The 221,400-nt window shown below is 58.1% G+C and carries 228 protein-coding genes, 1 tRNA gene, 3 pseudogenes and 1 other annotated feature (1 of these 233 running past the window's edge); of the genes and pseudogenes, 114 read left to right on the plus strand and 118 right to left on the minus strand.

The window, feature by feature from the left end:
- A partial coding sequence (locus tag LEPTO7104_RS0105220) for an ABC transporter permease (RefSeq protein WP_340627200.1) occupies positions 1-1,235 on the plus strand: 1,235 nt, incomplete at its 5' end.
- 144 nt (positions 1,236-1,379) lie between these two features.
- Here LEPTO7104_RS0105220 and LEPTO7104_RS0105225 read toward each other — a convergent pair.
- Positions 1,380-1,667 (minus strand): hypothetical protein, encoded by a 288-nt coding sequence (locus LEPTO7104_RS0105225; protein ID WP_017297498.1) that lies wholly within the window; start codon positions 1,665-1,667, stop codon positions 1,380-1,382.
- A gap of 1,234 nt (positions 1,668-2,901) precedes the next feature.
- Here LEPTO7104_RS0105225 and LEPTO7104_RS36740 point away from each other — a divergent pair.
- The 6 genes from LEPTO7104_RS36740 to cheB all read left to right on the plus strand — a co-directional run bounded on the left by LEPTO7104_RS36740 (position 2,902) and on the right by cheB (position 12,365).
- The gene (locus LEPTO7104_RS36740; protein WP_017297500.1) at positions 2,902-3,741 is read left to right on the plus strand and encodes a pentapeptide repeat-containing protein; all 840 of its coding nucleotides are present in this window, start codon (positions 2,902-2,904) and stop codon (positions 3,739-3,741) included.
- Positions 3,742-3,743: 2 nt separating this feature from the next.
- A complete protein-coding gene (locus tag LEPTO7104_RS36745) occupies positions 3,744-5,201 on the plus strand; it encodes a CheR family methyltransferase (protein ID WP_083887007.1) in 1,458 nt (485 codons plus the stop codon).
- 390 nt (positions 5,202-5,591) lie between these two features.
- Positions 5,592-6,617 (plus strand): chemotaxis protein CheW, encoded by a 1,026-nt coding sequence (locus LEPTO7104_RS0105245; protein ID WP_017297502.1) that lies wholly within the window; start codon positions 5,592-5,594, stop codon positions 6,615-6,617.
- Positions 6,618-6,691: 74 nt separating this feature from the next.
- Positions 6,692-8,149 (plus strand): methyl-accepting chemotaxis protein, encoded by a 1,458-nt coding sequence (locus LEPTO7104_RS0105250; RefSeq protein WP_026072393.1) that lies wholly within the window; start codon positions 6,692-6,694, stop codon positions 8,147-8,149.
- 38 nt (positions 8,150-8,187) lie between these two features.
- Positions 8,188-11,160, plus strand: a complete 2,973-nt coding sequence (locus LEPTO7104_RS0105255; RefSeq protein ID WP_017297504.1) for an Hpt domain-containing protein — start codon at positions 8,188-8,190, stop codon at positions 11,158-11,160.
- Positions 11,161-11,309: 149 nt separating this feature from the next.
- Positions 11,310-12,365 (plus strand): chemotaxis-specific protein-glutamate methyltransferase CheB, encoded by a 1,056-nt coding sequence (gene cheB, locus LEPTO7104_RS0105260; RefSeq protein ID WP_017297505.1) that lies wholly within the window; start codon positions 11,310-11,312, stop codon positions 12,363-12,365.
- Here cheB and LEPTO7104_RS0105265 read toward each other — a convergent pair.
- From LEPTO7104_RS0105265 to LEPTO7104_RS0105285, 5 genes are all read right to left on the minus strand, one after another.
- Positions 12,358-12,756, minus strand: a complete 399-nt coding sequence (locus tag LEPTO7104_RS0105265; RefSeq protein WP_017297506.1) for a response regulator — start codon at positions 12,754-12,756, stop codon at positions 12,358-12,360. The two genes, cheB and LEPTO7104_RS0105265, sit on opposite strands and share 8 nt — an antisense overlap.
- Before the next feature lie 307 nt (positions 12,757-13,063).
- Entirely contained in the window at positions 13,064-13,306 is a 243-nt protein-coding gene (locus tag LEPTO7104_RS0105270) for a hypothetical protein (protein ID WP_017297507.1), read from the minus strand.
- A gap of 85 nt (positions 13,307-13,391) precedes the next feature.
- Complete coding sequence (locus tag LEPTO7104_RS0105275; protein WP_017297508.1) at positions 13,392-14,750, minus strand: MFS transporter; 1,359 nt, start codon at positions 14,748-14,750, stop codon at positions 13,392-13,394.
- Between the two features lie 200 nt (positions 14,751-14,950).
- Positions 14,951-15,718 carry a putative antibiotic biosynthesis monooxygenase gene (locus tag LEPTO7104_RS0105280; RefSeq protein WP_017297509.1) on the minus strand — a complete coding sequence of 256 codons (768 nt, stop codon included), beginning with the start codon at positions 15,716-15,718 and terminating at the stop codon, positions 14,951-14,953.
- Positions 15,719-15,853: 135 nt separating this feature from the next.
- Complete coding sequence (locus LEPTO7104_RS0105285; protein ID WP_017297510.1) at positions 15,854-17,347, minus strand: aminotransferase class I/II-fold pyridoxal phosphate-dependent enzyme; 1,494 nt, start codon at positions 17,345-17,347, stop codon at positions 15,854-15,856.
- Positions 17,348-17,547: 200 nt separating this feature from the next.
- Between LEPTO7104_RS0105285 and LEPTO7104_RS0105290 the strand changes: the two genes are divergently transcribed.
- Positions 17,548-17,835, plus strand: a complete 288-nt coding sequence (locus LEPTO7104_RS0105290) for a DUF427 domain-containing protein (RefSeq protein ID WP_017297511.1) — start codon at positions 17,548-17,550, stop codon at positions 17,833-17,835.
- A 108-nt stretch (positions 17,836-17,943) separates the two neighbouring features.
- Here the strand turns inward: LEPTO7104_RS0105290 and ilvC are convergent, their stop codons facing one another.
- The 6 genes from ilvC to LEPTO7104_RS0105320 all read right to left on the minus strand — a co-directional run bounded on the left by ilvC (position 17,944) and on the right by LEPTO7104_RS0105320 (position 23,113).
- Positions 17,944-18,939, minus strand: coding sequence for a ketol-acid reductoisomerase (ilvC, locus tag LEPTO7104_RS0105295; RefSeq protein WP_017297512.1), 996 nt, complete (start codon positions 18,937-18,939; stop codon positions 17,944-17,946).
- 255 nt (positions 18,940-19,194) lie between these two features.
- Entirely contained in the window at positions 19,195-19,533 is a 339-nt protein-coding gene (locus LEPTO7104_RS0105300; protein ID WP_017297513.1) for a P-II family nitrogen regulator, read from the minus strand.
- Positions 19,534-19,694: 161 nt separating this feature from the next.
- Positions 19,695-20,387, minus strand: a complete 693-nt coding sequence (locus tag LEPTO7104_RS0105305; RefSeq protein WP_017297514.1) for a hypothetical protein — start codon at positions 20,385-20,387, stop codon at positions 19,695-19,697.
- A gap of 363 nt (positions 20,388-20,750) precedes the next feature.
- The gene (locus tag LEPTO7104_RS0105310; protein WP_017297515.1) at positions 20,751-21,527 is read right to left on the minus strand and encodes a cysteine hydrolase family protein; all 777 of its coding nucleotides are present in this window, start codon (positions 21,525-21,527) and stop codon (positions 20,751-20,753) included.
- 53 nt (positions 21,528-21,580) lie between these two features.
- Positions 21,581-22,675: a phospho-N-acetylmuramoyl-pentapeptide-transferase gene (gene mraY / locus LEPTO7104_RS0105315; protein ID WP_026072395.1), complete on the minus strand. Its 1,095-nt coding sequence runs from the start codon at positions 22,673-22,675 to the stop codon at positions 21,581-21,583.
- A gap of 189 nt (positions 22,676-22,864) precedes the next feature.
- Complete coding sequence (locus tag LEPTO7104_RS0105320) at positions 22,865-23,113, minus strand: DUF3134 family protein (protein ID WP_017297517.1); 249 nt, start codon at positions 23,111-23,113, stop codon at positions 22,865-22,867.
- Positions 23,114-23,238: 125 nt separating this feature from the next.
- Here LEPTO7104_RS0105320 and LEPTO7104_RS0105325 point away from each other — a divergent pair, with 125 nt between their 5' ends.
- A complete protein-coding gene (locus LEPTO7104_RS0105325; protein ID WP_017297518.1) occupies positions 23,239-23,832 on the plus strand; it encodes a PAP/fibrillin family protein in 594 nt (197 codons plus the stop codon).
- Between the two features lie 3 nt (positions 23,833-23,835).
- Here LEPTO7104_RS0105325 and LEPTO7104_RS0105330 read toward each other — a convergent pair whose 3' ends face one another.
- The 3 genes from LEPTO7104_RS0105330 to LEPTO7104_RS0105340 all read right to left on the minus strand — a co-directional run bounded on the left by LEPTO7104_RS0105330 (position 23,836) and on the right by LEPTO7104_RS0105340 (position 29,124).
- The gene (locus tag LEPTO7104_RS0105330) at positions 23,836-24,534 is read right to left on the minus strand and encodes a hypothetical protein (RefSeq protein WP_017297519.1); all 699 of its coding nucleotides are present in this window, start codon (positions 24,532-24,534) and stop codon (positions 23,836-23,838) included.
- A 117-nt stretch (positions 24,535-24,651) separates the two neighbouring features.
- Positions 24,652-27,873: a DUF748 domain-containing protein gene (locus LEPTO7104_RS32860; RefSeq protein WP_020479977.1), complete on the minus strand. Its 3,222-nt coding sequence runs from the start codon at positions 27,871-27,873 to the stop codon at positions 24,652-24,654.
- A gap of 426 nt (positions 27,874-28,299) precedes the next feature.
- A complete protein-coding gene (locus LEPTO7104_RS0105340; RefSeq protein WP_155523530.1) occupies positions 28,300-29,124 on the minus strand; it encodes a M15 family metallopeptidase in 825 nt (274 codons plus the stop codon).
- 171 nt (positions 29,125-29,295) lie between these two features.
- On the opposite strand from LEPTO7104_RS0105340, the gene LEPTO7104_RS0105345 reads away from it, so the two are divergent.
- From LEPTO7104_RS0105345 to LEPTO7104_RS32870, 3 genes are all read left to right on the plus strand, one after another.
- On the plus strand, positions 29,296-30,288 hold the full coding sequence (locus LEPTO7104_RS0105345) for an AEC family transporter (protein WP_225886929.1): 993 nt from the start codon (positions 29,296-29,298) through the stop codon (positions 30,286-30,288).
- 4 nt (positions 30,289-30,292) lie between these two features.
- Entirely contained in the window at positions 30,293-30,889 is a 597-nt protein-coding gene (locus LEPTO7104_RS36750) for a peptidoglycan-binding domain-containing protein (RefSeq protein ID WP_017297522.1), read from the plus strand.
- A gap of 516 nt (positions 30,890-31,405) precedes the next feature.
- A complete protein-coding gene (locus tag LEPTO7104_RS32870) occupies positions 31,406-31,804 on the plus strand; it encodes a CBS domain-containing protein (RefSeq protein ID WP_017297524.1) in 399 nt (132 codons plus the stop codon).
- Positions 31,805-31,861: 57 nt separating this feature from the next.
- On the opposite strand, the gene malQ is transcribed toward LEPTO7104_RS32870, so the two are convergent.
- On the minus strand, positions 31,862-33,373 hold the full coding sequence (malQ, locus tag LEPTO7104_RS0105365; RefSeq protein ID WP_017297525.1) for a 4-alpha-glucanotransferase: 1,512 nt from the start codon (positions 33,371-33,373) through the stop codon (positions 31,862-31,864).
- 107 nt (positions 33,374-33,480) lie between these two features.
- On the opposite strand from malQ, the gene LEPTO7104_RS0105370 reads away from it, so the two are divergent.
- The 3 genes from LEPTO7104_RS0105370 (at position 33,481) to gshB (ending at position 35,478) form a co-directional block, all read left to right on the plus strand.
- Positions 33,481-33,921: an NUDIX domain-containing protein gene (locus tag LEPTO7104_RS0105370; RefSeq protein ID WP_017297526.1), complete on the plus strand. Its 441-nt coding sequence runs from the start codon at positions 33,481-33,483 to the stop codon at positions 33,919-33,921.
- Positions 33,922-34,051: 130 nt separating this feature from the next.
- Complete coding sequence (locus LEPTO7104_RS0105375; protein WP_017297527.1) at positions 34,052-34,441, plus strand: RidA family protein; 390 nt, start codon at positions 34,052-34,054, stop codon at positions 34,439-34,441.
- Positions 34,442-34,518: 77 nt separating this feature from the next.
- A complete protein-coding gene (gene gshB / locus LEPTO7104_RS0105380) occupies positions 34,519-35,478 on the plus strand; it encodes a glutathione synthase (protein ID WP_017297528.1) in 960 nt (319 codons plus the stop codon).
- Positions 35,479-35,483: 5 nt separating this feature from the next.
- Here the strand turns inward: gshB and msrA are convergent, their stop codons facing one another.
- Positions 35,484-35,939, minus strand: a complete 456-nt coding sequence (msrA, locus tag LEPTO7104_RS0105385) for a peptide-methionine (S)-S-oxide reductase MsrA (RefSeq protein WP_017297529.1) — start codon at positions 35,937-35,939, stop codon at positions 35,484-35,486.
- Between the two features lie 120 nt (positions 35,940-36,059).
- On the opposite strand from msrA, the gene LEPTO7104_RS0105390 reads away from it, so the two are divergent.
- Positions 36,060-36,830, plus strand: coding sequence for a hypothetical protein (locus LEPTO7104_RS0105390; protein WP_017297530.1), 771 nt, complete (start codon positions 36,060-36,062; stop codon positions 36,828-36,830).
- A 161-nt stretch (positions 36,831-36,991) separates the two neighbouring features.
- Here the strand turns inward: LEPTO7104_RS0105390 and LEPTO7104_RS0105395 are convergent, their stop codons facing one another.
- Positions 36,992-37,684: an NUDIX hydrolase gene (locus LEPTO7104_RS0105395; protein WP_017297531.1), complete on the minus strand. Its 693-nt coding sequence runs from the start codon at positions 37,682-37,684 to the stop codon at positions 36,992-36,994.
- Between the two features lie 58 nt (positions 37,685-37,742).
- On the opposite strand from LEPTO7104_RS0105395, the gene LEPTO7104_RS0105400 reads away from it, so the two are divergent.
- The 19 genes from LEPTO7104_RS0105400 to LEPTO7104_RS0105490 all read left to right on the plus strand — a co-directional run bounded on the left by LEPTO7104_RS0105400 (position 37,743) and on the right by LEPTO7104_RS0105490 (position 56,099).
- On the plus strand, positions 37,743-38,576 hold the full coding sequence (locus tag LEPTO7104_RS0105400; RefSeq protein ID WP_017297532.1) for a PP2C family serine/threonine-protein phosphatase: 834 nt from the start codon (positions 37,743-37,745) through the stop codon (positions 38,574-38,576).
- Entirely contained in the window at positions 38,570-39,337 is a 768-nt protein-coding gene (locus LEPTO7104_RS0105405) for an ADP-ribosylglycohydrolase family protein (RefSeq protein WP_017297533.1), read from the plus strand. Before LEPTO7104_RS0105400 ends, LEPTO7104_RS0105405 begins: the two co-directional genes overlap by 7 nt.
- A gap of 24 nt (positions 39,338-39,361) precedes the next feature.
- Complete coding sequence (locus tag LEPTO7104_RS0105410) at positions 39,362-41,260, plus strand: hypothetical protein (protein ID WP_017297534.1); 1,899 nt, start codon at positions 39,362-39,364, stop codon at positions 41,258-41,260.
- Positions 41,261-41,343: 83 nt separating this feature from the next.
- Positions 41,344-42,399, plus strand: a complete 1,056-nt coding sequence (locus LEPTO7104_RS0105415) for a cysteine hydrolase family protein (protein WP_017297535.1) — start codon at positions 41,344-41,346, stop codon at positions 42,397-42,399.
- 273 nt (positions 42,400-42,672) lie between these two features.
- A complete protein-coding gene (locus tag LEPTO7104_RS0105420) occupies positions 42,673-43,464 on the plus strand; it encodes a hypothetical protein (RefSeq protein ID WP_017297536.1) in 792 nt (263 codons plus the stop codon).
- Positions 43,465-43,735: 271 nt separating this feature from the next.
- Positions 43,736-44,002 (plus strand): BrnT family toxin, encoded by a 267-nt coding sequence (locus LEPTO7104_RS0105430; protein WP_017297538.1) that lies wholly within the window; start codon positions 43,736-43,738, stop codon positions 44,000-44,002.
- Positions 44,003-44,004: 2 nt separating this feature from the next.
- A complete protein-coding gene (locus tag LEPTO7104_RS0105435) occupies positions 44,005-44,262 on the plus strand; it encodes a BrnA antitoxin family protein (RefSeq protein WP_017297539.1) in 258 nt (85 codons plus the stop codon).
- A 248-nt stretch (positions 44,263-44,510) separates the two neighbouring features.
- Positions 44,511-45,293, plus strand: a complete 783-nt coding sequence (locus LEPTO7104_RS0105440; RefSeq protein ID WP_017297540.1) for an N-acyl homoserine lactonase family protein — start codon at positions 44,511-44,513, stop codon at positions 45,291-45,293.
- 78 nt (positions 45,294-45,371) lie between these two features.
- Positions 45,372-46,382 (plus strand): glycoside hydrolase family protein, encoded by a 1,011-nt coding sequence (locus LEPTO7104_RS0105445; RefSeq protein WP_017297541.1) that lies wholly within the window; start codon positions 45,372-45,374, stop codon positions 46,380-46,382.
- Positions 46,383-46,467: 85 nt separating this feature from the next.
- Entirely contained in the window at positions 46,468-47,871 is a 1,404-nt protein-coding gene (locus tag LEPTO7104_RS0105450) for a proton extrusion protein PcxA (RefSeq protein ID WP_017297542.1), read from the plus strand.
- A gap of 321 nt (positions 47,872-48,192) precedes the next feature.
- Positions 48,193-48,690, plus strand: coding sequence for a DUF2231 domain-containing protein (locus LEPTO7104_RS0105455; RefSeq protein ID WP_017297543.1), 498 nt, complete (start codon positions 48,193-48,195; stop codon positions 48,688-48,690).
- Positions 48,690-49,355, plus strand: a complete 666-nt coding sequence (locus LEPTO7104_RS0105460; RefSeq protein WP_017297544.1) for a DUF2231 domain-containing protein — start codon at positions 48,690-48,692, stop codon at positions 49,353-49,355. Before LEPTO7104_RS0105455 ends, LEPTO7104_RS0105460 begins: the two co-directional genes overlap by 1 nt.
- 125 nt (positions 49,356-49,480) lie before the next feature.
- Positions 49,481-50,398, plus strand: a complete 918-nt coding sequence (locus tag LEPTO7104_RS0105465; protein ID WP_017297545.1) for a cytochrome c oxidase subunit II — start codon at positions 49,481-49,483, stop codon at positions 50,396-50,398.
- On the plus strand, positions 50,391-52,076 hold the full coding sequence (gene ctaD, locus LEPTO7104_RS0105470) for a cytochrome c oxidase subunit I (protein ID WP_017297546.1): 1,686 nt from the start codon (positions 50,391-50,393) through the stop codon (positions 52,074-52,076). Before LEPTO7104_RS0105465 ends, ctaD begins: the two co-directional genes overlap by 8 nt.
- Positions 52,073-52,678 (plus strand): cytochrome c oxidase subunit 3, encoded by a 606-nt coding sequence (locus tag LEPTO7104_RS0105475; RefSeq protein ID WP_017297547.1) that lies wholly within the window; start codon positions 52,073-52,075, stop codon positions 52,676-52,678. Before ctaD ends, LEPTO7104_RS0105475 begins: the two co-directional genes overlap by 4 nt.
- A 260-nt stretch (positions 52,679-52,938) precedes the next feature.
- Positions 52,939-53,154, plus strand: coding sequence for a hypothetical protein (locus LEPTO7104_RS43195; RefSeq protein WP_264307789.1), 216 nt, complete (start codon positions 52,939-52,941; stop codon positions 53,152-53,154).
- Positions 53,141-53,572 carry an HNH endonuclease gene (locus LEPTO7104_RS37950; protein WP_040695298.1) on the plus strand — a complete coding sequence of 144 codons (432 nt, stop codon included), beginning with the start codon at positions 53,141-53,143 and terminating at the stop codon, positions 53,570-53,572. Before LEPTO7104_RS43195 ends, LEPTO7104_RS37950 begins: the two co-directional genes overlap by 14 nt.
- 20 nt (positions 53,573-53,592) lie before the next feature.
- A complete protein-coding gene (locus LEPTO7104_RS0105485; RefSeq protein ID WP_017297549.1) occupies positions 53,593-55,104 on the plus strand; it encodes a GMC oxidoreductase in 1,512 nt (503 codons plus the stop codon).
- Positions 55,105-55,499: 395 nt separating this feature from the next.
- Positions 55,500-56,099, plus strand: a complete 600-nt coding sequence (locus LEPTO7104_RS0105490) for a hypothetical protein (RefSeq protein ID WP_026072397.1) — start codon at positions 55,500-55,502, stop codon at positions 56,097-56,099.
- Between the two features lie 72 nt (positions 56,100-56,171).
- Here LEPTO7104_RS0105490 and LEPTO7104_RS0105495 read toward each other — a convergent pair whose 3' ends face one another.
- The 11 genes from LEPTO7104_RS0105495 to LEPTO7104_RS0105545 form a co-directional block, all read right to left on the minus strand.
- Positions 56,172-56,885, minus strand: a complete 714-nt coding sequence (locus LEPTO7104_RS0105495) for a carbonic anhydrase (protein ID WP_017297551.1) — start codon at positions 56,883-56,885, stop codon at positions 56,172-56,174.
- A gap of 43 nt (positions 56,886-56,928) precedes the next feature.
- Positions 56,929-57,240 (minus strand): P-II family nitrogen regulator, encoded by a 312-nt coding sequence (locus LEPTO7104_RS0105500; protein WP_017297552.1) that lies wholly within the window; start codon positions 57,238-57,240, stop codon positions 56,929-56,931.
- 4 nt (positions 57,241-57,244) lie between these two features.
- Positions 57,245-58,213 (minus strand): sodium-dependent bicarbonate transport family permease, encoded by a 969-nt coding sequence (locus LEPTO7104_RS0105505; RefSeq protein ID WP_017297553.1) that lies wholly within the window; start codon positions 58,211-58,213, stop codon positions 57,245-57,247.
- A gap of 422 nt (positions 58,214-58,635) precedes the next feature.
- Positions 58,636-59,106 carry an orange carotenoid protein N-terminal domain-containing protein gene (locus LEPTO7104_RS0105510; RefSeq protein WP_017297554.1) on the minus strand — a complete coding sequence of 157 codons (471 nt, stop codon included), beginning with the start codon at positions 59,104-59,106 and terminating at the stop codon, positions 58,636-58,638.
- Between the two features lie 238 nt (positions 59,107-59,344).
- Positions 59,345-60,031 (minus strand): cysteine hydrolase family protein, encoded by a 687-nt coding sequence (locus LEPTO7104_RS0105515; RefSeq protein WP_017297555.1) that lies wholly within the window; start codon positions 60,029-60,031, stop codon positions 59,345-59,347.
- A gap of 58 nt (positions 60,032-60,089) precedes the next feature.
- Positions 60,090-60,446 carry a cupin domain-containing protein gene (locus LEPTO7104_RS0105520; protein ID WP_017297556.1) on the minus strand — a complete coding sequence of 119 codons (357 nt, stop codon included), beginning with the start codon at positions 60,444-60,446 and terminating at the stop codon, positions 60,090-60,092.
- A 4-nt stretch (positions 60,447-60,450) separates the two neighbouring features.
- The gene (locus tag LEPTO7104_RS0105525) at positions 60,451-61,992 is read right to left on the minus strand and encodes an ABC transporter ATP-binding protein (protein WP_017297557.1); all 1,542 of its coding nucleotides are present in this window, start codon (positions 61,990-61,992) and stop codon (positions 60,451-60,453) included.
- Positions 61,993-62,129: 137 nt separating this feature from the next.
- Positions 62,130-62,810 carry a biuret amidohydrolase gene (gene biuH, locus LEPTO7104_RS0105530; protein ID WP_017297558.1) on the minus strand — a complete coding sequence of 227 codons (681 nt, stop codon included), beginning with the start codon at positions 62,808-62,810 and terminating at the stop codon, positions 62,130-62,132.
- Between the two features lie 154 nt (positions 62,811-62,964).
- The gene (locus tag LEPTO7104_RS0105535) at positions 62,965-63,894 is read right to left on the minus strand and encodes an ABC transporter permease (protein WP_017297559.1); all 930 of its coding nucleotides are present in this window, start codon (positions 63,892-63,894) and stop codon (positions 62,965-62,967) included.
- Positions 63,895-64,194: 300 nt separating this feature from the next.
- Positions 64,195-65,286, minus strand: a complete 1,092-nt coding sequence (locus LEPTO7104_RS0105540; RefSeq protein ID WP_017297560.1) for an ABC transporter permease — start codon at positions 65,284-65,286, stop codon at positions 64,195-64,197.
- 188 nt (positions 65,287-65,474) lie between these two features.
- Complete coding sequence (locus LEPTO7104_RS0105545; protein WP_017297561.1) at positions 65,475-66,635, minus strand: BMP family ABC transporter substrate-binding protein; 1,161 nt, start codon at positions 66,633-66,635, stop codon at positions 65,475-65,477.
- Positions 66,636-66,999: 364 nt separating this feature from the next.
- Here LEPTO7104_RS0105545 and LEPTO7104_RS32880 point away from each other — a divergent pair, with 364 nt between their 5' ends.
- Together LEPTO7104_RS32880 and sipA are read left to right on the plus strand one after the other, a co-directional pair.
- Complete coding sequence (locus LEPTO7104_RS32880; RefSeq protein ID WP_017297562.1) at positions 67,000-70,698, plus strand: WD40 domain-containing protein; 3,699 nt, start codon at positions 67,000-67,002, stop codon at positions 70,696-70,698.
- A 157-nt stretch (positions 70,699-70,855) separates the two neighbouring features.
- The gene (gene sipA / locus LEPTO7104_RS0105555; protein ID WP_017297563.1) at positions 70,856-71,137 is read left to right on the plus strand and encodes a regulatory protein SipA; all 282 of its coding nucleotides are present in this window, start codon (positions 70,856-70,858) and stop codon (positions 71,135-71,137) included.
- Here sipA and LEPTO7104_RS32885 read toward each other — a convergent pair.
- A complete protein-coding gene (locus tag LEPTO7104_RS32885) occupies positions 71,134-71,496 on the minus strand; it encodes a hypothetical protein (protein WP_155523532.1) in 363 nt (120 codons plus the stop codon). The genes sipA and LEPTO7104_RS32885 overlap by 4 nt on opposite strands.
- A gap of 328 nt (positions 71,497-71,824) precedes the next feature.
- Positions 71,825-72,001 carry a hypothetical protein gene (locus tag LEPTO7104_RS41150; protein WP_017297565.1) on the minus strand — a complete coding sequence of 59 codons (177 nt, stop codon included), beginning with the start codon at positions 71,999-72,001 and terminating at the stop codon, positions 71,825-71,827.
- Positions 72,002-72,306: 305 nt separating this feature from the next.
- Between LEPTO7104_RS41150 and LEPTO7104_RS0105570 the strand changes: the two genes are divergently transcribed.
- The 3 genes from LEPTO7104_RS0105570 to LEPTO7104_RS0105580 all read left to right on the plus strand — a co-directional run bounded on the left by LEPTO7104_RS0105570 (position 72,307) and on the right by LEPTO7104_RS0105580 (position 75,592).
- Positions 72,307-72,783 (plus strand): hypothetical protein, encoded by a 477-nt coding sequence (locus LEPTO7104_RS0105570; protein ID WP_017297566.1) that lies wholly within the window; start codon positions 72,307-72,309, stop codon positions 72,781-72,783.
- 317 nt (positions 72,784-73,100) lie between these two features.
- Positions 73,101-74,576 (plus strand): glycogen synthase GlgA, encoded by a 1,476-nt coding sequence (gene glgA, locus LEPTO7104_RS0105575; RefSeq protein WP_017297567.1) that lies wholly within the window; start codon positions 73,101-73,103, stop codon positions 74,574-74,576.
- Between the two features lie 44 nt (positions 74,577-74,620).
- Positions 74,621-75,592 carry a tetratricopeptide repeat protein gene (locus tag LEPTO7104_RS0105580; protein WP_017297568.1) on the plus strand — a complete coding sequence of 324 codons (972 nt, stop codon included), beginning with the start codon at positions 74,621-74,623 and terminating at the stop codon, positions 75,590-75,592.
- Between the two features lie 94 nt (positions 75,593-75,686).
- Here the strand turns inward: LEPTO7104_RS0105580 and LEPTO7104_RS0105585 are convergent, their stop codons facing one another.
- The 3 genes from LEPTO7104_RS0105585 to LEPTO7104_RS32890 all read right to left on the minus strand — a co-directional run bounded on the left by LEPTO7104_RS0105585 (position 75,687) and on the right by LEPTO7104_RS32890 (position 80,283).
- Complete coding sequence (locus LEPTO7104_RS0105585; RefSeq protein WP_026072399.1) at positions 75,687-77,333, minus strand: transglutaminase-like domain-containing protein; 1,647 nt, start codon at positions 77,331-77,333, stop codon at positions 75,687-75,689.
- Between the two features lie 351 nt (positions 77,334-77,684).
- Positions 77,685-77,852 (minus strand): hypothetical protein, encoded by a 168-nt coding sequence (locus tag LEPTO7104_RS41155; RefSeq protein WP_017297571.1) that lies wholly within the window; start codon positions 77,850-77,852, stop codon positions 77,685-77,687.
- Positions 77,853-78,006: 154 nt separating this feature from the next.
- Positions 78,007-80,283 (minus strand): MMPL family transporter, encoded by a 2,277-nt coding sequence (locus LEPTO7104_RS32890; protein WP_017297572.1) that lies wholly within the window; start codon positions 80,281-80,283, stop codon positions 78,007-78,009.
- 225 nt (positions 80,284-80,508) lie between these two features.
- Here LEPTO7104_RS32890 and LEPTO7104_RS0105610 point away from each other — a divergent pair, with 225 nt between their 5' ends.
- Positions 80,509-82,038: an alpha-amylase gene (locus LEPTO7104_RS0105610; protein ID WP_017297574.1), complete on the plus strand. Its 1,530-nt coding sequence runs from the start codon at positions 80,509-80,511 to the stop codon at positions 82,036-82,038.
- Positions 82,039-82,167: 129 nt separating this feature from the next.
- On the opposite strand, the gene LEPTO7104_RS0105615 is transcribed toward LEPTO7104_RS0105610, so the two are convergent.
- The 4 genes from LEPTO7104_RS0105615 to LEPTO7104_RS0105630 all read right to left on the minus strand — a co-directional run bounded on the left by LEPTO7104_RS0105615 (position 82,168) and on the right by LEPTO7104_RS0105630 (position 86,564).
- Positions 82,168-82,785 (minus strand): DUF4126 domain-containing protein, encoded by a 618-nt coding sequence (locus LEPTO7104_RS0105615; protein ID WP_017297575.1) that lies wholly within the window; start codon positions 82,783-82,785, stop codon positions 82,168-82,170.
- Between the two features lie 72 nt (positions 82,786-82,857).
- Entirely contained in the window at positions 82,858-83,604 is a 747-nt protein-coding gene (locus tag LEPTO7104_RS0105620) for an SDR family NAD(P)-dependent oxidoreductase (RefSeq protein WP_017297576.1), read from the minus strand.
- Between the two features lie 117 nt (positions 83,605-83,721).
- Positions 83,722-85,158: a 1-acyl-sn-glycerol-3-phosphate acyltransferase gene (locus tag LEPTO7104_RS0105625; RefSeq protein ID WP_017297577.1), complete on the minus strand. Its 1,437-nt coding sequence runs from the start codon at positions 85,156-85,158 to the stop codon at positions 83,722-83,724.
- Positions 85,159-85,670: 512 nt separating this feature from the next.
- Complete coding sequence (locus tag LEPTO7104_RS0105630; protein WP_017297578.1) at positions 85,671-86,564, minus strand: CPBP family intramembrane glutamic endopeptidase; 894 nt, start codon at positions 86,562-86,564, stop codon at positions 85,671-85,673.
- 352 nt (positions 86,565-86,916) lie between these two features.
- Here LEPTO7104_RS0105630 and LEPTO7104_RS0105635 point away from each other — a divergent pair, with 352 nt between their 5' ends.
- The 3 genes from LEPTO7104_RS0105635 (at position 86,917) to murD (ending at position 91,738) form a co-directional block, all read left to right on the plus strand.
- Positions 86,917-88,098 carry an adenylate/guanylate cyclase domain-containing protein gene (locus LEPTO7104_RS0105635; protein WP_225886930.1) on the plus strand — a complete coding sequence of 394 codons (1,182 nt, stop codon included), beginning with the start codon at positions 86,917-86,919 and terminating at the stop codon, positions 88,096-88,098.
- A 150-nt stretch (positions 88,099-88,248) separates the two neighbouring features.
- Positions 88,249-90,384, plus strand: a complete 2,136-nt coding sequence (glyS, locus tag LEPTO7104_RS0105640; protein ID WP_017297580.1) for a glycine--tRNA ligase subunit beta — start codon at positions 88,249-88,251, stop codon at positions 90,382-90,384.
- A gap of 7 nt (positions 90,385-90,391) precedes the next feature.
- Complete coding sequence (gene murD, locus LEPTO7104_RS0105645) at positions 90,392-91,738, plus strand: UDP-N-acetylmuramoyl-L-alanine--D-glutamate ligase (RefSeq protein ID WP_017297581.1); 1,347 nt, start codon at positions 90,392-90,394, stop codon at positions 91,736-91,738.
- A gap of 127 nt (positions 91,739-91,865) precedes the next feature.
- Here murD and LEPTO7104_RS37955 read toward each other — a convergent pair.
- The 7 genes and pseudogenes from LEPTO7104_RS37955 to LEPTO7104_RS0105680 all read right to left on the minus strand — a co-directional run.
- Positions 91,866-92,033: pseudogene (locus tag LEPTO7104_RS37955) on the minus strand (KH domain-containing protein); the annotation flags it as partial.
- A gap of 3 nt (positions 92,034-92,036) precedes the next feature.
- Positions 92,037-92,459: an HNH endonuclease gene (locus LEPTO7104_RS0105655; RefSeq protein WP_026072401.1), complete on the minus strand. Its 423-nt coding sequence runs from the start codon at positions 92,457-92,459 to the stop codon at positions 92,037-92,039.
- Positions 92,452-92,862 (minus strand): hypothetical protein, encoded by a 411-nt coding sequence (locus LEPTO7104_RS0105660; RefSeq protein ID WP_017297584.1) that lies wholly within the window; start codon positions 92,860-92,862, stop codon positions 92,452-92,454. Before LEPTO7104_RS0105660 ends, LEPTO7104_RS0105655 begins: the two co-directional genes overlap by 8 nt.
- Positions 92,863-92,885: 23 nt before the next feature.
- On the minus strand, positions 92,886-93,356 hold the full coding sequence (locus LEPTO7104_RS36755) for a YxiG-like protein (RefSeq protein WP_017297585.1): 471 nt from the start codon (positions 93,354-93,356) through the stop codon (positions 92,886-92,888).
- Positions 93,357-93,531: 175 nt separating this feature from the next.
- Positions 93,532-94,503 (minus strand): GTPase Era, encoded by a 972-nt coding sequence (gene era, locus LEPTO7104_RS0105670; RefSeq protein ID WP_155523533.1) that lies wholly within the window; start codon positions 94,501-94,503, stop codon positions 93,532-93,534.
- On the minus strand, positions 94,487-94,924 hold the full coding sequence (locus LEPTO7104_RS0105675) for a secondary thiamine-phosphate synthase enzyme YjbQ (RefSeq protein WP_017297587.1): 438 nt from the start codon (positions 94,922-94,924) through the stop codon (positions 94,487-94,489). The genes era and LEPTO7104_RS0105675 overlap by 17 nt, the downstream gene beginning before the upstream one ends.
- 124 nt (positions 94,925-95,048) lie before the next feature.
- Positions 95,049-95,372, minus strand: a complete 324-nt coding sequence (locus LEPTO7104_RS0105680; protein ID WP_017297588.1) for a ribbon-helix-helix domain-containing protein — start codon at positions 95,370-95,372, stop codon at positions 95,049-95,051.
- A gap of 261 nt (positions 95,373-95,633) precedes the next feature.
- On the opposite strand from LEPTO7104_RS0105680, the gene LEPTO7104_RS0105685 reads away from it, so the two are divergent.
- The 4 genes from LEPTO7104_RS0105685 (at position 95,634) to trxA (ending at position 97,126) form a co-directional block, all read left to right on the plus strand.
- A complete protein-coding gene (locus LEPTO7104_RS0105685; RefSeq protein WP_017297589.1) occupies positions 95,634-95,975 on the plus strand; it encodes a hypothetical protein in 342 nt (113 codons plus the stop codon).
- Positions 95,976-96,031: 56 nt separating this feature from the next.
- Positions 96,032-96,262: a hypothetical protein gene (locus LEPTO7104_RS39910; RefSeq protein ID WP_155523534.1), complete on the plus strand. Its 231-nt coding sequence runs from the start codon at positions 96,032-96,034 to the stop codon at positions 96,260-96,262.
- 13 nt (positions 96,263-96,275) lie between these two features.
- Positions 96,276-96,668 carry an alr0857 family protein gene (locus LEPTO7104_RS0105690; RefSeq protein WP_017297590.1) on the plus strand — a complete coding sequence of 131 codons (393 nt, stop codon included), beginning with the start codon at positions 96,276-96,278 and terminating at the stop codon, positions 96,666-96,668.
- Between the two features lie 107 nt (positions 96,669-96,775).
- Positions 96,776-97,126 carry a thioredoxin gene (trxA, locus tag LEPTO7104_RS0105695; RefSeq protein WP_017297591.1) on the plus strand — a complete coding sequence of 117 codons (351 nt, stop codon included), beginning with the start codon at positions 96,776-96,778 and terminating at the stop codon, positions 97,124-97,126.
- Between the two features lie 15 nt (positions 97,127-97,141).
- Here the strand turns inward: trxA and LEPTO7104_RS0105700 are convergent, their stop codons facing one another.
- Positions 97,142-97,846: a hypothetical protein gene (locus LEPTO7104_RS0105700; protein WP_017297592.1), complete on the minus strand. Its 705-nt coding sequence runs from the start codon at positions 97,844-97,846 to the stop codon at positions 97,142-97,144.
- Between the two features lie 138 nt (positions 97,847-97,984).
- Between LEPTO7104_RS0105700 and LEPTO7104_RS32900 the strand changes: the two genes are divergently transcribed.
- Complete coding sequence (locus LEPTO7104_RS32900) at positions 97,985-99,850, plus strand: hypothetical protein (RefSeq protein ID WP_017297593.1); 1,866 nt, start codon at positions 97,985-97,987, stop codon at positions 99,848-99,850.
- Between the two features lie 4 nt (positions 99,851-99,854).
- On the opposite strand, the gene LEPTO7104_RS0105710 is transcribed toward LEPTO7104_RS32900, so the two are convergent.
- From LEPTO7104_RS0105710 to LEPTO7104_RS0105720, 3 genes are all read right to left on the minus strand, one after another.
- Positions 99,855-100,208, minus strand: coding sequence for a DUF4870 domain-containing protein (locus LEPTO7104_RS0105710; RefSeq protein ID WP_017297594.1), 354 nt, complete (start codon positions 100,206-100,208; stop codon positions 99,855-99,857).
- A 224-nt stretch (positions 100,209-100,432) separates the two neighbouring features.
- Complete coding sequence (gene rpmF, locus LEPTO7104_RS0105715) at positions 100,433-100,606, minus strand: 50S ribosomal protein L32 (RefSeq protein ID WP_017297595.1); 174 nt, start codon at positions 100,604-100,606, stop codon at positions 100,433-100,435.
- Positions 100,607-100,786: 180 nt separating this feature from the next.
- A complete protein-coding gene (locus LEPTO7104_RS0105720; protein WP_071527363.1) occupies positions 100,787-101,197 on the minus strand; it encodes a hypothetical protein in 411 nt (136 codons plus the stop codon).
- 193 nt (positions 101,198-101,390) lie between these two features.
- On the opposite strand from LEPTO7104_RS0105720, the gene LEPTO7104_RS0105725 reads away from it, so the two are divergent.
- Complete coding sequence (locus LEPTO7104_RS0105725) at positions 101,391-103,391, plus strand: caspase family protein (protein ID WP_017297597.1); 2,001 nt, start codon at positions 101,391-101,393, stop codon at positions 103,389-103,391.
- Between the two features lie 260 nt (positions 103,392-103,651).
- On the opposite strand, the gene LEPTO7104_RS0105730 is transcribed toward LEPTO7104_RS0105725, so the two are convergent.
- Positions 103,652-105,466, minus strand: a complete 1,815-nt coding sequence (locus tag LEPTO7104_RS0105730; protein ID WP_017297598.1) for a M3 family oligoendopeptidase — start codon at positions 105,464-105,466, stop codon at positions 103,652-103,654.
- A 571-nt stretch (positions 105,467-106,037) separates the two neighbouring features.
- Between LEPTO7104_RS0105730 and dacB the strand changes: the two genes are divergently transcribed.
- The 3 genes from dacB (at position 106,038) to LEPTO7104_RS0105745 (ending at position 110,822) form a co-directional block, all read left to right on the plus strand.
- Positions 106,038-107,519, plus strand: a complete 1,482-nt coding sequence (gene dacB, locus LEPTO7104_RS0105735; protein ID WP_017297599.1) for a D-alanyl-D-alanine carboxypeptidase/D-alanyl-D-alanine endopeptidase — start codon at positions 106,038-106,040, stop codon at positions 107,517-107,519.
- Positions 107,520-107,703: 184 nt separating this feature from the next.
- Complete coding sequence (locus tag LEPTO7104_RS0105740) at positions 107,704-109,278, plus strand: peptide ligase PGM1-related protein (RefSeq protein ID WP_017297600.1); 1,575 nt, start codon at positions 107,704-107,706, stop codon at positions 109,276-109,278.
- A gap of 398 nt (positions 109,279-109,676) precedes the next feature.
- Positions 109,677-110,822 (plus strand): sensor histidine kinase, encoded by a 1,146-nt coding sequence (locus LEPTO7104_RS0105745; protein WP_026072405.1) that lies wholly within the window; start codon positions 109,677-109,679, stop codon positions 110,820-110,822.
- Between the two features lie 55 nt (positions 110,823-110,877).
- Here LEPTO7104_RS0105745 and LEPTO7104_RS0105750 read toward each other — a convergent pair whose 3' ends face one another.
- Positions 110,878-111,834 (minus strand): SPFH domain-containing protein, encoded by a 957-nt coding sequence (locus LEPTO7104_RS0105750; RefSeq protein ID WP_017297602.1) that lies wholly within the window; start codon positions 111,832-111,834, stop codon positions 110,878-110,880.
- 81 nt (positions 111,835-111,915) lie between these two features.
- A complete protein-coding gene (locus tag LEPTO7104_RS0105755) occupies positions 111,916-112,341 on the minus strand; it encodes an NfeD family protein (RefSeq protein WP_017297603.1) in 426 nt (141 codons plus the stop codon).
- Positions 112,342-112,529: 188 nt separating this feature from the next.
- On the opposite strand from LEPTO7104_RS0105755, the gene LEPTO7104_RS32905 reads away from it, so the two are divergent.
- The 7 genes from LEPTO7104_RS32905 to LEPTO7104_RS0105790 all read left to right on the plus strand — a co-directional run bounded on the left by LEPTO7104_RS32905 (position 112,530) and on the right by LEPTO7104_RS0105790 (position 119,339).
- A complete protein-coding gene (locus tag LEPTO7104_RS32905) occupies positions 112,530-114,329 on the plus strand; it encodes a protein phosphatase 2C domain-containing protein (RefSeq protein ID WP_017297604.1) in 1,800 nt (599 codons plus the stop codon).
- Between the two features lie 193 nt (positions 114,330-114,522).
- Positions 114,523-114,939 carry a hypothetical protein gene (locus LEPTO7104_RS0105765; protein ID WP_017297605.1) on the plus strand — a complete coding sequence of 139 codons (417 nt, stop codon included), beginning with the start codon at positions 114,523-114,525 and terminating at the stop codon, positions 114,937-114,939.
- A gap of 26 nt (positions 114,940-114,965) precedes the next feature.
- A complete protein-coding gene (locus LEPTO7104_RS0105770; RefSeq protein ID WP_017297606.1) occupies positions 114,966-115,760 on the plus strand; it encodes a YdcF family protein in 795 nt (264 codons plus the stop codon).
- A 106-nt stretch (positions 115,761-115,866) separates the two neighbouring features.
- On the plus strand, positions 115,867-117,120 hold the full coding sequence (gene stpA, locus LEPTO7104_RS0105775; protein WP_040696140.1) for a glucosylglycerol 3-phosphatase: 1,254 nt from the start codon (positions 115,867-115,869) through the stop codon (positions 117,118-117,120).
- 57 nt (positions 117,121-117,177) lie between these two features.
- The gene (locus tag LEPTO7104_RS0105780; protein WP_017297608.1) at positions 117,178-118,074 is read left to right on the plus strand and encodes an ROK family protein; all 897 of its coding nucleotides are present in this window, start codon (positions 117,178-117,180) and stop codon (positions 118,072-118,074) included.
- Positions 118,075-118,365: 291 nt separating this feature from the next.
- Positions 118,366-118,830, plus strand: a complete 465-nt coding sequence (locus tag LEPTO7104_RS0105785) for a hypothetical protein (protein ID WP_155523535.1) — start codon at positions 118,366-118,368, stop codon at positions 118,828-118,830.
- A gap of 53 nt (positions 118,831-118,883) precedes the next feature.
- Entirely contained in the window at positions 118,884-119,339 is a 456-nt protein-coding gene (locus LEPTO7104_RS0105790) for a hypothetical protein (RefSeq protein WP_017297610.1), read from the plus strand.
- A gap of 70 nt (positions 119,340-119,409) precedes the next feature.
- Here LEPTO7104_RS0105790 and LEPTO7104_RS0105795 read toward each other — a convergent pair whose 3' ends face one another.
- Entirely contained in the window at positions 119,410-120,318 is a 909-nt protein-coding gene (locus LEPTO7104_RS0105795) for a LysR substrate-binding domain-containing protein (protein ID WP_026072408.1), read from the minus strand.
- 504 nt (positions 120,319-120,822) lie between these two features.
- On the opposite strand from LEPTO7104_RS0105795, the gene chrA reads away from it, so the two are divergent.
- From chrA to LEPTO7104_RS0105810, 3 genes are all read left to right on the plus strand, one after another.
- Positions 120,823-122,082: a chromate efflux transporter gene (chrA, locus tag LEPTO7104_RS0105800; protein ID WP_083887009.1), complete on the plus strand. Its 1,260-nt coding sequence runs from the start codon at positions 120,823-120,825 to the stop codon at positions 122,080-122,082.
- Between the two features lie 144 nt (positions 122,083-122,226).
- Positions 122,227-123,207, plus strand: a complete 981-nt coding sequence (locus LEPTO7104_RS36760) for a GUN4 domain-containing protein (protein WP_017297613.1) — start codon at positions 122,227-122,229, stop codon at positions 123,205-123,207.
- A gap of 60 nt (positions 123,208-123,267) precedes the next feature.
- The gene (locus LEPTO7104_RS0105810) at positions 123,268-123,693 is read left to right on the plus strand and encodes a hypothetical protein (RefSeq protein ID WP_017297614.1); all 426 of its coding nucleotides are present in this window, start codon (positions 123,268-123,270) and stop codon (positions 123,691-123,693) included.
- Positions 123,694-123,791: 98 nt separating this feature from the next.
- On the opposite strand, the gene LEPTO7104_RS0105815 is transcribed toward LEPTO7104_RS0105810, so the two are convergent.
- Positions 123,792-124,490: a response regulator transcription factor gene (locus tag LEPTO7104_RS0105815; protein WP_017297615.1), complete on the minus strand. Its 699-nt coding sequence runs from the start codon at positions 124,488-124,490 to the stop codon at positions 123,792-123,794.
- Between the two features lie 291 nt (positions 124,491-124,781).
- Between LEPTO7104_RS0105815 and LEPTO7104_RS0105820 the strand changes: the two genes are divergently transcribed.
- Positions 124,782-125,738 carry a hypothetical protein gene (locus tag LEPTO7104_RS0105820; protein WP_017297616.1) on the plus strand — a complete coding sequence of 319 codons (957 nt, stop codon included), beginning with the start codon at positions 124,782-124,784 and terminating at the stop codon, positions 125,736-125,738.
- Between the two features lie 6 nt (positions 125,739-125,744).
- On the opposite strand, the gene LEPTO7104_RS0105825 is transcribed toward LEPTO7104_RS0105820, so the two are convergent.
- The 8 genes from LEPTO7104_RS0105825 to LEPTO7104_RS0105860 form a co-directional block, all read right to left on the minus strand.
- Complete coding sequence (locus LEPTO7104_RS0105825; protein ID WP_017297617.1) at positions 125,745-126,053, minus strand: DUF3181 family protein; 309 nt, start codon at positions 126,051-126,053, stop codon at positions 125,745-125,747.
- A 16-nt stretch (positions 126,054-126,069) separates the two neighbouring features.
- Complete coding sequence (locus LEPTO7104_RS0105830; RefSeq protein ID WP_017297618.1) at positions 126,070-126,351, minus strand: 2TM domain-containing protein; 282 nt, start codon at positions 126,349-126,351, stop codon at positions 126,070-126,072.
- A gap of 30 nt (positions 126,352-126,381) precedes the next feature.
- Positions 126,382-126,915, minus strand: coding sequence for a TrmH family RNA methyltransferase (locus LEPTO7104_RS0105835; protein ID WP_017297619.1), 534 nt, complete (start codon positions 126,913-126,915; stop codon positions 126,382-126,384).
- A gap of 213 nt (positions 126,916-127,128) precedes the next feature.
- The gene (locus LEPTO7104_RS0105840; protein WP_017297620.1) at positions 127,129-127,788 is read right to left on the minus strand and encodes a DUF3386 domain-containing protein; all 660 of its coding nucleotides are present in this window, start codon (positions 127,786-127,788) and stop codon (positions 127,129-127,131) included.
- Between the two features lie 440 nt (positions 127,789-128,228).
- Positions 128,229-129,665 carry a pyridoxal phosphate-dependent decarboxylase family protein gene (locus tag LEPTO7104_RS0105845; protein WP_017297621.1) on the minus strand — a complete coding sequence of 479 codons (1,437 nt, stop codon included), beginning with the start codon at positions 129,663-129,665 and terminating at the stop codon, positions 128,229-128,231.
- Positions 129,666-129,766: 101 nt separating this feature from the next.
- A complete protein-coding gene (locus tag LEPTO7104_RS0105850; RefSeq protein ID WP_017297622.1) occupies positions 129,767-130,546 on the minus strand; it encodes an anti-sigma factor in 780 nt (259 codons plus the stop codon).
- A 4-nt stretch (positions 130,547-130,550) separates the two neighbouring features.
- Positions 130,551-131,135 (minus strand): sigma-70 family RNA polymerase sigma factor, encoded by a 585-nt coding sequence (locus LEPTO7104_RS0105855; RefSeq protein WP_017297623.1) that lies wholly within the window; start codon positions 131,133-131,135, stop codon positions 130,551-130,553.
- A gap of 166 nt (positions 131,136-131,301) precedes the next feature.
- A complete protein-coding gene (locus LEPTO7104_RS0105860) occupies positions 131,302-131,958 on the minus strand; it encodes a CHRD domain-containing protein (RefSeq protein ID WP_017297624.1) in 657 nt (218 codons plus the stop codon).
- 214 nt (positions 131,959-132,172) lie between these two features.
- Between LEPTO7104_RS0105860 and LEPTO7104_RS0105865 the strand changes: the two genes are divergently transcribed.
- Positions 132,173-133,228, plus strand: a complete 1,056-nt coding sequence (locus LEPTO7104_RS0105865) for a dipeptide epimerase (RefSeq protein ID WP_017297625.1) — start codon at positions 132,173-132,175, stop codon at positions 133,226-133,228.
- Positions 133,209-134,252, plus strand: a complete 1,044-nt coding sequence (locus tag LEPTO7104_RS0105870) for an N-acetyltransferase DgcN family protein (RefSeq protein ID WP_017297626.1) — start codon at positions 133,209-133,211, stop codon at positions 134,250-134,252. Before LEPTO7104_RS0105865 ends, LEPTO7104_RS0105870 begins: the two co-directional genes overlap by 20 nt.
- Positions 134,253-134,258: 6 nt before the next feature.
- Here the strand turns inward: LEPTO7104_RS0105870 and infA are convergent, their stop codons facing one another.
- From infA to rplC, 21 genes are all read right to left on the minus strand, one after another.
- Positions 134,259-134,483: a translation initiation factor IF-1 gene (gene infA, locus LEPTO7104_RS0105875; RefSeq protein WP_017297627.1), complete on the minus strand. Its 225-nt coding sequence runs from the start codon at positions 134,481-134,483 to the stop codon at positions 134,259-134,261.
- A 56-nt stretch (positions 134,484-134,539) separates the two neighbouring features.
- Entirely contained in the window at positions 134,540-135,094 is a 555-nt protein-coding gene (locus LEPTO7104_RS0105880; protein ID WP_026072410.1) for an adenylate kinase, read from the minus strand.
- Positions 135,094-136,407 (minus strand): preprotein translocase subunit SecY, encoded by a 1,314-nt coding sequence (gene secY, locus LEPTO7104_RS0105885; protein WP_017297629.1) that lies wholly within the window; start codon positions 136,405-136,407, stop codon positions 135,094-135,096. Before secY ends, LEPTO7104_RS0105880 begins: the two co-directional genes overlap by 1 nt.
- A gap of 122 nt (positions 136,408-136,529) precedes the next feature.
- Positions 136,530-136,976: a 50S ribosomal protein L15 gene (rplO, locus tag LEPTO7104_RS0105890; RefSeq protein ID WP_017297630.1), complete on the minus strand. Its 447-nt coding sequence runs from the start codon at positions 136,974-136,976 to the stop codon at positions 136,530-136,532.
- A gap of 36 nt (positions 136,977-137,012) precedes the next feature.
- A complete protein-coding gene (gene rpsE / locus LEPTO7104_RS0105895) occupies positions 137,013-137,534 on the minus strand; it encodes a 30S ribosomal protein S5 (protein WP_017297631.1) in 522 nt (173 codons plus the stop codon).
- Between the two features lie 59 nt (positions 137,535-137,593).
- A complete protein-coding gene (rplR, locus tag LEPTO7104_RS0105900; protein ID WP_017297632.1) occupies positions 137,594-137,953 on the minus strand; it encodes a 50S ribosomal protein L18 in 360 nt (119 codons plus the stop codon).
- Positions 137,954-137,956: 3 nt separating this feature from the next.
- Positions 137,957-138,496 (minus strand): 50S ribosomal protein L6, encoded by a 540-nt coding sequence (gene rplF / locus LEPTO7104_RS0105905; protein WP_017297633.1) that lies wholly within the window; start codon positions 138,494-138,496, stop codon positions 137,957-137,959.
- Between the two features lie 100 nt (positions 138,497-138,596).
- Entirely contained in the window at positions 138,597-138,998 is a 402-nt protein-coding gene (gene rpsH / locus LEPTO7104_RS0105910; protein WP_017297634.1) for a 30S ribosomal protein S8, read from the minus strand.
- A 26-nt stretch (positions 138,999-139,024) separates the two neighbouring features.
- Positions 139,025-139,570, minus strand: coding sequence for a 50S ribosomal protein L5 (gene rplE / locus LEPTO7104_RS0105915; RefSeq protein WP_017297635.1), 546 nt, complete (start codon positions 139,568-139,570; stop codon positions 139,025-139,027).
- 63 nt (positions 139,571-139,633) lie between these two features.
- Complete coding sequence (gene rplX / locus LEPTO7104_RS0105920) at positions 139,634-139,981, minus strand: 50S ribosomal protein L24 (protein ID WP_017297636.1); 348 nt, start codon at positions 139,979-139,981, stop codon at positions 139,634-139,636.
- Positions 139,981-140,346: a 50S ribosomal protein L14 gene (gene rplN / locus LEPTO7104_RS0105925; RefSeq protein WP_017297637.1), complete on the minus strand. Its 366-nt coding sequence runs from the start codon at positions 140,344-140,346 to the stop codon at positions 139,981-139,983. Before rplN ends, rplX begins: the two co-directional genes overlap by 1 nt.
- A 9-nt stretch (positions 140,347-140,355) precedes the next feature.
- Entirely contained in the window at positions 140,356-140,607 is a 252-nt protein-coding gene (rpsQ, locus tag LEPTO7104_RS0105930) for a 30S ribosomal protein S17 (protein WP_017297638.1), read from the minus strand.
- A gap of 16 nt (positions 140,608-140,623) precedes the next feature.
- Positions 140,624-140,872 (minus strand): 50S ribosomal protein L29, encoded by a 249-nt coding sequence (gene rpmC, locus LEPTO7104_RS0105935; protein WP_017297639.1) that lies wholly within the window; start codon positions 140,870-140,872, stop codon positions 140,624-140,626.
- A 3-nt stretch (positions 140,873-140,875) separates the two neighbouring features.
- On the minus strand, positions 140,876-141,295 hold the full coding sequence (rplP, locus tag LEPTO7104_RS0105940) for a 50S ribosomal protein L16 (RefSeq protein ID WP_017297640.1): 420 nt from the start codon (positions 141,293-141,295) through the stop codon (positions 140,876-140,878).
- Positions 141,296-141,352: 57 nt separating this feature from the next.
- On the minus strand, positions 141,353-142,084 hold the full coding sequence (gene rpsC / locus LEPTO7104_RS0105945; RefSeq protein ID WP_017297641.1) for a 30S ribosomal protein S3: 732 nt from the start codon (positions 142,082-142,084) through the stop codon (positions 141,353-141,355).
- 74 nt (positions 142,085-142,158) lie between these two features.
- Positions 142,159-142,515, minus strand: a complete 357-nt coding sequence (gene rplV, locus LEPTO7104_RS0105950) for a 50S ribosomal protein L22 (protein ID WP_017297642.1) — start codon at positions 142,513-142,515, stop codon at positions 142,159-142,161.
- A 24-nt stretch (positions 142,516-142,539) separates the two neighbouring features.
- Positions 142,540-142,818 (minus strand): 30S ribosomal protein S19, encoded by a 279-nt coding sequence (gene rpsS / locus LEPTO7104_RS0105955; protein ID WP_026072411.1) that lies wholly within the window; start codon positions 142,816-142,818, stop codon positions 142,540-142,542.
- 78 nt (positions 142,819-142,896) lie between these two features.
- A complete protein-coding gene (gene rplB / locus LEPTO7104_RS0105960) occupies positions 142,897-143,760 on the minus strand; it encodes a 50S ribosomal protein L2 (RefSeq protein WP_026072412.1) in 864 nt (287 codons plus the stop codon).
- A 57-nt stretch (positions 143,761-143,817) separates the two neighbouring features.
- Positions 143,818-144,123 (minus strand): 50S ribosomal protein L23, encoded by a 306-nt coding sequence (locus tag LEPTO7104_RS0105965; protein WP_017297645.1) that lies wholly within the window; start codon positions 144,121-144,123, stop codon positions 143,818-143,820.
- The gene (rplD, locus tag LEPTO7104_RS0105970; protein WP_017297646.1) at positions 144,116-144,748 is read right to left on the minus strand and encodes a 50S ribosomal protein L4; all 633 of its coding nucleotides are present in this window, start codon (positions 144,746-144,748) and stop codon (positions 144,116-144,118) included. The genes LEPTO7104_RS0105965 and rplD overlap by 8 nt, the downstream gene beginning before the upstream one ends.
- 67 nt (positions 144,749-144,815) lie before the next feature.
- Complete coding sequence (rplC, locus tag LEPTO7104_RS0105975; RefSeq protein WP_017297647.1) at positions 144,816-145,451, minus strand: 50S ribosomal protein L3; 636 nt, start codon at positions 145,449-145,451, stop codon at positions 144,816-144,818.
- Positions 145,452-145,547: 96 nt separating this feature from the next.
- Between rplC and LEPTO7104_RS39915 the strand changes: the two genes are divergently transcribed.
- The 16 genes from LEPTO7104_RS39915 to LEPTO7104_RS0106045 all read left to right on the plus strand — a co-directional run bounded on the left by LEPTO7104_RS39915 (position 145,548) and on the right by LEPTO7104_RS0106045 (position 158,022).
- Entirely contained in the window at positions 145,548-145,892 is a 345-nt protein-coding gene (locus LEPTO7104_RS39915) for a hypothetical protein (RefSeq protein WP_155523536.1), read from the plus strand.
- A 28-nt stretch (positions 145,893-145,920) separates the two neighbouring features.
- The gene (gene ndhN / locus LEPTO7104_RS0105980; protein ID WP_017297648.1) at positions 145,921-146,388 is read left to right on the plus strand and encodes an NAD(P)H-quinone oxidoreductase subunit N; all 468 of its coding nucleotides are present in this window, start codon (positions 145,921-145,923) and stop codon (positions 146,386-146,388) included.
- A gap of 100 nt (positions 146,389-146,488) precedes the next feature.
- Entirely contained in the window at positions 146,489-147,793 is a 1,305-nt protein-coding gene (gene ldpA / locus LEPTO7104_RS32910) for a circadian clock protein LdpA (RefSeq protein ID WP_083887010.1), read from the plus strand.
- A gap of 29 nt (positions 147,794-147,822) precedes the next feature.
- Positions 147,823-149,709 carry a R3H domain-containing nucleic acid-binding protein gene (locus tag LEPTO7104_RS0105990; protein ID WP_017297650.1) on the plus strand — a complete coding sequence of 629 codons (1,887 nt, stop codon included), beginning with the start codon at positions 147,823-147,825 and terminating at the stop codon, positions 149,707-149,709.
- A 151-nt stretch (positions 149,710-149,860) separates the two neighbouring features.
- Positions 149,861-150,262: a photosystem II protein Psb27 gene (gene psb27, locus LEPTO7104_RS0105995; RefSeq protein WP_017297651.1), complete on the plus strand. Its 402-nt coding sequence runs from the start codon at positions 149,861-149,863 to the stop codon at positions 150,260-150,262.
- Positions 150,263-150,449: 187 nt separating this feature from the next.
- On the plus strand, positions 150,450-150,563 hold the full coding sequence (rpmJ, locus tag LEPTO7104_RS37960; protein ID WP_071527191.1) for a 50S ribosomal protein L36: 114 nt from the start codon (positions 150,450-150,452) through the stop codon (positions 150,561-150,563).
- Between the two features lie 199 nt (positions 150,564-150,762).
- A complete protein-coding gene (gene rpsM / locus LEPTO7104_RS0106000) occupies positions 150,763-151,146 on the plus strand; it encodes a 30S ribosomal protein S13 (RefSeq protein WP_026072414.1) in 384 nt (127 codons plus the stop codon).
- 172 nt (positions 151,147-151,318) lie between these two features.
- On the plus strand, positions 151,319-151,711 hold the full coding sequence (gene rpsK / locus LEPTO7104_RS0106005) for a 30S ribosomal protein S11 (RefSeq protein ID WP_017297653.1): 393 nt from the start codon (positions 151,319-151,321) through the stop codon (positions 151,709-151,711).
- 65 nt (positions 151,712-151,776) lie between these two features.
- A complete protein-coding gene (locus tag LEPTO7104_RS0106010) occupies positions 151,777-152,724 on the plus strand; it encodes a DNA-directed RNA polymerase subunit alpha (RefSeq protein ID WP_017297654.1) in 948 nt (315 codons plus the stop codon).
- A 116-nt stretch (positions 152,725-152,840) separates the two neighbouring features.
- Complete coding sequence (gene rplQ / locus LEPTO7104_RS0106015) at positions 152,841-153,191, plus strand: 50S ribosomal protein L17 (RefSeq protein WP_017297655.1); 351 nt, start codon at positions 152,841-152,843, stop codon at positions 153,189-153,191.
- Positions 153,192-153,251: 60 nt separating this feature from the next.
- On the plus strand, positions 153,252-154,124 hold the full coding sequence (gene truA, locus LEPTO7104_RS0106020) for a tRNA pseudouridine(38-40) synthase TruA (RefSeq protein ID WP_017297656.1): 873 nt from the start codon (positions 153,252-153,254) through the stop codon (positions 154,122-154,124).
- Between the two features lie 70 nt (positions 154,125-154,194).
- Positions 154,195-154,653, plus strand: coding sequence for a 50S ribosomal protein L13 (rplM, locus tag LEPTO7104_RS0106025; RefSeq protein WP_017297657.1), 459 nt, complete (start codon positions 154,195-154,197; stop codon positions 154,651-154,653).
- Positions 154,653-155,066: a 30S ribosomal protein S9 gene (gene rpsI, locus LEPTO7104_RS0106030; RefSeq protein ID WP_017297658.1), complete on the plus strand. Its 414-nt coding sequence runs from the start codon at positions 154,653-154,655 to the stop codon at positions 155,064-155,066. The genes rplM and rpsI overlap by 1 nt, the downstream gene beginning before the upstream one ends.
- A 123-nt stretch (positions 155,067-155,189) precedes the next feature.
- A complete protein-coding gene (rpmE, locus tag LEPTO7104_RS0106035; protein WP_017297659.1) occupies positions 155,190-155,441 on the plus strand; it encodes a 50S ribosomal protein L31 in 252 nt (83 codons plus the stop codon).
- Between the two features lie 60 nt (positions 155,442-155,501).
- Positions 155,502-156,602 carry a peptide chain release factor 1 gene (prfA, locus tag LEPTO7104_RS0106040; RefSeq protein WP_026072415.1) on the plus strand — a complete coding sequence of 367 codons (1,101 nt, stop codon included), beginning with the start codon at positions 155,502-155,504 and terminating at the stop codon, positions 156,600-156,602.
- 130 nt (positions 156,603-156,732) lie between these two features.
- The gene (locus tag LEPTO7104_RS0106045; protein WP_017297661.1) at positions 156,733-158,022 is read left to right on the plus strand and encodes a metallophosphoesterase family protein; all 1,290 of its coding nucleotides are present in this window, start codon (positions 156,733-156,735) and stop codon (positions 158,020-158,022) included.
- A 130-nt stretch (positions 158,023-158,152) separates the two neighbouring features.
- Here LEPTO7104_RS0106045 and LEPTO7104_RS0106050 read toward each other — a convergent pair whose 3' ends face one another.
- Entirely contained in the window at positions 158,153-158,914 is a 762-nt protein-coding gene (locus LEPTO7104_RS0106050; RefSeq protein ID WP_225886932.1) for a sulfite exporter TauE/SafE family protein, read from the minus strand.
- A 168-nt stretch (positions 158,915-159,082) separates the two neighbouring features.
- On the opposite strand from LEPTO7104_RS0106050, the gene LEPTO7104_RS0106055 reads away from it, so the two are divergent.
- Both LEPTO7104_RS0106055 and LEPTO7104_RS0106060 read left to right on the plus strand, forming a co-directional pair.
- A complete protein-coding gene (locus LEPTO7104_RS0106055) occupies positions 159,083-161,515 on the plus strand; it encodes a M48 family metalloprotease (RefSeq protein WP_017297663.1) in 2,433 nt (810 codons plus the stop codon).
- A 583-nt stretch (positions 161,516-162,098) separates the two neighbouring features.
- A complete protein-coding gene (locus LEPTO7104_RS0106060) occupies positions 162,099-162,653 on the plus strand; it encodes an RNA recognition motif domain-containing protein (RefSeq protein WP_340627204.1) in 555 nt (184 codons plus the stop codon).
- 88 nt (positions 162,654-162,741) lie between these two features.
- On the opposite strand, the gene LEPTO7104_RS0106065 is transcribed toward LEPTO7104_RS0106060, so the two are convergent.
- On the minus strand, positions 162,742-163,209 hold the full coding sequence (locus LEPTO7104_RS0106065; protein ID WP_017297665.1) for an SRPBCC family protein: 468 nt from the start codon (positions 163,207-163,209) through the stop codon (positions 162,742-162,744).
- A gap of 235 nt (positions 163,210-163,444) precedes the next feature.
- On the opposite strand from LEPTO7104_RS0106065, the gene LEPTO7104_RS0106070 reads away from it, so the two are divergent.
- Together LEPTO7104_RS0106070 and ppk1 are read left to right on the plus strand one after the other, a co-directional pair.
- The gene (locus LEPTO7104_RS0106070; RefSeq protein WP_017297666.1) at positions 163,445-165,118 is read left to right on the plus strand and encodes a mechanosensitive ion channel; all 1,674 of its coding nucleotides are present in this window, start codon (positions 163,445-163,447) and stop codon (positions 165,116-165,118) included.
- A 202-nt stretch (positions 165,119-165,320) separates the two neighbouring features.
- Positions 165,321-167,537 carry a polyphosphate kinase 1 gene (gene ppk1, locus LEPTO7104_RS0106075; RefSeq protein WP_017297667.1) on the plus strand — a complete coding sequence of 739 codons (2,217 nt, stop codon included), beginning with the start codon at positions 165,321-165,323 and terminating at the stop codon, positions 167,535-167,537.
- Here the strand turns inward: ppk1 and LEPTO7104_RS0106080 are convergent.
- The gene (locus LEPTO7104_RS0106080) at positions 167,478-168,335 is read right to left on the minus strand and encodes a CPBP family intramembrane glutamic endopeptidase (protein WP_017297668.1); all 858 of its coding nucleotides are present in this window, start codon (positions 168,333-168,335) and stop codon (positions 167,478-167,480) included. The two genes, ppk1 and LEPTO7104_RS0106080, sit on opposite strands and share 60 nt — an antisense overlap.
- Positions 168,328-168,615 (minus strand): ATP-dependent Clp protease adapter ClpS, encoded by a 288-nt coding sequence (clpS, locus tag LEPTO7104_RS0106085; RefSeq protein WP_017297669.1) that lies wholly within the window; start codon positions 168,613-168,615, stop codon positions 168,328-168,330. Before clpS ends, LEPTO7104_RS0106080 begins: the two co-directional genes overlap by 8 nt.
- 273 nt (positions 168,616-168,888) lie before the next feature.
- Here clpS and LEPTO7104_RS42235 point away from each other — a divergent pair, with 273 nt between their 5' ends.
- Both LEPTO7104_RS42235 and LEPTO7104_RS32915 read left to right on the plus strand, forming a co-directional pair.
- Positions 168,889-169,017, plus strand: coding sequence for a hypothetical protein (locus tag LEPTO7104_RS42235; protein WP_017297670.1), 129 nt, complete (start codon positions 168,889-168,891; stop codon positions 169,015-169,017).
- A 110-nt stretch (positions 169,018-169,127) separates the two neighbouring features.
- The gene (locus LEPTO7104_RS32915; protein WP_017297671.1) at positions 169,128-169,523 is read left to right on the plus strand and encodes a hypothetical protein; all 396 of its coding nucleotides are present in this window, start codon (positions 169,128-169,130) and stop codon (positions 169,521-169,523) included.
- Between the two features lie 143 nt (positions 169,524-169,666).
- Here LEPTO7104_RS32915 and LEPTO7104_RS32920 read toward each other — a convergent pair whose 3' ends face one another.
- Entirely contained in the window at positions 169,667-169,900 is a 234-nt protein-coding gene (locus LEPTO7104_RS32920) for a hypothetical protein (protein ID WP_017297672.1), read from the minus strand.
- 316 nt (positions 169,901-170,216) lie between these two features.
- Between LEPTO7104_RS32920 and LEPTO7104_RS0106105 the strand changes: the two genes are divergently transcribed.
- From LEPTO7104_RS0106105 to LEPTO7104_RS36765, 3 genes are all read left to right on the plus strand, one after another.
- Positions 170,217-170,546, plus strand: a complete 330-nt coding sequence (locus tag LEPTO7104_RS0106105) for an STAS domain-containing protein (RefSeq protein ID WP_026072416.1) — start codon at positions 170,217-170,219, stop codon at positions 170,544-170,546.
- An 81-nt stretch (positions 170,547-170,627) separates the two neighbouring features.
- On the plus strand, positions 170,628-173,261 hold the full coding sequence (locus tag LEPTO7104_RS0106110) for a TIGR03960 family B12-binding radical SAM protein (RefSeq protein ID WP_026072417.1): 2,634 nt from the start codon (positions 170,628-170,630) through the stop codon (positions 173,259-173,261).
- Positions 173,262-173,284: 23 nt separating this feature from the next.
- Positions 173,285-174,157, plus strand: coding sequence for a hypothetical protein (locus tag LEPTO7104_RS36765; protein WP_155523537.1), 873 nt, complete (start codon positions 173,285-173,287; stop codon positions 174,155-174,157).
- A gap of 14 nt (positions 174,158-174,171) precedes the next feature.
- Here the strand turns inward: LEPTO7104_RS36765 and LEPTO7104_RS32930 are convergent, their stop codons facing one another.
- Complete coding sequence (locus LEPTO7104_RS32930; RefSeq protein ID WP_083887011.1) at positions 174,172-175,353, minus strand: substrate-binding domain-containing protein; 1,182 nt, start codon at positions 175,351-175,353, stop codon at positions 174,172-174,174.
- A gap of 143 nt (positions 175,354-175,496) precedes the next feature.
- On the opposite strand from LEPTO7104_RS32930, the gene LEPTO7104_RS0106130 reads away from it, so the two are divergent.
- Entirely contained in the window at positions 175,497-176,474 is a 978-nt protein-coding gene (locus LEPTO7104_RS0106130) for a threonine ammonia-lyase (RefSeq protein WP_017297678.1), read from the plus strand.
- A 41-nt stretch (positions 176,475-176,515) separates the two neighbouring features.
- Here LEPTO7104_RS0106130 and LEPTO7104_RS0106135 read toward each other — a convergent pair whose 3' ends face one another.
- The 6 genes from LEPTO7104_RS0106135 to LEPTO7104_RS0106160 all read right to left on the minus strand — a co-directional run bounded on the left by LEPTO7104_RS0106135 (position 176,516) and on the right by LEPTO7104_RS0106160 (position 178,937).
- A complete protein-coding gene (locus LEPTO7104_RS0106135; RefSeq protein ID WP_017297679.1) occupies positions 176,516-176,977 on the minus strand; it encodes a PIN domain-containing protein in 462 nt (153 codons plus the stop codon).
- On the minus strand, positions 176,974-177,192 hold the full coding sequence (locus LEPTO7104_RS0106140) for a UPF0175 family protein (protein ID WP_017297680.1): 219 nt from the start codon (positions 177,190-177,192) through the stop codon (positions 176,974-176,976). The genes LEPTO7104_RS0106135 and LEPTO7104_RS0106140 overlap by 4 nt, the downstream gene beginning before the upstream one ends.
- Positions 177,193-177,268: 76 nt before the next feature.
- The gene (locus LEPTO7104_RS0106145; RefSeq protein ID WP_155523538.1) at positions 177,269-177,559 is read right to left on the minus strand and encodes a hypothetical protein; all 291 of its coding nucleotides are present in this window, start codon (positions 177,557-177,559) and stop codon (positions 177,269-177,271) included.
- A 37-nt stretch (positions 177,560-177,596) separates the two neighbouring features.
- Complete coding sequence (locus tag LEPTO7104_RS0106150; protein WP_017297682.1) at positions 177,597-178,259, minus strand: DUF938 domain-containing protein; 663 nt, start codon at positions 178,257-178,259, stop codon at positions 177,597-177,599.
- A gap of 21 nt (positions 178,260-178,280) precedes the next feature.
- The gene (locus tag LEPTO7104_RS0106155; RefSeq protein ID WP_017297683.1) at positions 178,281-178,661 is read right to left on the minus strand and encodes a hypothetical protein; all 381 of its coding nucleotides are present in this window, start codon (positions 178,659-178,661) and stop codon (positions 178,281-178,283) included.
- 87 nt (positions 178,662-178,748) lie between these two features.
- Entirely contained in the window at positions 178,749-178,937 is a 189-nt protein-coding gene (locus tag LEPTO7104_RS0106160; protein WP_017297684.1) for a hypothetical protein, read from the minus strand.
- Positions 178,938-179,054: 117 nt separating this feature from the next.
- Between LEPTO7104_RS0106160 and LEPTO7104_RS42240 the strand changes: the two genes are divergently transcribed.
- Together LEPTO7104_RS42240 and LEPTO7104_RS37965 are read left to right on the plus strand one after the other, a co-directional pair.
- Positions 179,055-179,183, plus strand: coding sequence for a hypothetical protein (locus LEPTO7104_RS42240; RefSeq protein ID WP_264307839.1), 129 nt, complete (start codon positions 179,055-179,057; stop codon positions 179,181-179,183).
- A 519-nt stretch (positions 179,184-179,702) separates the two neighbouring features.
- Complete coding sequence (locus tag LEPTO7104_RS37965) at positions 179,703-180,902, plus strand: DNA cytosine methyltransferase (RefSeq protein WP_071527192.1); 1,200 nt, start codon at positions 179,703-179,705, stop codon at positions 180,900-180,902.
- A gap of 113 nt (positions 180,903-181,015) precedes the next feature.
- Here LEPTO7104_RS37965 and LEPTO7104_RS0106175 read toward each other — a convergent pair whose 3' ends face one another.
- Entirely contained in the window at positions 181,016-182,236 is a 1,221-nt protein-coding gene (locus LEPTO7104_RS0106175; RefSeq protein ID WP_017297687.1) for an ISAs1 family transposase, read from the minus strand.
- 40 nt (positions 182,237-182,276) lie between these two features.
- Here LEPTO7104_RS0106175 and LEPTO7104_RS37970 point away from each other — a divergent pair, with 40 nt between their 5' ends.
- From LEPTO7104_RS37970 to LEPTO7104_RS0106195, 5 genes and pseudogenes are all read left to right on the plus strand, one after another.
- The gene (locus LEPTO7104_RS37970; RefSeq protein WP_071527193.1) at positions 182,277-183,140 is read left to right on the plus strand and encodes a NotI family restriction endonuclease; all 864 of its coding nucleotides are present in this window, start codon (positions 182,277-182,279) and stop codon (positions 183,138-183,140) included.
- A 257-nt stretch (positions 183,141-183,397) separates the two neighbouring features.
- The gene (locus LEPTO7104_RS0106180) at positions 183,398-183,775 is read left to right on the plus strand and encodes a DUF433 domain-containing protein (protein ID WP_017297688.1); all 378 of its coding nucleotides are present in this window, start codon (positions 183,398-183,400) and stop codon (positions 183,773-183,775) included.
- Positions 183,772-183,876 (plus strand): annotated as a pseudogene (locus LEPTO7104_RS43510) (ACP S-malonyltransferase); the annotation flags it as partial. The gene LEPTO7104_RS0106180 and the pseudogene LEPTO7104_RS43510, both read left to right, overlap by 4 nt.
- A gap of 318 nt (positions 183,877-184,194) precedes the next feature.
- Positions 184,195-184,638 carry a hypothetical protein gene (locus LEPTO7104_RS32940; protein WP_040695301.1) on the plus strand — a complete coding sequence of 148 codons (444 nt, stop codon included), beginning with the start codon at positions 184,195-184,197 and terminating at the stop codon, positions 184,636-184,638.
- Between the two features lie 18 nt (positions 184,639-184,656).
- Complete coding sequence (locus LEPTO7104_RS0106195; RefSeq protein ID WP_155523539.1) at positions 184,657-185,040, plus strand: hypothetical protein; 384 nt, start codon at positions 184,657-184,659, stop codon at positions 185,038-185,040.
- 135 nt (positions 185,041-185,175) lie between these two features.
- On the opposite strand, the gene LEPTO7104_RS0106200 is transcribed toward LEPTO7104_RS0106195, so the two are convergent.
- Entirely contained in the window at positions 185,176-185,769 is a 594-nt protein-coding gene (locus LEPTO7104_RS0106200) for a general stress protein (RefSeq protein WP_017297692.1), read from the minus strand.
- 300 nt (positions 185,770-186,069) lie between these two features.
- Between LEPTO7104_RS0106200 and LEPTO7104_RS0106210 the strand changes: the two genes are divergently transcribed.
- Together LEPTO7104_RS0106210 and LEPTO7104_RS0106215 are read left to right on the plus strand one after the other, a co-directional pair.
- Positions 186,070-186,795, plus strand: a complete 726-nt coding sequence (locus LEPTO7104_RS0106210; protein WP_017297694.1) for a M15 family metallopeptidase — start codon at positions 186,070-186,072, stop codon at positions 186,793-186,795.
- Between the two features lie 37 nt (positions 186,796-186,832).
- Positions 186,833-187,771, plus strand: a complete 939-nt coding sequence (locus LEPTO7104_RS0106215; RefSeq protein WP_083887012.1) for a pre-peptidase C-terminal domain-containing protein — start codon at positions 186,833-186,835, stop codon at positions 187,769-187,771.
- A 52-nt stretch (positions 187,772-187,823) separates the two neighbouring features.
- On the opposite strand, the gene LEPTO7104_RS0106220 is transcribed toward LEPTO7104_RS0106215, so the two are convergent.
- A complete protein-coding gene (locus LEPTO7104_RS0106220; protein ID WP_225886933.1) occupies positions 187,824-189,089 on the minus strand; it encodes an FIST signal transduction protein in 1,266 nt (421 codons plus the stop codon).
- Positions 189,090-189,472: 383 nt separating this feature from the next.
- Between LEPTO7104_RS0106220 and LEPTO7104_RS0106225 the strand changes: the two genes are divergently transcribed.
- Both LEPTO7104_RS0106225 and LEPTO7104_RS0106230 read left to right on the plus strand, forming a co-directional pair.
- Positions 189,473-189,700, plus strand: coding sequence for a Calvin cycle protein CP12 (locus tag LEPTO7104_RS0106225; protein ID WP_017297697.1), 228 nt, complete (start codon positions 189,473-189,475; stop codon positions 189,698-189,700).
- A 136-nt stretch (positions 189,701-189,836) separates the two neighbouring features.
- Positions 189,837-190,193, plus strand: a complete 357-nt coding sequence (locus LEPTO7104_RS0106230) for an arsenate reductase family protein (protein ID WP_017297698.1) — start codon at positions 189,837-189,839, stop codon at positions 190,191-190,193.
- 101 nt (positions 190,194-190,294) lie between these two features.
- Here the strand turns inward: LEPTO7104_RS0106230 and LEPTO7104_RS0106235 are convergent, their stop codons facing one another.
- Positions 190,295-190,477 (minus strand): CsbD family protein, encoded by a 183-nt coding sequence (locus LEPTO7104_RS0106235; RefSeq protein WP_026072421.1) that lies wholly within the window; start codon positions 190,475-190,477, stop codon positions 190,295-190,297.
- 178 nt (positions 190,478-190,655) lie between these two features.
- On the opposite strand from LEPTO7104_RS0106235, the gene LEPTO7104_RS0106240 reads away from it, so the two are divergent.
- Positions 190,656-192,686: a hypothetical protein gene (locus LEPTO7104_RS0106240; RefSeq protein ID WP_017297700.1), complete on the plus strand. Its 2,031-nt coding sequence runs from the start codon at positions 190,656-190,658 to the stop codon at positions 192,684-192,686.
- Between the two features lie 673 nt (positions 192,687-193,359).
- Positions 193,360-194,694 (plus strand): DUF3747 domain-containing protein, encoded by a 1,335-nt coding sequence (locus tag LEPTO7104_RS32945; RefSeq protein ID WP_017297701.1) that lies wholly within the window; start codon positions 193,360-193,362, stop codon positions 194,692-194,694.
- A gap of 67 nt (positions 194,695-194,761) precedes the next feature.
- Here the strand turns inward: LEPTO7104_RS32945 and LEPTO7104_RS0106250 are convergent, their stop codons facing one another.
- The gene (locus LEPTO7104_RS0106250; protein ID WP_017297702.1) at positions 194,762-195,622 is read right to left on the minus strand and encodes a methyltransferase domain-containing protein; all 861 of its coding nucleotides are present in this window, start codon (positions 195,620-195,622) and stop codon (positions 194,762-194,764) included.
- A gap of 129 nt (positions 195,623-195,751) precedes the next feature.
- On the opposite strand from LEPTO7104_RS0106250, the gene LEPTO7104_RS0106255 reads away from it, so the two are divergent.
- Positions 195,752-197,086, plus strand: coding sequence for a TrkH family potassium uptake protein (locus LEPTO7104_RS0106255; protein ID WP_026072422.1), 1,335 nt, complete (start codon positions 195,752-195,754; stop codon positions 197,084-197,086).
- On the opposite strand, the gene LEPTO7104_RS37975 is transcribed toward LEPTO7104_RS0106255, so the two are convergent.
- The 9 genes from LEPTO7104_RS37975 to rplS form a co-directional block, all read right to left on the minus strand.
- Positions 197,049-197,303 (minus strand): hypothetical protein, encoded by a 255-nt coding sequence (locus LEPTO7104_RS37975; protein WP_040695305.1) that lies wholly within the window; start codon positions 197,301-197,303, stop codon positions 197,049-197,051. The two genes, LEPTO7104_RS0106255 and LEPTO7104_RS37975, sit on opposite strands and share 38 nt — an antisense overlap.
- A 163-nt stretch (positions 197,304-197,466) precedes the next feature.
- Positions 197,467-197,874 (minus strand): 50S ribosomal protein L7/L12, encoded by a 408-nt coding sequence (gene rplL / locus LEPTO7104_RS0106265; protein WP_017297704.1) that lies wholly within the window; start codon positions 197,872-197,874, stop codon positions 197,467-197,469.
- Between the two features lie 61 nt (positions 197,875-197,935).
- The gene (gene rplJ / locus LEPTO7104_RS0106270) at positions 197,936-198,496 is read right to left on the minus strand and encodes a 50S ribosomal protein L10 (RefSeq protein ID WP_017297705.1); all 561 of its coding nucleotides are present in this window, start codon (positions 198,494-198,496) and stop codon (positions 197,936-197,938) included.
- A gap of 93 nt (positions 198,497-198,589) precedes the next feature.
- Positions 198,590-198,748 (minus strand) — a sequence feature (ribosomal protein L10 leader region).
- Between the two features lie 66 nt (positions 198,749-198,814).
- Complete coding sequence (rplA, locus tag LEPTO7104_RS0106275; RefSeq protein WP_017297706.1) at positions 198,815-199,528, minus strand: 50S ribosomal protein L1; 714 nt, start codon at positions 199,526-199,528, stop codon at positions 198,815-198,817.
- Positions 199,529-199,612: 84 nt separating this feature from the next.
- Positions 199,613-200,038 (minus strand): 50S ribosomal protein L11, encoded by a 426-nt coding sequence (gene rplK, locus LEPTO7104_RS0106280; RefSeq protein WP_017297707.1) that lies wholly within the window; start codon positions 200,036-200,038, stop codon positions 199,613-199,615.
- Between the two features lie 3 nt (positions 200,039-200,041).
- Positions 200,042-200,746: a transcription termination/antitermination protein NusG gene (gene nusG / locus LEPTO7104_RS32955; protein ID WP_017297708.1), complete on the minus strand. Its 705-nt coding sequence runs from the start codon at positions 200,744-200,746 to the stop codon at positions 200,042-200,044.
- Positions 200,747-200,971 (minus strand): preprotein translocase subunit SecE, encoded by a 225-nt coding sequence (gene secE, locus LEPTO7104_RS0106290; protein ID WP_051158567.1) that lies wholly within the window; start codon positions 200,969-200,971, stop codon positions 200,747-200,749. It abuts the gene before it with no gap.
- A 232-nt stretch (positions 200,972-201,203) separates the two neighbouring features.
- Positions 201,204-201,276: transfer RNA gene (locus LEPTO7104_RS0106295), tRNA-Trp, on the minus strand.
- Positions 201,277-201,319: 43 nt separating this feature from the next.
- Positions 201,320-201,685: a 50S ribosomal protein L19 gene (gene rplS, locus LEPTO7104_RS0106300; RefSeq protein WP_017297710.1), complete on the minus strand. Its 366-nt coding sequence runs from the start codon at positions 201,683-201,685 to the stop codon at positions 201,320-201,322.
- Between the two features lie 182 nt (positions 201,686-201,867).
- Here rplS and LEPTO7104_RS32960 point away from each other — a divergent pair, with 182 nt between their 5' ends.
- The 4 genes from LEPTO7104_RS32960 (at position 201,868) to LEPTO7104_RS0106325 (ending at position 206,991) form a co-directional block, all read left to right on the plus strand.
- Positions 201,868-204,111, plus strand: a complete 2,244-nt coding sequence (locus LEPTO7104_RS32960) for a sensor histidine kinase (protein ID WP_017297711.1) — start codon at positions 201,868-201,870, stop codon at positions 204,109-204,111.
- 81 nt (positions 204,112-204,192) lie between these two features.
- Positions 204,193-204,861 (plus strand): DUF2301 domain-containing membrane protein, encoded by a 669-nt coding sequence (locus tag LEPTO7104_RS0106310; protein ID WP_017297712.1) that lies wholly within the window; start codon positions 204,193-204,195, stop codon positions 204,859-204,861.
- A 189-nt stretch (positions 204,862-205,050) separates the two neighbouring features.
- The gene (locus tag LEPTO7104_RS41555) at positions 205,051-205,518 is read left to right on the plus strand and encodes a hypothetical protein (RefSeq protein WP_225886934.1); all 468 of its coding nucleotides are present in this window, start codon (positions 205,051-205,053) and stop codon (positions 205,516-205,518) included.
- Positions 205,519-205,611: 93 nt separating this feature from the next.
- Positions 205,612-206,991: a cytochrome P450 gene (locus LEPTO7104_RS0106325; protein WP_017297715.1), complete on the plus strand. Its 1,380-nt coding sequence runs from the start codon at positions 205,612-205,614 to the stop codon at positions 206,989-206,991.
- On the opposite strand, the gene LEPTO7104_RS0106330 is transcribed toward LEPTO7104_RS0106325, so the two are convergent.
- Positions 206,988-207,899, minus strand: coding sequence for a methylenetetrahydrofolate reductase (locus tag LEPTO7104_RS0106330; RefSeq protein WP_155523540.1), 912 nt, complete (start codon positions 207,897-207,899; stop codon positions 206,988-206,990). The genes LEPTO7104_RS0106325 and LEPTO7104_RS0106330 overlap by 4 nt on opposite strands.
- Positions 207,900-207,976: 77 nt before the next feature.
- A complete protein-coding gene (gene trpS, locus LEPTO7104_RS0106335; protein WP_017297717.1) occupies positions 207,977-208,987 on the minus strand; it encodes a tryptophan--tRNA ligase in 1,011 nt (336 codons plus the stop codon).
- A gap of 291 nt (positions 208,988-209,278) precedes the next feature.
- Here trpS and LEPTO7104_RS0106340 point away from each other — a divergent pair, with 291 nt between their 5' ends.
- On the plus strand, positions 209,279-209,575 hold the full coding sequence (locus LEPTO7104_RS0106340; RefSeq protein ID WP_017297718.1) for a hypothetical protein: 297 nt from the start codon (positions 209,279-209,281) through the stop codon (positions 209,573-209,575).
- A gap of 87 nt (positions 209,576-209,662) precedes the next feature.
- Here the strand turns inward: LEPTO7104_RS0106340 and LEPTO7104_RS0106345 are convergent, their stop codons facing one another.
- The 6 genes from LEPTO7104_RS0106345 to LEPTO7104_RS0106370 form a co-directional block, all read right to left on the minus strand.
- Positions 209,663-211,060, minus strand: coding sequence for a sugar porter family MFS transporter (locus LEPTO7104_RS0106345; RefSeq protein WP_017297719.1), 1,398 nt, complete (start codon positions 211,058-211,060; stop codon positions 209,663-209,665).
- Positions 211,061-211,529: 469 nt separating this feature from the next.
- Entirely contained in the window at positions 211,530-212,738 is a 1,209-nt protein-coding gene (locus LEPTO7104_RS0106350) for an acetate kinase (RefSeq protein ID WP_017297720.1), read from the minus strand.
- A 218-nt stretch (positions 212,739-212,956) separates the two neighbouring features.
- Positions 212,957-213,595, minus strand: a complete 639-nt coding sequence (locus LEPTO7104_RS0106355) for a histidine phosphatase family protein (protein WP_017297721.1) — start codon at positions 213,593-213,595, stop codon at positions 212,957-212,959.
- 77 nt (positions 213,596-213,672) lie between these two features.
- Positions 213,673-214,311, minus strand: a complete 639-nt coding sequence (locus tag LEPTO7104_RS0106360; protein WP_017297722.1) for a histidine phosphatase family protein — start codon at positions 214,309-214,311, stop codon at positions 213,673-213,675.
- 48 nt (positions 214,312-214,359) lie between these two features.
- Positions 214,360-216,885: a glycogen/starch/alpha-glucan phosphorylase gene (locus LEPTO7104_RS0106365; protein WP_017297723.1), complete on the minus strand. Its 2,526-nt coding sequence runs from the start codon at positions 216,883-216,885 to the stop codon at positions 214,360-214,362.
- 407 nt (positions 216,886-217,292) lie between these two features.
- Positions 217,293-217,568, minus strand: coding sequence for a hypothetical protein (locus tag LEPTO7104_RS0106370; protein ID WP_026072423.1), 276 nt, complete (start codon positions 217,566-217,568; stop codon positions 217,293-217,295).
- 674 nt (positions 217,569-218,242) lie between these two features.
- Here LEPTO7104_RS0106370 and LEPTO7104_RS0106375 point away from each other — a divergent pair.
- Complete coding sequence (locus tag LEPTO7104_RS0106375) at positions 218,243-219,178, plus strand: GNAT family N-acetyltransferase (protein ID WP_017297725.1); 936 nt, start codon at positions 218,243-218,245, stop codon at positions 219,176-219,178.
- Positions 219,179-219,230: 52 nt separating this feature from the next.
- Here LEPTO7104_RS0106375 and LEPTO7104_RS0106380 read toward each other — a convergent pair whose 3' ends face one another.
- Positions 219,231-220,268 (minus strand): STAS-like domain-containing protein, encoded by a 1,038-nt coding sequence (locus tag LEPTO7104_RS0106380; protein ID WP_017297726.1) that lies wholly within the window; start codon positions 220,266-220,268, stop codon positions 219,231-219,233.
- A 556-nt stretch (positions 220,269-220,824) separates the two neighbouring features.
- On the opposite strand from LEPTO7104_RS0106380, the gene LEPTO7104_RS0106385 reads away from it, so the two are divergent.
- Complete coding sequence (locus tag LEPTO7104_RS0106385) at positions 220,825-221,244, plus strand: OsmC family protein (protein WP_026072424.1); 420 nt, start codon at positions 220,825-220,827, stop codon at positions 221,242-221,244.
- Between the two features lie 144 nt (positions 221,245-221,388).
- A pseudogene (locus LEPTO7104_RS32965) lies at positions 221,389-221,400 on the plus strand (DUF433 domain-containing protein) (its annotated part continues 159 nt past the right edge of the window); the annotation flags it as partial.

A 221,400-nucleotide genomic window follows, 5' to 3' on the forward strand; every position in this document is an offset into this window, starting at 1 on the left:
CCTGCCCCCCTGCCCCCCTGCCCCTCCATCTCCTCCCCATGCCCCTCTCCCCCCTCGACCTCAGCCTCACCACCCTGCGCGATCTCACCGGCAACTGGGTGCGCTCTGGCCTCACCGCCCTGGGCATTTTCATGGGGGTCGCCGCCGTCAACGCCACCCTCAACATCGACACCATTGCCAACCGGGTGCTGGAGGAACGGCTGGCGGCCCGCGATAATCCCAACATCACCCCCTTTGTCTACGGGCGCGATCGCCCCCCGGTGGAGTTTGACGAGGCCACCATGGCCGAAATCCAGCGGGCGGTTCCCGGCATTCTCAGCATCAGCCGCGTCACCCCGCTGTGGGGTTCAGAGGTTCAGTACCAGGGCAACGTAACCGACAGCCTCGACGCCTTCAGCGTGTCGGAAAACTACCAGCAAACCACCGGGCGGCAGGTGCTGGCGGGCCGTTTTTTTGACCCCGAAGACTTCGACGCCTTTCGCCCGGTGGTCGTAATCGACACGGTGCTAGCCCAGCAACTCTTTGAGCAGGCTTCGCCCCTGGGGGAAGGCATTTTTATCAACGGCACCCGCTTCACCGTTGTGGGCCTGATTGAAAACAAAGACCTCTACGGCAGCGAGGAGGGCGAACCCACCGGCACCCTCTGGGTGCCCGAACCCTACGGCGATCTCTTGCAGGGGCGGTTTCGCTTTGGAGGACAGATTCAAATTGCCCTGCAAAGCCTGGACGATTTTGAAACCACCCGCGATCGCGTCGAAGCCCAGCTCAAGCAGATGTTTCCTGACTACGACATGTATATCGGCGGCAATGTGGAAGACCTCTACGAAGAAGAGCAGCGCCAGCGGGCCTCCATTCGCGTGCTCAAGGCCGTAGGACTGCTGGCCCTGGTAATCGGCGGCGTCGGCATTGCCAATATCACCATTGCCGCGATCATGGAGCGCACCCGCGAGATTGGCCTGCGCCGCGCGATCGGGGCCACCGACTTAGAAATCATGGCCCAGTTCATCGCCGAGGCCGCCCTGCTCAGCCTGATCGGCGGCACCACGGCAGTCGGCACCGTCCACCTGCTGACCAAGGCCGCCACCACCACCGTTTTTGAGGCCCCCTACGAGTTCAACTGGCGCGATGCCGCCCTGTCGATGGGGGCCGCCTTTGGCGTCGGGGTGGGGGCGAGTTTTTTGCCTGCCCTGCGGGTGACGCGCATCGACGTGGTGCAGGCGCTGCGGGGGGAGTAGGAAACGAAATCCTCGGTGGCTAAGCGAAGTAGAAATGGAGAAACGCCCGGAAGTCCTCTTCGACTTCGCGCAGGGAACGAGATACTTCGCTTTGGCGGAGCGGAGTCGTTGGCGTTGCGTCTTCGACAGAGAAAGCCAGCACGATCAAAAAATTTGTCTAGAGAGAGAAACGCCTAACAATTTCCTGGTCCTGGGTATTCCTTCAGGCGACAGGTCGATCAGGCGCACATCGACCAGACCCAGACCCAGCAGCAGGGTGTAGGGCACCTGGCGCAGGGGAGCAAAAATGCGCGGCAGGCTGGCAGCGCTGAGGGCAATCAGCAGCACGGGCAGAAATTCTCTCAGGTTGCGCTCAATAACCAGGTCGGTCGCATCGGTGAGCAGATTCATGTCCACCGGGGCGGTCCAGAAAATGAGGGTAGGGTCTACCACAGCACAGGAAACTTCACAGCAAACGGCCCATCTGGCCTGGGGGGAGCTTACCGGTAAGTCGCTAAAACTAAAGTTCTCTGGCAAATGTAACCCTACTTTCTCCACCACGAGACCGGGCATCTTCCGCCACAAATGTTGAACGGCAAATGAGAGAGTCTTAGCTGTCAGATCTAACATTTAATACAAAACCAGATTTTAGCTACCAACCTGCCGTGCATGTATTTTTCACAGTAAACAGGAAAGAACCCATACTTGGAACTATACGAATCAGCGTTAGCAGAGATTCTCCTTGAGAAAAGCTGGTTTAGTCGGCTTAACCACACTGCCACAAAAGCAGTCGTGCGCTTACTCTACATCAGAGTCTAAAGCAACGCCTGCTCGGCAAACCAATGAGTACAGCCAATGCAGGCCTATTCCTTGTGGAACGTAACCATATCGGCTTATTTAATACGAAAAAAGCAGACGAATACAAAAGTTAACTGAAGTGAAAAATATACGTAGAAGCATCTCTTCTTAGCCCAAGATAAGGCAGTAAATATACGCAGATAAATCTCTGCCTAACTCACAAATTTGTCACATTCAATTGTTATCCTTAAGATAACGCTGCGAATAGTCCTTGGCACCTCACGAGATGGCCAGGATTGTAATCATGTCTCAAGGTGATCCAAACTCAGGAATCTCATGGTCTGCAGCGTTAGCCCAAAAATTCCTGGGCTGCTGCATTTCGATAGCTCAACAATTGTTGAGCCAGTTGTAAGGAGATCCTCAAATGAGCTATTGGGTGCAAAGGGATAGAGGTTCAAGATTTGCAGAGCGCAAACGATCGGAAGCACTTCTGGCGGCTCAAACGCAAGTGCTCAAACAAGCTGACTCTAGCCCTATGCTGATCAGAATCTTGAACAGCCTCTTTCTGCCTTTAAACCAGGAACTATCGGATGTTTTCTTCTCAGTGCTGCTGATAGATGAGGACAGCAGAATCCTGCATCCAGGGGGGAACTCTAGCTTGTACAAAGACTCCTACGCCTGGTCATAAAGCCTATGTAAGGTCTACTGATCAGGCTCAACGCCTAGGCTATTTTCACGTCAATATACAAATGACCCACAGGCACTTAGGCGCTATGGAGTTCAGTGGTTAGGTCAGCTCCTCTTGCTTAAAGGCTGTTCTGGCATCGTCACTTTACGCATGGCTCTCAAACTCAATCGTCACCATGCGTAACCTAGGAAGCATCAACCAATGGCAAATACCGAACACCTGAAGATACTGGAAAGAGGAGTTGAAGCTTGGAATAACTGGCGCCTTCAAGACCCTAGCATTCGGCCAGACTTTCAGGGAGCAGATCTAAGGCGATTGCATCTACCTGGCATTGACTTTAGCCACGCCAACTTTTATGGGGCTAACCTGCGAGAAAGTGTTTTTACCAATGCTAACTTTGAGGCATCGACCCTTTATCGTGGCGACCTGTGCATGGCCGACCTCAGCAGCGCTAATCTGAGCCTAGTTGACTTTTATAAAACTAATCTCTACACGGCCAACCTCTCAAACGCCAACCTGCGATATTCGCACTTTTATAAAGCCGATATGCAGGAAACTCTAATGAGCGGTGCCGACTTAGGAGAGTCAAATTTTTATGAAGTCGATCTGCGAGAAGCGATTCTACAGGCGGCTAGTCTAGTAAGAACAACATTTTATTACTCAAATCTGAGCAACGCCAATTTGTGCCAGGCAAACCTAAGCTGTGCCAGCTTAATGGGCGCTAACATGACCAAAGCTAACCTACGCCGAGCTAGTTGTGTAGGTACTAACTTATTTAGGGCAACATTAAGGGGTGCTGATCTAACCGAAGCCGATCTGCGAGAGGCCGTTTTACGCATGGCTGACCTAAGCAGAACTTCTCTAGAAAATGCCAACCTATTTCGGGCTAACCTGTCCGAAGCCTGCCTTGACTATGCACAACTGGCTGGGGCCAACTTTAAGAAAACAAACCTATGGCGCGTTAACCTCGGCCAGCTTATTTTGACGAACCCAGGCCATGATCGAGACGCCATCACCGTTGAAACTAGCGCTTTGAACTAGCTATGGATGAACTAATTTTGAGGCGCATCAGTAGTTTAATTCGTTGTAACTCTGGCATGCACATTCGAGAGCAAGACTATGCTTCGTTAGCAGAAAAAGTAAGGCATCGGGCTAACAGCCTAAAATTAACGTCACTGGCCGACTATCACACCTATCTACTCAAAGAACTAGAGCAGGACACTGGTTCATCGACCGGAATAGCCGATGGGATGTCCCACCGATCCGAGTGGCAAGAGTTATACTCAATCTTGACTATTAATGAAAGCTACTTCTTTCGAGACAGCAATCAGTTTAAGCTCTTAACAGAGCAAATTCTGCCTGAGATTATTAGCCGCGAGCAGGCCAATTCAAGTTTTAAGCCCAGGCTGCGCATTTGGAGCGCTGGCTGCTCCACCGGAGAAGAGCTGTATTCCATCGCGATCGCCCTCGACGAGCTCAACTTCCCGTGGGATCGATGGGACGCGCTGCTGATCGGTACCGACATCAGCCAAGCCGCCATCGACAGTGCCCGCCAAGGAAACTATAGCAACTGGTCATTTCGGCAGATGCCTGCTGCTCTGCAGCAGAAATACTTTTCCACCCATCGCCAGAGCCATCAGATCTGCGATCGCCTGCAGCAGCGAGTTGTATTCCAGCGCGGCAATTTGCTTAATGACCCTTACCCCAGCCTGGTCAGTGGTCTGTACGATCTCGATCTAATTCTTTGCCGCAACGTCTTTATTTATCTCAACAGCCAGGCTATTGGCCAGATCATCGCAAAGTTTCACCAGTCGCTAGTACCCCAGGGTTATTTTCTCTCTGGCCACACCGAGCTTTACAGCCAAGATACCAGCCAGTTTGAAACCCTTAGTTTCCCAGAATCTGTCGTGTACAAAAAGCAGTCTCAGCGCGAGCTGTCTCCACCCATACCTAAAGCTGCTCAGGCAACTACGATTTCTCTTTTTACTCCTCAGCGATCGCCACGTTCAGGCAGAACTAAAGACTTACCACAACCATCGCCTTCCCCTAAGTCTAGGGTTGCCTCAAACCCAAACCATAATCTAGCAAAAGTGCTGCATGAGGCCGAAGTATTACTTGCACAAAAAGCTTACACCAGCGCAATCCAACAAGCTGAAACTATTTTAAAGACCTATTCTCAATGCGATACCGCCCGTAAGATTGCTGCTCGTGCCTATGCGAATATCGGCCAGCACGAACAGGCAATGCGCCTATGCCTCGACGTTATTCGAGTCCAGCCTTTTAGCATAGATATGTATTATTTACTTGCTCAGATCGCAGAGGAAAAAAATGATTTAGAGACAGCTAAGTCATATCTCAAAAAGATTATTTATCTAGACGCCAACTTTGTTGATGCCTATCTAGATCTAGCTAGCATATATGAGCGCCAAGAACAGTCAGAAAGATCTCGGAAAGTTCATGACCAGGCGCTTACTCTAATGGCTAGCCTGCCTCCAAGATAAGACCACAAGACTGTAGCATTAACATAACTATTTTCGAACAGAAAGAAAATTCTAAAAATAGTTAACGCTAGAGAAGCTCAACATGGTGAGACGATCAGGATTTCACCGTGGCTTGAGTCATTCAGCAAGGCTTTCCGCTAATGATTTTTAGCAAATTTTAGTGTCACAAGTTGTTGGTGCTTGGTAATTCTTTACTCTATGAAGTTGTCAATTTGACGCCGCGAGAAGCTGGAAGCCTGATATTCTTCCTAATTTAAATTTTTATTCTGCTGCTGATCTGCATTTCAAGGGAACACTAGTTTTGGTAGTGCTGTTCTCCTCTTGGGGATCAAAAGCTTAGTCGACTATGTTTTCCTCTTTTAAGCTGCATGTATCCGTAGGTAAACCGCTATGAGCCCTACATCTTATCTGTTATTCAACCTGGGTGAGACCACCTATGGACTGGCGGCTGAGGCAGTAGAAGAAATCTTTTTGCTACCGGCCCTAACCTCCATACCCGAATCGGGGCCAGAAGTTGCTGGGGTGCTTAATCTGCGCAGCCGGCTGTTGCCAGTGTTAAATCTTAACCTGCATTTAGGGCATGCCAGACGGCCCAATACTGTGAATCAGGCTGTGATTTTAGTGCAGCATAGGGGTCAGCAAGTAGGGCTAATAGTTGATCAGATTGAGGCTGTAGAAGCGATCGATTCAGGCAGCATTACTGCGACCTCTGAGACTGCTTATATCGCCAATACTGTCCACCCTCTCACTGCTGGGCTAGCTCAGTATGCTGAAAACATTGTTGTTTTGCTCAACTCGGAGTCCCTAGTGCATGGAGCAGCGGGCATTGCACAACCGTCAGCAGCACTAGAGACTGTAGTACAGAGCTGCGTTAATCAGTTTATGGCGCAGTTTAGCCTTCCTGACCAGCAGGTGCTGCAAAGACGAGCGGTAGGGCTAGCACAGCTTTCAACTCCAGAACATACCTCAGAGCTATCAGCACTGGCCGTAGTCAGCTTAGAAGGAGAGCATTTTGGCTTAGGGCTAGAAACTGTGCATGAATTTGCCAATGTGGCTCGGGTAACTCCCGTCCCCTGCTGTCCGCCCCATATTGTCGGCAACATGAATTTGCGTGGCGAAATTTTGACATTGGTAGATGTGCGACGCTTCTTAAATCTGCCTACTTCTGCCGCGGCTACCCATCGCAAAGCTGTGGTTATGCGACTAGGTTCGTTAGTAGCCGGAGTTGTTGTTGACGATGTTTTTGATGTGGTCTATATGAATGCTTCAGATATTGCCACGATGCCTACCACGGCTCACTCTAGTGGCAACCTCTATCTCAAAGGCATAACTCGCTACGGTGATTCAATGATGAGTCTCGTAGACTTGCCTACACTCCTTACTCATGGCGAGTTGATTGTCGATCAGTCGGGCTAAAAAGATATAGGCATCGACAAATCTGATCTGCCATTTTTTCGTTGACTTTTGTTTTTTAGTCTTGGAGGTTAACTATGAAAAATATTAAATTTGGAAAGCTTCGCCACTGGATTGCCCTAGGCTATTCTGTACCTGTTATTGCGCTAATAGTTTCCGCTGGCGTCACAGTGATTAGCGTTAAGCAGTTAGCTAGAGCATCTGATGAACTAAAAGAAACGTGGGAAATCAAAGACAAAGTTGGCGACATTAATTTAAATGTCCATACTATGGACCGCGCCGTCCGCAGCTACTTAGCCCAGGCAAATTCTGCTTCTCTGCTAGATTTCAACAAAGCTCGGAATGATTACTTAGCTGCAATTGATGAACTAAAGGCCGAAATAGAAAGCGAAGCCCAGCTAAAAAACATAACAGAACTACATACGCTTGTTAATCAGTTTATTGTCTTACAGACAAGCCTGATCAATCTTGCTGATGAAGACCAGGATCAAGTGAGGTTTCAAGCCTGGAAAGAAAGTGATGGTAGCGCTTTAGTCAGTGATATTGACAACTTACTCGCCACCATGGAAGAGCTGGAGGACGGCTTTGTTGCCTCTGGTGAGATACGGCAAGCGGCAGCCCTGCGGCAACTGGATATTATTTTCCTCAGCGCGGCAGCTGCGACGATCGTTTTGTCAGTACTGATCGGCATTCTCATTCTGATAAAAGCATCGCGGATTATGAACCAGGTGGCGGGTAATATTGCCAACAGTGCCAGCGGGATCGCCGCCAGTGTTGAGCAGCAGGAGCGCACCAGTAGCCAGCAGGCCGCATCCGTCAACGAAACCAGCACCACGATGGATGAGTTAGGGGCTTCATCCCGGCAGTCGGCAGAACAAGCTGAGGCCGCTGCCGCTGGGGCACAGCAAGCGCTATCGCTGGCCGAAGGTGGTACCCGCGCCGTAGAGCGCAGCCTTGATGGTATGACTGCGCTACGAGAAAAGGTGGATGCCATCGCCGATCAAATTCTTCGCCTGAGCGAGCAGACCAGCCAGATTGGTGGGATTTCTGGCCTGGTCAGTGACCTGGCTAACCAAACCAATATGCTGGCTCTCAATGCCGCCGTAGAGGCGGTGCGAGCTGGTGAGCATGGCAAGGGTTTTGCCGTAGTCTCTGGTGAGATTCGTAAACTAGCCGACCAGAGCAAAAAATCTGCTGAAAAAATCAATGCCTTGGTCGCCGATATTCAAACCGCTATTAACTCAACGGTGATGGTTACTGACGAGGGCACCAAAACTGTTGAAGAAGGGGTCAAAATTGCCGAAGAAACCGCCGATGCTTTTGCCGGGGTAGCCGATGCTATCGGCAGTGTGGTGCTCAACAGTCAGCAAATTTCTCTCAATGTGAAGCAGCAGGCAGTGGCTATTCAGCAGGTTGTGAGCGCCATGAACAGCCTTAACACTGGTTCTCAGGAAAACGCCAAGGGTATCAGTCAGATTAAAGTGGGCACCCACCAGCTTAACGAGAGTGCTGTCCAGCTCAAGATGGCAATTTAGCCTCGTGGCAAAACAAACATCGGAGGGAGCGCCCTAGCATGATGATTGACGATACCGAACTGCGCAATATTTTCAAGACCTCCAGCGAAGAGCGTCTGCAAGCCCTCGATGAGGGGCTTTTACGCCTGGAGAAATATCCCGATGACCAGGAGACCCTAGCCGCCTTAATGCGCGAGGCGCACTCCCTTAAAGGGGATAGCAACATGCTGGGAGTCACTGAACTGGGCAAGGTGGCTCACCAAATCGAGCAAATGCTGGGGACCATTAGGCATAGTGAACAAGCCGTCTTAGCAGACTTGTTTGACCGACTGGCCTATGGTGTAGGCGCGATGCGCCAGATTGCTCACGAAGCGGTTACGGGCGAACCGGCTCAGCTAGAGCTGTTTTATGTCATGGCCAAGCTCATGGGAGCTGAGTCGGCAGAGCGGCGGTCGGTGCCTGAGCCGGAGGGGGATGATGGGCTGTTTGAGGCTGCCCCTGACGTTATCACTAACAATAGCGGGGCAGAGCTAGATTTTGAGCTGTTTGACGTTGGAGATGAGGGCACAGATTTAGCCCCAAAATTATTTGATGATAATGCGGCTGGGATAGAATCTAGCACTTCCCCGGAAGATGCGATCGAGATTGGCAGTGGGGCGACTAGCGATCGCTATATTACCGACGATGAGCTACGCGAGATCTTTAAAACCACCAGCGAAGAACGTCTGCAGGTTCTGGATGAGGGGCTGCTTGAGCTGGAAAAATCCTCCGACCACACCGCCTTGGTCGAGGCGCTGATGCGTGAGGCCCACTCGCTAAAGGGTGACGGCACCATGTTGGGGGTGGATGATTTGGGCAAGGTAGCCCACCAGATTGAGCATATTTTGGGGGCAATCGGGGGGGGGGACGATACGATCTCGGCTGACACCTGCGATCGCCTCGCCCACGGGCTAACGGCCATGCGGCAGCTAGTCCACGAAGCCACCACGGGTGAACCCACCACCGTCAATGTGTTCTACGTTCTGGCTGAACTGATGGGGGCTTCCCCTAACCTGGCTCCAGCGGTAGCCCCTACACCCCATCCATCTGACCCTTCGCAGGCAGTGGTCCCGGTTGAGACCATGGAACCTGTTGCGGCGGCGATCGCCCCGACGGACAACAGCGTAGTGATCCCGGTCAGCCTCATCTCCAGCAACGCTCCCCACCAGCCGGTTTCGGCCTCCTGCCCTGATGAACCCGATGCTGCGCTGACTCAGGCCTCTAACTACCGCATTGAGACGATTCGGGTGCCGACCCAAAGCCTGGATTCCCTGATGACCCAGAGCGGTGAACTGACGGTGACCAAAATTCGGGTTGCCCATCGCCTCGCCGACATTGACGGCATCACCAATCTCTGGGAAGAGTGGAATCGCGATCTGGTCATGCATCGCTTTCTGGCTCACGACCTACAGCAGGGTAAGCCGGTCTGGCAACAGCTCGAAAGCTTTCACAACCGCACCGAGCAGCGTCTAGAGCAGTTAGGTACCCTCGTTACTAAGCTTGGCACTGCTCTCTACGAAGATACCGCCCGATTGGAGACCATTACCGATGGGCTAGATGAGGGTATTCGCTCGCTGCGGTTAATGCCCCTTTCAACTATCTTTAACCTCTTCCCACGGCTGGTGCGCGACCTGGCCCGGCAGCAAGGTAAAGAGGTAGAACTGGTCATCGAAGGGGGGAACACCCGCGCCGACAAGCGCATTCTCGAAGACATGAAAGATCCCCTGCTACACATAATTCGCAATGCCATTGACCACGGCATTGAAACGCCGACAGAGCGAGTCAGGTCAGGCAAGCCCGAATCGGCTACCATTACGTTGCGCGGCTACCAAACGGCGACCAATATCATCCTGGAGGTCAGCGATGACGGTCGCGGATTAGATCTCAATGCCATTAAGCAAAGCGCTGTCCGGCGGGGGCTGTATCGCCCTGAAGAGCTAGAACTATTGACCTCCAGCCAAATTCAGGCGCTGATTCTTAGCCCCGGCTTCTCGACTCGAACTATGGTGACCGAAATTTCGGGCCGGGGGGTAGGGCTAGATGTGTTGCGTACTAACGTAGAACGACTTAAAGGCAGCATTGAGGTGCTATCGACGCCGGGGCAGGGCTGTACCCTACGGATTCAGTTGGGTATTACCCTAGCGACGGCCCATGTACTGCTGGTTACGGTGAGTCAACAAATCTATGCGCTGCCCGTAGAGTTTGTAGAAACCGCCTGTCTGGTGCAGTCCAGCGATATATTCACCCTAGAAGGCTACCCCACCATCCTCCACCAGGAGCGTCCGGTATCGGTGGTGTGGCTATCAGAGCTGTTGTATGGGACAAAAGCCGATTCAGTAGAACCAGGGCAGACCGCCAACCAGCGTCTTTCGTGCATTATTTTGCAGGTCGGTTCAGACCGACTAGGAATTTTTGTGGATGCTCTGATCGATGAACAGGATGTGGTGCTAAAACCCCAAAGTCAGTTGCTCAAGCGGGTGCGCCACATTTCTGGGGCGACCATTCTAGGCACGGGAGAAGTCTGTATGGTGCTGAATCCGCAGGATCTGGTAGCAGCAGTACGCCATCGAGCGGGGCATCTGGCTGTCTCGGCGCAGAGGGCTCACACTGCCGAGATCGATGAACTTCGCCCCCGCAGTATTCTGCTGGTCGAAGACTCCATTGCTACCCGCATTCAGGAGAAGCGGATTTTGGAGTCGGCAGGCTACGAAGTCGTTACCGCTGTAGATGGCATGGACGGCTTTAGCAAACTGCAATCGCGTGCTTTTGATGCGGTAATCTCTGATGTGCAGATGCCAAATCTCGATGGTCTGGGTTTAACCCAGCGCATTCGTCAGCATCGCGAGTATAGTGAGCTGCCGGTGGTGTTGGTCACCACTCTGGCCAGCGACAGCGATCGCCGCCGAGGGGCAGAAGCAGGCGCTAATGCCTACATCACTAAGGGGAGCTTTACCCAAGCTGTGCTGCTTGAGACCCTGGATCGCTTGATTTAGAGCAGCACGATCGCCAGCTTGATCCCCTGTCCTGGCTGGCATGAAGCTGAATCTGGCTGTTTGCCTCCCGTCGAGATAAGGTCTGGAAAGTTTGGTTGATGCGCCTATCTAAAGGTAGGCATTCAGAACGTTTGTCGTGAGAGACTGCAATGCCCTCTGGCCCAATTCGGTTGCTGCTGGTGGATGACTCGCCCATTGCCCTGGCGATTCTACAGCGTATTTTCAAGACCACACCTGATATAGAAGTGGTGGGTGTGGCCCGCAATGGCCAAGAGGCATTGGCCATGATCCCGGTGGTCCGGCCCAGTATTATTTGCACTGACCTACATATGCCCAAAATGAATGGGCTGGAACTCACCGAGGAGGTGATGGCCCGTTTTCCCTGCCCTATCTTAGTGATCAGCGCTTCGGTCCAGGAAGACGACACCCAAAATGTATTTCGCATTTTAGAGGCCGGAGCACTCGATATTTTTCCTAAGCCGCGCGCAGGGCTGGCTTCAGAGTATGAAAAGGCCAAAATTGAGCTAATCACTAAACTGCGGGTGTTGTCTGGAGTCTCAGTGTTTACCCACCAACGGCGCTCGGCTGGGCCAGTGGTAGCCGTAGCGCTGCCCAAGGCGGCAGTGAGTATCGATCTTCATGCGCCCCGGCTGCTGGCGATCGGGGCCTCTACCGGGGGGCCTCAGGCCCTGCTCACGATCTTGCAGCAGTTGCCTAAAACGTTTCCGGTGCCGATTTTGTGTGTGCAGCACATCAGCGATGGTTTTTTGCAGGGGCTAGTTGAGTGGCTCAACAGCAGTTGTGCGATCCAGGTCGCGATCGCATCCCCTGGTGACATGCCTTGCCCTGGAGTGGTTTACTTTCCGCCTGAGCGGCACCACATAGAAATTAATGCTCGAGGGCAAATTGCCCTCACCCAGGGAGACCCGGTGGCGGGGCACTGCCCATCGGTGACGGTGATGTTTAAATCAGTGGCGGCTTACTATCGCCGCTCAGCAGTAGGAGTACTGCTGACAGGGATGGGACGAGACGGGGCCGATGGGCTGCAAGCGCTGGCCCAAGCCGGCAGCCTGACCATTGCCCAAGACGAAGCCAGTTGTATCGTGTTTGGCATGCCTAAAGAGGCCATTGCCCTAGGCGCTGCCCAGCAGGTGCTACCCCTGAGCGACATCGCACCAGTGCTGCTAAGACAGGTCTTTAACTAACTCCCTGAGTTTGGGGGAGAAGTTTGCCCATAACGGCTTTGAGACGCTCGGGTTTGCAGGGCTTGGTTAAATAACCAGAGGCTCCAGACAGGCGTGCTTCTTGCCGGTCGGCTTCGGTATCGCGGGAGGTCACCATGACAATGGGAACATTCTTAAACCGAGGCAGGCTGCGTACCGTACGACACAGCTCAAAGCCGTCTATACCCGGCATAGAAATATCGAGCAAAATTGCTCCGACGGTTTCTTGAGAAATCACGGAGAGGGCGTCCACTGCATTGTCGGCCAGCAGCACTCGGTAGCTAGTGTCGAGGGCTCGCTTGATCATCTGCTGGCTAATTAAACTGTCGTCTACCGATAGTACAACGTGTTTAGTGGCAACACAGGTGGACATAGTCGACAACCTCTTGAGGGCAAAATTGGTGCTCATTGTTATAAGAATTCCCACAAAGGAAACCGTTCTTATCAGGGAATGGCCTCAGTACATTGGAAACACAATTAATACCGGCCTATCTTCGGCTCAAGTGCTCGCCTGACAAGCCATGCCGGGGATTTAGGTGATTTGGCTGATTGACGCAAAGTTTAATATCGGACTGTTTCTAAGGATCAGGTTCACGCCATTGTGGTAAATAATCTGTCCAGCTGGAAGTGCGGAAGGTAGGCCCTAATCGATAGGGAGTGAACCGATCCCAGACTATTGCCTACCCAAAGCTATTAAAGAACTTCATTGCCATTTGGGGCAGGTGGGCGACCTCAAACCAGAGCTGCTTGGGGCTGATGCCAAACAGATATTGCAGCGCCACCACAATCACCACCAGGCCAATCAGCGGGCCATAGCCCACAGCTAAAATTCTAAACAGCAGCCTGGAGGCCAGCACCACCACCGCGATCGCAGCAATCAGCAGCACCAGCTGAGAATCGACAGAGCCAAACATAGAATCCATAGCGCCAAGCCACCAGAAAAATTAGAGCAGGTCAAAAACTCCGGCTATCGTACCCCATCGCCTCAGCGCGTCGATGTTACAGCCGTCACGGTGTGTCGGCAGAAAGTTTAACATCGGGCATTTCCGCAACGGCAGGCGTCTTGGCACGAATGCTCTCAAACACCCACAGCAGCGCAATACAGGCCACCGCGCTGAAACCAACCCCCAGCCAAAACCGCCGCGCCACCAGGGCAGATTGATCCATCGCCCAGCCCCCCAGCAGGGGGCCAATGAAGTAGCCAATGGTCCAGCATTGGGAACTCACCGCCACGTAGGTGCCCCGCAGCGAGGGCGGAGCCAGGTCAGACACCGTCGCCACAAAGAAGGGTTTGTAGGCCACCGACGCCAGCGATAGCAGACACAGCGCCACGATCGCCCAGATAAACTGAGCCTGAGCAAAGCTACCCGCCGCCCACAGGAGGGCAAAGCCAATGCCCCACAGCGCGATCGCCCCCGTCAGCACCCAGATCCGCCGCAGGGGTGTCAGCAGGCTGGTGGTGGGGATCTGCAGCACCGCCCCGACGCCGATGTAGCACCAGGTAAACAGGCTGGCCGTGCTGCCCACCGACACCCCCGGAATCGGGTCGCTCCCCGCCATAACGTTGGTGAAGTACAGCGGAATGGTGCTCGTCACCAGGGCGACGTAGGTGGTAAAGAAGCTATTCGCCGCCATAAATACCAGCAGGGCCTTATCTTTCAGGGCGCTGAGAATGCCGCCGCTCGCGCTCTCAGTCTCCGATCGCAGCGGGTAGTCTCGGGTCATGCCCCCCTGCACCAGCACCAAAAACACCAGAAACATCAGCCCGCAGCCGACAAAAATCAGCTCTGGGTTAGCCGCAACTGCCCGCAGCAAAACGCTGCCCCCCAAAATGCCGATGCCCAGACCCACGTACTCGGCCACCCCCATCACCGCAAAGGCGCGGCTGCGGTCTTCGGGCTCAGTCGCATCCATCACCGCCGCCCCCGAGGCCGTCCAGTAAAAGCCCAGGCTAACGCCCAACACAAAACTCGCGAGGATAAGCATCCACAGGCTATTTGCCAGCACCAGAATGACCGACACGGCGACCCCCAGCACGGCGGCCAAACTGAGCACAGCACGGCGGCCAAACCGGGGCGAGTCGGCCAGGCTGCCACCGACAAAATGCCCCGCCACCTCCGTAACGGCGCACAGACTGATGGCAAACCCCACCGAAGTGGCCGAAAACCCCATCTGATTGACGAACAAAATCGGGATGTAGAAGTTAATTAACCCGTAGCTCACCTGGCTCAACAGTCGCCCCACCGCCTGAATGGTGACCTGGCGATTGGACAGCTGCAGGGCGGCGGAGAACTTCATGGGGCGATCGGCGCTGGATTGACTGGATTGACTGGATTGACCAGAGTTGTCAGAGGCGCGCTCTGGCAAGGGTTGTAGCCGCAGTCACGTTGGTTAAGACAGCTAGAAACCCCATGCAGGTTAAACCGATCGAACGCTCCTAGGAGGCATGTCTTGACCGGGCTGGCCACAGCTGCATTTCACAGGTTTAATTCAAGGGGGGACTGTTGCATAGGTCTGTGTCGCAGACTGCATAACAGAGTCAGGCTTCTCGCTAGAGCGCCTTTCGCCTAAGCAATTTCGTTGAAGAAGTAGACCATGGCGGCCATGGCCAGCACGGTGACAATGGTACCGACCACCTCAGTTTGCACCGGGGAGCGGCGGTGGGCGGGCCGCAGCCAGAAGTTGAGCCACCGCACAATGCGCGGCATCACAATCAGGGTAAAGATACAGGTGGTAATCAGGTTGTTGGCCAGCATGGCGCTGGCGGGGTCCCAGTCTTCAAACAGGCCCAGGCGCTCCAGAATGAAGCCCTGCACCATGATGATCGGGTATAGCCCCAGCACCACCGCCAAAATCTCCTTCCAGGCCGGGGGGCCTAGCCCGGTGAGTTCTTCCCCAGATTCATTGCTAAACCAGCCCTCCATCCCTGTTTCAAAGGATTTAAACTTGTAGGACTTAAAAATGTCGCGCCCGGCCTTGAGCAGAGCGTCGCGATCGCTAGAATTGATCCACTGCTCCAGCTGGTGGGGCTGCTCAAAGTGCAGCACTGTGTACCACTTGAGGCAGCCCTCCTGCACGGCCAGGGGGCGATAGCGATCGGCCCGCAGAAACCCCTCAGCCCGCTGGGCCAACTTCACCATGCGGCGGTGCCAGCTGCGAAAGGCCCAGCTTTTGCCGTTGGGCACGATGTACTCAATGACGACGCTGGGGAAGGGCAGATCGGCATCTTCCTGCCTGCCCAGCAGTGCTCCCAAACCGCCTGCTGCCGCCAGCCGCTGGCTGAGCTTAGCCCTCAGATGCGTAAATGCTGTAGTGACCGATTCCTGTAGAGCCATGATGCCCAAGCGTCCTTTAAGAGCACATCCCCAAAGCTGCATTCAGTATACAGCCGGGTGTAGAAGGGGTTCAGCAAATGCTGAGTCTTTAAGCATAGGCTCAGTCGAAGGGGAATAAGCCTATCTAAAGGCAGACTATTCGCGCTTTTGAACTAAAACCCGAAATTTTTCTGGGCCAGAGGTGCTGCCGCCAGTGACGTAGCCCCCCTGCCGTTTGACATTGGCCAAGTAGGCGATCGCCCCTGCGGTAATCGGCTCCCCCACCACAATCGCCGGGATGCCGGGAGGATAGGCAGAGATCGTATCGGCGCTGAGGCGACCCAGGGCGGCGCTGGCCGAAACGGTTTCGGTAGCCGCAAAGAACGCCTGGCGGGGAGACACCGCTGGTACCGGGTGTTCCGTCGCCTGGGACGAAAAGGGCAGCGACAAATCGCTGAAATTCTGTGGGGCAGTTCGGCTTTTGGCACCTCGCTCGGCCAGCACCTTAAAGCCGGTTATGCAGCGCTGCACATCCTCCAGCCCATTGCCCAGGCTGACGATGAAGGTCAAATGGCGCAGCTCTGGCAGTTCGGCGGTAACTCCCAGTTCTCCATGGAGAATCTCGTCGGCCGCCAGCCCGGTTAGCCCCAGACCCGAGACATCCACCGTCACTCGGGTCAAATCCAGATCGCTGACGCTGGAGCAGGTCGTCACCGAGGGTCTATCGATGACCTGCACGCCGGGAATGGCCGCCAGCCCGGTCCGCAGCTGATCGACCAGCTCCAGCGTGTCAGCTAGCAACGCTTTGCCCTCGGTGGCCATCTGATGGCGGGCGGCATCCAGCGAGGCCAGCAGCAGGGCGCTGGGGCTGGTGGATTGGGTGAGCTGGAGGGCAGCTTGCAGCCGAGATGGGTCGATGCGCTGGCCCTGGGTGTGCAGCATTGCCGCCTGACTCAGCGCCCCCAGCACCTTGTGGGTTGACTGCACCACCAGATCGGCTCCCAGCGCCAGGGCCGGAGTTGGCAGCTGGGGATGAAAGGCGAAGTGCGACCCGTGAGCCTCGTCGATGAGCAGGGGAATGTTGTGGGCCTGGGTGAGGGCTGCGATCGCCGCAATATCTGAACAAATGCCGTGGTAGGTGGGCGACACCAGCAGCACCGCCCGGGTATCGGGATGTCGGGCCAGGGCGGCTGCGATCGCCTCAGCCTTCACCCCCAGCACCAGCCCCAGCTCTGGGCTATAGTCTGGAGCCACAAAAATCGGCATCGCCCCCGACAGCACCAGCCCCGCAATCACCGATCGATGGGCGTTGCGCGGCACAATAATTTTGTCGCCGGGACCAGCGGTAGCGAGAATCGCCGCTTCAATACCGCAGGTCGAGCCATTGGCGAGAAAGCAGGTGCCATCGGCCCCAAAAGCAGCGGCGGCAAGGTCCTGCGCTGCAAGGATCACGCCCTCCGGCGCAAACAGATTATCCAGCTCCGGCAGCTCCGGCAAATCCACCGCCAAAGCCGCCTCCCCCAGCAGTTCCTTTAGCCGACTCGATGCCCCCTTTCCCCGCTTGTGGCCTGGGGCGTAGAAGGCGGCATGGGACCTGTGACTACTGGCCTGCAAAGCCGAAACGATTGGGGTTTGAGATTGGTCGAGCATGGTTCTGGTGGCAGCGATCGGGCCGGGGACGCAGTTCAATGCTGAGGAAACCTCCCCCTGACAAGCCAGAAAATATTAGGTGCTTTGCTGCGCAAGACTCACTGCATCCCCGCAGATCAATCGACGGGAGTCTCGGCCACCTTAACCAACAAGGGTTTCGCTTTCGCTATAGTCTGAGAAGAAAAACCGGAGAACATCCCATGACTAAAGCTACCTGGAACGGCGTTGTGCTGGCTGAGAGCGACGCCTGCGAAGTGGTGGAAGGCAACCAGTACTTCCCCCCCGACTCGCTGAATATGGACTACTTTAAGCCCATCAGCAAAACCACCGGCTGCCCCTGGAAAGGCACCGCCAGCTACTACGACATCGTCGTTGACGGCGAAACCAATGCCGGAGCCGCCTGGTACTACCCCGAGCCCAAGCCTGCCGCGAACAATATCAAGGGCTATGTGGCGTTTTATAGCAACAAGGTGAAGGTGGAGGCGTAGGGCGTAGAGCGTAGGTGCGTGGATGGGTAGCTGGATAGCTGGGTAGGTGTGTAGGTGGGTTGGTCTACCCACGCATCCACGCCCCCACGCATCCACGCCCCCATTCCCCTAGGCTTTCTTCAACCAGCTAAACATCGCCCGCAGATCCTTACCCACCTCTTCGATCGGGTGCTCGGCTTCGCGGCGGCGCATGGCGGTGAACCCGGCGTTGCCCGACTGGCTTTCGAGCACAAACTCGCGGGCAAACTGGCCGGTCTGAATTTCTTTGAGCACCTTGCGCATTTCGGCCCGGGTTTCATCGGTGATGATGCGGGGGCCGCGGGTGTAGTCGCCGTACTCAGCGGTGTTGGAGATGCTGTCGCGCATTTTGGCCAGGCCGCCCTCGACCACCAGGTCCACAATCAGCTTCACTTCGTGGAGGCACTCAAAGTAGGCCAGTTCGGGCTGGTAGCCAGCATTTACCAGGGTTTCGAAGCCCGACTTGATCAGCTCGCTGAGGCCGCCGCAGAGCACTACCTGCTCCCCAAACAGGTCGGTTTCGGTCTCTTCTCTAAAGGTGGTTTCGAGAATGCCGGCGCGGGTGCCGCCGATGCCCTTGGCGTAGGCCATGGCGCGATCGCGCGCCTGCCCCGTGGCATCTTGATAGACTGCAAACAGGCAGGGCACCCCCTGGCCCTCCTGGTAGGTGCGGCGCACCAGGTGGCCGGGGCCTTTGGGGGCCACCATCACCACATCCACCTCGGCGGGGGGCACGATCTGGCCAAAGTTGATATTGAAACCGTGGGCAAACAGCAGCACGTTGCCCGCTTCCAGGTTGGGTTCAATGGCCTCTTTGTAGATGGTGCGCTGCACTTCATCGGGCAGCAAAATCATCACCCAGTCGGCCAGCTTGACGGCATCGGCCACGGGCTTGACGGTGAGACCCTCGGCCTCAGCCTTGGCGGTGGAGCGGCTGCCTTCGTACAGGCCCACAATCACGTTGACGCCGCTGTCTTTGAGGTTGAGGGCGTGGGCATGGCCCTGGGAGCCGTAGCCGATAATAGCCACGGTTTTGCCGTTGAGCAAATCTAAGTTGGCGTCACTGTCGTAATACATGCGGGCCATGGGGTTCTTCTCCTTGAAATTGGCGGGCGATCGCGTTTTGGTTGCAAGCTCTTGATCTTACCAAACTAAGGGTGGCACACCAAAATACCGCCTGCGTCTTCCTGGGCCAAGGGGGAATCGTGGGAGGACACCGCGCAGGCCCGACCAAGCAACGGCAAGACAGGCGGCAAATAACCCGCGCTCCGCAGCGATAATTCAAACGAAAAAGGCGCAGCCGAACGCTGCGCCTCAGGGTAAAGTTTCAGCCTGGCGGGGCTAAACCGCCTCGGTGTTTTTCTCCCCGGTGCGAATACGGACGATCTCGTCCACGGGGCTGACAAATATTTTGCCGTCACCAATTTCGCCAGTGCGGGCGGCGGAGATGATTTTATCGACGACGATATCGACCTGGGCTTCTTCTACCACGATCTCAATCTTGAGCTTTTGCAAAAATTCAACGGTGTACTCGGAGCCGCGATAGCGCTCGGTCTGTCCCTTCTGGCGACCGAAGCCGCGCACCTCTGAAACGGTCATACCGACGATGCCAGCGTTGACCAGGGCAATCTTGACCTCGTCGAGCTTAAAGGGGCGAATGATAGCTTCTATTTTTTTCATAGATCAAACTGGGTGCTTCAGCAATTTTCGTTTAGCTTCGGTCTATGTGTATCGGGCTTGCCCCCTAGAATACTGCATCCGTTGCTACAAAAATGCAGAGGGACGAGGAGCGTTCTAAGGTAGTGGCTAGGGTCAAAGCCTTGGCCGCTGGTCATTGTGGCCTAGCGAGAGTTGCTTAGCAGCGGCTTCATAATTAAAAACCCAGCCCCAAAGGCGCTGACGACTATCAGCAGGATGGTTGCGGCCAGCCACAGCCCGCTTAGATCTGAGGGCGGTCTGCTGAGTTGCCCAGGGCGATTGGGGTCGAGGCGCTCCTCGGTATAGAGGCGCTGGGGGGCTGCCTGGGGCCGCTGGGGAGGCTTCTTGGCCATTTTTTTCTTGGGCTTCACCATTTGGGTGAGCTGGCTGGCCAGGGTCGAAACTCCTTCTCCAACAGACTCCGTAAGGCGTTCTGGCAGCGATGCCGCAGCCTCCTCGCCCATGGGCACGGGGGCCATGGGCATGGGGTAGGCGGGAGCCGCGCCATAGGCTTCGTTGCCCAGGTGGGCTTCTAGGGGCGATCGCCCGGTACTGGCTGCCTCTAACGGCTGGGGCTGGCTGGCCTCAATCGCCTGCTTAAGCCGGGCCGCCGAGTCAGCAAAGCGAATCATTTCCTGGCGCAGCACCTGGTTTTGCTGGTTGAGCTGCTGGTTTTGCTGGGTTAACGAGTCAACCATACCCTGGGTAGCCCGCAGTTCTGTGGCCAGCTCGCGGTAGACCGAAATGGGCACAGAGGGAGCCTGTCGATTGCCCTGGGGTGCCTCGGGGGCAACCGCCCCTGGGTAAGCCGATTCGGGAGAAAAAGGTGCGTTCATGATGGACGGTAGAAGGGGCGTTGAAGAATGAAAACAAGGCTGAAAATTGGTCTGCCCAAGGGTAGTTCAAATTGGAGCAAGTGCACCAGCTTTAGCCAAAAAAAGCCAAAAAAAGTTTGCCCTCCAGACTTTACAGCCAGGTTTTACCGCTGTAGCCAGCCTGGTTGAGACATTTTTCCTCAAAACGTTCAAACCTCTCTGAATTTCCTAATCCAAAGGACTATAGCCATATCAGAAATTTCAAGCGCCCAGCCAAGCAAAGCGATCGCCGAGCTACCTAGCCTATAGTTTACGTGTATTACTTAAAACTACGCCACTATTTCTGAGGTGTCCAGCCCAAGGGACTGTGGGCAGGGGTTTGGGCTAGTCTTTCCTCAAAGCGGCGATCACCGCTGGCCCATCGGACACAAAGCCAAAGCACTGATTGACGTTATAAACGGTGGCCTGGGTACAGTAGCCGGGCGAGGTGGTAGCGCTACAGTCGCTCAGCAAAATGCAGTCGTAGCCCAGAAAATTGGCGTCTTGCAGGGTGGCCATTACGCACTGGTCAACGTTTACCCCGGCAAACAGCAGGGTGGTTTTGCCCAGGTTGCGCAAAATACTGTCGAGGGGGGTATCCCAAAAGCCGCTCATGCGGTACTTGTCGACCCAGATATCCTGGGGCTGGGTTTCCAATTCGTCGACCACCGCCGCCGCCCAGCTGCCCTTGGTTAAAACCGGAGCACCGTTGGCGGGCAGCGGATCGCCCAGGCCTACGCCAGCACCGCTGGGATTGTAGACGTGCCGCAGCCCCGCACTAATGTTGAGCAGATCGGGACGGTTGCCCCAGTTCACCCACACCACTGGCACCTGGGCCAACCGCAGCTGGGGCAGCAGCTCTCGCAGCGGCTGAATCGCCTGTCGGGCCGGGGCAACATCTACCCCAATGCTGGCCAGCCAGCCGTCGGGGTGGCAAAAGTCGTTCTGCATATCGATTACCAGGCAGGCGGTTTTGCTGAGGTCAAACCGTACCCGCTTGGTCTGGGTGGCCAGTACAGCCAGTCGTGGCTGAAGTTCTTGGCGACTGATATCGGCAGACTGGTCGTTCACCCACCAGGCGTTGGGAGGACTGCCCAGGGGGCGCAGGTTTGAAACTTCCATGGCGGCCTGCTTGGGACAACCTTCCTAGGGCAATCGGGGGATGCGGGGGCGGGCTACCTGACCTGAAGGGCGAGCATTGCCAGCCCCGCCGTGACGGCATAGGCTACGGCCACAACCTGAATTTCAGACCAGCCCGACAGCTCAAAGTGGTGGTGCAGAGGGGCCATTTTAAAGAAGCGCTTGCCCACTCCATCGGGGCCTTTGGTGGCCTTGAAATAACCGACCTGAATGATCACCGACAGGGTTTCGGCAAAGAACAGCAGGGTGAGCACCAGCAGTGCAAACAGATTGCCGCTGAGAATGCCCACGGCCCCCAGAGCCGCCCCCAGGGCCAGCGAACCAGTGTCGCCCATGAAGACGCGGGCGGGGTTGTGGTTGTGCAGCAAAAAGCCCAGACAGGCCCCGGCCATGGCGGCGCAAAAGACCATTAAATCAGGGTGGGTGGGGGCCACAATGGCGGCCAGGCCCATAAATGCGATCGCGCCCGTGCCCCCCATCAGCCCGTCCAGTCCGTCGGTGAGGTTGGTGGCGTTGCTTTCGGCCACCAGCACAAACCCGGCCAGCGGCCAGAACAGCAACCCCAGGGGCAGACCGAGGCCCAGGGGCAGAGCCACAGTGGTCAGACCTGCGGGCTGACTGGCGAGCACCCACAGGCAAAACAGCACGGCCACGGCCACTTGCAGGCCCAGCTTGGCGCGGGGAGAAATACCCTTGTTGGAGCGGCGCTGAATGACCTGCCAGTCGTCGACCCAGCCGATAGCCCCGTAGGCCAGCGTCAGCAGCGATACGGCCACGGTGTCGCGGCCAAAGCCCGTTGCCACCAGAGCAACCGCGACCGCCACGGGCACAAAAAAGGCCCCACCCATGGTCGGGGTGCCGGCCTTTTTAAGGTGGCCCTGGGGGCCTTCTTCACGAATAAACTGGCCGGTTTTGAGCGATCGCAGCAGGGGCACCGCCGAGAACCCCAGCAGGCTGCTGCCCAGGGCTGCCATCAAAAACGGCACTGTGATTGACGCCCCCAGGCTGACCGCATTGCCCAGAAGGCCGTCTAGCCCAATGGCGGCGGCGCTCAGCCCCAGGCCCAGCAGCCAAAATAACGTCTGGCCGTTCAAAGACAGCCGCTTTGATGCTAAAAACTTCGCATCCACGAACAATTCCTCAATTGCATCACACCACACACCCCAGGAGTCTACTGGATGATCTTCCAATTGACTACGGCCGGCGGCAGGAAATAGTCAGGAAGTCTAAATGAATGATCTCATTAAGGGGCGAAGTTTAACAACACTTAACGGCGACCTTACCTGACGTCGATTTGGGAGCTGCGGTTAACTGCCGTCTTAGTCGTCGTCATCGAGGGCGAGATCGGTGTCGTCGTCGTCATCGAAGCTGTCGTCGTTGCCCATCAGATCTGAGATTTCTTCGTTTTCGGCCTCGTCGGGGATAGTCTCGACGACGTCGCGGCTGCGCAGGCGGCCAATATCCTCTAGCCAGTGCAGGATGGAGGAGTTGCCGGAGGAGGGCAGAATGGGAGCCTTGGCGCTGCGGGGCACCTGGCGCAAAGACGGGTTGTAGTACTTTTCAGACATGGTGGCGGCCCTATAGCAAGACACAGAAGCATTACGCGGACATTCCATCGTAGCAGAGACACTATTCTGCTGCCCCCTGAAGTTTTGCCGTATTATGCCTCTGATGTCGCCGTGGGGACTGGGCCATGTTGGGCAAAGCTGAGCTACTCAATGCCGTGGCGGGAGCCAACCGAGGAATCAACAGTGATGCCAGCGATCGCAGCGCCATTCAGGCCGCCGCCGCCACCCTGGAGGAGCGCAACCCTACCCCCGACCCGCTCCAGGCTAGCGACCGTCTCGATGGCGACTGGCGCTTGCTCTACACCACCAGCCGCGAGCTGCTGAATATCGATCGCCTGCCCCTGGCCTCTTTAGGCCCCATTTACCAGTGCATTCGCCTGGCCGAAAACCGAATCTACAATATTGCCGAGGTGAACGGGCCGCCGCTGCTGTCGGGCCTGGTGGCGGTGGCCGCTACCCTGGAGGCGGTGTCTACCCGACGGGTGAATGTGCGCTTTGCGCGGGGCGTGATTGGCCTACGGCAGGCCCTGGGGTATGAATCGGTAGGCCAGTTTGTTCAGGTCATGCAGACTACCCCGAGGTTTTCGCTGCTGCGGGGCATTGACTTTGCCATTAACCCCGATCGCCAGTCGGGCTGGCTGGAGGTCACCTACCTGGACGACGATCTGCGCATCGGGCGCGGCAACCAGGGCAGTCTGTTTGTGCTGCAAAAGGTCTAGTGCTCAATGGCGGAAGTTCGTTGACTCTAGGGCGGCGCGGTGCTGTTCGATCAGGGCGCAGCAGTCGGCCACGGGGGTGCGATCGCCCATGGCCATCACCAGCTGGTCAAAGGCTTCGCGGTGCTTTTCCAGCAGGGTTTTGACCTGGAGAGCGGCCCAGCGCTGTTTGAGCGGAGCTTCGCCGGGCGATCGCCCCAGGGCATTCCAAAACAGGGTCAGGGTAGCGGTGTCGTCGCCACCGCCCTGGGCATCGCCGTAGATCATTTGCTCGGCGGCAATGCCCGCCATCCACACCTGGCAGTAGCGGTCGATGCTCTGGGGAGTCAGGCGCGCCAGGGCCGCCGGGTCGCCGGGGCCAAAAACCACGCCCCCCTGGCCGGGAATGCCCTGCTTCCAGGCTTCCCAGGTGTTGAGGGTGTAGGCTTCGATGGGAATATCGAGCAGCACCGCCGCCAAAAAATGCCCTGCCTCATGGTGCAGCACCCGCTGGCGGTGATCGGGGGAAGCCCAGGCCACCGCATCCATCAATATGTTGCCGATGCGGCCGCTCAGGCCCAGCTGATCGACGCTAAACACCCCCAGCCCCACCGCCACAAACACCGCCACCACCGCTGGCGACAGGTCGATCAGCGGCCCCAGCAGGCTGGCCATGGTGACCCCAAAAATGACGATGGCAATGGCGTTGAGGGTGGTGTCGCGCATAGAATCTCCGGCGGGTAGCGATCGCCCAGGCCTGCCCCAAAAGACTCTGGTGCAGGCGGCGTTGCTCTATGGTAGCGAGGAAGGGGGTAGCAAGGATACAGGGGCAGGGCCAGGGGCCTAGAAGATACCGGCCTCTAGCCGTTTGGCGACTTGCAGGCTAGCTTGCAGGCGATCGCAGCCCGCCTGGGATTGCTCCAGGGGCACGCTCTCCAGCAGGGCCGGAAAGAACAGCGCCGTCCAGTCCTCTGGCAGGGGGCAGCGGGTACTGCCCCGGCGCAGCACCACCCGCTGGGCCTCGGCATCCCAAACAAAGGAGGAGGCTGCCCCTAGGGCGATCGCGGCGATGTAGGGCTGGCTGGGGCAGCTGGCCGGATCGGCGCCATTCAGCGGCGGCGATCGGTAGTCGGGCAAATCCACGGGCTGAAAGCTGACCCGGTAGTCGTGGGCCTGAATGCCCAGCCGAGTCGCCTCCACCAGGCTGCCCTCCACCCCCACCACAAACAGCAGGTCGCGGCGAAACTCAGCGCTGGGGAAGCCCACCCCCTGGAGATCGGCGGGCAGGGCGGAGCGTTCCACCCCGGCGGCCAGCAGCGCCCCGGTGAGCAAAATGCGCTGAAACCCGGCCTCATCCCAGTCGGTGATCAGGCCATTGGCCAGGGCCTCGTGGTAAAGGCGCACCATGGCTCGAATCCGGGGGGCATCAGCCACATCGACGGCGATCAGCTCTTGGACATTGAGGGTTTCCTGGCCGTAGGCCCGCAGGGCGGCCTCGCTACCGCCGTAGACGGAGATATCCGGGGCCTCTCTGAGGTAGATCGCCAGGCTGCGGCGGAAGGCGCGATAGCGCGGGTCGGCGGGGTCGGCGGGGGCAAAGGCCTGGTCGAGCAGGCGGGCCAGGTGGGCCTCAAACCCCACCGCCTGCTTGAGGGCGGCGCTGACGCCGATATCCTGATCGGTGGTAATCAGGGTGGCATAGAAGGCCTCGTGCAGGGCAGCTCCCTGCTGGGCTAGCGTTTGGTAGGCGCGGGTGTCGGCGGCAATGGCGCTAAACCGAGCCGCCAAAAACGGCTCGTTGTGGGCCAGAATTTGCCAGAAGCGGGGGCTAAAGGCATAGTCCTTGAGCACTGCATACAACAGGCGATCGCCCTTGGGGTCCTGGGCCGCACCGGCCAGCATCTCCAGCAGCAGCAGGCGGCTGTTTTGGTAGGCCGCCTCCAGGCTGTAGCCCGCCTTCTCCTGGCGGGAGACCATCACCGAAAGCGTGTTGCTGCCCGTCAGCTGGGCCGCCCCGCCGGGGAACAGGTGCTGGCCCAGGCCCACGCTGGCCCAGTCGCGATCGGTAAACCGGAGCAGGGCAAATCCCAGATCGGTCCTGTGCTCGGTGGCCAGACGCTCCATTTTGGCGGTGATGGTCGTTCTCAGGGCGTGCTTGTCCAGCTCGTTTTGCTCGATGGCGGCGGCGAGCGATCGCAGCTGTTCAGGGTAGATGCCCTCGCCCTCGAACCGCATCATGCCCAGGGACAGAGCGATCGCGCCCTCCTCGGCCCCGACGGTCACGTTGGGAATTTTAGCCATCAGCTCGGGGGTGCTCGACAGCCGCCGACTCGGCAGCGAGGTGGAGGCGTCGAGCTGTTTGATCAGAGCCAGGCGGGTCAGCTGCCCGGTTGGGCCGCTCTGGGCTAGGAGGGGGCGGGCGAGCAGCTGCTGCATCGACAGCAGCTGCTCGCCCGCCCAGAAGGAGCCAACCCTGCCCGCCCCGGAGGTAATGGGGCGAGCATCGGGGTGACGCAGCAGCGGATCGTGCAGGGTGCGCAGCGAATGGTCGAGCATCCACAGGGCTTCGCCGGGGTCAAGCCCCGCCGCCCGACTCGACTCGGCGTAGACCGGCACAAAATACTCCAAAAAGAAGCGATCGGTATCGAAGCGACTGCCCTGGCGATAGGCCTGGAGCTGTCCCCTGGCCAGGTCGGCGGCAATGGCGGTGACGTAGGGGCTGGTCTGCAAAAACCAAAAAAACTTGCGATCGAGGGCCGGGCGCAGGTCGCTGCCGAGAATGCCACTGGCCCGCCGATAGGCGGACTCAGACAGGGGCGGTACCACCGTGCCATCGCTGAGGGTAAACCAGGCCCCATCGCGCCCAAATTGATAGGTGGCCCCCTCAATGGGGCCGAGCCAGGCGCGGGGCGGCAGGGCCTGGGCATGCAGCCCCAGGGCGAGGGCCAGACTGCCCAGATCCAGCACGAACTGTCCCGGCGGCGCCAGCGCCAAACTGGGCTGCAGCGCCACGGTGGGGTCTTGCAGTGATCCGGTGATCTGTCCCTGACCTTGCCAGGGTTGAGCGCTGTGAATGGGGAGGCGATCGCCCACCAGACCCCGCAGATCCGCCGCCGTCATCGGTGCCACCTGGGCGGCCAGATTGTAGCCTGCCTGCCGATCCACGGTGCCCGCCGCATCGAAGCTCAGGGGGCCGATCTGCAGGTGCGTGTCGGTCAGGGTAATCCGCTGGCCCTCAAACCCCAGCCTGCTGCGCAGGCGATCGAGGGCCAGCTGGGCCTGCCCCAATGCTCCCTGGCCGCCCTGCACCGCAGCCGTTCCGCTCACCTGCCAGACCCCAGAACCGACGGCACTGGCCACCGTCAGGGTGCTGTCGAGGGTGCCGGCCCGGAGGGTGACCACCGACGGCAGCAGCAGATTGAGGCTAGACAGTGGCAGGCCACGGGTTTGGGCGGTCAGGGCCAGCGATCGCGGCACTCCGCCCAGCGTGCCGCTGGCCTGAATCTGGCCCTGATTGATCTGCCCCGTTACGGTAAAGGCCACCGGCGATCGCCCCCCAGCGCGGTGCACTGTGGCCTGAATTCCCGCCAGGGTGAGCGGCTGGGCGATCGCCGGGTCGGCGGTGGTCCCCCGCACCGTGAGCCTTCCCCCCTCAACGCGCAGCCAGGCAAGGGCGGCTAACGAAGAACCGGAAGAATCGGGCAGGCTAGCGTCCTCCAGCAGATCGCCCAGGTCCTCCGGCAGCGCCGCCACAACCCTGGGCTGCACCAGGGTCACCGTGGCCCTCAAAGCCCGCTGCTGCCACAGCGCCGACCAATCGATGCCCACCACCACGGCTTCAGCCTGTCCTGCAAACACCCCGGCCTCGGTGGGCGGAATCACGGTTTGGCCCAGCCACACCCCTCGGGGCGAAACGCCGCGCAATCTCCCCAGCCGCACCGGACGATCCAGGGCGCTTGAGAGCGTCTGTTCTACTTGTTTGTGAACACTCCGCTCGGCCAGCGTGCCCCCCAGCACCGTCACCGCTAAGGCGCCCGCCAGCCCCAGCAGCACCGAAGCTGCCATTGTTTTGGGCCTAGGCACTGGCCGACGACGCCAGGCATTCGGGTGGGCAAGGGACATAGGGACGGCGCTGACAGAACAGCCGACAACGGTATCAGCACTACCTCAATAAAGCCGTAAAGTTATTTGAATTCTTGCCAGCAAGAACGCCGATCGCCCGCCAGCGGGGAATGCGGAGGGCGGGTAAGCTAGCCAGAGTTTTGCTGGAAAATCCGGCATTATATAGCCATAGCCACGTTGGTTAGGACATCCAAAACTCCTATGGACGTTCAAACGTTTGAACGTTCACAGGAGACCTGTCTTAACCAGACTGGCTACATCTATAGCTGCCCCAGTTTTCAGCCACGACTAGCGTTGATGTCCTGAGCGCAACGGCCATGGCTATAAAAACCCTGGCGCTTTTGCGCCAGCGGCGGCTGAACTACTGCTTCACGGCTGATCCCGGTAAAAGGTTTCCAGGCTGCTGCGATCGCCGACAAAGCGCCAGTGCCAGGGTTCAAAGGACACCCCCTGTTCGTTGTCGAGCGGAAACGAGAGCTCAAAGTTGTAGTGCACAGCGTTGGTCTTGAGCCACTCGTAGGTGGGGGTGTTGGCAAACTCTGGCACCACATTGGTGCCGGGCTGGTTACCGTCCCCCAGATCGATTGCATAGCCGGTGTGGTGCTCGCTGTAGCCCGGCGGGGCGCTCACCTCGGCGCGGGTTTGGGCATCCTGGCCGCGCTCGGCCTTGAGGCTAAAGAAAATTTTCTCCTGCTCGGCCTGGGAGCGAAAGCCCGACAGCGGCACCAGCCTCACCCCATCGCGGGCGGCGGCCTTGGTCATGGCCTCATACTGGGCAGCGGCGGCGGGGCGCATGCGAATGCTGGCGTTCATAGACAGGGGAACCAGCTCATCGGCCGGGGCCTCGTCGAAGGCGTGGTGGTGGAACAGGGTAGTGCTGGAGGGAGCCAGTTGGGAGGCGACATTGCGACTGGCCTCGGGCGCGGAGTCGCCGCTGCCGGGGGAGGCGATAGCCCCGTCGGTAGCCCCTGCAGAGCGATTGATCATGGCCTTGAACGGCTGATTGACCTCAGCGGCAGAAAACCCGCTGGTCTGATACCAGGCCACCAGCCCGCCCGCCGCCAGGGCCAGCATCGCCAGCCCCAGGGTCCGCCGCAGCCATCGGGTCCGCCGCAGCCAGGCGGGCTGGTCTTGTTCTGAGGGGGGCAGGGGCAGGTCGCGGGCCGCTTGGGGAATATCATCGAAGGGAGACATGGTCATTCGCTTCCGGCAAAGCTCTACCCATTATGGCTCGATGCGCCGCGATCGCAACTTGGATCGCGGCGCATCGGGCCAGGCTTACCCCAAATCTTAGCCGCGCCTGTCACAATCTCAGTGCGGAGGCTGACAGCATCCTCCCAGCGCCGATCATCGAGGGCCAGTATTTTGCCACCGCTTGAGGTATTGATGCGCCTGTACGGGCCAATTGGGGCTGGGGTCTGCGCTGGCATTGTCCTCGGTGCATTACTCCACCGCTTTGCCCCGCACCCTGGGGAACCCCAGGGACTGTACCAGCAGGTGCCCCTGCGGCTGGGTCGATTTTTGTTTTGGCTGGGCATTCCCCTCAGCATTGTGGGCTTCATGCGCCGGGCCGATCTGTCCGGCAACCTGTACCTGGCTCCGGTGGTGGCCTGGGTCGCTATTTTGCTGGGTCTCCTGTGCAGCCGCCTGTGGATTCGCGCCGATCGCGCCCCTTGGCCGCGACCAACCCAGGGCAGCTTTTCCCTGGCCGCGATGCTGGGCAACACAGGCTACATTGGCTACCCGGTGGTGCTGCTGCTGCCCCAGCTGGGCGTAGGCGTGTTTGGCTGGGCCCTGTTTTACGACGCCCTGGGCACGCTGCTCGGCTCCTACGGGCTGGGGGCAATTTTGGCCGCAGAGCTGGGCGGCCCCGGTCCCAAAACTGCCCAGCCCCGGCAGCGGCAATGGTCAACCAGGCTACGGGCCGTGGGGCAAAATCCGATTATCCTGGCCTTTGGTCTGGGTTTGGGGCTCAAGGCGATCGCTCTGCCCGCCTGGCTTGACCTGGGTCTGTACCAATTTGCCTGGGCTATTGTGGTGCTGTCGCTGGTGCTGATGGGGCTGCGCATTCAGCAGCTGAGCTCGTGGCGGCATCTGCACCGGGCCACCGTAGCCGTGGTGATTAAAATGCTGGTATTGCCCCTGGCCGTGGGCCTGGGCTTAACCCTGCTGGGGGTAGATGGCCCGCCGCGACTGGTCATGATCCTCCAGGCGGGAATGCCCTGCGCCTTTTCAAATCTGGTGCTGGCCGAGGCCTACGACCTCGATCGCGATCTGTCGGTGACCTGCGTTGGGCTGAGTTCGGCCAGCCTGCTGTTGACCCTGCCCCTCTGGCTGTGGGCGTTTTCTGGGGAGTAAGACCATGATCACTCGATGGACAACGCCCGCTCGCTGGTGCGGCCTTTTGCTCTGGGTTGGGCTCGCCGTTCTGGGCGGCGGGCTGCTGGGGGCCGCTCCCCCTGGACAGGCCCAGGTCTCATCCGAGTCACCCCCCCTTTCTGGAGTCTCACCGCAGCCCCTGCTGCGGGCCGGAGACAGCGGACCCCAGGTCAGCCAGCTTCAGCTTGAGTTAGCCAGCCTGGGATTTTATGCCCAGACCGTAGACGGTATCTATGGGGCCGATACGGTTGCAGCCGTGCGATCGCTCCAGCAGCGGCAGGGCATCGCCAGCGATGGAGTTGTGGGCCGCCAAACCTGGCTCGCCCTGGAAGCCGCCCTTCGCCAAGGCATCCTGAAGCTGCCCGTGCCGATGCTCCAGGCCAACACCCTGGTCTTTACGCCCCTGGTGGTGGCGACCCCAGCGCCGCCGCCCTCGGCGCTCTGGCTGGCCCTCATGCCCCTGGTACCCATTGTCGGCGGGCTCTTGACCTATCTCCACCGCCGCCTGCAGCATCAGCAGATATTTCAGCGGCAGCGACCCCGGCGGCGATCGCCCCCCAAACCCCGCCTGCCCCGGTAGGCCATGTTTTCTCTGCCCGGGGGACGATGACAGGGCTGCCCCGCCAGTCGCCCGTAACGCTTTTTGCTGAGCAGCGAGCTAAATCTAAAGAAAAGGTACAAAAATAGCGATCGCTCCCCCTCCCAGAGGGCACCATAAATAAGATTAATACAGGTTCAAGCTGCGTCGGAGGCCTTACCCGCTGTAACCATGCGTAGCCCAGTCTGACCCCGGCTGATAAGGCCAGCCCTGACGTGCAAGCGCCTTAGGGCGCTGGTTGGTTGTCCGGTTTGGGGCTGGTTTGCCCACTGCTTGTCACTGCGTTAGCTGAGGCTAGAGATGCCGTAATACCCCTGGCCATAGGGCATTGCCCTGCCCCGTGGATATGAAAGCTACGGCTCCATCAGCAGTTTTTGGTCACTACTAATAACTTTGCCCTTAGCCTGCCCCTGCATCAGCCTGCCGCATGCCGTTATCAGACGGGGCGCTGCGGTTTCTGTTTCTTTGCCCATACATCCCTGTTTCCTGGAGAACCCTATGCTGACCGTTGCCGACATCATGACCCCAAACGTCACCACTATTGCCAGTGGCGCTACCGTGGCCGAGGCCATATACCTGATGCAGCATCGGCAGATTCGAGCACTGCTGGTTGAGCACCGCGACCAGGACATGCCCTTTGGCATGGTGACCGAGCGCGACATTGTCTATACCGTGGTGGCCCGTGGACATGACCCTGCCAAGGTTTTGGTACAGGATATTATGCGGCAGCCCTGCATTTCCCTCGACCCCGGCCTCACGGTTCAGGAAGCTTCTCAGATGCTCTCAGACACTGGGGTACAGCGCGCCCCTGTGGTTCAGGATGGGGAGCTGCTGGGGGTCATTTCTGTCACCGATATCCTCATGCGGGGCATGCCAGCGCTGTCGCTGAGCCATTAGATTAAGAGCAAGGAGGTGAGAGAAAATGCCACATTATTTTCTCATCTCCTTACCCACTCACTCACTCCGGTTCGGTGCCCGGTTAGCCAGCTCTGTAAGCCAGCGCAGGCGATCGCGCACCTCGGTCGTCAGTACGTCAGCCTGGTAGCGCCATCCCCAGTTGCCTTCAGACAGGCCGGGGGTGTTCATGCGGCAGTCGCTGCCGTAGCCCAGTACGTCTTGCAGGGGCACGATCGCCTGGTTGGCCACCGACATCAGCGCTATCCGAATCATGGTCCAGTGAATGCCTTCGGGGCTGAGGCAGCCGACGAACTGCACCAGGCGATTGCGTTCGTAATCGGATATTTTTTCAAACCAGCCGACGGTGGTGTCGTTGTCGTGGGTGCCGGTGTAGACCACGCTGTTGGCCACATAGTTGAAGGGCAGGTAGGGGTTGTCGCTGCCGCCGCCAAAGGCAAAGTGCAAAATTTTCATGCCCGGAAACTCAAACTCATCCCGCAGCGCCTCGACCTCTGGGGTGATCACCCCCAGATCTTCGGCCATGATGGGCAGGGTGCCGAGCTTTTGGCGCACGGTTTCAAACAGTTCGGCCCCCGGGGCCTCAATCCATGTACCGTTCATAGCGGTGGTCTCTCCGGCTGGCACCCCCCAGTAGGCCTCTAGCCCCCGAAAGTGGTCAACCCGGATGATATCTACATAGTCCAGCAGCGCGTCGATGCGCTGAATCCACCAGTTAAAGCCGCGACTTTTCAGCTCTTCCCAGTTGTAGGTGGGGTTGCCCCAAAGCTGCCCAGTTTCGCTGAAGTAGTCGGGCGGCACTCCGGCCATCAGCGCTGGGGCCAGGGTTTCGCCATCGAGCATAAAGTTGTGGGGAAAGGCCCACACGTCGACGCTGTCGTGGGCGACGTAGATGGGAATATCGCCGATGATTTGAATCTGGCGATCGCGGGCGTATTCCCGCAGCGCCTGCCACTGACGGTGAAACTCAAACTGCAAAAACTTGTGGCAAAAAATATCGCTGGCCAGCTTTTCTCGCCATTCGGCCATAGCCTCCGGCTCGCGGCGGGCGAGAGAACTGGGCCACTCCGTCCAGCCTGCGCCCCCGTGGGCATTTTTCAACGCCATAAAGAAGGCAAAATCATCCACCCAAAAATGACATTCTTCGCTGAACTGGGCCAGGGCATGTTTGTCTTCATCGGACACGATTTCGTGAAACCGACTAGCCGCCCGTTCTAGCAGCCGCATTTTAATCGGAATCACCTCGTCAAAATTCACCTGATGAGGTGAAAACTGCTCAAGATCATGCAGCTCGTCGGGGTAGAGCAGGGAGCGATCGCACAGCATCTCCAGACTAATCAGCAGCGGGTTGCCCGCCATGGATGAGTAGGACAGGTAGGGCGAATTGCCGTGGCCCGTTGGCCCCAGAGGAAGCACCTGCCAGAGCTGTTGACGGGTGTCTGCCAAAAAATCTACAAAATGGTAGGCTTCTGGACCTAAATCGCCAATGCCAAACCGACTAGGTAGCGACGTAGGATGCAGCAAAATGCCGCTGGCTCTGGGAAAGGGCATAGTTAGCTCTATTAAATTCCTGCTGACTCTAGCACGGCCCACGGGGGCGGATCGGCTACCCAGAGAGTTATTTTAGGTTGAACGAATTTTCCGTAAAGCCATTCCCCATGACCGCCTACCGCAACCCAGCCCCCACCGTTGACATTATTATCGAACTGCTGCACCATCCCCACCGCCCCATCGTGCTGATCGAGCGCCACCACGAGCCCCTGGGCTGGGCGCTGCCCGGCGGCTTTGTCGACTACGGCGAAAGCGTCGAAACCGCCGCCCGCCGAGAAGCCCTGGAAGAAACCGCCCTTACGATTGAACTGGTTGAACAGTTCGCGGTCTACTCCGACCCGGCCCGCGACCCCCGCAAACACACCATTAGCATTGTGTTTTTGGCGACTGCCACCACCGACCCCGTCGCTGGCGACGACGCCAAATCCGCCGTCATAGTCAACCCCTGGGAGATACCAAACAATCTTTGCTTTGATCACGATCGCATTTTGCGCGATTATTGGCAGTACCGCTTCTATGGCCAGCGGCCTCGGTTCGGGAGTGGATGAGTGGGTGTGTGGATGCGTGGATGCGTGGATGCGTGGATGACTTAAGTACAGTCCAATCACCCCACCACCCCATCACCCATCCACCCCAACTCCCCAACTCCCCTATCTCCCCCAACTCCCCAACTCCCCTATGCAGCGCACCATCATCAACACCCCCACCGCTCCCGCCCCCGTCGGCCCCTACAACCAGGCAGTAGCCGCGACCGGGCAAATGCTCTTTGTCTCCGGTCAAGTTGCGCTCGACCCGGCCACCGGTGCACTGGTGGGGGAGGGGGATGTAGTAGCCCAAACGGAGCAGGTGATCGCCAATCTGAAGGCCATTCTGACCGCCGCTGGGGCCAGCTTCGACAACGTGGTCAAAACCTCGGTGTTTCTCAAAGACATGAACGACTTTGGCACCGTCAACGAGGTCTACGCCAAGTATTTTGGCGGCGACAATGCTCCGGCACGGGCCTGCGTCGAGGTGTCGCGCCTGCCCAAGGATGTGGCCGTAGAAATTGAGTGCATCGCGGTTCTGTAGCTGCCCTCAGCAAGTCCTCATGTTTCACCGATTTCTGCCATGCTAAAACTCTACCTGGAGTAAAGAGCAGAGCCGCCGTGAAGTTTGCATTCATTATCGACCCCATTGAGCGCCTTGACCCCGGCCACGACACCAGCGTGGCCATGATGGAAGCGGCCCAGCAGCGGGGGCACGAAGTCTGGATTACGTCCGCTAGCGCCCTCAGCGTGGTCGGGGCCAAAGCCCTGGCGCTGATGCAGCCGGTGCAATTTACTCCGGTGGAGCTGGTGGATGGCCGCTGGGTCGCTGCCGACCTCTGGTATGGGGTGGGGGAAGCCGTACAGCGCCCCCTGGAAGACATGGATGCGGTGTTTATGCGCACCGACCCGCCGGTAACGGTGCCCTACCTCTACGCCACCTACATTCTCGACTATGTAGACCCGAGCAAAACGCGGGTGATCAACTCCCCCAGCGGTCTGCGGGCGGCGAACGAAAAAATGTACGCCCTACAGTTTACCGAGGCGATTCCCGAAACCATCGTCAGCCAGAGCAAGGCGGTGATTCGCGAGACCGTCGAGCGCTGGGGGGCTGCGGTGCTCAAGCCCCTGGGCGGCAAGGCTGGGGAAGGTATTTTGTTTTTGCAGGCGGGCGATCGCAACCTCAACTCCATGGTCGAAATCAGCACCCGCCAGGGCCAGGAGCCGGTGATGGTGCAGACCTACCTGCCCGCCGCCAAGGACGGCGATAAGCGGATTATTTTGCTCAACGGCGACCCCATTGGCGCAGTCAACCGCATTCCCACCGGCAGCGAGTTTCGCGGCAACATGGCGGTGGGCGGCCGGGTGGCCAAGGCCGACATTACCGATCGCGAGCTCGACATCTGTCGCCAGCTCGCCCCCACCCTGCGCCGCGACGGCCTGTATTTTGTCGGCATCGACATCATCGGCGGCTACCTCACCGAGGTCAACGTCACCAGCCCCACCGGCATTCGCGAAATCGATCGCCTCGACGGCGTGCGCCTGGGCGACCAGGTGATCGCCTGGGCCGAGCAGGGGTAATTGTATTACCCAAAGTATTGCTGGTGTTCTGCTGAGGCAAGCCAGTAGGCACTGGCGGGTTCAATGCAGGTGACAATGGGCTTGGGGTAGTGGCCCGAAGCTTGCAGCGCATTTTTGGAGCGGCGGGCGGCCACGGCTTGCTCTGGGGTGTGGTAGAAAATCACCGAGCGGTACTGCTCACCGCGATCGGCCCCCTGGCGGTTGAGGCTGGTGGGGTCGTGGATGCGCCAAAAGGTGTCGAGCAGGGCGTCGTAGGGAATTTGGCCAGGGTCGAAATCCACCTGGCAGACCTCGGCGTGGCCGGTAATGCGCGACAGCACATCCAGGTAGCAGGGGTTCTCAAAATGGCCCCCCATGTAGCCCACGGAGGTATCGACTACCCCATCGATCTGGCGAAAGGCGGCTTCTACTCCCCAAAAGCACCCGGCCCCAAAGGTCGCGAGTTCTGTCACATGGGTCATGGTTTTAGGAACTTCAGGAAAACGCTCATCTTGAATTGTAGGGAAACGCTATAGTCCTGACGGAGTGGCAGTGCTGTGATGATGGCATCCTCTACTAAATCCTCGAGTTCTAGCGAAGCAATGGCCGCGCTAACGGCCTTTGCCCAATCGACTCATCCGGGAGTTTGGCCGGGCCTGGAGAAAACTGAAATTGTGCGAGAGATGCGATCGCACCTCCACAACCCCTACTCTGTGAACCAGGGGCAGCAACCCTTTTGCGGGCCAGCCTCGGTGCTGTTCGAGCTGATTCGCAAGTTTCCACTGCGCTATGTGGCCCTGTGCCGCAGCCTGTACGAAACGGGCGGGTTTCATGCCACAACGCGATTCATTCAAACCTCCGAGGCGCTGCGCCAGGCCAGCAAAGATATCTCCGCCATGGGGCCAGCCGACTGGATGGTGCTGGCCACCCTGCGCGAGTCCGAGAACCTAATTTTTCCAGTGGAGCCGAATGCGCCCGTGATCATCCGCAACCTGGCGGGCATGACCAAATCGTGGGAAATGCTGGGCTGGGTGCGCGAAATTTTGGGCTATGGCCACGCCGACTACCTGCACACCTACGTGCTGCGCGATTTGACCGCCCTGCGTAAGGCCCAGGCGGTGATCGACCAGGGCGGTGTCGCCTTTGGGCTGATTACGGCAAATTCTCTACTCAGCAAAACACCCCCAAACATCACCACGCCCAATCACTGGGTCGCCCTGGTGGGCAACATTGAGATTCAAAAGGGCACCTTTGGCCACCACGACAGCGGCCAGGTGAGTTTTGATGTGTTTACCTGGGCCAAGCAGGTGCATGTGAATGTCAGCGAGGGGGTGTTTGAGGATGGCTTCTGGGGCGTAGTGCTGGGCTGGTAGTCGGCGGGAGGTCGTGAGGCCTGACCCGATCGCGACTTGAATTTGGCGTTATAGCTATGGCCAGTCTGGTTAAGACATGTCTCCTATGAACGCTCAAACGTTTGAACGTTTATAGGGTTCCTGGATGTCCTAACCAACGTGACTATGGCGTTAGATCAGGTTCAAAGCTCAAAATTAAAGCCTTTTTGGGCCAGCTGATGGTATTTTGACTCATCGAACTGGTACAGTTTGGCCGCGCGATGGGCGACGCCGGTTTCGGTCTCATTCAGTTCGATCAGCAGATCCATTTTGAGAATTTTTTTGCGGAAGTTGCGCTTGTCGAGAGACAGTCCCAGGACAGTTTCGTAAAGGGTTTGCAGCTGAGAAAGGGTGAACTTGGTGGGCAGTAGCTCAAAGCCGATCGGCTGGTAGCGGACCTTGCCTTTGAGGCGAGCGATCGCCGCTGCCACAATCTGGTCGTGGTCAAAGGCCAGGGTTGGCAGCTGATCGAGGGCAAACCACTTGGCTTCGCGGGCATCGGTGGCGGCGGCGATGGCGTGCTCTTGCAGGTTGACCAGGGCATAGTAGGCCACGGTGACGACCCGATCGCGGGGATCGCGATCGACCGCCCCAAAGGTGTACAGCTGCTCTAGAAACACCTCATCCAGCCCGGTTTCTTCCCGCAGCTCTCGGCGGGCCGCCGCATCCACCGATTCGTTGATGTGGACAAAGCCACCGGGTAAGGCCCACCGATCTTCAAAGGGGGGCAAATCGCGCCGAATCAGCAGCATCTTGAGGCTGTGGGGCGCGTCCAGTCCAAAGACTACGCAATCGACGGCCAGATTTGCGCGGGGATATTCGTAGGCGTAGGGCATGACTTGACATAGTGTATTTTTGACACTAAGCTTGGTGTTATAAACACACTATCCTACAATGGCGAACCAATTTGAACTGGTAGGTGGCTCGGTGACTGGCCGAGAGCATCTGCGGGTCGGTAAAAACAATCAGGATGCCCTGGGCTGGCAGGTGACGGATGGGGGTGTCGTGGCCGTTGTCTGCGACGGGTGCGGCAGCGGCCCCCACAGCGAAGTCGGGGCCAAACTGGGGACCCGCCTGCTGATCGAAGCCCTGCAAAGGGGTTTAGCCCAGGGGTTGCCCGTAGACCACGAGGCGTTTTGGCCATCGCTGCGAGCCACCCTGCTGGGCCAGCTGGGGCAGGTGGCGGCGGCCCTGGGGGGCGATCGCGCCCAAACCATCCAGGACTACCTGCTGTTTACAATCGCGGGGGCCGTCATTACCCCGACTACGACCGTTGTTTTTACCCTCGGCGATGGCGTTGTTGCCATTAACGATCGGGTGATGCAGCTGGGGCCATTTGCCAACAATGCGCCGCCCTATTTGGCCTATGGCCTATTAGAAGAAAGCACCGAAGAAACTACCTCAGCCGCTCTACAGATAAAAGTTTTACAGGCTTTGCCAACCGATCAAGTGCAGTCTTTACTGCTGGGCACCGATGGCCTGGGCGATCTAATGGCGGCGGCGGAGAAACCTCTGCCGGGGCGATCGGAATACGTGGGGGACATCGCCCAGTTTTGGCAGGACGATCGCTATTTTCGCAACCCCGACCAGGCGCGGCGGCGCTTGACGCTAATCAACCGCGACGTCACAAAATTTGATTCATCCACGCAGCAGTGGCTGCGGCAGGCGGGGCTGCTGCCCGACGACACCACCCTGATTGTAATTCGCAGAAAGGAGGCCTCATGCTAGGCGCAATTGCAGGCGATGTGATCGGCTCGGTCTACGAACGAAACAACATCAAGACCAAAGAATTTCTGCTGTTTTCCGCCGCTTCTCGGTTTACCGATGACACCGTGCTAACGGTCGCGATCGCCGATGCCATTCTGCATCGGGGTGACTATACCGAAAGACTAAAACACTATCATCAGCGCTTTCCAAAGGCAGGCTACGGCGGCACATTTAATACCTGGGCTGGCTCTGGCACTAGGGACCCCTATAACAGCTGGGGCAACGGTTCGGCCATGCGGGTTAGCCCGGTGGGCTATGCGTTTGACGATTTAGACCAGGTGCTTCAGGAAGCCAAACGCACGGCGGCGGTGACGCACAACCATCCCGAAGGCATTAAAGGAGCCCAGGCTACCGCCGCCGCCATTTTCCTGGCCCGAATCGGGCAAAACAAATCTGAAATTAAGGACTATATCGAATCAACGTTTGCCTACAACTTAAGCCAAACCCTAGATGATATTCGTCCTGAGTATCGCTTTGATGTCTCCTGCCAGGGTTCTGTGCCCCAGGCGATTACCGCTTTTTTAGAAGCCGTCGATTTTGAGGACGCGATTCGCAATGCGGTGTCCCTGGGCGGCGACAGCGACACGATCGCCTGTATTGCGGGCAGCATTGCCGAAGCGTTTTATGGCGAGGTTCCCGAGGCGATCGCCCAGGCTACCATGCTTCGCCTCGACCCCCAGTTAATAGCTGTGGTGGAAGCTTTTACCAACCACTATGCCTAAAAATTATTCAGCACCAGAAGCACTATGGATATCTATATCAACGGCAAAAAAGTTCGGGCCGATCCGAGTCGGGCGATCGGCAAAGGGGGCGAGGCGGATGTGTTTCAGCTCGATTCAACTACTGCTTTAAAGCTGTTTAAACCGCCCAATCATGCCGATTATCAGGGCCTACGCCACGAGCAGCAGGCGGCCCGCGATCGCATCCAAATTCACCAGCAAAAGCTGGCCCACTTTCCCCAAAATTTGCCCGCTCGGGTCATTTCTCCCAAGGCCCTGGCCACCGATAAAGCGGGAAAAACCATTGGCTATACCATGCCGCTATTGCAGCATACCGATGCCCTGCTGCGCTACGGCGAGCGCAGTTTTCGGCAGCGGGGAATTTCAGCTCAGACGGTGGTGCAGGTGTTTCAAGACTTGCACGATACGGTGGCTAAGCTGCATTTTCACCAGGTGGTGATTGGCGATTTCAATGACTTAAACGTGCTGGTGCGCGGCACCGAGGCCCACCTGATCGATGCCGATTCGTTTCAGTTTGGGGCGTTTCCCTGCCGGGTGTTTACGGCCCGCTTTGTCGATCCGCTGCTGTGCGATCCGACTGCGCCGCTGCCGATGCTGCAAGGGGTTCCCAGCGCCGATTCGGATTGGTATGCCTTTGCCGTGATGCTGATGCAGTGTTTGCTATTTGTCGACCCCTACGGCGGGGTGTACAAGCCCAAAGACCTAACCCAGAAGGTTGTGCAGGGGGCGCGATCGCTGCATCGGATCACGGTGTTTCACCCCGAGGTGCGCTATCCCAAGCCCGCAATTCCCTATACTGTGCTGCCGGACGATCTGCTCCACTACTTTCACCAGGTGTTTGAGCGGGACCTGCGGGGGGAAATGCCGCGATCGCTGCTAGACAACCTGCGCTGGACCCAGTGCCTCACCTGCGGCAGAGACCACGCTCGCTCTGTGTGTCCCCACTGTCACCAGCATTCTGCCAGCCCTGCCGCCGTCGCCACCACGGTGCGGGGAACGGTGACGGCGACGCGACTGTTTCAAACCGAGGGGGTGATTTTGCACGCGACGGTTGCCCAGGGTCAGCTTCGGTGGGTGTACCACGATCGCGGCCAGTTCCGCCGCGAAGACGGCTCTGCGCTGCTCCAGGGCGATCTGGCCCCAAACCTGCGCTGGCGCCTCCAGGGGGAAACCACGCTGCTGGGCTATCAGGGGCAGATTGTCGCGTTCCATCCCGACCAACCTCCACAGCGCACTGCCGTTGAGAGCCTGGGATCAGCGGCACTGCTAGAGACCAACGCCGGGGCTACCTACTGGATTGCCCAGGGTCAACTCCTGTGCCAGTCGTTCCCCCCCGCTAGCCGCGACGCCCCTGCCCGCATCGGCGATGTTTTGCCCCATCAAACCCGCTTTTGGGTCGGGCCTCGGTTTGGCTTGGGCTTCTACCAGGCCGGAAATCTCAGGGTGGCGTTTGTGTTTGATGCCCACCGGCCCGGCCTGAACGATCGCGTGCAGCTCCCCCCCTGGCCGGGACAGCTGATTCGGGCCACCTGCACCCTCAGCCAGGACTACGGCTGGCTGGTGCTGACCACTCAGGCCCAGGGGCAGATCCATTATCGCTGCGTCGTGATGGCCCCCGATGGCACCATTGCCGCCACGGCCCAGGCAGCCAGCGGCACCGACCACTGGCTGGCCGTCATCGGCGATCGCGCCGCCCCTGCCCCCGGCTGCGCGATCGCCAATTTCCTCCTGGCCGCCACCGACGACGGCATTATTCGCATCGAGCTGCGGGGGGGCCAGCTGGTGCAGACCAAAACCTTCTCCGATACGGAACCCTTTGTGGACAGCAGCTGCCAGCTTTTGCCCGCCTCCCAGGGTTTGTACGTGGTCAAAGCCCGGGAAATTTTGCGGCTGGCGATCGCGTAGTTCTCCATCCTTCTACCGCTCACTGGGCAGCCCGCACGGTGCTGCTCCCTGTTCAACCTCGCTATTTTTAGGAGATTCATTCCATGGCAAATCAAATTCAGGCTCCAGCTCAACTGGCTATTCCGTCGCACTTTGAGGCTCAGCGGGTGGGGGAAATCTGGCGGGTGCCCTACCAGGAGCGCGCCGCCCAGGCCAAGGCGTGGGCCAGGCAGCAGGGGCTACAGCCCGCCGCCAAAGACAAAACCCGCCTCTGCCTGATGGCGATCGATGTGCAAAATACCTTCTGCATTCCGGGCTTTGAGCTGTTCGTCGGCGGGCGATCGGGCCGGGGGGCGGTGGACGACAACCAGCGCCTGTGTGAGTTTATCTACCGCAACCTGGGCGTGCTGACCGAGATTGCCCCCACGATGGATACCCACACCGCCTCCCAGATTTTTCACCCCAGCTTTTGGGTCAATGACGGGGGCGACCACCCCACCCCGATGACGACCATTTCCCTGGCCGATGTGCAGCAGGGAGTGTGGAAGGTGAACCCCGCGATCGCCTACAGCCTCACCCAGGGCAACTACATGGTGCTTCAGCGGTTTGCGCTGCACTACGCCCAGCGCCTCAGCGACAACGGCAAATACCCCCTCACCATCTGGCCCTACCACGCCATGCTGGGCGGCATTGGCCACGCCCTGGTGCCAGCGGTGGAGGAGGCCTGCTTTTTCCACGCGATCGCCCGCCACAGCCAGACCAATTTCGAGATCAAGGGCGGCAACCCGCTGACCGAAAACTACTCCGTGCTCAGCCCCGAGGTGCTGGATAGCCCCGACGGTCGCCCGATCGCCCAGAAGAACACCCGCTTTATCCAAAAGCTGCTGGAGTTTGACGCGGTGATCATCGCCGGACAGGCCAAAAGCCACTGCGTCGCCTGGACCATCGATGACCTGCTGAGCGAGATCCAGGCCCAGGACCCCAGCCTGGCCAAAAAAGTGTACCTGCTGGAGGACTGCACCTCGCCCGTGGTGGTGCCGGGGGTGGTTGACTTTACCGACCAGGCCGATGAGGCCTTTCAGCGTTTTGCTGACGCCGGTATGCAGGTGGTGAAATCGACCGACGCGATCGCCTCCTGGGCCGGTATCAATCTGGCCTAAGCAGTTGTTGCCAAAGTCCTGCTTTGTATAGCAAAAGGTTGAGATCCTCCTAAATCCCCCTTAAAAAGGGGGACTTTGAACCTAAATACCCCCCTTTTTAAGGGGGGCAGGGGGGATCAACCGAGGACTTAACTGGCAACGAATTCTGTCTCAAACAGCTTCTAACCTACCCCTGATCGATCAGGGCGAATGCCATGCGCCTTTACGAATTCCCCGATTCAAAAACGAGGAATTCGCATCCAAATTTTTGATTACTCAACGAGGAAAATACCCATGTCCCAAGCACCCGATCTCAGTCAGCTGTTCCAGTCGGCCCAGGCCGAAGGCATCCTCTCCAACGAGGCCCTTCAGGCGCTCAATGTACCCGACATTGGTGCCCAAATCCAGGCCGGATTGGGCATTCATGTAGACGATGTCACCGCCAGCGAAGTCGTTCTCGTCACCATCATGCCCGACGACTCTGGCTCGATCGACTACGGCGGCAATGCCGCGATCGTGCGGGCCGGGCACAACACCGTGCTCGATGCCCTGCTCAACTCCAACCAGCAGGACAACATTCTGGTTCACAACCGCTACCTGAATGGGGCTGTGCTCTACCCCTACTGCGCCGTGGGGCAGGCGGTGCGCATGGACAGCCAGAACTACACCCCCAACCAGGGCACGCCACTCTACGATCAAACGATCGTGCTGCTGGGGACGGTGCTGGCCAAAACCCAGGAGTTTGCCGACAACGGCGTGCCGGTGCGCAGCGTCACGCTGGTTATTTCTGACGGGGCCGATGCCCACTCTCATAGGGCTTCGGCGCAGACGGTGCGATCGCTGGTGCAGGACATGCTGCGCACCGAAAACCACATCATTGCCGCCATGGGCATTGATGACGGCAGCACCGACTTTCGCCAGGTGTTCCAAGCCATGGGCATTCGGGATCAGTGGATTCTCACCCCCGGCAACAGCCAGAAGGAGATTCGCAGCGCCTTCCAGGTCTTTTCGCAATCGGCGGTGCGGGCGAGCCAGAGTGCGGGGAGTTTCAGTCAAACCTCCCTGGGCGGCTTTGGCGCTCCGTAGCAACGTTACGGTCAGGTAGGATGTTCTGGGTCAAGCCTCAGGGCATCTCGCCTGACGATCGCGCCGCATCGAAAAGATGGGTTAAAGCGGGCACTGAAGCAGGAGCGATGGCTGGCCTACACTATGGCGTTGCCGAAAGCAGTAACCCCGAACCGGCTGAATTGGCCTAACGCTTAACCGCAGCCTGCTTGTTTGGGATTCTTCAAGGCGTAGGCAAGTAGAGTCGAACACATTCTTGGCGGTATGCACACTTGTACATACTACAATTGAGATGGTCTATCAATGGAATCAGGACAAAGCTACAGCTAATCTGCGGAAGCACGGTATCGACTTTGCAGATGCTGTGTCAGTTTTCTCAGACGATCTGGCCATTACCATTTCAGACGAGCGATTTGATGAAGAACGATTTGTCACACTTGGTCTAGATGGGTTTGGCAGGGTTTTGGTGGCGGTCTATACCCTGCGTGACGCTGAAATTCAAATCATATCAGCCCGAAAAGCAACAAAGCAGGAACAGCGGCAATACGAGGAAGGATAGTGATGGAAGCCGAATATGATTTCAGTCAGGGTAAGCGAGGCGCGATCGATCCGACGCTTTCGGGCAAAACTCGCATCACAATTCGGCTAGATGATGACGTTCTGGCGTGGTTTCGTGAACAAGCCCACAGTGCCGGTGGAGGAAACTATCAAACCTTGATCAATGAAGCCCTGCGTCAGCACATTCAGGCCGTTCGCCAACCCCTCGAAGAAACTCTGCGGAAAGTAGTTCGTGAAGAGCTTGAGCGTATTGAGAGGTAGGGCTTTTGCTAAGAGCTAAGTCATCGGCGTTGCTGAATTGAGGCAAGAATTTGGGTAAGGGCAAATGGCCATTGGCCCCTACGAGAGGCACCGAATTTTTAGCTCATCCCTATTTTCAGTAATCCCAAATCATTTATCCAGATCGTTTACGATCCAGATCGTTTACAACCCAGATCCTTTACAAGGGGGACAATTTACATACTGCCTTCATGCCCACAGAACGATCTAAACCTCTCTGGAGATAACCTATGGCTCGCGCCCTAAGGCTCTGGCCTTTGCTTACCGGCACCCAGCGATACGAGAAAGTGGTCTCCACCCGCAACCGGGGGCACGGCCAATTCATCGAAGCGCCCATCCTGGCCTACCTGATCGAAACACCGAATGGTCGCATTCTCTACGACGTCGGCTGTGACTATGGCAAAATCGCTGACCCCGAGCTGCGGGCCAAGTTTTTTGACCCCATGCGGCCCCTGTTTGACCCACCGCAAATGACTGAAGAGCAGCGAATTCCAAATTATCTCCACAGGCTCGGCCTCACGCCCAAGGATATTGACGTTGTGTTTTTGGGGCATTTGCACTTTGACCACGCCGGGGGCCTGTGCGATCTGCCGGGCTGCGACGTTCACGTAAATTGCGACGAGCTTGCCGCCGCCAAAACTAAGCTAGGTAGCGGAATTTTTGAAGACGAAATTGCCCGCAGCGACCAGTGGCACATTCAGAGCGGCGAATACGAAGTTGCAAAGGGAGTTTATGCCGTTGCTACCCCCGGCCACACCGCTGGGCACATGTCACTGTTCATCGAACTGCCCCAGGGAAAACCCGTCATTCTCTGCGGGGATGCGGCTGATCTGAGCGAGAACCTGACCGATGAAGTTGCCCCCGGCTACTGCTGGCAAGACAATGAGGCGCTGGCGATCGCCAGCATTCGCAAACTCAACGACCTGGCCCGCGCAGAAAAGGCCGAGCTGTGGCCCAACCACGACTTTGCCTTTTTCAATAGTCAGCCCAGCTTTCCCACCTGGCGCGACTAATAGCAAAAAATAATGGGCAAAAAAATAATGGCCAACGCGATCGCGCTGGCCCAAAGCTGTCTATAAGCCGCAGTGATAATGTTTTCTCCAGCACAGCATCCCAGTCGCCACGTGTGGGATTTTTGGTACCACTACGATTTTCAAACCAAAACTTTTGATGTTTTCTACCTGAATGCCGATAAAGCTTTAGTGCCATCGGGCCAGCATCACTTTTCCTCCCGCCTAGGCCATGCCACCACGTCAGATTTTGTTTCCATAGACTGGGGCAATGACGACAGCTTTGATGTGCTGAAGCCCCCTGAAGCTCACTGGGCAAATACCTCAATCTGGAGTGGCGATATTGTCAAAGTTAAAAACGGCTATCTCTTGTTCTACACATCGAGAGATCGTCATCAAGATGACGGCATGACCCAAAATATAGGCGTGGCCTACTGCCGCGATCTGGCATCCCAGCAGTGGCAAATTTTTAAGACACAAATTCAGCCAAAGGCCTTTTACGAACCGAAAAGTCTTGCGGGCGATGTGACAATCCACGCCTGGCGCGATCCGTTTTTGTTTCGGCAGCGAGACGAGGGCCAAGTTTACATGCTGCTTTCAGCCAAGCTCTCGGGGGGTGAAACCGGAAGCAATGGCGCGATCGCGCTCTTAGCCGTCTCAGATCAAAACTTCGCCCAGGCTGTACGCGGAGAACACGAATGGAACTATCTGCCTCCCCTATCGCAGCCAGGTTGCTACTCCGAAATGGAAGTGCCGCAGCTGTATAAAAATCTCCAGGGCAGCTATGAGTTAGTGTTCTCCACCTGGGCAAAGCATGACCTTTCGCCCACTACAAACCGTGCAGGGGGCTGCCAGAGTATAGCCTTATCAACCCTCTGGAAGACCAAACAAGATAGCATCACCACAGCATTTTCCAGCCAAAATTCTTTCGTTCTAATGCCTGAAATATCTGGCCTCTACGCCTGTCGAATCATTCCTGAACTGGGCGGTGAGATTGTCGGATTCGATATCCACCACGGGGGCATTCGCCGCAGCGGCGTTAAAACAAATTTCAAAGCAGTGGATCGCGACTTTTCTGATCTAACGGTTTGAGCCATTTTAATTTGCCCCTCACTTTCCCCCGCCGCAGGCTGACTATAGTAGGATTTGGACATCCAAGCGCCAGCAGCCCCATCTAATGCAGACCCCAGGCTTTTTCCGCAGCACCCAGCGGTGGCTGGTTCGCACCCCCGAGCGGACCCTCAACCAGGCTTACGAAGCCGCTCAGATGATTGAAGCGATCGAGCGTGAGTACTTTGGCGGCAACCCGATCTCGACCCGCTACGGCAGCTATGGCGACAGCGCCACGGCCTACTTCCAGGGCGAGCTAAAGAAGTACCTGAATCTGATTAAGGTGCGCATGGCGATATTTCGCGCCAGTCGGTCGGTGGTGCGGGTCAGCGATCCGCCGATGATGGAGGTGCAGATACCCGCGTCTGACGCCAGCGAGCTGTCGGTGAATGTGATCGACCAGCAGGCGGTTTTTTTTCGCAAGCTCCAGTTCATCGACGCGGTGCTGGCCCGCTACGCCAACCTCGACAGCAACCCCGAGCGGGTGATTACGCTAGAGAATGGGGCCAGTGCTGGGCTGCCCTCGTCAACCCAGGTGCTGCGATCGCGGGCCGACCAGGCCAAGGCCGGACAGATCACAGACAGCCAAAATGGCGTCGTTCGCGGCGCTGGCCCGTCCGGCATCGTGACCAACGTCCCCACCCCCGACGGCAAGCGCGATGCCGGGCTGTCGGAGCGAGTCAACGTGCTGCCTCGCTCCATCCTTCGCACCGTCGATCGCATTCGCCAGGACCTCGACCCCAACGCCGAGCAGGAGGTGGTGAAAGAATTTCGCAGCTCCAAATCCAAGACCACCGCCGCCATTCGATTTTTGCTGCTGCTGATCATCGTGCCGCTGCTCACCCAGCAGTTTACCAAAACCTTCGTCGTGGGGCCGATAGTCGATCGGTTCAGGGGTGGAGTCGAAGACGCCAACGTCTTTCTCAACATAGAAATGGAAGAGGAAGCCCTGCACGAACTTCAGCAGTTTGAAGAACGGCTGCGGTTCGAAGTGCTGCTCGGCAAAGCCCCCCCGCTGACAGAGCTGGACATTGAGCAGCGGGTGCGCAATAAGGCCACTGAAATTGAAGAAGACTACCGCACCCGCAGCGCCAGCGCCGTCAAAAACGTGTTTGCCGACATTCTAGCCGCCGCCGCCTTCGCCCTCTTGCTGATCACCCGCAGGCAAGACGTGGCCATCCTCAAATCGTTTATGGATGAGATCGTCTATGGCCTCAGCGACAGCGCCAAGGCATTCATCATCATTCTGTTTACCGATATTTTTGTCGGGTTCCACTCCCCCCACGGCTGGGAGATTCTGCTGGAGGGGCTGTCGCGGCACCTTGGCTTTGCCGCCAACCGCGACTTTATCTTTCTGTTTATCGCCACTTTCCCGGTGATTCTCGACACCATCTTTAAGTACTGGATCTTCCGCTACCTGAACCGCATTTCGCCCTCAGCGGTAGCCACCTACAAGAACATGAACGAGTAGCCTCAGCAGAGGAAGGAGCAAAAGCTTCCGACAACTGTCCTGGGAGAATGCAAAGCTGGGGTAGAGGCTTTACAATTTCACCAGGCTGTTCACGGATCCTAAATTTTGCCTGTAGCAAGAGCATCTGGGAAGAGATTTAACCTGGCGATTGGTAGCTGGAATACCTACCCTGTGGAGGGCAACTTGATATGCTCGGGCTAATTTCAGCCGCATTTAGCGTTCTCCGCTGCTGGGCGACTGCCTGCGGCGACTGAAGCCTCAAGCCGCTGTTTCACCTGGCCTCTTCAGCCCTCTCAACCTGTTAACCCTAGGACAAATTCTGTGTTTGAGTACCTGCCTCCCCTCAATAACCACAACCTGCCCTACCCCGACACCATTCATCCCATCGTGGTGCATTTCGTCATTGCCATGGTGCTGTTTGCTGTGGTCTGCGATCTGGTGGGGTATATCACCAAGAACACCCGCCTGTTCGAGGTGGGCTGGTGGAATATGGTGTTTGCCACCGTATCGATTTTTATCGCGATTATTTTTGGCCAAATTGAAGCGGGGTTAGCCGAGCCCTACGCCGCTGCCGTTGGCGACCTGAACTTGCACACCATCCTTGGCTGGTCGCTCTCGGGCATTATCGCCGCCATCACCGGCTGGCGCTACATCATTCGCATTCGCACGCCCGATCGGCTGCCGCTGGCCTACCTGGGGTTGAATGGGGTGCTGACCGGCATCGTGTTGTTTCAGATTTACCTGGGCGATAAGCTGGTGTGGGTCTACGGTTTGCACAATGAAACCGTAGTCGAAGCCACTCGGGGAGGATTGCTCTAATGGTGCTTTGGTCTGGCCTGATCGCGGCGACGGGGGCCAACAATCTGCCCTACACCCTGCCGATTCACCCCAACCTGGTGCACTTGACGCTGGGTCTGTTTATTGTGGCGATCGGGTTTGATATTGTGGGGGCGCTATTTCCCCTGGAGAAACGGGTGTTTAAGTTTTTGGCTATTCCCGCCACCCGCTCCAACCTGTTCGATGTGGGCTGGTACAACATGGTGGCGGCGGCCATTATCACCTTCTTTACGGTGGCCGCTGGCTTTTACGAAGTGCTGATGGCCCCCCCGGTGGAGGGCGTTAGCTCCTGGGGACTGGGCTATCAGGACACGATGATTTGGCACGGCCTGGGCGGCGTGCTGATTCTTACCCTAATTGTGGGAATGACGGTGTGGCGTGGGTTTCAGCGCTATGTCTGGCGCCAAGACCGGGGCCGCCAGGTGGAGTGGAGCTATCTGCTGGCGGGACTGGTCATTTTTGTGCTGATGTTTGCCCAGGGCACCCTGGGAGCGCATTTGGGGGGCGAATTTGGCGTCCATGTGACCGCCGACCGGCTGCTGCGATCGGGAGTCAGTCCCAATCAGCGGGTATCCAGTACGCCACCCGCCGAAGCCTTGAGCCAGCCGCGAGCCGTTGGCCCCAGAGATTTTGGGCCAGAGGAGTAGCTCTAACGTAGGCATACATCAGCTCAAAAGCTGTATTAGCTCAAAAACTAAACGTAGAGAGTCCAGTGAATACTGAGAACCAACGGACAAGTGACCTAAACCGCGTACTAAATCGGCGCAGCATATTGGGGCTGACCGCGTTAGCGGCGGCCAATCTAGCCATCAGCTATTGGATGGGGCAGCAAGCCTACAGCTGGATGCCACCCCAGGCCTCCGCAGAATCGGTGCTGGTCGATAAGCTGTTTAGCTTTATGACGGCGATCGGCACCTTTATATTTATCGGCGTGATTGGAACGCTGCTCTACTCCGTGGTCTTTCAGCGCGCGGCCAAGTATGATTCCACCGATGGCCCACCGATTGAAGGCAACCTCTGGCTGGAGGTGGTCTGGACGGCGGTGCCAATCATGCTGATCATCTGGATTGGCACGGTTAGCTACAGTACCTACGACCAGATGAGTCTGCTGAGCCCGTTTGCGCCCCAGGAGATGAAAACGCCGGGAACCGTACCCGGCGACAAAAAAGAATCCGTGCCAGGCGACCCTGAACCCACTCAGACTTTTGCCCCCATTGAAGTGCACTCACGCCAGTGGGCCTGGGAGTTTCGCTACCCAGAGGACGGCGTGAGCAGCACCGAGCTGCATCTGCCGGTAAACCAGCGAGCTCGCTTTAAGCTGACCTCAGAGGATGTGCTGCACGGTTTTTTTGTCCCTGCTTTTCGGGTGAAGCAAGATATTGTGCCGGGTCGGGAGATTGATTTTTCATTCACGCCCATTCGCGAAGGCCGCTACCGCCTGCGAGACTCGGAATATAGCGGCACCTACTTTGCCGCGAATCAAACCAATGTCGTCGTCGAATCTGAGGAAGAGTACCGGCAATGGCTGCTCGCCGCCGCCCAGAACCCACCCACAGCGGCTGAAAACGTTGCCTTCGAATCGTTTAGCCGCGCCGTGGAAGGTTCGATTAGCCTAGGGTGGGCGACCGTGAGGCCTGCCCCTGCCCCTATCGTCAACTACACCAGTTCAGAGAAAGATTCCTATGAGTGATGCATCTGTGGAGGTACGATCGCCTGATCCCCAAGCGAGCCGTCAGCCTGAACCCGGCGCACCGGATAACTGGCGGCGGTTTTTCACCTTTAGCACCGACCATAAGGTGATCGGGATTCAGTACATCGTTACTGCCTTTATCTTCTTCTTGTTTGGCGGACTCCTGGCCATGGTGATGCGCGGCGAGCTGATTACGCCCGAGGCAGATCTGGTCGATCGCACGGTATACAACGGGTTGTTCACGATGCACGGCACGATCATGCTGTTCATGTGGACATTTCCCATGCTCAACGGGCTAGCGAACTATCTGGTGCCGCTGATGATTGGGGCGCGGGATATGGCTTTTCCCCGCCTGAATGCCGCCGCCTTCTGGATGGTGCCCGTGTTCGGCATCATTCTGATTGCTAGCTTCTTTATTCCCGGTGGCCCCTCACAGTCGGGCTGGTGGGCCTACCCGCCGGTGAGTTTGCAAAACCCGACCGGCAATTTGATCAATGGTCAGGCGCTCTGGCTGCTGGCGGTGGCGCTGTCGGGCGTGTCCTCGATTATGGGCGCGGTGAATATTGTCACCACCATTTTTAGAATGCGGGCGCCGGGCATGGGCTGGTTCAAAATGCCCGCCTTCTGCTGGACGGTGCTGTCGGCGCAAATGATTCAGCTGATCGGCCTACCGGCCCTAACGGCGGGGGCGGTGATGCTGCTTCTCGACCTCACGGTCGGCACCAGCTTTTTTGACCCGACTCGCGGCGGCGACCCGGTGCTGTATCAGCATTTCTTCTGGTTCTACTCCCACCCGGCGGTGTATGTGATTGTGCTGCCGATCTTTGGCGTGTTTTCAGAGGTTTTTCCGGTCTACGCCCGCAAACCCCTGTTTGGCTACCCGGTGGTGGTGGTGTCTTCGTTGATGATCACCGTACTCAGCCTGGTGGTGTGGGTCCACCACATGTTTGCCAGCGGCACGCCGGGGTGGATGCGGATGTTGTTTATGTTTACCACCATGGCGATCTCGATCCCGACGGGGATCAAGGTGTTTGCCTGGGTGGCGACGGTGTGGGGCGGTAAGCTGCGGCTGACGACGGCGATGCTATTTGCCCTGGGCGGGCTGTCGACGTTTTTGTTTGCAGGCATTACCGGCATCATGCTGTCGTCAGCGCCGTTTGATATTCACGTCAACAACACCTATTTTGTGGTGGGTCACTTTCACTACGTGATCAATGGGGCGGTTGTAATGGGCTTCTACGCGGCGATTTACCACTGGTTCCCGAAAATGACGGGGCGCATGTACTACGAAGGCCTGGGCAAGCTGCATTTTGCCCTGACCTTTATTGGCATCAATATGATCTTTTTGCCCATGCACCCGCTGGGCCTGTTGGGCATGCCCCGGCGGGTGGCGTCCTATGACCCCGAGTTTGCGTTTTTGAACGTGATCGCCAGCCTGGGCGGGTTTTTGCTGGGCGTTTCGACGCTGCCCTTTATTTTGAACATGCTGAGTTCCTGGAATCAGGGCGAAAAGGCGGGCAACAACCCCTGGCGGGCGATCGGTCTGGAGTGGCTGGTGTCTTCGCCACCACCCCACGAAAACTTTGAGGAGATTCCGGTGGTGGTGTCGCCGCCCTACGGCTACGGAAGTAATGAGCCCCTAGTGTCTAATAATCCCGCAGGAGAGGCATTAGCATGAGCAGCATCAACGTAGATCCTTCCCTCAATAGCAATGCCGCCCATGGGACAGAGCACGAAGAAGAAGACCATCGCATGTTTGGCTTTGTGGTCTTTTTGCTGTCTGAGAGCATCATCTTTTTCAGTTTTTTCGTCGGCTACGCCGTCTTTAAAACTGGTACCGCAGACTGGCTCCCGGCGGGCTTTGAGGGCTTGGAGGTCAAAGAGCCGCTGATCAACACGATAGTGCTGGTTTCGAGCAGCTTTGTGATTTATTTTGCCGAGCGTTTTTTGCACAAAGAAAACCTCTGGGGCTTTCGCGCCTTTTGGTTGCTGACCATGGCCATGGGCAGCTTTTTTCTCTACGGCCAGGCGGTGGAGTGGATGGGGTTGCCCTTCGGCTTTACCGACGGTGTGTTTGGCGGCACGTTTTACCTGCTGACCGGCTTCCACGGCCTGCACGTGATGACCGGAGTGCTCTTGCAGGGGATTATGCTGGGGCGATCGTTTTTGCCGAATAACTACGCCAGGGGTGAGTTTGGGGTAGCCTCTACCTCTCTGTTTTGGCACTTCGTCGATGTGATCTGGATTATTCTGTTTATCTTGATCTACGTGTGGCAGTAGGGACAACGGTTGTGCGTCCTTTTCCCTGGTTAAAGTGAAGCAAAAGCTTCCCTTCCTAAATTTGTTCAGGTATTTCCATGAGCACACAAATCACCATTACCCTGCCAGATGAGGTTTATCAACGGGCTCAGCGCTTTGCTCACCTAGCTAATAGGGATGTCGCAAGTGTCCTAAGGGACTCTATTTTGCGATCTATTCCAACCGTTCGATTGGAGGCTCTGGCCCTAGCCCCCATTTCATCCCTAGCAAATGACGAAGTAATGGCGTTAACCCAACTGCAAATGGCCCCCGAACAAGACCGACGGCTGAGCCTTTTGCTCGATCGCCAGCAAGAAGGAAATCTGTCTGCACCTGAGCGGTCAGAGCTACAAACCCTGATGCAAATCTATCAGGAAGACCTTCTGCGGAAAGCTACGGCTCTCAGTGAGGCGGTTAATCGGGGATTGATTGAGCCATTGACCAGTGAGCCAAATTAACGCAGCCATTCGAGATCGGGTTAGATCTCAGGCCAATTATCAATGTGGATACTGTCGTAGCCTGCAAAAGTATGTTTTGGGTGCTTTAGAAATTGAACATATTATTCCTAAGGCGGCGGGTGGTTCTGATGAAGAGGAAAATTTATGGTTGGCCTGTCGCCTATGCAACTCCTACAAAGGCATTCAGACTCAAGCCAAAGACCCGATCACTGACCGTACGGTAAAACTTTTTAATCCACGTTTGCAGAACTGGGCACAGCATTTTCACTGGACAGATGGTGGCATTTCGATTGAAGGATTAACTGATGTGGGACGTGCCAGTGTGATGGCCTTACAACTCAACAATCCCTACGCCGTTACAGTTAGGCAAGCCTGGATTTCTGCGGGATGGCACCCCCCTGATGCCTCTTCTAACTAATACTTTTATAGGAACCCTCCATGATTATTGACGACCAACACTACGACGTGATCATTGTCGGCACTGGAGCCGGGGGCGGCACGCTGGCCCGCAAGCTGGCTGCGTCAGGAAAGCGGATTTTGCTGCTGGAGCGCGGCGACGCCATGCCCCTGGAGGAGCAGAACATCAGCGATGTGGACATCTTTCAAAAGCAGCGCTACCACGCCCCGGAGCAGTGGTACGACGGCGACGGCGAGCCGTTTACGCCCCAGATGAAGTACGCGATCGGCGGTAACACCAAGATTTACGGGGCAGCGCTCCAGCGGATGCGGGAGCGAGACTTTGAAACGGTGAACCACCAGGACGGGATTTCGCCCGAGTGGTGTCTTAAGTATGCCGATCTGGAGCCCTACTACACCGAGGCGGAGGCGCTGTACCAGGTGCACGGCCAGGCCGGGGTTGACCCTACGGAACCCTCGCGCAGTGGAGATTATCCCTACCCGGCGGTGGACCATGACCCGACGATTCAGCCTGTGGTGGAGGGGATTGCTAAGCAGGGGTGCCATCCCTACCCGCTGCCCATGTCGCTATCGCTGCGGGACGATGACCCCACGGGGGATGCAGAGGTTTTCGGCGTCAACCCGGCACTGGATTTTGGCAATGTTACCCTCAAGACTTCGGCCAGGGTGACGGGCATTCTCACCAATCCGACGGGCACGGCGGCTAGGGCGGTGCAGGCGGAGGTCAATGGGCAGCCCTACATCTTTATGGCCGACATAATCGTGCTGGCCTGCGGGGCGATCAACTCGGCGGTGCTGCTGTTGCAGTCAGCCAATGAGAAGCATCCCCACGGGTTGGCCAACAGCTCTGACCAGGTAGGCCGCAACCTGATGAAAATTAACATGAGTTCGATTGTGGAGGTGACGGCCCAGCCTAACTCCGGCAAGTTTCCGCGATCGGTGGGCATCAATGACTACTACTGGGGCAGCGACCAGTTTGACTACCCCATGGGCCACATTCAAAACATGGGCGGCGTGCTGCAGGATGCCATCTTTGCCGAGTCGCCGCCGGTGCTCTCGCTGATTACTAAGTTCATGCCCAACTTTGGGCTGAAGCAGCTGGCGACGCGATCGATCGCCTGGTGGACCATGACCGAGGTGCTGCCCGACCCCAAAAACCGAGTGGAAGTGAAGGGCGACAAGCTTACCATCCACTTTGCCGCCAACAACGCCGAGGCCCACGATCGCCTCGTGTACCGCTGGCTGGACCTGCTTAAGGCGGTGGAAAAAGACAGCAGCTTGTTTTCGCGATCGGGCATGCACCCGCGCGGGGAGGTGCCCCTGCCGGTGATGGCAAACCAGTGCGGCACTTGCCGCATGGGCAGTGACCCGGCGACCTCGGTGCTGGATATTAACTGTCGCGCCCACGAGCTGGACAACCTCTACGTGGTCGACAGCAGCTTCTTTCCCTCCAGCGCCAGCGTGGGGCCTGCCCTGACGGTAATTGCTAACGCCCTGCGGGTGGGCGACCATCTGCTAGAGCGGCTGAAGTAGATGGCCGGGGGATGGGGCAGCGGCGGCAGCGCGATCGCTCCGTGAATAGTCTCCGCTAATCGGTGCCGCCTTTGAGGGTTAAAACCACCCATTCTCTGGCAGAGGCAGCCCAAACCGCGGTGGTAATATCTACCCTTTGAGGGAGCGCGTCTATGACTAACCCTGGCCCATGGGAGATGTCAATTCAAAGGAATTTGACAACACTATAGAGGCTCACAAGCCCTCCTAGGCGAGCTGGAATGAAATTTTGAGATTTCATCGATACTTGCCCCATACCTTTTCTAAAGCTGCTTTGGCTACGTCCGCGGGCTGCACTGTTCGTGTTGCGAAACAGCTGAAATAATTGCTTTTGAGCGGGTAAAGGGGGGCACTGTCATTACTAAAAAGGCCACGCGATGAAATTACGCATAGCTCGTCCAAAACACTTTATTCCTCTGTCTCTGCTACTAATTGTGCTGCCATTGGGGGCCTGCCGGGTTGAGCAAGAAGAAGCCGGCAGTCTGCCCGATGTGGATGTTGCGGTAGAACCCGGCAGCCTGCCCGAATATGATGTTCAGGGGCCAGATGTCAATGTTGGCGTCACAGAACGGACGGTTACGGTTCCTAAGGTGGTCGTAGTTCAAGAAGAGCAGACTGTCAACGTTCCCTACATCGACGTCAACGTGCCCGGTGCAGATCGAGTTGAGCGCACCATTACGCCGGAGGTTGAAGTTCCGTCCGGCGGCTACGATCTGACCGTCCAGGGAGTCTACGCCGTTAACAACGAACTTTGGGTTGTCTCTCAGCTAGAGCAAGTAGATGCCAATGCTCCTTCAGAACCTGTGCGAGTTTCCGATCGCGTTGTGCTGAACGCGCCGGACATGCCGGTACGCCACTTTGTGATCGGCGATCGCCCCAACGGGAGCTTTAACGAGCAGTACACCTTTATCAACAGCCGTGAGGAAATTGCTTCTCAGCTGAATGATGGTCGTCAGCTTTACGAAAGCACTACCTAAAGCAACCCAGGAGATGAGCCACGGCCACTGGTGAGAATTGGGGCTGTGGTCAGGTCGCGGTGATCAGGCGATCTAGGTAATCAGAGTGACGAGGCCGGTATCGAGGTCGTAGCGGGCACCGACCACCTGGAGCTGACCCGACTGCTGGCGATCGCGAATTAGCTGCGATCGCATTACCTGCTCTACCTGGTAGCGCACGTTGGCCGATACCGCGTTATCCACCTCATCTCCCGGCATCCCCTTCACCTGCTTTACCGCAGGCAAAATGGCCTCCACAAAGGTGCCAATTTCTCCGGGCAGAGGGCCATTTTCCACAGCGGCGGTGACGGCCCCGCAGCGCTCGTGGCCCAAGATCATCAGCAGCGGCGTACCCAGCAGCTCCACAGCATATTCGATACTGCCGACGACTTCTGGGGTGGCAATATTACCGGCCACCCGCACGTCAAAGATATCGCCCAGGCCTTGGTCAAAGACGATCTCAGCGGCCACCCGCGAGTCGGCACAGCTGAGCACCGTGGCAAAGGGGTGCTGCCCCTGGGCCAGCTCCAGCACGCGACCCTCCGACTGGTCGGGGTGCTGCGGGTCGTGTCGGGTAAACCGCTGGTTTCCGGCCAGAAGACGATCTAGCGCCGCCTCGGGACTAAGGGAGCTGGAGGCAGGAACTGAACCCGCCGCCGCTGATTTTGTTGCCTCCAGCAGCGGACCGACGGTGGCCAAACCCAGTGCACTGTACCAGCCCAATCTCAGCAGATGGCGGCGATCGATGCTCCTGTTGCTGTAATCCATAACCCCATTCCTCAAATAAATCCGGTTGGCTAAATCCTGTTTCTTACAGTGACGCGACACATTTCACAGAGCGGATCTCCATCACATCGGAGATGTAGCAGGTGCCGCCAAATTTATTTAGCAGCGGGCGCACATTCTCAGCCACGGTTTTGATCTGCTCGGGCATACAAAACGCAATGATATAGACGTTGTCTCCCATCGTCATATCGAGGTCCTCGCTGCTTCCCCGCAGTCCTTCACCTTCCACGTTGCGAATCACCGCGTGGCCATGAACCCCTGATTTTTTTAATGAGTCTAAAATCTTGGCCAGCTCAAAGGAGTTGGCAATAATCTCAATCTTTTTAACAAGGTGCATGGGCCTAGCTCCATAACAGATTAATGCCGTACAGATAAAGCGGAATGCCAACAATAATGTTGAACGGAAACGTCACCGCTAGAGCTGTAGAAACGTACAGGCTGGGGTTGGCTTCGGGTACGGTGAGCCGCATGGCCGCTGGAACCGCAATGTAGGAGGCGCTGGCGCAGAGTACCGCAAATAGAAGAGCGTCGCCCTGGGGCATATTGATTGCTCTGGCAATCAGTAACCCAATACCTGCATTGAGGATTGGGATCAGTATGGCAAAGGAAATTAGGAAAACTCCGGTTTTTTGCAAGTCTTTAATTCTCTTGGCGGCCACCAGCCCCATATCCAGCAAAAAGAAGGTCAGGACGCCGTAAAACATGTCCTGGGTAAAGGGCGATAGCACCTCCCAACCGTGCTCTCCGGTGAGCACACCAATAATTAAGCTGCCGACCAGCAAAAAGACCGAGCTGTTCAGAAAGGCATCGCGCAGCACCTCGGGCCAGGAAAATTCTCGTTTTTCATCCTTAGAGAAGAAGTTGACTAAAATTAGTCCCACAATAATGGCCGGAGACTCCATCAGCGCCAAGGCCGCCACCATAAAGCCATCAAAGGGCATGCCCAGTTCGGTCAAAAAGGCGCTGGCGGTGATGAAGGTAACGGCGCTAATGGAGCCGTAGGTGGCGGCGATCGCGGCTGAGTCGTAGGTATCGAGCCGGAGCCGCAGAATAAAGTAGGTGTACAGGGGCACCGCGCAGGCCATCGCGATCGCGGCCACCAGCGTCAAAACCACCTGTTGGTTAATGCCGCTTTTAGTCAGCTCGACGCCGCCCTTAAATCCGATCGCCAGCAGCAAATAAAGGGAAAATAGCTTAGGAATCGGCGGCGGAATTTCTAAATCAGATTTAACCAGAACCGCTGTCATTCCCAAAAAGAAAAACAGCACCGGAGGGTTCAAAATATTGGACACGATCAAATTGGCATTCATGTCCACCCCTCACAACCCAAATATCGGCAAAAATTAAAGAAACGTTGCATGTTGCCAGCCGCTATTATCCTATGCTCATGATTTATCGCGTCGGATCTCCCTATGTCAATGATTTCGCCAAAATCTTTGCCGATGCTGCGGTGCCCAGAAGACCGTCAAATTAGTATTTTTCGCAACAATTATAGACATAGTCACGTTGGTTAGGACACCCAGAAACCCTATGAACGTTCAAACGTTTGAACGTTCATAGGAGACCTGTCTTAACCAGACTGGCCACAGCTATAAACCAATAAACGTCCAATAAACAATAGGAGCTAACCCCTAAGGGCTAACTCCTAAAAGCTTCAGATCTGATCAGAACCGTCGGTTAACCAGTGCCTACTTTCGGAACCTGTTTCCGGGGTCCGTTTCTGGGCCTGCCCTTAACCAAGCGTGACTTTCTTCAGACCCATCTGGGCAACAGCGTTGCGGGTAAAGTTAATCCGCTGCTCAAAATCCAGCGCTTTGATCTGGCTGACAAAGGCCTCGGTGTGATCGGGTAAAGTGTAGTCATTGGGGACGTTAACAATGTTGCCCGCCTCCATACCCTGGGCCAGCAGCAGCCAAAACTCTAGCTTAGCCGAAGGGCTTAGGGCGCCGTACTCTTTGCTCAAGTCCGTATCGGCCCGGTTGGCGATATCGCGCTGGGCCTGAAGCTGGCCGTCCTGAGGCAGGACGGCAACCTGGTTGTACAGAACCTGCCCAAGGCTCTCGGTGCTGTAGCCGGGGTTGGGCGTGAGCTGGTCTTTGATGTCCAGGTAGCCGTACCACAGCAGGCCTAGCTGAGTATCGGCGTCGAAGGTTTCAAACTGCTTGAGCGGTTCTTTAACAGCGTCTAGGGTTACGTAGGTCATGGGGACCTCCTGAATATGCGTCTCACGCTGCGCCCTGCCCGCAGGCTTCAACTCCGTGCGGGAACCGGGACTGCAACGCTTCTTTACAAAGCTTAACGACCCCGACAAAGGCTGTAGTCCGCCAGAAGGGGTAATCCCAAAATCCTCGCTGGGGGGAGTGACAGGGCAACCACAGGGTTATCCAGAGGGCCAGCCATCTACCGGGAACCGTCGAAACGGACCTATCGCAAGCCAGCTCCTAGACCGCTACCGCAGCGTCGTACTGAAGCGCCAGGGTGCTGAGCACCGCCTCAGTAAAGCCCGTCCAGCCGATGATGCCATCCTGGGCGCGCACCATCTCCAGGGTGGCCTGCTTGAATTCGGGAAAGTAGCTTTCGGTAGCGTCTTCCACCAGCAGGCACTCGTAGCCGCGATCGTTGGCTTCGCGCATGGTGGTCTGCACGCAGACCTCGGTGGTAACGCCGGTAATAATCAGGTGGGTAATGCCCTGGGCCTTGAGGTAGGCCTCTAGCTCGGTGGCGTAGAAGGCCCCCTTGCCGGGTTTGGGAATCACCACTTCATCGGGCAGCGGCGCGAGTTCGGGGATGATGCCGTTGCCCGGTTCCCCCAGCACCAGGATGCGCCCCATGGGGCCGCGATCGCCAATTTTGAGGCTGCTAGAGCCGCGATCGCGCTTCGAGGGCGGGCAGTCGGACAGGTCGGGCAAATGCCCCTCCACCGTCTGAAAAATCGGCAGTCCGTAGCGGCGAAAGGCCTGCTGAAGGGCCTGAACATTGGGGATGATCGATCGCAGCAGGCCGACATCGTTGCCCAGGGCATCGCCAAAGCCGCCGGGCTCGATGAAGTCGCGCTGCATGTCGATGATGATCAGGGCCAGGCCGGTGCTGGGGAGGGGGTAGGGGTAGGGGTTGGCGGGGATGGTCATGGTGGATGGGTGGATGGGTGGATGGGTAGGTGGGGGGGCGAGTAATCTATTGGGCTGGTTATTCTTCGATCTGGACGGGTTTGGCCCAGATGGCCAGGACGATGCAGCCCTCGGGGCTGCTGACGGTGTGGCGGGTGCCCGGCGGGTTGACCACCAGGGTGCCGGCGGTGTAGGTGCCGTTGTCATCGGTCTGGGAGCCGGAGAGCACCAGGATGTGCTCGAAGCCGGGGTGGCGATGGTAGGGAACGGACGCGCCAGGCTGGTAGCGCAGCAGGGCGGCAGCAGCCCCGTCGGGTTCGGGGGGGTAGAGGCGGTAGATATCCACACCGGAGCGGAAGGGTTCCCAGGCCAGATCGTCGGCCTTGGCCAAGATCTGCCACAGTTCGGGAAAAACCAGGGATTGAATCGTTTGCATAGGGTTAGTGTCCAGCCATTTTCTGGCCCAGGGTTTTGATGTCGGCGCTGGCCGTGGGGCTTTCGTAGACTAGCTCGCCGTCGCTGATGACAAAAATGCGATCGCTCAGCTTCAGCAGCTCGTCCAGGTCTTCGCTGACCAGCAGCACCGCCACGCCGCGATTGCGGGCGGCCAGAATCTGGCTGTGAATGTAGTCCACCGCCGAGAAATCGAGGCCAAAGCAGGGGTTGGCGGCAATCAGCAGGTTGATGTCTGTGGAGGACAGCTCGCGGGCCAGCACGGTGCGCTGCACGTTGCCCCCTGAAAGGTTGCCCACGGGCGTATCCACCGACGGCGTTTTGACCGAAAACACCTTCACCAGCTCCTCCGCCATGCGGCGAATATTGAGCAAGCTGAGCAGCCCGCGCTTGGCCTGGGGCGGCTTGTCGAAGGTGCGCAGGGCCATGTTTTCGGCCACGCTCATGTGGGGCACGCAGGCGTTGCGCAGGGGTTCTTCGGGCAGGGTGTAAACCTGGTGCCGGGCCATTTCCCTGCGGGTGGACTGGTAGGGTTCGCCATTGACCAAAATCTCGCCGCTGTGGCGGGGCCGCTGCCCGGCCAGCACCTCCACCAGCTCCCGCTGGCCGTTGCCCGAGACCCCGGCAATGCCGACAATTTCGCCAGTGCTGACAACCAGGCTGGCGCTGCGCACGGCGGGCAGGCCATTGTCGCGATCGGCGCAGAGGTTCCGCAGCTCCAGAACCGGGCGCATGTCCGTCACGGTAACTTTCTCGACCGGGGTGGCCTCTTTCTTTTCGCCCAGCATCATGTGGGCCATGGCGTCTACGGTCAGGTCGCGCACGTAGCCGTGGCCCGCCAGCTGACCCTTGCGCAGCACCGTCACCTCGTCGGTGAAGGCCATCACCTCGCGAAACTTGTGGGAGATCATCAGCACGCTGAGGTGCCCGGCGGTGACCTCTTCCCGCAGCAGGCCCAGCACCTCGTCGGCTTCGTCGGGGGTGAGCACCGAGGTCGGCTCGTCGAGAATCAGCACCCGACTGTTGAGGTAGAGCTGCTTGAGAATTTCGAGCTTTTGCTTTTGCCCCGCCGCTAGCTGGGCGATCGGGGTGCGCAGGTCGATCTGAAAGGGCGAGGTGGCCATAAAGGCGTCGAGGCGATCGTACTCGGCCTTCCAGTTAATCCACTGGGGGCTGTCGTAGCGGGAGAGCACCAGGTTTTCGGCCACGGTCATGGCGGGCACCGAGGTGAAGTGCTGGTAGACCATGCCCAGGCCAAAGTGGTGGGCGTCCTTGGGGCTATCGATGGTGCGGGAGTGTTTGTCCACCAGCACATCCCCGGAGGTGGGCTTATAAAAGCCCATGATGCATTTCACCAGGGTGCTTTTGCCGGCCCCGTTTTCCCCCAGCAGGGCGTGAAAGCTGCCGGGGGTAACTTTAAGCGAAACCTGGTCGAGGGCGGTGAAGGTGCCAAAGCGCTTGGTCAGGTTGACGACCTCTAGCTCGGGCGGGGCGGGTTTGGTTTGAACGGCAACGGCGGTGGTTTCCATGGTGGGTAGGGGGTAGGGGATAGGGGAGGGGGCGTGGGGGCGTAGGGCGTTGGGGGGGAGTTGAGGATAGGGAGGTGGGGGGGTGGAGCAGCGGGTAGGGTGCACTCGCGAAGCAGTGCACCGCCTGGGGTTTTTGCCTACCCCAACGCTTCGATTAGGGCTTCGGAGTGGGCCACTGCGCCAAAGACACCGCCCTGCATTTTGACCATCTTCAGCGCGGCCAGATGGTTGCCGTAGTCGGTGGCGCCGGTGCAGTCGGACAGCAGCAGGCATTCGTAGCCGCGATCGTTGGCGTCGCGCATGGTGGTGTGCACGCACACGTCGGTGGTAATGCCTGCGAGAATGATATTCTGAATGCCTTTGCGGTGCAGCACCAGGTCCAGGTCGGTGGCGTAGAAGGAGCCTTTGCCGGGCTTGTCGATCACGACTTCGCCGGGTAGCGGTTGCAGTTCAGGGATTAGCTCCCAGCCGGGTTCGCCCCGCACCAGAATGCGCCCGCAGGGGCCGGGGTCGCCGATGCCCGCGCCGATCTGGCGCGATCGCCACTGTTTGTTTTCCGGCAGGTCGGCCAGGTCGGGGCGATGGCCCTCGCGGGTGTGGATGATGGTGAAGTGGCGATCGCGCAGCACCCCCAGCAGCTTGGCAATCGGCTCAATCGGGGCGCGGGTGAGGGACAGGTCGTAGCCCATCTTGTCGACATAGCCGCCGATGCCGCAAAAATCGGTCTGCATGTCGATCACAATCAGCGCCGTATTCTCGGGCCGCAAATCCCCGTTGTAGGGATACGGATAGGGCTCGGCTTCAACAAAAACTCCCATGGGTTCTCTCCATTGTGATGGCTAACGAGGTGCCGTAGATACTGTTCTGCGTCATGGCTGCGTCATGGCAGGGGTAAAACGGGGTCGACTGGGATCGACTGGGATCGCGATCGCCTGAGCTATCTAGCTTGCGCTAAACGTCCGGCTCAAACTGTTACTCCTGAGCCTGACCCAGCGCCCCTGGCGCGCCGGTCAGCGTCCGCTTCGGCGAGCAGGTGACGATCATAATAATCAGCGTCAAAATATACGGCGACGCGTTGAACAGGTAGTAATAAGAGTCAATACCCACCGATTGCAGCGCCGGGCCGATCGCCTGGGCGCCGCCAAACAGCAGCGAGGCATAGAGACACTGCACCGGGTTCCAGCGGGCAAAAATCACCAGGGCCACGGCCATTAAGCCCTGGCCGCTGGAGATCCGCTCGGACCAGCTGCCGGGGTAAAACAGGGACAGCGACGCCCCGCCAATGCCCGCCAAAAAGCTGCCCGCCACAATGCTGGCCATCCGCACTTTAAAGATTGAAATGCCCATGGCCCGAGCGGCATCGGGGCTGTCGCCCACGGCGCGCACCAGCAAACCCCAGCGGCTGGAGCGAAAGAACCACTGCATCAGGGGCGCGATCGCCACCCCCGCCAAAAACAGCGGGCTAATTTGCAGCGCCGACTGCACCTGGGGCATCTGGCTCCAGGCCCCCAGCGAAATCACCGGCAGCTGCGGGGCCGAGGGCTGAATAAACGGCTTGCCCAAAAAGAAAGCCAGGCCGCTGCCGAAAATGATCATGGCAATGCCCACCGCCACATCGTTGACGCGGGGCTGCTGCGAGAGCCAGCCGTGGATGCAGCCCAAAAACATGCCCGCCACCCCCGCCACGATTACCCCCAGCCAGGGCGACCCGGTCAGGTACGACACGGCGTAGGCGCTCATCGCCCCCATCAGCAGCGTGCCCTCCAGGCCCAGGTTGATCTTGCCGCTCTTTTCGGTCAGGCACTCCCCCAGACTGACAAACAGAAACGGGGCGCTTCCCCGCAGGGTTCCAGCAATAATGGCGAGGGGAATGCCCCACCACCCTAAGGCTTCACTGGCCATGGTTCTTACTCTCCGTAGGTTTATGGATTGCACTAAGCTCGGAATTGGTTAAGGTTTATCCCCTCATGGGAGGGCTACCGCTTACACACAAATACATCTCATCTGTATTGCCCGAGATCGATCCCCCCAACCCCCCTTAAAAAAGGGGGGCAATGGCTACCTCTTTGGAGGAAATCTGCCCCCTTTTCCTAAGGGGGACTTTATTGAGAAGTTTGGAAAGGACGCATCTGGGGGAATCGTGATGGGGATTTAGCCAAGAACGGAGATGTGTATAAGCGGTAGCCTGGAGGAGTGGATCTTCTAAACCGCCGTCGCCGTCGCCACAGGAGGCCGGGGCCGAGCCGGGCGCGGTTTGAAGATCGGCAGCTTGCCGTAGAGCGAATCGCTGTAGAGCACCGACAGAAAGACAATGCCCTGGAATACCATCACCGTGGCGTCGGGCAGGCCGTGGCTGCGCTGCAAAATGCCGCCGCTGGCGAGAATGCCCCCCAGCAGCAGCGCCACCAGGCTGGCCGCCAGCGGGTTGTGGCGGGCAATAAACGCCACCAGCACGCCGCCGTAGCCGTAGTTGGCGTTGAGCGATTCGTTGGCCCGACCGTGGACGGCAGCCACTTCGACCATGCCCGCCAGGCCCGCGCAGGCCCCGCCCAAAAAGCAGATCGCCAGGGTGAGCTTGCCCACGGGCAGCCCCGCCACCCGCGCCGCCCGCACGTTGCCCCCGGCGGTGCGGGCGGCAAAACCAAAGGTGGTGCGCTGAATCAAAAAGTAGGCCAGGCCGCAGGCAATCAGCCCCAGCACCAGGCCGTAGTGCACCCGGCTGCCGGGCAGCGTGCCCAGCATATCTATTTCGGGAATGGGGTAGCTGGAGGGCTTGTTGAGGGAGCTGGGGTCCTTCATGGGGCCGTTGACCATGTGGTTGAGAAACGCGATCGCGATGTAGTTCATCAGCAGACTGCTAATGGTTTCATTCACCGCGCGGTAGTGGCGCAGGGCACCGACAATGGCAATCCAGATGCCGCCCGCCGCCATCCCCGCCAGGGCCATGCCCAGCTGCACCCCCAGCACAGGAGCGCCCGCCCCCGACAGGGTGAGGCCGCCCGCCACCGCCGCCAGGCCGCCCATCACCAGCGCCCCCTCATTGCCAATAATCACCAGCCCCAGCCGCGCGGGCAGGGCCGTACAGAGCGCGCTCAGCATCAGCGGCGACGCCTGAATCAGCGTATTTTGAAACGAACTCCAGCTGCCAAAGGCGGCCCGATAGATCGAGTAATAGACCCCAAAGGGGTTGGCCCCCGCCAGGGCGCAAAACAGGCCAAATAATGCCAGGGCCGCCACCAAGGCCCCGATGGGAATGCAGATTTTCTCCAGGGAACTCCGCCAGCGATCGGTCATGGTTCTGCTCCTTTTTTCACAAGATTTTTAATGACGTGGATGGGTTGAAGAGAACGGGGGCCTGATTCGGAGGTCATGGATAGATGTGGGCGACAACAACCATCAATTAGCCAGTTGGTCAAAGGTCATCGGGCAATGCCCTACCCCCTCACGCCCCCACGCCCCCACGCCCCCACTCCTCCACTCCCTCACCCCACACTCCCCTGCACTCCCTCCGCCAGCCAGTTCATCTGCTCCAGCTCCACCGCCGTCTGCCCCAGCTCCTTGCCGCCAGCGATCACAGTCTTGCCGATGTTGTCCTTAATTTCGCCCTTGTAAATCACCAGCTCCCCCGAGGCCAGCTGGGTTTTAGCGGCATCGGCGGCCTGCTGGGCCTCGGCGGTTACCGCCGGGCCGTAGGGCGACAGCTTCAAAAAGCCTTCCTTAAAGCCGCCCCGCACCAGGTGGGGAATGCCGCCGTTCATCAGGGTTTTGCCCGCCTGCATCTGGGCAATGTAGTTTTTGTACACATTCGACCAGTCCCACTCGGCCCCGGTGAGGTAGCCCTTGGGAGCCAGTTCAGCCTGGTTGGCGTGGTAGCCCGAGGAAAAAATGCCCCGCCGCTCGGCGGTTTCAATCACCACCTTGGGACTGTCGACGTGGCAGGTGAGCACGTCGATGCCCTGGTCGGCCATGCTGTTGGCGGCCTCGGCCTCGCGCACTGGGTCGGCCCAGTCGCCGGTAAAAATCACCTGGGTGGTAATGGTTGGGTCCACCGTTCTGGCCCCCAGGGTAAAGCTGTTGACGTTGCGCAGCACCTGGGGAATCGGCTTGGCGGCAATGAAGCCCAGCCGCTTGCTGCTGGAGGCGTGGGCCGCCACAATACCGGCGACGTACTGGGCTTCGTCGATATAGCCAAAGTAGCTGCCCACGTTTTCGGGGTGCACACCCTCCTGGTACAGGCCACCGCAGTGGAAAAACTGCACCTCGGGGAATTCTTTGGCCATGGCCAGCACGTGGGGGTCGAAGTAGCCAAAGGAGGTGGCAAAGATGGCCGAGGCTCCATCGATGTCAATCATGCTGCGCATGGTTTCCTGGACCGCATTGGTCTCAGGCACGCTGGCTTCTTCGACGGTCTTGAGACCCTCAATACCGTCGAGGCTGGCACGGCCTTCGGCGTGGGCCTGGTTGTAGCCGTAGTCATCCTTAGGGCCAACGTAGATAAACCCCGCCACTAAAGGACTGCCGCCACCCGAGGCGCTGGGTGAGCCACTGCAGGCACCTAGCTTGAGCGATAGACCAAAGGCACCAGTGGCCAGCAATCCCCGGATTGCCTGGCGACGGGTCACCTGAAACGTAGGGTTTCGCATGGGGATTCTCCTTAAGAGTAGGGGGGTTATTTCAGGACAAAAAACAGGGCCAAAGACCGAAATTGGGGCGGCTGAGGATCGCCGGTATGGCCTATTGGGGGGCGATCGCGGCACGCTGCTAAAGAATTAGTCAGACTCTACCAACGGGGGCAGGGAAGCGAGGTTCGGGGAAAGTGCGCCAGAGGTACGATCCTGCGCAGGGCAGGATCGCAGGGCGGGCCAAACTGTTGCGTAACGCACAAAATTGCCGGTGGGGCTTGACTACGATCGCAGCTATCAGACTCCCCCTAGGCCTTGCACTGCTTTAGTTTCAGAAAAGCAAGTAGTGTTGGATACACCCCTACGACCGACCTATGACCGACCTATGACCGACGACGACGCCTTAGCCCTGGTAGAGCGGGTGCTGGCCGATCGCGGAGTTGGCCCCCTGAGCCAGCTTCAGGCCACGCTATTGCAGCAGTCGTGGTGCGATCGCACCTACCAAGACATGGCCCTGGCCCTGGGCTATGAGGTCGGCTATGTCAAGCAAATTGGGTCTGACCTGTGGCAGTGCCTGTCCGAAAATTTGGGCAAAAAGGTGACTAAGCGCAATCTGCGCGGCGTGCTGGCCCAGCAGCTCAAGGCGCGATCGGCAGCCGGGGGCGAACCTGACGGCGGCATTCCAGCCCAGTTTTGCCGCCGCCACGACTGGGGCGACGCCTCCGATGCCGCCACCTTTTACGGCCGCACCGACGAACTGGCCCAGCTGCACCACTGGGTACTGGTCGATCGCTGTCGGCTGGTGGGGCTGTTTGGCATGGGGGGCATGGGCAAAACCACCCTGGCGGTGAAGCTGGCCCAGCAGGTGCAGGACCGCTTTGAGGTGGTGATCTGGCGATCGCTGCGCCACGCGCCCCCGGTCAACGACCTGCTGCGCGACCTGCTCGGGGTGCTGGGATTGCCCGTGGCCGAAACCCCTAATTCAACCTTTGACCCGCTGCTGCGATCGCTGCTGGCCTGCCTGCGCCAGCACCGCTGCCTGCTCGTGCTCGACAATGGGGAAACTCTTCTGCAGCCGGGCGATCGCACCGGCACCTACCAACCCGGCTACGAAACCTACGGCCCGCTCTTCCACAGTCTGGGCGCGGTCGCCCACCAGAGCACCGTCGTGCTCACCAGCCGCGAAAAAATTGGCGAAATCGCCCATCAAGAGGGCATTACGTTGCCCGTTCGCTCGCTGCGCCTCAAGGGGCTGCCGCCCCAGGTGGGGCAGTCTCTCTTTCAGGCCAGGGGCCAGTTTACCGGCACCCCCAGCCACTGGCAGACCCTAGTTAACCACTACGCGGGCAACCCCCTGGCCCTCAAGATGGTGGCCGCCGTGGTGCAGGACTTTTTTGACGGGCAGCTGGAGCCATTTGTGCAGATTTTGACCGAGGGAGATTCGGTCTTTGGCGACATTCGCGACCTGCTTGCTCACCAGATCGATCGGCTCTCGCCCCTGGAGCAGCAGGTGATGGCCTGGCTGGCCATTCACCGCGAATCGGTGACCCTGGTGCAGATCCGATCTCACCTGGTCATTCCTCTGGCCCTGGGCGATTTGATCGAAGCCCTCACCAGCCTGGAGCGGCGATCGCTAATCGAGCGCGACACCCCCAGGGCCAGCACCAGCCAGCGCAGCACGGGCTTTACCCTCCAGCCCGTAGTGATGGAATACATGACCGACTGGCTGATTGAGCAGATCAGCCAGGCTCTTCAGGCTCCCCCCTCCACCACCCCCAGCCTGCTGCACACCCACGCCCTAATTTTGGCCCAGACCAAAGACTACATTCGCCACAGCCAAACCCGGCTGATTCTTCAGCCCGTGCTAGAGCGCCTGCAGCAGCGGCTGCGCCCCCCTGAGCTAGAAGACCACCTGCGCCACCACCTCGCCGCCTGGCGTGGACAAAACCTACCCAGCTACGCCAGCGGCAGCGTTTTAAACCTGCTCCAGCAGGCCAACGTCTCGCTCCACGGCTGGGACTTTTCCCGCCAGACCATCTGGCAGGCCCATCTCCAGGACAGCACCCTGCACCACACCAGCTTTGTCCAGGCCGATCTGTCGCGATCGGTACTCAAAGACACCTTCAGCCAGGTGCTCTCCATCGCCTTTAGCCCCGATGGCCAGCTGCTGGCCGCCAGCGATGTCAGCTACGAAATTCACCTGTGGCGGGTGGCCGATGCCCAGCCCGTGCTCACCCTAAAGGCCCAGGACGGCTGGTGCTGGGCCGTTACCATCAGCCCCGACAACCAAACCCTGGCCAGCAGCGCCAACGGCACCATCGACCTGTGGAATCTGCACACCGGCGAGCGCTACGGTCAGCTCAAGGGGTCGTCTAGTCGGGTGTTTTCCCTGGCTTTTAGCCCCGATGGTCGGTTTCTGGCCAGCGGCTGCGAAGACCACCGCATCCGGGTTTGGGCCGTGCGCTCCCGCACCCTGGTTCACGACCTGGCCGGGCACCGCGACGAGGTGCGCTCGGTGGCGTTTTCACCCCAGGGCTATCTGAGCGCGGGCCAGGGCGGCCAGACGGGGCATCAGCTTGCCAGCGGCAGCTACGACGGCACCCTGCGGCTGTGGGATTTGGCCAGCGGCGACAGCCTAGTAATCGCCACCCAGTCGCCAGTGTGGTCTATGGCCTTTAGTCCCGACGGCCAGACCCTGGCCAGCGGCCACCACAACGGCACCGTTGGCCTGTGGGATGTGGGCAGCCAAACCCAGGCGCGATCGCTGGTGGGCCACACCCAGCCGGTGCGATCGGTGGCCTTCAGCCCCGACGGTCGCACCCTGGCCAGCGGCGGCGACGACCAGGCCATTCACCTGTGGGCCTGGCCAACCGGGCAGCTCGATCGGGTGCTCAAGGGTCACAGCAGCTGGATTTCCAACCTGGCCTTTAGCCCCGATGGCCAGACCCTGGCCAGCAGCAGCGAAGACCAGTCGGTGCGCCTGTGGGATAACCAGACCCACCAGGCCCTGCGGGTGCTGCGCGGCCACAACAACGGCGTGTGGTCGGTGGCCCTGCACCCCCAGGGCCACTATTTGGTCAGCGGCGGCCAAGATCGCCGGGTGCGCCTCTGGCCCTTGTCAGAGGCGGGCCAGGCCAAAACCTTCTCGGGCCACACTTTCTCGGGCCACGACGGCTGGGTCTTTGCGGTGGCCGTCAGCCCCGACGGTCGCTGGATTGCCAGCGGCGGTGAAGACCACACCGTGCGCCTGTGGGATAGTCAAACCGGCGATCGCATGGCCACCTGGAGCGACCACCGTCACGAGGTTTGGGCCGTCGCCTTTTGCCCCCAGAGCGACCTGCTGGCCAGCGGCAGTTTAGATGGCACCATTCGCCTGTGGAACCTGGCCACCCAGGCCAGTCAGGACGTCCTGAACGGCCACACCAGCGGCGTGTGGTCGCTGGCGGCTAGCCCCGACGGCCGCCGACTGGCCAGCGGTAGCCAAGATCAAACCGTGCGCCTGTGGGATGTCAAAACCCAGACCTGCTTACAAACTCTGCCCTGCGAAGGCAGCTGGGTGCGCGGGCTGGCCTTTAGCCCCGACGGTCGGTTTCTCTCCAGCGGCGGGTCAAACGGCTACGTCATGCTGTGGGATTTAAAGCTGGGCCATCGCACGGTGGTGGGCACCCACACCAGCCTGGTGCTGGCCGTGGCCTTTAGCCCCGATGGCCAGTGGCTGGCCAGCTGCAGCGGCGACACCACCATCAAACTCTGGAACCTGCGCACCCGAGAGTGCCACCAAACCCTGGGTGGCCACAGCAAATGGGTGCGCTACGTCACCTTTAGCCCCGACGGCCAGCGCTTGGTGAGCTGCAGCCAGGATGAAACCATTCAGGTATGGGATAAGTTGATTACCCCCGACGGCTTCATCTATTGCCATCAGCAAACCCTGCGGGTGCCCCGCCCTTACGAAGGCATGCTCATCAGCGGTGTTACCGGCCTGACGGAGGCCCAAAAGGCAGCCCTCATCACCCTGGGGGCCGCAGAATCAGATGCACCTGTTCCTGCCATATCGGCCCTCTCAGGAGATACCCGGCCCAGGTAGTATCGCCATAGTCCGGTGGCTCAACCTATGGGTTCGCCCCAAGGCGAATTAACCCTGCAAAGTAGCCTACAATCGCTCCCCCCAACGCGATCGCCCACCGGGTCATGGTCTACACTCCAAATAGTCCAACCAGATTTATTCAAAAGGTAGCCATGCCATGGCAACTGAACTTTCGGTAGGCGATCGCGTCCGCCTCACCTCTCTGCCCCCCTACTTCAAAACCGCCGACCCCATGCCCATGCTGCGCCCTGCCGATACGCTGTCGGTGGGGGCCGAGGGCATTGTGCAAAGTCGTCGCCCCGGTGGCTACTGGGGTATCAAGTTCGCCAAAGGGGCCTTTTTAGTCGATAGCCAGTATCTAGAGCCAGCAAAAACCCCAGCAGCTGAGACTGCCGGGGCTGCCGATGAGTCCACGGGTATCAACGAAAAGAGCAGCTAGGCAGACGTGGTTTCGGCCTCCGGCTCGGCGGCGGGTTCGGTCGGTTCAGCCGAGGCCTCGGCTTCAGCAGGAGCCGCGCTTTCCTCGGTAACGTCCTCCGCTGCTGCCTCGGCCACCGCTTCAGGAGCGACTTCCTCGGGCAATTCCTCGGCCTTGGGCTTGGGCTTGGGGCCGCGCATCAGCGCCGGGGGAACGGAAGGCTTGCGATCGCGATCGTCGCGATCGCGGCCCCCGCGCTTCCCCTTACCGCCACGGCGCTCTCCGGTGCCGCCACCTTCTTTGCCGCCGCCTTCCCCCACGCCTACCGTTATGATCTTCTTTTTGGGCTTCTCAGGGGAAGTATTCGGAGTATCTGCCATGACTCTACAATAGTTAACGTCGTGGAGATCTTACCCCGAATCTGGTTCTGGCCCGAACCCGATCCAGGCCCCCAATCTTAGCTACCGCAACGCCCTACCCCTCATCCCCCAGGGCAAAACGCCTCAGACATCCGTCTTGCCCCAGGCAATCGCGGCATACAAAAACCCCTCGCCACTGAATCTAGAGTTCAGGGCGAGGGGTTCATAGGACAGATGAATCAAGCTGCACAGCCAAAGCGATCGCAAGAAACCGGGAGGCTATAGTACCGTCAGTGGCACTGCTTAACAGGCCCAGCTCCTCAGCCCGCCCCAGCTCGCGGCCCGGAGGTCAATCGACAACCCGCAGTCGCCCCTGGCTCAGGGCCTCGTACACCCGGTTGATCAGGGCAGCATCGTTAGGGCTTAAGTCCCGCTGGGAAAACATAGCCATTAGCTGCTGCTGGTCATTGCGGGTTAGGCGGCGGGCCGCAAACATTTTTTCGATAGTCTGCTCAAGGTTTGACATAGTAGCGCACTCTGATTGGTCGAACCGTGACTATTTCAGGATGGGCAGAACGTCGCCTGAGTAACATCCCAGAAAACTATAACGCTTTGTATAGTAACCCGATTTTACTGAGTGGCAAGGGCGCCTACATCGGCGGGATAACCTATTTATTTACCAAAGTTGTACGGCGATAAGGCCCATAGATCCGTATTCCTACGGTCGGAGCCTGCTGGGGCAGCATACCCATCAGGCCAGGGGCAGCCCTGCTCTAAAATCCAGAGTTCACCAGGTATACTCGTGCCATAGGGGTATGGATTCAACCGCTAATGCAATACCTGGCCAAGGTTCAAAAAAAAGCGTTCCTGGGTGGTGCAGAACTCATGCTGCTGGCCGAGCAGACCTCTGAATCGACGTGGACCCTGCTGTCGTCGGAGCGCCTTGTCGAAACTACTCGCCTGCTGGCTTTCCAGGAGGGCAACCTGGTGCTGGTCGAGCTAGACAGCCTCAACCAGATTGTGGCGGTGCAGGATGCCACCCCCTGGGTGCTGGGCTTAGTCGAGCACTACCTGGCCTACGGCGTTACCCCCGAAGCCCTGGAGCAAGAAATTGAGCGGGCCGAGCGGTGGCGTCAATCGCTCACGCTCAAAAGCCAGGAGGTCGATCGCCGCGCCCTGGAAACCGCCGCCCGCCGCGACGAAATTCAAGAACTAGAGCGCAGTCTCAAGCTGGAGCGCGAGGAACTCGAAACCCGCTGGCAAGCTTTGGAGCAGATGAAGGCTGAAGGTGGGGTGGGGGAGGAGTGAGGGCGTGGGAGCGTGGGAGCGTGGGAGCGTGGGAGCGTGGGGGCGGGGGTGAATCCTATTGCCGCATATTTTTGAACAGGCTTAGCTAACGCGCAGCTTAGGGATATAGAAGACTTTCATACATTCCTTTTCCTTACCCATCCACCCACTGCCCCATCCACGCATCCACGCATCCACGCATCCACGCATCCACGCATCCACCCGCCTACTCATCTACCCACCTCCCTCCCCCATCTCCCCCCTCCGCCCCTTGCCTCTGCCCCAACATCCTGATTGAATAGGGTCACTAAAATAAACTTTTATAACGGGGAGACACCATGTATATCGTGCAGATTGCCTCGGAATGTGCCCCTGTAATCAAGGCTGGGGGATTGGGGGATGTCGTCTACGGCCTGAGCACCGAGCTAGAGAGCCGGGGGCACTGCGTCGAGATTATTTTGCCTAAGTACGATTGCATGCGGTACGACCACATTTGGGGGCTGCACGAGGCCTACCGCGACCTGGTGGTGCCCTGGTATGGCACCGACATTCTCTGTGATGTGCTCTGCGGCTGGGTATACGGTCGGCTGTGCTTCTTTATCGACCCCAAGTCGTGGGAGATGTTTTTTAATCGGGGCTGCTACTACGGCTGCGACGATGATCCGATGCGGTTTGCTTTTTTTAGCAAGGCGGCGATGGAGTTTTTGCTGCGCAGCAACAAGCGGCCCGATGTGATTCACTGCCACGACTGGCAGACGGGGCTGATTCCGGCCATGTTGTTTGAAATTTACAAGTACAACGGCATGGAGTTTCAGCGCACGCTGTACACCATCCACAACTTTAAGCATCAGGGCTTTGGCGGCACCGAAATTTTGCAGGCGACGGGCCTGAATCGACCTGAATACTACTTTCAGTACGATCGCCTGCGCGACAACTTCAACCCCTTTGCGATCAACTTTATGAAGGGGGGCATTACCTACGCCAACCACGTCAATACGGTGTCGCCACACCACGCCTGGGAGGCCCAGTACGGCAGCGAGGGGTTTGGCCTGGGCGGTACCCTGCACGCCAACCAGCACAAATTTTCGGGCATTCTCAACGGCATTGACTATGAGGTGTGGAATCCGGAGAGCGATCGCTACATCCCTCACCACTACAGCCTCACCACCTTTGAAGACAAAGCCCTGAATAAAAAGGAGCTGCGCGATCGCCTGCTGCTGCGCCAGAGCGATCGGCCCCTGGTAGCCTTTATTGGCCGCCTTGACGACCAGAAGGGGGTGCATCTGGTTCACCACGCCATTTACTATGCCCTGGCGCAGGGAGCACAGTTTGTGCTGCTGGGCTCGGCCACTGAGAAGGGCATTAACGACTGGTTCTGGCACGAAAAACTCTTCCTCAACGACAACCCCGACGTGCACCTGGAGCTAAGTTTCAACGAAGAGTTGGCCCACCTGATCTACGCCGGGGCCGACATGATTGTGGTGCCCAGCAACTTTGAACCCTGCGGCCTGACCCAGATGATTGGCCTTAAATACGGCACCGTGCCGATTGTGCGAGGCGTCGGTGGCCTGGTCAACACCGTGTTTGACTGGGACTACGACACCCTCCACGAGCCGGAAGAGCGCAACGGCTTTGTCTTCTTCCAGAGCGACACTGTGGCCTTAGAATCGGCCATGAACCGAGCCTTTGACACCTGGGCCCAGGCCCCCGAGGTGTTTAAGCAAATTGCCCAGCAGGGCATGCAGTACGACTTCTCCTGGAACCATCCGGGGCAAACCTACCTCGAGCTGTATGAGTACATACGGCATAAGTAGCGTACACTACTAATTCCGCTGGCCGGGACAGGACCTGATACCGCATGTTTTCGCAGGCCAGGGAAATCGTTTTCGGCCCAGAAGCGGTTCTTGAGCGCTTGAGAATTAGCGATCGCCCTGGAGAAATGGGCACGCTGGGGAAAGCCGACAAACCCATGCCCTCACCGCCGCTGATTGCTCCTATGTCTGCTAGCTCTGACATTGCCCTGTCTCAACTCACCCGCGCTAAGCTGCTCCGCGGCCAGGGAGATGCCCTCTATGCTATCGGTCGCCACAGTGAGGCACTGTCGCGGTTTCAGGCGGCCCTCAACCTCAACAGCGACGACTATGAGGTGTGGACACTACACGGGTTTTGTCTAGCAGCCCTCAAGCAGTTTGAGGCCTCCGTAGAGAGCTTTAACCAGGCTATTGCTCGCTGCCCTACCTACGGCCTGGCCTGGCACGGCAAGGGCCACGCCCTGGCCAAACTCAGCCACTTTGAAGAGGCTGTCACCCACCTGGAGCGGGCGGTCAAGCTCACTCCTGGCGACAACAAGGCCTGGTACAACCTGGGCACCGCCCAAAACCAGCTGCACCGCTACCGCGACGCTGTCAACAGCTTTGAATACAGCCTCAGGCTCAACCCCCTCGATCACCGCGCCCGCTACAACCAGGGGGTGGCCCTCTGCGGCCTGCATCGCTATGACGACGCCCTGCGGGTGCTACAGCAGGCCCTCGACCACCGGCCCGGCGCCCACTACATCTGGAATCAGCGGGGCACAGTACTGATTCAAATGGGCCGCTACACCGAGGCGATCGCCAGCTTCGAGACCTCTCTAACCCACCAGGCCGACAACCCCAACGCCTGGTACGGCAAAGCCCGCGCCTACGCCATGGTGGGCAACCTGGAGCAGACCCTCAAAAATCTCTACCGCACCTTTGTGCTCAGCCCCTACGTGTACAAGGTCATGGTGCAAATTGATGCCCACTTCGACGGGGTGCGCGACCATCCCAAATTTCAGCGCCTGGTGGAGTGACCCCACCGTCCAGCGAAAGGCCTGGTGGAGGCTTATTCGGTCCCAGACCAGCGACTGACACAGCCCCCTAGCTCCCCCGCCCCCCTGCCCTCCTCTAAGGGGCCAGCTCTCCCAAAATCTTAAATCGCATGTGGTTGACGGCCAGATCGCCCAGGCGAGCCTCGGGGCTGCCTTCAGGGCGAATCAGCTTCTCAAAGGGAATGCCCTTGCCCATCTCGACATGCCACCAGGGGAGGCCCATGAAAAAGCGGGTGGGATAGGGGCCACCCTCCTGCACATCGTCGGGGTTCGACTCCATGGGCACCCAGCCAAAGCCGGGGATATAGAACTCAATCCACACGTGGTTGAAGTCGGGTTCGAGGTAAATGCCGGGCTGGTCGGCGTGGGCCGGGCACTTGTAGCGGCCCACGGTGCGACAGGCGATGCCGTTGAGCCGCATCAGGGCCAGCAGCAGGCCCACGTATTCGCCGCAGGAGCCGCGCCCGCGCAGCAGCACCACATCAGGGGTTTCAATGGCCGGGGTAACCGCGTAGGAAAGCTTGTCGTAGACGTAGTTGCGAATGCTGAGCACCTGGCGCAGCAGGTTAGTTTCGGTGCCCACGCTCTCGCGGGCGGCGGCCTGGATCATGGGTGTGTCCATGGCCAGTTCATCGTCGTCGATCAGGTAGCGGGGGCCGTACTCGGGGGGCAGGGGCGGGGCTGACTCGACCTGGCGGGGGGTGAGCTGGTACTTAAGGCCGTAGATTTCCACCACGGCCTTCCAGCCAAAGAGGTGGCGCTGGTTGGGGTCGAGGCGGTCGAACCTGAAGCTGGCAACTCGCTCGCCGGCCTGCTGCACTTCGGTAAAGGGTAAACCCACAGGCTCTACCGACTTCACCCGCTGGCGATCGGTGCTGGTGGGAAAGGCAATGCGCCACTCAATATTTTCGAGCGGCATGGCGTCTTCTAGGGTGTCAATTTCTTCGACGTAGGTCATCTCGACCAGGTAGCCGTTGGTGCGGCAGTAGTTGGCCTCTTTGTACCAGCGATAGGTGAGCGGGTGAATTAGCGTGCGATCGCGGAAGGTCAGCACGTAGGGTTCTGCGCCGTTGGGGTCTTCCCGCACGTAGGGTTCTTCGTTGGTGTAAGCCACCCAGACTGTGCCGCTGTCGGGGGTGGTGTGGGGCGGCACGGCTAGGCCAGTGGGGGTGGCAAAGGGGGTGAGCATTTTGACCACCAGCTCGCCGGTAGCGCGATCGAGGCAGTACACGCTTTGCTCGACCTGGTCACAGGCCCACAGGTAGTCGCCCCAGACAGAAATATTCTCAACCCCAATGCCGGGGGCCAGAAACTGGGTAATACGCTGGCCCGAGCTGCGATCGCAGACAAAAATGCAGCCCCCTTTTTTGCAGCTGACGTAGAGGGTGTTTTCCCACACGGCAACCCCGTCGGCGGGGTAGGGCAGGGTGAGCACCGGAGTCGGCTGAATGTCTTGCAGGGCCGTGGTATAGACGGTGTGATCGCGGCAAAACCACAGCTGGTCTTGCCAGCAGGCCAGGCCCGTAGCCCCATAGAAGGCCTCCGCCTGGCGCGAGTTGAGAATTTCCACCTGATCGGTTTTGGGGTTGAGGCGCAGCAGGTAGCCGCGAAAGGGATCGACGGCCAGCAGCAGGTCGCCCTGGAGCGCCAGGCCGTAGAGCGCCTTCACCCCAATCGGCTGAATCAACGGCGCGGCTCCTGCCAGAGGGAGAGCCGAAAACATGGGCGAAAGAGATTCAGGCATAGCCAGCGGGGTAACCCAGAACGAAGACAGCAGGCGGCAAGACGAGCTACACCCCACCGCTAACGTCATATCCTAGGGGAAGGGGGCAACAAAAAGTGTAGTTTGCCTAGCCCGGCATCAAAAACCTGGCGAATTTAGATGAAGGGAAGGGTGGAGGGATGGAGGGATGAGGAAGGTGAGGATGATGATGGGGTGGAGCGGCTTCTCACAGGGGAGATGAGAGGTTTTGGATTTTGGATTTTGGGAACTCATCGTCACCTCATCCTCGTCGCCCACCTTACCTTCCCCATCCCCTCGCCTTCCTAATCGCCTCATCTACCTCATCTTCTCCTACTCCGCATCCTGGCCAATCTGCTGCTCAACGGTGCTGATCGCCGCATTGAGGGCCGCCAGACGGGCCTCCAGGGAGTCGCGCCAGGATTTCATCATCTCCAGCTTGTGGCGCTGGTACTGGCGGCGGGCTTCGGCGGAAGGGGGGGCGCAAAAGGGAAAGAACATGGACATTACGGGGGGTAGGAGGATGACGAAACTGTGCAGACCCGGAGGTACTCTGGTCTGAGCCAGCGGAGACAGGGCGGATTGCCGTGGCCCAGCAGAACAGACGACTCCGCTGAGGCAGAGCACCTAAACAAGACTTAACTTTGAATTTAGCTCAGCTAGAAAAAGATCGTCGCCCTATGGTAGGGCACCACCAGTTCCAGTGGCCCATCAGCCCCATGCTGGCAGGCACCAGAATCGAGCGAATCAGCGTCGAGTCGATCAGCACTGCGATCGCAATGCCCAACCCCAGGGCCTTGACAAAAATAATGCTGGTAAAGGCAAAGGATGCCGTCACAATGATGGTCAGCAGGGCCGAACTGGTGATGATGCGCCCGGTGCACTCCAGCCCTTCAGCAATGGCGTGGGTGTTGTTGCCGGTGCGATCGTAGGCCTCTTTTATGCGGGCTAGCAAAAACACCTCGTAGTCCATGGAGAGGCCAAACAGCACGCAAAACAGCACGATGGGCAGCAAAATATCCAGATAGCCCACGGGGGTAAAGTCTAGAACATTCTGGAAATGCCCCTGCTGAAACACAAACACCAGTGCCCCAAAGGATGCCCCGATCGACATGACGTTGAGGAAAATGGCCTTGAGCGGCATCACCACCGACTTAAACAGCCGGGTTAGAGACACAAACGTCACCACAAAAATAGCCCCGATCGCCCAGGGTGAGCGCTGCACGATGATATCGATGGTGTCGAGGCTTTTGGCGGGTTCGCCGCCCACCGTTAGGGTCAGCCCAGGCAGCGATCGCCCCCTCAGATCGCGCACGAGAGCCCGCGATTGGGGGTCGTTGCCGTCGGTAGCGCTGTCGATCGAAATCAGCGTGGTGCCGCCGTTGCTGAGCCGAGCCACCGCTGCCGCCACCGAGGCGAGTGGAATCTGTCCAGGGTTTTGGTAAAGCCGCTGGTAGGTAGCCAGATCGAAGCTGGGGTCGAGGTTGAACAGGCTCTGCACGCTGGCCACCCGGTCGTCAGCCACGAGGGATTCCACCAAAGGGTAGAGGGCTTTTACCGAGTCGGCGGCCAGGATGTCGCTGCCGTTTGCCGTCGTGACAACTAGCTGAATGGGGGTGGTGCGACCGGGGCCAAGAGCCTTCTCCAAAACGTCAACTCCCCGGCGGGCCTGGGCCGCCGCTGGCAGGGCATTGACGTCGCCCAGGCCCCACTGGGCCTGCCAAAAGGGCGCCATCAGCACCAGAATAATGGCCACCACCGCCGCGATCGCCCCGACCCGATAGCGAATCACCTGGCGCGCAAACTGCCCCCAAAAACCACCCTCCGGCCTGGGGGTATACAACCGCCAGCGATTCACCTGGAGACCCAGTATTCCCAGCAGCGCGGGCACTAGGGTGAGCGCCGCCAGCACCGACATCAGCACCACCAGCGACCCGGCCATCCCCAGCGATCGCAGCAGCACCACCGGAAACAGCAGCAGGCTCAGCAGCCCAATGCAGGTGGTCAGGCCCGAGTAAAACACCGCCTCCCCAGCGGTAGCCATGGTGGCGACCACAGCCTCGGGCACCGCCTCCGGTGGCCGCAGGGCCAGCTCCTCCCGAAAGCGGCTCACCATCACCAGGGTAAAATCTATGCCCACCCCCAGCCCCAGCATGGTGGTCAGGGTAACGGCAAAAATAGATACTTCAAAGGACTGGGCGATCGCGTAGATCAGACCGCTGGTAACCGTCACGGTAGCCATCGCCATCGCCACCGGCAGGAGCGCCGCCACCACCGAGCCAAAGATCAGCACCAGCGCAATTAGGGTCAGCGGCAGCGACAGCGCCTCCGCCCGCACCAGATCTGCTTTGCTAATGATCTGGGCTTCGTAGTCCACCACAGCTTTGCCAGTCAGATAGCTGGCCACCCCCGGCGGGGTATCGTCTCGCAGCAGCGCCAGCAGGGCGGCAATGGCGGCATGGGTATCGCCCGCCGCCTGGCTGAGGCCAATCGACCGATAGTCCACGCGGCGGCCCGCCTCGACCGATGCCTGGCCTGCCCCCGCCGTCTCCGGCACCATAGTTTGGCTGACTGACTCAACGGCGGGCAGAGCGGCCAAAGCGCTCAGCAGGGGTTGAAGATCGGGGCGGGGGCCGCTGTCGGCGTACTCAAACACCACCGTCAGAGCCCTGGCGTCCAAACCTAAGCGGTCTTCTAGCAGGCGATCGGCCCGGGCCGCCTCCCCCAGTTCATAGGTTGTGCCGGTACTGTGCAGCACGCTATCGAGGCGGGGAGCAAACAGCCCGCCCACCAGCAGCACCGCCACCCACAGCAGCACCACCAGCCTCCGGTAGCGGTAGGCCAGGTGCCCAAGCGTCGCGAATATAGACTGCCTGCTGGATGGTTGGGGCGATCGCGGCTGGGGCGATTGGTCAGTCAGCTGCTGGCGCACAATATCCTCTCCTGGCCACCCTCTGGCCCATAATGGCTGCTACTGATACGCGCAACGTCCAGGGATGGATGTCTTCAGCCTCAGGCCCGGCTTAAGCACCGAGCCGCCGGGGCAAACCCCAGCACGAGGTTATTTTGGGGGGGCAGCGGTGCATGATAGCGGTAATCGTGGCCGTCATCGCGGCCCATAATCGTTATTTTTTATACCGTTTTAGCCAAAACGTCTATGTGGAAAATCGTCCTAGGTGCTGTTTCCGTCAGCGGGCTTGTGGGCCTTTTGCTGAATCCCCTTGCCCTGCTGCCAGCCCTGTCCTCCAGTCCATCTGTTGCCCCAACGCCAGCCGAGCCCCCAGACTCGACCACCCTGGTACACCTGTTTGAGTGGACCTGGCCCGACATCGCCACCGAGTGCGAAACCTACCTCGGCCCCAACGGCTTCCATGCGGTGCAGATTTCTCCGCCCCAGGAGCATGTGGTGCTGCCCGACTATGGCTACCCCTGGTGGCAGCGATACCAGCCTGTCAGCTACCAGCTTGAAAGCCGCAGCGGCAGTCGCGCCCAGCTACAGGATATGATCGATCGCTGCCACCGGGCCGGTGTCGCCATCTATGCCGACGCGGTGATCAACCACATGGCCGGGTTTGAGTCCGGGGTGGGCAGCGCTGGCACCCACTTCACCAAGTACAACTACCCTGGCCTGTACGAGCCCAGCGATTTTCACCCCTGCCGCCAATCGGTGGCCGACTATGGCAATGCCGAAAACGTCACCCAGTGCGAACTGGTCGGGCTGGCCGACCTCGACACCGGCTCGGCCAGGGTGCAGGCTACCATCGTCAACTACCTGAGTGGGCTGGTAGATATGGGCGTGGCGGGCTTTCGCATCGATGCCGCCAAGCACATTCGCAACCAAGAGCTAGGACAGATTTTGGCTCAGCTGCGCGATCGCCACCCCGAGAGCGATCTCTATATCTATCAGGAGGTCATCGACCCCGGCACTGAGGCCATTCGCCAGCAGGACTACTATCCCAACGGCAATGTGCTCGACGTCAAATACGGCCAGTTTGTGGGCGGAGCCTTTTTGGGCCTGGAGGGCCAAACCCTGGCCAACCTGCAAACCCTGGGCGAGGGCTGGGGCCTGGCCCCTTCGGACAAGGCCGTGGTGTTCATTGACAACCACGATAAGCAGCGGGGCCACGGCGGCGGCGGCCACTACCTGACCTATAAAAATGGCGATCTCTACGCCCTGGCCAATGTGTTTATGCTGGCGTTTCCGTACGGTAAACCCCAGGTGATGTCAAGCTTCGCCTTTGACAACTCCGACCAAGGGCCGCCAGCCTACGCCGACGGCACCACTCGGCCCGTCCACGAGGGTGACACACTCAACTGTTTTGGCGAGTGGGTCTGCGAGCACCGCTGGCCCGCCATTGCGGGCATGGTCGGCTTTCGCAATGCTACCCAGCCCGTGGCTGAGGTCACCGACTGGTGGAGCGACGGAGCCAACCAGATTGCCTTTGGCCGCGGCAGTCTAGGCTTTGTGGCCATCAACCGCGAGGCTACACCGCTAACCCACAGGTTCCAAACCCAGCTGCCCCAGGGCCGCTACTGCAATGTGGTGCAGGGCGGGCTAACCGCCGCCGGCACCGCCTGCGCCAATGACGCCACCGTCGTCCTGGTCAACCGAGCAGGGCAGTTTACCGCTACCCTGCCTGAGATGACGGCCCTGGCGATTCACGTCGACGCCAAGCTGGCGCGGTAGCTCTGGGCGATCGGGCCTGCTTCAGACCGTGACCAGGGGAATGCAGCCCCGAGTCTCAAGGATTGGTCTTACCTCTGAACGTGCCAGCCTGCCAGCGAGAGCGGTCAAGCAACCCGTTTAGCCGCCGCGCTACTCACTATCTGGAGCAGACTTTTGGGCGCGGTAAAACGCCTTGATCGCAAACCGCACCAGCAAAACAAAGCAGGCCAGCACCACCACAAACATGACAATGGGGGCCACCAGGGACAGCACGGCGATCGCGATCGCCCCCAGCAGTTCGGCGACGGCAATGATCAAATTGGTGGCGCCCCCTGTGGTGGCAGTAGACACCAGCCGAGTCAGTCCGTTTAGCCCCTTCACCGTGGCAGCGACCCCGCCCCCGGCCACAATGGCCACGCTCCACTGGGCAAAGGGATCGAGCTGGTTGGCGGCGATCGCCATGAGCATTGTGCCCGCCACCGCCGCCACCGGGAGGGCGATGGTGTCGATCGCATTGTCGAGCCAGGGAACGCTGTAGGCCAAAATCTCCACCACCAGAGCAATGGAAAGGCCCACAAAGGCGGAGCTGCTGCCGAGCCAGGTGATGCCGTCTGCCAGCTCAACGTGGCCAAACAGGGCGGCGGCACTCAGCACCCAAAAGGGCACCACCACCCGAAACCCGGCGGCAACCCCCAGCCCCAGCCCCAGACCAATGCTTTCCAACAGTTGCCAATCCATTATGGGCACATCCATCGTGGGCACATCCATTCCAATTCCCTCAGCAGTATTTTGTGATGGCCAATGCACTCTTGGCCTAAGAATAGCCCCAGAGCCTTCTACTTACCAGGGCAGACGGGTGCCGTCCCAGCTAAAAAATTCGCCGCTGTCGGCGAGGGTCAGGCCGTCCATCACGGTCATCAGCTGCGCCACCGTGCGCTCGACCGAAAACAGTTTCTCCGGCGGCACTCCCCGCTGAAAGGGTGCCGACAGGCGGGTGTCGGTGGTGCCGGGGTGCAGCAGGGCCACGGTGGTCTGGGGGCAGCGGCGGGCGTACTCCAGGGCCGTTGTCTTCATCAGCATGTTCAGGGCGGCCTTAGAAGCCCGGTAGCCGTACCAGCCCCCCAGGCGGTTATCGCCAATGCTGCCCACCTTGGCCGAGATCGCCGCCAGCACACTGGGCTGGTCGTGCTTGAACAGGGGCATCAGGTGCTTGGCCAGCAGCGCCGCACCCACGGCGTTGGTCTGGAACGATCGCAGCAGATTTTCGCCGGTCACCTGCCGCAGGCTTTTCTCCGGCTGAAATTCGCCGTCGTGGAGCACCCCGACGCAGTACACCGCTCGATGCAGCCGGAGGGTATGGGCCTGAATTTGGCCGATCATGGCGGCGATCGCGTCCTCATCGGTGACATCCATCGGCAAACAGGTCAGCCTGGGCTGCCGTGCGGTCAAAGCCAGCAGCCCCTGGGCCGACTCGGGGCGGCGGTAGGTGCCGTACACCCGCTCAAAGCGATCGTCCTGGAGGAGCTGCCGCACAAAGCCCAGGCCAATCCCCTGGCTGGCCCCAACCACCAGGGCAGTTTGGCACATTTCAGTAGATATAGCGGTCAAGGAACCTCCATCTCAGGCGGGTAGTTCTGAACCTCAGCTTGAATTTTAGGCGCTTTGCCTGGCTCTGGCGTTGGAGAAGGCCTGGAGGTAATGCCATCAATCGGGCGATCGCCGGGGTGCAGCGGTGCGATCGCCCGCCAAAATCAGCTCCTCCAGCGCCGTTTGAATGTCGTGGGTCAGCCCCTCCACCGCCGCCTTGGCCGATCGCCGCGACTGGGCATAGTCAGACCAGCGATCGCTGATGTTGATCGGCTCCCCCAGGGTAATCACCGCCTGCCGCGTACCCAACTGGGGACGTTTGGGCACCCGCGTCCCCTTGATCCGCTCCACCAGGTCAAACAGAATCAGCGTGGTTTCGGCAAAGCGCTCAAAGGTGGGGCGATCTTTCACGTAGTGGCCGGTAACCGCCACAAAGCTCTCCGCCAGGCGCATGTGGCGCATGTGCAGAGTTGCCTGCTCCGCCATCCAGTCCGCCAGCCCGCGATCCACAGGCGCTAGCTGCTCCAGATCGGCGTCTTCCCGATAGATGTAGCTCCAGCCCGCCTCTTCGAGGCGGCGGCAGCGGGTGACCAAAGTGCCCGTACTGGGCAGGGCAAAGAACCGTTCCCCCACGGCTAGCGCAGCATCTAAAAGATGGCCTAACCGCTGAGCGATCTGGGCTGAATCGGAGTTATCGATCGGCTGTGCGGCCGGGGTAAACCCGTAAAACCGCTGGTAGAACTGCTCCAGGCGGGCCAGCAAATGCTGTCCCAGGCCGATCAGACGGGGATAGTAATCCTCAGGCTCCATAGCCGCCGGAGCGCTGAACGACTGCACCGGCAGGCCGCAGTCGGCCTCCAGCTGGGCCAGCAGTCGGTTCAGGGCCGCCCAGTCAGGGCGGGGGTAAACGTAGCGCAAGCCCACCGGCAGCAGCAGCACCTGCTCCGATCGGCCCGCCTTTTGCAAATCTTCCACCGCCCAAAAGGCCAGCTGGGCCGTGCCCGGCTCCAGATCGCTGATAATTTCGCCGTGGCCGTTGGTCGCGCCCTCCGGGGCAATGGTGACCGGCAGCGGGGCGGTCATAATCTGCTCGCGCACCGACTTCAGCGCCTTCAGATCGAGCCTGCGGCCCCGGTGCACCGGAATCCCCCCGATCGCCGCAAAAAACCAGCTCAGCCACCGTCCGGCCCACAGCGGCATGCCCCGATCGTACATAAAGAAGCTGTGCAGCGGACGCCTGAGGCCAAAGCCCTGCTGCCGGGCCGCCCGAGGCACCAGCCGCGAAAACAGGTACGACAGGCAGATTGGGTCGTCCACCTGGCTGTGGCGAAAGGCCATGATCAGCCGAATTTTGCCCGCCTGAAACTGGTGAAAGCAGTCCGCCAACACCTCTGGGTTGGGGCAGGTTACCGGCCAAATGCCCGCCGGCAGCCAGGGCCGCAGCCGCAGCCGCAGCATGAGCGGCAGCAGCATGTAGGCCCCTTGCACCACCCAGGGCCTGTAGCGAGGGGGAATAAAGCCCAGGGGGGGCTGAGCGCGGTTCAGCTTCGGCAACGGCAGCCTCCGGGGCGGTAAGCGGGGTTTACATAGCCCACTGTAGGGCACATTTTGAGACTGCGATCGCGGGGAGTATGCCGTTTTGGTTTGCTGGACTAATCCCGTTAAACCAGCCGCATTGCCAGAGATACGCTGCCCCTGCCAAAACCGCTGGCCATAGCCCTCAGATCGGCCAAGGCCTTCTCGCCAAGCGAGAAGGCCTTGGATACAGGATTGGATACAGGACCACACAACCCGGCAGCCCATGGCCATGAACTGCCCCAAAAATAAAAAGTGCCTGACCCCTGAAAGCCCCCTGGGATCAGACACATTTAGCTGAAAAGCACGTTTCAAACAGACCAGCTCTCAGGATCAAATGCCCCCAAGTGAGCCGCTGAACTGACCTGCTTGCGCTCTTCAGAATTAAATTTATTCTCTTCGGTTTGGGGCCTGTCGACGTCCAGAGAATTACTGAACCCCGCCAAATTTCTACCTGGGTCGGCCAGACAGGTTCGGTGGTATTACCCAGGCTAGGGGCGGCAGCCCTGGCCGATGCCCTGGTTAATAAAATAGGGTAGCCTGGCCTGGCGATCGGGCCAGTGGTAGGCCACGTAGCGCAGCACCCAGGGGGCCGACACCAGCAGGCAAAGAATCCCCAGCCACCAGCTGGAGCGAAACTCGGCCAGGGTATCGATGGCGTGGGCCGGGGGCCGGGCGGCGAGAAAATCGATGCCAAATGCGATCGCATTGTTGATGGCGTGGGCCACCATGGGCACCAGCAGCGATCGCGTGCTCAGGTACAGCAGCGACATCACCACCCCAAATACAAACAGCCCAATCAGGTTGGAGTGCAGCACCCCAAACAGCCCCGAGGTCAGCACGATGGCCGGGCGAACGCCCCACTTTACCCCCCAGCGGTGCAGCAGCACGCCGCGAAAAATAAACTCCTCAGTGATGGGGGCCACCACCAGCACCGAAAACAGCATCAGCCCGTTGTAGAGACCGGGGGCCGTAGCCTGGTCGGCAGACAGCAGCAGGGACTGGTGCAGAGTAGCCTCTACCAGCCCCGGCGCCACCAGCGACAGCCCCAGGTACGACACCTGAAAAGCCCCTAGGGAAAACAAGAACACACCGCCTACCAGCCACAGTAGCTGCACCCAGGCCAGCTGTCTGGGCACTGGTCCCAGCAGGGCCGCCAGGTCCAGGGGCAGGCGCCGCATCGCCAGCAAAATCGTCGCGCAAAGGCCAATAAAAACCAGGCTGTAGAGCAGGGGTCCCAAAATGGGATCATCGCCCTGGAAAGGCAGCAAATCTAGCGAACCTAGCGTGCTGAACACCAGCGCCAGGCCAGCGGCAATGGCAAAAAACACAGCCGCCACCAGCCTGGCCTTGAGCACTAGAAACGGATTTTCACACCCTGCCATAGCCCCAAATGTGCCCTGCGAACCGCTGGCCTGAGCGGCCAGCGGCTGTGCTACCGGTTGGCGCGATCGCCTCGGTTTTCATCGATTCAACCATGAATTGCTGAGGGAACGCTATAACTGAGGCACAATGCCCCTAGCGGCACAGCGGGCATTGCTCCGGCTTGGGGCTCTGGCTTGGGGCTGTAGCAAGGCTGGCTGCCGCTACCGTAGGGTGCCCACAGGGTGTTATCAACGGCGACTGTTCTATGCCTCCGGGCCAGCGCCTATCGTGACGGGGGCTGTCATTTTTTTGCTCCAGGGTTCCATGACCAATGCTTCACCAGATTCCGACGCAACTTCCGGCATAATTCTTGTGGCTCCCGTTGGTGACAGCACCCTTGGGCCACTGGTAGCACTGCTGGAGGTCCTGCGGGCGGCGGGCTACGAGGTGCACCATGTGACCGGCGAAGACGACACCATTGCAGCGGCAGCGGCTGAACTCCCCGATTTAATTTTGCTGGCGGTCGATCAGTTCGACACCTCAGCGATGCGCCTGTGCCACCGGCTCAAAAAGCGGCCCCAAACCCGCCAGGTGGCGATCGCTGTCGTGGGCCAAGACCAGGCCCTGGCGCGGCGGCTGCGGGCCTTTGAATTTGGCGTCGTCGACTACATCGATCAATCGCTCTGGGTAGAGGAAGCCGCCGCCCGCATCAAGGCCCAGGTGGCCACCCATCGGCTCCAGCGGCGGCTTCGGCAGCAGGCCCAGCGGGCAGTATCGGCGGGCAGCGCTACCAACTTGCTAGCCGATTTGCAAAAAGCGCTGCGCCGCCAGGCCCAAATTTTGCAGGCTCAAAATCAGCAGCTGCAGCAGGAAATGCAGGAGCGCGAGCAGGCCCAGCAGGCCCTCCGCCTGGAGCAGCAAAAATCAGAGCAGCTGTTGCTCAACATTCTGCCCCGAGCCGTAGTCGACAAGCTCAAGCAGCTGGAGGGATCGCTGGCCGAACGCTTCGACGACGTCACTATTTTGTTCGCCGACATTGTAAACTTCACTCCCCTGGCGGCCCAGATCAGCCCGCTGGAACTGGTCAACTGGCTCAACCAGATATTCTCGGCCTTTGACCGCCTGGCAGAGCAGTACCAGCTCGAAAAGATTAAGACCATTGGCGATGCCTACATGGTGGTAGGGGGGCTGCCGCTACCCCGCCTGGACCACGCCGAAACCATTATGGAAATGGCCCTGGCCATGCAGGAGGCCGCCGCCCACATGACCCGCAACGACGGCCAAAAATTTCAGCTGCGCATTGGCATCAACACCGGACCAGTGGTGGCGGGGGTAATTGGCATCAAGAAGTTTAGCTACGACCTCTGGGGCGACGCGGTCAATATCGCCAGCCGCATGGAGTCCCAGGGGGTGCCCGGCAAAATTCAGATTACCGAGGCTACCTACAGGCGCCTCAAGCACCGCTATGCCTTTGAGGAGGTAGGCGAGGTCATGGTCAAAGGTCATGGCTATTTGACCACTTACCAATACATCGGCCCTGGGCAAAAAGATTGATAGACTGAGGAGGCTAAAAATACGAGGCAGTCGCGCCAGGGTATTTTCTCGGCCGACCACGGCAGTTTCTCCGGCACAATGTTCTCAGGGACATCCCTGTCCAAAGAACGGTCTCCAGGGCCAACGCACGCTTAATTCACATCTCTACCTATGGCGACATTTTTACTGGAAGTTGGCACTGAAGAACTGCCCGCCAGTTTTGTTAGTGATGCCCTCCACCAGTGGCAAACCCGCATTCCTGCCGAGCTAGACGAGCTAGCTCTGAGCCCTGAGGCGGTACATTTTTACGGCACCCCCCGCCGCCTCGCGGTGGTGCTGGACGGGCTACCCCCCCGACAGCCCGATCGCCGGGAAGAGGTAAAAGGCCCCCCGGCCCAAGCTGCCTTCAAAGCCGGCCAGCCCACCCAGGCGGCCCTAGGATTTGCCAAATCCAGGGGGGTAGAGGTGACTGCCCTGGAGGTGCGCGATACCGATAAGGGGGCCTTTGTCTTCGTCAACCAGGACATTCCCGGACGGGCCGCCCCAGACATTTTGATCGAGCTGATTCCCCAGTGGATTTTGGGCTTAGAGGGCAAGCGGTTTATGCGCTGGGGCGACGGCGACCTGCGTTTTCCCCGCCCAATTCGCTGGCTGGTGGCGCTGCTAGATGGCGAGGTGCTGCCGCTGACGCTGGAGAATGGGTCGACGGTATGTGTGAGCGATCGCCTCTCCGAGGGTCACCGGGTCCTGCACCCCGCCCCCGTGCCCCTGCGCCGCGCCCAGGACTATGTAGAGGCCCTGCGCAGCGCCTACGTTGAAATTGACCCCGCCGCCCGCCGCCTGCTGATCGAGCGCCAGGTGAAAGAGGCCGCCAAATCCCTCGGGGGCGTGCCCATGATTTCCCCAGCCCTGCTCAACGAAGTCACCAACCTGGTGGAGTGGCCCACGGCCGTGGTGGGCAAGTTCGACACCGGGTTTCTGGAACTCCCGCCGGAGGTGGCCATCATTGAGATGGAAAGCCACCAGCGCTACTTTCCGCTCAGGCAGAGTGCCGATGGCCTGACGCTGATGCCCTACTTTGTCACCATCTCCAATGGGGACCCCAGCAAACAGGCCATTATTGCCGAGGGCAACGCTCGGGTGATTCGCGCCCGCCTCTCCGACGGCAAATTTTTCTTTGACGCCGATCGCGCTCAGCCGCTCGATGCCTTTGTGGCCAAGCTCGAAACCGTCACCTTTGAAGAACAGCTCGGCTCCATGGCCGCCAAGGTCAAGCGCATTGGGGCGATCGCTGACCACCTCTGCGACCAGCTCAACCTGGCGGCCCAGCCCCGCCAGCACATTCGCCGCGCCGCCTACCTCTGCAAGGCCGATCTGGTGACCCAGATGGTGGGCGAGTTTCCCGAACTGCAAGGGGTAATGGGGCAAAAATACGCCCTCCACAGCGGCGAACCCGAGGCGGTGGCCACGGCCATTTTTGAGCACTACCTGCCGCGCGGTGCCCAGGACCGCCTGCCCCAAACCCTGGTGGGTCAGGTGGTGGGCATTGCCGATCGCCTCGATACCCTGGTGGGCATTTTTAGCACCGGCCAGCTGCCCAAGGGGTCCTCCGACCCCTTTGCCCTGCGGCGGGCGGCCAATGCGGTGCTGAATATTCTCTGGTCGGCGGAGCTGCCCCTCAACCTGGCTCGCCTGCTCGATACGATAGTGTGCGACTTTGCCCAAGACGAGGCTCTCCAGGTCAATGCCCCCGAGGCCCTGCGCACCCAGCTTCAGGACTTCTTTTTGCAGCGGGTGCAGACGCTGCTTCAGGATGAGCTGGGTATCGACTACGACCTGGTCAACGCCGTGCTAGGCGATCGGGCGCTCAGCGATCCGCTTGATGTAAAAGATCGGGCGCTATTTCTGCAGAATATGCGCCACAGCGGCCGCATGGACAAGGTGTACGAAACCGTGAATCGGGCTACTCGCCTGGCCGCCCAGGGCACCCTCGACACCCAGGTGCTCGAACCCGACGGCGTGGTCACCGCCGCCGCCCTGGAGTCCCGCTCTGAACGGGCCTTTTTGGCGGCGCTCCAAACCCTACTGCCCCAGACCCAAGCGGCCCAGGCCAGCCGCAACTACGACCAGCTCGTCGCGGGCCTGGAGCAGGTGGCCCCGGTGGTCAACAACTTTTTTGACGGCCCCGACAGCGTATTGGTGATGGCCGACGATCCGACGGTGCGGCAGAACCGGCTCAACCTGCTGGGCCTGCTGCGCAACCATGCCCTGGTGCTGGGCGACTTTGGGGCGATCGTCAAGGGATAGCGATGCCATGAAAAATGCCCATGTGATTGGTCTCGGCAAGTCGGGGATAGCTGCGGCCAGGTTGCTGCACCGCGAGGGCTGGCAGGTGGTGCTGAGCGATCGCGGCTCCACCCCATCCCTACTCCGCCAGCAGGAAACCCTCCGCCAGGACGGCATCACGGTGCTGCTCGACTACAGCTTTGTGCCCGACAGCCGCACCAACCTGCTGGTGGTCAGTCCCGGCGTGCCCTGGGATAGCTCGGCCCTGGTGACCGCCCGCGAAAACGGCCTGGAGGTGATTGGCGAAACCGAGCTGGCCTGGCGATTTTTGCAGGATCGGCCCTGGATCGGCATTACCGGCACCAACGGTAAAACCACCACCACCGCCCTCACCGCCGCTATTTTTCAGGCGGCAGGATTTTACGCCCCCGCCTGCGGCAACATTGGCTACGCCGCCTGCGAACTGGCCCTCGAAACCACAGTGCCCGACTGGGTGATTGCCGAGCTGAGCAGCTACCAGATCGAGGCCTCGGCCACCCTGTCGCCCCAGATTGGCCTGTGGACCACTCTGACCCCCGACCACCTGCAGCGGCACCGGACGGTCGAAAACTACGCCCACATCAAGGCCACGCTGATGCATCGCTCAGAGCTGGCGGTGCTAAATGGCGACGACCCCTACTTGCGCCAGCATATGCCCGCAGAATTTCCCGACGCCCACTGGACCAGCGTGAACGGCAAGCGGGCGATTTCTCCGCTGCGGCCCTGCGCCTACATCGAAGCCGGCTGGGTGAAGTTTGAGGCTATTCCCATTGTGCAGGTCGATGCGCTGCGGATGGGAGGCGACCACAACCGCCAAAACCTGCTGCTGGCGGTGACCGCCGCCTGCCTGGCAGAGCTGGACGCGGAGGCGATCGCAACCGGCGTCGCCAATTTCCCCGGCGTACCCCACCGGCTAGAGCATATCTGCACCTGGCAGGGCATCGATTTCATCAATGACTCAAAGGCCACCAACTACGATGCTGCCGAGGTGGGGCTGCGATCGGTGAGCGCCCCCACCGTGCTGATTGCCGGCGGCGAAGCCAAGGAGGGGGACGACACCGCCTGGGTCGAGCGCATTCAGGAGCGGGCCGCCACGGTGCTGCTGATCGGCGATGCCGCCCCCCAGTTTGCCCAGCGGCTAGAGACCGCAGGATACCGCAGCTACGAAATTGTTGAGACCATGGACCGGGCCGTAGATCGGGGAGCCGCGATCGCGGCATCGCTCGGTACAGCCGTGGTGCTGCTCTCCCCCGCCTGCGCCAGCTTCGACCAGTATCCCAACTTTGAGCAGCGGGGCGATCATTTCCGCCAGCTCTGTCAGCAGCGCTTTCAGTAGGCACGCCCAGGCTCCTCGCCAACTAGCGGGGGCTGGTTGACTCCGCAGGCGATCGCCTAATACTCAATCCTGCTCGGCTAGCTGAGAATGCTGTTGCCATACCCAGCCGCAAGCGGTGGAATAGCGGCTACTCCTCTACCCGGTAGCCAAAGTCTTCCAGGCGGCTGCGGGACTGTCGCCACTTGGGCACCACCTTCGCAAACAGCTCCAGATAGACCTGGCCCATCACCAGCTTTTGGATTTGCTGGCGGGCATCAGAGCCGATCACCTTCAGCATGCTGCTTTTTTTGCCGATTTCTCAGGGCGGATGCTTACCAGTCGCGGCTAAAACCCTGCGAAGATTGACGACACCATCCCGATTGAGCGCCAGTTTGTCTACGGTTGCCCTACCAATGGGTGTGATGCCCAGCATGAGGGTTAAGTCTTGGCTCCAGACAAAGTGTGCTTGCCACTGGTGCTGGCGCGGATTGTAGAGCGAAATCATACGGCCTGTCACAGGGTCGTAGGCTTTGGTTTGAACATACTTGCGGTTGTTGCAGCCCTGGCAAGCCAACGCTAAATTCTCCAAATCGTCGCTGCCGCCCTTGGAGCGAGGAATGATGTGCTCGATGGAAAAAGGGTCTGGGGAATATCTAGCCTGGCAAAGACAGTACTCACAACAACCAGAGGCGCGTTCTGCAACGGCTTGTTTTTGTGACGAACTCAGTGGGGGCTTAGCCATAGACAGCAGGCTTGATGCCTAGATCGTCCATAACGTCGTCCAAAGATTGCTGTCGTAGCGCGGCGAGTTGTACGAGGGCCTGAATACGCTCTACGTTGAGAGCCTCGATCTGATCTGAAATCTCAATTAGTCGATGATGCTCATTGGCGGTTAAGGTCTCGGTCTGACGCTTGTCGATGAGGGCATAGTACTCGTCCCACACATCGGTGGAGAGGCCGAGATTGATTTGCTGAAGTAAATCAGCTTCTGCCGCGGGCAACTGGGTAGCGATCGCCTTGTTAGCCGCTAACCGAGTATGCAAGGTTTCTAAGATATAGCGCTGCGGATCAAGCCCCTGCTTAGCGGCTTCTACCCGAAGCTGTGCTTCCAACTCTGGGGAGAGATCGAGCGTGATCTGAGTCATAAGTCAAATAAGAGGCTTAACCTCTATTCTGGCAAGTCTGCCTTAAAAAGGCAGTTAGTTTTTGGGGCTTGATCAAGCTTAAGCCGATACAAGGGATCATTCGGCATCACCCGCCCGCCCAAACCTCTGAAGATGAATGAAATGCAGAGTGTCGCAGGTCGGGTGCATGCTGTTGTTATACTGCTGAAGCAGACGCCCCAAACGAACTCTTCCGGCGCTCCCGCCTTTTCCCAGGTCTTGTAATCGATGTATTCATCTCCCCAAGAGATACGCCACACCCTGTCCTCGACACTGGTCGTGACATATGCCATCACACAATGTGTGAAACGATAAAAGCAACGTGCCGCGATATATGATCGCTTCCCATCGGGAGTAGCGGTAGGTACATCGACAACGATGTCGTAGTCCCTCATGTACGGGGTAAAGTGATGCTCGACAATGGCGCTGTCGAACATCGGGCCTGACTCTAGCCTTTCTTTTACAGTTTGCGTCATGGAGTAAAGTTGTAACGGTCTAATATCAAGTCCGGCCAATTAGCCTAAGAATTGTAGGCCGCTAACCCTTGCCTGCCCTAATTCCATAGTGTGGTCGATTAAGCGGACTTGATATAACAGTGTTTCAGTACCCCGTTGCAGACCTAGCGCAGGAATTAGCCGATGTCATTTAGCTCTACTCTTCCACGCGGTAGCCGAAGTCTTCCAGGCGGCTGCGGGACTGTCGCCACTTGGGCACCACCTTTACAAATAGCTCTAGGTAGACCTGGCCCATGACCAACTTTTGAATTTGCTGACGGGCGTCGGAGCCGATCACCTTCAGCATGCTGCCTTTCTTGCCGATCAAAATGCCCTTTTGCGACTCGCGCTCGACGTGGATGGTGGCGAGAATGCGGGTGATATTGGTGTCTTCTTCCACGCGATCGACGGCGATCGCCACCGAGTGCGGCACTTCCTCCCGCGTATTCAGCAAAATCTGCTCGCGAATCAGCTCGCCCATGATGAAGCGCTCGGGCTGGTCGGTGACCAGATCCGGGGGGTAGTAGTAGGGACCGGGGTCGAGCTGGTCAATCAGCGTCGCCAGCAAAGTATCTAAGCTAGTTTCGTGCAGGGCCGAAAACTTGACCAGGGGCCAGCCGTGGGCGTCAGCGAGGGATTGATAGCTGGCGTCGAGGGGGGCGATCGCCTCAGCCTGCTCGGGCTGCTGGTCAACTTTGTTCATGCCCAAAATCACCGGGCCGCTGGAGTGGGCCAGCAGCTCGGCCACAAACTGATCGCCCCGCCCCGCCTCGGCGCTGCCGTCGACCACAAACAGCGTGGCATCTACCGAGTCGATCGCCATGCGGGCGTTTTTAACCAAAATTTTGCCCAGCTCGTGGTGGGGCTTGTGGATACCGGGGGTATCGACAAAAATAATCTGCGCCTGATCGGTGGAGAGAATGCCCCGCAGACGGTTGCGGGTGGTCTGGGCGGTGGGGGAGGTGATCGCCACCTTCTGGCCCACCAGGGCATTCATCAGGGTCGATTTGCCCACGTTGGGGCGGCCCACAATGCCCACAAACCCCGACTTAAACCCCTCCGGCGGGGTGGGGATGGCGCTGTAACCGACCGGGTCAAAGGTATCGACCATGCTAATAGCCTGTGACATGAATGACGACCTCACGGGCCGAACCCCGCGCCCGGTGCTCCCACAGGTAGATGCCCTGCCAGGTGCCCAGGGCCAGCCGCCCCTGCATCACCGGAATGGTCTCGCTGGTGTGGGTGAGCGCCGTGCGAATGTGGCCGGGCATGTCGTCGGGGCCTTCGGTGCTGTGGATGTAGTGGTTGCCCTCGGGCACTAGCTTAGCCAGGAAATTCTCCAGGTCTACCAGCACGTCGGGGTCGGCGTTTTCCTGAATGATCAAGCTGGCGGAGGTGTGGCGCAAAAACACGGTGCACAGCCCGGTCTCGACCCCTGAGGCCCGCACAACCTCCTGCACCTGGTTAGTGAAGCGGTGCAGGGTTTTGCCCTGCGATCGCAGCGTGAGCACCTGCTGATGGTGGCGGGTGGTGGCGGTGGAAGGTGTCATTGCCCAATTCTCAGAATAGACCGTTCTCTATTCTGTCAGAATTAATCCCCTCTGTCAGAATTAATCACCCTCAGGGGAAATTTGTTTTGCGGCCGTTTTACCGAGCGATTTTACCGGCGCAAGGCTACTCGACACTCAGGGGCACTAGGCGACCCTGGGCGGTCAGCCCCAGCCGCATAGGGGCATGGGCGGAAATGGGGTGGCCGGTTAAAGCGCACACCTGATCGCGCTCCGCCACGGCCCCAAAGCTGGCGCAAATGTCGTTGGGCTGGATCTGGGCATGGCCCTCGGCGGAGCTTTGCTCTACGTACTGCCACAGAATGTCGCGAATCAACGCCTGATACCCCCGATCGCCCGCCAGAGACTTGAGTTTTTCCTTCAGCGATCGCTCCAGGCGAATGCTGGTCACTTCCATATCAGTGGTCGATACGCGGGTTAGGGTTGGCATCGGTGGGCTCACCTCCAAAAAGAACAGCAAAAATATTTCCCGTGTCAGTCACAACTGGAGGGCTGGGGCCACTAACCTATGGCACATCCTGCCCTTAACTATCAGTTTAGACAGACTAGACACGTTTGTATTACACGTGTAGTATTAACGTTATTCGAGGGTCTCCGTCAAGCCTCAGCTTTCTGAGCCACAGGTCTTGAGCGAAACGATGCCCTCACTGCCTTCCTGAGCCTTGCTGTTTTACGCTTGAGGAACTCCGCCATGCAACGGATCTTGTCTACTGGCACCGCATTTACTATCGCCACCACCACGGGCGACGCTGGCCAGCTGGGCATGGTGGCGGAGTTTAGTGGATATTTTAGTGGCCTAATTAGCCGCCTGATTTGCCCCATGATTGGGGGCGGCGCACTGGGCGATCGCTGTGAAGCAGATCTATCTCCAGGGAAAGCCCTCTGGAACGATCTTGTCCTGTGGTTTTGGCCATTCCTCGGTTTAGCGGGATGGTTTGGCCTGGGTGACGGCCTCGGTAAGCCGGACTTCGACGATTGCGCCCGGCGGCGATATCTCCACTATTTCTCCCAGCATTCTGTGTTTCAGCATTAACCTGACCGCCCAACTGGTGCACCGCCTTGGGGTTCACTCCCCAGGAATGGCCGTTTTTGGCTAATTCCGTTTCGATTGGGCTCCAGATCTGGGTTTACAGCCGTATTGCCGGTTCTGGCCTTTCTTCAGAAAGCCAGCGCTTCGCATCGATACCCACCCGCAGCACCGCCCTGCAAGGCGGCCGCCGCCCGTGGACCACCGTGCGATCGCTGGACAGGCCAGGTTTTAGGACTATTGCCGCCTGGACACAGCAGACTTTAGCGCCGAAACTAGTTCATAAGTATTAAGGCATGAGGGATCATGTTGAAGCTGACCTATTCCGATGCAGACTTCTTGATTGAGCATTTAGATGTCACCGTAGAAGCCATGGTGACCCAGCGCAGCCTGGTGGCCGTGCGGGCCGGACAACCGCTAGTGGTGCAGCCGGGGTACGGGGCCTTTGCTCTGCCCGCCGACCTGCCGGGGGTAGCCGCGCTCAAGGCCAGAGGGCGGGGGGCGATCGACGTTGGCCCCTGCGATATCGACTGGCTTGAAGTAACCCTACGGGGCACCTGGCTGGCCGACAATAGCGCCGCTGCCGAAGGCATTTTGGTGGCCGAACTCGGCCCAGAGCTGGAGCAACACCTGGTCACGCTTTGGGAACGCAGCCGGTGCCTACAGGCAGCCTGTGTTGAGACCCTGCGAGGCCGCTAGATTAACCCCTCGGGTCAGGATACAGTACCGTAGAAGGCAGGCCCCTAGGCCAGATTTTTCTGATCCGACTGTGTTCTATATCTTTTAGTGTTTAAGGAGGTATTTCCATGGCTGACGATGCAACCTACCTCACCCTTACCGCCGACAACTTTGAGGCTGAGGTGATGCAGAGTGATGTACCCGTTTTAATCGACTTTTGGGCCGCCTGGTGTGGTCCCTGTCGGATCATGAACCCAATTGTCGAAGAGCTGGCCGAAACCTTTGCCGGCCGGGCCAAGGTGGCCAAGCTCAATGTGGATGACGAGGATGCGCTGGCTCTCCAGTACCACGTCATGGCGATTCCCACCCTGATCTTTTTCCAGAACGGAGAGCGGGTCGATACCGTTGAAGGGGTGATCGCCAAGGAAGACCTGGTGGCTCGGCTAGAGGCGCTAGTGACCGCCAACTCGGCAGCGTAGCTGACCTGTGCAGGACTAGTCGGTGACCCCTCGCAGCACCGCCTCGCCGTTGACAAACTCCAGGCCATCGAGGGTTAGCCCGGCCTGGGGGAGGGCGAGGTTAATTTTTTCGGTGAGCTGGGCGGGGTCGAGGCCGGTAAGACGGGCCACATCGTCTATAGAGAGGTTGACCCGACCAATTTGAACGCGGGTGTCGTCGCCCAGCACCAGGCGGCCATGGTCAATGCGGGGGCTGCCTTCGATGCCGATGTAGATGGGGCGATCGCCCAGCATAGGCACGGTACTCAGGGCTGTCTCTAGAGCCTGTCGGGCCTGGGGCGGCAGCGCCTGGGTCGGTAGATCAGCCGGGTTGACGACCATGCCCCCCGAGATGCGATCGCCGCGAATCGTAGCATTTAGGCTCTCTGCTGCCGGTAAAAACTGTGCCACCTGGGGCGTCTGAGCAATACCCTCGGCCAGCAGCTGGGTCAGCTCGGTCTCATTGAGCGAAATTTCGACCTGGTTATGGTCGCCGTAGCGAACGCCCTGCCCGCTGGACAGCTTTGCCCTCAGCAGATTGCCGCTGCTGACGTCAGCTACGGCGGTGGCGGCCCCGCTGGGGCTGTACCCGATGGGCAGCGCCGTGGCCCGGTTCCAGTAGAAGGCGGTGGCAGCAGCGGCCCCCGCCGCAAGCCCTATCAGCAGCGATAGCGCCAGTACAACAGCCTGTTTGGCCCCCATGTCAGTCAACCCTCCTTTGGGCTCTGTCGAGCCAGTGTAGCTCAGCTCCTCTGCCTCGGCAAAAACCTGTGTGGCGATTGCTGTAAAGACCCTAAAGTGGCCTATGGTAATAGGTGCAACGACGTAGAGAACACCAGCATGGGCACGACACAAGGGTTCATCCGCGAGGTCATCGGACTGGGACGGCGGTTTGTGGCCCAGGTCGTGGTTTTTGGTGCGATCGCGCTGCTCACCCTCGGCATGGTTAGCTGCGCCAAGCCGGTGCAGCCCACCGAACTGATCTCAGAACCTACCCCCCAGCCCAACCGCCTCACCGGGCAAATCGCCGAGGTGTCTCCCCCCGAAACCCTGGAGTCGCTGAAGCAAATTATCGACGCCTATACGCCTCAGGTGCGCATTCTCAGCCCCCGCCCCGGTGAGGTTTTAGACGATACCGCCGTCACCGTCAGGTTCCAGGTTCGGGGGCTGCCGCTCTTTAAAGACGAGGCCTACCAGCTCGGTCCCCACCTGCACCTGTTCTTAGACAACGAGCCCTACAAAGCCGTCTACGACCTAGCCGAGCCGATCACCTTCGAGGGCCTGTCGCCCGGCACCCACACCCTGCGCGTCTTTGCGTCGCGACCCTGGCACGAAAGCTTCAAAAACCAGGGCGCTTTTGACCAGCGCACCTTTCATGTGGTGGCCCCCACGCCCCAAAACGAGCTGAATGCCAAGGCTCCGCTGCTGACCTACAGCCGCCCCCAGGGCACCTACGGGGCAGAGCCCATCATGCTCGACTTTTACCTCACCAACGCGCCCCTGCACATGAGCGCCCAGGCCGAAACCAACGACGAGCTGCACGACTGGCGGATTCGCTGCACCGTCAACGACCAGAGCTTTGTCTTCGACCAGTGGCAGTCGATCTGGCTAAAGGGTTTTAAGCCGGGGCGCAACTGGGTGCAGCTTGAGCTAATCGACGAAAGCGGCAACCCCATCGACAACCGCTTCAACAACACCGTACGCATCATCGACTACCAGCCCGGCGGCAGCGATACGCTCTCTCGCCTGGTGCGCGGCGAGCTAGGCCTGAAGGACGTGGCAGGCATTATTGACCCCACCTACGTTCCCCCCGCGCCGCCCGCCCCAGAACCAGAGCTAGAACCAGAACTTCCTGGCCAGACGGTAGAACCCGAAGCTCCCTCAGTTGATTCATCTGATTCATCAGCACCGGAGCCGCGCGCTGGGGAACCTGACGCTGCTCAACCAGAACCAGCGCCCCCTCAACCAAAGCCTGCCGAAGAAGCGCCCCAAGCAGAGTCCACCGAGCCACCTTCAGCTCCTTCGACTCCGGCGGAACCCGAGGCCGATCGCCCCAACCCGTTCCTGCTGCCTGAGAAATCTACGACACCTGAGGCCGTTGATGAGGGCGACGCAGCCACGGTTGAAGATGGCGATGGAGAGGAAGATGCGATCGAATCCGAGCGGCCCTCTACGGCGGAATCCGCAGAAGAGCCTGCCGCTCCAGAACCCACGGCCAAGGATGATGCCGAAGGCCTGGCGGTACCGGCAGAGCCAGTTGTACCGCCGGTGTTGCCCCAGCCTGACGCATGGCCAGAGCCAGTACCCGTGCGCCCCACCCCCAGCAAACCGCCCCAGGCCTCTGAGGGTAAGGGCTTGCTGAATCGCTTCAAGCAGTGGCGCAATCAGGCTGATCCGCCTGGGGAGGCACCCCCAGCCCCCGCGCCGGAGGTCTCGGGCGAAGAAGGAGCACTCCAGGCTACACCAACACCAAAGCAGCTCGATTCTGAGGGTTTGGCCCCTGAAACTCCAGCCAATCCTGAGACAGATGCTCCAGAGGACGCTCCCCCCGCTCTCCCCGAGCCGAAGGCACCAGAGACCGACCCTGGGGAGTCAATTGAAACAGCTCCCCCCCCAGGTTTAGAAGCAGAACCCGACGAACCCGCAGAGCAGCCCCGAGAGACGCCGCGATCGCCGCTGGTCCCAGAGCTGCGCCCCTTCATCTAGCCCGCTACTTCACCAGCCGCAGGGTGAGGGGATAGCGATAGGCGATTCCCTCGTTGGCCCTAATTGCGGCCAGAATAAGCAGCACCAGCCAGGCTAGGCCCAACACAATCATCAGCGGAATGCCGATCAGTACGAAAATCAGGACCCCAGCCACCACCATGTAGATGGTCATGGAAATGTTGAAATTGAGGGCCTCTTTGCCCTGATCTGCCACAAACGACATTTCGTCCCGCTTGACTAGCCAGATGATCAGGGGGCCAATAATATTGCCAAAGGGAATGACAAAACCGGATAGCGCGCTGAGGTGGGCAAGCATAGCCCACATGCGAGATTCTGGGTTGGAGTCGAGCTGGTTCATGGCGGTGGCCGAATGGAGTAATCTGCCGCCAAGCTAGCTCAAAAAGCGGGATAGAGGCTCTATCCCGCTTACAAAATGTAGTATTTCACCCAGACGCACCCCATCTCAGGGGCAATGACAAAAATCGGTACGAGCAAATTCTTCCCTGGCTCTGCTCAAGGAGTGAATAAAAACGACCGAGGGCCGAAGCCACCGCCTAGGGTAAGAGCGCCGTGGGCACCGACCTACTCGTCGTCGTCCTCGTCATCGGTGGGATAGACAAAGCTGGTGGAGCGTCCGGTGAGCACAGACTTGCCCAGGGACATGGCTTTTTGGGCCTGGAGCGCTGCGGTGCGCTTCCAGGTGGCACGACGCTGGTCGCGCTTTTGTTTGGAGGTTTTCTTCTTGGGAACCGCCATGACAGCAATATTTAAGACTTCACAACCTTTCAACTATAGGTCAAGATGGCAAGTCTGCGCAATCTGGCTTTGTTATAGCTGTGGCCAGTGTTAAGACATGTCTCCTATGAACGTTTGAACGTTCATAGGGTTTCTGGATGTCCTAACCAACGTGATTGTGGCCATACCTTTCCTCAGAGGCTAATCGCTCACCAGGCTTCTGGCGGCTTCAAAGTAGTTGGCCCACTGGGTCACATCGGGCCTGAGCTGCCAGTCGCTGCGGCTGACTGGCACCGTCAGAATGGGCACGGCAACGCCCTGGTTATCGCCAATCACGGTAACGATGACGTCGGTCATCAGCACATCGGCATCGAAACTGCGCTGGATGGCGGCGCGGGCGATAATCTCAGAGCGCTGCACCAGGGTGTCGAAGCTTTCGCCCTGCTCGCGGACTACAAACAGGTTGACCCGCGAGGTGTAGGCCTGGGCTACGGGCGGCGCGACCAGCATGGGCACCGTGGCGCCGCCGAGGCCCAGGAGGGCGGCTAGGGCCAGGGCCGCTACTGAGGGCTGGCGATCGCGCCCGGCATTCAAACGCAAAGAGAAGTTCATGGCCTGCTGCTCCACACATCCCGCAGGATGCCCAAAAATTGCCTTAACTGTAGCGACAGAGCCGCCAATCGTCAATTAAGAATTGTCGCTATGCTGGATTGCCTGCCGAGGCTTCCGTTTAGCCGCCCAGGCGCTACTATGGCAGGTGAATTTTCATCCCTCAACTACGCCCTCCCGGAGGCATCTAAAAGGCATGGCAAGCCACTGGCCCGTAATCGTCGGCATCAATCAATATCAATCGCTTCAGCCCCTGATGTACGCTCAGTTCGACGCCCTCGAGCTGCGGGATTTTTTGATCAATGAGGTGGGGTTGCCCGTCGAGTATTGCTCGCTGCTGACGGATGTTTCGCCAATGGTGTACCAGGGGGCCGCAGCGCCCACCCGCGAGGTGCTGATGCAGCGGCTGGCCCAGAGCTGCGATCGCGCTGGCCCAGAGGATACCGTGTGGTTTTTCTTTAGCGGCTACGGGGTGCAGTGGCAGGGGCAAGACTACCTGCTGCCCATTGATGCCGACCCCAACCGCATTGAGCAAACCGGCATTTTGGTGGAAACGCTGCTCCAGCGCATTGTCCAGGGCGGGCAGCGCCAGTCCATTGTCATGCTCGACATGAATCGGCCCCAGAGCGCCCTGGCCGTGGCCCCCGGCAGCCAGGGGTTGGGTGCCCAGTCCCTGGCTCTGGCCCAGGATCTCGCGATCGCCCTGGTGCTCTCCTGCCAGCCCGATCAGTTCTCCCAGGAAACCCTGGCGGTGCGCCACGGGCTGTTTACCGAAGCGCTGATCGAAGGCATGCGGTTCCACGGCTGCCTGACCCTGACGCAGCTGGTCGACTACCTGCGCGATCGCGTCCCCGAGCTGTGCCAGCACCACTGGCGGCCCGCCCAAAACCCCGTGGCGGTGCTGCCCCCAGGCCAGCAGTACGCCATGCTCGTACCGCCTAGCCTGGTGGGGCAAATGCCCGTTGGTGTGCCGCCGGAGATGGAGGTCTTCCCCCCCGACCAACCCGCTCCGGAACTCATTCTCCCTCAGCCCACCAATCCAGAGCCAGAACGGCCTATTTACCCCGGCCCATTGCCGTCAGGCCCCACCCCTGGAGACCCCTTAAACGGCTCATCAGGTCAATGGCCTGCGGTTGAGCCGACGGCGGAGCCGCCGCCGTCAGTTCGCCCCCCATCTGGAGATATACCCCCAGTCCGCCCCGCCCCCGATGCGAGCCAGATTCCCTGGCAGCGGTGGGGGCTTTTGGTGGCAGGACTGCTGCTGCTAGGGGTGCTGTGGCGAAACCAGAATAGCTTCCTCGGCCAGCGGTCTGAGGCACCTGGGGCCTCTGTACCGGCGGCCTCTACACCTGAGACGGCGGCGTCCGAGGCCGCTGCACCTGAACCCCCTGCCCCGCTGCCGTCGGACGCTGCTGCCAACGGCAATGGCGGGGAGCCGCTGTTTCCAGGCACGGCGGTGAGTGGAGCCGAGGCCCTACAGCGAGCCAGAACCGCCCTAGACCAGCGCCAGTTTGGCGAGGCGCTAGTCTGGTTTAATCAAATCCCCGAGAATGAGCGCCCTGTGGACTACGAGGCCCTGGTGATTCAGGCTGAAACCGGCTACGCCAACGCCAGCCTGTCGGGGGAAGCCACCCTCAACCAGGCCCGCCGGATGATTGAGCCCCTGTCGGCCTCACTGTTTAGCGATGCGATTGAACAGGCGCGTCAGGTGCCGGAGGGCGACCCCGCCTACAACCAGGCCCAGGCCGACATTAAGCGCTGGAGCCAGGTGATTGTCGACTTAGCCGAGGGGCGAGCCGCCTCCGGCGATTTAGACGGGGCCATTAGCGCCGCCCGCCTGGTGCCCGGCGACCAGGGCGAAATCTGGGGCCAGGCCCAGGCGCGCATTCAGCAGTGGGAGCAGAGTAAGGTTAACCGGCAGCTGTTGCAGAAGGCCCAGGGCGTATTGCAGCCCGATCAGGCCGTCTCGTTCCAGTCGGCGATCGAGATCGCCCGGCAGATTCCCCCCGACTACCCCGAGTCACCCATTGCCCAAAGCCGCATAGACCAGTGGAGCCGAGACATTCTGGCGATCGCCCGCGCCCGCGCCGCCGATGGCCAGATTCCCGGCGCTATCTCCGCTGCCGGTCTCGTTCCCCCCGGCACCAGCGCCTACGACCAGGCCCAGGAGGAGATTCGGCAGTGGCAGGGGCAGTGAGTGAGGGATGAGGGAGATGGGGAAGGTGGGGGAGGTGAGGAAGCGAGTGGCAGATCTGAGGCTATTGCGATCGCCTTCCACTGCGGATGGTGCGGTGCCCCATACTGTAGACAGAACTATGCCTACTTTTGGATTGCTTGGCTCCCCCGCTCCCTCGCTCCCCCGCTCTCCTGCCCAAAGAACCTCTGTCGCCGAGTACTGCCCCCATCATCCTGGCCTCCTCAAATCCAAAATCGCTAATCTAAAATCCCAAATCTGAATTACATTGTTAGGCTTTCCAGGCGGCTGACGGCTCTGTCCACAATATCCAGGCTGGCCTGCCAGAATGCGGGTTGGCGAATGTCCTGGCGCAGGTGGCGCTGCACCACGTCCTCTGCGGTCATGCTGCCCGTGTCCCGCAGCAGGCTGGTGTAGAGGTCATTGAACTCATCGCCGTAGCGGTCTTTTTGGGCGTAGATGCCCAGGCTGAACAGGTAGCCAAACAGGTACGGGTAGTTGTAGAAGCCCAGTTCTGCGATCGAGAAGTGCAGCTTGCTGGCCCAAAACATCTCGTCGTAGCTGGCCAGGCTGTCTTCGTACCAGTGCTGCCAGCTGTCGCCCATCATGGTTTTGAGGGTGTCGGCAATTACAAAACCCTGCTTGCGGGCCTCGACCAGTTTTTGCTCAAAGGTAAACCGAGCAGGAATATTGAGCAAAAACGTGATGGCGGCAGCCCCTTCTTCCCAGGCAATGGATAGCTTTTGCGCTGGGGTGCTGGCCTGCTCGAACAGGGCATCGCGCACCAGGGTTTCACCAAAAATGCTGGCGGTTTCGGCCAGGGTCATGGGGTAAAAGGTTTTGTAGCGGGGCATGTCTCTCATCACCCAGTTGTGCCAGGCGTGGCCCAGCTCGTGGGCCAGGGTCAGCACGTTGTTCATGCTGCCCTCAAAGGTCGTAAAAATGCGCGGTTGCTTCGGCTCGGCAAAGCTGGTGCAGTAGGCTCCGGTGGCCCGATTGGGCGTGGGCTTGGCGTCAATCCAGCCTTTTTCGGCCATCATTATTGCAAAGTCTCCCATGGCTGGGGTGAACTGCCGGAAGGCGTTGGCGACTAATTCAATGGCTTCTTCAAAGGTAAATCCCTCGCTCTGGTCCGTGGCCGGGGGCGGCGCAAACAGATCCCAGGGGGCAGGCTGGATGTCGAGCACTCTACCCATGGCATTTAGGGCGCGCTGGCCGATCGCCCGCCCTTGGTAAGTAGCCTCCATCATGGCGTCGAGGGTGGCGCGATCGATGCGGCTCTGGTGGCAGCTTTTGTCGAGGTAGTGCAGGGTGCGGTGGTGCGATCGCCGCTTGGTTTCCGCCAGCCGCCAGCCGTTGATGGCGTTGAGAATGGCGGCCACCGTCTCGGCCCGGCTCTCCCAGGCGGCATTGACCCCATGCCAGGCTTCGGAGCGGACGGCGCGATCGCCGGAGCTAAGCAGGTTAAACGCCTTGGCCAGCCCCACAGTCTCGCCCTTGACGGTGCAATGCAGCGTGCCCGCTAGCTCGGTGTAGAGGTTGCCCCAGCCCTGGAGCCCATTCACCGCCAGGCCCGTGATCAGCGTCTCTTCCGCCAGGCTGAGCAGCTGGTCGTTGAGTTTACGCTGGTGCAGGAGCGAGAAACTCAGCTCTTCGAGCACCGGATCGGCCACTAGAGCCTGGATGAAATCGTCGTCTGCGCGGAGAAGAAAAATATCCAGCGCTTTAGTCGCCTGGCTGATTTCGGCGCTGAGCTGTTGCAGGGTGGGTTTCCACTCGCTGGCGCGGGCATCGCGGCAGTCGACGCTGAGGATGGAGGTGATAAAAGTGCGCAAGTTACCCAGGCGTTTGGACGTTTCGGTGCGCTGCTGATGGGCGACTCTGACCTGGGCCAGCAGGTCCTCAAACTGGTCTTTAGGGAGGGGCAGCGCAGACTCAAGGTACTCATTGAAGGGGGTACAGCGATCGGCCAGGTAGGCTATGTCGGCCTTGAGGCGATCGACGGTGGCAGCAATTTTGGGGTCGTCGCTGCCAGTGTAGAAATAGCTGTTATCCCAAGTTTGTTGCAGGTTAGGCATGGGCGGTATGGGGGCGAAGGGAAATGACTTTAGCTTAGCCAATGTCTGGACGCCGCTGGATTTGAGCAAGAGTCGACCTGGGCTGAGCTGCCCTTTTGCCATGCCCACGCAACTATAGCTGTGGCCAGTCTGGTTAAGACAGGTCTTCTATGAACGTTCAAACGTTTGAATGTTCATAGGATTTCTGGATACCCTAACTAACGTGACTATGGCTATACCCTGATTGACTGACAAAAGTTTTGATGTGGGTTGGTGTTGAGCGAAGCGTTCGCGTAGCGTCTCGAGGGGAGAAAACCCAACGCCAGCAGCGGTTTTTTGGGGTTTCGCTATCGCGCCACCCAACCTACGCGAACCCTAACTTTTAGGTTTGACGCTGCACTAGCCGAGTAGTTTCCGAGCCTAGCTGAGTAGTCTTTGAGGGAACTTGTGGTCTACTAGGCATGGTCAATTCTACAAAGTTCAGTCAGCGTTGATATTGAGGATGGTCGCAGATGATTGAGGGGGTTATGCTGGTGCTTCGGCAGGTGCAGCGCGTGGGCATTGTCTTGGGCTTTGGTGTATTGAGGGGGTTATGCTGGTGCTTCGGCAGGTGCAGCGCGTGGGCATTGTCTTGGGCTTTGGTGTATTGGGCTCAATTTTGCCCAGCTCTCTGGCCCTTTCTGCCCTGTGCCCAGCCCAGTTAGCAACCCAGCTCGATACCGCCCTCGATCAGCCGCCTCTAGATACCGCCTACACGGGCATGGTGCTGCAAACCCAGGGGCCAAACCCGCGCACAATCTATAACCGCAACGGCGATCGCCTCTTCACCCCGGCCTCTAATATGAAGCTGCTGACCACGGCGGCGGCGGCCCATCGGCTGGGGGGCTACTACCGCCTGCGCACCTCGGTATACGGCACTGTGGCGGCGGGGGGCAGCGCCGCGCTGCGGGTGGTGGGGCGGGGCGATCCGAGCTTTACCACCGCGCAGATCGACGACCTCGTGCAGCAGTTGACCCAGGCGGGGGTGAGGCAGGTCAGCCGCCTGGTAATTGACGACTCGTATTTTCCGGGCTTTGCCACCAACCCCACCTGGGAGTGGGACGATGCCCAGCTGGACTACGGCGCCCCGGTCAACAGCCTGATTTTGAACCGCAATGCGATCGCCGTTCAGCTAGCTCCAACCCAGGTGGGTAGCCCGCTGAGCCTGACCTGGCTTCAGATGTTGCCCGCTGGGCCGCTACCCGTGGCGAACGATTCCACCACCGCTGCGGCTGGGGTTTCCACGGCTGGGGTGGCTCTTTGGCGCACCGGAGACACGCCGACGGTGCGGGTCACCGGGCAGATGGCCCAGGGAGAGAGTCCCCAAACCTTTGACTTGGCGGTGCTGAATCCGGCCCAGCAGTTTGCGGCAGCAATGGAGCAGGGGCTGCGGCGGCGATCGCTGCCGGTGGGGCAAACGGTGATCAGCCAAAATTCGCTGCCCATTACCGGCCAGGAGCTGGCGGCGGTGGAGTCGCCAGAGGTGAGAGACCTGATGCTGGTGGCGAACCGGGATAGCGACAACCTCTATGCCGAGGCGCTGTTTAAAACCCTGGGGGTGACGGCGGCGGGCAGCATTGCCGAGGGCGATGACGTGGCCGATGCCAGCCAGGCCGGAGGGGAGGCGGTAAAGGCAGCCCTGGCGGAACTGGGGGTAAAGAGTGAGCCGCTGCGGGTGGTGGATGGCTCGGGGCTGTCGCGCCACGATCTGGTCTCGCCGATCGCCTTCGTAGACACCCTACAGGCGATGGCAGTGCATCCCCAGGGGCGGTTTTTCCGCGAGTCGCTGGCGATCGCGGGCCAGAGCGGCACGCTCAGCAATCGGCTGCGGGGCACGGTGCTGGAGGGGCATCTGCAGGGCAAGTCGGGGGCGCTGACGGGGGATGTGGCGCTGTCGGGCTATGTGCAGCCGCCCAACTATGAGCCGCTGGTGTTTAGCATTCTGATCAACCATTCAAACCAGCATGCCAGCGTGCTGCGAGACAAAATCGATCGGCTATTGCTGCTGGTTGCGCAGCTTCAGGCAGGGTGCTGACCCAAATTCAGGTTAAAAACTTTGGGCCTATTTCTGCGTGGGGATAGCAAGGTTAAAATTCAGTGTGAAAATAGTCTTTTGAGACTAGCGATCGTCGCTGCCCTACGCCAAGGCCAGGCGGGAGCTTTCGTCTATACTCGTTTCATTCCAGCACCGATTTGGGCGATCGCGGGAGACAGCCAGTATGGTGACGACGAAGGAGGTGGCTACGGGGACAGAACCGGCGATTTCGCCGGCTGACGATGCTGCACGGTTTCAGCAGCTTCAGCGCGCGCTGCGCGATCGCTGGCGCTCCACCGACGAGTTTGACACCCAGGAGCGCCACATTGTGGTGGTGCCCTCCCTCAGCCTCGACCAGGAAGAGCTACAAAAAATCGAGGGGGTCAACCACTACGAAGAGCGGCTGCTGTTTTCGCTGATTCGGCTGCGCAACCCCAATACGCACCTGGTCTATGTCACCTCGCAGCCACTGCACCCCAGCATTGTCGACTACTACCTGGAGCTACTGCCCGGCATTCCCAGCTCCCACGCCCGCGATCGCCTCACTCTGCTGGCTGCCTACGACAGCTCGCGCAAGCCGCTCAGCCAAAAGCTGCTGGAGCGACCCCGACTGCTAGAGCGCATCCGCAGGGCGGTCAATCCTGCCCAGGCCTACATGACTTGCTACAACTCCACCCCCTGGGAGCGCGACCTGTCTCTGGCCCTGGATCTGCCCCTGCTGGCCCTCGACCCAGACCTGCTGGCCTGGGGCACCAAGAGCGGCAGCCGCGAAATCTTCAAGCGCTGCGGCATTCCCCACCCGATCGGCAGCGAGCTGGTGTTTTCTAAGGCGGAGTTGGCTACCGTCACCGCCGAGGTGTGGGAGCAGGACCCCAGCCTTCAGCGCATGGTGATCAAGCTCAACGAAGGCTTTTCGGGGGAGGGCAACGCCCTGCTGGATCTGCGGCAGCTGAAGGCTGTTGCCCCGGGGAACGCTGCACATAGCGATCGCGCCGATGCGATCGCCGCCGCCTTCTCCGACCTCAGCTTTCAGTGCGATACCGAGACCTGGGAGCACTTTTCGGCCAAAATTCCGGTGCTGGGGGCGATCGCCGAAGCCTTTGTCGAAGGCGACCACAAAGAATCCCCCAGCGTCCAGGGCCGCATTACCCCCCTGGGCGAGGTCGAAATTCTCTCCACCCACGATCAGGAGCTGGGCGGCCCCGATGGCCAAATCTTCCTGGGCTGCTCGTTCCCGGCCCGGCCCGACTACCGGCTCAAAATTCAGGAAATGGGCCATCGCGTTGGCGCAGAACTGGCCCGCCAGGGCGCCCTAGAGCGCTACGGCGTCGACTTTATTGCTGTGGCCAAGGGCGACCCCGCAGCCCCCGAGTGGGACTTGCAGGCGATCGAAATCAACCTGCGCAAGGGCGGCACCACCCACCCGCTGATGGCGATGAAAATGCTCACCGAGGGGCACTTTCACCAGGCCGACGGTTTGTTCTACACCAAGCAGGAGCAGGTGCGCTACTACCGCGCCTCCGACAACCTGCAAAAGCCCCACTACCAGGGCCTGCTGCCCAGCGATCTGATGGATATCATCGTCACCAAGCAGCTTCATTTCAACTCCATTAGCGGGGTGGGGGCGGCCTTTCACCTGATGGGCTGCCTGTCGGAGTACGGCAAAGTCGGCCTCACCTGCATCGGCACTAGCCCTGACCACGCCCGCGAGATCTACGACCAGGTGGTTGCCGCCCTCGATGAGTCAACCCTACCCTGACTCGCCAGCGTTAAAAAGATTGCTCGCGTGCTCAGCATACTTGTCCTCTTTACGGGCAAAGGTAGCGATGGCGATTGTAGAGATCAGCACTCGGCAGCCTGAGAACTTAGATCTAACAATCTGACAGATTCTTGTAGGCTTTGTTCGTACTCAATGGCGTCAACCCCTGGCAAAATCGCTAATCCACCCATAGACCGATGTACTTTTGAGGGATTGATGTTTAGCTACTTTCAGTGTTCGTGCAAAACTGTGTTCGTGCAAAACTGTGCCGAATATTCACATTTTACACGGGTGAAAACTGTTTAGCTCTGAGCGAGAGAGCCAAGTTTTGAGAGGGTGACATGTTAAATTCATGCCGAACAGTGCGGCAATTGCATCCGGGGTCAAAAGAGTGACCGATGCGATTAGCAGACTTTATCCTTGAGAACATTGAATCCATCCTTATGGAGTGGGAAGCGTTTGCCCGCAGCCTTACTCCTGGGGCGGAGATGACCAAACTGGCCCTACGCAATGCCGCTGGGTTAATCCTAAACGCCACTGCACAGGACATGCAGATGGAGCAGAGCCTCGCCCAGCAGGTGAGCAAATCTAAAGGCCACGGCGGTGCTGGCGGTGAAAAGAGCGATCGCCTCGACCAGGCGTCGCAGATTCATGGTGTGGAGCGGGTGGGCTCGGGCTTTGACATCATGGAAGTTGTCGCCGAGTACCGCGCCCTGCGGGCCAGCGTGCTCCGCCTGTGGCGCGCGAGCTGCCCCGAGCCTGACCTCAACGACCTCAATGACATCATTCGCTTCAACGAGTCAATTGATCAATCCCTGGCCGAGGCCATCGGCAGCTACAACCACCGCGTCGAGCAGTCGCGCCGCATGTTCCTGGCAATTCTCAGTCACGATCTGCGCAACCCGCTGAACAGTATTCGTATGGCCGCCCAGCTGGCCTCGCGCTCCCCCAACGACGCCTTGGGCTCTGCCAAAGCGCTGTCAATGATTGAAAGAAATGTAGACACAATTACGCGGTTAACCAATGACCTGATCGATTTCGCCTCGACGGGCCTGGGCAGCGGTATGCCCCTGACGCGCAGTCCGTTAAATTTGGAGAAATTGGCTCGTAACGTCTTTGAGGAGTTCTGCTTTGCCCATCCGCAGCGCACGCTTCGCTTTCACTCCAGCGGCGACCTCACGGGCGACTGGGATGCGGCTCGCCTGCGACAGGTCATCTCCAATTTAGTGGGCAATGCGCTTCAGCACGGAGCAAACGAGGGGGCAGTCGAACTCGCGATCGCCTCAGAAGCGTCAACCGTGGCCGTAAGCGTGCACAATGAAGGGCCACCCATCCCTCCAGAAATGTTAACGGCGATCTTCAACCCGCTGGTGCGCTACACCAAGGCCGAATCAGAGGCGCACCAGGTTTCGAGCAGCATCGGCCTGGGTCTGTACATTGTGCGGGAAGTTGTCGTCGCCCACGGAGGGACGATAGCGGTCGCCTCCACAGCGCAAGAAGGCACAACATTCACTGCTCGCCTGCCGCGCACTGTGTCCCGTTAAAAAGAGCCTGACCCTAACTGGGGCCAGGCTCTTTTTGGGTTGAACTACAGTTTACCTACGGCTGTCCCTCGCCTACGATCGCCCGCATGCCCTCCAGCGTGGCTGGAATGCTGCGCGGGTCCATGAACATCACCTTGCTGCTGTCGCTGCTGCCAATTTTTAGCCCCATCTCCATATAGTGCTGGGCAATCAGAAATTGCAGCGCCTCGCGGGTGCCGGGGTCGGCGGCGAGGGTTTTGGCAATCACCTGCATGGCCTCGGCGGTGCCCTGGGCCTGGAGCAGCTGCTCCTGACGCAGCGCCTGGGCTTTTAGGACGATGGTTTTTTGCTGGGCTTCGGCATCTAAAATGGCTGCTTTTTGCCGGGCTTCAGCATCGAGTACCGCCGACTCGGCCCGGCCCTTAGCCGAGTTGACCGCCGCCTCGCGCTCCCCTTCGGAGGTCAGCACGGCGGCCCGCTTTTTGCGCTCGGCGGCCATTTGCAGCTCCATGGAATCCTGCACGGCCTTGGAGGGCACGATGTCGCGCAGCTCAACCCGAGTCACTTTGACGCCCCAGGGGTCGGTGGAGATATCCAGCTCGCGCAGCAGCAGTTCGTTGATTTCAGAGCGGGCGGTAAAGGTTTGATCCAGCTCCAGCTGGCCCATCTCGGAGCGAATTTGGGTCAGCACCAGGTTGACCATGGCCGACTGTAGGTTTTCCACCTTGTAGTAGGCCTTTTCCATATCCACAATCCGCCAGTACACCACCGCATCCACCGTGATCGATACGTTGTCGCGAGTAATGCACTGCTGGGGGGGAATGTCCAGCACCCGCTCCCGAATGGTTTGCTTGAACACCACCCGATCGAGAAAGGGCACCAAAAAGTTGAGGCCGGGGGTGAGTTTTTTGCCGTTGTACTTGCCCAGGGTTTCTACAAGGGCCTCATCGCTCTGGTTGATGATTTTGACCGAGCCAGCGGCGATCGAGCCGCCGAAGATCAGCACAACTAGAAAACTAAAAAAGCCGCCCATAGCTGTAATTCCTTCACTGTTTTGCGATAAAAAGCGTTTGCGGTATGAAAGCGTTTGTGGTGGTGGATGTGCGGTGCTGGCCTAGGCCCTCAGCGCACTTTCAGGGATCACATACAGGGTGTTGCCCTTGCGGCTGACCACCACCACCGGCTGATCGGCACCGATGGTAATGGTTTCGTCGTCGCAGCGGGCCTGCCAGGAGTTGCCTTCGTAGATTACCCGCCCCACCTTTCCGGGGGGAATAGCGGTTAGGGTGCGGGCTTCGGTCGAGTCTTGCAGGATATACGGGGTGCGCTTGGGCAAAAACCACCGCAGCGAGAAAGTAAACACCAGCGATAGCGCTACCCAGACCACCATCTGGAACGTAAAGGACGGCACTCCCAGGGCGATGACAGCCACAATAAAGGCGCTGATGCCCAGGGTAGATTCCACAAACCCGGTGGGCAAAAACAGCTCCATGAGGCAGAAGATGACCCCCAGAATGGCCCAAAACAAGGGATAGTTCATGGCAACCCGGTAGAGAAACAGAGGCGCTGGAGACGGACTGATTCTAACCGGGTGACACCGATACTAGATTGCCCGCCAGAAAGTTTCGCTATCCTCATAGGATTAATCTATCTTTAGGGTCAAGCCTAATGGGGGCTTGATTACGTTGTTTTAAGAGATTCCTGGCGTTGAACTGTGCCGATCGCCCTATGAACCGTGTAGAACGCCGACCCTCTCGCTACAAACCCTACCTGTGGGTCGTAGGGACAGATCTGGAAACCCTGCCGATAGATGAGCTGGTGGGGCAGCGTTACCAGGTGGTGGCCCCGTATATCTGGCTCGATACCCAGCCCGATCAGCGGCCTAGCGTTCCCAATGCGTTTCCTCCGGAGGCGATGCCCTACCTGAAAGCCCACCCCCATCGGCTGCATGTGCCAGGGCTCTACGGGGTGCTAGAGCGCACCGGAGCACCCCCAATTTTGCTGCTGGAGAACGCCCCGATTCATCCCCAGGCCGGGGCGCTGCTGCCGGAACTGGAGGCGGGGTTGTTTAGCGCGCCGCCGCTGCGGCAGGCCAACTGGCTGTGGCAGCTCTGGGAGCTATGGGGAACGCTGGGCGACCTGGGTTTGGCCAGGAGCCTGCTGATGCCCAGCAATCTGCGGGTGGATGGCTGGCGACTGCGGCTGCTAGAGCTGCTGCCCGCCGGAGAGGACGACGCGGAACCGCCCACCCTGGCGGATTTGGCGGAGCTGTGGCGATCGCTGCTCTCCCCGCTGCACCTGTCGGTCTCTGAACCACTGCGCCTGCTGGTCAACCGCATTGATGCAGGGGATATGGATGCGGCCACCCTGGCCCTCGAGCTCAACCAGATTTTGCTGGGCCAGGCGGCTATGGTATCAACCCGCATTGCCCTGGCCGGAGCCACCGCCCAGGGGCCGACCCAGCCCCGCAATGAAGATGCCTGCTGGCCCCAGGGCACCCAGAGCGAAACTGCTGGGCTACAGGTTGCGATGGTGTGCGACGGGGTCGGGGGCCACGACGATGGCGAAATCGCCAGCCAGCTGGCCGTGCAGTCGCTGCAAATTCAGCTCCAGGCGCTGCTGGCCGAGGCCCAAAACGAGCTGCGGATACTGCCTCCCCAGGTGATTGTGCAGCAGCTTGAGGCCGTGATTCGCATCGTCAACGAGCTGATTAGCTTTCAAAACGACAACCGGGGCCGGGTGGGCCGTCAGCGCATGGGCACGACCCTGGTGATGGCGGTGGTAATTCCTCAGCGGGTGCAGACCGAGCAGGGCTGGGAGCGAGTCAGCGAGGTGTATCTGGCTCAGGTGGGCGACAGCCGCGCCTACTGGATTACCCCGGACTACTGCCACCCGCTGACGGTGGATGACGACATTGCCGGACGCGAGGTGATTGCCTGCCGCCAGACCTGGCCCCAGGCCCAGGAGCGCAGCGATGCCGGAGCCCTCACCCAGGCCCTGGGCACCCGCAGCGGCGATCACCTGCGGCCCCACCTGCGGCGCTTTATTTTTGATGAAACCGGCATTTTGCTGCTGTGCTCCGATGGCCTCAGCGACAACTACCGCATTGAAGACGCCTGGGCCAACTACATCGGCCTGATTATTAAAGACATTGTGACCCTCGACTCGGCGGTGGCCTCGTGGATTGAGCTGGCCAACCAGAAAAACGGCCACGACAACACCGCCGTCGTGCTGATGCAGTACAAGCTCTTTACCCAGACCTCGGCCCAGACCGAGCCAGATGCTGCCGCTGGCTCTCGGCAAGAAACCGTCCCTCCGCCAGGGGCCACGCTCTACGGCGAGAGCCTGCCGGAGGAGGTTGCCTCCGCCCCGGCAGAGTCTAAGCCGCCCCAGGGCATCCCCCGCTGGATCTTGGCGGTGTCTGGGTCTGCCCTGCTGGTGGGGCTACTGGGCTGGTGGTGGTTGTCTAGCCGCTCGCCGGAGCCGCCGTCACCGCTGCCGCCGCCGCCGACGGCTCCGGCTCCCTAAGGGGATGAGGAGATGAGGGGATGGGGGGATGAGGGGATGGGGGGAGTGAGGGGGTGGGGGGATGAGGGGATGAGGGGATGAGGGGATGAGGGGATGAGGGGATGAGGGGATGAGGGGATGAGGGGATGAGGGGATGAGTGAGAAGAGTGGGGTTCACCGGAACTGGGTGGGTGAGCGGCCAGATAGGTAAACCATGGGGATTTTGACCGATACCTTTACTAACCCCTGGGAGTCGCTGCTGCTGAGGCCGATGCAGGGCTGGCTGGCGGAGCATCCGCTGGTGGGCTGGCTGGTGGGGCACCCGCTGTGGGCGCTGGCTTTGGCAATAGTAGGCCTGCTGCTGTTTGCCGGGCTGTGGAGCGCGATCGCCCGCCTCACCGAAGGCTTCTGGCTGGCCCTGGTGCGGCTGCCCTTTCGCCTCAGCAGCTGGATGTTTGCAGCCCTGTCGGCGGTGCTGGTGCGGCGGTGGGTCAAGCCTTCCAGGACAGCGGGTGGCAGCGATCGCCTGAGCGAAATCATGGGCCGTTTGGAGACGCTGCAAACGGAGCAGGAGACGCTGCTGGGCGAGATGCGGGATCTGTTAGGGAAGCAGGCCGATGGGCGAGAGTAGGTGGGTCGGTGAGGCGGTGAGGTGGAATGTTTTTGTTTTTGTCTAAACTGCTGCCGCAGCTGCTCTACCCGCTGGGGCTGGTCTGCGTGCTGCTGATAGCCGCCCTGGTCCTGCTAAAGCGGCGGCCTCGGTGGGCGGCAAGGGCGATCGCGCTGGCCCTGGCGCTATTGCTGGTGAGCAGCAATAACTGGGTGGCGGCGAGGGTGATTCGGTCCCTGGAGTGGCGCTACCAGGACACGACAAATTTGCCCAAGGCCGAGGCGATCGTGGTGCTGGGCGGGGCAATTCGGCCCCAGCTGCCGCCGCGCCCCTGGATAGAGGTGGCAGAAGAGGGCGATCGCGTGATTCACGGCGCCCGCCTGTACCTGGCTGGAAAGGCACCGCTGCTAGTGCTGAGCGGCGGGCGAATTACCTGGGGCCAGGGCAAAAGCCGCTCTGAGGCCGAGGATATGGCGGAACTAGCCAGGGCTCTGGGAGTGCCCGCTAGCGCTATTCTGCTTGAGCCCGACGCGCTCAACACCATTGAAAACGCGACTAAAACGAAGGCCCTGCTCGCCGATCGCGGTATTGAGCGCATTTTGCTGGTCACGTCTGCTATGCACATGCCCCGCGCCCTGGCCATCTTCAAAAAGCAGGGCTTTGCGGCAATCCCGGCCTCCACCGACTTTCACGTGGTTAGAAACCCCGTTGACCCCAGCACCACCACCTGGCAGGGCCGCGCCCTGGGCCTGGCTCCCCAGACCGAAAGCCTGCACTACCTCACCCGCGCCCTGAAGGAATATTTCGGCATGGTCGTTTACTGGCTCAAGGGCTGGCTTTAGGCGTCGCGTTTTGCCTCAGGTGGGAGACATCGGGGAGGCAGGCTGGTAAGGTGAAGGCGTTTGCCCGTTGTCTGGCTGCACCTTTGGTTTTCCCATGGCCTCTATCATGTCTTCTTTGCTTCACCAGCAGCAGTTTTCCCTCGACCACGGCGCCTGGATTGACTGCCTCGCCACCACCGACAACCTGCTGATTATTCAAGACCTGGATGGGGTCTGCATGGAGCTGGTCAAAGATCCCCTCGATCGCGTGATCGACCTGGATTATGTCAGGGCGACCGAGGCGTTTGACGGCCACTTTTACGTGCTCACCAACGGCGAACATACCGGGCCGCGAGGCATTAACGGTATTGTTGAGCGGGCGTTTGGGGAGGGGGGCGAACCTCGCTACCTGCCGGGGCTGGCGGCGGGGGGGGTGCAGTGGCAGACCCGCGCCGGAGAGGTCAGCCATCCGGGGGTGAGTGAGGCGGAGCTGCGTTTTTTGGCGGCGGTGCCCGATCGCATGCGATCGCGCCTGCACCAGTTTTTTGACCAGTATCCTGAGGCGATCGCCGCCGCCGACCTCCAGTCCGGCATCAATGCCTCAGCCCTCGACAACATGGCTTCCCCGACCGCCAACCTCAACACGCTGTACGGCCTGCTCGGCGATCGGCGAGCCCTCTATACCGATCTCCAGTACGCCATGCAGACGCTAATGGAAGAGCTGCTGCGCGACGCGGCTCGCCAGGGCCTGGCCGACTCGTTCTTTGTCCACTATGCCCCTAACCACGGGCGCGGCCCCGACGGCAAAGAAATTCTCTGGTTTGGCGAGGGAGACGAGTCGGGCACCACCGACTTTCAGTTCATGCTGCGGGGGGCGATCAAAGAGGCCGGGGTGCTGGCCCTGCTGAACCGCTACTACGCCGCCAAAACGGGGGAATTTCCCCTCGGCCAAGACTTTAGCGTGCGCCAGGCCCCCCACAGCCACGCCGACCTGCTGGATTTAGTCATTCAAAATTTTGACCCGGCGCTGATGCCTACCCTGATCGGCGTGGGGGACACGGTGACGAGTGTGGTGGTGATGGAGAAGGGCGAGCCGGTGGCGAAGCGCGGGGGGAGCGATCGCAACTTTCTGCACCTGATTCAAGCCCTGGGCCAGCAGTTTGGTACGGGCAATCTCGTCACCTACGTTGACAGCAGCGGCGGCGAACTCAAGAACCGCAGAGCCCTCAAGCTGGAGGATCGCGGCGGCAAAACCATCGTCACCGCAGGCCCCGGCGACCCCCGCGACGGCGACGATCCCCTCGTTCTCAATGTGGTTTTTCCCGGTGGCTACCGGCAGTACTGCCAGGCGTTTCAAACCGCAGCGGCAAGACGGCCCTAAACCTGGGTCAATCTGAGACAATGACCTTTGCGGAATTGATGCACGTAGAGGTCAGCGATGGGGACAGGGCAGCAACAGGTCATCGGCGTAGATTTGGGCGGTTCGGCGATTAAGCTGGGGCGCTTTGCCCAGACGGGGCAATGCCTGAAGGATCTGTCGGTGTCCACCCCCCAGCCCTCAACTCCAGACGCTGTAATTGCGGCTATGGCCGAGGCGATCGCCGCCCTCGACCCCAACCACGACGCCGTTGCCATCGGTGTCGGCACCCCCGGCCCCGCCGATGCCGCTGGCCGCATTGCCCGCGTGGCCATCAATCTAGCTGGGTGGAAAGATGTGCCCATTGCCGACCAGCTCGAAGCTCAGACGGGTCGCCCGGTTGTGGTTGCCAACGACGCCAACTGCGCCGGACTGGGCGAAGCCTGGCTCGGTGCCGGGCGGGCGTTTAAAGATGTGCTGACGCTCACCCTGGGCACCGGAGTGGGCGGCGCAATTATTCTCGATGGCAGGCTGTTTGTGGGTCGCCAGGGCACCGCCGGAGAGCTGGGGCTGATCACCCTCAACCCCGACGGGCCGCCCTGCAACAGCGGCAACCGAGGCTCGCTAGAGCAGTACTGCTCGGTGCAGGCGATTCAGCGCGAGACGGGGCTAACCCCAGCGGCGCTGTTCGAGCAGGCCAGGGCGGGGGATGCGGGGGCGATCGCCTTCTGGCAGACCTACGGTCGCTGGCTGGGGGCGGGCATCGCCAGCCTGGTTTACGTGCTCACCCCCGAAGCCGTGATTGTCGGCGGCGGCATTTGTGCCGCCGCAGAGCTGTTTTTGCCGACCACTCTGGCGGAGTTAAAAACCCGCGTGCTGCCCAGTTCCCGCGAGGGTATGCAGGTGCTGGTGGCCGAGCTAGGCAACCGGGCGGGCATCGCCGGGGCCGCCCGTCTGGCGCTTCAGCAGTACGTCTAGATATAGCCATAGTCACGTTGGTTAGAACATCCAGAAACCCTACGGACGTTCAAACGTTTGAACGTTCATAGGAGACCTGTCTTAACCAGGCTGTCCCCAGCTATATCAAGCGAACGGCGGCGCTGTGTGACCTCAGCCATCAGCACCCATCAAACTGGCGATACCGTCCCTTGAATGGTTCTGTCGGCGACCGCCTGGGCTAACTATAAACGGTGGCCTTCTCGGTGGCCCCAATGCTAAAGAGTGACCGGGTTGATCTAAGCGCTTTATCGCTAGAGCTGAATGTCGTCTGTGCGAACACTGCTAGTTATGGCCCTGCCGCTGGCCATCTTAATCCTAGGAATGGCGGGCTGGGGCTGGTGGCTAGCCGCTCTATCGGTTCCCCCCGCCGGGATTGTGATAGCTGGATTGCTGGTCGTCTATGGCCTCGGGGTAGGCTGGGGCAGCGTGGTGCCCGCTAGCGCCGTGATCTCCGTAGCGATCGCCCTGCTCGTCGCCTTCGATATTTTTCCGGCCTTTTGGCCCGCCAACATCCACTACAAATACTGGGCCTACACTGTGCTGGTGCTGTGGGGGGGAAGCGTTGCCGCAGTTTGTTTGCTGGCCAAAATCGGGCAAACGCTGCGGCAGCGCCCAGGGGTCTATCGCTGGGGCGTTCAGCTGGTGCTGGCGACGGGCTTGCTGCTAGCGCTGCAAACAGGGGCCAGCCTTTATCAAAACCACTGGCCGGGTTGGGTACCCTGGGAGCATCTCTAGCGCTGGTGACGTAGACCAATGGCAAAACAGTATCGGCAGAGTTTAAGCGCTCGATGAAAACCTATTGGTACAAAATCCGCCAGGTGGTTAGAACTGGGGGGCCGCCCTCAGAGACGCCCCGACTGCCGCCCGCCCCAGCCACCTACCTGGCTCAAATTCATCCTGAGGTGCAGGCCAGCCTTAGCCTCCGGCAGCGGGCAGAGGTCGAGCGAGTCATAGCCCTGGCCATGCCCAAGCCCGCTCCTAAACTGGTCGATCTCCGGTTCACCATCGACCTGTTGGTCAGCCGCTATTTCATTGTGCTAATGGTGGGTAAAGATCGCCGCCGCACTCGGCGCGATGTCCCGGTCTCGCGGCTGACGAAGTTTGGCAATTGGGTGATGGCCGTCGCGCTGCTGCTGGGGTTTAACCTGGCCCTGAGCACCAGTGTTGTGATGCTGGTCTACCTGATAAAATCGGCCCTCGGTATCAATCTTCTGCCCGGCCACTTTCGGGGCTTTGGCAACTAGCGGTTTGATCGAATGGGCGATCGCGCCGCTGAAGCTCGATTTACGCAACCTAAAATTGCCCCGCTGCGGCTCAAAGCTGCTTCAGTACGTGGTCGAGAAATAAGACTGCCCCGGGCGATAGGTACTTACCTTTGAGGTAGGCTACATGCCACTGTTTCCGCAGTGAAAATTCCGCTACGGGTAAGATCGCCAGGTCGGTGGCCAGGTCTGCCTGAGACAGGCTGGAGGCGGGCAGCACCGCAATGCCCAATCCCGCTCGAATACTGGCTTTAATTGCTTCAATACTGCTTAATTCCAGGCGTCTACCCACGGTTATGGCCTGCGCCGCCAAAAATTCCTCTAGCAGCTGGCGGTTGGCGGATCCTGGCTCGCTCAAAATCCATGACTCCTGGGCTAGCTGCTGGGGAGTCACTATCGCCTGTTCGGTTAGTGGATGCTGCCGATGGCTCACAATGTGCAGCGGTACATCCATACAGGACAATACCTCAACCCCATTCAGGGCCGGAGGTAGATTAAACAGGTAGATATCGTCCTCATTTTGCTGCAGCCGGTCTAGCAGCTCTCGATGATTACCGATCCGGATCGAGATGTCTAGGCCGGGGTAGCGATCCATAAACGGCTTCAGCTGCTGAACCAGGGCTGTTTTGCCGCTTTCAACGGTGGCTACTTTGATCCTCCCTTGCTTTAGCTCTTGAAACGCCGCCAGCGTATTGTCTAAGCTTGAAAGCTGAGCCAAGACCTGGCGGCAGGTGGTCAATAGCGCGTCCCCCGCCTTAGTCAAATAAAGCTTTTTGCCAACCATCTCAAACAGCGGTAGGCCAATGGTCTTAGACAATTGCTTCACCTGAATCGAGACCGTTGGCTGGGTCAAGTACAACTCTTCGGCAGCCTTTGTGTAGCTGCCATGGCGAGCAACCGCTTCAAAAACCTCCATTTGGTGAAGGGTTATTCCCTTTGTACTGGGTATTGGCTGAACCATATAAGCAGCACATGGTATAAATACTCATTGAGCTTAGCAACACAAAAGTTGCTAAAGCAAGCAAACGCCTGGTTTGATGGCTCCCTCAACGTAGTGGTGCACGACAATCGACCTGGTAATTTGGGAAGTTTAGAGACTATTCCTGCAAGCCAGGAAGCAGAGACGCTAGGGAGCCAAGTGCGCCAAAACGGTGGAGATATAGCTGTAGCCACTCTGGTTAAGACATGGCTCCTATGAACGCTCAAACGTTTAGAACGTTCATAGGGTTTCTGGATATCCTAACCAACGTGACTATTACTATATTTCAGCCGTCGAGTCCTAGCTGTACGCCAGCGTGGGTGCGCAAGGGCTGTCGCATCAGCAGTGCCAAAGCCTCTAGGGGTAAGAATCAAACCGCGAGTGGCATCCTTTTGAGGGCCTCAGTGCGGACGAATGTATTGCCCGATATAGGCCGCTATGGTCGAAGTTCGATACATTGGCATTCTCAGTTGTATCGCTTTGACCATGGGCCGGTCGCCAGACGTAGACTCCACAGCTGTGGAATTATCCCAAGCCAGCCTGCTGGCTCGGTTAAAAGAGCTGGCCCGACTCTTTCTAAGGCTGGGCCTGATCGGCTTTGGCGGCCCCCAGGCCCACATCGCCATGATCCACGACGAGGCGGTGGCCCGGCGCGGCTGGTTTACCGAAGAGCAATTTTTAGAAGGGGTGGCCGTTTGCGAAATGCTGCCTGGCCCCGCCTCGACCCAGATGGGCATCTATACCGGCTACCTGCGAGCTGGGCAACTGGGGGCCATGGTGGCAGGGCTGTGCTTTATTACCCCGGCTTTTTTGATTGTGCTGGCGCTGTCGTGGGCCTACTTTCGCTTTCAGGGGGTGCCCCAGATTGACAATTTGTTTCTGGGCATTTCCCCGGTGGTGATGGCCATCATTCTGGGCTTTTGCTGGAAGCTGAGCAAAAAGGCGATCAAAGACTGGCCGGGAGCTGCGATCGCACTTTCCGTCTTGCTGCTCTCCCTACTCTTTCGCGCCAACATCCTGCTGCTGTTTGTGCTGGCGGGTCTGGTTGGCTTAGTTGTGTACCGTCCCCGTGGCTCATCCCTCCGCACTGGCGTCTGGCTGGCCCCCCTGGTCCCCATCATTCAAGGACTGCCGACGGTTTTGGCCACGGTGCCGGGGGACCTCCTGTCCGTCTCTAGCTTTTGGGGCCTGGACCGGATTCAGGACTACTTCGTACCTCTATTTGCCTTTTTTCTTAAAACTGGAGCGTTTATCTTTGGCGGCGGCCTGGTGATCATTCCGCTGCTAGAGGCTGCCGTGGTCAATGACTTTGGATGGCTGACCCGCAGCGAGTTTCTCGACGGCGTGGCTCTTGGGTCGCTCACCCCCGGCCCGGTGGTGATTACCGCCGCCTTTGTGGGCTACAAGGTGGCCGGGGTGCTGGGGGCACTGGTGGCGACCGTGGCCATCTTCACACCGTCGTTTGGGTTTATTATGTTTGCCGCGCCCTTTTTGCTGCGGCTGCGGCAAAACCCCTGGGTCAAGAGCTTTCTAAAAGGGGTGATGCCTGCTGCGCTGGGGGCGATCGCCGCCGCCGCCATTCCCCTCGCCGCCACAGCGCTGATTCAACCCACCCTACCTCGCACGGTTGTTGCCGTCACCGTGGGAATCGCCGCGCTGATCGCTCTGGTGCGCTTTCGTCGCCCCACCTGGCAACTGGTGCCCGCTGGGGCGGTGGTGGGGCTGATTGCGGGAGCCATTGTTTGAATTTTGGATTTTGGCGGGTGGACTGATTTTTTGGCAAAGGATGGGGAAGCTGTGAGTCAGACCTAATCCAAAATCCCCAATCCAAAATCTAAAATCCCCTCCCCTGGGCCATACTAGGCTTGGGAACAGGGACGCCGCGCCGCAATGAGCCATATTTTCATCAGCTACAGCCGCCAAGACCAAGACTACGTTGCTTTATTGGCCCAGGCGCTAAAGTCTCACCACCTGCCCGTGTGGCTCGATGACCACATTGACTACGGCACTACCTGGCCTCGCGTGATTCGCGAACAACTGGAGCGCTGCCAACTGGTTTTGGTGGTGATGTCGCCCCGCTCTGAAGAGTCGCACTGGGTGCAGTGCGAACTCACCCACGCCCTGGAAATCCGCAAGCCTATCTTTCCGCTGCTGCTCGAAGGGCCGCGCTGGTTTTCGGTCGCCGCGCTGCAAACGGTCGATGTCATCGGCGGCAAACTCCCCCCGGCTCGCTTTTTCGATACCCTGCGACCCTATTTCCCAGCACCCACCCCCACCGCCGAATCCACGCTCATTCAAGACGTAGCTACAGACGCCATCCCTCCCGCCCCCGTAGGGTGGGCACCGCCCACCACTACCCTGGTACAAAAGCCCACACCCGCTCAACCCGCCGAGGACGACGACCTGAGTTCTGAAAAAGGTGTTGACTATCGCAAACTGCGCGATCTGCTAAAAGCTGGTCAATGGAGAGAATCCGACCGAGAAACCGCTCGCCGCATGTTAGAAGCTGTGGAGCGAAAAGAAAATGACTGGATTCGTGAGAAAGAACTGCTGAATTTTCCTTGTACCGACCTGAAAATGATTGATGCGCTATGGGTGAAATATAGCTATGGTAAATGGGGCTTTAGCGTGCAAAAGCGCATCTATGTCGAGTGCGGTGCTAAACTCGACAGCAACTATCCCGGCGACAAGATCTGGCATGAATTTTGCCATCGGGTCGGCTGGAGGAAAGGAAACGCTTACGTGAACTACTCTAGCCTAACCTTCGACCTTAAGAATTCTCCTGTAGGAGAATTTCCTGTTTGGGTGGGGTGGGGTGGGGGGGTTGGTTGGAGGAGGATCTTCTCTCGCATCGAGAATTGTAAATTGTAGTAAATAAGCGCTCCAGCCCGATCTAAAAAAATATTTCAGAGTCTCCTCTTGCCAATTGCTATGAGCACTCAGCAAATTACCATCGAGCTGCCAAAGCCAGTGATGCGGCAACTGATGCGAATTGCGGCGGCGACCCATCAATCGATCGAGTCTCTGGTGGCCCAGAGCGTGCTGAGCAACCTGCCGCCCTCGGTCGATAACGCACCATCAGAATTGCAAACCGATCTGCTAGCCATGCAGGGGATGGGTGTGGAAGAGTTGTATGCGATCGCCCAAGCCCAAACCGAACCAGCACAGCACAACCGCCACACCGAACTGCTGCAAAAAAACGAAGTCGAACTACTCACCCCCGAAGAACGTCAAGAACTCTCTGCCCTCAGGCAATCTGCCGATCATCTAATGCTGCGTAAAGCCTACGCCTGGTCGCTGCTCCGGTGGCGAGGCCAAAAGATTCCTGCCTTAGCTGACCTACCTGTGTCAGTATGAGCATTTCTTGAGTTTGGCTGGCACCCACCTGTTCCGTCATAACGACGACCGAATAGCTGTTGATGAGTAGCCCGGCGATCGCGTCGCTGGTCTGTTGTTTAGGTCGTTACCATGCCGTGCTCTAGGGCGAAGCGCACCAGCTCTGTGCGGCTGTTGGTGCCGGTCTTGCTAAACAGGCGGCTGACATATTTCTCCACATTGCGCACGCTGGTCTCCAGGCGGCTGGCGATCTCTTTGTTCATCAGCCCCTCGGCCACCAGATCCAGCACGCTCTGCTCACGGGGTGTGAGGTCGATGCGAATGTCGGAGGTCACCTTGGCGATGCCGCCCTTCTGGCTCAGCATGGCTTTGATTTCTTCGATCTGGCGGGCCATGACCGCGATATCGGGGATGTCGCCCGCGTCCATGGTTTGGGCGGCGCGGCGACCCATCAGGTTGGTGACCACCGCCACCAGCTCTTCGGGGTCAAAGGGTTTGGAGAGGTAGGCGTCGCAGCCCGCGTTGTAGCCCTGGATGCGATCGCTGGTCATGCCCCGCGCCGTTAAAAACAGCACCGGCAGCCCCTTGAAGCGAATGTCGTCGCGCACCTGGGCCAAAAAGGCGTAGCCATCGACCTGGGGCATCATGATGTCGGAGATCAGCACGTCCGGGGTCTCCTGTTGCAGCAGATCCCACCCTTCCTTGGCGTTGCTGGCCGATCGCACCGTAAAGCCGCTGTCCTCCAGGTAGGCCTGCACCGCCTCGCGCAGACCTGGCTCGTCGTCTACCAGTAGAATGTTTCCGGCTTGCTCAGACATGGAATCGCCCTAGATGACCTATTAATGCTCACTTTAACCCGGAATTGTCGGGACGGACTGTCGGGCCTGCTGTACTCGACTCCTGGGTTTATCAATAGTTATCAATTACAGCCAGACAATTGCAGCCAGATAGGGGCGTTGGGCTGAGTCTTAGGGAAGACAGCCGTCCAGGGACAGCAGCCTTCAGCAGAACTACTCATTCCCGCCGCTCATTTCTAATCGACTACCATTGAAGACAGACCTCAGCCAGGTCAAGGGTGGCCTGGACTCGCGATCGCAGGAGTAGCTGATATGGACGGGTCATTTTCCCAGGGCATGCTGAAGAGCGAACTGCTCAATCGCCTGGCCATTAACCTCGACACCGCCGAAGAAATTGGCCCAATTGCCGAAATTTGGGTCAATGGTCACACCCACCAGGTCAGGGGTATTGGCTGTAATGCCGGCGGGCTGATCAATCGCCAGAGCCGACGATTTTTGTGGACTCAGATCGGCTCGGTTGGGCGCGATGGGGTGGTGGTCAAAGCTGGGGCGCAGGCTGCCGCCATTGACGAGCATCTGCAAGACTGCCTGCCCCTGGGGGAGGTCGAGCTGTGGTCAGACCACGGCGATCGCATCGGCCAACTGATCGACTACCGCTTTGACCCAGCTACCGGCAACATTCTGCAATACCTGTTTGTTCCTGAAGCAGCTAGCGCCCTGGCCCCTGGCCTGTATGCCCTGGAACCAGTGGCCGTGATCAGCACGGGCCGCCGCCGAATGATGGCGGAAGCTGCGGCGCTGACGGCGGCTCCCCTCGTCCAGGCTGGCATACCGCAGCCCCCAGAGCCCTCCCCCCAGCGATCGCCCTTCGACCGCATTCCCCTCGATCGCCTGCCCCTAGACAACGTTCCCGACCCTCGCCAGGGCTGGGATGCCGCCGTCAAAACCACTCGCCAGGCCCAGCAGCAGGTCAGCGATCGCTTGCAGGACGGTCGCCAAAGGCTCCAGGCCGAGGCCCAGGAGCGTCGCCAGAAGCTTCAGGCCGAGGCCCAAGACAAACTGGGCGGCCTGTTGGGCAATGTCAAAAAGCGGACTCGCCACCTGCGCAATCAGCTGCGCGAAGCCGTTACCGACGCCACCGCCGGACTGCCCTCTGGCCCCAACCTCCGGGACGACAAAACCCCCACAATCGATGTGGATGCTATGGAGCTGTGGCCCGAGGACGATTTTTCCCAGGAGCCGCCCCATAACCGGCCCCATCGGCCCTAGGGCCGGCTACAGGTCGCGCTGGTAGTCGGCGATCGCGTCCATGAGGTCAGCCTTGCCCGTCGATGGAATCAGATCGGCCAGGGTAACGGTCTTTTGGCCGCCGCCCAGCGCTACGGGGGTGCTGGCCAAAATATCGGTCACCGCGGCTTCGGTTACCTTATCGCCCGTGACCAGGGGATAGAGCTTTTCGGCCAGGGGGGTGTGCAGTTTGGCATCGCCCAGGTACAGGTGCCACTTGGCAACATCCAAATACACTTTGTCGCCAATGGCGGCGGCGAGGGATTCGATGGCGCGGGCGGTAGAGGCGTCAGACATGATTCGGGTTCTCTATCTAGGTCTTTCCGTTGGGGTCAGGGGGGGTGGGAGCAAGGGGCGCGGGTGAATAGTCTGCGATCGCGAAAATGTAAATGCCATTCCCCACCAGCACCGGCAGCCAGGCTAGCGTTACCTTCGCGACCCAGGGCACCCAGGCAGGATCTAGGGTATGAAAGAACCATAGCCCGGAGTTGACGGCGGTAAATGCCGCCACGTGGACCGCAAAGTTGATGCGATCTTCTAGCTTGCGGTAGGCCGGGTCTTCTCGGGTGGGTTTACGGGGCCAACGGGGCGGCATAGGCCAAATATCACAGTTATGCTACGTCCTTCATTCTAAAGGTGTAGGGGCCAAAGGCGCAGAGTCCATTCCCCACTGACAAATGTAGGCGTATATGGCCAGGGCCGCTGCCGTCTGCACATTCAGCGATTGCACCAGGCCGTACTGGGGAATCACCAGGGCATGGTCGCAGGCCGCTGCCACTGCCGGAGGAACGCCCGTCAGCTCGCGCCCCAGCACCAGCACAACCCGTTCTGGAAAGGTTAAATTAGGCAGGGGCATGGCCTGGGGCTGAAGATCGAGGGCGATAGGGCTGTAGCCCCGCTGCCGCTGCCGCTGCAACCATTCGGGCACATCCTCTGGACTGCACGCCATCAAGGGCTGCCACTGGTGGGTCGCCACTGCCCCCTGGCGAAACTTGCGATCCTGCGCCAGCTTCAGATCGCTGAGCACCAGGCTTTCAAGTCGAAAGGCTTCGGCTGTGCGGCAGAGCATGCCCAGATTGATTGGATTTTCCACCAGGGCTGCGCACACCACCAGCGCGTGGCGTGGCAGGGTGGGATAGCGGGTGCGAACTAGCGCCATGGGCGGTGATCGATGCGCGCAGGGGCAGACGATATGGCGGCAGAAAATATGGCAGACCTGCCCTACCCAGGCGGGCAGAGCAGGCCAGGAACCGTCCTTGGGACCATGCTGGCAACGAAAATACCCGAGAATTTTGCAAACTCTAAGGGCGCAGGGTCTGCGCCCCTACCTGGAGGCATTTTTTCCAGCAGTTTCCTTCACCTGGTTTGGCCCTCAGGCTCCTAGCAGCTCAATATTGGAGAACACAAACTCCTGGGAGTCCTCTTGAATGTCGCTGCCATTTTCGATGGTCGTTTCAATGACGCGGCGAGAGAGAATATAGTAGCCACCCACCTCGGTGTACTCGTCTTCAAAATCGCTGAGGCCGCCCTTTTGCTCACCGGTTTTGGGGTCGTGGTAAACCGAGTCATAGCGGTGCGACAGGTAGCCCGACCCAGTATCGTGGCTGCTGTAGGTGTGGATGGTGACGACAACGCCGTGGATGTGGCGGTGCACCATAGATACTTCCTGATTCTTGATTTCGTAGCGATCGCCCTCGGCCTTGCCCCCCATCAGAATTTCCACGGCCCCATCGGCCAGGGTTTTACCGTAGTCAAAGGTATTGCTGCCGTGGGAGTCTTCAAAGGCGCGGCGAACGCGGTGAATAGACACCTCAAACAGCTGGCCGTGAACGGCCTTTTGCGCCGCCTCATCGGCGATGCCGGTCACGCTTAGCTTCAGATCGGCGCTGACCTGAACCTGGCCACTGTAGGTTTTGCCGTTGTGGGTAAAGGTGACATCGGCGGTATAGCCAGGGAAGGCCGCATCCCAGGTGTAGCGGTTTTCGTAGGCGGCCCGAAAAAAGTCCCGTGCGGCGAGTTGAGTTCCAACCATCTAAAAATCTCCCGGTGAGTATCGGTGGGCAAAAGCATGGGGCTCTTGCACTGGGGCTTCTTTAGCATACCGATTCTAGCTTCCCCTCGCCTGCTCCTGGACTAAACCAGGCCGGGCCCCACTGGCGAGGAAATGTAGTCTGGTTTACAGCCAGGCCAGGGGAGGCTCCCTATTATTAAAAGCCCGGCTGTTAGCCTAAACCGATACGGCTGTGATTTTTGCTGCCAAACTGGCCCTAGAGGCCTGAGTTTAGGTGGTGTTTTCCACAGGGCAAACTGGTGCGCCGTTTTCTGGCTCTAGTCTCAACCGCTTGTCTAGTCAGGGTTCTCACCCTAGACCAGGTATTTACTCAGCTCCAGCAGCACATTATCCACAGAAAATTTTGCGGCTGTGGATAACTCGTTTTGCCTGCGCATAGGTGGGGGCCAGTGGGGCGGCGGCTATGGCTGAACCTTCCCCCTGTACCCATCGATCGCCAAAAATAGATCGCTCACCTGGGCCGCCGTCGTGAAGGGGTTTAGCAGCACCGCCTTTAACCACCGCTGCCCCCTGAGCACTGGCAGCGAGAGAAACGTCCGGTGCTGATTTAGCAAATGCTGCTGTAGGCCCCTATTCCAGCTATCCCACTGCTCGGGAGATAGTTCTGGAGGGCAGCCCCGAAAGCAGACTAGGTTCATGTCTGGATTGCTAGCCAGTTTCAGGTAGGGACGCAGGCGCACCTGGGCTACAAAGTGACGGGTCAGGGCGTAGCTGGCATCGATGAGTTCGGCGCAGCCCGCTTTACCCAGGTGGGCCAGGGTCAGCCACAGTTTCAGTACATCGGTGTGGCGGGTACCCTGGACCGACAGTTCGCCCAGGTTGGCCCAGTCGACTTCGGTATTCATGTAGGGGGCCGATACCCGAAAGTGGCTGTGCAGTAAGCCCAGGTCGCGAAACAATACCGAGGCGCAGGTTTTGGTGACGTACAGCCACTTCTGGGGGTTGAAGGTAATCGAGTCGGCCTGCTCAATGCCCGCCAGGCGGTGACGGTGGGTGGGCGAAAAGGCGATCGCGCCACCGTAGGCCGCATCGACATGGAACCACAGGCCGTAGGCCTTCGCAATCCGGGCGATCGCTGGCAGGGGGTCGATGTTGCCGGTGACGGTAGTGCCCGCCGTGGCCACTACCGCAAAGGGGCGCTGCCCCAGGGCGATCGCCGCCTGAATTTTGTGCTCCAGGGCCGCGATGTCCATCTGGGCATGGGCATCGGTGGGCACCAGCGCCACCCCGTCAATGCCCAGCCCCAGCACCATCGCTGCTTTTTGAATGGAGGTGTGGGCCAGCTCCGAAGCCAAGATCACCGGCGGCAGGCCGTTGGCTAGGCCGCCGTAGAGACAGTCGAGCTTCACATTGCGGGCCAGGGTCAGAGCCTGCAGGTTAGCCAGACTGCCACCGCTGGTTAGCAGCCCCCCCGCCGCCTCTCCCAGGCCAAAGAGTTGGGCTATCTCTGCCAGCAGCAGCGGCTCTAGCCGCGACAGCACTGGCGACATTTCGACGCTCAGCATGTTGTTGTTGAGAGCCGCGGCTACCCAGTCCCCGACAATGGAGGCCGTGCTGGGCAGCGGGTCCATGTGGCCCAGGTAGCCGGGGTGGGCCGGGTTCATGGACTGGGCCATGAGGTCGTCGAGGGATTCTAGCAGCGATGCGATCGCCGTCGACTGTTCAGGAATGCCTTTAAATGGAACGCGCTCGACTGACGGCAGAGGACCATGGCTGCCCGCCCCGGCTAAATAGTCGAGAATTTGCGCTACCACCTGCTGAAACACCGCCTCAATGGCCGCTCGATTGTGGCCTAGGGGGTGAACAAAGGCATCAGCGGGCAGATCAAAAAAAGCCAACGGGCACCTCCAGCCTGAAACATGGCCTAATTATCTCGCCAACGCGGCTTTGCTTGGCCAGGCCGGTTCGATAACGGTGGGTATCTTGCAGCCTTCGAGGATTAGATGGGCTGGATTAGGATCGGGGCCGACTGGTGGGCCTGGGGGGCGGCAGCCCTTTCTTTTGTGATGGCTACCGCTTTGATCAGGCTGCGATCGCGGCGATACACCGCCGGTAAATCAATCGGCTGCGACAGGTTGCCCTGCTCATCCACGGTGAACACCGAGGTCAGAATGGCATTTTTTTGGTCTGCGGTAGCGGGAGCACCGGCATTTAGCACGGTCCACAGCACGTAGACGCTGCCCGGCTCCAGCGGAGGCAGGTTTTCGACCGTCAGAGAACCCTCCAGGGTCTCGGGATTAAGGACCACCTCGGCCTGCCCCATGGTTGGGTCGTTGGGAGACCCGAGGGCGATCGCGATGGTTTCGCCACTGAGACGGCTGGCCCGTTCGAGCTGCAGCGTGCGCCAGAGCACAATATTACTGAGGCTCAGGCCTGCAATGAGGGCTGCCAATGCCGCCCCCAGGGCCAGCCTCCAGCGACCGGGGCGCAACCTGCCAACCTCGGGTGACGGGCCTGCTGGAGCAGACGGTGGGGCCGCCCCCGTCTCTAGGTCACTGGAGGCGCGCAGAATGGCCTGTCTCAAATGCGCTGGAGGGCTAACCGGCCCGCCATCATAGGCCACCACTAGGATTTGCTGAAGCTGCTCGATGTCCCACCCCAGGCTAGGGTTGGCCGCCAGTAGACTGGCGAGAGCCGCCGATTCCTCCGGGCTGAGATCGTAGAGAACGTAGCCTGCCAGCAGGTCTTGGAGTTGTTCTGGCGGGATAGAGCTGGTCATAGAACTAGTTACTCCAGCGATCTTGGAGAATTTGCCGGAGCTTGAGCAGCCCCCGGCGAGAATGGGTCTTCACAGTACCTAACGGTGTGTCTAACTGCTCGGCAATGGCGGCCTGGGATAGCCCCTCATAGTAGGCCAGCCGCAAGATTTCCCGCTGGCTGTCAGACAGCTGCGCCAGGGCGAGCTGCACCGCCTCAGCCCGCTCGGCCAATGCCAGCACATCGGCAGGCGTAGAAGCCTGGGGCGGCAGATGGGAGGCCCGCAGACGAGCCAAAGAAGCCTGGGCCGACTGACGCGATCGCAGCCGGTCGATGGCTCGCGATCGCGTCAAAATGGCCAAATACGTGCGAAACGAACCGCGCTGAGGGTCGTAGGCCGTAGACTGGGCCAGCCGCACAAAAATATCCTGGGTCAAGTCTTCAGCCTCCTGGGCCTGGCCCAACACCTTCAGCGCAATGCCGTATACCAGCCCACCGTGGCGGTCATAGAGCGTGCCAAGGGCACTCGATTGGCCTGCCTTTAGGGCCAGCCACAGATCCCCATCGGTTTGAATGCTAATCTCAGCCGGAGTCAATTGCTCAAAATCCATATCCGCCAGATGCTCAGACACCAGCCTCGCCTTTTGGGTTGTCCTGGGACGAAGTTGTACCACAGTTGTTGCCTATACAGTGCCACGATTTGGATCTGTTGCCATCCGGTTGGGAGGCGAGATTTTGGCCAGGGGGCTACCCAGCGGAGGGCTTGCCTGCGGCTGGCTAAACCGGCATCAGGATGCCGCGCAGCTCACCGCCCCGGTTGCGAGTAGTGTGTAGATCGATATAAAGCATCCCGGACTGCAGGGCCTGAAGCTGCTCAGGGGTGAGGGTGTAGTCGCCCATGGCGCTGCCGCCTAGCCCTGTGCCATCCATCGTCACCTCAAGCGCGTACTGAAACGGCCCGTTCTCGCTGGGGCTACCCTGGTGAACGTGAAAGGCCGAGGTAATGTTGGCATTAGGTGGGTTGACCGGGTCCGTCGTGTAGTCGCGCAGGGCACTGGTCAGTTCCCGAAAGCTGCCCCGCACTACCAGGCGATCGCCCGCCAGTGCCGCCCCGACAACCCCGCGAGCTTCGGTCATGGGCGACTTGGGTACGACATTTTTGGGGCTGAGCATCGCTACATAGGTGACAATGGGTTCACCCGTCATGTTCTGAGCCAGCAGCGGTGTCGTTGCTGCCGCTAGGTTGATGTCAATTTGTTCTCCGACGGCAAAGGCTTTGTCAGGGGTAGTAGGCCAAGGTGCTGAGACGGTGGCAGACCCTAGGGGCGACTGAGCCAGTGCTTGACCCACCATGGGAGAGTACAGCACCATCACAAACAGGCAGGTGGCCAGGGCAATCAAGCCGCTGCGCAGATTTTTCAGTTCTTTAAACATCGTGTTTTCTTCCTTAATAAAGGGCCTTCCATCCAATGGCTGGGAGCCTGCTAGAGCAGAGGCTCGTAGGTAGTACGGCAGTGGCTTAATGTTGGATTCAGGTGTCGCCCAATGGCGACCAGATCAGCGCCAAAACGCCCCAGCCGCGCCCTCAGCCATCCCCAGAAGCGCTATACGTGGAGTAGATAGATGCCATGGAGCCAGCCAACCCCCGATGAAACTGTTCTGCCAGCCCTTTACCGTCCACAAGCGCGTGCCGCTGACCATCAGCCGCGGCACCACAGCCCAGTCCACCAATCTCTGGCTCAAACTCAGCGCCGAGGGTATAGAAGGCTGGGGCGAAGCGGCTCCCTTTTGCATTGGTACCCATCAACAAACCCTGGATATGCTGATGGAGGATGTCGTTAGGCTACAGACAGCGCTGGCTCCCTTCCATCCCTTCGATCGCCAGGCAATCGAGGCCACCGTTGCCGCGCTGTCGATTCACTCCGCCACTGGTGCAGCCCTGGATGTGGCGCTGTGGGACTGGTGCGGTAAGGCCACGGGGCAGCCCATCTGGCGGCTGCTGGGGCTAGATTTAGGTCGTATCCAGCCCACCTCGGTCACCGTGGGGATTGCTTCCCCCGCAGCGGCCCGGCAGCGATCGCAGGACTGGCTACAGCAAACCAACCCTCGCGCCCTTAAGGTAAAGCTGGGCAGCCCCGACGGCATCGAAGCCGATCAGGCCATGTTTCAAGCTATCTTCGACTACATCCCCGCCAGCGTCAGCCTCAGCGTCGATGCCAACGGCGGCTGGACTGTGGAGGAGGCCAAAACGATGGCGGACTGGCTGGGCGATCGCCGCGTCACCCACCTCGAACAACCCCTGCCCGTAAGTCAAAATGCTGACCTGGCGGCGCTCAAACAGCACTCGCCGATTCCGGTCTTTGTGGATGAAAGCTGCTTTAACAGCTCAGATATTCCTCACCTAGCGAATTTAGTAGACGGGATTAATATTAAGCTGATGAAAGCTGGCGGGCTGAGCGAAGCACTGAGGATGATTCATACCGCCCGGTCCTGCGGCCTTCAGGTGATGTTTGGCTGCTATTCCGACAGCAGCCTGGCCAACGGGGCCATGGCCCAACTCTCGCCCCTGGCCGACTACCTCGACCTCGACAGCCACCTCAACCTGCGCGACGACCCGTTCAGGGGGCTCACGCTGGCCGAGGGTCGCCTGCTCCCATCTAACCACCCTGGACTCGGACTCGCCTATGCACCTCAAGCCCGATAGCCGTATTGCTCTGCTCATGCACGAGGGCACCCAGGGCCCCATGGGCAAAACCGGCCTGTCCCTACTGCGCTTTAGCCAGTCGCCCATTGTTGCCGTAATTGATTACCAGACGGCGGGGCGATCGCTGGTCGACCTTACCGGCATCGATAAACCAATTCCCGTGGTCGAGTCGCTCACCGAGGCCCTCACCTTTAATCCAGATGTCCTGGCCATCGGCATAGCTCCCTCCGGTGGCAAGCTGCCTGAAGCCTGGTTCCAAGAAATTGAGCAGGCGGTCAAGGCGGGGCTGAGTATTGTCAACGGCCTTCACACGCCCATGGCCAACCACCCAGCCCTGCAACCATGGCTTAGACCCGACCAGTGGATCTGGGATGTGCGTAAAGAGCCAGAGGGGCTAACCGTAGGCAGCGGTCAGGCCAGCCAGCTCTCCTGCAAGCGAATTCTGACCGTAGGTACCGACATGTCTGTCGGTAAGATGTCCGCCACCTTAGAACTGCACCGCGCCTGTCTAGGTCGGGGGCTACGATCCAAAGTGATCGCCACCGGGCAGACCAACCTCATGCTGGGGGATGACGGCGTGCCCCTAGACGCCATTCGAGTCGACTATGCATCGGGTGCGATCGAGCAGCAGATCCTGCGCTACGGCCCCGACCACGATTTCATCTTTGTCGAAGGGCAGGGGTCGTTGCTCAACCCGGCTTCGACGGCTACGCTGCCCCTGCTGCGGGGAACGCAGCCCACCCACTTAGTCCTTGTGCACCGGGCCGGGCAAACCCACATCCACAACTTTCCCCAGGTGAAAATTCCCGATCTTCCCAGCGTGGTAGACCTGTACGAGCAGGTGACTACGGCGGCGGGCGCGTTTTACCCGGCTAAAGTAGTCGCGATCGCCCTCAACACCGGCCATCTGACTGCCGCTGAGGCCGAGGCTGCTGTGCAAGCTATCGGAGCGCAAACGAATTTGCCCTGCGCAGACATCTTTCGCACAGGGGCCGACAAATTATTAACGCCCATACTGGCCTAAATCGAGCTACTTTTTGCGGAGACGATAGGTAATCCGACCCTTGGTCAGGTCGTAGGGGGTAAGCTCTACCTTGACGCGATCGCCCGGCAAAATCTTGATGTAGTTACGACGAATTTTTCCCGAAATGTGGGCCAATACGTTAAAACCATTGTCCAAATCGACCCGGAACATCGCGTTCGGCAACGATTCGGTAATGGTACCCTCCATTTCAATTAGATCCTGCTTAGACAAGCTGAAATCTCCCTAAGTACAAACAATCCGGCTGAACTCTAGCATAAGTCTAGCCGCTACTCCATTATCAGACGCTTGAGGTCAGCATGGACTGCCTCCATAGTCTGATTTCCATCCACCGATACCAGCTGCTGACGGCTGCGATAGAACTCGATCAGCGGCTCTGTTTGCTCACGATACACCTCAAGCCGATTTAAAATCACCGACTCTTCGTCATCCTTGCGGCCTCGCTGCAATAGTCTGGCCACAATTACCGCATCTTCAACGTCAAGGTTAATGACAAAATCAGTAGGCTGCTCAATCTGCTCCAGCAGCTTCTGCAAAAACTCCGCCTGGGGCACGTTGCGAGGAAATCCGTCCAGCAGCCACCCTTTTTGGGTATCCTCCTGGCCTAAGCGCTCCTCGATTAAATCGAGAATCAGATCGTCGGGCACCAGTTCCCCAGCACTCATGTAGTGATCTGCCTTTTGGCCCAGCTCACTACCCGCGGCTACGGCCGATCGCAGAATATCTCCTGTGGAAATATGAGGTACCTGACAATCCTCAGCCAGCAGCACAGCTTGAGTGCCCTTGCCTGCTCCAGGTGGACCCAGAAAGATTAGTCTCGTCACTACTGCTTCACCATCCCTTCGTAGCGCTGAGAAATCACGTAGGTTTGGATCTGCTTTGCGGTGTCAATGGCAACACCCACCAAAATCAGCAGCGAGGTGGCACCAAAGCCGCGAAAAGTCTGTACTCGAGTTAGACTCTCTACCGCACTCGGCACAACCGCCACCATGCCCAAGAAAATAGCCCCCAGGAAGGTCAATCGGTTCAGAATACGGGTGATATACTCGGTCGTTGCCTTGCCAGGACGAATGCCAGGAATGCTGGCTCCCATTTTCTTCAGGTTTCGAGATACATCGTCAGGGTTCATCACCAGGGATGAATAAAAGTAGCTGAAGAAAAGAATCAGAACCAGGTAAAGCGAAACATAGAACCAGGAAGTAGGGTTCAGATAGTTGTTTACAAACTGGCTAAATTGAGGATTGCTGATGTACTGCGTCAGTGAAATGGGCAATACCAAAACCGCAGAGGCAAAAATAATGGGCATTACACCGCCCTGATTTAGCCGCAGGGGCAAATAGTTACTCTGCTCTAGGTACAGCTTACGACCCACCTGGCGACGGGCAGAAATAATGGGAATTCGGCGAGTACCTTCTTGAACAAAGACGATGCCAACGATCATTGCCAAGAAGGCAATCATCAGGATAATGACGCCGCCGACTAAGCCGCGATCGCCACTCTGGGCTAGCTCGATAGTCTGCCCTAAGGAACGAGGCAGCGTAGACACAATATTCAAAAAGATGAGCAGCGAAGCACCATTACCAATACCTCGCTCGGTAATCAACTCGCCGACCCACATCACAAACATTGAACCTGCGGTCAGGGCGATCACCGTCTGCGCAATGAAGGCCGGACCGGGTACCTGCGCAAACTGGTACAACAAAAATGAGGACAATAACGAACTTTGCAAAATTGCCCAGCCCAGCGCTACGTAGCGGGTAATCTGAGAAATTTTTCGTCGTCCGGCCTCGCCTTCGTTTTTCTGTAAATCCTCAAGCTGGGGCAGAGCTGCCGTCAGCAGCTGCATGATAATTGAGGCGTTAATGAATGGCAGAATTCCTAGAGCAAAAATACCCAGAGCCGACAAACCGCCGCCCACAAAGATATCCAGAAACCCGACAAAGCCTGCCAAGCTACCCGACTGAATCGACGATGCAAAGGCCTGGCGATCAATTCCCGGCACCGGAATAAAAATCCCCAGTCTGACCAGCACTAGCAAACCCAGGGTCACCAGCAGACGGCTGCGCAGGCCAGCGGCCTGGGCCATCTGCATAAATGTTTCCTGCGCGCTGGGATTTTTACCCCGACTTACGACCATGCAAAAGTACCTCAGCCCTACAGTTAGCAATACATTCGTTGCAATTAGTATCCACGGCAACTACCTACAGTCACCATAGATATAACTCCAACCTTAGTTTAAGGGATGGAAGAACCATCTCGCTAGGCGATCACCTCGCAGGTACCGCCTGCCCGCTCGATTTTTTCCTTAGCAGACTGAGTAAAAGCCGCTGCTTTGACACTCAGCGCTACGCCCAGTTCTCCATCGCCCAGCACCTTCAAAGGGCCGTCGTTGGTCGTCAATATACCGGCTTCTAGCAGCGACTCCAGGGATACCTCGGTACCCGCCGCCAGATCGGACAGTCCTTTGACGTTGATGATGGTGTATTCCTTCTGATTTACCAGAGGGAAATGCTTGAGCTTGGGAATGCGCCGATAGAGGGGCATTTGGCCACCCTCAAAACCGGGCCGAGTACCGCTACCCGATCGCGATTTTTGGCCCCGCATACCGAAGCCGCAGCTGGCACCCTGGCCCGCAGAAATGCCGCGACCAACGCGGCGACGGCGGCGCTTAGAGCCTGCTTGTGGTTGTGCGTCGTTGATTCTCATGGCTGAGGAAAATAAAAACAGCGATACCGAAAGATATTAAACGTACAGTTGTTCAACTGGAATATCCCGCTCCTCGGCTACATCAGCGAAGGTGCGCAGGGAGGCCAGAGCATCTGCGGCAGCTCGGGCATTGTTGAGAGGGTTGTTAGATCCGAGCTGCTTGGCCAGCACGTTGCGAACTCCAGCCAGCTCTAGCACGGTGCGCACGGCACCCCCTGCAATTACCCCAGTACCAGGGGCCGCAGGACGCATAAACACCTTGGCACCACCGCCTATGCCGTTGGAGGGATGGGGAATTGAGTAGGAACGGGTCAAAGGCACATCTACCAGATGCTTTTTGCCATCCGCTACGCCCTTCTTCACGGCACCAATCACATCTCCAGCCTTGCCGACCCCAACGCCGACTTGACCCTTCTCATTGCCGACGACAACAATGGCGCGGAAGCTGAGCTTTTTACCCCCCTTCACCACCTTGGTCACGCGGCGAATTTGAACGACGCGCTCTTGCCAGTCGGTTTTTTTCTCTTTAGTACGCGCTTCTTTGCGACGGTTTGCCATGCCTTTCCCCAGCCTTATTTACATCAAGCAGAATCAAGTGTTTTCTATTCTCGTAGCAGTTACAGACTCAAGCCAGCTTCACGAGCTGCTTCGGCCAGGGCCGCTACCCGCCCGTGGTAAAGCTTGCCACCCCGGTCAAACACAACTTGAGTAATGCCAGCTTTCAAAGCGCGCTCGGCCACCAGTTTGCCGACTACTGTAGCTGAGTCTTGGGTAGCGCCCGACTCATTCTTTAGCACATCAGGCTCAACGGTTGAAGCGGCCACCAGGGTATGGTGGGCCGTATCGTCAATGATCTGAGCATAGATATGCTGGTTCGAGCGAAATACGGCCAGACGAGGCCGCTCGGCAGTGCCAAACACGCGACGACGGATGCGAGCGTGGCGGCGATGGGTTAATTCTTTACGACTTGCTTTCATAGCTTATTTCTTCCCTGACTTACCAGCCTTACGTCTAACCTGCTCACCGGCATAGCGCACGCCCTTACCCTTGTAGGGTTCTGGGGGGCGACTGGCCCGAATACTGGCCGCAATGTTACCTACCAGCTCTTTATCAATACCGCTGACGATGACATTGGTATTATTTTCAACCACAAATTCTATGCCTGTGGGAGGCTCAAACACCACAGGATGGCTATACCCAAGGCTGAGGTTGAGGTTGCGACCCTGTACCTGCGCCCGATAACCAATGCCCTGAATCTCAAGGCGCTTTTGATAGCCGTTGGAGACCCCTTCGACCATATTGGCCACCAGGGTACGGCAGAGACCGTGACGCTCTCGAGCTATTCGAGAATCATCCTTGCGGTTCACCAGTATAGTGTCGCCATCCTGAACAATGACTACGCCGCTAGGCAGGGTACGAGACAGCTCGCCCTTGGGTCCTTTGACCTGAACATCCTGACCGTCAATCGTGATTGACACCTTAGCCGGGACTGGGATTGGCCGTTTGCCAATACGTGACATGATGCAAAACTCCTAAATCCTTAGCACTCAATAACGCCCTTTGTGACTAGTAGCAGGGTAGTAACACAGGCTCGCTACTCACCTAACCGCCTGGCCTGCTCTACCAGACATAGCAAAGCACTTCACCACCAATACCCTGACGCCGAGCATCGCGGTCGGTCATAATGCCGCTAGAGGTGGAAACAATGGCAATGCCGATACCGCCCAGCACTCGAGGCAGTTCTTTCCGGTTGGAGTACACGCGTAGACCGGGCTTACTGACGCGGGTGAGATTACGAATGATAGGCTGACGGGTCTTGCCCTTGTACTTGAGGGCGACGACTATCTGAGGCCGCTCTTCGACGGTGGTTTCAGAATAGTCGGTAATAAAACCCTCCTCTTTCAGGACTTTGGCAATACTCCGGGTCATCCGAGTAGAAGGAATGCTCACGGTTTGGTGCCGCGCTAGATTCGCATTCCTGATGCGAGTCAACATATCCGCAATTGTGTCGTTAGCAGCCATAGTTCTAGTACGCGTATAAACCTGTGTTAATTGTCACGGAACGGCATACCCAATTCCTTGAGTAGCGCTCGGCCTTCTTCATCGGTGCTGGCGGTGGTCACAATGGTGATGTCCATACCGCGGATTTGATCAATACTGTCGTAATCAATTTCAGGGAAGATTAATTGCTCTCGCAGGCCCAGGGTATAGTTGCCGCGCCCATCGAAGCTCTTGGGGCTAATGCCGCGAAAGTCGCGAATGCGGGGCAGGGTCAGGTTGATCAGGCGGTTTAGAAAGGCGTACATGCGGTCGGAGCGCAGCGTTACCATGACTCCTACGGGCATACCCTGGCGGATTTTGAAACCTGCGATCGCTTTCTTGGCGCGAGTAACCACCGGACGCTGACCGGTAATCAGGGCCAATTCGCTCAGGGAGGATTCCAGCGCCTTGGCATTCTGGGATGCCTCTCCAAGTCCGCGGTTAACGGTCACTTTGAAGACCTTAGGCACTTGGTGGATGTTCTCGTACTTAAACTGCTCCATCAGTTTAGGTACGACCGTGTCTTTGTATATGGTCTTGAGCTGGTCGGTCATGGGTCGCTTCTTCTGCTTTCCTGGTCTTGGTCAGGACTAGATTTTCAGAGTGGGTCGGTGGGCCTAGTCGATAATTTCTCCGGTCTTTTTCAGCATGCGCACCTTACGGCCATCTTCGGTAAAGGTATGAGCAACACGGCTAGCTACTTTCTCTTTCTCGGAGTAGAGCATGACGTTAGAGCTGTGAACGGGACCCTCTTGGGTGACAATTTGACCCGATTCGCCTTCCTGCTGAGGTTTAACGTGCTTGGTGCGAATGTTGACGCCCTCAACCACCACCTGGCTGGTTTTAGGGATAACTGCGAGTACTTCGCCCACCTTGCCGCGATCGCGCCCAGCAATTACCTGAACCGTATCCCCCTTACGCACATGAATCTTGTGGCGCACGGTTTTTTTAGATGCTGTTGCCATTAGAGAACCTCCGGTGCTAGCGACACAATCTTGGTAAAGTTCTTGTCGCGCAGCTCACGGGCTACAGGGCCAAACACACGGGTACCCTTGGGGTTGCCGTCTTGGTTGATGATCACCGCTGCGTTATCATCAAAACGAATGCTCATGCCGCTGCTGCGGCGCAGCCCCTTCCTGGTGCGCACTACTACAGCCCGAACCACATCTGACTTTTTCACGCCCATGTTGGGCAGTGCATCTTTGACAACGGCGATAATCACGTCGCCTACGCCAGCATAGCGACGGTTACCGCCTAGAACCCGGATGCACATGAGCTTCCGAGCCCCGCTGTTGTCCGCCACGTTTAAGTACGATTCCTGCTGAATCACAATCTCCCCCTACGCGTCTGCTGCGCGATTAACAATGTCAGCCACCACCCAGCGCTTGGTTCGGCTCAGGGGACGGGTTTCAAGAATCCGCACTTGGTCTCCCTCCTGGCACGTGTTCTCCTCGTCGTGGGCCTTGTAGCGCTTGGTTCGCACCACAATCTTGCCGTACTTAGGATGGGAGGTGCGACTCTCTACGGCAACAACAACGGTTTTATCCATCTTGTTGCTGACCACCATCCCCACTCGTTCTTTGACCGCCATCTAGTTCACCTATTCCCTACACTGATACCGATTCTGTTGTGGCCCCTGCTTTCTCCTCAAGGTCCGCCAGCTGGCGCTCCCGCTGAACCGTCATAAGCTGAGATAGGCGATGACGAGCGTGCTTAAACTGGTGATTCTGTTTATCGAGCTGACGGGTAGCCTTTTGAAATCGCAGTTGAAACAGCTCGCGCTTGGTTTCAGCGATCGCATTTAGTAGTTCTTCGTCACTCAGGCTGCGCGCCTCTTTTATTTTCGACAGTGCCATTACCTATGCCTCCTTGCTGTCTCGCGCGATGAACTTGGTTTTGAAGGGCAGCTTAAAGGCGGCAAGTCGCATAGCCTCACGGGCTGTAGCTTCCGGTACTCCAGCAATTTCGAAAACGATACGACCAGGCTTCACCACCGCGACCCAGTACTCTGGATTCCCTTTACCAGAACCCATCCGAGTTTCTGCCGGGCGCATGGTCACAGGCTTATCGGGAAAAACTCGAATCCAGATCTTGCCGCCCCGCCGTACATAGCGAGTCATCGCTCGTCGGGCTGCTTCAATCTGACGAGACGTCAACCAGCAGGGTTCAGTCGCCTGAAGGGCGAAATCGCCAAAGTTGATGTCACTGCCCCGCTGAGCCATTCCGCGCATACGCCCGCGGTGCTGCTTGCGAAATTTAGTTCGTTTTGGACTAAGCATGGATCGGCACTCGTGAAGTCACAGATAAAAATTGTTCAAAGTGATGCGGGGCAGACTCTAGTCTTCGTTAGAGCGGTCTTCAAATTGCTGTCGGCGTCGGGGCTGCCGACGTCGGGGTTGGGCATTGGGTACTGCCGGAGTTTCCTCCTGCCCAGGAATAATTTCCCCTTTGAAAATCCAGACTTTAACGCCCAAAATTCCGTAGGTAGTTTGGGCAGTGGTATAGGCATAATCGACATCAGCCCGCAGGGTGTGGAGGGGTACCCGGCCCTCACGGGTCCACTCAGTGCGAGCAATTTCAGCCCCATTGAGGCGACCGCTCACCTGAATTTTGATACCCTCAACTCCCGCCCGCTGGGCCCGCTGAATTGCCTGACGTACTACCCGGCGGAAGGAAACCCGGCGCTCTAGTTGTTGAATAATGTACTCAGCTACTAGCGCAGCATCGGCATCGACCCGATTTACCTCAACTACATTGACTCGGATCTGGCGGCTAGGGTCTTTAAGCAGTTTCTGCACCCCAACGCGCAGAGCTTCAATACCTGCACCACCACGACCTACAACTACCCCAGGGCGAGCCGTGCGTACCTCAAGATCAATCTGGTCAGCCTTGCGCTCAATACGAATGTCGGAGATACCCGCGTTGTTCAAAGTCTTTTGAACATACTCGCGAATGCGGTAGTCCTCTTGGAGCAGGTCAGGATAGCGAGTTCCCTCGGCAAACCAGCGAGAGCGGTGGTCTTGAACAACGCCAAGGCGAAACCCGGTTGGATGAATCTTGTGTCCCACGAACTAAACCCTCTGGAAATTGGTGCTTTGACAACTGGCGTTTGGACGGCGGTATTGGTCTATGTTGAGAATAGCTACTCGGCAGCAGGAGCTACGGCAATAGTGATGTGGCAAGTTGGCTTGCGAATCTGATAAGCCCGCCCCTGAGCACGAGGACGAAATCGCTTTAGTGCAGGGCCAGCATCAGCAAACGCTTCGCTCACTACAAGGCCAGCGGGGTCAAGTCCATTGTTGTTCTCAGCATTGGCAACTGCCGAGCGCAGCACTTTAATGATCGGTTCACAGGCCTTGTAGGGCATGAACTCTAGAATGATTAGTGCATCGCGGTAGCTCTTGCCGCGAATCTGATCAAGCACTCTGCGAACCTTACGGGGTGACATTCGCACGTAGCGAGCCACCGCTTTAACCTGCTCTGAGGTATCTACAGCCATTTCTCCAATTCCTCTACCTAATACCTAACGACGAGCTTTTTTATCGGTCTTAGCGTGGCCGCGAAAGGTTCGCGTCGGAGCGAACTCACCTAGCTTGTGGCCCACCATTTGCTCGGTAACATAGACCGGTACATGTTGACGACCGTTGTGTACAGCAATGGTATGGCCAATCATCTGGGGCAGAATCGTAGATGCCCTCGACCAGGTCTTAATCACCTGCTTGTCGCCCTTGACGTTGAGGGCTTCGATTTTAGAGAGCAAATGATCGGCCACAAAGGGGCCTTTTTTCAATGAGCGAGACATTATTCTTCAGTCCCCATAAAAATCACAACAGCCACAATCAAGAAACAGCCCACCGATACAGAAACCAAACCACAGTATCTAGGCGTTACGCCCGCCTCGACCCCTCTTAGATACACGACGACGACGGCGTACCACGTACTTATCGCTGTCTTTGTTTTTCTTGCGGGTTTTGTAGCCCAGGGCAGGCTTACCCCAGGGGGTAACAGGCCCCGATCGCCCGATTGGGGCCCGACCCTCACCACCGCCGTGGGGGTGATCCACAGGGTTCATAACACTGCCACGAACCTCTGGGCGGCGACCCATCCAGCGTTTTCGGCCCGCCTTGCCGAGGCTGACGTTACGAATATCGGCATTGCCTACCTGGCCAATGGTGGCGTAGCACTCGCGACGCACCATGCGCACTTCAGTGGAGGGCAATTTAAGCGTGACGTAATCCCCTTCCTTTGCTACCAGCTGAGCTCCTGCCCCAGCCGAGCGCACCATTTGCCCGCCTTTGCCCGCCTGCATCTCGACGTTATGGACTGTCGTACCCAGAGGAATCTTGTAGAGAGGTAGAGCGTTGCCAACCTCTAAAGGAGAATCTGGTCCAGAAATTACCGTGCTGCCCACGGTCAATCCAGCTGGGCAAAGGATGTAGCGCTTTTCGCCATCTTCGTAGTGCAGCAAAGAAATGCGCGCGTTGCGGTTGGGATCGTACTCAATGGAGGCAACTTTGGCGGGCACCCCGAGCTTATCGCGGCGAAAATCTACGACCCGGTAGAGGCGCTTGTGCCCACCACCCCGATGGCGGCAGGTAATCACCCCTCGATTGTTCCGTCCCTTGGGACGATGCTTAGAGCGGGTCAGAGACTTTTCAGGCTCGCTGCGGGTAATCTCGGCGAACTCGGAGACGGTTCGCTCACGCGTGCCTGGGGTATAAGGTCTATAAGAACGGATGCCCATGGAAATACTTGCTGGCTACACGGCAAAAACGGCTGAGAAATCAGGCTTTAGATCCTGCTAGAGATCGGGGAAGAGAGGAATAGAATCTCCGGCGGCCAGGGTGACCACAGAGCGCTTGTAGTGGGGGCGGTTGCCCACAAAACGACCCATCCGACGCTTTTTCTTGGGAGGGTTGTAGGTGTTAACGGCAACCACTTTGACATCGAACAATTCTTCGATCGCTGCCCTGATTTGCAGTTTGTTGGCGCGGGGGTCAACTTCAAACACGTACTGATTGTTCTCAAGCAGGAGGGTAGCTTTCTCAGTTACCAGAGGCCGACGAATTAGATCGGCCAAAGATGGGGTGTTAGCGGCATTAATCACTGTAAACCTCCTGGATGGCCTCAAGGGCCGGGGACGTAATCACGAGATGGTCTGCGTTGAGCAAATCATGGACATTGAGATTGACAGCGGTGATTAACTTGACATTCTCAATGTTGCGGGCCGATAGGTATACCAGCTCTTGGCGCTCAGCAATGATTAGCAGGATCTTGGCGTTGGGGTCGATGCCCCAGCGGCCCATGGCATCGAGCAACTCGCGGGTCTTGGGCCGAGAAAACTTATCCTCAAACCCTTCCACTACCACCAGATCGTCAACCCGACTCTGGAGGGCGGTGCGCAGGGCCAGACGACGCTCCTTGCGATTCATCTTGACGCTGTAATCGCGAGGCTTTGGGCCGAAAATTACGCCGCCGCCACGCCACAGGGGAGAGCGGTTAGACCCAGCGCGGGCTCGCCCCGTTCCCTTTTGCCGCCAAGGCTTGCGACCACCGCCCCGGATCTCAGCGCGAGTTTTGGTAGAAGCTGTGCCCTGCCGGGCATTGTTCATTTGCCGCACCAGGGCACGGTGGACGATGTGAGAGGCAGACTCTTCTTTGGCAACCTGAAGCTCTAGGGATGCCGTACCCGCCTCTTCGCCCTCCCAGTTTTTTACAACGCACTCAACCATTGTCTGAACCCATCCCTTAAAACGCTTTGAATGCCCAAAGGCTCGAAATGCTGCCGCCTACTGATGTTTAAGCCTTAACCCATTGGGCTGGGGCAATGCTCAGCAACCCACCGGGTTTGCCGGGAATAGCGCCTTTGATTAGCAGCAGATTGCGATCGCTGTCGACCCGTACCACCTGTAATTTACGGATGGTCACCCTAGCGTTGCCCATCTGGCCAGCCATCCGCTTGCCAGGATAAACCCGACCAGGGGTAGTACCTGCACCAGTAGAGCCGGGCAAACGGTGATTCTTGGAACCGTGGGCCATGGGACCACGACGGAAGTTGTGGCGCTTTTGGTAGCCGGCAAAGCCGCGACCCATGCTCTTTCCGGTGACATCCACCATTTGACCGGCAGTGAACGTCTCAGCCGTGACCGTCTGTCCCAGCTCGAAACCGTCGGCAGCATCCACTCGATACTCCTTAAGATGACGCAGCGGAGTACTGCTAGAGCGAGCCAAGTGGCCCAGCTTAGGCTTGTTCAAGGCCTTCTCAGCAACCTCATCAAAACCGAGCTGAATGGCCGCATAGCCATCGGTATCGGGGGTTTTAATTTGGGTAACAACGCAAGGCCCAGCTTGCACCACTGTCACGGGGATGGCATTACCTGCCTCATCGAACACTTGGGTCATGCCCAATTTTTTGCCGAGAATACCGACTGCCACAGCCCTGTCTCCCTAATTAACACACTATGAGATGCGCAGGACTCTCTGGTTTGAGAGCTTTGCGCATCTGCAACAACATCAACTTTTGAACATCCCATGCAGGAGAAATCCACCGGGATGAGTGCTGCCGATGCAAATCGGCCACAGTTCAAAAGAAAGCCAGCTCATTCTGATTTTGGTTCAAACTCTTCAGCCTGGAAACCATCAACCTCAGGGGTGACAAGCAATCAGAATGGCCAAATGCCAGGACTTGGGCAGCTCACTGAGCCACTCAGTATCCTTTTCGTCGGCGATTTACCATACTACACGCCTAATTTGGATATGTCTATACCTTTTTCCAAAAAAGTTCCCCTTAGGAAAAAGAATTCCTGCGCAGGGAAAATTTTAGTCGCAGAACCCTGCTGGCTGGTTTTACTCCTGATCTTGAACACAGTACAATGACAGCTGTATTAACTTGCCGGGGGCAACTATGGCGCTGCTGACAACGGGCAAACCCTTTATCAAAGATCTGGAGAGCAACGGCGCGATCGCCGTTCGCATGCCCTTAGAAGGTGGGTTCGAAGGGCGCTACGAGCGCCGTCTCAAGGCCACTGGCTACGAAACGATGAATCTGACCGCCCGCGGCTTGGGAGATGTGTCATCTTACCTAACCGCTATTCATGGGGTGCGTCCAGCCCACCTGGGCAAAAAATCCTTGGGCAGCGGTGCGGCGGTGGGTTACACCTATTTTATTCCTCCCCTGCTGACCTATCGCCTGGAATCTATGGCTCCCGGCGCAAAGGGCATGGTGCTATGGCTGATTGAAGGGCACATCTTGTCGCGGCAGGAGCTGGCCTACCTGGTCAGTCTGCCGACTACCGAGCCTCGAGTTAAGGTGGTGGTAGAAATGGGTGGGAGCCGTTACTTTACCTGGGAACCCCTGGCTAATTTGGTTTAGGTTTTGGGGTTGGTCTTCTACCTCTGGGCTTGCCTAACTCACCACTTAGGGAAGCTAGGGGAACCCCGTCAGGGCTTACGACCTGAATGTGCGATCTACAATGAATATTGAAACCTCCCCTGGAACTGCCGCTGGGAGTGGTATTGCAAGAAGCTTATCTGTATCTCCCTGTCGTTCGCTTCAGCTAGGGCGGTGGGTAAAGCTTATTTGTGGTGCTAGCTATCAGGACATGCCAGCGGTGCGGCGATTGGTCATGCTTTATGCCCTTGCTGGGGTAGATTGCATTGATGTGGCCGCCGATGGGGCTGTTGTGGCTGCTGCCCGTAGAGGACTAGATGACGCGGTGTGGATAGCCGGTCATTTGAGCGATCGCAAAGCACCCAGATGGAACAATCACAGCTTACGGTCCCATGCGCCCTGGCTGATGGTTAGCCTCAACGACAGCGAAGACCCCCACTTTCGCAAGGCTTACTTTGATGTAGGTCACTGTCCATCGGATTGCGATCGCCCTTGCGCGTCGATCTGCCCCACTGCCGCGATTCAGTTTCAGGCCGTTAATTGCGGTGGTGTCGTGGAGAATCTCTGCTATGGCTGCGGACGCTGTATTGCCGTTTGCCCAATTAAGACCATTGAAGCCCGGCCTCATCTAGCCAGTCCTACGGCTTTCCCAACGACCCAACTCAGCCAGATCGACGCCGTTGAGATCCATACCCAAACCGGACATCAGTCTCAGTTTGAGCAGCTTTGGCGGCAGTTGCAGCCCTGGATGCCATACCTGAAGCTGGTGTCTATTAGCTGCCCCGACCACGACCAGGTGGTGCCCTACCTAAGGGATCTCTGCACCCTGATGGCTCCCTTAGGTGTGCCACTAATTTGGCAAACCGACGGCCGCCCCATGAGCGGCGACTTGGGCAAAGGCACGACCCACGCTGCTATTCGTCTGGCTCAAAAAATTCTGGCAGCTGGGTTACCGGGCTACGTGCAACCCGCTGGCGGAACCAATGGCTACACTGTAAGTAAGTTGACTGAACTCGGTTTGATAAACAACTCGCTTTCTGCTTCTCATCTCAGCAATTGTCAATCCAGTGAATTACCTTCCTCCCTAGCTTTGAGGCTAGACCCTGAGGATTTAGGCTCGATTCACGACAGAATTGCAGGCATTGCCTACGGTAGCTATGCGCGATCGCAGGTCATGCCTTTGCTCGACGCTATTGACCACGAACTTCAGCCCTGGCTAGGAAACGCTTCCCTAAACCAGTTCCCCAATGGTCAATGGGTATCGCCTAGATCCCAAGCTGCCGCCTTCGATGCTGCCGATGCACCCTGGCGACGGCTAGATGAAAGCGCCCTGGGGCAAGGTTTGGCTTTATCCCAGGGACTGGTGAACCAGCTCAAGTCAGCATAAGTCCGCTCGACACTTTTTATCAGCACGGTATGGTTAGCTATAGCAACGACCGCAGCGATGATGAATTGGGCGATAATGCCCCTTTAGAGACCACAAACGACATTTCTGCCACTTCTGATAATCTCGCCGTGGAATTTTCACCCACCAAACTTGAAGGGACAGCCTCCAATCAATCTGTTCCTGCCCAAGCCCCGCCCATCGACGATCTAGATCAGCTACTGAGTATTTTGCCGCCTTCAATTCGCGCGCGATTGATTCAGCATCCCCAACACCAAAATTTGATTGAGGTCGTTCTCGATCTAGGCCGTCTGCCCGAGGCCAGATTCTACGACAGCGCCGAGTACCTGTCTGAGGAGCCTGTTACTCACGCCGATTTAGATCACTGTATCAAGCGGGTGGGCAGCTTCGGCGGGGATAATCGGGCCGGTATTGAGAAAACCCTGCACCGGATTAGCGCTATTCGCAACCGTTCTGGGGAAGTCATTGGGCTTACCTGTCGAGTGGGCCGGGCGATCTTCGGCACCATCGGCATGATTCGCGATTTGGTTGAAACAGGGCGCTCGATTCTGATGCTGGGGCGTCCTGGGGTAGGCAAAACCACCGCCCTGCGCGAGATTGCCCGCGTACTGGCCGACGATCTGCAAAAGCGGGTGGTGATTATCGATACCTCCAACGAAATTGCTGGGGATGGCGACATTCCCCACCCTGCGATTGGCCGTGCCCGACGCATGCAGGTCGCCCGACCGGAAGAACAGCACCGAGTGATGATCGAAGCGGTGGAAAACCACATGCCTGAAGTCATTGTGATTGACGAAATTGGCACTGAGTTAGAGGCACTCGCTGCTCGCACCATTGCTGAACGGGGGGTGCAGCTGGTGGGCACCGCCCACGGCAACCGCTTAGAAAACCTGATCAAGAATCCCACTCTCTCAGATCTCATTGGCGGCATTCAGTCGGTCACCCTGGGGGATGAGGAGGCTCGCCGTCGGGGGAGCCAGAAAAGCGTGCTGGAGCGCAAAGCGCCGCCCACCTTTGACATCGCTGTGGAAATGCTGGAGCGTCAGCGCTGGGCTGTCCATGACGATGTGACTGTCACCATTGACAATCTGCTGCGGGGGCGTCAGCCAGGGCTGCAAATTCGCACCGTGGATGAAAATCAGAAGGTCGTCATTACCCATGAACTCCCTGGTTCAGGCCGAGAGGTGTCGAAGCCTTCGCGCTCGGGTCTGGGCTGGCGAGCGGCTGGTCAGATGGTGCCGCCTACGCCTAGCCCGGCGATCGCCCAGCGCAGCCTGGGCAATGGCGGCAATGTTCGACCATTAGGGCAAGTTTTTGGCTCCAAACCGACCACTGACCCGATGTTTGCCCACCTGCTGGACCTCGTCGATGACGGCGATATTGTGGGTCCCAATGGGGAAGATGCTGTGCGCCTCTATCCCTACGGCCTTAGCCGCCACCAGCTAGAGCGGGTGATCCAAACCCTTCACATGCCAGTGGTAATCACTAAGGACTTGGACGATGCTGATGCGGTTTTGGCGCTGCGATCGCACGCCAAAGCCCAGGCAAAGCTAAAACATATGGCTCAGGGGCGGCAAATCCCCGTCCATTTGGTCAAATCCAACAGCATCCCTCAAATTACCCGTGCCCTCCAGCGTCTGCTGGATATGGACGACAACCCCGCCGCTGTGGATCTGGGACTGTTTAGTCACAGCGGTGGCGACGATGAACTAGAAGCTTTGGAAGAGGCCCGCCTAGCCGTAGAGCAAATCGTTATCCCTCAGGGCCAGCCGGTAGAACTGCTGCCGCGATCGGCCCACATTCGTAAAATGCAGCATGAACTAGCCGAGCACTATCGCCTCAAATCCTTAAGCTGTGGCGAAGAACCTAACCGACGGTTACGCATTTATCCTGCCTAAGGCATAGACCGCTCCAGCCTAGACGCAGAACACTATGGCCACAGAGCACTATAGAATGAGAGCACCGAAACGACGCCAGTGTGGCTATAGCTTAGGGCTAATCGTCCGTCATTCGGTCTGAAATCTTGCCTGAAACCTTTGAAAGAAGCCCATGAAATCCTTAATTTCTCGTCTTTTTGCCCTGGTCTTGGTTGCTGTTATTGGCCTAACCGGATGCAGCGCCGGAACTAGCGGTTTGCTGACTGGCGACTACCGCCAGGACACTCTGATGCTGGTGGACAGCCTCAGAACAGCGATCGCCCTACCTGATGATGATCCCACCAAGCCCGAGGCCCAGGCCGAGGCCAAAGCCGTCATCAGCGACTTCGCCTCCCGCTACCGCCGAGATACTGCCGTAGCTAACCTGAGTTCATTTACGACCATGCGTACGGCACTAAACGCGATTGCAGGCCACTACAGCAGCTACCCCAATCGCCCTCTGCCGGACAAGCTGAAGACCCGAGTCGAGCAAGAACTTAAGCAGGTGGAAGCTGCCCTCAAGCGCGGGGCCTAGCTGTTGGAATCCTATATCTCCCCAGTTGAACCGCTTAAACACGATGCTAGCTCCAGGCTCCCAAGGAAACGTTTTAGAAGAAACTCTAGGGAAATGCCCGCGCCAACGGCAGAACCTAAAACTTTTGATTGACGGGCTGCCATCAGTTTGCTAGCATAGCAATTCTGTAGTAAAGTGCGAGTTGGACATGAAAGTCCGTGCGTCTGTGCGCAAGATGTGTGATAAGTGTCGAGTGATCCGCCGCCGTGGCCGGGTCATGGTGATTTGTTCAAACCCTAAGCACAAGCAGCGGCAAGGGTAGGTTTGGCTCAGGTGTCTTTTCTTTAGGAAAAGGCTCAATGTTCAAGGGGCGACTGAATAAATTGAATAGGCCTATTAGCCAAGGCGGTTTTAGTAATTGAATCGGGCTTTTTGTTGTCCGGGCAGCGGCCCAACGGGAATTGCTGGGTAGCCATTATTGGGCTGCATGGATAAACCAAATATTCGGGGAGATAGTTAAGGTGGCACGGATAGCAGGCGTGGATTTACCACGTGACAAACGAGTTGAAATTGGCTTGACTTACATTTACGGCATTGGTCTTACCCGCTCGAAGGAGATTCTGGCAAAAACCGGGGTCGATCCTGACGTGCGCGTTAAAGATCTTACCGACGCTGATGTGGCTAAGCTGCGAGACTCTGTAGAGAGCGATTACCAGGTGGAAGGTGATCTGCGGCGGCTTGAGAGCATGAATATCAAGCGGCTGATGGACATTGGTTCTTACCGCGGTCGACGTCATAGAGCTGGGCTACCTGTTAGAGGCCAGCGCACTCGTACCAATTCTCGCACCCGTCGAGGTGGCACCCGCCGCACCGTCGCTGGCAAGAAGAAGGCGCCGCGGAAGTAGAGTCAGACCTAACTCTCTGCCCTTTATGATGCAACCGCGAGGGCTGAGATACGGAAGCTCGCTGGTCTCTGGAGCGAGTTTTTCTGACTGTTTAGCGGTGCTTGCCAATCTCAACTGCTCACCGACAGTTACGCAGCTTACGTTTCCTTGAATTGAATTTAGTGACAATGCTATGGCCAAACCAACTCGAAAGACTGGACCTCGCAAAAGTAAGAAGAACATTCCCAGTGGTGTAGCCCACATCCGTTCAACCTTTAACAACACTATTGTGACCATTACCGACCAGTCAGGAGAAGCAATCTCTTGGGCATCGGCTGGATCCAGTGGATTCAAGGGAGCTAAGAAGGGCACACCATTTGCGGCTCAAACCGCTGCTGACAGCGCTGCGCGGCGAGCTATGGATCAGGGCATGCGTCAGATTGAAGTCATGGTAAGCGGACCCGGGGCGGGTCGTGAAACGGCTATTCGCGCTCTTCAGGGAGCGGGGTTGGAAATTACGCTAATTCGCGATGTCACGCCTATTCCTCACAATGGCTGTCGACCACCCAAGCGTCGTCGAGTGTAGGCCTTTTTTCAGAATGTGGCTCTATCGGTGAGCAGGATATTGCGAGGTTTAAGGGAGGCAGGATTTTGGCACAGTTTCATGTCGATTGCGTAGAGTCTGTCGTTGAAAGCGATCAGAGTCAGTATGGCCGCTTTGTGATTGATCCTTTGGAGCGCAGCCAGGGAATTACCGTAGGCAACGCCCTCCGCCGGGTGCTGCTTTCCAATTTAGAGGGTATTGCAATTACGGCCGTCAGGATTGCTGGCGCCACCCATGAGTTCTCTACCATTGTTGGAGTGCGGGAAGACGTGCTCGACATTCTCCTCAACATGAAGGAGATCGTGCTGCGGAGCTACTCTAACCAGCCTCAAATTGGTCGTCTCTTGGTTCAAGGCCCTGCCCGAGTAACGACCGGGCATTTTGAGTTGCCCTCTGAAGTGGAGGTGGTCAACCCAGAACAGTATGTGGCTACCGTTGCCGATGGCCACACTTTGGAAATGGAATTCAGAATTGAGCGAGGTCAGGGTTATCGAGCTGTTGTGCGCAGCAAAGACGATGCCACAGCGCTAGATTTTATCCAGATTGACTCTGTATTTATGCCGGTTAAGAAAGTTAACTACACCGTTGAGGAAGTAGTTGTTTCTGGCTCTATGCAGCGCGATCAGCTGACCATGGACATTTGGACTAACGGCAGCATTACTCCCCAGCAGGCGATGAGCCAGGCTGCCGATATTCTAGTTGGTCTTTTCGTCCCGCTTAAAGATGTGACTCTAGAGCCTAAGTTTGACGAAGAGGTCAAGGAAGAGGATCCAAATAATCAAATTCCTATTGAGGAGCTTCGGCTTTCGGTACGAGCCTATAACTGCCTAAAACGAGCTCAAATTAACTCTGTGGCGGATCTGCTGGACTTTAGCCAAGAAGATCTTCTAGAGATTAAAAACTTCGGTCAGAAGTCCGCAGAGGAAGTGATCGAGGCTCTTCAAGAGCGCTTGGGCATTACCTTACCCTTAGAGAAGGCTTCCAAGACTGCTTGATGGGAAGCTTAATTTAAGTTACGGGCTAATTCTCGTGACCTGTTAGGCATAGGCCTTACTGCTTCCGATTTTTTTGTTTTCTTCACTTTTGTTGTTCATCTGAGTTTGGTATCATCATGCGTCACCGCTGTCGCGTTCATCAACTCGGGAAGCCCGCAGACCAGCGCAAGGCTCTGCTTCGTTCCCTGACCACGGAGCTGATCCGTCACGGTCGAATTACCACTACTAAAGCCCGAGCTAAGGCGGTGCGTGAAGAGGCCGATCGCATGATTACCTTGGCTAAGGATGGTTCTCTCTCGGCCAGGCGCCAGGCCTTGGGCTATATCTACGACAAGCAGCTTGTGCATGCGTTGTTTAGCCAGGCTGGTGAGCGCTACGGCGATCGCAGCGGTGGCTACACCCGCGTTGTCAAGACTGTCCGCCGCCGTGGTGACAACTCTGAAATGGCCATCATCGAATTGACCTAGGTGTTTCTCTGATTCATCCAAGTCCCTGTATTTATACCGTTAGCCCTCCGCCTGTTATCCATGGAGAAACCCTCACCCATACAGCGCAGTCTGGAAAGCCAGCCCGCAGAGTTTGCCCAGCCAACTCAGCGGATTGCTTTGGCCGTGCAGTATGTAGGCACTCATCTCCATGGCTGGCAGTGGCAGCCCAACGCCCGTACCGTGCAGGGGGAAATTGAGGCTGCAATTCGATCGGTTTTGGGCTACGACGTTCGCCTCAATGGCGCAGGTCGCACCGATACCGGTGTCCATGCAGCCGCTCAAATAGCCCACTTTGATGCCCCAGGTTTTATCCCGGCCCACCGTTGGTCCGACGTGCTCAACGCCCGTTTGCCAGAGGACATCCTGATTCGAGCTTCGGCGTCGGTCGCTGATACGTGGCATGCTCAATTTTCGGCTTGCTGGCGGCGTTATCGCTACAGCTTTTACACCGGTCAGCGCCCAAACCTGTTTGTGCGTCCTTTTGTGTGGCACTACTATCGTCAATACCTAGATCAAGGCAGGATTCAATCCGCGCTGGATGCTATGGTTGGCCACCACGATATGACTGCCTTTCACCGGGCGCGATCGGGTAAAAGTCATTCCTGGGTAGACCTACAGGCCGCTGAATGTCGTCGCCAGGATACTTTCTTGACGGTTGAGCTTCAGGCTAAAGGGTTTCTGTACGGCATGGTGCGTTTGATCATGGGCCTGCTGGTGAAGGTCGGCAGCGGTGATTTGACCCCCGCCGAGTTTGGTCGTCTCTGGCAACAGCGTCAGCGCCATCGGGTCAAGTATGCTGCCCCGGCCCAGGGCTTGTGTCTACTCCGGGTCGGCTACGACGATCCCCCGTTCGCCCCAGAGGTATGGTTTGACAACCAGCCCCATGTGTTTTTGGGGACGGCTGTGGCCTAATGCTGGTTTAGATTTGTTCAGCTCGTTTTTTAGTTAGTGTGGTTCATCCAAGAAAGGCAGCTCAAGCGCTATGACTACAAAGACCTATATTCCTCCCCACGATTCTGTCCAGAAGCAGTGGCACCTAATTGACGCTGAGGGTCAGCGACTGGGACGGCTGGCCACGGAAATTGCCACTATTTTGCGCGGCAAGAATAAGCCCACCTTTACTCCCCACATGGATACCGGTGATTTCGTTATTGTTGTCAATGCTGAGAAAGTAGTGGTCACCGGTCGCAAAGCCACGACTAAACTCTATCGTCGCCATTCCGGCCGCCCTGGTGGCATGAAGGTTGAAACCTTTGACAAGCTTCAGGCTCGTATTCCTGAGCGCATCATTGAGCAGGCCGTTAAGGGCATGCTGCCCAAGAATTCCCTGGGCCGGAAGCAATTTACCAAGCTCAAGGTGTACGCCGGAGCTGAGCATCCTCACCAGGCCCAGAATCCTGAAGTTCATGTTGTAAACACTATTCCTGGAGAAGCGAAATAATGCAGGCTACCGATCAATCCGAACGGGCGGTATATTGGGGCACCGGTCGCCGCAAGACTTCCATTGCGCGGGTGCGCTTGGTACCTGGCAGCGGGCAACTGGTTATCAACAAACGTCCCGGTGACGACTACTTGCAGTTCAACCCGGCGTATCTAAATGCCACTAAGGCTCCGCTAGAGGTACTGGGCTTGGAGAGCGCCTACGATATTCTGGTTAACGTCAAGGGCGGTGGTCTGACAGGGCAGGCTGATGCCATTCGTTTGGGTGTTGCCCGTGCGCTGTGCGAGTTGGATCCTGAAAACCGCAAGCCTTTGAAAGTTGAAGGTTATCTAACCCGTGATCCCCGCGCTAAGGAGCGCCGTAAGTACGGTCTGAAAAAAGCCCGTAAGGCACCTCAGTTCTCTAAGCGCTAGATTGTATGGATGTGGGCGCATTTTTGGCAGATGCCTCAGTCCATGGCAAAATCTGCTTCTGGCCGCTCCATCTCGCTGTTTTAGATCTGTATTCATCTGTTGACGTCGTTTCAAATCACTGACATGGCAAAGTCTGACATACATCCCACCTGGTATCCCGAGGCTAAGGTATTCTGCGATGGTCAAGAAATTATGACCGTGGGATCTACCAAACCTGAGCTGCACGTAGATGTCTGGTCTGGTAACCATCCTTTTTACACTGGTACCCAGAAGATTATTGATACCGAAGGTCGGGTAGAGCGTTTCATGCGTAAGTACGGCATGACCGATACCTCAGCCGCTGCTACTGAGGGAAAGGCTGCCGATAAGGCCTAGCGTTCGCTGCTGTAGCGGTAGGATCAGGCATTCTGGCTAGGCGGCAGACACGAGGACACCATGGCTGAGGCGTACTTAATTGAAAAGCTTAACTCTGTGGAGCAGACGTTCCATGAGTTGACTCGGAGATTGGCGGATCCAGATGTCGCTAGAGATCCGGATGAGTTTCAACGCATCGCCAAGTCTCGGTCTTCTTTGGAGGAGACTGTGGCTACCTATGACGAATGGAAGTCTAGCCGGGAAGAGCTAGCCGGTGCACGGGAGATCTACAAAGAGTCCAGCGGCGATCCTGAGCTAAAGGAGATGGCGGCTCTGGAGGTGAATGCCTTGGAGGAGAGGCTGGCGGAGCTTGAGGCCCGCTTAAAGGTGCTGCTGCTGCCCCGTGATCCTAACGATGATAAAAATATCATGCTGGAGATTCGCGCTGGTACAGGCGGCGATGAGGCCAGCATTTGGGCTGGGGATTTGGTTCGACTGTACTCTCGCTACGCTGAGACTCAGGGCTGGAAGGTGAAGCTGCTGAGCGAATCGGCAGCGGATATGGGCGGCTTCAAAGAAGCGATTCTGGAAATTGCTGGCGATCGCGTCTACAGCAAGCTCAAGTTTGAGGCGGGGGTGCACCGCGTTCAGCGGGTGCCGGTCACCGAGGCGGGCGGACGGGTGCATACCTCTACGGCCACCGTGGCAATTATGCCCGAGGTCGATGATGTGGAGATCGAGATCGATCCGAAGGATATTGAGCTGACCACGGCGCGATCGGGCGGGGCTGGTGGTCAGAACGTCAACAAAGTGGAAACGGCGGTTGACCTGATGCACAAGCCCACGGGCATTCGAATCTTTTGTACCGAGGAGCGATCGCAGCTGCAAAACCGCGAGCGGGCCATGCAAATCCTGCGGGCTAAGCTCTACGACATGAAACTCCGGGAGCAGCAGGAGGAGGTTTCTTCCATGCGCAAGTCCCAGGTGGGAACCGGAGCGCGGTCGGAAAAAATTCGCACCTACAACTACAAAGACAACCGAGTTACCGATCACCGTCTCAACCAGAACTTTACGCTCACCCCCGTGCTGGAAGGGGATATTGATACCCTAATTCAGTCGTGTATTGGCCGTGACCAGCAGGAACGGCTGGAGGAACTGGCGGCTGAGTCGTCTGCGGTATAGCTTATGCCGAAGGCGCTCACCGGCAGCCTATCTTTGGGCGTCAGCCACCGAGACCCGAGAGAAGCTAAAATCGCAAATTCAAAATCCAAAATCGGTATTAGGCTGGGGATGTTCTGCCTACGAACCACCCATGGCCAAGTTTCTCCACATTGCCGATATTCACCTGGGGTTTGACCGCTACGACACCCCGGAGCGCACCAAGGATTTCTTCCGCGCCCTCCAGACGGTGCTAGAGCGCTATGCCATTGAGGCAGGCGTGGATTTTGTGGCAATCGCAGGCGATCTGTTTGAGCACCGCAACATTAAGCCTGCTACCCTGAACCAGGCGCAGGTTTGCCTCCAGGCCCTGAAAGACGCCAATATTCCAGTTCTGGCCATTGAGGGCAACCACGACAACCGCCCCTACGGCACTCGCACCAGCTGGCTTAAGTACCTCTCCGAATGGGACCTGCTCAAGCTGCTCGAACCCAACGACGGCGCCATTGCCGAAGACCGCCTGACGCCCTGGTGCGAGAGCACGCGCTCCGGCAGCTACATTGATCTGCCCTGTGGCGTGCGGGTGATCGGCTCAAGCTGGTACGGGGCCACCGCCCCCCGCGCCATTGAACTGCTGGCAGAGGCGATCAAAGCGCTCCCCCCCGGCCCCGATCATTCGGTATTACTTTTTCATCACGGCCTGGAAGGGCAAATTTCTCGCTATGCCGGGGCGCTGCGCTACACCGAATTGCTGCCGCTCAAGGAAGCTGGGGTAGACTACCTGGCCCTGGGCCATATTCACAAACAGTACGCTGTTGAGAACTGGGTATTTAACCCCGGATCGCTGGAGGCCAACAACGTAGAAGAAAGCCGCTACCAGCGGGGCGCTTATCTGGTAGAACTTTCGCCTCAGGGGATTGATGCAGAGCTACAAACCGACTATTTTCAGCGTCCAATTGTGCGGCTAGAACTGGTGGCAAAAGGGCAGGAGAGTTTAGATGACCTGATCCAGATGGCGATGGATAGGGCGATCGCCGCCGTTGCTCAGCACCAGAGCGGTACGGCCCCAATCCTGGAGCTAAAAATCTCTGGGCAGGTGAGCTTTGACCGTCTTGAGCTAGACACTCGTCGCCTCCAGGAGGCGATCAAGGCGGCCAGCAATGCTCTGATAGTGCTAATCAAATACGACGTAGAGGATGTAGCCTACCAAACGCCCCTCGGCGAAGGCCAAAATCGGGCTGAAATTGAGCAGTCCATTTTTGAAGATATGCTCACGGCCCATCGCGACTATAAAAGTCGGGCTGCAGAGCTGGCGAGGGGGCTAACCGATCTCAAGGATCGTCAGCTATCGGGTGCTGATGAAATAGATCTCTATGGTCTGGTACAAACCCTCTTGGCCGTGGACGAGCCCGCCCCTGCTCCATCGGCCCCATCCGTGGCCTAAAAGTTGTCGCTCAGGGACCTGGTAGACTGCGGCACAAGTTTGTTGACTATTGCCGATCGCAGGAGGGCCAGGAACCCGGGGGAGTTCAAATGGTAGCTGGATTTCCGCCCAGCAGTACCGGCTGGCCGGGTTACATAAACCACACGGTGAGAAAATGACGCTGCTGCCAGATCATGGCCACACCGCTGACGGCTACAAAGGCAAACACCAGTTGCCGAAACTGGTGGGCCGACATTTTTTCCAATACCTGCTTGCCCAGCCAGTTGGCCGGGATAGCTCCTAGCCCAATCACTAGGCCATAGGCCAGATATTCTTGATTCAGACTGCCAAAGGAGGCGTAGGCAATCAGCTTGACCAGATGCAGGACGGACTTATTGAAGGCTTTGGTGGCCACCATCGCCTCTTTTTCTAGGCCGTAGTTGAGATATAGCGGGTTCATCACTGGGCCGGTGCTGCCGATCAGCCCAGACCCGATGGCATTAACTAACGACAGGGGCAAAAAATGCCAGGTCTGAATCGTGAATTGGCGCTCCCTGGTGGGCAGCAGGTAGTTGGCAACCATGACGAGTAGCCCTATTCCCAGCAGCAGCTGCAACCCTTCCGCATGAATTTGGGTCAGCCCGTAGCAGCCCACCAGAGCACCTACGACCGCTCCTGGAACGTACCAAACGGTGACAGGCCAACTGATATGGTCCCAAAAAACTAGCCCCCGCTGAGCATTGCCAATGAGTAACCCTGTGGAGATCACAGGCGCTACGGCCTGGGTTCCCAGCAGTAGGGAGATCATGGGAATTAGAATAAATGGGCTACCGCCCCCGGCCAGCATACTGAGAAACCAGGCTAGAAAGCTGGCGATAAATAGGCTCAAGACAATCATAGACAACGGCAACATGGGCACTAGAACTTTTAGTCTAGGGGGCAATTGGGATCCCCGGTGAGGGTGTTTCTCCCCAATTGTCTGATGCCTGAGGGCAAGTGAGCAGAAACGGATTGGGAATAGTTGGTTATGCTTGAATTTCTCTACTCTTGTTTACCGTTTGTTTACCGTCAATAGTGGCGTATGGCGCAGCCCATAGACCCCAATTCTCAACGTTCTGGCTCTGATCGTCCGGCTAAACCGTCGGTAGAGGCTTTTTACCAGCGGGCGGTGGCAGCCTTTAAGGCCCAAAACTATGATCAGGCTTTGGCGCTGTTTCGGCAGCTAAATCGGCTACCCACAGGTTCGCCTTACTACATTAAGGCTCTGATGGGCCGGGTCCGAGCGCACCAACACCTTGGCCAGGTAGACCAAGCCACACTGCTCTGCCGTCAATTACTTGAAAGCTCTTCGCCCCAGGCTAGTCAGTGGGCTAGCCGAGTTCTGGGGCAGCTGTCTGAGAAGACGGCGATCGCGGCGTCCCCAGACCCTCAACCGGGCACAACTGCCGCTGGGGACGACTTGAGCGGGTTTGTTCCGCTGGGGGATGCTGGAAAGGGGGCGCAGCATCCCCTGGGGTCATTACCCAACCCTTCCGGCGGTACGACGCTTCAGAGAGGACCTGCGGCTGCCTCCAATCCCCCCCCGGTTCAGGATGCTCCAGAGGCGGGTCTGCAATCGCTGTTTCACTATCAGCAGCTCAATCAGCAGTCTAGTGCAGCCTTGGGCCACGGACAGCCACCCGCCTCAACGTCATTCAGCCACACCACGCCTGCTCCGCCCCCTGGGCGTATTGAAGGTCCACCAGCTCGACTTCAGCCCCAACCTCCTCTACCCAAGCATCCCCTGGGGCTGTGGCTGGGCCAGGGATTGACGGCGATCGCCCTAGTCTGGGCCATCAACTGGATCTTTCATTTCGCGTTGAGAACCCTGGATCATCTGCTGCGCTGGGTGCGTTGGCCGATGCAGTTGAGCCTCCCCGGTGCCTACCAATCCTATACGGCATGGGTGGTAACTAGCCTTGTGCTGCTGGCGCTGGCCAGCCCCTGGCTGCTAGATTTTGCCCTGGCCTTTTGGTATCGCCAGCGACCGCTCTCTATTCGCCAGCTCCAAACCCACAGCCCTGGCGCGCTGCGCCCGCTGCGCCAGGTATGCCGTCAGCAAGGCTGTCAGCTACCAGAACTGAGGGTCATTGCCGATCCGGCCCCCCTCTGCTTTAGCTATGGCTGGCTGCCCCGCAATACCCGTCTTGTGATCAGCCAGGGGCTTTTGGATCAGGTCTCTGATCAATCCCTGACGACACTCTACAGTTACGAACTCGCCCGGACGGTCAACGGTAGCCTACCCGTACTGTCGGTGGTTGGCCTGCTGCTGCTGTTGCTGCACACGGGGTATCGCTGGCTGGCGCAACGGGCAGATACCCTAACTCAACCCCTAGGGCGTGGGATTTTGGGCAGCATGGCGAGTTTGCTCTACGGTCTGTTTTGGCTGCTGCGGCAGACGGTGCTGTGGCTATCGCGGCTGTGCTGCCGCTGGGGCGATCGCCGCGCCGTGAGCCTCACCCAGCACCCCGATCAGATAGCTGAGGTGCTCTTACAAACCACCGCTGCGATCGCCGCCCATCTTCAGCGCCACGGCACTCTCCACCCGCTCCACAGCAGCTTAGAGATCTTGATGCCCATCAGCAGCCGTCAGGCCATTACCGCAGGGAGTTTCCTGGGCGATTCAGCAGGCGACAGGGGTGCCATACTGAGCACTCTTGTCGCTTTGGATGGTCTTAGCCCCTACCGCCATTGGCTACGAGCTAACGCTTCCCACCCGCCGCTGGGAGAGCGCCTCCTCTGGCTTAACCAGCAGGGCGCGCTTCGAGGGCAGGCGAACCTCATCTTTGCGGTCAGAGACTCTCGCTCTGCTGCCAAGGTATCATTGCCGCTGCTGCTGCTTCAAAAAGGCCCTCTAGCTGGCCTCATAGCCGGAGGTAGCTTAGCCATGGCCCTGTGGTTTGTCGGGGGAACTGTAAACCGATTGGGCTGGGAGCACTTGAGCTGGCTTTACCAGGACAAAAGTGTTTTAGCCGGAGGAATGTGGCTCGGTCTGGGGATAGGCCTGCTGCTGCGTATCAATACGCTGTTTCCTGAAGCTAGTACTCCCTCAGCCAGCACCAAGCCGGTCGACACTGTAGCCACCCTGCTGCAAAGCTCCTCGGCGCTACCGGTACAAGGGCAGCCGGTCAGTCTACGCGGCAAACTGCACGGGCTATCCGGGACGGGGAACTGGGGCTGCCAAGAGCTTTACCTCAACGACTCATCGAGTTGTTCGGTAAAGCTGGTTAACCCATTTCCCCTAGGCAGTCTACAGGGGCTGTTTCAGCCCCATGCTCACCCGTTCAACTGGGTAGGGCGGATGGTCACGGTTACCGGCTGGAGCCGCTACGGTAGCGGTATGCTTTGGGTCGATATCAACCAGGTTCAGCTCGATCAGCGCCACCGCTTTTCCACCTATGGCCCCGCCTGGGCTACCCTGATCAGCTTGGCCAGCAGCCTCATCGGCATCATGACCATTTTTGGGGGTGGCTAACAGCCACATAAAGAATTATTGCAATAAAACCTTCATGATGTTACATTAGTTTACAGAAACACATGCCTGGTTTCCCCGACTTTCTCTAGGAGTTAGCTTCGGGGGTTTGTTAGGTATTGGGTTCTCCTACTCTCAACACAGCAAATCAACCAGTCCATGGGGGCTGGTTTTTATTTGTGGATTGCGCTGGAGCTGAACGATTTACCAGAATATGGGTCAAATACCGTGTTACCTTGGTGAGTGGCGCAGTCCTCTGGCCTAAACCCGGCTTTTTGTAGACTGCTGTTTGCGGCTCTACCCAGGTGGCCAACCACTTCTCTCCCATTAGGGAGATAGTTGTATTGGTCGGTTTCTGCGATTCTTAGGTTGCCTGTACTAGAGCTTCTCGATGGCCTAAGATGAGTGCAGCTAACATGTTGCTTTCCCGCTGAGGTGGTTAACACGTTTAGCATTTAGTGAATAAGCCTGACTGCGGCTAGGACAGGGATTTGTTAAGCTACTTAAAGATTTAAGTTTGATATTTTGATGCGGCCTGATTGGCATTTTTAGGTCATAACCTGCAATCCTAATAGTGGCCGGTTGCTTGGCAGCATTAGATATAGGTAGCGATTGGCCTAAGATCCAAACTTTATCCGGCAAGGTTATCGATCTCGATTCATTTGCCTTTAGTTTTAGAACACCAGAGGTATCTCAAATGTCAATTCGCCTTTACGTTGGCAATCTCTCTAAGGATTTAGAGCGGCAAGAGTTTGAAAGCGTTTTTTCTGACTTTAACGCTGATTTGGTATCCATAAAGCTCATTGCCGACAAGAAAACTGGGAAATGCCGTGGGTTTGGTTTCGTCACCGTGAAAACCGACGAAAAGGCTGACGAGATTGTCGAAAAGCTGAATGGCCAAGTGCTGGCTGAAATGCCCCTCAAGATTGAAAAAGCTTTGCCTCGTACTAAGCCCGAAGGGGAAACGGAAACCCGCCCTAGCAGTGACTCTGGCAGCAAGCGATCCAGCAAGGGAGGGGCTCGTAAGTCTGCCCCAGCGGCAGCGGCAGCTGGCAGCACCGCTGTCCAGCCTGACCCCCGTTGGGCAGGAGAACTGGAAAAGCTAAAGCAAATGCTGGCAGCGCAAACCACCTCTACCTAGAGAGGTTGCCTCTGTCTAGTAGCCAAGCCGTAGCGCGTTAGCGCTGCGGTATTTTTTTGCGCGGAGAGTGGCTATCGCTACATCTGAGCTAGTCTTCGTCACGGCAGGGATTGCTGAGGGTTTCCGCTACCTGTTTTAGCCGCCGCAGTTGAGCCGCCATGTCGCGCTTTGTCCAGGGGGCCGCAAACCAGTTGAACCCAGTCTGTACCCAGGGGTTGGGAATTTCAAACTCAAAGCGGTTTAGCAGGTGTGTCTCCCCTCTTTGAGTGTGGTAATGCCAATGGTCTCGGCCATTAAAAAAACCGCTAAACGACCACACAATTAGCCCTGGCTCTCGTTCAGCTACAGTGCTCACTAGGGTGGGCTGCCCTAGGGGAAGTTGAATTGTAAAGCGACTCTGGGCGCCCACATCGGTACTCCAATCGCCTATCGGCTCACAGCGCAGAATGGGGTTTAGCCATCGGTGCATCAGATCTAGCCGAGTCAAACAGCGCTCGACGTCAGCTGCCTCAGCCTGGATTGAAATGCTGTGTTCAAAGACTTGGCGGGTAGACATCCTGGCGGTCTCCTGCGACAATCAGCGCGGGTGGCGGTATGGGAAATATTCCCTGGCGATAGTTATCGTACCGAACCTGGGCGGTCTTATGTCTTTAGGCTGATGCGGTGACCTGCCTGCACAAGTATCCTTGCGTTGGCGGTTTGTTTCCTGTAGTTAGTGGCCCATTGTCGAGATCGCGCAAGCTGTCCCCCATGCACGATGCTCTTTCAGCACGCTCTCAACTACAAGGATCATGATAGATTTTCCCTTCTTAACGCTGATGCAGGTTCCACAGCCAGGAGCTGAGCCTGCGTCTAACGCGCCCCTAGCCAACCCGGTGGCGTCTTCCAGTCGCTTTGTTGAGGAAGCTACCGGGCAGCTAGGTCGATTTTTACCCAGCTTGATCTGGGCGATCGCGCTGCTGCTGCTGGGCTGGATTGTTGCGACCCTGGTGGCTCTGGCGGTGCGTAATCTGTTGCGCAAGACCAGCTTAGACGATCGATTGGCAAACTGGGCTACGGGGCGACCGGCTGACAGCCCGGTGCAGGTGGAGAAGTGGGTTTCGACCCTGGTGTACTGGGTTATTTTTCTGTTCGCCATTGTGGCGTCGCTGAATGCCCTCAACCTGGCCGGTGTGTCGGCACCGCTGAACAATTTTCTGGATCAAATATTTCTCTACCTGCCGCGCATCGGCGGGGCGCTGCTGCTGCTGGGGGTCGCCTGGCTGACGGCTACCCTGGTGCGATCGCTGATTATCAACGGCCTGGGGCGGTTTAATCTCGACGATCGCCTGGCACAGCAGGCGGGGTTAGAGCAGGGCAGCAGCCCGATCGTTTTGAATGAAACCATTGGCAATGTGCTGTACTGGTTCATTCTGCTGCTGTTTATTCCGCTGATCTTAAGCGCTCTACAGCTGCCGGGTCTTCTGGCTCCAGTCGAAGAGCTAATTAACTCATTCCTCCAGGCGATTCCTCGGATTGTAACGGCGGGTATCGTACTGGCAATTGGCTGGGTGATTGCTCGGATTGTGCGCGGGGTCGTAACCAACCTGCTGCTGGCTACCGGCGCCGATCAGTTGGGCAGTCGGATGGGGCTGCGGTCTACCTCTACCGGGGCCACCCCCGGGGGAATTTCTCTGTCAAATCTGGCTGGTACCCTGGCCTACGTCCTGGTGCTAATCCCGGCGGTCGTAGCTGCCCTCAACGAACTCAACATCGAAGCCATTTCAGCCCCCGCCATTGCGATGCTGGAGCGGGTGTTAACCGCTATTCCCCAGGTGATTATGGCCGGGGTTGTGATCGCCGCCGCCTACGTGGTGGGGCGCTTTGTGGCCGATCTGGTCACTGGCGTGCTGCGAGGGGCTGGCTTTGACAACATCATGGGCATTCTTGGCCTGCCAGAGCTAAACCTGGGTACTGGGGCTTCGGTGCAGCCAGGGCTGGATGCCGAAGGTCGCCCGATCGCGACGGTTCAGACCCCAGGCCGTACGCCCTCGGAACTGGTCGGTATTCTCACCCTGGTGGCCATTGTGCTGTTTGGGGCCGTAACGGCCACTGAGATCCTCAATTTCGCCGGGTTGACAGACATCGTGCGAGCCATTTTGCGCATTGGGGCGCGGGTGCTGAGCGGCGTGGTGGTATTTGCCGTGGGCCTCTACCTGGCAAACTTGGCCTTTCGTTTGGTCAATGCCATGGGCACGGGGCAGGCCAAGGTGCTGGCCCAGGCGGCCCGGATTGCGATTTTGATCTTCGTGGGAGCGATGGCCCTGCAGCAAATGGGGGTGGCTCCAGATATTGTCAACCTGGCCTTTGGGCTACTGCTAGGGGCAATTGCGGTGGCGATCGCGATCGCCTTTGGCCTGGGCGGACGCGAGGTTGCCGCTACCGAACTGCGCGAGTGGCTGTCTGCCTTTAAGCAGCGCCAGTAGACAGCCATCACGGTTAAGCTAATCTGTCAGGCCGGGGACCGCGTCTCCGGCCTGACGCGCGTTAATATGGTTAACTTAGCCTTAACAATACGGTCTGAGGTCCACCGCAACCCCAGGACATGTACGCTTATGTACGGCAGGGTTGGGGCGAGATAGGCCGTATTTGGTGCTGAAAAGTCGTTTTCGGGAGAGTCGTAACAGTATGGCCACGGCGGAACGACACAGCGGTAAAGCCGACCTCAATCTCAGCGATCCCCAGTACTACATCAGCCGTGAACTCAGCTGGCTAGAGTTTAACCGTCGTGTGCTGCACGAGGCCCTCGACCCTCGCACCCCGCTGCTAGAGGCGCTGAAGTTTTTGGCCATCTTCAGCACCAATCTGGACGAATATTTTATGGTGCGGGTAGCGGCCCTCAAACAGCAGATTGAGGCCCAGGTCACGCGGCGATCGCCCGATGGGCTTTCCCCCGAGCAGCATCTCCAGGCCATTAGCGCGACCCTGCGCCCTATGGTCGAGGAGCAGCACCGCATGTTCGCCACCGACCTGAGACGGCAGATGGCCCAGCAGGGCATTGGTCTGCTCGACTATGCAGATCTCACGGCGGCCCAGGCGGCCTACTGCTGTGACTATTTTGAAGAGCAGATTTTTCCGGTCCTGACTCCCCTGGCAGTGGATCCAGGGCACCCCTTTCCCTACATTTCCAATCTCAGCCTTAACTTGGCGGTTGTCGTACAGGATCCTCGCACCCAGCAGACCCACTTTGCTCGGGTCAAGGTACCCCGAGTGCTGCCACGGTTTATTCCGCTGCCAGAAACGATGGCGGAAAGCTTGGGCGATCGCCCAAATCGCTGGCTGGGGGTGCCCCTAGAGCAAGTGATTGCTGCCAACTTGTCGGCCCTGTTTCCCGGCATGATCGTGCAGGAGTACTATAGCTTTCGCATTACCCGCAATGCCGATCTGGCTGTTGAAGAAGACGAAGCTGACGATTTGATGTTGGCCATTGAGCAAGAACTCCGCAAGCGTCGCCGCGGTGGGTCCGCCGTGCGGATGGAAATTCAGCGGACTACTCCAGAACCGGTGCGGGCCATGCTCATGGAGGAGCTAGCTCTGGCCAAGACCGATGTATACGACATCGATGGGCTGCTGGGCCTTGGCGATTTAATGACGTTTATGGCGCTGCCCCTGCCCGATCTCAAAGCGCCACCGTGGACGGCGGCGGTACCCCCTGCCCTTGAAAGCCTTAGCCCCCCCAGGGTAGATGCCGACGACACGGCCCTAGAAACGGCCGAAGACCTCTTCTCGCTGCTGAGGCGGCAAGACCAGCTAGTTCATCATCCCTACCACTCGTTTTCGGCAACGGTACAGCGATTTATTACCCAGGCGGCCCACGACCCCCAGGTGCTGGCAATTAAGATGACGCTCTACCGTACCTCGGGCGATTCACCGATTGTTAACTCGCTGATTTCTGCCGCTGAAAATGGCAAACAGGTGACTGTCCTGGTGGAAATCAAAGCCCGCTTCGACGAAGAAAATAATATTAACTGGGCGCGCAAGCTAGAGCAGTCGGGGGTACATGTGGTCTATGGCCTAGTTGGGCTCAAAACCCACTGCAAAGTCACGCTGGTTGTGCGCCGCGAGGGACAGCAGATTCGACGCTACTACCACATCGGTACTGGCAACTACAATCCTAAAACCGCTCGGGTCTATACTGACCTGGGCCTGCTCAGCGCCCGAGATGATATTGGGGCCGACATTTCTGATTTGTTTAACTACCTGACGGGCTATTCTCGCCAGCAGGTCTACCGTCAGCTGCTGGTGGCCCCGCTTACCCTGCGCCAGCAGCTGGTGGCCTCGATCGAGCAAGAAATTGCCTTTCAAAATAGGGGCGAGGGAGGGCGCATTATCGCCAAAATGAATTCGCTGGTTGACCCCGATCTCATTGCGATGCTCTACAGGGCCTCGCAGGCAGGAGTTGGCATCGATCTGATTGCGCGGGGTATCTGCTGTCTGCGGCCGGGGGTGCCGGGCATTAGCGATAATATCCGGGTTGTCAGTATTGTAGGGCGATTTTTAGAGCACTCTCGCATTCTTTACTTTCAGCACGGTGGGGAAGAACGGTTTTGGCTGGGCAGCGCTGACTGGATGCCCCGCAATCTCGATCGCAGGGTAGAAGTCATGGTACCCATTGCCGACCCCACGCTGCGGAAGGAGCTGAAGGATGTGCTCACCCTTTGTTTAGAAGATAATCGTCAGGCCTGGGACATGGCCGCCGACGGCAGCTATCGTCAGCGTCGCCCGGCGGCGGGAGCAGACGATTGTAGTGTCCAAGACCTGCTCATAGCCCAGGCAGGTAGCACCCTAGGTAAGCGGATGGCTCCAGCGAAACACCAGCGCTCCAAGCCCCGTAAGCAGCGCTAGGCCCAGCAGGCCAGCCAAGGGGTTGCCGTCTAAACCAGTCACCCAGGCCGGTACGGTGCCGGTGGGCTGAAGCAAATTGCCTACTTCCAACAGATAGTAGCCCCACACCAGTCCGCCGTGCAGCCCGACGGGATGGCCCAGCCCCGTTTGGCCAGGGTTCACGGCAATGCGCCGAGCCCAGCCCAGGACCAGACCCAGCAGCAGTAGCCCAGCGAACTGAGGCAGCAGGGCCAGCATGGCGTCGAGGGGCTTGATAAAGTGAGCGATCGCAAAAATTAGGCTGGTTGCGCCCAGCGCTACCGCCGGAGACCATCCCTGCTCTAGCTCGCGCAGGAGCCAGCCGCGAAACAAGACTTCCTCGGACCACCCTACGGCGGTAGAGGCCAGGGCTCCCACCAGGCCAATTTGGATCAGACTCAAGCCTCGGGCCCCACTGGGGTCGAGGTTGGCCCAGCCCAGCGCCACCTGCACCCCTGCCAGCACGGCAATACTCAAGGCCCCGAGGGTGGCACCGACTGCCCAGCCCTGGGCCAGCTGGCGGCGGCCCGCAAAGCCAACTTTGCTCCAGGGCTGGGTTTCGCCTCGAACCTGCCGCTCCCAGCGGGGCAGCACCATCAAGAAAATAATATATAGAAGAGCCGTGGGGAATAGATCGCCTCCGGGCAGAACACCCCGAGCACTCAGCCAGTACAGCGGCAGGGCCAGGGGCAGCCAGAGGGCTACTACGATCGACAAAAAGACAGTCACACGTCCCAGGGGCGGCCAGGTGGCCAGCTTAGACCAGGGCGGTTTATTCATCTGGTTCGATGGTGCTGCTCAGGCCCAGGTTGCACAACCCTTCGCTGTAAAACTCGGCATGCTCCATCGCGCAGGTAATTACCAGGGCTACGCCAGCGGTGTGGGCCTGCATCATGATGTCGACTGCCTGGGGCATGGTCAGGCTGGGGACTACCTTAATCAGCGATTCCACCACGTATTCCATCGAGTTAAAGTCGTCGTTGTGGAGCAGCACCCGGTAGCGGGGCGCAGGTTTTTTGATAGTGGACGTCGTTGTCCGCTCGATGGTTTCAACTGACACAGCAACACCTCTTTACCTAGTTCAAGGGGCCTGGTTAAAGGGCAAGGAAAGAGCCCAGCTCAGCAGTGGCTTAACCAGCGGCGGCTGGACGAGCGGGCTACTTCTTCGCTGACTCCAGCCCAACTCCGGTGGGCGATCGCAGCGGCCTAACTCAAAACCAAAGAGGTGCTTTTAGAACAGCCCTCCCCCAGCCAACCTTACCCTCATCATAAAACTTCACGATGGCTTTGGCATGACTTCGGTCGTGAACTAGGGCAGAATCTGCCCCGCAGCGTGGGCTACTGCACCGCAGAGGGCGGCCTGAATTTTACCTTTGCCCGCGCCCGCCCAGGCCTAAGTCGCCCAGGAATGCACGGCTCTGGAGCGGCGGCCCAGGTCATCTGGCCGATGCTGCTGGGCTAGGGCAGTGGCTACCATAGAGCAGCAGATAGCCTGCCGCAGGGTCACCAGCTGCCGCGACTGGCCCTGGGGCGTAGATTGGTCACGTTCATGGCTGAGGGTTCTACCGACCTATGACATCGCTGGTTACAGGCCAAATTGTGTTTTTAGAATGCCGTCAAACCCGTCTCTATGCCGAGGTAATTCAGGTGCTTGAGCTGCGGCTGACCGGTTGGATACGCCCGCTGGCGTTGGTTACAGGCTCAGAGATTACTCCCCTGGGTACGGCTCTAGGTACCGTAACCCTTGACGTTGACGAGTCTGTGGTGCCCGATATGCTCTGGCCCTTAGATCAGCTCCAGCCCGCCCTCGATACTGAGGTTATTCCTCTCCTGGCAACGCTGTCAGCCAAAGCCTCCGCTTCCAACCCAGCGCCTGACCACAGCCAGCGGCCTACGGGTATCCATGACTTTGTGCGATCGCTGTGGGCGGAACAGAGCCAGGTGTTAAACCAGTGCCCAATGCCCTGAGGACATCAGTAATAATCCGGACGGATTTTATAAAGTTTTTACAAAGATGCCTTAGCTACCTAGAGAAGAGCCCAGAAGTGCCCTGACAATGCTGCTAGGTAGCCGATCTTCTATGTCCCTGAGGCTCTGGGCTGCCCCTGTGGCTAGCTAGACACAGGCTGCTGGAGCAGATCGCCATAGGCACCCAGCCCTGGAACCAGGCGAATGCGACCTTCGTCCATTTCGTACATGAGCAGTTCTAGGGCTTCAGAGTCGCCAATGGGCAAATACCCCAGGCGAGACAGCTCAGCATTGATGCCCTGCTCAATATCAGGGGTCAGCAGCCCGCTGTGGAGGGCTTGTTCTACCAGTCGACGAATGGAAAATGTGGGGGCCATGAACCATTACCTGAGCGCGATGTGATTACTAGCTATTGTCGAGCCTAGGCTCAACCCAGCCAGTGACCATGCCCCCAAGAAGGTGTGAAGTCTACCACAGCAATTCGTGATCCAAATCACAAAATGAATCAGTCGTTGGGGATATGTTCAGTGAATTCACGGAGGGCTTTAATTAATAGGGTCTGAATCTATATCAAGATACGACCAACAACGGAGCCAAAAGTCACCACCCTAAAGTGATTCCGATTACCTTCGTAGGGTAGCTTGACGGCTTTAATAGTTTTTAACATTATCCAAAATCTGGAGTGTACCCAGTATGCAGACAATGACTAAGGAAATGGCTATTTTTCAGGCTCAGGGCTCTCTTAACGCCTCCAATGCCCAGGACTTCCACCAGTCTTTGATGCAGAAAATCCAGTCTGACCTGGCGGGTGGTCTATTTGTGGACATGAGTCGGGTCGAGTCCCTCGACAGCGCTGGCCTCATCTCCCTGGTTTCGGCCCTGAAGCACGCTCGGCAGTTGCAGAAGCGCCTGTGCCTGTGCGCTGTACCTCCCGCCATTCGCATTGTGTTTGAACTGACCCAGCTCGATCGCGCCTTTGAAATGGCGGATGAACTTCCCCAGCCTCTGCCTGCGGCGGCCTGACCCTCAGACCTGCCTAAGCCCGCTGCCCTAGGCCCGCTATAGTATGTAAGTTGAACTTGCGTGCGTTGGGGTGGCTGGGCTGTGGCTGTATCAATTAATACATTACTTGCGGCGGATATCTCTCGGCCAGGACGCTACCTCGGCAACGAACTGGGTACGGTCCACAAGCCCTGGGATCAGGCCTCTGTACGCTGGGTGTTGACCTATCCAGAGGTCTACGAGGTTGGAGCCTCCAACCTGGGCCATATCATTCTCTACAGTATTCTGAATGCTCAACCCCGGCAGCTGTGCGATCGCGCCTACCTGCCCGCCGCCGATCTGGCCGCCAAGCTCAGGCAGACCGATACGCCGCTGTTTGCCGTTGAGTCGCAGCGATCGCTAATTGACTTCGATATTTTAGGCTTTAGCCTCAGCTACGAGCTGGGGGCCACCAATATCCTTGAAATGCTTTCCCTGGCGGGCATTCCCCTCACCTGGCAGGAGCGCGACCAGGCGGGTTCTTTCGACGTCGCATCGGGCTCATGGCCGCTGGTGTTTGCCGGGGGACAGACCGCTACCTCCAACCCCGAGCCCTACGCCGACTTTTTTGACTTTGTTGCCCTCGGCGATGGCGAGGAGCTGCTGCCCGAAATTGCCTTGGTGATGGAAGAGGGCAAAGCCGCTGGCCTCAGCCGCGAGGCCCTGCTGCTCGATCTGGCCCAGGTGCCGGGGGTGTATGTGCCCCGCTTTTACGCCATGGGGGCAGACGGTTCGGTGCAGCCCAATCGACCGGATGTACCTGCGCGGGTGCTGCGCCGGGTAGCCACCCCCATTCCCGCCTACGCCATGGGTCTGGTGCCCTACGTGGAGACCGTCCACGATCGCCTGACGGTAGAAATTCGCCGGGGCTGCACTCGGGGCTGCCGCTTTTGCCAGCCGGGCATGCTCACCCGCCCGGCCCGCGATGTGGAGCCGGAGGCGGTGGTCGATGCGATCGAGACGGGCATGCGCAAGACGGGCTATAACGAGTTTTCGCTATTGTCCCTGAGCTGCTCCGACTACCTGGCCCTACCCGCAGTGGGGGTAGAGGTGAAAAATCGGCTTAAAAACGAGAATATCTCCTTATCGCTGCCCAGCCAGCGGGTCGATCGCTTCGACGAAAATATTGCCAATATTATTGGCGGCACCCGCCTCACTGGACTGACCTTTGCTCCCGAAGCGGGCACCCAGCGCATGCGCGACATTGTCAATAAAGGGCTCACCAACGAGGAGCTGCTGCGCGGCATTAAGACTGCCCATGAGCAGGGCTGGGGCAAGGTGAAACTCTACTTTATGATCGGCCTGCCGGGCGAAACCGATGTCGATGTGCTGGGGATTGCCGAAACCGTGCGCTGGCTGCGCCAGGCCTGCACTGTCCAGGGCCGTCGCCCACTGTCGTTCAACATCACGATTTCTAACTTTACGCCCAAGCCCCACACCCCGTTTCAGTGGCACTCGGTATCGACGGAGGAGTTTTTGCGCAAGCAGCGGCTGCTGCGGGACGAGTTTAGGGCCATGCGCTGGGCCAAGGTGAACTTCACCGACGTGCGGATTTCGGCCATGGAAGATTTTGTCGGTCGGGGCGATCGCCGGTTGGGAGCGGTGGTGCGCCGGGCCTGGGAACTGGGGGCCGGTATGGACAGCTGGTGGGAAAGTCTGGAAACCGCCTTCAACGCCTGGACCCAGGCCATTGACGAAGCTGGGCTAACCCTGAAGTATCGCCAGGTGGACCAGGGCGAATGGAATGTGATGGATACTACAGGCGATGCCACCGGCCTGGATGCCCCTCTGCCCTGGGATCACCTCGATACGGGCATCGACAAAGCCTGGCTAAAAGAAGACCTGAACCGGGCGCTGGCAGCGGCCACCGTACCGGACTGCTCCTTCGATGGGTGCAGCCACTGCGGTGTGTGCGGCCCCGACTTTGGCCACAATGTGGTGGTGCCGCCGCTGCCGATCCCAGCCTTTGGGGGCCACGGCAAACCCAGCTCTGAGCGGGTGCAGCGCCTGCGGGTGACCCTGGGCAAGCTGGGATCGATGGCCCTGATTGGCCATTTGGATCTGGTGCGCCTGTTCGATCGCGCCCTGCGGCGGGCCGAATTGCCCATCGCCTTTACCGGCGGATTTCACCCTGGGCCGCGTCTGTCGCCAGCCAACGCTCTGCCCCTGGGAGCCACCAGCAGCGGCGAGGTGGTCGATTTTGAGCTGACCCGCGCGATCGCCCCCCAGGACTTTTTAGAACGGCTGGCCGCCCAGCTGCCGCCCGAGATCCCCCTCTACGCTGTTGCCGAGGTGCCCCTGGGCGAACCCTCTGCCACCAAGCGTCTGGACCGGGCCGAATACTACCTGCGGCTAAAACCAGAGCGCGATGCCTCGGGGAACTGGAGCCAGTGGATTGATGCCGTGATGGCCCTCGACGAATTTACGTGGGAAAAGAAAACAAAATCTGGCAAGACTCAGATGGTCAACCTACGGGAGCGCCTGTATGAGCTGGCCCTGGTCACCGCCGACCAACCCCTGCCCCCGGGGCTAGAATATTCTGTAGAAGCCGGTGAGGGATGGTTAAGGGTGATAGGTGCCTGCCGCAACGACGGGAACCTGCTGCGCCCGGAGCAAGTCGTCTCTATGGTAGAGCAGGTGGCAGACCAGCCAATAAATCTACAGCACGCGCATCGCAGCCGATTGATGTTTAGCTAGAGCAACCCTGAGGGGGCGAGACCATGGACGGAGAAACAGGCCATCTATTACGGGCAAGGCGGTTCTCGGTGCAGGGTTTTGGCCAGCGGTGCAGGCGCTTTGGGCGGTGGCGGCAGATCGGTTTGGCCACCGTCGGCTCGGGGTTGTTGATGGCGGCGGCGCATTTCCCCTCGGCGGCGGCCCAAACGGCCTGCAATCACCAGGGCGGCACCGATGCGGCTGGGATTATAGATGCCGCCTGCTGCCCCAGCGATGTACTGGCACCCTATTGGCCTGAGCGATCGCCCCAGCTCAACCAAACCTTCTGCCAGCTTCTGGTGTTTCCTACCGAGACGTTGCCCAATGCCGATAACTTCACCCAGCGCATTGTCGATGGCTCCCTATCGAGCAACAGTCGGCGCGCTTCCGCCGAAACCATGACCCTGCCTAGCCTGTGGTGGAACCGCGACACCCTGACCTCGCACCTGGGGGGGCGTCGCCTGGTGGAATCGTGGATCTCTTACCAGATTAAAGATTCGGGCACGGCGGTGGTGGATATGATCATCAACCCTCAAATCTGGTCGGTGCTGACCTATAACGAGCGCTTCGCGGTGCTGAATCAGTTTGGTACCGCCGCCCGCGACTTTGGCTACAATCTGCGCTTTTTTGAGGGCAATGCTCGCAACTACCGCATGGCGGGCCTCTACGCCTGCGACTTTGACGCTCAGCCGGGGAAATCGCCGACCGCCGGGGAGGAGACTCCGGCCTGTTCAGCCAATTTGGATGCAGGGCTAATTGTGCTCTTGCAGCGCAATTTGCTGGCCGAGGGCGAGCGGCGGCAACAGTCAGCCCAAGCCGCTCCCGCTGATAACGGCTCGGCAAACCTGGGGGCGGCTGGAGAAACGGCCCCGAATTAACTGGCCTAAATTGTTTAGGCCGACGGGCTGCGCAGACTCTGCCACAGCTGGCTGTATCGGCCTTCGGCAGCGGCAGTGAGGGGCAGCAAAAATTCGCTTTGGTTAGCGACATTGGGCGCCAGGGCGATCGCCGGTGGTGTTTGGAGCGGTTCCGGCAGCTGGGATGGCTCAGCTCCCCACAGTTGGGTAGAGGCGGCCTGGCTAAAAATGGCCAGCTGAGCGGCAAAATCGCTCTCCAGGCAAAAGTCGAGCCAGTTCAAGGCCGCAGGCGATGGGGCGATCGCCTTGGGCTGCACCCAAAGCTGAGCGCTGAGCAGCGTACCCTCTGGGGGGACGGCCACCGCCAGGTTGTGGTACTGATTCAGCAGGGGCAGCGCGTCGTCCGACCAGGCGACTACAGCGGTGGCATCGCCAATTATCAGCGTTTCCAGGTAGTGGTCAGAGTCATAGGCGCGCACCTGGCTCTGCAAATCGGTCAGGAAGGCGTCTAAGCCCTCTACGGTTGCTGGGTCTTCGCCATTGGCCGAAGCGCCCAGGGCCTTTTGGGCCAAACCGAGCACCAGACGGGGATGGTCGGGCAGCACTACCCGCCGAGCCAGCTCAGGCCGCCGCAGATCGGCCCAGGTTGTCAGCGGGGCGCTGGAGCGGGGAAGGCGGCTGGGGTCGTAGAGCAGTACCAGATGGCTCCAGCGGTAGGGCATGGCCCAAATGCTGCCCTCAGAACTGGGGATGCCCTGGGTATCACGGCGCACCAGCTGGGGCCACACCGCCGCCAGATCGCTCCAGCGGGTGAGCGTCGATACCTCGATTGGCTGCACTAGGCCCTGGCGAATGGCGGGGGCGAGCCAGTAGTCGGCCAGACTCACCCAGTTGGCCACTGGCGTAGCCCCCCTGGGCGCAGCCCCCTTGGGCTGCGCTTGCCAACGCTGGAGCAGACTGTACAACTCAACCAGCGAATTTTGTGGAGTAACGGCGATGTCGCCCCCCCGCTCTGGCCATTGCTGAAACGCCTTGAGCAGCTGAGCAGGCACCGAATTGGCCACCATGGCCAGCCGCAGGCTAGCGTCTGAAGCCCGCTGGCACCCGGCCAGCAGCGCTGCAACGGTGACTCCACCGGCACCCGCCAAAAAGCTGCGACGATTCATGAGCATTTGCCCCTCAGCTTCCCTCTCTGGGGGAGAATACTGATCAACCATAGCGCTTTACTAGGCCCATGAAAGCTGTCCGAGATATTATTAGCGTCTCCATAACCGTCATTTTGGTGTCGTTTATCGGCCTCAGCCTGGCCCGGCTGGTGTACTTTTTTCTCCGCAGTCAGCAGATTATCTAGGCCGGTGCTGTGACTCCCAATCCGCTTACTACCCTAGATGAAGCTCCCACCATCGATGAGGTGAAGGCCGCTCGCGATCGCATCACCCCCTACCTTCGGCATACGCCACTGGTGCCCGCGATCGCCCTCAAGCAGCCCATCCCTGGCTGCCCCGATCTGTGGCTAAAGCTCGACTGCTTGCAGGTGACGGGTTCCTTCAAGGCCAGAGGGGCGGTGAATACCCTCAAAAGCCTCTCGGAGGCTGAGCTGCGGCGGGGCATTATTACTGCATCGGGGGGCAACCACGGGCTGGCTGTGGCCTACGCTGGCTGGCTGGCCCAGGTGCCCGCCACCATCTACCTGGGGAACAACGTTCCCCCCGCCAAGGCCGAAAAACTGCGCCAGTGGAACGCCCAGGTGGTGTTTGAGGGCAACGATTGGGATGACGCCAACCGCGCGGCCATGGCCGCCGCCGAAACCCAGGGGCTAACCTACATTCACCCCTTTGCCGACCCGCGCGTGATCGCCGGGCAGGGCACCCTGGCCCTGGAGATTTTGGCCGACCTGCCCCAGGTCGATACGCTGCTGGTGGCGATCGGCGGCGGCGGCTTAATCAGCGGAGTCGGCCTGGCGGCCAAGGCCCTCAGGCCCGAGATTCGCATTGTTGGCATTGAAGCTGTGGGGGCACCCACCCTAAAAACCAGTGTTGAAGCGGGCCAGATTCTGGAGCTAGCGGCTACCCCCACCCTGGCTAACACCCTGGCCCCCCGCAAAACCGAGCCGCTAAATTTTGAGATCATTCGCCGCTGCGTCGACTCGTTTGTGCTGGTCAGCGATGAGGCGATGGCCGAGGCCTGTCGGTGGCTGTGGTTTGAGCTGGGCATTGCGGCAGAGCTGAGCGGGGGCGCGGCGATCGCAGCCCTGATCAGCCATCAATATCAGCCGCAGCCCGGCGAAGTCGTCTGCGCCATCATTTGCGGTACTGGAACAGCGGGGTTAGATGCTTGAGAAGCACAAGAATGAGAGCCTTCTGAGATTTGGGAATAACGCTACAATTGCGCTTCTCCAGCAAGCTCCAGTGCTTTGCGCACGATCGCAGCCGAAATTCTAAAATCGGCCTGCAAAAGAGCGTCAAGAATAGGTTTGATTTGCGCGATCGCACCCTGCCGCTTGGCGCGCAATAAAACACCAACCGTTCCCATCAGGTGAAGGCCAAGACGTTTAGCCAAACGTCGGGCTTTTTGGTCATCTAGAACCGTAATGACGCCATCATCTAGCTCAAGCGCAAGGGCGATCGCCTCAGCCTCCCCATCGTCAACCTCTGCTTGGAGCGCTCTGACAAGGCTTCTATTGTTTACCGCTTGAACAGTCAACCAGTCTGCTTCTAAACCAACCTCCTGGCGCACGGCTTCAGGAATTAGGATGACTGAAAAAACCTGAGGCAGGAGATCCAGTTGTTGAATGCGCTCTAGCCCAATCAGGCAACTGCTGTTGAACACAGCACGGTTCACAGCGCCATCTCCTGCTCAAGCTCCTCTGCGGGGTAGTTAACGACAGGAACTCCCATTTTACTGAGCAGCTCAATGTAAGTTCGTTTTGAGTAACCGGCTAGCTTTGCCGCTTGGCCCAGAGAAAGCTTGCCTGTTTCAAACAACTTGACGGACATCATCAAGGTTGCTTCTTCAGGAGAAACATTTAGGGGTAGTTCAACGGTCAGCACATTCATAGAGTTAGCCCAGCCGTAAGCAGAATTTAGGTTAAGCGTAACTCACTGCTATCAGCAACAGCACAGCCCCACACCCTCATGGGACAACAGGGCCGAGGGTGGAGGAAATTCGCATCGCCAGCTCTGTCAGGTTGTCGCCATTGGTGCAGAACTGCTCGGCCTCATGTCGGGGCAATCCCGCCTCCACCAGGTATTCCACCAGCAGGTTAAACAGCATATCTTCAGCCAGCTGGCGCTGGTCGGCCCAGCCCCGCTGGTAGTGCAGGTATTCCTGGCAGCGCAGGGCCAGGTCGTGATAGGTGGCGTCGCTGGTTAAAAGCTGAAGGCTGCTGACAATCATGGCGACCTCAGAACGCAGGTTAGCCACAGTCTAACGAAGCGACTCTGATCGAGGGGTCACAGGATTAACCGATCGCCCTGAACATCACCGAAAGATTGTTGGCGGGCATGGCGATGGTCTCGACTAGGGCCAGATTGTGAACCTTGGCGGCGACGACCACTGCCTCCAAATCGCGCACGCCCCACTCGGGGTTTTGGGCCTGCAAGTTAGCGTCGAAGGCCGCATTGCTGGGGGCGGTGTGCTGCCCGTTTTGCTTGTAGGGGCCGTAGAGATACAACATCCCGCCGGGCGGCAAAATTCGCCCCGCCCCCGCCAGCAAGCCCAGGCAGGCCGCCCATGGCGAAATGTGGATCATATTAATATTGACCAGGGCGGTGATGGGGTAGCGCTGCAAGTCTAGCCCTGGCAGCGCAGTTTGGACGTTCTCAGACTCGATTGGCCACAGGGGAGCCGCCGCATCTAGCGCCAGGGGCGGGTGCAGATTTTCGGCTGGGCATACCGCTTGCCACGCCGCGATGCTGTCGCGGGCAAAGGGGTCGAGGTCAGAGGGCAACCACTGCCGAGGCGCCAGGCGAGGCGCAAAGAAAACGGCGTGCTCTCCGGTGCCGCTGGAAATTTCGAGTACGGTGCCGGTGGGGGGCAGCACCCGCTGGAGCACCGCCAAGATCGGTTCGCGGTTGCGCTCGGTGGCGGGGGCGTAGCGGCGGGCATCGGGAGGGGTTGACATTGCCGATCTGGGCCTCTCACATTAACGAAAATCGCCGTCCTCCATCATAGGAGGCTTTTGACGGGACGATCGCCTGCGCTTAGAGGCTTTTGTGTAGCCAATGGCCTGAATTTCGTCGCTGTTTGGCCCAAACTGCGCCAGGACTGACTGCTTCATGGCCAAAACGGCGTTGTGAAAGGCCCACTCGGCCTCACGGGCGCGACTGCGACTGGCCTTTAGGGTCGCTTCCATCACAACTTCGTCTTGCTGGCTCTGCTGCATGGCCTGGTAAGTCTGCTGCAAGGTTTGATGCGACGCCTCTGGCCGCATGGGCGCATAGTTAGCGATCGCTTCCAGACTGTTTAGGGCTTGAATATCTTGGGCAATGCGCTTGGGGGCGAGGCGGCGGGTCGTATCGGTCATGGCAGCCTGGGTGGGTGAGTGGTAATGCGGCAAAACGCACGCTGTTTCCCCGGTGCGGTCTCGCCTAGATTCACAATGCCCATTTGATCAAGCCTTCGCCCAGGCGCAAACCAAATTGCGGCGGGTGAAAATGGCTTTGCGGGCGATCGCAACGCAATTGCAGCCCATGACAATGCTGTTGTGACAGGTGACAATACTGTTGCTAAGGCTGGCAATGGCATTGTAGGCAAGGGCAACAGCGTTGTGGGGTCGTCGCGCTGGGTTTGCGATCGCCACAACGCTATTGCCAGGCCAAACAACGGCCTTGGCGCTAGAGCCAGGGCTTTACGGAGGCCGCAGATGAGGTCATGTAAAGCAGAACCCAACAGTCGTGAGCCTGCTGGGTTCCATTGGATGCTCTATTTAACCTGTAGCGCCAGCTCTCAGGGTCTTGTGACCCCTCGCCTGCGGGTCATGACGCTGATGTATTCGCCGCTGCGCCCGGTGGGGATAGGTTCTGACCAGGCAACCCTGTCGCAGTAGCCCAGCGAAACCAAATGGTTAATGCCATCGATGAGCGCACCGTAGTCGCCAAGACCATTATCCGCGCCCTCAACCTAGAAGCACACCCGAAATTCAAGTACATTGCCTAACTTAGCAAGCTTGTCCGAATCCATACAGAAAGCTTGAGCCGCTTCTCAATACAAAGGTATTATGCGGAGATGTATACTAATAGCCTGTTTTAACAAAGACAGACGTATGAACGTATCGGGACAGTTATGGTCAAACATATAGCGGTTCTCACTCGGATACAGCGGTTCCCGGATAGATGAGGTACAGATTCAAATCTAAAATTCTTGTTTGGCAAGGGTTCTAGGCTTTGTGCTGCACCTCATGAAATCAAGAAACGCTGTAAGGTATACGTTATTTATCTGAGTCTATGAGTCTCAAGAATTTCCTTGTTTAGGATGTATCTCATGCGTTGAGGAACATACATAAGTGCTAATCAAACATGCCAAGGCTTTGAAGATCAACATTTCACACAAGCAACTATAACTATTAATGGGCGAGCTGAAATTGAATCAAAAGACTTTCGTCGATTTGTTCGCAGGTGCCGGAGGACTTTCGTGCGGACTCACAATGGCTGGATTTACTCCATTACTAGCAAATGAAATCAACCCTTACTATGCCAGAACCTACAAAAATAATCACCCAGATACAGAAGTTTTAATAGATGACATACGATCAGTTTGCAACAAAAACTTAAAAAGACTTCTCGACTTAAGCTCTGGTGAACTCGACTTGCTTGCTGGTGGTCCGCCCTGTCAAGGTTTTTCCATAAATGCTCCGATCAGAAGCTTAGATGACGAGAGAAATCACTTGTTTAAAAATTATCTAAAGGTCGCAGAATCTCTTGAGCCAAAAGCTATTCTGATTGAAAATGTGCCTGGGATTATATCTCTTGGAAAGGGAACTGTTGTCGAAAAAATTTACAGCGAATTGAACCGAATGGGTTACAGCGTAAGCCATCGAATTCTATTCGCTGGGCATTATGGTATCCCTCAAATGAGATTTAGGACTACATTTATTGCAATAAAAAAAAGGATTAAGAAAAAGATTGATTTTCCCGAGCCCGAGTACAATGCTACAGCAGTTGCCAACTTCACTGGCGCCAAAGAACTTTGTATCAATATTTCTCCACTATTAGCCCAAAAGCTAAAACCTTATACTGATGTGTGTGATGCAATATCAGACTTGCCGGAGATTGAGTCGGGAAACAAAAACGGTACGTTTGAGTATTCAACACCGCCTAAAAGTGATTATCAAAGAGTTTTGCGTGCAGGTTCCCAAAAAATTGAAAATCATATCTGTGCAAAGCTTGGAAAAATTAATTTGGAGCGACTTAAATATATCCCACAAGGTGGCAGCTGGAGAGATATTCCATTTGAGTTGTTACCAGCAGGACTCCAGCGTGCTCGTCGAAGTGATCATACTAAGCGCTATGGAAGGCTCAAACCCAATGGATTATGCTCAACTATCTTGACTAAATGTGATCCGCATTGGGGAAGCTTTTTTCATCCGACACAAGATAGAGTTTTGTCCGTAAGAGAAGCAGCCAGAATACAGTCTTTCCCAGACAAGTATATTTTTTACGGAAATATAACGCAACAGTACGAGCAAGTTGGCAATGCAGTACCACCTTTATTAGCGAAAGCGCTTGGAGAAACTGTACTAAAGATGATTGAGGGTAATGATGAATAGAAAAAGAGATCTAGTAGAAATTTTCGGATATAGCCCAGATGATTTAACAAGAAGCGTTCGCGCACTTTGGAGTATGGGCAGGGTAAGCGCAAGAAAACTATCGATACATTGTGCTAGGTTGCGAGCCCTGCAGCAAGGACAGTGAGCATGTAGTCAGGACTCATTGAGGCTCGCTTTGCCTTCTGCTTAAGACTTCGTTTTTTTGAGGTTTCTTGGTTCAGCACACTGATGGCCAAGCGCCTCAGGAGCGCCATATTCTCGCCACCGTGGCCCCGCCTGATGCGAGACTTATCCTCGCCCCAGGTGACATCGAGCACCCAATGGAGTTGATTTTCGATACCCCAATGGGTGCGAATCGCCCGGCCAGCCATGGCGGCATCACAGGGCAATGACGTGAGATAAACCATCGTCTCTCGGGTGATCTTGTTCCAGAGATGTCGGACTCGCTTCACGAAGACGATGGTTTTGAGGCCCACCCATTGCTCGATTTGGTGTAGGTCTCCCATGGCGGCGATGGGTACAGCCCACACCTGCCGATGCTCCCGCCGATGATGGCCCGACTCCACCCGAGCGTCATAACTGTGCTCTAGAGCGGTAAAGTTACCGGCTTCAGCCTGCTCAAACCAGGCCGTGACCTCGGCCCACAGGGTGGGGTGATTGGCCTTGAGACAGAGGACATAGTCGGCCCCGTGCCCAACGATCTCACGAGCAATTTCCTTCTGGGTGCCCATGGCATCGAGGGTGATGATGCAGCCGCTGATATCGAGAAGTTTCAGCAACGCAGGAATGGCGGTGATCTCGTTGCTCTTGGAGGCAACTTTGACTTGCCCTAACAACAGCCGATGCTCGCTGGCCCAGGCGCTGACGACGTGGAGCGCAGACTGCTTGGCGTTGCGGTCATAGGAGCCTTTAATCGTCTTGCCATCGATGGGAATCACTTGGGCTCCACTGCTCTCAACGATCTGCTTCACCCAGCCCAGAAAGCAACGCTCTAGGGCTTCAGGGGCCATCCGCTCGAACAAACGACGATAGGTGTCGGCATGGGGCACGCCGTTCGGTATCGAGAACAGGGTACTCAGCCACGCCTCGTGACTCTCGGCATAGGTTTCGATGTCCTCCCACCCCGTCGCGCCGCCGATGACGGCCAGAATCGCGATCATCACAATGCTCAAGAACGGGTGCTCTACCCCTTGACTGCCACGCGGGTCTTCTAGTTCAGCAAAGTGTGATTCCCACTGCTGCTGAATGGAGTTAGCATCGGTAGCCGCGCTCAAGGGTGGCTTGGTCTGACCGGCTTTAGCCGTCTCTTCATTGGGAGCAAAGCCTTGGCTCATGGGGACTCGCTAAGGGTCGCAGTGATAGCATGCCCCTAGCATGTCACAGACCTATTTTTCTTGCGCTTACCCTGGGAGTATGGGCGGTTGTCCGTTTACTAATAAAGCCTGTATTAAAATTAATCATGATCAAAGTATCACTTATGGAACATGTAGTGTAACATCGCCTTATGGAGACACTATCATTTGTCCAAATAGATTGTATGGCAACAACTACGAAATTCTAGCTAGGGTCGGCAGGGATGCTTTTGGGTATGGAATACCCTTTCTGATGTATAACCAATTTATTGAGGCGAGAGCCATACATCAAGAGTGCATAGTCGCTCTTGGAAAAAATTCCGGGAGAGAGATACAAGTTGGTCGATCGTTATCTATGGATTGGGTTTTAGCTTATATTTTTGAAGCTACATTAATTGAGTATGTAGGCATTGAAGTCCAAAGCATAGATATTACAGGGAATTATCGAGACGCATGGCATGCCTATAAAAACTTCACCCCAAGTTCGAATAAAGATTTGTTGCCATCTTCTCAGCACGGACTAAACTGGGCAAATGTTCACAAGCGGTTAATACCTCAGATAATAAGAAAGAGTTTGGTTTACTCACGATCAAGATTAGTTAATAAAGGTCTTTATTTCATTCTTCCTGAGATTGTCTATCGAAAGTTTGAAGATATTCTTGGAAGTGATATACCCTTAACAGATGCGATAAGTCACGACACAATAACTGTTTACACTTATAAGCTTGGTGAGCTTGTACCGCATGGATGCCAAAGAGATTTAATTCAAGTTCGGATGTTAAGGTTTAATCTAGAAGAATTCTCAGGTCGTTTTGTATCTGGACCAAATCTTCCAAGTGGTGATGATTTAGATCAGGCTATAAAAAGAGTTCTAGGAGTGGATTAAAGACATGCGGAATGTTTAGACAACTCAGTAGCTCGTAGTTGGGTTGACAAAGGAAACTCAACCACTTCTTAACTATCTAACTCACACACCTAAGAGATCGCCAGCTAACCCTTACGCGCATTGAATGGACTGAAACCCTAGTGTTCTAAAATATTTTTGTGCAATGAAATAAAGCTTTTCATGCAAAACTGATTAGTTGAGCATCTGGCTTATTTGCGTTTGAGCTATCCTAGAAGCGGAACCACGCAAGCAGCACCATGATGACACCCGAACTTGATCATCAACCAGCAATTATCCGTACAGAGCGAGGGCTGGCAATTGCAGGCACCCGCATCACCTTTTACGACGTGATGGATCACATTCTAGCGGAATATCCGGCTAAGCTCATCCAAGGATTATTTGAGCTGACCGAAGATCAAATCAACTCTGCTCTAGCCTATATCGAAGCTAACCGTACCGACGTGGAGGCTGAATACCAGCAGGTCATTCAGGAAACTGAAGAACTCCGACAGTATTACGAAGAGCTGAACCGGGAGCGCGTTGCTCAAATTGCTTCACAACCGCCAAAGCCAGGAACCGAAGCGGCTTGGGAAAAACTGCGGGCTGCTAAAGCCAAACGCCAGACAGCAGCATGATTTGTCTAATCGACCACAATCTTAGAGGTCATGCTTTAGTCTTCTTCGGTGCCATTGCTAGTCAAGGTTGGCTTGATATCGTACCCATTCAGTTCGTCACAAATTATTAGAAAAGCCTTTATCTAGGGCTTAGCTCACTAGGGCGTATTTTTAATGCCTATAAGGGAACGATAATATCGTCCGTTTTATTGTTGTGCTGCCCTAATAGCGCCTTTATGAAAGCCATTTTGCTTCTAGCCAGCCTATCCGCACTCACATTAGGCTGTCAGCCCACCCTTTCCGTAACCCTTCCAGAGGCAGCAAACACAGCAACCTCCAGCACCGCCGTTCCAAAGCCGCAAACAGCAGCTATCGTCATCGAACCAGCCGCTAAGCCTGAAGACTCCGCGATCGCGCCAACAGCCGACGCATCCTCAACATTGGTCGCAGCAGAAACCTCAGCAGCCCAAACTCAGGCGGCAACCCTCACCGCAGCGCATCAAACACCCACCTATTCTGGTCAGATTGGGCATTACGACATGGGCAAAGGGTTCTCAGACTTTCTGTTTGATCATGACGGGCAGGTCGTTTACCTAGATGTTTTCTTCCCCGACGAGCCGGAAGAAAGCCCCTATGCCGTCAGCTACGGTGATGACTGGTTTAGCCTTTGGACCGATTGCGAGGGGCAAACCGCCCCCGGAGCGCCCAGTGCTGCCTACTGTTTGGGTGTATTTATTAATGTGGAGCCCGCTGGCCAACCGGGGGTGATCTGGGGCTACAACCAGGGAGCCCACTACTTGAAAGGATACTGGCTAGTGACGGCCCACCCAGGTATGCACCAGGGACAGTTGAGCCTGACCCTGAGCGGTGCTCCGGCCCAATAGGCGTACTAAATAAACGCTATGTTACGCACCATCAAAGTGAGTATAGTCGGGCTTGCGGTTGCGGGTGGTTTGGGGTTTCTGGGTTTTCAAAATTGGAAAAAAGGAAGCCCGTTCCAAGAGCCCATTTGGAGCCCAAATGGAGAGTATTACCTGCAAAGATACGACAATTGGACTATCGACAGGCTGCTGCCGGCTTTTCCGGGCGGCGGTGGATCAGACCGGATTAATGGATATGTGCGGCTGTTCAAAAAAGACGGCACTCTACTGCAAGAATCCTTTATTCGCTTTAACCGAGAAATTCAGTGGACATGGCTTAACGATGAAGTTCACATTTCACCACCAGGATTTGGCAGCGAGCCTGATCCAATTGATTGGAAAGTCCCGACAAGTACAACTGAATAAGCTAAAGAAAAGTGGTCAACCTGCGATCGCCCATAGCGCACCAAAAACCCAATATCTGCACTTGCAAAGAGCTAACCAAAAGAGGGCACAGCCAAACCGCGCCCTCTGAATTAATCTTTCGCTTAACCGCTAGTATTAGTAGCCGCCTGCGTAGACGGGCGAACCAGTAGCGCCATAGATGCCCCACTCGCGGATGCCGTTGCTTTGCAGCACCGATGCAGCCGCCTGAATTTCTTGTTCGCTGCCTTCTACCAGCATCAGATAATCATCGTTGTTGTACACGCGATCGTTGTAGTAGTTGGCCCGCTCTTCGGGTACGCCCCAGCCAATCAGTGCGCCGAGCAGACCACCGCTAGCAGCACCAATACCGCCGCCCAGCAGCGTGCTGGCCAGTAAAAAGCCCACCTCTGCCGCAGGCCCCACACCGGGGATTGCCAGTACACCAAGACTGCCAATTAAACCAATGGCACCCCCGGTTGCTGCACCGACCGCGACACCAGCGGTGGCACCGCCCTTAGCCTGTTCAGACTTAGGCTTGTTGGGGTCGTAATTGGCGTTGTCAGAGGTTAAATCCTTTAACCCTTCTCCAGATTTGGCCACAATTGAAATGCGGTCCATATGAAAGCCCGTATCGCGCAGGCGGTGCATGGCGCGCTCGGCCTCTTGCCGGGTCGAAAATAGCCCAACGGCGCGGTTGTGCTGAGTGGATTGATTATCAGTCGTTCTCATAAATGTTTCCTCCAGTGAGGATTTCAACAGGCAGAGCAGGTAACTCAAGCCGCTGCTTACATGGCTTGAAGCTACTGCCCGCCCAACTGTCTTGATCGTGGCAAATTATGCCTTCAATTGCCTCGCCCCTTAGCAGGAAATACAGGTCCTCCAAAGGCTAGAACTCCGCTCCGCCGACAGTTAGGAAAGCACTTTCTCCAGGCCAGACCGAGCGTGGACAATACAGAAGAATTGACCAGCTGCCGCTAAACTCAGTGGGGTTCCCCGATCGCTGGCTCAGGCGCGATGGCAACGCAAACTATGAAGCCCTACCAAACCATTCCAATTTGCGACTGTGGCGAGCCGCTGGTGCCAATTCCGGGCGATCGCTTTGCTCTGCTGCATCCCCACCCCTACCAGACCTTGGGGGCACCCTACGGCAATCAGTCGCCCTACTACCTGCGCTCAGGGGTTTTAGCCGCCCTACTTCAGGCCCAAGAGTTCCTTCTCCAGCAGCGCCCCGGCTGGGGCATCCAAATTTTTGACGCCTTTCGCCCCCTGGCCGTGCAGCGGTATATGGTAGAGCACACCTTTTTGGAGCAGGTGCAGGCTCGGGGCTGGTTGGTTGAGGCGCTAACGGCGGCCCAGCGGGAGGAGGTGATGGCCGAGGTGGTGCAGTTTTGGGCGGTGCCCAGCGACGACCCGGCTACGCCGCCGCCCCACAGCACCGGGGCAGCTCTGGATGTCACGCTAATAACGGCAGCAGGGGCGGTGGTGGATATGGGGTCCCCCATTGATGAAGTGTCGCCGCGATCGCACCCCAACCACTTTGCCGCCAGCAACCTGCCCGACCAGCAGCAGTTCCACGCCCACCGCAGTCTGCTAAACCAGGTCATGGAATCGGCAGGGTTTCGCCGCCACCCCAACGAGTGGTGGCATTTTTCGCTGGGGGACCAGCTATGGGCCTGGCAGCGACGGCAGGAAACGGGTAGCCCAGACTTTTTGGCCCACTATGGGCGAGCCTCGGTAGACTTGTGGGTACAGTGAGACCACCGGGCATGCGACCCCCCAGGAGGCAACGGCGATGGAATTGAAGACATGGATAGGCCCGTCTGCGGTTTGCGGGCAGAGGCGGGTGGCGAGCCGAGTCTCCCACGCGCTGCAAATGGCCTTGGGAATTATCCTGGCGGCGGCGGCCTCCGCCCAGGCTCAGTCCACGGCTACCCTGCAATCGTCGCTGCAACTGGCGGTGTGCCTAAACGATTGGGATAGCGCGATCGCCCGCACCGAACAGCTCGAAGCCGTGCCCGGTCTGCCGATCAAAACCCAGGCTCAGCTGGTGCTATTTCGCCGCCAAATGCAGCTTTTTCGCCAAAACCAAACTGCGGTGAGCAATATTTCCGGCTGTGAACCCGTGCTGGCAGGGTTTGGCCTGCCCGGCTACACCGGGCGACCGCTGCAGCTAGAGCGGGCGGCCTTCTCCAGCGGCAGCCTGGATAGCTCTGTCTTCCCTCCCGACCAGGCAACTCGTCAGATCGAAGCCCTCTGGCAGGCGGGCCTCGGGGTGAGCGCCGATACCACCCTCGATCCGCTCGCCGAGGCCCAGCGCATCAACACCCGCAGCGGCAGCGGCGTATCCACCGGGGCCGTCAGCCGCCGCGTCGATGTGTATGCGTTTTTGGGGGCAGAAGGCGACACTCCCAACCTGGCGCTGGATGTGATTCAGCAGCGGCGAGGGCTGCTGTACACCGACGACAGCTCCCTGCTTTTTTTGTTTGATGCCCAGGGGCGACTGCTGGGAGAAGCGCGCCCTACCCCAGCCAGCCAGCCTCGCATAGAATCTGTAACCCTGCCAGCTACGGGAGTTTATTATGCGGCGGTGACCACACCCCAGCATCGGCCCGTGTTGAATGAAGATGGACTGATCACTGACTGGCAGGGCATTGGCACCAGCGCCGTTACCTATACCCTAACCCTGCGCGGGCTGACGCCGTCACCGGAGCTTGGCCTCGGGAGCCGGTAATGCCCCAAGACAGCGAGAATACCCCCCCATCCCCATCTCCCCATCTCCCCCGCTACGGCCGACGGCAGATGCCAAAAACCGAGGTAAACCCGTGCAGAAAGGTCGTCTGCCCCACCGGGCCAATCTCGCCGCCGCAGAAAAAGCCTCCCAGGGGCAGCCCCGGCAGGTACTGGGCAAAGAGGCTGGAGTCGAAATTGGCCTGTGCGTATAGCCCTTCGCCGCGTCCTGCACAGGCAAACATCAGCGCCCCCGATGGAGCGGTTGGGGCAGGGGTCTGGTGCTGGTAGCGCTTCAGCAGATTTTCTAAATCGATCGCTGAGGTGTGGGCATCGCGCAGGTGAAACTGCACCCGCTGGCCGGGGCGGAGCCGATCGCCCACGGCGATCGCGCCCATTTTTGGGTCCACCCCCAGCAGCGTGCGAATCAAGAAATCGCCCTGGTCCAGGGTGAGCTTAAAGCTGTCCTGGGCCACGCCAATAAACAGCGAACTTTGGGCCAGCTTGCGATCGTCTTCGGGCAGCGTTTCAAAGAGTTCTTGCAGCAGCTCCAGGGGCGGGTGAACCGCGCTGTCGCCGTCGGCGGTGCCCAGGGTCAGCAAAATATTGCGCTCGGCCTTGTCGACCCGGTAGACCGGGCCAATCGGGCGGCATCCCTGGGCCACAATCGTATCCAGCACCAGCGGCCCCGAAAGGGCGACGCCGACGACCCCTTCGGTATACAGGGCGCGATCGCAAAACAGCCCGCTTTGGCGGTTAAACCCGTCTATGCTGGCCAGCCCGCCGATTTTCACCCCGCTGGGGTAGGCAAAATCTAGTCCCTGAAGCAGGTCGCCAATGCTAGACGAAAACGGATCAGCCATCAGAATAAACTGGGGATTTTGCTCCGGGTCCACCTCAATCAGTTCAGACCAGGCATCCGGCGGGCTGTCGAGATCGGGCAGATCGTCGCTCGACAGGTGAAAACTCTGCACCGAAACGCCCGGCAGCCTCGCCACCGTCAGGCTCAGGGCCGGGGTATCCTCTAGCTCCTGGGGCTGTCCATCGGCAGCGGTGCCAACAATGCCGCCGCCGCTGCACCCCACCAGAACGGGGACAGGCATGAGGTCTTGCAGCAGCGGCAGCAACCGCGCAAACTCACTGGTAAACGATGACGAAATAAACACCAATCCCAGGTCAGGGGCCGTTGTTAAACGCCCCTTGAGCTGCTCTACCACCTCTTTCACTGCGCCCTCCAAAGACGGGCAGGTGGATAGAGCGTTGGCCCACTCCATGGGCAAGTGCTCAAGGGGCAGATGGTGTGGCTGAGGAATGTCGGTCATCGGGTACGCCCCCTCCTCTAGTGGTTCCAGTCTAGATCGGAATGCTCATTACCTCAGCAGCCATCGCCCAAGTAGACCGGCCCCGCCAAACAATGTTCAGCAGGCACCCCCACTCCAATCGGGGATGTGTAAAATGGCAATAGGTACTTCTACTGGGCTGATCCCGGCGAGACCATCGGTGGGCAATGCCAGGGCGGCGTTTTTTCTGTCAAGGGAGTAATCTGCCCCGCTGGGGTAGAGCTTCCATCGCCAGCCCGTCTGAAACAGTGAAGTATACTAGGCCTGAGGTCGGGATATTGCCCCACAATTCGTGGATTTGTCCCCCTTTCGCAACCAGGCGGCAGTCCCCCATGGTAGTTGTTTACATACGGTAAAGGAAGCAAATGAGCGACAACATTAAAGAGCGCATCGAAAAAGAAATTGAAGGTGCCCGGGCCGCCTGCGACGTCTCTGGTGGCAGCTCCCAGGAGTGCGCTGCCGCTTGGGATGCGGTCGAAGAGCTTCAGGCTGAAGCCTCTCACCAGCGCGTGAAAGGGACGGGCAAAACCTCCCTAGAAGCCTACTGCGACAGCAACCCTGAGGCTGACGAGTGCCGAGTGTACGACAACTAGGTCAGGTCAGTTTCTCGACGATAGCTTAAGACATTGTGAAGAAACGTCCTGGCCGCCGGGACGTTTCTAGCATTTTTAGGCTTAGAAATTTTGGGCCTGAGAAATCTAGTTATTCTTTACTTTCTTTACGCGAGCTATGGCCCTAACGGTCTACGGTATCCCCACCTGTGGCACCTGTAAAAAGGCAATGCAGTGGCTCGACAGCCGTGCTATTGCCTACGAATTTATTGACACCAAAGCCTTTCCCCCGGCTGAGGCCATGGTTGCCGCCTGGGTCAAAATCCTGGGCAGCAAGGCCATGCGCAATACCTCCGGGCAGTCCTATCGCGCCCTGGGCGATGAAAAGCAAACCTGGGGTGACTCCGAATGGGTCAGCGCTTTTAGTCGAGATGCCATGCTGCTAAAGCGCCCTCTGTTTGTCAGAGATGGTCAGGCTGTGCTGGTGGGGTTTCGGGCGCCAGAGGCAACCTTACTGGAAATTCTTGGAGAGTAGATGAGTGGTGGATATAAGGCGAAAAAAAAGTTCCGATTCTAATAGAGAACCGGAACCTAATTGATAGAGATTAGGGATCTTGAGCGGTGGAATTAAAGCCCTTAGTCAATGGCACGCTTGGTCTTGTCTTTGGCGTCTTCAACGGTGTTGCGCACATCGGCCTCGGCCTGCTTAGCCTTGCCTTTGATCTGGGCTTCGTGGTTGCCAGTTAGCTTGCCACCAGCCTCTTGCAATTTGCCTTCGACATCTTTGGCAGCTGCCTTAGCACGATCTTCAATAGACATGGTCATTCATCTCCTGAGATCCTGAGAATGAGCTTATCTCCACAGTTTAGATCTGGGGCCGGGCAGCTTCCTCTATAGAGAGGTAGAAGGGGTCTCTACCAAAATGTAGGCATTGGAGTATCCTGAAGCATCATGGGCAGCTTGGCTAGAAACGGAACGTGAATTCAGGGCTGGAACTATGGAGTATTGGGAATTTCTGCTGCAAAAGGAGGGCGACCAAAGCTGGTTGCCTCTAGATGCGTCCCAGGTAGAAATTTTAGAGGGCCGCTACCGAGTGATGGCCCACACCAGTCAAACCAATACTCCTGTGCGCATTCAGATCAGCCAGGTGCTGCTCAATGAGCAGAGAGATGGCCAGCGAGTTGGTCCGAAGCGGCGCACCCTGCGCCGCCGGGGCCAGACTAACAACAACGGACTGATGGTCGTCATGCCGTTTACCCGGTTGAGAGAGGGTACCTGGGATATTCAATGCGCCAGCGACGGGAATACCGATCGGGCCAGCGTGCCAGAGTCCACTCCCCAGCCCTGGGGCTATGCGGTGCAGCTGCGGGTGGTGGCCCAGGATTCAGCTGATGACGGCGACTGGTTTGCCGACGATGGCCGCGAGGGCACGGGGGCGATCGCCGCTTCTCCCCTCCAATCAGAGAGCTGGGATACCAGGTCGATACCGCCCGTGGCGGCCATCGATCTGCCGGTGGCCGCAGCGGCCATGGACGCCTTTCAGGCTCAGCTGGCGGCGGGTCTGGCGACCGATTTAGCCCCGGAGTCCTCCCCCTACGAGCTGGCCCTGTCCCATACCGCGCTGCTGGGCAGTGAAGGCGAGCGTCTGACCTTCTCCGCCATGGTCCGCGCTGGGGAAGAAGCCCAGACGCCTCTTACTCTGGTGGTGCGGCTGTCCGATCCCCAAACGGCTGCTACCGTGGCCCTGGTGTCGGTGCCGGTGGCTACGCTGACCGGTTCTATCCCTCTGGCTGTAGTCATACCTCCGGGGCTTGCAACCCGCCTGCTGCTGGGGGAAGTGGGGCTGCTGGCTGAGGCTGAGGTCGTGGCTGTGCAGCGGTTTACGGTAACGGTAGATGTGGCCTCACTGTTCGATGCGATCGCCAACCAGGCCGAAGCCGACAACAATCTAGACGTCGTTTTTCCCAGCGATACGGCAGAAGCTGCCCCTGCGGCGCCACCGCCAGACCTAGATCTCAAGACCTGGGATCTTGCCGGTCGCGCCGCACCGCCGCGAGAGATGCCCATTTTGACCCTGCCTCGCAGCAGCCCTGCCCTGCCGCCTAAGATTTACTATCCATCTCCCCATGAGGCGGCGGCCCACCAGCCTACCCTGCCCCCCGTGGGGCGACCCAATTCCTCATCCTCAGCCACTTTCTCTCCTCAGCCAGAGCCAGAGCCAACCGGGAAGAAACCCCCTGCTGCGCCTGGCCCTAGCGCGGGGGCAGGACTGAGCCTGCCGCCCATTTCGTCTCCCGCCCCGCCCCCCGACCCGATCGCCGCGCTCAGGGGGCAACCCCCTACTCCAAGCAGCAGGCCAAACGCTAGAGAGCCACAGCTCATTTCCCACGAAGCCATGGGCTTTAAAGACTTAAAGCTGCAAGACCGCTTTTGGGCCAGGCTGAATGAGCTAGCGGTCAATCTTCGGCAGGAGGCCCTGGAAAATCGAGCCGATGAGCTGGCCGAGGCCGATCAGGCCGTCTTAGACGACCCTGCCGAGGCGCCGCCTGAGTGGGTTCCCTTTGCCGGGGAGGTGGTTATCTATGAGGATGAAGACCCAACCCTTAAAGCCACCACGCCCCTGCCAGAGATGCCTGATCCTGGTGCCGAGGTCGCTGCCGAGGCAATTACTCCGCCTATGCCCAGCCTGATGCTGCCCGAGGGTGACCTGATTGCTGGGGAACCCGTTTTGATCACGCTGCGGGTGCCGTTTCATCCCAATCGGCTGTACATCAAGGTCTGGATTACCGATCCCCAAACGCGCAGTCTGGCCGACGAACCTCGCCAGGTTATGAATTTGCTGCCCAATGGGCAGGGCCAGATGGAAGGCACCCTACAGCTGACGGTGCCCCTGGGCTGTTTAGAGGCCTGGTTTGAGGCCATATCTGTGGATATGCTGACTCAGCAAGAGAGCTATAAGGCATCGGTGAGCCGCGCGATTACCCCTGCCGGGTTGCCCTCGCCAGGGTTAGATGAGTTTCAGCTCTAGGGCGCTAGGGCGCGTCATCAATTCTGGCTAAAATCCTGATTCCACCAGCCTTATCACGCCCGACTCCAAAAACAGGCTAGGGGCTGTAACCGTTAATTGTTGGCCCATCAGCAACTAATTGATGACAGCCCCTAGCAAACTGCGGCAGAGTTTAGGATTGTTGACCATCGCGCTTCTGACCATCCCGCTTCTGAGAGAGCAGGACGGTTTTCTGCCAGGGTGACAGTCGCCTTGGGCATGCAGTACCGTCCATGGCGACTGCTGGGCGGCGCGCGGGTGGAGAGCATGGCTCCGGCGGACCATGCGGAATATTTTAATCAATCTGAACGATGGCTATAAACAATGTATCCAGGCGGAAGGGGCCTGAAACTATGAGGTTTTGCAACGAATCCTAAGCAAATCGTAGAAAAAGTAGAGGTGTATACCAAGGATGCCCCTACAATGATTGCGGCTTTTCTAGGTTGATCAGACCTATTGTCTTTCTGGCCGATAGAATCTGATCCAGATGTTGAAAGTCCGGTCGTTGCCTTGGCGCGATGGTTATTCAAAGACTGATTATCAGACAGTCTGGTAAGTGGTTAAGGCTAGAGCTTGCCCTCGCTGACCAGGGCTTAAGGTAGAAAAAACATCCCCACATCACAAACGCTATCTAGGACGGGTGACAATGAATCCTATGTCGAAGCTTAAAGCGGCTGCACTGACCGCAGCTACCCTTGGCGTGCTCGGTGGAGCGGGGCAGGCCGTTGCCGATAGCCATACCTCAATTCAGCCCATGGGGCGCGAGACAGGTACATTACTGGCGCAAACCTTTGGCAATGTTGCGATCAACGAGGCCAACTTTCTGGTGGTAGCGGTGCCGGGTACCACTTCTCAGCCCTATCGGCTCTATATTGTAGAGCAGCTTCAGCCCAATCCTCCCTGCTGGACTATTGCTAACCCTGGCGGCGAGCCTACCCAGGTTAACGCGCTGTGGAATACGTTTGACTTTACCGGTGTCTGCCGCCTACAGCGTGATACTAACGGCTATGCGATCCGACTGGCGGGCCAGGATTTGTCGGGTGCTCGGTTTGAGGTCAACCAAAAGGATGGCGATCTGCTGCTGCAGTTTGCCCCCAGCACGATTTCTCGCGATCGCATTACCATTGGCCGCGCCAACGGCATCAGCCCCACTGGCTTTACCCAGCTCGATCTCAACCCTGGCTGGTCGTTGACCAAGCGCACCTTCAACGGGGCGATCGTCAGCTCGAACCTGGTGTATTTCACCAATGATCTGACCCTGGCTCAGCTGCAGGGCGGTGAAACGGGCGGCGGCACTCCTCCGACAACTCCGCCGGTGACACCACCGGCCCTGGCCTTTAACGATATTCGTGGCAACCGCTACGCCGCTGACATTACCCGCGCGGCCAGTCTGGGCGTGATTTCTGGTTTCCCCGAGGACGGCACTTTTAGACCTACGGCTCCGCTCACCCGCGAGCAGGCGGTTTCGGTGATTATGGAAACCGCCAAGAAGGTGCTGCCCACATCTACGCTTTCAAACTTACCCCAGTCGGTCTATAGCGCTCCCTTCTCCGATGTGGCAGCCAATCGCTGGAGTGCGGTCAAAATTCAGCAGGCCAAGCAGCTCGGTATTGTAACCGGCGACCTGGGCACGGGTAAATTCCGTCCTACGGACAATGTCTCGCGGGCCGAGCTGATGGCTATGGCCTATAAGCTGGCCCTGGTTCGAGCTGATGCCGGCTCGGGCGACAGCACCAGCACGTCGCCTGTGCCTGGGCGAGATACCGTCACGGGCGGGCTGATCCCCAACATCAGCAATCCTCCGACCTTCACCGATATTAGCGGGCACTGGGGTGAAGCTACGATCAAGCAGATGGCGGCCTACTGCGCGATCGCCACTCCGCTCAACGAAACCGGGACTAACTTCGCCCCTAACACCAACGCGCTACGGGACTACACCGCCGCTGTAGCCGTGCGGGCAATTGACTGTCCGGCTGCTCGCCCCCAATAGGGTGTAGCTAGTCCATCAGTTTTAATCATCTTGGAGGGTTCACCTGGACCCTCCTTTTTTGTTGCCCCTAGCGCACGGCGCACAGCAGCCCATAGCGAATCAGCCCGCTCTCCAGCCCCTGGCGCATGGGGGCCAGGGCCAAGGCTCCCTGAAGCGTACCAGGACCGGCTTTAACCAGTCCTGCTAGCCCCTCAGGGCTGAGGGCTGAGGCAATCACCTCATCCCAAAAGGGGGCAACCGCCAGGGACCAGTCGGCGCTGCGGAGGTGGCTAAAGCCACAGCTGGTCGCGATCGCCTCATAGTCGGGTAGGGCAACTACGTAGGGTAGCCCATAGACCTGGTAAATCCAGCTGAGCTGCTGCTGCTCAAGCCAGGTCAACGGCCCCGCCAGCGAATCGATAGGGCGGTGGCACCAGGTGGCCATCAGCAACCTGCCTCCGGGCTTTAGCACCCGGTAGCACTCCTGCAAAAACGCCACCTTGTCGGGCATGTGCTCGCCGCTTTCCATCGACCACACCAGGTCAAAGCTTTGGTCTGCAAAGGGGGTCTGCAAAGCATCGGCCACCTCAAAGCGGGCGCAAGGGGCTACATCCCCTGTCAAATTGGCTGCCGCAGCTCGCTCGGTAGCCCGCCTGGCCTGCACCGGGCTGAGGGTAATGCCGGTCACCCGAGCGCTGAATCGGGTAGCCAGTTCCAGGGCGCTGCCGCCAATGCCGCAGCCACAGTCCAAAATGTCCGTGGCCTCAGTAATGCCTGCCCAGGTCAGACATTCGTCAATCAAGTCAATTTGAGCCTGACGGCGATTCTTACGCTGGCGGCCATCGGGCCCATAGTAGCCGTGGTGCATGTGCTCACCCCAGATCTGCTCCCAGAGTCCCGACGAATCATCATAAAAAGTCTGAATTTTTTTGTACAGCGCATTGGCCATGGCAGTCGGGGCCTAAGTAGGGGGGCTTAACGGGTTAAATCTTCCGCTATATTGGCCGAGAGCGTCAACTCGTGGAAATATAGGGTTGCCTCTATACTCCGTACTTCGCGGAATGCTCAGCCTATGCAGATGACGGTTCCGCGTACCATATGCCTTGGTTTTCTGGTATTGATTACCATTGGCACGCTGCTGCTGGTGCTGCCCATATCCACCACCGACAAAGGCTGGGGCGATCCGCTGGTAGCTTTGTTTACGGCCACCTCCGCCGTCTGTGTGACCGGGCTCATTGTGGTGGATACCGGCACCTATTTCTCAACCTTTGGGGAAGGGGTCATTCTGGCCCTCATTCAGGTAGGAGGGCTGGGCTATATGACCGCCAACACCTTTTTAGTGCTGCTGCTGGGGCGACGGCTCGGGCTGCGAGAGCGATTGGCCATTCAGCAGTCGATGGACAGCGCGGCCCTAGCCGGAGGGAAATCGCTGATTCTTTCTATCATTGCCATGACGCTTGTGTTCGAGCTGACCGGGCTGTTTTGTCTCTACCCGGTGTTTAACCAGGATTATGGGGCGGGCTATGGCCTCTGGCTGTCAATCTTTCACAGCGTCAGTGCATTTAATAACGCGGGCTTTAGTTTATTTGAAGACAGCATCGTCGGCTATGCCCTTAACCCCTGGGTAAATGCGGTAATTACCGCCCTGGTGATCATCGGCGGCATTGGCTACCAGGTAATTATGGAATTGCTAACTTGGCTGCGCAACCGAATTCAGGGCAATCGCTGCCGGGGCCTGTTTTCTCTCAACTTTAAAGTGGTCACCAGCACCACGGTGGTGCTGCTAATTTTAGGAACTGCGGCCTTTTTTGTCACCGAGTATCAGAACCCAGCCACTCTGGGCCCAGAAATCCCCCACAATAAGCTTCTGATCGCCTGGTTTCAGTCGGTCATTGCCCGCACAGCCGGGTTCAACACTATTGACATTGGGGCGATGGGCAACGCTTCGCTGTTTATTATGATTGCCCTGATGTTTATTGGCGCCAGCCCCGGCAGCACTGGCGGTGGCATCAAAACCACCACCATCCGCATTTTAATTGCCTGCACCCGCATGGCCCTTCAGGGGCAAGAACAGGTGCTCTGTTTTCGGCGGCAAATTCCGACGAGCCGGGTGCTAAAAGCGATCGCAGTGGTGGTGGGTTCGGGGCTAGCGGTGGTCAGCGCCACCGCTCTGCTGGCTATTAGCAACCCAAATCTGAGCTTTATTACCATTCTGTTTGAGTCGGTTTCAGCCTTTGCTACGGTAGGGCTTTCCACCGGCATTACCGCCGAACTCTCTAACCTGGGAAAATACGTGATTATTTTCACCATGTACCTGGGCCGGGTCGGGGTGCTGTTGTTTATGGCGGCTCTCCTGGGTGATCCCAAGCCTTCGGCTATTCAATTCCCTGAAGAAGAACTGCTGATTGGCTAAAGGAATGCTGCTCTAGACCTGACGCCCAGCAAAAAGGGGAGCCAATTGGCTCCCCTTTTTGTCGATCTTGCTGCTCCTGCTGCGATCGCCCGCTGAGGCGTTTGCGCAGAGTCTGCTGTCGCTTCTGTAGCTGCCGCTGGCGGGCGCTACCGCCTCGACCCTTGTGGTTGCGGCCCGACCTGCGGGGCGACTCCCACCGCTTCAGGTGCTGTGCCACGGTTCTTCTCCTCTACAAACCTACTGTCTACCTCAATCATACCGACTCCAAACGCAGCCGCAAGGGAAATAATGCCCTGAGAAGGTAGAGAATACTCTCCTAAAAAAAAGCCCCTGTAAACTACAGAGGCTTTTTAGGCTAAATCTAGCGCAAGAGCGCCAAACTACTTCACGCTGACTTTGCCGCCAGCTTCCTCAAGCTGCTTCTTGGCGTCTTCAGCATCTTCCTTGGTAACGGCTTCCTTGATAGCTTTAGGAGCGGCTTCCACCATCTCCTTGGCTTCCTTCAGCCCCAGCCCGGTCAGGCCGCGCACCACTTTGAGAATAGCGATTTTCTTATCGGCGGGCACTTCTTCAAGCACAACGTCGAACTCGGTCTTTTCCTCTTCGGGCTCAGCCGCAGCAGCACCAGCGCCGCCCATCATACCGGGGGCCATCATCATCATGCCGCCGCCAGCGGAAGCAGAGGCGTCAACCCCAAAGGCCTCTTCAATTTGCTTGACTAGCTCAGAGGCTTCAAGCAGAGACAGAGACTTAAGCTGTTCGAGAATTTCATCGGTTTTAGCAGACATAGTTACCGGTTAACTCCTGGTAAAAAAACAATCAACGTAAACAAAATCGTCGCAGACGGACCTAGGCCGCGTCTTTCTCGGAGACCGCCTTGATGGCACGAGCCAGGGACGCAGGCACCTCTTTAACGCCCACAGCCAGCTGGGTCGGTACAGCATTGACGCCCACGGCAATCCGAGTTGGCATTGCCTTGATCGCCCCCGCCAGGCGAGCCATAAGCTCCTCTTTGGTGGGCAGTTCGGTAATGGCCTTAATCTGGTCTTCGCTCAGGGCCTGACCTTCCATCACCCCACCCCGGAGGGTGGTTTTCTTGGTGTCTTTTTGGAAGGCTTGGTATTCCTTAATGGCTCCGCCAAAGTCTTCTTTAACCAGCACAAAGGCTGAAGAATCTTTGAGAAACTCGGTGATGGGCTGCCAGCTTTCGTTACCGTCAACGGCAATACGCATCAGCGTGTTTTTGGCAATTTTGCACACCGCGCCCTTGGGCCGCAGCCGATTGCGCAGGTTGCTAATCTCAGCCACCGTTAGACCTTTGTAATCAATCACAAAGGCCAGTTGAGCATCGTCGAGCAGCGCCTGAATTTCGGCTACCAGCTCTTTTTTATTCGCTAGGGTTCTCCCCATATCGATCTCACCTCCTTTTAGTTGGGGATAGGGAAACTCAATTACCCGATCCAGGACTCAGCCTGTCTTCATTGGCCACGGTAGCCAGTGTAAACGGCCAAAAATAAACCCCGACAACCATGCCGGGGTAGACCAACAACTGCCTGTGCTTAGCCTGTGGCAAAAGCACTTGAGTCATTTAAGTCAACCTCGGCAGGATTTATGCAGCGCCTAACTGGCACCTGCTATCTACGGTCGTCTATGCAGTTGTAAGGAATTACTTCAGAACGGCTGTCTCCTGGATGGTAAGGGTAAAACTTGCTCTACCTGCCCGAGGGCTCAGGCGGCATCTGCCATTTTGAAGTCGCGCAGGGCGTTGACATCTAGATGAATGGCAGGCCCCATGGTAGAGGTAATCGTCACAGTGCGCCAGTAGCGACCCTTCGCACCGGAAGGGCGGTTGCGATCAACACACTCCTGCAAAGCTTTGAGATTGACCAGCAGATCCTCAGCGCTAAAATCTACCTTGCCAAACATAACATGGACAATACCCGTTTTGTCGGCCCGGAACTCCAGCTTACCCGCTTTAAACTCGGCGATCGCCTGGGGCAGATCGAAGGTGACGGTACCACCCTTGGGAGACGGCATTAGACCACGGGGGCCAAGCTGACGACCAAGTTTGGCCACCTGGGGCATAACGTCGGGGGTGGCAATCAAAACGTCAAAGTCCATCATGCCCTTTTGAATTTCGTCGATGAGTTCTTCAGAACCCACCAGGTCAGCCCCGGCAGCCGTAGCCTCCGCCACCTTCTCGCCCTTGGCAATGACGGCCACTCGAATGGTTTGCCCGGTGCCCTTGGGCAAAATAACCGTGGTTCGCAGCTGCTGGTCGGTGTATTTGGGGTCAATACCCAGCCGAATGTGGGCCTCAGCCGATTCTATAAACTTGGCAGTGGCCGTCTCTTTGAGCAGCTCTAGAGCTTCCAGAGGCTCATAAAGCCGGTCTTCTACTTTAGCCTGGGCATCGCGCAGGCGCTTGGATACTTTAGCCATGAGATCTCCTTGGGGTCAAACGAAGCCGCGCCTCTCCCCCGTAATGTGAACAGTTAAACGCTGGTTGAAAACAAGCCTTTAGGCCTAGTCGCCGACGGTGACACCCATATTGCGGGCAGTACCCTCGACAATATTCATCGCGGCCTCAATGTCGTTGGCGTTGAGGTCGGGCATCTTGGTTTCGGCAATTTCTTTAAGCTGGGCTCGGGTAATAGAACCAACTTTTTTGGTGCGGGGCTCGCCTGAGCCGCGCTCAATGCCCGCAGCTTTCTTAATCAGCACAGAGGCAGGAGGGGTCTTGAGGATAAAGGTGAAGCTGCGGTCTTCAAAGACCGAAATCTCAACCGGTATCACTAGGCCCACTTTGTCCTGGGTGCGGGCGTTATACTCTTTGCAGAACGCCATAATATTTACCCCGTGCTGACCCAGGGCTGGGCCGACGGGGGGAGCTGGGTTGGCCTTTCCGGCAGGAAGTGCCAACTTAATCAACGCAACAACTTTCTTAGCCATTAATTAACTCTCTTTTTCCACTTGATTGAATTCCAGTTCCACTGGAGTGTCGCGTCCGAAAATGGACAGCAGCGCCTTGAGCTTGCTGCGCTCGGGGCTGACCTCTACTACCTCACCCTCAAAGTCTTTGAAGGGACCCGAGAGCACGGTAATTTTGTCCCCCGGAGCCATGTCGACCTTGATTACAGGCTTTTGCTCTTCGGTGCGCTTGAAAATACGCTTGACCTCGCTCATGCCGAGGGGCATGGGCTTGACGTGGCCCCGGCCTCGGCCGTAAGCCCGACGCTGTTCGGCGCCCACGAAGTTGATCACGTGGGGGGTATTTTTCACCACCGACCAGGCTTCGTCATCCATGTACATGCGAACTAGAACATAGCCAGGAAAGACTTTTTCGTCGATGTTCTGACGGGTTCCATCCTTGCGGAGCTTGATGGCCGGAGTTTGAGGAATCTCAACCTGAAAAATACGGTTAACCACGTCTAAAGTGTTAATCCGCTGCTCAAGGTTGAGCTTGACGCGCTTTTCACACCCAGACGCCACCTGTACGGCGTACCACCGAGCTTTACGCTGGTAGTAGCGAGCGGCTTCGCCCTCGTTGCCGTCGTCGACGCCGGACCCAGCGTCGGGTTCTAGACCCTCTGCCTCTAGATTGCTGTCTAGGGGTTCGTCGAGGGGAGCATCGTTGTAATCGAAGTCTTCAAGCGCCATTTAGAATACCTGCCCCGAAATCCACCCAAATAGCCGATCCACAAGATAAATCACGGTTGCAGAAAGGCTAACCATCAGAATAACGGCGGCCGACTCACTGATAAGCTGCTGCCGACTTGGCCAAACCACTTTGCCCAGCTCTTCCTTGGTGCCCTGCAAAAAGGTACCCACGTTAAAGCCCTGATCAGCAACCTGGGCGTCTGTGGTCTTACCCTTAGACTCTATGGCGGCGTCTTTCTTACCCACTGGCTTGGCTCCTGTTGGCGCTTGTCCGAACTATCTGACTGGAGAGAATGAAGCTGTAACTCTTAACTGGTTAAGGTTGGAGAGCAACTGTAAGTGACTAAAACCCCTGGCCTAGTTATCGAGTGTAGGGCAGAGACAATACCCACTCCCCTGGCCTGCCCCTGCGGACAGAAAATCAGAAGCTGTAAGAATTGTCGCCGCCGCACCTCAGCGCGCCCTGGAGGACTCGAACCCCCGACATCGGGTTTTGGAGACCCGCGTTCTACCAACTGAACTAAGGACGCATGGAGCCAGGTGCTGGGCACCAGAACTCAGCTCTATTCAATTCTAGTTGATTGGGCGATCAAAACGCTGCTTCAGACGGGTGGCCTTACCAACCCGATCGCGCAGGTAGTAGAGCTTGGCCCGCCGAGCCTTACCGCGACGCAGCACGGTAATACTGGCTACCTTGGGGGCATGGAGCAGAAATACCCGCTCAACGCCTACTCCTTGGAAAATCTTTCGCACCGTGATGGAGCGATTGATGCCGCCATTGCGCATGGCGATGACGGTGCCCTCATAGGGCTGAATCCGCTCTTTGCCGCCTTCTTGGATACGCACGCCGACACGGATGGTGTCGCCGACGTAGATGGTGGGAAGATCGGTTTTTAACTGCTCCGCCTCAATCGAGCGGATGATTTCCTCTGCGTTCATAGGGCCTGCAAATGTGCACGGTCTATGATTATAGACTATTGAGGTGTTAAGTCATAGCCTGTTCTGATGTTTTTCCGGAGCTATCCTTTTGTCGGGCTGAGGTGGGCGTTCTCTGGTGGCTCTGGGCATAGTGTTTAAAGAGCATACGCCCCGTTTCGGAACCTAACTTTTCTCCATCGGTTATGTCTACCCTGCCCCCCGACCCCGTGCCCCTGGGAGCGCAGTCTCGCCTCGCCGCCCCTTGGGAGATGCTGGATGCGATCGCGGCTCCGCTTTGGATAACTGACCAGCAGCACCGCTGGCTCTTTCTCAATCAGGCCTGTGCCGCCCTGGTGGGCCGCGATCAGTCAGCTCTGGCAGCTCTGGTGGGGCAGCTGGGAACAGACGTACTGCCCCAGGGGGTGAGTCAGCAGCTTGTGGCGGCCGGGCAGCGGGCCATGGCGACTGGCGTGGCTCAAACCTTTGTGCTGGAGATGACCGGCAGCGCTGAGGACTATCGCCGCCTGACGGCGACTAGCCGCCGGTTTTTTGCCGCTGACGGTGAACCTCTGCTGATGGTGAGCCTGCAGGATGTTACTCCCCTACACCGGGTGGAACAAACGCTGCAGCGCCAGTCGGAGCGAGAGCGGCTGCTGGGGGCGATCGCCCAGCACCTGCTGCAATCGCTGAATTCTGAGGATTTGCTGCAAACCACGGTCAACGAGGTGCGGCGCTTTTTGCACATTGACCGAGTGCTGTTCTACAGCTTTGATCCTGACTACAACGGGGTGGTGGCTGAGTCGGCCACCCCTACGATGGCGGCATCGGCCATGGCTCAGACCGACCTGAGCTTTATTCCCATCGACCTGATGCGCTATCGCCACGGGGAAATGGAGGTGATCGACGATATCGCCACGGCGCACCTTCCCCGGGCCTACCTGGCTAAGTTTAATCAGGCTCAGGTCAAAGCCTGCCTGATCATGCCGATTGTGCAGGCGGAGTCTATCTATGGCCTGGTGTGTGCCCTCAACTGCAGCGGCCCCCGCCCCTGGGCCACCTGGGAAATTGAAACCCTGCGGGAGGTGGCGACCCAGGTGGGGGGGGCGATCAAGCAGGCTCGCCTCTACAATCAGGTGCAGCGGCTCAACACCGATTTAGAGCGGCAGGTGACCCAGCGTACCGAGCAGCTGCAAACGGCGCTGGAGTTTGAGGCCACCCTAAAGCGGATCACCGATCGGGTGCGCGATAGCCTCGATGTGAATCAGATTATGCTGACCGCGGTGAAGGAGCTGACCGAAGCCCTGGAGGTGAAAGGGTCGAACACCTCGCTCTACGACCTGGAGCAGGGGACTTCGACCATTTATTACGAGTACAACAGCTCCAGCCCTTCCTACCAGGGGCGAGTGGCGCAGATGGAGGCTTTTCCGGAGGTCTACCACCAGCTGCTGAACGGGCAGTACTTTCAGTTTTGCTCGGTGGAACCGAACCCGGTGCGGGGATATGTGGCGATGCTGGCCTGCCCGATTGTCGACGATCGCGGGGTGCTGGGCGATCTGTGGCTGATCAATGGCCGCGACTACGGGTTCAACGACATTGAGATTCGTCTGGTGCAGCAGGTGGCAAACCAGTGCGCGATCGCCATTCGCCAGGCCAGACTGTACCAGGCGGCCCAGTCGCAGGTGGCCGAGCTAGAGCGTCTCAACACCCTCAAGGACGACTTTCTCAGCACTGTATCCCATGAGCTGCGCACCCCGGTCACCAGCATGCGGGTGGCACTGCAGCTGCTGGGGGTCACCCTCAACCAGGAATTTGACCTCACCGCCGACCTGCAAAAACCCAGAACGGAGCAGACCCGCATTGGCCGCTACTTCAGCATTTTGCAGGAGGAGTGCGAGCGCGAGATCAGCTTGATTAACGATCTGCTGGACCTACAGCGACTGGACGTGGGCAATCATCCCATCCAGCCCGAGCCGATTTTGCTAGATACCTGGTTGGCCGGCTGGATTGACAGCTTTGTAACCCGCGCTAAAAGCCGTGATCAGACCCTGAAGCTGGTCGTCGCGCCAGCTTTGCCCGTGCTGCATACCGATCTGGCCAGCCTGGAGCGGGTGCTGGCAGAGCTGCTCAACAACGCCTGTAAATACACCCCTCCAGGCGAAAACATTACGCTACAGGTGTCGGCCCATCCCGATACCGCTGGCGACTTTGTGTCCATTGCCCTAACTAACACGGGCGTTACAATTCCGGCTGAGGAAATGCCCCGCATTTTTGATAAGTTTTATCGTGTTCCGAGCGCCGACCCCTGGAAACAGGGCGGAACGGGGCTGGGGTTGGCCCTGGTGCGAAAGCTGGCGATGCACCTGGGGGGCAATGTTGAGGTGACTAGCGACGCGAACCAGACCTGTTTTACCGTTACCCTACCTACCCAGATATCCCTGACCCGATAGGTCCAGCCCGCCCCGACTCGCCCCGACCCGATACTATAGAAATACGGTTTAACCGTAGATTTCTCAGCTTGGGTGAAGGCTATGGACAGCGCTGCGAACGAGGCCACAGTGATCTATTCAGGGCAGTTTGGGGACTACACCATTACGGCGGGCGATCGCCGCGGAGTGGTGCTCTACCGCGCTGGGCTAATGGTAGCAGCGCTGGCCTTTGCGGCGGGAACCGCGATCGCCCTGTTCTCTCCCCAAAATCCCACCCTGGTGCAGGCCATCAGCGCCCTCTACACGGTATTTTGGCTGGGGCTGGGGCTGAGTTTGGCCACTATTCACATTTATCTGGTGCCCCTGCACCGTCTGCTGCAGGCGGTTTGGCTGGTGGGGGGGGTGGCGTCTTTGGTACTCTCCCACGGTATCGACGGTCCCCTGGCCCAAACGGTGATGGCAACGCCTGCGGTGCTGTGGGGCGTGGGCTTTACCTTTGTGGCGCTAACCGGCATTTTTTTCAAGGAGGCCTTTTGCTTTGACCGGCTGGAAACCAAGCTGCTAACGCCGCTGGTGCCGCTGCTGCTGCTGGGGCACTTGGCGGGCTGGCTGCCCCTGGGCGTGGAGCAGGGGCTGCTGGCTGCCTGGGCCGGTCTATTTTTGGTGTTTGCTGGGCGCAAGGTGGTGCAGCCGATCGTGCCCGACATTGGCGATAAGTCGGTGTTTGCCTACCTGAAGCAGCAGCGCTCGACCGCTCAAAGTTCCAGTTGATAAGCTCTGTAAGGGTGTATCGGGAACTGTCTATCTCCATCGCCTCCGCATTTATACTGAAAGAATAGGGCGCTGAGGCGATTCTGGCGGGTTTCATCCTGGTGCATCCTGGCCAGGGCTGCTCTGCTGGCGGTGACCACCGGCCATCGGCCCCCTTGACCTGAATGTCACTACTGGCACTGGAGCACCATGAGCATTACCCCTGGCCCCACGGGAGCCGTACCCTCTGCTTCACCTTCTATAGATGCGGGAACCTATTCAGCAGACCCGTGGGGTTTAGAGTCGTCCTTTTCCCGCCCGGTCAGCAGTTCGCTGAGAGCCGATCCGTGGGTCAGGGCGCTATTTACGACGAGCCAAAGAGCTGCGGCCAAAAAGCGATCGCGCCGCCCAGGGCAATCCGATGCTGCTCCAGATGCCGACCAAAAGCCAGGCTCATCTGAGTCCGTCGGGGCTCCATACTCCATGGCGGATGCGGCGCCCCAGCTGGCCAATCCGTTGTCACCGCTGCGCGATCGCGATCGCCTGGCGCTGGGCGAAATATTTGCCCATGACCAGATGGCTGCGATCGAGGCCGACATTCTCCATCGGCTGAGCTATCTGGTGCCTGAGCCAATCTGGGAGGTAGAACCCTACGAGTTTCTGCGGGAGTTTTTGTAGCGCTGCCAGGGCAGGCCCAGAAGCCGACGGGATGATCTAGCATCAGGACAGTAGGCCTTCTGCCTAGCCCAATTCTTTCAAGCGCCTTCTGCTATGCCTGCCCTCCCCGGCTCTACCACGCCCTTCTGGCGACGTGCCCCCAAGCTGATTCTGCGCCCGCTTGACTATTTTGAGGAGAACTACCGGCGCTACGGGCCGGTGTTTCGGGTGGGGGAAGGCTCGCCACCGTCGATCTATGTGGCCGACCCAGCGGTGATTCAGGGTATTTTTCAGGCGGATGCCGCCCGGTTTCACGTCCCGCCCCAGAATGTGGGCAGCGGGCTGACCTTTTTGCTGGGCGATCAGTCGCTGCTGCTGCTGGATGGGGATCGCCACCGCCGCCATCGCCGGTTGCTAATGCCCCCGTTTCACGGCGATCGCATGCGGGCCTACGGTGACGTAATCTGCACCCTGACCCAGCAGGTGATGGCGGACTGGCACCCAGGCAGAGCCTTCAACCTGCGGGCCGCCATGCAGGATATTACCCTGCGGGTGATCTTAAAGGCGGTGTTTGGCCTGGGGGACGGCGATCGCTACGATCGCCTGCGCCAGCTGCTCAGCTCCCTGCTAGAGGGGTTGGGCACCCCGGCCAGCGCCTTTTTTATCTTCTTTCCAGGCCTGCAAAAGGATCTGGGATCGCTCAGCCCCTGGGGGCGATTTGTGCGCATCAAGGGCGAGATTGACGCCCTGATCTATGCCGAAATTGAAGACCGCCGCCGCTGCCCCCAGCCCGATAGCACCGACATTTTGTCATTGATGATGGCGACCCGCGATGACCAGGGGCAGCCGCTCAGCGACGGCGAACTCCACGACGAGCTCATGACCCTGCTGGTGGCGGGCCACGAAACCACTGCCTCGGCCCTGACCTGGGCGCTGTACTGGATTCACTGGCTGCCAGAGGTGGGCGATCGCCTGGGCCAGGAGCTCGACAGTTTGGGGCCTGCCCCCGATCCCCTAGCCTACGCCAGCCTGCCCTATCTCACCGCCCTCTGCCAGGAAACCCTGCGCATTTACCCGGTTGCCCCTACCACCGGCATCCGCATTGTCAGCGAGCCGATGGCGGTGGCGGGCTATGAGTTTCCCGCTGGGGCGGTGCTGTTTCTCAATATTTATCTGGTGCACCACCGCGAAGACCTGTATCCCGACCCCGATACCTTCCGGCCCGAGCGGTTTTTGGAGCGGCAGTACTCGCCCTACGAGTTTTTGCCCTTTGGGGGCGGCCACCGCAGCTGCATTGGCATGGCCTTTGCTCTGATGGAAATGAAGCTGGTGCTGGCCACGGTTTTGCGGCATTGGCAGCTGGAGCTACCGGCCCGCGATCGCCGTTCTCTAAAGCCCGTGCGCCGGGGGCTGACCCTGGCCCCGCCGGGTCAACTCCGCCTGGTCCCTGTGGGTAAGCGTACCCTTCGGCCTCAGCCCCTACCGCTGGCCTAGGGCGGGTCTACTGGGGCAATGCCCCCCTGGTCCAAAATTTGGGGAATTAAATCTTCGCGGCGCACGGCCATCAGATGCACCCCCTGGCACACCTGGCGGGCGGCCTGCACCTGCTCGGCGGCGATCTGAACCCCCTCTTGCAGCGGGTCTGGGGCCTGGGCCAGGCGATCGACAATGGCCTGGGGAATTTGGGCGCCGGGCACGTTGCGGTTAATAAAGTTGGCATTTTTAGCCGACTTAAGCAAGAAAATTCCGGCCAGCACGGGGCGATCGTAGCCAGAGGCCACCTGGTCCATAAATTTGGCCAGCCGCTCAAAATCGGTGATCAGCTGGCTCTGAAAAAACTGCGCCCCCGCTTTAACCTTGGCCTCGAACCGCCGCTGCAGCCCCGACCAGCTGAGCGACTGCGGATCGATGGCCGCTCCCGCAAACAGATCGAGCTGGCCGTCGCTGAGGGGCTTGTCGTGGCTGTCTACGCCGTAGTTGAGCTTTTCGAGCAGCTTCAGCAGCCGCACCGATTCCAGGTCAAACACCGATCGCGCCTCGGGGTGGTCGCCCGCCTTAACGGGGTCGCCAGTGAGGGCCAAAATATTGCGCAGACCCAGGGCGTGGGCACCCATCAGGTCGGCCTGGAGGGCAATCCGGTTGCGATCGCGGCAGGCCACCTGGCACACCGCCTCAAGGTCCTGCTGTTGCAGCAGCACCGCCGCCGCCCAGGACGACATCCGCATCACCGCCCGGCTGCCGTCGGTGACGTTGACCGCATGGACCCGCCCCTTGAGCAGCTGGCCCATCGCCAGCATGTGCTCTGGGTTGCCCCCCTTGGGCGGCATGACCTCCGCTGTGACCAAAAATTGGCCAGCGTTGGCCGCTGTGCGCAGCCGATAACCCAACGGTGCAGACGTCAAAAAATCCCCCTTAGGATTCCCTATGTCGAGGACGAAGGTAGTTAATCAGTATATCCCGACGGCTACATATCCCAGGGCTACAGCGGCTTAGAATAGCCCAGGGCATCTTTGACCCGCGCCAGGGTGGCGTTGGCCACATCGCCAGCCTTTTCGCGCCCGGCTTTGAGAATGCTCTCTAAGTAGGTGCGATCGCCCATCAGCTCATTAAACCGCACCTGAATGGGGGCTAGGGCCGCCACCGCCGTTTCCGCCAGCAGGGGCTTAAACTGCCCCCAGCCCATCTCACGGCACTCGGCGGCCACGGCGGCCTTGGTCTGCCCCGACAGCAGCATGTAGAGGGTCAGCAGGTTGTTGCACTCGGGCCGAGCCGGGTCATCGAACCACAGCCCCCGTTCCGGGTCAGTTTTGGCGCGCTTGAACTTTTTGACAATCACCTCCGGCGGATCGGTGAGGTCAATGCGGCTTTGCTCCGAAGGGTCTGACTTGGACATTTTTTTGCTGCCGTCGGTCAGGCTCATGACCCTAGCCCCCTCCGGACGAATCATCGGCTCGGGCACCTTGAGCACCGGATTTTCTTCGCTGCCAAACTGAAAGTTGAGCCGATTGGCAATATCGCGGGTGAGCTCCAGATGCTGCTTCTGGTCTTCGCCCACGGGCACCAGGTCGGGCTCGTAGAGCAAGATGTCGGCCGCCATCAGCACCGGGTAGTCGAGCAGGCCAATGCTGACGTTTTCTCCCTGCTTGACGGCTTTTTCCTTGAACTGAATCATCCGCTCCAGCCAGTTGAGCGGGGTGATGCAGTTAAACAGCCAGGTCAGCTCTGCGTGGGCGGACAGGTGCGACTGCACAAAAATCGTGGCCTTCTCGGGATCGATGCCGCAGGCAATATAGGCCGCCGCCACCTTGTAGGTATCCTCCGCCAGTTGGGCCGGGTCGTGAGGCACCGTAATGGCGTGCAGATCGGCCATGAACAGGTAGGCGTCGTATTCTTCTTGCAGGTCAACCCAGTTGCGAATCGCCCCCAGGTAGTTGCCCAGGTGGAGGTTGCCCGTCGGCTGAATGCCAGAGAGAATGCGCTGTTTGGCCATAGGTCGAGGAAGAGATGCGGCAGGGAAAAGAGTAGATCAAGCGCCAGCAAATATAGCTGTAGCCAGTCTGGCTAAGACCTGCCTCCTGCAAACGTTCAAACGTTTGAACGTTCATAGGGTTTCTGGATCGCCTAACCAACGTGACTACTGCAACAGCATGGCTCCTTACGAATCTACCCTAATCTCTGCCCGCCGCAGTAGCCAGAAATAGGCCCGTCGCAGGACTTTCCTTGCCGAGGCAGCTTTAATTGTTTAGATTTGTAAAAGAAATAGTAAGCATAATCAATACCTATGGCTCTTTCCCCCGATCTATCCAGCCGTTTGCAGGACGCCATTACTCTGGCCCAGCAGGTAAAGCAACACCCCGCCGCCCATAAGGCGTTTCAAGCGGTGGCAGCGGATGTCAGGGCCGAAAGCCCCCTGGCGGCTGACCTGCTGGAGCGGCTTTGGCAGGAATATATCGGCTCCCAGCGGTCTTCCCTATTTTGGGAGCAGTTCTCTCAGGTGGAGAAAAACCTGTCCGATCGCATGAGCGAGAGCCACATGCAGCTGAAGCAAAACTACCTGCGGCTGGTGCAGGAGCAGTAAGCGCCTAGCCAAATTGGTGACCGGACGAGAGGCCGAGTTAAACGCTAGAGGCAGGTGGTGGAAGAGCAAAGCCTGGCCTGCCTCCTTCTACATGTGCTCTAGCTCCATGCCTTTGGTCTCTTTGACAAAGAAGAGGACGAAGAAGAAGGAGATGGCGGCTGAGATGGTATAGAGACCGTAGGCTGCCCCCAGCCCAAAGAACTCCAGAATGGGGGGAAATGTGGTTGAAACGGCAAAGTTTGCGATCCACTGCATACAGGCCGCCAGCGAAAGGGCCGCGCCTCGAATTTTGTTGTTGAACATTTCTCCCAGCAGCACCCACACTACGGGGCCCCAGGAGAAGCCAAAGCAAAATACGTAGAGATTGGCGGCCAGCAGCGCTACGGTGCCCGCTGCCCCGGTCAAATTTGGGTTGCCATCCGCATCTATGGGCGCGTGACCGAACACAAAGGCCATGGTGCCCAGGGTGATGGTCATGCCGATGGACCCCAGGATGAGCAGGGGCTTGCGGCCAAACTTATCGACGAAGGCGATCGCTACCAGGGTGGTAATAATGTTTACGGCCCCGGTGATGACGGTAATGGTGAGGGAATCTTTTTCGGAGAAGCCAACGGCCCGCCACAGCACGCTGCTGTAGTAGAAGATGACGTTGATGCCGACAAACTGCTGAAGCAGCGATAGGCCAATGCCAACCCAGACAATGGGCAGCAGATTGCCGCTGCGGGACAGCAGATCTGAAAATTTGGGCTCACGATCCTGCAAAACCGTCTGCCTGATTTCGTCAATTTTGGCCAGCACGTTGGGAACGGAAATTTTGCTCAGAACCTTGGCGGCTTCCTGTTCGCGGCCTCGGGCGACCAGGTATCGAGGGGACTCGGGAATCATCAACGCGGCCATGCCGTAGAGCACCGCTGGGGGAATTTCAGTCCAAAACATCCACCGCCAGGCTGCAATGCCAAAGGCCCAGGGGGCCTCCGCTGACCCGGCAGAAACCGCAATAAAGTAGTCGCACAGCAGCGCGATGAAAATACCAATGACGATCGCCAGCTGCTGCAGCGAGCCTAACCGACCGCGCAGGTGGGCCGGAGAACACTCGGCGATGTAGGCAGGGGCAATAACGCTGGCGGCACCCACGGCAATGCCGCCCAGAAGCCGCCAAAAGGTAAAATCCCAAAGCCCCAGGGCCAGTCCAGAGCCAATGGCGCTGATGGTGAACAGCACCGAAGCGGCAATCATGGCCTTGACCCGACCGTAGCGATCGGCGATTCTGCCGGCGTAGAATGCGCCAAAGGCAGACCCCAACAGCGCCAGCGACACGGCCAGTCCAACCCCGACGCTGCTGGCATTGAAGGAACTGGCGATGGCGGCCACCGCGCCATTGATGACCGCCGTATCAAACCCGAATAAAAAGCCGCCCAGAGCTGCCGCAGCGGCGATTAAAACGACGTACAGCGTATTGGATTTACGGCGATCGGCGGCAGACATAGGCTTTGTTTCCTAACGGCTTGGCAATGGGTAGGCTCGATTAGCTAAAGTTTTGAGAGCCAAAATACAAAAGGAAATACCAGATCTGGCGTCAATAACCCCGATCGCAAACAGACAGCTTGCGCAGGTTCAGCAGCATTTATAGCTGTAGCCAATCTGGTTAAGACATTTCTCCTCAAAGCGTTCAACCGCTCGAAAGCCTCTGGATGTCTCAACCTAAGTGACTATGGCCATACCTCGCTAAATCGAGATTGCTCCAACAGGATTTGGTATGGACTCTCTGTGCTTTGACAGTGAGATAAGGCTATCTTCCCATCCTCTGTTTCACCCTTTTTCAGTCGCTTGAAAATTAGTTACACAGCCTCTGGCAGCGAGAAGCTGACGGAATGCCATGGCGATCGGCGCTGTCGACAATGGGGCTGGGGTGAGAGATCGTCGATCTTAGTCAGGTGCCAGAACGGCGGTTCAGTTAGAAACTATAGCGGTGCCCTAGGCAGGCCTGGGCGATCGCCCATTCCTCCTGGGTATGAATGACCAATACGCTCACGCCCGAATCCGCTGCTGCAATATCCTGGTCATCCTTAGCGCGAGCCAGATCTTTCTTTAGCCGCAGCCCCAAAAACTCAAAGGGCGCGCTGGCCCGCTGCCACAGCAGGGGAGAATTTTCGCCAATGCCAGCGGTAAACACCACCGCATCCAGCCCGCCCAGGCTGGCGATCATCGCCCCCATTTCCCGGTGCAGGCGGTGAATGAACATATCTACGGCGAGTTTCGCCCGAGCATTCCCCTGCTCCATGGCCTCGGCGATTCCCCGCATGTCGTTCGACAGGCCGGAGATACCCTTGAGTCCCGACTCTTTATTCAGCAGGGTATCGAGCTGGTCGGCGCTGTAGCCCTCCTGGCGCATCAGGTAAATGAGAATGCCGGGGTCAACGCTGCCCGAGCGGCTGCCCATCATCAGCCCCTCCAGGGGCGTGAAGCCCATGGTGGTATCGACGCTGATGCCCCCCTTCACCGCCGCCAACGAGCAGCCGTTACCGAGATGACAGGTGAGCAATTTCAGATCCGCAAGATCTCGCCCCATCAGGTCTGCCGCCCGCTGGGCCACGTACTGGTGGCTAATGCCGTGGAACCCGTAGCGGCGAATGCCCTGCTCGACCCAGCTGTAGGGGCCGGGGTAGAGCGCTGCCGCCTTGGGCATGCGGGCGTGGAAGGCGGTATCGAACATGGCCACCTGAGGCACATCGCCCAAAATGCGCTCCATGGCTTCAATGCCCTGGAGGTTAGCGGGGTTGTGGGCCGGGGCCAGGGGAATTAGCTGCTGGATCGCGGCCTTAACCTCCTCCGTAACTCGCACGCTATCGACGTAGTCGCGCCCGCCGTGCACCACCCGGTGACCCACTGCCTCGATTTCCCCCAGGCTGCTCAGCACCTGGGTTGGCCCCTCCACCAGGGTTTTCACCATCGCTTCCAGGCCCGCCGCCTTATCGGTGATGGGCAGCACTTGCTGCACCGACTCCCCGCTGCCGCTGGCCGATAGCTCTACGCTGCCCTCCTGGTGAGTCCAGTCCAGGGAGGCGCGCCATAGCGGCTCGGGTGCTTCAGAATGGCCTTCTGTGAGGTCAAATAGGCAGCTTTTGTGGCTGCTCGACCCGGCATTGAGTACGAGAATTTTCATGGGGCATTCCGCCAGTCCACAACGAAAGCGTCGCCTTGATTTTAGGGAGAAAGCCTGGATTCAAGCGACGTCTGGAATACCTCCGTTTGCTCACGATTCTTTTCGGTAAGGGGGGGTATACGGTTCACGGTATACGGTTTAAGGTAAGCCGTGAACCGTATACCGTGAACCGCATACCCTATACCATTGCTCCCTGTCACAATTAACTTGGTCAAGTACTAGGTCCCCGGCCTCGCATCTAGCTCCTCGGGCAGGTGGGAGCGATCGCCGTGCTTGGCCAGCATTGGCCCATGGTCACCGAAGCGCACCAGGCTGAGCGAGGCCACGGGCAGCTCAATGCGATCGCGGTATCGACCGCTATCGATGCCCAAAAGATTGCACAGCAGCAGCCGAATCGTGGTTTTGTGCGACACAATCAGCACGTTGCCAGAACTGTGGTTGGCCTCAATTTCGGCGATCACCAGGGCGGCGCGGCTGACGACCTGCACCCCCGTTTCACCGCCCGTGGGCGGGTTCCAGGCGGGTTCGGTGAGCCAGCGAACGTAGTCTTTGCTGTAGCGGCTCTCCACCTCGTCGTGGGTCAGCCCCTCCCACTCGCCAAAGAACATTTCCTTTATCCCGTCGCGCTGCTGCATTGTGTGGCCCGTGGCCTTGCACATGGGCGTGGCGGTCTCCACCGTGCGCTGCAAGGGGCTGGCATAGATGGCCTGCCAGGGCAGGTGCTGGTACTTGTCGGCAAAGGCCTGGGCCATGGCGGCGCCCTCGGCGGTCAGCCCTGGGTTGGAGAAGCCGCAGTAGGTGCCGCTCTGGCTCGATTCGGTTTCGCCGTGGCGCAAAAAGTAGAGGTTGAGAGGCATGGGAGGGGAAAATTTAAAGAAAACGGGAGATTATTGCCTTTCTATCCTCCTGGCCGGCGCGATCGCTGGCATCCCCCCTAGGTACCTGGTCTAGATTCCAGTTCTGCGGGCAGGTGGGAGCGATCGCCGTGCTTCACCAGCATGGGGCCGTTGTTGTTGAACTGCACGTGGGTCACGGAGGCGACGGGGAGGCTGATGCGGTTGCGATAGCGCCCCACATCCATACCCATCAAACTGCACAAAATAATTCGGATGGTGGCCTTGTGGGACACCACCAGCACATTGCCCTCGGTAAAGTTCTCCTCAATCTCGGCCATTACCAGAGAGGCCCGACTGGCGATCTGCACCGAGCTTTCGCCCCCGGTGGGCGGGTTCCACGCCGGTTCGGTCAGCCAGTGCAGATAGTCGTCGCTAAAGTGCTCCCGCACGTACTCGGCGGTCAGGCCCTCCCAGGCGCCGTAGTTGATCTCCTTGAGGCCGTTGCGCAGCTGCACGTTCACGCCCACCGACTGACACAGGGGCATAGCGGTGGCGATCGTGCGCTTCATCGGGCTGGCGAAAATCGCCTGCCAGGGCATTTCTCGGTACTTTTCGGCAAAGGCCTCGGCCATGGCGAGCCCTTCCGCCGTCAGTTCGGGGTCAAGCTCGCCGCAAAAGCCGCCGCTTTGGCTGTACTCGGTTTCGCCGTGGCGCAGGAGGTAGAGGTTTAGGGGCATGGGAGTAGTTGGATAAAGTTGCGGTGATAGCTAATAGTCAATTAGCTATCACCGTAACGTTAATCCTGCCTGAGTCTGGTCATACGCCATCATCTCCACCGGCACAGGCGACACTTTCCAGATGTCGGTGCAGTACTCGTGGATGGAGCGATCGCTCGAAAACTTGCCCATGCGCACGGCGTTGAGAATGGACATGCGCGACCAGTGCTCCTCGTCTTTGTAGGCGATGCCAACGCGGTCTTGGGCGTCGATGTAGGCCTGGTAATCGGCCAGCAGCAGGTAGGGATCGCTGTAGAGCAGGTTGTTGGTAATGTCCTGGAACAGGTCGCGATCGCCCTTGGCAAAGAAGCCGCTGTTGACCAGGTCGATTACCTCCTTGAGCTGGGGGTTGCTGCTGTAGTAGTCCCAGGGGTTGTAGCCCTTGGCCTTGAGGGCCGCTACGTCACTAGCGGTGAGGCCAAACAAAAAGAAATTGTCGTCGCCCGCCAGCTCGCGGATTTCCACGTTGGCGCCGTCGAGGGTGCCGATGGTGAGCGCGCCGCTCATGGAGAACTTCATGTTGCCGGTGCCCGAGGCCTCTTTGCCGGCGGTGGAAATTTGCTCGGAGAGATCCGCCGCCGGGTACACCCGCTGGCCAAAGGTGACGTTGTAGTCGGGCAAAAAGACCACCTTGAGGCGATCGCCCACAGCCGGGTCATTGTTCACCACATCGCCCACGGCGGTGATGAATTTGATTATCAGCTTGGCCATGTGGTAGCCGGGAGCCGCCTTGCCGCCGAAGATAAACGTGCGGGGGGAAATATCCAGGTCGGGGTTTTGCCGCAGCCGCTGGTACAGGGTGATGATGTGCAGCACGTTGAGGTGCTGGCGCTTGTACTCGTGGATGCGCTTCACCTGCACGTCGAACAGCGAGTCGGGGCTGACGGCAATGCCGGTGCGGCGGTGGATGTAGGCAGCCAGGTCTTGCTTGATGTCGCGCTTGATCTGCCGCCAGTGGTGGCGAAAGCCGGGGTCATCGGCGTAGCCTTCCAGCTGCCGCAGCTCGTCGAGGTTGTGGAGCCAGCCATCGCCAATTTTCTCGGTGTAGAGGGCGGCCAGGCGAGGGTTGGCCAGGGCAATCCAGCGGCGGGGGGTGACGCCGTTGGTGACATTGCGAATTTTGCCGGGAAACAGCGCGTGGAAGTCTTTCAGCGTGGTTAGCTTGAGCAGCTCGCTGTGCAGGGCCGCTACCCCGTTGATGGCGTGGCTGCCCAGGCTGGCCAGGTTGGCCATGCGCACATAGCGCTCCCCCGATTCGTCAATCAGCGACAGGCTGGCCAGCTTGGCGGGGTCGTTCATGGTCTGCACCCGCACCTGATCTAAAAACCGCTGGTTGATCTCAAAAATGATTTCCAGGTGGCGGGGCAGCAGACCGCCAAACAGCGAAATCGGCCACTTCTCCAGGGCTTCGGGCAGCAGGGTGTGGTTGGTGTAGGCAAAAGTGTTTTGGGTAATGCTCCAGGCCGTATCCCAGCCGATGCCGTGGTCGTCGATTAGCAGGCGCATGAGCTCGGCCACGCCCACGGCGGGGTGGGTGTCGTTGAGCTGGGCGGCAAACTTTTCGTGAAAGCTCTCCAGCCTGCGGCCCGAGGCCAGGTGAATGCGAATCATGTCTTGCAGGGCGCAGGAGACGAAAAAGAACTGCTGCTCCAGGCGCAGCTGCTTGCCTGCGATTTGCTCGTCGTTGGGGTAGAGCACCTTGGAGATATTCTCGGAAGTGACTTTGCTATCCACCGCGCCGTAGTAGTCGCCGGTATTAAACGACTGAAAGTCAAAGGATTCCACCGCCTCGGCCCGCCACAGGCGCAGGGTGTTGACGGTGTTGACCCGGTAGCCGGGAATCGGGGTGTCGTAGGGGATGCCTTTGACCTGCTTACCGGGAATCCAGCGCTTGCGGTAGCTGCCGTCGGAGTCGGTGTAGCCCTCGGTATAGCCGCCAAAGCCCACGGTGACGCTGGCCTCGGGGTGGGGAATTTCCCAGGGGTTGCCGTACTGGAGCCACTTGTCGGTGATTTCGACCTGCCAGCCGTCGACAATTTCCTGGTCAAAGATGCCGAACTCGTAGCGAATGCCGTAGCCGATCGCGGGAATTTCCAGGCTGGCCAGCGATTCCATATAGCAGGCGGCGAGGCGACCGAGGCCGCCGTTGCCCAGGCCGGGTTCCTCTTCCTGGGCGATCAGCTCGTTGAAATCGAGGCCCGATTCGACAATTGCCTTTTTGACCGGCTCGGTGATGCCCAGATTCAGCAGGTTGCGGCCCAGGTGAGGCCCCAGCAGAAATTCAGCGGAGAGGTAGGTGACCACCCGCACCTCGGGCTTCAGGTAGTTGCGAATGGAGCCGAGCCAGCGCTGCATCATGCGATCGCGCACCGTATAGGCCAGGGCCAGGTAAAAGTCGTTGGTGCTGGCCACCTCGGGCCACTTGCCCTGGATGTAGAACAGGTTGTCGGCCAAGGCCCGGCGTAGGGTATCGACGCTCAGGCCAGTGCGATCGTCTTCGATATCTACGGTGGGACAATTGGGGGGGATTGTCATGGGGGCCTCGTGAACAGGGGCAACAATATGCGGGCGTTCTAATCTGCGATGCCTTTTGTCGCCACTGTAAAGGACATAGGTTATGAACGGGTTTAGACCCGGAAAGGTTTAAGGTTCATAGTTCGTGCAGTTTCTCCTGGGCTAGGTTGCCGCCTGAAACCATTACACAGCTGTGCCACTTCTTTATACAGCTGTGCCAGTAAAGCAGATCGCGGGGTCGATACGCTTGATTGCGAGGTCAATACGCTTTACTGCGGGGTCAATACGCTTTACTGCAAGGTCAATACGCTTTACTGCAAGGTCAGTAAGTTTTGCTGTGGCCTTGCGATTAGGTCCCGGGTACCTGCGCGTGCAGGCAGATTTGGCCAACAGTCGCAGGCAGGTACCCGGGACCTTTCACGAAAGACTCACTCGATGAGGACGGTTTTGGTGAGAATGGCCATCCATGTCTCAACTCCTCCCGACGAACGGGTCTCAGCGCTAGGCGGCGCGGGGATGGGTTCGCTCCAGTCGTTGGGGTCGGCGTAGCCAAGGGCATGGAGGATTTTGATGGTGCGGTCTATGGCGGCAAGGCTGCCGTAGAGCATATGGCGCACCCGCTCTGGGCGAGCTTGAGGGATGCTGCGTGAAGACGGCGGAAGATGAGATGCCCCGGTGGCATCGGGTTCGAGATATTCAAACATCGGTTCTGTTTTCCTTTTGCGTTGTAGGAAGACAGAACGCGAAAACCCTAGCCGCCCGCAGTTGGGGTGCAAACTGAGGGGGCTAGGGTACGATCGACCGTAGCCTCGCAATCTGCCGGTCAGACTTGCGGGGTCAGCTGTCGGTTGGTGGTGCTAACACCTTCCGGCAGCGCTAAAGTTTTCGAGTTCTGCGTACAGTCACCGCACAGTGCTGAGCGGCTTAATAGATGAGTGTACTGATACAAGCGATCGCCGTCAACCGTAGTGAACCATCAGAGGATAGCCGCCGTGCTAACCATTCAATGGATTTCTATCACCTTTGCAATACGTGGCGACGGACCAGATAGGTAGGTAGTAGATAATCCCACTGTCAGGGATGTTATCAACCACTTGTGACGGATAAGCCCTCTGATATCCAGGATTAACCACCGTATCTGACGGATAACACCCTTAAATCCCAGGCTTAACCGTCAAAAATTGTGATTAATACCTTAAATCCTGGGCGTTATCCCGCAGAACTGTCGGATAATGCGGAGCATAGAGGGCCTTATCAGTCAGATCTGACGCTGAATACATAGTTAGACGGAGCAGCCGACAAGCTTTGAGCTGTACGGAGGAATCATGCCAGGGAAAAGGATTCTATGTCCCCAGTGAATCAGTTAACAATTCGTGAGATGACCAAAGCAGACATTCCAAATGTCAAAGCGTTTGTCAGTCAAACATTTGGAGATGAGGAAGACTTTTACTTAAGCTATTATCCGGTTGTTAGCCATATTCCTGTAGTCATTGCAGAGCATCAGGAAAAACTGATCGGTGCTGCTAGTGTTTATCACAACAGTCTGCATCCGTATTGGGTTGAAACTACCGTTGCTGTTGCAGAGCCTTATCGCAGGCAGGGATTAGGCAGGAAACTGCATGAGGCGGCGTTAAAAGCTCGACCGTTAGAGGATAATCATCTTGGCATTAAAGGATGTTATTACCAGGGGAATGATGACGCCGAAGCTTTTCTGCTGGGAATGGGTTATCAGTTAAAGCTCGATTGTCATTGTATTGAGCTGAATATCGAAAATTTTGATTTAATCAGTTATCTAGCGATACCTTCGCAAATTGCATCTGATTGCTTATCGATCGCCTCTTTTACAGATTTATTCTTAATCCCGACAAAGCAGCAAGAAGTGTTTGATTTTCTAGTATCTCGGTATAGCGAAGAACATTGCTGGTCGCCGCCTCAGCCGAAGGATCATCCTGAGTGGCAGAAGATTGTGTTCGACGGTGTTTTGCCAGAATTAAGCTTTGCATTGCTGGCGGATGGTCAAGTGGTGGGTGCTGTAACAGCAGGTATAACCAACAATGGCACCTTAGATATAAGCTGGGGATACATCAGCCGACATTATTCCACGGACGAAGCTGTGTCATTGCTCAAGTGTCTTTTTGCCCATCAGTTTAAGGCAGCACGCGATCGTGGTCTGTACAAAGCAGATATGGAAATAGATACTACAGACGGTGTTTCCTCTTCATTGCTCAATTGGTTACCTATCTGTGATGATAAAGTTTGGCGCATTCTTCAGAAACCTCGAACTCCGTCTAACAATTCGGGTGCAGCGGATTGACCGAAGCCGCTTGGGTGGGATGCAAAGCCCTGGCAACCGCTGACCCGAACCGTTAGGTGCCAAGAGCACTCCTAGCACGGTTAAGCATCTTCTTAACTTCTTCGTTTGTATTCAAATCAACAATTTGGATTTCTGGATGCTGCTTTTTAAAGACTCGAAACACTTCATCCGCAAAAGCCTGGCCTATCGCTTCCACTTCAGAGAAATCAAAAATCACGATCTTGAACTTATCGACATTAGCCAATAGCCTTTTAGCTTGAGAACGCGATACTAGCCTTTCATCTCCATACTGTGCCAAACGCACAGGGACGACTGTTTTATTGAAGGCATAATCATCTCCAGAGGAGAAATTGTCAAATACTTGCTTGGAGGTTCTGGAAGTATTGTTGTCGAGCTCCATAAAAACGCTCGTGCCATCTTGGGAACTATCATTCTCAAAAATCCAATCCTCAGCCTTGCTGAATTGGTGAGAGAAATATACATTGCCAGAAAGTATTGCAAATTGATCAAACATCCGAGATGCAAAAAAAATACCTTCGCCACTATGACGATCTGGGTCAGTTGTAAGCTTACCTTTAGCTAATTCAAGAACCGCATGACGTTCGTCATTTAGTTCCAGTGATCGCTGAATCTTTCTGAAGATTCCTTCGCCATCGTCATCAATCATGATCTCAGTGGACAAAGAAGTCTTTTTAACCTGAACGAGTACCCTTGTTCCAGATGAGTGGTCTATGGCATTGTTTAACATTTCAGTAAAGCCATAGATCCAAATATCTTTAACGTTATCTGGCAAATCAGACAACAAAGGCTTTATATCAGAGTCCCATACGACATCTTCTTCAAGGGTAGTATCCAAAGAGTATATTTTCCTCCACTCGATCAGGGGATGAAGGTAGTAAATTCTGCTGTTAGTTGAGCCTTTAAAAGAAAGAGCCTTTTGCTCTACTAAGCGCTTGATATGTTTGTTGACAGCTTGCCTAGTGATACCAAATTCTTGCGCTGCTAGAGCAGCAATATCCCTTGGATGCTCCTCAACATTGGTCAGGATGAATTGGCGAATTTGTTCACCACGCTTTCGCACTTTTGACACTTGCGCCTCTCTCTTTTGAAAACTTACCTTCTCTGATTGTCAACCAAAGTGCCTTTCATTGTCAACCTTTCGGATTTATTGATTCAGCACCTAACAACCCTGGTGCAGCGGATTTCCCGAGGCCGCTTGCCATGAGGGAAAGGCCCTGAAGACCGCTGACCAGGAACGTTAGCTGCTCCGTATTGAGTCCTTACACTTGTTCTTTGAGGTTGTTTGTGAGTTCCAAAACTTCTCGGTTCAGGGAGTGGTTAGCGCGATCGCAGATCTCTTGTAGGTTGGGTTAGCGTTAGCGAAACCCAACAAAACCGTTACTGGTGTTGGGTTTCGCTTCGCTCAACACCAACCTACATTAGAACTTCTGTCAGGCAATCAGCATTGGCGTAGCAGGTCGAACAAAGCCAGTCACAAAGGGAAACAGCACCAGCTGTTTTAACACAGACGATATTACAGAACTACCTATTGGGAATAGTCCTGGGGTAAGCAGGTGAGGTAAGGTAACGCCATGTGTTGGGTTGAGCCAGCAAGCCCCAACTTACTACCTCACAGGAGAAAAATTATGACCACACGTCAAGCAACCGCCCAGTGGAACGGTACCCTCAAATCGGGTAACGGAGTCATGAAATATGGTCAATTTGAAGGCCCCTATACCTTTGCTTCTCGCTTTGAAAACGCAAACGGCACCAACCCCGAAGAGCTGGTGGGCGCAGCCCACGCTGGCTGCTACTCCATGTTTCTCTCAGCCCTGATTAGTGGGGACAACATGACCCCTAAATCTATCCAGACAACAGCCTCGGTACATCTTGGCGAAGATGACGGTCCCAAGATTACTCACATCGATCTGGTTTGCGAAGCAGAGGTTCCCGGCCTGGATGCCGATAAGTTTGCTGAGTACGCCCAAACAGCCAAAGAAAAATGCCCCATTTCTAGGCTCTATGCCGGTACTGAAATCAACCTTTCGGCAAAATTAGTCGGCTAACTTGCCCGATCACACGGCCCAAGCTGCTGAAGTACGTACCAAAAGGTAGTTCCCGAATACAGCATCCAGAATGAGGTAGGCAGACAGTTGCTTGCCTCATTCTGACGTGGGATATTATAAACGCAGGTTACACCAGGCTATTCCATGACTTCCGAA

The organism is Nodosilinea nodulosa PCC 7104 (assembly GCF_000309385.1).
Classification (GTDB): Bacteria; Cyanobacteriota; Cyanobacteriia; order Phormidesmidales; family Phormidesmidaceae; genus Nodosilinea; species Nodosilinea nodulosa.

What these genes read in the sequence shown, in the direction of transcription:
- LEPTO7104_RS0105840 (WP_017297620.1), bottom strand. Translation starts at nt 127,788, where the DNA reads ATGGTTGGAACTCAACTCGCCGCACGGGACTTTTTTCGGGCCGCCTAC.
- prfA (WP_026072415.1), top strand. Translation starts at nt 155,502, where the DNA reads ATGGCTGAGGCGTACTTAATTGAAAAGCTTAACTCTGTGGAGCAGACG.
- LEPTO7104_RS0106150 (WP_017297682.1), bottom strand. Translation starts at nt 178,259, where the DNA reads ATGTCAACCCCTCCCGATGCCCGCCGCTACGCCCCCGCCACCGAGCGC.
- rpsS (WP_026072411.1), bottom strand. Translation starts at nt 142,818, where the DNA reads ATGTCTCGCTCATTGAAAAAAGGCCCCTTTGTGGCCGATCATTTGCTC.
- rplX (WP_017297636.1), bottom strand. Translation starts at nt 139,981, where the DNA reads ATGGCAACAGCATCTAAAAAAACCGTGCGCCACAAGATTCATGTGCGT.
- LEPTO7104_RS41555 (WP_225886934.1), top strand. Translation starts at nt 205,051, where the DNA reads ATGAGCATTACCCCTGGCCCCACGGGAGCCGTACCCTCTGCTTCACCT.
- chrA (WP_083887009.1), top strand. Translation starts at nt 120,823, where the DNA reads ATGGGCCGGTCGCCAGACGTAGACTCCACAGCTGTGGAATTATCCCAA.
- LEPTO7104_RS32860 (WP_020479977.1), bottom strand. Translation starts at nt 27,873, where the DNA reads ATGGCAGCTTCGGTGCTGCTGGGGCTGGCGGGCGCCTTAGCGGTGACG.
- LEPTO7104_RS32870 (WP_017297524.1), top strand. Translation starts at nt 31,406, where the DNA reads ATGCTGACCGTTGCCGACATCATGACCCCAAACGTCACCACTATTGCC.
- LEPTO7104_RS0105435 (WP_017297539.1), top strand. Translation starts at nt 44,005, where the DNA reads ATGGAAGCCGAATATGATTTCAGTCAGGGTAAGCGAGGCGCGATCGAT.
- rpsK (WP_017297653.1), top strand. Translation starts at nt 151,319, where the DNA reads ATGGCCAAACCAACTCGAAAGACTGGACCTCGCAAAAGTAAGAAGAAC.
- truA (WP_017297656.1), top strand. Translation starts at nt 153,252, where the DNA reads ATGGAGAAACCCTCACCCATACAGCGCAGTCTGGAAAGCCAGCCCGCA.
- LEPTO7104_RS36740 (WP_017297500.1), top strand. Translation starts at nt 2,902, where the DNA reads ATGGCAAATACCGAACACCTGAAGATACTGGAAAGAGGAGTTGAAGCT.
- LEPTO7104_RS0105610 (WP_017297574.1), top strand. Translation starts at nt 80,509, where the DNA reads ATGTGGAAAATCGTCCTAGGTGCTGTTTCCGTCAGCGGGCTTGTGGGC.
- LEPTO7104_RS0106375 (WP_017297725.1), top strand. Translation starts at nt 218,243, where the DNA reads ATGACCAAAGCAGACATTCCAAATGTCAAAGCGTTTGTCAGTCAAACA.
- LEPTO7104_RS0106365 (WP_017297723.1), bottom strand. Translation starts at nt 216,885, where the DNA reads ATGACAATCCCCCCCAATTGTCCCACCGTAGATATCGAAGACGATCGC.
- LEPTO7104_RS0105270 (WP_017297507.1), bottom strand. Translation starts at nt 13,306, where the DNA reads ATGGATTCTATGTTTGGCTCTGTCGATTCTCAGCTGGTGCTGCTGATT.
- LEPTO7104_RS0105340 (WP_155523530.1), bottom strand. Translation starts at nt 29,124, where the DNA reads ATGTCTCCCTTCGATGATATTCCCCAAGCGGCCCGCGACCTGCCCCTG.
- rplS (WP_017297710.1), bottom strand. Translation starts at nt 201,685, where the DNA reads ATGAACGCAGAGGAAATCATCCGCTCGATTGAGGCGGAGCAGTTAAAA.
- LEPTO7104_RS0105820 (WP_017297616.1), top strand. Translation starts at nt 124,782, where the DNA reads ATGGACGGGTCATTTTCCCAGGGCATGCTGAAGAGCGAACTGCTCAAT.
- LEPTO7104_RS0105255 (WP_017297504.1), top strand. Translation starts at nt 8,188, where the DNA reads ATGATGATTGACGATACCGAACTGCGCAATATTTTCAAGACCTCCAGC.
- msrA (WP_017297529.1), bottom strand. Translation starts at nt 35,939, where the DNA reads ATGACCCATGTGACAGAACTCGCGACCTTTGGGGCCGGGTGCTTTTGG.
- LEPTO7104_RS32905 (WP_017297604.1), top strand. Translation starts at nt 112,530, where the DNA reads ATGAACCGTGTAGAACGCCGACCCTCTCGCTACAAACCCTACCTGTGG.
- LEPTO7104_RS0105540 (WP_017297560.1), bottom strand. Translation starts at nt 65,286, where the DNA reads ATGACCGATCGCTGGCGGAGTTCCCTGGAGAAAATCTGCATTCCCATC.
- LEPTO7104_RS0106340 (WP_017297718.1), top strand. Translation starts at nt 209,279, where the DNA reads ATGGCTCTTTCCCCCGATCTATCCAGCCGTTTGCAGGACGCCATTACT.
- LEPTO7104_RS0105570 (WP_017297566.1), top strand. Translation starts at nt 72,307, where the DNA reads ATGCAATACCTGGCCAAGGTTCAAAAAAAAGCGTTCCTGGGTGGTGCA.
- rplB (WP_026072412.1), bottom strand. Translation starts at nt 143,760, where the DNA reads ATGGGCATCCGTTCTTATAGACCTTATACCCCAGGCACGCGTGAGCGA.
- LEPTO7104_RS0106200 (WP_017297692.1), bottom strand. Translation starts at nt 185,769, where the DNA reads ATGAGAACGACTGATAATCAATCCACTCAGCACAACCGCGCCGTTGGG.
- LEPTO7104_RS0105390 (WP_017297530.1), top strand. Translation starts at nt 36,060, where the DNA reads ATGGCCGCGCTAACGGCCTTTGCCCAATCGACTCATCCGGGAGTTTGG.
- LEPTO7104_RS0106240 (WP_017297700.1), top strand. Translation starts at nt 190,656, where the DNA reads ATGGAGTATTGGGAATTTCTGCTGCAAAAGGAGGGCGACCAAAGCTGG.
- stpA (WP_040696140.1), top strand. Translation starts at nt 115,867, where the DNA reads ATGTCTTCTTTGCTTCACCAGCAGCAGTTTTCCCTCGACCACGGCGCC.
- LEPTO7104_RS0105300 (WP_017297513.1), bottom strand. Translation starts at nt 19,533, where the DNA reads ATGAAAAAAATAGAAGCTATCATTCGCCCCTTTAAGCTCGACGAGGTC.
- LEPTO7104_RS0105515 (WP_017297555.1), bottom strand. Translation starts at nt 60,031, where the DNA reads ATGACCATCCCCGCCAACCCCTACCCCTACCCCCTCCCCAGCACCGGC.
- nusG (WP_017297708.1), bottom strand. Translation starts at nt 200,746, where the DNA reads ATGGCGCTTGAAGACTTCGATTACAACGATGCTCCCCTCGACGAACCC.
- LEPTO7104_RS0105740 (WP_017297600.1), top strand. Translation starts at nt 107,704, where the DNA reads ATGGTGACGACGAAGGAGGTGGCTACGGGGACAGAACCGGCGATTTCG.
- rpsE (WP_017297631.1), bottom strand. Translation starts at nt 137,534, where the DNA reads ATGGCAAACCGTCGCAAAGAAGCGCGTACTAAAGAGAAAAAAACCGAC.
- dacB (WP_017297599.1), top strand. Translation starts at nt 106,038, where the DNA reads ATGCTGGTGCTTCGGCAGGTGCAGCGCGTGGGCATTGTCTTGGGCTTT.
- LEPTO7104_RS0105430 (WP_017297538.1), top strand. Translation starts at nt 43,736, where the DNA reads ATGGTCTATCAATGGAATCAGGACAAAGCTACAGCTAATCTGCGGAAG.
- LEPTO7104_RS36750 (WP_017297522.1), top strand. Translation starts at nt 30,293, where the DNA reads ATGATCACTCGATGGACAACGCCCGCTCGCTGGTGCGGCCTTTTGCTC.
- LEPTO7104_RS0105755 (WP_017297603.1), bottom strand. Translation starts at nt 112,341, where the DNA reads ATGAACTATCCCTTGTTTTGGGCCATTCTGGGGGTCATCTTCTGCCTC.
- LEPTO7104_RS32885 (WP_155523532.1), bottom strand. Translation starts at nt 71,496, where the DNA reads ATGGCAGATACTCCGAATACTTCCCCTGAGAAGCCCAAAAAGAAGATC.
- sipA (WP_017297563.1), top strand. Translation starts at nt 70,856, where the DNA reads ATGGCAACTGAACTTTCGGTAGGCGATCGCGTCCGCCTCACCTCTCTG.
- LEPTO7104_RS0105835 (WP_017297619.1), bottom strand. Translation starts at nt 126,915, where the DNA reads ATGGCGCTAGTTCGCACCCGCTATCCCACCCTGCCACGCCACGCGCTG.
- LEPTO7104_RS0105245 (WP_017297502.1), top strand. Translation starts at nt 5,592, where the DNA reads ATGAGCCCTACATCTTATCTGTTATTCAACCTGGGTGAGACCACCTAT.
- rpsH (WP_017297634.1), bottom strand. Translation starts at nt 138,998, where the DNA reads ATGGCTGCTAACGACACAATTGCGGATATGTTGACTCGCATCAGGAAT.
- LEPTO7104_RS0105685 (WP_017297589.1), top strand. Translation starts at nt 95,634, where the DNA reads ATGCAACGGATCTTGTCTACTGGCACCGCATTTACTATCGCCACCACC.
- LEPTO7104_RS41150 (WP_017297565.1), bottom strand. Translation starts at nt 72,001, where the DNA reads ATGTCAAACCTTGAGCAGACTATCGAAAAAATGTTTGCGGCCCGCCGC.
- LEPTO7104_RS36745 (WP_083887007.1), top strand. Translation starts at nt 3,744, where the DNA reads ATGGATGAACTAATTTTGAGGCGCATCAGTAGTTTAATTCGTTGTAAC.
- LEPTO7104_RS0105495 (WP_017297551.1), bottom strand. Translation starts at nt 56,885, where the DNA reads ATGGATTACAGCAACAGGAGCATCGATCGCCGCCATCTGCTGAGATTG.
- LEPTO7104_RS0106140 (WP_017297680.1), bottom strand. Translation starts at nt 177,192, where the DNA reads ATGAATGTGCTGACCGTTGAACTACCCCTAAATGTTTCTCCTGAAGAA.
- rplA (WP_017297706.1), bottom strand. Translation starts at nt 199,528, where the DNA reads ATGGCTAAAGTATCCAAGCGCCTGCGCGATGCCCAGGCTAAAGTAGAA.
- LEPTO7104_RS0105830 (WP_017297618.1), bottom strand. Translation starts at nt 126,351, where the DNA reads ATGCCGCCCCGTTGGCCCCGTAAACCCACCCGAGAAGACCCGGCCTAC.
- LEPTO7104_RS0105460 (WP_017297544.1), top strand. Translation starts at nt 48,690, where the DNA reads ATGGTGCTTTGGTCTGGCCTGATCGCGGCGACGGGGGCCAACAATCTG.
- LEPTO7104_RS32920 (WP_017297672.1), bottom strand. Translation starts at nt 169,900, where the DNA reads ATGGCCCCCACATTTTCCATTCGTCGACTGGTAGAACAAGCCCTCCAC.
- LEPTO7104_RS0105320 (WP_017297517.1), bottom strand. Translation starts at nt 23,113, where the DNA reads ATGTCTGAAAAGTACTACAACCCGTCTTTGCGCCAGGTGCCCCGCAGC.
- ldpA (WP_083887010.1), top strand. Translation starts at nt 146,489, where the DNA reads ATGAATATTGAAACCTCCCCTGGAACTGCCGCTGGGAGTGGTATTGCA.
- rplL (WP_017297704.1), bottom strand. Translation starts at nt 197,874, where the DNA reads ATGTCTGCTAAAACCGATGAAATTCTCGAACAGCTTAAGTCTCTGTCT.
- LEPTO7104_RS0105305 (WP_017297514.1), bottom strand. Translation starts at nt 20,387, where the DNA reads ATGAACGCACCTTTTTCTCCCGAATCGGCTTACCCAGGGGCGGTTGCC.
- rpmC (WP_017297639.1), bottom strand. Translation starts at nt 140,872, where the DNA reads ATGGCACTGTCGAAAATAAAAGAGGCGCGCAGCCTGAGTGACGAAGAA.
- rpmJ (WP_071527191.1), top strand. Translation starts at nt 150,450, where the DNA reads ATGAAAGTCCGTGCGTCTGTGCGCAAGATGTGTGATAAGTGTCGAGTG.
- LEPTO7104_RS0105675 (WP_017297587.1), bottom strand. Translation starts at nt 94,924, where the DNA reads ATGACACCTTCCACCGCCACCACCCGCCACCATCAGCAGGTGCTCACG.
- LEPTO7104_RS0106070 (WP_017297666.1), top strand. Translation starts at nt 163,445, where the DNA reads ATGATAGATTTTCCCTTCTTAACGCTGATGCAGGTTCCACAGCCAGGA.
- rplK (WP_017297707.1), bottom strand. Translation starts at nt 200,038, where the DNA reads ATGGCTAAGAAAGTTGTTGCGTTGATTAAGTTGGCACTTCCTGCCGGA.
- LEPTO7104_RS0106155 (WP_017297683.1), bottom strand. Translation starts at nt 178,661, where the DNA reads ATGACCGATACGACCCGCCGCCTCGCCCCCAAGCGCATTGCCCAAGAT.
- LEPTO7104_RS0106195 (WP_155523539.1), top strand. Translation starts at nt 184,657, where the DNA reads ATGTTACGCACCATCAAAGTGAGTATAGTCGGGCTTGCGGTTGCGGGT.
- LEPTO7104_RS0105850 (WP_017297622.1), bottom strand. Translation starts at nt 130,546, where the DNA reads ATGACCAGCTCTATCCCGCCAGAACAACTCCAAGACCTGCTGGCAGGC.
- LEPTO7104_RS0105325 (WP_017297518.1), top strand. Translation starts at nt 23,239, where the DNA reads ATGTTGGGCAAAGCTGAGCTACTCAATGCCGTGGCGGGAGCCAACCGA.
- LEPTO7104_RS32960 (WP_017297711.1), top strand. Translation starts at nt 201,868, where the DNA reads ATGTCTACCCTGCCCCCCGACCCCGTGCCCCTGGGAGCGCAGTCTCGC.
- LEPTO7104_RS0105710 (WP_017297594.1), bottom strand. Translation starts at nt 100,208, where the DNA reads ATGAACCAGCTCGACTCCAACCCAGAATCTCGCATGTGGGCTATGCTT.
- LEPTO7104_RS0106055 (WP_017297663.1), top strand. Translation starts at nt 159,083, where the DNA reads ATGGCGCAGCCCATAGACCCCAATTCTCAACGTTCTGGCTCTGATCGT.
- LEPTO7104_RS0105280 (WP_017297509.1), bottom strand. Translation starts at nt 15,718, where the DNA reads ATGGCTCTACAGGAATCGGTCACTACAGCATTTACGCATCTGAGGGCT.
- LEPTO7104_RS0105400 (WP_017297532.1), top strand. Translation starts at nt 37,743, where the DNA reads ATGGCGAACCAATTTGAACTGGTAGGTGGCTCGGTGACTGGCCGAGAG.
- rpmF (WP_017297595.1), bottom strand. Translation starts at nt 100,606, where the DNA reads ATGGCGGTTCCCAAGAAGAAAACCTCCAAACAAAAGCGCGACCAGCGT.
- rplQ (WP_017297655.1), top strand. Translation starts at nt 152,841, where the DNA reads ATGCGTCACCGCTGTCGCGTTCATCAACTCGGGAAGCCCGCAGACCAG.
- LEPTO7104_RS0105285 (WP_017297510.1), bottom strand. Translation starts at nt 17,347, where the DNA reads ATGCTCGACCAATCTCAAACCCCAATCGTTTCGGCTTTGCAGGCCAGT.
- LEPTO7104_RS39915 (WP_155523536.1), top strand. Translation starts at nt 145,548, where the DNA reads ATGCAGGAGAAATCCACCGGGATGAGTGCTGCCGATGCAAATCGGCCA.
- LEPTO7104_RS0106385 (WP_026072424.1), top strand. Translation starts at nt 220,825, where the DNA reads ATGACCACACGTCAAGCAACCGCCCAGTGGAACGGTACCCTCAAATCG.
- LEPTO7104_RS0105290 (WP_017297511.1), top strand. Translation starts at nt 17,548, where the DNA reads ATGACTAAAGCTACCTGGAACGGCGTTGTGCTGGCTGAGAGCGACGCC.
- LEPTO7104_RS0105780 (WP_017297608.1), top strand. Translation starts at nt 117,178, where the DNA reads ATGGGGACAGGGCAGCAACAGGTCATCGGCGTAGATTTGGGCGGTTCG.
- LEPTO7104_RS32945 (WP_017297701.1), top strand. Translation starts at nt 193,360, where the DNA reads ATGTCGAAGCTTAAAGCGGCTGCACTGACCGCAGCTACCCTTGGCGTG.
- LEPTO7104_RS0105615 (WP_017297575.1), bottom strand. Translation starts at nt 82,785, where the DNA reads ATGGATGTGCCCACGATGGATGTGCCCATAATGGATTGGCAACTGTTG.
- LEPTO7104_RS0105765 (WP_017297605.1), top strand. Translation starts at nt 114,523, where the DNA reads ATGGGGATTTTGACCGATACCTTTACTAACCCCTGGGAGTCGCTGCTG.
- ppk1 (WP_017297667.1), top strand. Translation starts at nt 165,321, where the DNA reads ATGGCCACGGCGGAACGACACAGCGGTAAAGCCGACCTCAATCTCAGC.
- LEPTO7104_RS36760 (WP_017297613.1), top strand. Translation starts at nt 122,227, where the DNA reads ATGAGCCATATTTTCATCAGCTACAGCCGCCAAGACCAAGACTACGTT.
- LEPTO7104_RS43195 (WP_264307789.1), top strand. Translation starts at nt 52,939, where the DNA reads ATGGCGTTAACCCAACTGCAAATGGCCCCCGAACAAGACCGACGGCTG.
- LEPTO7104_RS0106225 (WP_017297697.1), top strand. Translation starts at nt 189,473, where the DNA reads ATGAGCGACAACATTAAAGAGCGCATCGAAAAAGAAATTGAAGGTGCC.
- ndhN (WP_017297648.1), top strand. Translation starts at nt 145,921, where the DNA reads ATGGCGCTGCTGACAACGGGCAAACCCTTTATCAAAGATCTGGAGAGC.
- rplR (WP_017297632.1), bottom strand. Translation starts at nt 137,953, where the DNA reads ATGAAAGCAAGTCGTAAAGAATTAACCCATCGCCGCCACGCTCGCATC.
- LEPTO7104_RS0105250 (WP_026072393.1), top strand. Translation starts at nt 6,692, where the DNA reads ATGAAAAATATTAAATTTGGAAAGCTTCGCCACTGGATTGCCCTAGGC.
- LEPTO7104_RS0105310 (WP_017297515.1), bottom strand. Translation starts at nt 21,527, where the DNA reads ATGGAAGTTTCAAACCTGCGCCCCCTGGGCAGTCCTCCCAACGCCTGG.
- LEPTO7104_RS0105330 (WP_017297519.1), bottom strand. Translation starts at nt 24,534, where the DNA reads ATGCGCGACACCACCCTCAACGCCATTGCCATCGTCATTTTTGGGGTC.
- LEPTO7104_RS0106350 (WP_017297720.1), bottom strand. Translation starts at nt 212,738, where the DNA reads ATGAAAATTCTCGTACTCAATGCCGGGTCGAGCAGCCACAAAAGCTGC.
- LEPTO7104_RS0105680 (WP_017297588.1), bottom strand. Translation starts at nt 95,372, where the DNA reads ATGCCAACCCTAACCCGCGTATCGACCACTGATATGGAAGTGACCAGC.
- LEPTO7104_RS0105810 (WP_017297614.1), top strand. Translation starts at nt 123,268, where the DNA reads ATGAGCACTCAGCAAATTACCATCGAGCTGCCAAAGCCAGTGATGCGG.
- LEPTO7104_RS0106255 (WP_026072422.1), top strand. Translation starts at nt 195,752, where the DNA reads ATGACGGTTCCGCGTACCATATGCCTTGGTTTTCTGGTATTGATTACC.
- LEPTO7104_RS0106080 (WP_017297668.1), bottom strand. Translation starts at nt 168,335, where the DNA reads ATGAATAAACCGCCCTGGTCTAAGCTGGCCACCTGGCCGCCCCTGGGA.
- LEPTO7104_RS0105525 (WP_017297557.1), bottom strand. Translation starts at nt 61,992, where the DNA reads ATGGAAACCACCGCCGTTGCCGTTCAAACCAAACCCGCCCCGCCCGAG.
- LEPTO7104_RS0105730 (WP_017297598.1), bottom strand. Translation starts at nt 105,466, where the DNA reads ATGCCTAACCTGCAACAAACTTGGGATAACAGCTATTTCTACACTGGC.
- LEPTO7104_RS0105690 (WP_017297590.1), top strand. Translation starts at nt 96,276, where the DNA reads ATGTTGAAGCTGACCTATTCCGATGCAGACTTCTTGATTGAGCATTTA.
- LEPTO7104_RS0105745 (WP_026072405.1), top strand. Translation starts at nt 109,677, where the DNA reads ATGCGATTAGCAGACTTTATCCTTGAGAACATTGAATCCATCCTTATG.
- trxA (WP_017297591.1), top strand. Translation starts at nt 96,776, where the DNA reads ATGGCTGACGATGCAACCTACCTCACCCTTACCGCCGACAACTTTGAG.
- LEPTO7104_RS0105815 (WP_017297615.1), bottom strand. Translation starts at nt 124,490, where the DNA reads ATGTCTGAGCAAGCCGGAAACATTCTACTGGTAGACGACGAGCCAGGT.
- LEPTO7104_RS0106215 (WP_083887012.1), top strand. Translation starts at nt 186,833, where the DNA reads ATGGAATTGAAGACATGGATAGGCCCGTCTGCGGTTTGCGGGCAGAGG.
- rplJ (WP_017297705.1), bottom strand. Translation starts at nt 198,496, where the DNA reads ATGGGGAGAACCCTAGCGAATAAAAAAGAGCTGGTAGCCGAAATTCAG.
- LEPTO7104_RS0106310 (WP_017297712.1), top strand. Translation starts at nt 204,193, where the DNA reads ATGGACAGCGCTGCGAACGAGGCCACAGTGATCTATTCAGGGCAGTTT.
- cheB (WP_017297505.1), top strand. Translation starts at nt 11,310, where the DNA reads ATGCCCTCTGGCCCAATTCGGTTGCTGCTGGTGGATGACTCGCCCATT.
- LEPTO7104_RS0105535 (WP_017297559.1), bottom strand. Translation starts at nt 63,894, where the DNA reads ATGGCCAGTGAAGCCTTAGGGTGGTGGGGCATTCCCCTCGCCATTATT.
- LEPTO7104_RS0105630 (WP_017297578.1), bottom strand. Translation starts at nt 86,564, where the DNA reads ATGGCAGGGTGTGAAAATCCGTTTCTAGTGCTCAAGGCCAGGCTGGTG.
- LEPTO7104_RS32880 (WP_017297562.1), top strand. Translation starts at nt 67,000, where the DNA reads ATGACCGACGACGACGCCTTAGCCCTGGTAGAGCGGGTGCTGGCCGAT.
- LEPTO7104_RS0106370 (WP_026072423.1), bottom strand. Translation starts at nt 217,568, where the DNA reads ATGTTTGAATATCTCGAACCCGATGCCACCGGGGCATCTCATCTTCCG.
- LEPTO7104_RS0106250 (WP_017297702.1), bottom strand. Translation starts at nt 195,622, where the DNA reads ATGGCCAATGCGCTGTACAAAAAAATTCAGACTTTTTATGATGATTCG.
- rplV (WP_017297642.1), bottom strand. Translation starts at nt 142,515, where the DNA reads ATGGCTGTAGATACCTCAGAGCAGGTTAAAGCGGTGGCTCGCTACGTG.
- rplF (WP_017297633.1), bottom strand. Translation starts at nt 138,496, where the DNA reads ATGTCACGTATTGGCAAACGGCCAATCCCAGTCCCGGCTAAGGTGTCA.
- LEPTO7104_RS0105790 (WP_017297610.1), top strand. Translation starts at nt 118,884, where the DNA reads ATGAAAACCTATTGGTACAAAATCCGCCAGGTGGTTAGAACTGGGGGG.
- LEPTO7104_RS0106235 (WP_026072421.1), bottom strand. Translation starts at nt 190,477, where the DNA reads ATGTCTATTGAAGATCGTGCTAAGGCAGCTGCCAAAGATGTCGAAGGC.
- LEPTO7104_RS0105770 (WP_017297606.1), top strand. Translation starts at nt 114,966, where the DNA reads ATGTTTTTGTTTTTGTCTAAACTGCTGCCGCAGCTGCTCTACCCGCTG.
- LEPTO7104_RS32900 (WP_017297593.1), top strand. Translation starts at nt 97,985, where the DNA reads ATGGGCACGACACAAGGGTTCATCCGCGAGGTCATCGGACTGGGACGG.
- ctaD (WP_017297546.1), top strand. Translation starts at nt 50,391, where the DNA reads ATGAGTGATGCATCTGTGGAGGTACGATCGCCTGATCCCCAAGCGAGC.
- LEPTO7104_RS0105410 (WP_017297534.1), top strand. Translation starts at nt 39,362, where the DNA reads ATGGATATCTATATCAACGGCAAAAAAGTTCGGGCCGATCCGAGTCGG.
- LEPTO7104_RS0105490 (WP_026072397.1), top strand. Translation starts at nt 55,500, where the DNA reads ATGAAATTACGCATAGCTCGTCCAAAACACTTTATTCCTCTGTCTCTG.
- rplM (WP_017297657.1), top strand. Translation starts at nt 154,195, where the DNA reads ATGACTACAAAGACCTATATTCCTCCCCACGATTCTGTCCAGAAGCAG.
- psb27 (WP_017297651.1), top strand. Translation starts at nt 149,861, where the DNA reads ATGAAATCCTTAATTTCTCGTCTTTTTGCCCTGGTCTTGGTTGCTGTT.
- LEPTO7104_RS0105870 (WP_017297626.1), top strand. Translation starts at nt 133,209, where the DNA reads ATGCACCTCAAGCCCGATAGCCGTATTGCTCTGCTCATGCACGAGGGC.
- LEPTO7104_RS0105725 (WP_017297597.1), top strand. Translation starts at nt 101,391, where the DNA reads ATGGCAAGCCACTGGCCCGTAATCGTCGGCATCAATCAATATCAATCG.
- LEPTO7104_RS0105440 (WP_017297540.1), top strand. Translation starts at nt 44,511, where the DNA reads ATGGCTCGCGCCCTAAGGCTCTGGCCTTTGCTTACCGGCACCCAGCGA.
- LEPTO7104_RS36755 (WP_017297585.1), bottom strand. Translation starts at nt 93,356, where the DNA reads ATGACGCAAACTGTAAAAGAAAGGCTAGAGTCAGGCCCGATGTTCGAC.
- rplP (WP_017297640.1), bottom strand. Translation starts at nt 141,295, where the DNA reads ATGCTTAGTCCAAAACGAACTAAATTTCGCAAGCAGCACCGCGGGCGT.
- LEPTO7104_RS0106180 (WP_017297688.1), top strand. Translation starts at nt 183,398, where the DNA reads ATGATGACACCCGAACTTGATCATCAACCAGCAATTATCCGTACAGAG.
- rplO (WP_017297630.1), bottom strand. Translation starts at nt 136,976, where the DNA reads ATGAGAATCAACGACGCACAACCACAAGCAGGCTCTAAGCGCCGCCGT.
- rpsQ (WP_017297638.1), bottom strand. Translation starts at nt 140,607, where the DNA reads ATGGCGGTCAAAGAACGAGTGGGGATGGTGGTCAGCAACAAGATGGAT.
- LEPTO7104_RS36765 (WP_155523537.1), top strand. Translation starts at nt 173,285, where the DNA reads ATGGACGGAGAAACAGGCCATCTATTACGGGCAAGGCGGTTCTCGGTG.
- LEPTO7104_RS0105445 (WP_017297541.1), top strand. Translation starts at nt 45,372, where the DNA reads ATGTTTTCTCCAGCACAGCATCCCAGTCGCCACGTGTGGGATTTTTGG.
- LEPTO7104_RS0105660 (WP_017297584.1), bottom strand. Translation starts at nt 92,862, where the DNA reads ATGACTCAGATCACGCTCGATCTCTCCCCAGAGTTGGAAGCACAGCTT.
- LEPTO7104_RS0105415 (WP_017297535.1), top strand. Translation starts at nt 41,344, where the DNA reads ATGGCAAATCAAATTCAGGCTCCAGCTCAACTGGCTATTCCGTCGCAC.
- LEPTO7104_RS0106065 (WP_017297665.1), bottom strand. Translation starts at nt 163,209, where the DNA reads ATGTCTACCCGCCAAGTCTTTGAACACAGCATTTCAATCCAGGCTGAG.
- LEPTO7104_RS0105655 (WP_026072401.1), bottom strand. Translation starts at nt 92,459, where the DNA reads ATGGCTAAGCCCCCACTGAGTTCGTCACAAAAACAAGCCGTTGCAGAA.
- malQ (WP_017297525.1), bottom strand. Translation starts at nt 33,373, where the DNA reads ATGCCCTTTCCCAGAGCCAGCGGCATTTTGCTGCATCCTACGTCGCTA.
- LEPTO7104_RS0105500 (WP_017297552.1), bottom strand. Translation starts at nt 57,240, where the DNA reads ATGCACCTTGTTAAAAAGATTGAGATTATTGCCAACTCCTTTGAGCTG.
- LEPTO7104_RS0105450 (WP_017297542.1), top strand. Translation starts at nt 46,468, where the DNA reads ATGCAGACCCCAGGCTTTTTCCGCAGCACCCAGCGGTGGCTGGTTCGC.
- LEPTO7104_RS0105485 (WP_017297549.1), top strand. Translation starts at nt 53,593, where the DNA reads ATGATTATTGACGACCAACACTACGACGTGATCATTGTCGGCACTGGA.
- trpS (WP_017297717.1), bottom strand. Translation starts at nt 208,987, where the DNA reads ATGGCCAAACAGCGCATTCTCTCTGGCATTCAGCCGACGGGCAACCTC.
- LEPTO7104_RS0106045 (WP_017297661.1), top strand. Translation starts at nt 156,733, where the DNA reads ATGGCCAAGTTTCTCCACATTGCCGATATTCACCTGGGGTTTGACCGC.
- LEPTO7104_RS0106360 (WP_017297722.1), bottom strand. Translation starts at nt 214,311, where the DNA reads ATGCCCCTAAACCTCTACCTCCTGCGCCACGGCGAAACCGAGTACAGC.
- LEPTO7104_RS0105475 (WP_017297547.1), top strand. Translation starts at nt 52,073, where the DNA reads ATGAGCAGCATCAACGTAGATCCTTCCCTCAATAGCAATGCCGCCCAT.
- LEPTO7104_RS0105795 (WP_026072408.1), bottom strand. Translation starts at nt 120,318, where the DNA reads ATGGTTCAGCCAATACCCAGTACAAAGGGAATAACCCTTCACCAAATG.
- glyS (WP_017297580.1), top strand. Translation starts at nt 88,249, where the DNA reads ATGGCGACATTTTTACTGGAAGTTGGCACTGAAGAACTGCCCGCCAGT.
- LEPTO7104_RS0106325 (WP_017297715.1), top strand. Translation starts at nt 205,612, where the DNA reads ATGCCTGCCCTCCCCGGCTCTACCACGCCCTTCTGGCGACGTGCCCCC.
- ilvC (WP_017297512.1), bottom strand. Translation starts at nt 18,939, where the DNA reads ATGGCCCGCATGTATTACGACAGTGACGCCAACTTAGATTTGCTCAAC.
- LEPTO7104_RS0106175 (WP_017297687.1), bottom strand. Translation starts at nt 182,236, where the DNA reads ATGAGCCAAGGCTTTGCTCCCAATGAAGAGACGGCTAAAGCCGGTCAG.
- biuH (WP_017297558.1), bottom strand. Translation starts at nt 62,810, where the DNA reads ATGGGAGTTTTTGTTGAAGCCGAGCCCTATCCGTATCCCTACAACGGG.
- LEPTO7104_RS0105370 (WP_017297526.1), top strand. Translation starts at nt 33,481, where the DNA reads ATGACCGCCTACCGCAACCCAGCCCCCACCGTTGACATTATTATCGAA.
- LEPTO7104_RS0105720 (WP_071527363.1), bottom strand. Translation starts at nt 101,197, where the DNA reads ATGAACTTCTCTTTGCGTTTGAATGCCGGGCGCGATCGCCAGCCCTCA.
- LEPTO7104_RS0105405 (WP_017297533.1), top strand. Translation starts at nt 38,570, where the DNA reads ATGCTAGGCGCAATTGCAGGCGATGTGATCGGCTCGGTCTACGAACGA.
- LEPTO7104_RS0106220 (WP_225886933.1), bottom strand. Translation starts at nt 189,089, where the DNA reads ATGACCGACATTCCTCAGCCACACCATCTGCCCCTTGAGCACTTGCCC.
- LEPTO7104_RS0105265 (WP_017297506.1), bottom strand. Translation starts at nt 12,756, where the DNA reads ATGTCCACCTGTGTTGCCACTAAACACGTTGTACTATCGGTAGACGAC.
- LEPTO7104_RS0105855 (WP_017297623.1), bottom strand. Translation starts at nt 131,135, where the DNA reads ATGGATTTTGAGCAATTGACTCCGGCTGAGATTAGCATTCAAACCGAT.
- LEPTO7104_RS42240 (WP_264307839.1), top strand. Translation starts at nt 179,055, where the DNA reads ATGCTCTATTTAACCTGTAGCGCCAGCTCTCAGGGTCTTGTGACCCCT.
- LEPTO7104_RS0105865 (WP_017297625.1), top strand. Translation starts at nt 132,173, where the DNA reads ATGAAACTGTTCTGCCAGCCCTTTACCGTCCACAAGCGCGTGCCGCTG.
- LEPTO7104_RS0105505 (WP_017297553.1), bottom strand. Translation starts at nt 58,213, where the DNA reads ATGAATGCCAATTTGATCGTGTCCAATATTTTGAACCCTCCGGTGCTG.
- LEPTO7104_RS0105990 (WP_017297650.1), top strand. Translation starts at nt 147,823, where the DNA reads ATGGTTAGCTATAGCAACGACCGCAGCGATGATGAATTGGGCGATAAT.
- LEPTO7104_RS0105580 (WP_017297568.1), top strand. Translation starts at nt 74,621, where the DNA reads ATGTTTTCGCAGGCCAGGGAAATCGTTTTCGGCCCAGAAGCGGTTCTT.
- rplE (WP_017297635.1), bottom strand. Translation starts at nt 139,570, where the DNA reads ATGACCGACCAGCTCAAGACCATATACAAAGACACGGTCGTACCTAAA.
- LEPTO7104_RS0105545 (WP_017297561.1), bottom strand. Translation starts at nt 66,635, where the DNA reads ATGCGAAACCCTACGTTTCAGGTGACCCGTCGCCAGGCAATCCGGGGA.
- LEPTO7104_RS0106230 (WP_017297698.1), top strand. Translation starts at nt 189,837, where the DNA reads ATGGCCCTAACGGTCTACGGTATCCCCACCTGTGGCACCTGTAAAAAG.
- LEPTO7104_RS0106105 (WP_026072416.1), top strand. Translation starts at nt 170,217, where the DNA reads ATGCAGACAATGACTAAGGAAATGGCTATTTTTCAGGCTCAGGGCTCT.
- LEPTO7104_RS0106050 (WP_225886932.1), bottom strand. Translation starts at nt 158,914, where the DNA reads ATGTTGCCGTTGTCTATGATTGTCTTGAGCCTATTTATCGCCAGCTTT.
- glgA (WP_017297567.1), top strand. Translation starts at nt 73,101, where the DNA reads ATGTATATCGTGCAGATTGCCTCGGAATGTGCCCCTGTAATCAAGGCT.
- rpsI (WP_017297658.1), top strand. Translation starts at nt 154,653, where the DNA reads ATGCAGGCTACCGATCAATCCGAACGGGCGGTATATTGGGGCACCGGT.
- secY (WP_017297629.1), bottom strand. Translation starts at nt 136,407, where the DNA reads ATGGTCGTAAGTCGGGGTAAAAATCCCAGCGCGCAGGAAACATTTATG.
- LEPTO7104_RS37965 (WP_071527192.1), top strand. Translation starts at nt 179,703, where the DNA reads ATGGGCGAGCTGAAATTGAATCAAAAGACTTTCGTCGATTTGTTCGCA.
- LEPTO7104_RS0105395 (WP_017297531.1), bottom strand. Translation starts at nt 37,684, where the DNA reads ATGCCCTACGCCTACGAATATCCCCGCGCAAATCTGGCCGTCGATTGC.
- LEPTO7104_RS0105700 (WP_017297592.1), bottom strand. Translation starts at nt 97,846, where the DNA reads ATGGGGGCCAAACAGGCTGTTGTACTGGCGCTATCGCTGCTGATAGGG.
- LEPTO7104_RS0105860 (WP_017297624.1), bottom strand. Translation starts at nt 131,958, where the DNA reads ATGTTTAAAGAACTGAAAAATCTGCGCAGCGGCTTGATTGCCCTGGCC.
- LEPTO7104_RS41155 (WP_017297571.1), bottom strand. Translation starts at nt 77,852, where the DNA reads ATGTTCTTTCCCTTTTGCGCCCCCCCTTCCGCCGAAGCCCGCCGCCAG.
- LEPTO7104_RS0105510 (WP_017297554.1), bottom strand. Translation starts at nt 59,106, where the DNA reads ATGACCTACGTAACCCTAGACGCTGTTAAAGAACCGCTCAAGCAGTTT.
- LEPTO7104_RS0106355 (WP_017297721.1), bottom strand. Translation starts at nt 213,595, where the DNA reads ATGCCTCTCAACCTCTACTTTTTGCGCCACGGCGAAACCGAATCGAGC.
- LEPTO7104_RS32930 (WP_083887011.1), bottom strand. Translation starts at nt 175,353, where the DNA reads ATGGTTGATCAGTATTCTCCCCCAGAGAGGGAAGCTGAGGGGCAAATG.
- LEPTO7104_RS0105750 (WP_017297602.1), bottom strand. Translation starts at nt 111,834, where the DNA reads ATGGGCGGCTTTTTTAGTTTTCTAGTTGTGCTGATCTTCGGCGGCTCG.
- LEPTO7104_RS0105620 (WP_017297576.1), bottom strand. Translation starts at nt 83,604, where the DNA reads ATGTGCCAAACTGCCCTGGTGGTTGGGGCCAGCCAGGGGATTGGCCTG.
- murD (WP_017297581.1), top strand. Translation starts at nt 90,392, where the DNA reads ATGAAAAATGCCCATGTGATTGGTCTCGGCAAGTCGGGGATAGCTGCG.
- LEPTO7104_RS0105585 (WP_026072399.1), bottom strand. Translation starts at nt 77,333, where the DNA reads ATGTTTTCGGCTCTCCCTCTGGCAGGAGCCGCGCCGTTGATTCAGCCG.
- LEPTO7104_RS0105825 (WP_017297617.1), bottom strand. Translation starts at nt 126,053, where the DNA reads ATGTCTGACGCCTCTACCGCCCGCGCCATCGAATCCCTCGCCGCCGCC.
- era (WP_155523533.1), bottom strand. Translation starts at nt 94,503, where the DNA reads ATGTCACAGGCTATTAGCATGGTCGATACCTTTGACCCGGTCGGTTAC.
- LEPTO7104_RS0106345 (WP_017297719.1), bottom strand. Translation starts at nt 211,060, where the DNA reads ATGTCTGCCGCCGATCGCCGTAAATCCAATACGCTGTACGTCGTTTTA.
- LEPTO7104_RS32915 (WP_017297671.1), top strand. Translation starts at nt 169,128, where the DNA reads ATGACATCGCTGGTTACAGGCCAAATTGTGTTTTTAGAATGCCGTCAA.
- LEPTO7104_RS0105375 (WP_017297527.1), top strand. Translation starts at nt 34,052, where the DNA reads ATGCAGCGCACCATCATCAACACCCCCACCGCTCCCGCCCCCGTCGGC.
- rplD (WP_017297646.1), bottom strand. Translation starts at nt 144,748, where the DNA reads ATGGTTGAGTGCGTTGTAAAAAACTGGGAGGGCGAAGAGGCGGGTACG.
- LEPTO7104_RS0105520 (WP_017297556.1), bottom strand. Translation starts at nt 60,446, where the DNA reads ATGCAAACGATTCAATCCCTGGTTTTTCCCGAACTGTGGCAGATCTTG.
- LEPTO7104_RS37970 (WP_071527193.1), top strand. Translation starts at nt 182,277, where the DNA reads ATGTCACAGACCTATTTTTCTTGCGCTTACCCTGGGAGTATGGGCGGT.
- LEPTO7104_RS0106210 (WP_017297694.1), top strand. Translation starts at nt 186,070, where the DNA reads ATGAAGCCCTACCAAACCATTCCAATTTGCGACTGTGGCGAGCCGCTG.
- rpmE (WP_017297659.1), top strand. Translation starts at nt 155,190, where the DNA reads ATGGCAAAGTCTGACATACATCCCACCTGGTATCCCGAGGCTAAGGTA.
- LEPTO7104_RS0105420 (WP_017297536.1), top strand. Translation starts at nt 42,673, where the DNA reads ATGTCCCAAGCACCCGATCTCAGTCAGCTGTTCCAGTCGGCCCAGGCC.